Source organism: Bradyrhizobium sp. 44 (assembly GCF_023073095.1).
In the GTDB taxonomy this organism is placed as follows: Bacteria; Pseudomonadota; Alphaproteobacteria; order Rhizobiales; family Xanthobacteraceae; genus Bradyrhizobium.
In genome coordinates, this window is the sequence record NZ_JADPIY010000008.1 from 765001 (window position 1) to 991954 (window position 226954).

Sequence of the window (226954 nt, forward strand, 5' to 3'; positions counted from 1 at the left end):
TGCTCGGCGGCTTCGATCCCGCGACCAAGAAATATGTCGGCACCGAAGCCGTGATCAAGGCGCAGATCGCGCAGGTCCAGGCCGACAAGAAGATGCCAACCAAGGACAAGAAGGAAGCGCTCGACGAGCTCAATGAAGCGCTGAAGACGCCTGCGCCGCAGGTCGAGAACAAGGCCAACATCGAGCTCGTCGCGAAGTACTACGACAAGCTGGTCGCGGCGCTCGGTGACGATCAGAATTGAGGACGCAACTCTCACTGCTGTCGTGCCCCGGCTTGACCGGGGCATCCAGTACGCCGCGGCGGATGCGGTGAGAGCGAGCTCTGTAACGCGGGTCTCTGGATACCGGATCGCCCGGTCAAGCCGGGCGATGACACCTTTGGTGACGCGATCTTTCGCTTAACCCGCCATCAGCGCCCAATAAAAAGCCCCGGAGACATCTCCGGGGCTTTCGTCGTTTCTGCCTTACGCGCCGCTCAGCGCCTCACGTCCGCGTCCGCATCCGCATCATGAAGCTGTCGAAGCTCAGCTCGGCGACCTGCATCCAGGCCAGCGATTCACTGCGGAAAGCCGTGAGGCTCGCATACATCTTGCCGAAATGCGGGTTGGTCTTGGCGAGATCGGCGTAGATCTCGTTGGCCGCGCCGTAGCAGCTTTCGAGAACTTCCTGCGGGAACGGTTTCAGGATCGCGCCGGCCACCAGCAGACGCTTCAGCGCCGGCGGATTGACGTAGTCGTATTTGCCAGTCACCCAGGTGAAGGTATCGCGCGACGCGGCATCGACCGCGGCCTGGTAGTGCTTCGGCAGCGTGTTCCACTTGTCGAGATTGATGATGTTGTGACCCTGGCCGGTGCCTTCCCACCAACCCGGATAGTAATAGTACTTCGCAACCTTCACGAAGCCGAGCTTCTCGTCGTCGTAGGGTCCGACCCATTCGGCGGCATCGAGCGTGCCCTTCTCCAGCGCGGGATAGATGTCGCCCGCCGCGATCTGCTGCGGCACGCCGCCGACCTTGGCGATGATCGTGCCGGCAAAACCGCCGACCCGGAATTTCAGTCCCTTGAGATCGTCGATCGATTTGATCTCCTTCCGGAACCAGCCGCCCATCTGCGCGCCGGTCGACCCGGTCGGAATGCCGATGGAGTTGTATTCCTTCAGCAGATTGTTGATCAGGTCCTGGCCGCCGCCCCACTGCAGCCACGAAATGTGCTGGCGCGTGTTCAAGCCGAACGGCAGCGACGTGCCGAACGTGAAGGCGGGGTTCTTGCCCCAATAATAGTACAGCGCGGTGTTGCCCATCTCGACCGTGCCGTTGGCGACGGCGTCGAGCACCTGCAGGCCCGGCACGATCTCACCGGCGGCGAATGCCTGGATCTGGAATCGATTGTCCGTGATCTCGGCGACGCGCTTGGCGAAATACTCGCAGCCGCCGTAGAGCGTATCGAGCGCCTTCGGCCAGCTCGCGGCATATCGCCATTTGATCTCGGGCATCGACTGCGCGATCGCCGGCGCAGCGACGGCACTCGCGGCCAGGCCCAATCCGCCTGCCGTCAGGAATTTACGACGTTCCATGCGCTTCCCTCCGTTAAGTCGATGCTTCGACCTGGGGAACGATCTTGGTGTCGTCTTGTCTTCGTCGACGCTCGACGTTTTCTGTTGAGACGTTGTGGCGTTTCCGAACGGCCCTTGCGGGCACCGGGAGATGGAATTCCGATCGTTGCGGTTCCGCGCGCGAGGATGACCGGGCGCTTCGCCGGAATCAAGCCTCATCGGCGCCTCGCAGCTGCGAACACCGGCCTGACGCAAGTCGGGCCTGCACGCGATCTGCTATTCAGTCGCGCCAAAACCAGGGAGGCTCGCGCATGACGGGCAAGAAAGTCGTGGTCGCCGGAGCGAGCGGTCTCGTCGGCAATGCCGCGTTGCGACACTTCGGCCTGGCGGGAGGGTGCGATGTGATTGCCCTGTCCCGGCGGAAGCCGCGCGACCTCTACGGTGCCCGTCATGTCCCGATCGACCTGACCAGTGCAGCGGATTGCGAGCGCGCCGCCTCGGAACTGAGCGGCGCAACGCATCTGATCTACGCCGCGCTCTACGAGGCGCCGCAGCTCGTCGACGGCTGGCGCGACCCGCAGCAGATCAAGACCAACGATTTGATGCTGCGCAATCTGATGGATGCACTTGAGCCTGTGGCGCCCGGCCTCAGGCATGTCGCCCTGTTGCAGGGCACAAAGGCTTACGGCGTCCACGTTCGCCCCTTGACCGTGCCGGCCCGCGAAGGCCGCTCCGAAATGTACGAGCAGCCCAACTTCTACTGGGCGCAGGAAAACTTCTTGCGCGACCTCCAGACCGGCAAGAGCTGGCATTGGAGCATTCTGCGGCCGGTGCTGATCGTCGGCCTCGCCATGGGCGGCGCCATGGATTTGATCCCGCCGCTCGGCGTCTATGCCGCGATGCTGCGCGAGCAGGGCAGACCGCTCGATTACCCCGGCGGCGCCCCGCGGGTGGGGCAGGCCGTCGATGTCGATCTCCTCGCCCGCGCCATTGCCTGGTCGGGCGAGGCCGAGGCCGCGCGGAACGAGGCCTTCAACGTGACCAATGGCGACGTCTTCACCTGGGAGAACATCTGGCCTGCGGTCGCCGACGCGCTGGAGATGAAGCCGGGCAGGCCGGTCCCGCTGTCGCTCGCGAGGGAATTCCCGAGCTGGGTCGCTCCCTGGGACGCGTTGCGCCGCAAGCACGACCTTGCATCGCCTGCGTTGGCCGAATTCGTCGGCCTCTCGTTCCAATACGCCGACTACAGCCTGCGCTACGGCCAGACCGAATCCGGTCCGCCCTCGATCGTCTCGACCGTGAAGATCAACCGCGCCGGCTTCACCGAGATGATGGATACCGAGGATATGTTCCGGAAGTGGTTCAGGCAGGCGAAGCAAGAGCGGCTGCTGCCTTGAGGCAGAACCAAAGCCGATATGTCGGGGATGGTTGCCCAAGTCAGTTTGTGACCCGAAGGCGACATAATCGGCTGGTTCAACTAGCCATTGTGAAGGTCCTCTGCCCGCGCGGAGCCAAGAATGCGTCGCGTTATTTTATTGTCTGCTCTCTATTTCTTCCTTGAACTGGCGGTGGCGAACGCGGCGGGGGTCAAAAATTTTGACATTCCTGCTGACGGGGCGGGACCGGGGATCAGGCTGCTTGTTTGGACACCTTGTGCGGAGACCCCGCGAGAACTGGATGCCCGTGGCGCCATTTTCCTCGCAGTCCCCGGATGCGCAGTGACAGGCGAAAAGCTTCCCCTCATCGTGATATCGCACGGCAGGCGAGGATGGTTCGGCGGCCACCATGACACTGCGGCGGCCTTGGCCGACGCGGGCTTTGTCGTCGCTGCGCTCAATCATCCCGGTGACACTTGGCGCGACACTAGCCGTACCGATAGCCTTTCTGTGCTGGTGGAGCGGCCTGCGGACATTAAGCGGCTGATTGACTACATGCTCGATAGTTGGCCCGACGCGGCGCGCATCGACGCTCGGCGTATTGGTCTCTACGGATTTTCGTTTGGCGGCTATACGGGTCTTGCTGTCGTCGGTGGTAATCCCGATTTGCGAAAGGGCCTGCCCAATTGCGCGACGTCCAGCCTGTTGGCCTGTAAGCAGCTTGAAAGCGGTGAGGCACCTAGTCAGCCAGTCACGTCCGATCCGCGCGTGAGGGCCGCTGTCATCGTTGATCCATATCCGGCATTTGTGTTCCCAGAGAAGGACCTGAAGGAAGTAGCGGTCCCGGTGCAGTTGTGGAGTTCCGACGTCGCCCAAAACGCTGACGGCCTGTCTGGATGCTGTGCGGCAGCGGTCAAACAACGGCTTCCGATGCTGGATTATCACTTCGTAACAAACGCCAAACACTTCTCTTTCCTTGCCACCTGCAGCCCGAAGGAAGTGCAGGGTAATCCGACGGCTTGCACCGATGCGCCGGGTTTCAACCGCAACGATTTTCATCAACAGCTTCACGCTGAGATGATTGGTTTTTTCCGTAAGCACCTTGGTGAAAACCAGTAGACGTCGCAGTAGGTGGGCCGCGCGGGCCTGCCAATGTCGCTGATTGGCCCATCGCTTCCGTTGACGTGGGGCAGCTACATGTCAGTTCACAGGGGCTGACCGGAAGTTTGCGGCTGAGCTCGAAACCAACGCGATTGACCCATTGTGGACTTTTTTTGAACAGGCTTACCCTGCGTCCGTTCGGATACTGAGTCCTTGAAAACAATGCGCGGATCGGTGCACTGTTACGGTGCGTGGCGAGAAGATCATGTGGACGTTCTTAACCGGCCTTTGCCTTTTCATCGGGCTTGCGGCGGCTGCGCTATGGTTTGGGCAAAGGGCCAGACGGCGTTTCCAAAAAGCCTGGGGCAGTTGACAAAATCGTTTCCAGCATCGAACTGCTTTTCATCGTGGCAGTGTTTTTTGTAGTGTTTTATACATGACACGTTGACGGGCTGCCCCCATAAGCTTTGATCCACCAATTTCGATTTATGAACGCGCGGCCTGATCTGCGCTTGCGAACGCCGCTTCCATTGCCTTCCGCGTCTTCACCGTCTCGTTGTCTGCGTCGAACTCGACATCGCTCCAGCGCACGATCTCGCCATGGCCGACGTCGTGCTTCAGCTTCAGCCGATGCGCCAGCCCGATCGGCAACGCGCCGGCCTTGAGGCTCGCGGCCGCCGGCACCAGCTTGCCCCACACCGTGTAGCCGCCTTCGCCGTCCAGCATCTCGCCGGCGCGCAGATTGCGTTTTGCCACGGCGGCGACGTCGCCGCGGAAACCATGGGGCTGCCCGGTCGGCTCGCCCCGCAGGGCTGCCGACAAGACCGAGATGTTCAGCTCGAGGCCGATCAGATGGTACGGCTTGTACATCGCCGCGTACCGTCCGCTGCCGTCGGTCTTCAGGCCGTACTGCCTGAAGCAGTCGGCCGCGTAGTCGTTCGGCGCCTCGAGCACGACGTAAACGCCCCAGCGCAGATCGCGAAACACCGGCCTTCCGTCGCGCTCAAGCGAGGAGACCACTTCCACGACGCCCGATCGCTCCAGCACGCCGCCCTTGCTGCGCGGCCGCATGATATGCGGGAGGTCGTCGACGCCGCAGGGTGGAAACAGCAGGCCCTCCGCAGGCACGTCTAGTCCGCAGGCGTTCGCAATCGCGGCCATCTCGATCGCCGATTTGGTGCCGTCGAGGAAGGAGTTGAACATCTGGGGATTCATCCCGGCCGATTGCGCCTCGCCCGCGGTCAACCCGTAATGCTGCCAGACGCCGTCAGGCGTCACGTCGTGATAGGCCGGCAGGTATTTTGTGCCCTTTCCGGCGGCAACCACGTGAAAACCGGTGGCGCGAGCCCAATCCACCATCTCCGCGGTCAGCGCGGGCTGGTCGCCATAGGCGAGCGAATAGACCACGCCCGCCTTGCGGGCTTCCTCGGCGAGCAGCGGACCCGCGAGCACGTCGGCCTCGACATTGACCATCACGATATGCTTGCCGGCCGCGATCGCCGCACGGGCGTGCTTGATGCCGGCGGCCGGATTGCCGGTCGCCTCCACCACCACGTCCATCGCGCCGCCGGCAATCGCGCGCGCGCCGTCATCGGTGAAGACAGTGGCGGCGATCCGCGCCGCGTCCCATCCCACTGTGCGGCAGGCCTCGCGCGCGCGGTCGCGATCGATGTCGACGATGATGGGCACCTCCAGTCCCGGCGTGTGCGGCACCTGCGCCAGGAACATCGAGCCGAATTTACCGGCGCCGATCAGCGCCACACGGACGGGCTTGCCGGCGGAAGCGCGGGCCTGGAGGAGGCGGAAGAGGTTCATGGGGATGGTCCTGCGAGGCAGAAATTGGTGAGGGGCGTGTTTCTATCAGATCGTCATGGCCGGGCCTGACCCGGCCATCCACGTCTTGCCGGCAGCGGTCGTCTCAAGGCGTGGATCCCCGGGCCTTTGCGTCGCCGAAGCGGCTTCGGCCGCGCAGGCGGGACAAGCCCGGCCACGACGACCGAGGATGTTTTGCGAGTAAGTCTACTCCGCCGCCTGCCGCGGCGCACGGGCGAGCCGGACCAGCGCGTCGTCCTTCACCGTCTTGATCGGCGCAAAATCGCGATGCGCGATGTACTCCGGCCGCGTCGGGGTGCGGATGTAATTCGAAACCGCGTTCAGCGTCAGGTACACGATCTTGCGCGGGTAGGGCGTGATGTTGCCCGCCGAGCCATGCACGAGATTGCCGTGGAACATCAGCATGCCGCCCGGCTTGCCGGTCGGCGCCACGATGCCGCCCTGCTTGACGAGGCGCGTCACGGTCTCCTCGTCCAGCGTCCACAGCGGATAGGAGGTCGTCGCGAGGTCGTGCGAGGCCTTGAGGTCGCCGGCGTTCTGGCTCTGCGGCACCAGCATCAGCGGGCCGTTGATCGGCATCACCTCGTCGAGGAAGATCGCGATGTTCATCGCGCGCGGCTCTGGCATGCCGTCGTCGCGCTTCCACGTGCCGTAATCCTGGTGCCATTGCCAGACGTCGCCGGTGAAGGCGGATTTTGCGTTGATCTTGAACTGGTGCATGTAGACCTGCTCGCCGAACAGCTGCTCGACCGGGTCGATCATGCGCGGATGCGCACCCAGAATGCCGAACGCCTCGTTGTAGAGATGCGCGGCAAAGGCGGTGCGCGGCGCACCGCTCTTCTCGCGCCAGACCTCGGGGCGGTTCGCGTCATAGATTGCGACCGCCTCGCGCGCGAGGAGATCGACCTCCTCCGGACTGAACAATTCGGGCAGGAACAGCCAGCCCTCGCGGTGGAAGAACTCCAATTGCTCCTGGGACAGTTTCACGGCGCATCCTCCTGTTTTAATTTTTGTTATCGCTCGTCATGGCCGGGCTTGACCCGGCCATCCAAGTCTTTGGCGGTGGTGGCTGCTACGCCGCCGCCTCTTCCGTCGCCCTCAATCTCTCCTCGGTCATCCGTCCAGCCGTCTGCGCGTGCGCAAGCGCCGCACGTTCGGCCGCCTTCGCATCGCCTCCGAAAATGTGTCCGGCAATGTCGGCATGCTCGGCCCAGGCACTGCCGCGATAATCGAGCTCGGACAGCACCGTCGCCATCGAGCGGCGCATATGCGGCCATTGCGGTGTAATCGTCTCTTCGATCACGGGATTGCCGGCGAGCCGATAGATCGCGCGATGAAACTCGACGTCGAGCGCGATCAGCTCGGCGAGCGTGGTCTTGCCATCGATCCCGCGCCCGGCGGCGAGCGCCGCCTCCAGCCGCGCGCGTCCCGCCGCATCGCTTGCAGCGCGCTCCCCTGCAAGCCGTGCCGCCAGCGCATCGATCGCGCCGCGCACCTCGTAGAGCTGGCGGATGCGTGCGGGATCGAGCTGGGTGACTTCAAAGCCGCGCCGGCCGCTTTCGGCGACGAGTCCCTGCCGGTGCAATAGGTGCAGCGCATGCGACACCGGCTGGCGCGACACCCCGAGCCTGTCGGCGAGCTCGTTCTGCCGGATGCGCTGGCCGGGCTGCAGCGTGCGGTCGGAGATCGCCTCCAGGATCCGCGCATAGACCTGGTCGATCAGGTTCGGAAGCGGGTCGAGAGGGATCACGCCGGCAGCTCCGAGGATGATGACAGGGATACGGAATTCCGTATTCGAAGATACGGCGAGAGGATAAGGGCGTCAAGCGCGGCCAATGCGGCGTCCGACCTCGTTTTTGCGATTCGCCAAGCCATTGATATTGCTGGGCTCGGCTACTGTGCATGGGGTTGTTTTCAAGGAAAAGAGATGTGAGGCCGCCTACTCCGCCAGGAACGCGTTCACCGCCTCGCCGAACTCCAGCGGCGCCTGCTCGAACATCCAGTGCCCGGCATTGGGGATCACGGCCGTCTTAGCCCCCGCGATGTGCTCGGCCAGCACGCGCCACATCACCGACAGGCTCCCCGTCGTCGCGCCGCCGCCGATCAGCAGCGTCGGGGTCCTGATCGCCTGCGCGTCCGCGAGCGTGTAGGGCCTGCGCTGCTCGTTGATCTGGCCGAGGAAGGTGATCGCGTTGTCGCGCAATTGCTGCTTCGCCGCCGCCGGCACGCGCCGCCATGTGCCGTCGCCTTCGATGCCTTCGTAGAAGTTCTGCAGCGCGCTCTCGATGTCGCCGGCGCGGATCATCTCGACCGAGCGCGCCGTGCGCGCCGCCAGCGGCGGATGCGCGGGCGTGCCTGCGGGCACCGGCAGGCTGGCATCGAGATCGCCGCCGGGCTCGGCCAGCACCAGTTTGCGCAACAGATCCGGCCGCGACTGCGCCACGCGAAACGCGATGTGGCCGCCGCGCGAATGGCCCATCAGATCGACCGGCGCGGGTTCGACCTGCTCGATGAAGGCGATCACGTCAGCGACGTGCTGGGCCATCTTGTAATCGTCGCCGACGGCATCCCAGTGCTCGGGAAAGAAATGCCGCAGGCTGACCGAGATCACGCGATGGGATTTCGACAGCGGGCCGAGCACGGAATACCAGGTGCGGAAATCGCCGAGCGTGCCGTGCACGCAGACCAGCGGCGGGCCTCGTCCCACTTCGAGATAGGCCATGTCGTAATCGTTGACGCGAAATGTCTGCATGATCAGCCCGCCAGAAAATCCAGCACCACTTCGGAGTATTTCTGCGGCGCCTGCTCGAACATCGGATGCGTTGCGTTCGGGATGACCGCCGTCTTGGAATACGGCACATGCGCGGCGAGCGCATGCAGCACTTTCGGCAGCAGGCCCTTGGTCCGTGCGCCCAGGATGAACAGCGTCGGCATCGTAATGGACTGCGCGTCCGCCTTCGAGAATGGCGGGCGGTTGTCGCGGACCTGGCCGATCAGCGTGAAAGCGTTGTCGCGCAGATTCTGCTTCACCAGCGCCGGCAGCCGCGGCCAAGTGCCGGCGCCTTCAAGCGTGTCGACGAAGACGGCAAGGCCGCCGTCAATGTCGCCGGCCGCGATCTTCTCGGCCGAGGCCGTGAACCGCGCCAGCAGCGGCGAGGGACCGCCGGCATAATCAGGATCGAGGCTCGCATCGAGTTCGCCGCCGGGCTCGGCCAACACCAGCCGCCGGAGCAGCTCCGGCCGCCGCTGCGCCACGCGGAAGCAGATGTGCCCGCCGCGGGAATGGCCCATCAAATCGACCGGACCGAGGTCGAGTTCCTCGATGAAGGCGATGACGTCCTCGACATGCTGGGCGATCGAATAGGTGTCGCCGACGCCATCCCATTGCGCCGGGAAGAAGTGCCGCAGGCTGACGCAGATCAGCCGGTGCCGCTGCGACAGCGGCCCGAGCACGCAGCCCCAGACACGGAAATCGTTGAGCGAACCATGCACGCAGACCAGCGGCGGCCGGTCCCGGTCTTCGCCCACGTCGAGATAGGGCATGTCGTATCCGTTGACGTGGAGGCTTTGCATTCTGGGCTCGCGAACAGGGGCGGAACTCCTGTGCAAGATTCCCGGAAACCGGGTGGATCGCAACTATTTCCAAGCCTAGATTTGAGCTCAGTTCACATTGGGGGCATGCGAGGGAACGCAAGCCAGGGACCAAACCATGACCGACCAGCATTTTGCCCTGTTCGATAGCAAGATCGGCCTGTGCGCCATTGCCTGGGGTCCGCGCGGCATCAATGGCACGCAACTGCCGATGGGCGGCGAGCAGAAGATCCGCACCCGCATCAGCCAGCGCCATGCCGACGCCAGCGAAGCCGAACCGACCGTCGAAGTGCAGCAGGCGATCGACCGCATCACAAAACTGCTCGCGGGCGAGCCGGATGACCTTACCGACATCCCGCTCGATCTCGACGGCGTGCCCGACTTCAACCGCGGCGTCTACGCGATCGCCCGCGCCATTCCGCCGGGCAAGACCGTCACCTATGGCGACATCGCCAAGCGACTCGGCGGTGTCGAGCTGTCGCGCGACGTCGGCCAGGCGCTCGGCCGCAACCCGTGCCCGATCGTCGTGCCCTGCCATCGCGTGCTGGCGGCCGGCAACAAGCCCGGCGGCTTCTCCGCCAATGGCGGCGTGGTGACCAAGCTGAAGATGCTGGAGATCGAAGGCGCGCTGGTGAACCACACGCCGAGCTTGTTTGATTGAGGCGATGACGCCGCGGGCTAGATCTTCACCGCCGCCTTCGGCCAATATTTGTCGCGCAAATGCCGCTTCACCAGCTTGCCGGTCGGCGTGCGCGGCAGCTCGGCTTCGAAATCGATCGAGCGTGGGCATTTGATCGACGAGAGCCGGCTCTTGCAGTAGGCGATCAGGTCGGCCTCGAGCTCCTTGCCCGCGCGCTTCGGATCGTGCGGCTGCACCACCGCCTTCACCTCCTCGCCCATCTCCTCGTTCGGCACGCCGAACACCGCGACGTCGGCGACCTCGGGATGGGTGATGAGCACGTCCTCGGTCTCCTGCGGGTAGATGTTCACGCCGCCCGAGATGATCATGTAGGACTTGCGGTCGGTGAGAAAGAGAAAGCCGTCACTGTCGAGATAGCCGACGTCGCCGAGCGTCGACCAGCCTTTTGCGTTGTAGGCCTTCTTCGTCTTCTCGGGATCGTTGTGATAGGTGAAAACCGGCGCATCGGCGAAATAGACCGTGCCGATCTCGCCCGTCGGCTGCTCCTCGTCGTTCTCGTCCAGAATCTTGATCTTGCCGACCACGGCGCGGCCGACGCTGCCGCGGTGCTCCAGCCATTCTTTCGAGTTGCAGACGGTGACGCCGTTGCCTTCGGAGCCCGCGTAATACTCGATCAGGATCGGCCCCCACCATTCGATCATCTTGGCCTTGACCTCGACCGGGCAGGGCGCGGCGGCGTGGATCGCGCCCTTCAGCGTCGAGACGTCGTAGCGGTTGCGGGCCTCGTCCGGCAGCTTCAGCATGCGCACGAACATGGTCGGCACGAGCTGCGCGTGGGTCACCTTGTATTTTTCGACCAGCTTCAGGAAATCTTCGGCGTCAAAGTGCTCCATGATGATGGAAGTGCCGCCGAGCAGGATCGCCATCATGTTGAAGCGCAAGGGAGCCGCGTGATAGAGCGGCGCCGGTGAGAGATAGGTGGTCTCGTCGTTCATGCCGCACATGCTGGCGCAGAGGACGCGCAGAAACGCGTTCGGCTCGTCGATCGGCTTGCCCTCGAACGCCTTCTTGATGCCCTTGGGCCGGCCGGTGGTGCCCGATGAATACAGCATGTCATAGCCGGCGACCTCGTCGTCGATCGGCGTTGTCGGCTGCGTGGCGGCTTCCTTGTCGTAGGAGCGGAAGCCGGCTTGCGGCTCGTCCATCATGTAGAAGACCGGCTCGCCGGCCGCACCCTTGATCAGGGCCTTGATCTGGTCGGCGCATTTCGGCGTGGTGATCACGACCTTGGCGCCGCAATCGGCGATGATGTAGTCGATCTCGTCCTGCTTCAAATAGCGGCTGATCGCGGTGTAATAGAGCCCGCTGCGTTGCGCCGCCCAGCAGATCTCCATGAAGGCGAGGCGGTTCTCCATCAGCAGCGCGATGTGGTCGCCGGCCTTCAGCCCGAGCGAGCGGAACAGGTGCGCGCCCTGGTTCGAAAGCTCGTCGAGCTCGCGATAGGTGATCGCCTTGCCGGTCCCGGCCATCTGATAGGCGATCTTGTCGGGCGTGGCGCGGGCGTGGATGGAGGGGTGAGTCATGTCTCTGTTTACACGGCTAGGAGTAACGTTCCCCGGACGCAACGCAGCGCGTAGCGGTGCGCTGCAGATCTGAGGTCCATTGTGAGGCATGGGTCCCGGCTCTGCGCCGCAGCGTTTCACGCTGCAGCGCGTCCGGGACACGAGAGAGCTTACAGCCGCTCCACGATCGTCACATTCGCCATGCCGCCGCCTTCGCACATGGTCTGGAGCCCGTAACGCTTGCCGCGCTGATGCAGGGCATGCACCAGTGTCGTCATCAGCTTGGTGCCGGAGCCGCCGAGCGGATGGCCGAGCGCGATGGCGCCGCCATTGACGTTGAGACGTTCCGGATCGGCGCCAGTGGTCTTGAGCCACCCCGTCGGCACCGAGGCAAAGGCCTCGTTGACCTCGAACAGGTCGATGTCGTCGATCGTCATGCCGGCCTTCTCCAGCGCGCGCTTGGTGGCGTGCAGCGGAGCATCGAGCATGATCACGGGATCGCCGCCCATCATGGTCATGTGATGGACGCGCGCGAGCGGCTTCACGCCAAGCTGCTTCAGGCCACGCTCGTTCACCACCATCACGCCGGAGGCGCCGTCGCAGATCTGGCTGGCGCTGGCCGCGGAGAGCTTGCCGTTCTCGGCGATCAGCTTGACGCCCTTGATGCCGTCGAGCGTGGCGTCGAAGCGGATGCCCTCGTCGACGTGGTGGGTGTCCTTGGAGCCGTCGGCGCGGGTGATCTCGAGCGGCACGATCTCCTTTTTGAAGTGGCCGGCCTGGGTTGCCGCGATCGCGCGCTGATGGCTGTTGTAGGAATACTCGTCGAGCTCATCCTTCGACAGGCCGTACTTCTCGGCCATCATTTCGGCGCCGGTGAACTGGCTGAACACGATGTTTGGATAACGGTGCTCGATACCCGGGCTCTTGTAATTGCCAAAGCCGTTCTTAGCGGGAAGCTGCGACGACAGGCCCATCGGCACGCGTGTCATCGATTCCACGCCGGCGGCGATCACCACGTCCATCGCGCCGGACATCACGGCCTGGGCTGCGAAGTGCAGCGCCTGCTGCGAGGAGCCGCATTGGCGGTCGATCGAGGTACCCGGCACGCTCTCCGGCAGTTTCGAGGCCATGATGGCGTTGCGCGCGACGTTGTTGGATTGCTCGCCGACCTGCATGACGCAGCCCATGATCACATCCTCGACCAGCGCAGGATCGACCTTGGTGCGGTCGACCAGCTCGTCCAGCACCTTCGCGGCGAGATCGGCCGGATGCCATCCGGCGAGGCGGCCCCCCTTGCGCCCGCCGGCGGTACGCGCGGCGGCGACGATATAAGCCTCGGCCATGTCGGTTTCTCCCTGGATTATTTGAACGGTTGGTTGTCGGGCGGATTTAAGGGGCGACTGGTTGTTTAGTCAATCGATCAATTAACTCTTGTGGGGAGGCGCTGCTTGGGCTTATCTGCGGCCGCTCTCGCGCCAAAATCGGGGATATCCGTGACCACCAGCGTACCGAACCGGCTCCCCAGCGGAAAGAATTCCACGGCAGAGAAATTGCTCGTGGCCGCGAGCGAGTTGATGATCGAACGCTCCTCGATCGAGATTTCGCTGAGCGACATCGCCCAGAAGTCCGGTGCCAACGCCGCGCTGGTCAAATATCACTTCGGCAACAAGGACGGCCTGCTGCTGGCGCTGCTCGAGCGCGACGCGGGGACGGAACTGTCCAATCTCGAGTATCTGCTGGCGCAGCCGATCACGCCGACCGCCAAGTTGAAGCTGCATATCGGCGGCATCATCCGCGCCTATCACCGGTTTCCCTACATGAACCGGCTGATCCACTATCTGCTGCACGAGAGCGTCGCGGGCTCCGCGGACGAAGTCTCGAAATTCTTCGTCGCACCGCTGCTGGATTTCCATCGCCGCCTGCTCGCCGAAGGCGTCAGTCAGGGCGAATTCCGCGCCACCGATCCGGTGCTGTTCTACACCAGCCTGATCGGCGCTTGCGATCATTTGTTCTTCGGCCGGCACGCGATGTCGCGCGCGACCGGCGTCGGCCCGGTCACCGACGACGTTTGCCGGCAATACATCAAGCATATGGAAACGCTGATCTGCGGCGGCATTCTCACGAATATCGAGGAAGCTGCCGCGGCCGGATGACCGGCCAGAACGCAGAAGTCTAGAGAAGAAACGCCCAAGGAAAAGGTTCGAGGAAAGGTACAAGCGATGCAGTTGAAAGACGTAGCCGTTCTCATCACGGGCGGCGGGTCCGGCCTCGGTGCCGCGACCGCCCGCGCCATGGCCGCCAAGGGCGCCAAGATCGGCGTGATCGACCAGAGCAAAGAAAACGCCGAGAAGGTTGCCGCCGAAGTGAAGGGCATCGCGCTTCACGCCGATGTCACCAGCGAGGAGCAGATCAAGGCGGCGATCGCCAAGGCGGAAGCCGCGCACGGCGTCGCGCGCGTGCTGATGAACTGCGCCGGTATCGGCGGCTCGCAGCGCATCGTCGGCCGCGATGGCGTCTACCCGCTGGAAAAGTTCGCGCGCATCATCAATGTCAATTTGATCGGCACCTTCAACTGCCTGCGTCTGTTCGCCGAGCGCCTCGTCACAATCGAGCCGGTCGGTGAAGAGCGCGGCGTCATCGTCAACACGGCGTCGGTCGCGGCTTACGAAGGGCAGATCGGTCAGATCGCTTATGCGGCGTCGAAGGGCGGCGTCGTCGGTCTCACGCTGCCGGCCGCGCGCGACCTCGCGAGCCAGAAGATCCGCGTCAACACCATCGCGCCCGGCCTGTTCCTGACGCCGCTGCTGATGGGCTTGAACGAAGAGGCCCGCAAGAGCCTCGGTGCCCAGGTGCCGCATCCCGCGCGTCTCGGCGACGCCAATGAATACGGCTCGCTCGCCGTGCACATCGTCGAGAACCCGATGCTCAATGGCGAGACCATTCGCCTCGACGGCGCGATCCGCATGGCGCCGCGGTAGCTCTTCCTCCCTTCTCCCCTTGTGGGAGAAGGTGGCGCGCGTAGCGCGCCGGATGAGGGGTCTCTATCCACGGAAACAGACCCCTCACCCAAGCGAATTCCGGGTTCGCAGCATACATGCCCTCTCCCACAAGGGGAGAGGGCGCAGCAATCGGCACCGCGAATGGCGGCAAGCACGAGGCGCCTCATGTCCCAATCGCTGCTGATCGAGCACAATGACGGCGTCGACACAGTGACGCTCAATCGTCCCGAACACCTCAACGCGCTCGATCCTGCGTTGATCGACGCGCTGAATGCTTATTTCCAAGGCCTCCAGCGCAATCGCGATACCCGCGTCGTAGTGCTGAAGGGCGCCGGCAACAATTTCTGTGCGGGCCTCGATCTCAAGGCCGCGATGGCGCGCCGTGCCGGCCAGCAGGAGCCGCCTGGTGTCGCCGAGTCGCTGGATTCGCAGCGGCGCATCGCCGACATCGTGATGCTGATGCGGCGCTGTCCGCAGCCGATCCTCGCGCTGGTACAGGGCGCGGCGGCCGGCGGCGGCTTTGCACTTGCGCTCGCCTCCGATATCCGCATCGCGACGAGATCGGCGCGGATGAACTGCGCCTTCATCAAGCTCGGCCTTGGCGGCTGCGACATCGGCACCAGCTATTTCCTGCCGCGCCTTGTCGGTGTCTCCGTTGCCTCGGAGCTGATCCTCACGGGACGCTTCATCGGCGCCGAGCGGGCGCTCGCGGTCGGGCTGGTCTCCGAGGTCGTCGACGAGGACAAGCTCGATGAGGCCGCCGAACCCTATGTCGACGCGATGATCACGGCCTCGCCCGTGGGTCTACGCCTGTCCAAAGAATGTCTCAACATGAGCGTCGATGCCGGATCGCTGGAAGCCGTGATCGCGATGGAGGATCGCAACCAGGTTCTGTGCAGCCGCTCCGAGGAATTTTCGGAAGGCATCAGGGCCTTCCTTGAGAAGCGAAAGCCTGTCTATATCAGGCGCTGACAATGAAAATCCGTAAAGGACGAGAAATTCCGGGAGACGCAAAATGAGTGGAAGCGCGGCGGCGGTGATGACGAAGCCCGCCTTTCGCAAGGTCGAGTGGCTGGCGCGCGACATCGATGTCGAGCGCCGCGACGACGGCACGGTGGTGCTGAAGTCGCGCATCCCGCTGCAGACCTACGAGAAGCATATCCCGGCATCGCTGGCAAAATGGGCGAAGGAAGCGCCCGAGCGGATCTGGCTTGCCCAGCGCGGCGGCCCTAACCGCGAATGGCGTAAGGTGTCCTATGGGGAGGCCAAGCGCACCGTGGATGCGCTGACGCAAGGCCTGCTCAATCGCGCGCTCGACGGCCGCCCGGTCGCAATCCTCTCCGGCAATTCGATCGAGCACGCGCTGATGACGCAGGCCGCGATGCAGGCGCGCGTCCCGGCCGCGCCGGTCTCGCCGGCCTACTCCTTGATGAGCCATGATCACGTCAAGCTGAAATATTTGTTCGACCTGATCAAGCCTGGCGTGGTCATGGTGCAGGACGGGCCGACCTTCGAGAAGGCACTGAAAGCGCTTGATCTCACCGGCGTCACCGTCGTTCACGTCTCACGGCCTTGCGACGGCATCGCGAGCGTCAGCTTCGCCGAGTTCGCGGCGACAACCGCGACCGCTGATGTCGAAGCGTCGATCGCAAAGATCGCGCCTGAGAGCGTCGGCAAGCTACTGTTCACGTCAGGCTCGACCGGCATGCCCAAGGCCGTCATCAACACGCAAGCGATGATGTGCGCCAATGCGGCGATGATGATGCAGGTGCGGCCGCGCGATCCCAGCGGTCCGATCTCGACCATGCTGGATTGGATGCCCTGGAACCACACCATGGGCGGCAATGCGGCGTTCCATCCGATCCTGGTCGACGGCGGCACGCTCTATATCGATGACGGCCGGCCGATGCCGGGCCAGTTCGATGAGACGCTGCGCAATCTGCGCGAGATCTCGCCGACCTATTACGCCAACGTCCCCGCGGGCTATGCCGCGCTCGCCGCCGCCATGGAGAAGGACGACGGGCTGTGCCGATCCTTCTTCAAGAACCTCTCGATCATGGCCTATGGCGGCGCGCGACTGCCGGATGATCTCTACGATCGCATGCAGGCTCTCGCCGTGAAGACCACCGGCGAGCGCATCGTGTTCTACACCGGCTGGGGTTCGACCGAGACCGCGCCGACCTCGACCGGCACCTATTGGGACACCGAGCGCGTCGGCCTGATCGGCCTGCCGTTCCCCGGCGTCGAGTTGAAGATGGTGCCCTGCGGCTCGAAATACGAGCTGCGTCTGCGGGGCGTCAACGTCACGCCGGGCTATTTCGGCCAGCCTGACCTGACGAAGAAGATGTTCGACGAGGAAGGTTTTTACTGCATCGGTGACGCCGGCGTCTTCGTCGACGATTCCGATCCGGTGAAGGGCATCATCTTTGCCGGGCGCGTGGTGGAAGATTTCAAGCTGACCACCGGCACCTTCGTCCATGTCGGCTCGCTGCGCACGGATGCGATCGCCGCGGCAACGCCTGTCGTCCATGACGCGCTGGTCGCGGGGCAGGATCGCGCCTTCATCGGCCTGCTGGCCTGGCCGAACCTGCACGCCTGCCGCCAACTCGCCGGCAATCCCGATCTCAGCTTCGATGATGCAGTGAAGCATCCCGAGGTGATCGCTTGCTTCAGGCGCGGGCTGGAGGCTCACAACAAGGAGTGCGAAGGCGCCAGCAGCCGTATCATCGCGCGCGCCATGCTGATGGCGGAACCGCCCTCGATCGACGGTAACGAGCTCACCGACAAGGGCTACATCAACCAGCGCGCCGGCCTGGAGCGCCGTGCCGCGCTGGTCGAGCGGCTTTATGCGGACAAGCCCGACCAGCATGTGATCGTGCTGAAATGAACACCGTAGGATGGGTAGGGCGCAGCGAAACCCATCGCTCGTAGTCAGACACTCGATGGGTATCGCTTTGCTCCACCCACCTACAGAACAACAGTAACGGGATACGCGCCATGAACTTCGATTTCTCTGACGACCAGAAGCAGCTCCGCGATCAGGCGCGCAAATTCCTCACTGAGAAATGCTCGCCAAAGGCGGTGCGCGCAGTTCTCGACGGCAAGGCGCCGTATGACAAGGAGCTGTGGAAGGGGCTCGCCGAGATGGGTTTTCTCGGTGTTGCAATCCCAGAGGACTTTGGTGGCGCCGGCGCCGGTCATCTCGAACTTTGCGTGATCGCTGAAGAGATGGGCCGGGCGAACGCGCCGGTGCCGTTTTCCTCCACCGTCTATCTCGCAGCCGAAGCGCTGCTGATCGCGGGCAGCGACGCGCAGAAGAAGAAATGGTTGCCGGCGATTGCCTCGGGCGAGGCGATCGGAACGCTGGCGCTGTTCGAGGGCAAGGGCAATCCGTCACCGAAGAACGTCAAGCTCACGGCTGCCAATGGTATGCTCAACGGTGTCAAGAAGCCGGTCGCCGATGGCGCGATCGCCGACTTCGCGGTGGTCGCGGCACGCACGGGATCGAGCGGACGCGACGGCGACATCTCCTTGTTCATCGTCGATCTCAGGAATGGCGGCGTCGAAGTGAAAAGCCTGACCAATCTCGATCCGACCCGCGGGCAGGCCGAGATTACTTTTAGGGATTGCAAGGCCGAGCCGCTGGGTGCGGCCGGCGAAGGCTGGAGCATCTTGACTCAAGTGCTCGATCGCGCCGCGGTGCTCTGCGCGTTCGAGCAGGTCGGCGGCTCCGACCGCGCGCTGGAGATGGGCCGCGACTATGCGCTCGACCGCATCGCCTTCGGCCGACAGATCGGTTCGTTCCAGGCGGTCAAGCACATGCTGGCGGACATGTACGTGTCGGCAACGCTGGCGCGTTCCAACAGCTATTACGGCGCCTGGGCGCTCTCGACCAATGCAGGCGAATTGCCGGAAGCGGCTGCAGCCGCGCGCATCAGTGCAACGCAGGCGTTTCAACACTGCGCCAAGAACAACATCCAGGTTCACGGCGGCATGGGTTTCACCTGGGAGTTCGACTGCCACATGTACTACCGCCGCGCCAACGCCATGGCGCTCGGGCTCGGCAGTCTGTCCTATTGGGAAGACCAGTTGATCGACCGCATGCGCAAGAAGAACGCGGCGTAGGCGAAGGGCAACGTCATGAACTTCGACGATACCCCGCAGGAAGCCGAATTCCGCGCAACCGCGCGCGCCTGGATCGGTGCGAATGCACCGAAGCAATACGAGGACGAGCTCCGCAAATCCTCCCTCGGCCGCACGCAATTGAAGAACGCCAACATCCTCGACGTTGCAAAGGCCTGGCAGAAGAAGAAGGCCGATGCCGGCTGGGCCTGTCTGCATTGGCCGAAGGAGTATGGTGGCCGCGGCTCGTCGCCGATCGAACGTGTGATCTGGCAGCAGGAAGAGGGGCCGTTCGGCCAGCTATCCCGCATGTTCATCATCGGCCACGGCATGTGCGGGCCGACCATGATGGCGTTCGCGCGCGAGGAGCATAAGCGCGCCTATCTGCCGCCGCTCGCCTCCGGCGAAAAGGTCTGGTGCCAGCTGTTCTCCGAGCCCGCCGGCGGCTCCGACGTCGCTGGGTTGCGAACCCGCGCGGAAAAGGACGGCGACGACTGGGTGATCAACGGCCAGAAGATCTGGACGTCGGGCGCGCACTATTCCGACTACGGAATTTTGCTCACCCGCACCGATCCGACCGTGCCCAAGCACAAGGGCCTGACCATGTTCTTCCTGGACATGAAGAGCCCGGGCGTCGAGGTGCGGCCGATCAAGCAGGCGAGCGGCGCTTCCGACTTCAACGAGGTCTATTTCACGAACGTCCGCATTCCCGATCACCAGCGCCTCGGCGAGGTCGGCGACGGCTGGAACGTCTCGCTGACCACGCTGATGAACGAGCGCAGCGCGATCGGCGCGGCCGTCTCGACCGGCTTCCCCGAGCTGTTCGATTATTGCTCGGACCTGATGCTGGACGACGGCCCTGCCATCGAGGATCGTGCGGTGCGCGCGAAGCTGGCGAACTGGGCAGTGAAGGCGAGCGGGCTGAAATACACCAGCATGCGCGCGATCTCCGCGCTGTCGAAGGGCGAGCGCCCGGGACCGGAAAATTCCATCGGAAAGCTGGTGGCGGGCTCGATGATCCAGGATGTCGCGACTTATGCCCTGGACTTGCAGGGCGCGGGCGGAGTGGTCAGCGGCGAGGATGCCGAACTCGCCGGCCGCTTCCAGGCGATGCTGCTGCGCGCGCCGGGCACCCGTGTCGAAGGCGGCACCGACGAGATCATGCGCAACATCATCGCCGAGCGGGTGTTGGGCCTGCCCGGCGACATCAGGGTCGACAAGGACGTGCCGTTCAACAAGATCCCGACGAAGGGAAGAGGCTGATGATCCTCATCCTGAGGAGCCGCGGAACGCGGCGTCTCGAAGGATGCAGGCCCGACTGACGCCACATGATTCGAGACCGCGCTGCGCGCCTCCTCACCATGAGGGACTAAGACAGAGCAAGAACGAAGAGGTCCGCCATGAATTTCGACGACACCCCGCAGGAAGCCGCATTCCGCGAGACCGCGCGCAAATGGGTCGAGGCCAACGCGCCGAAGGAGTTTTTGGCCGAGCTGTCAAAATCCTCGCTCGGCCGCATCCGGCTCGCCAACCACGACATCGTCGATGTCGGCAAGGCCTGGCAGAAGAAGAAGTCCGAAGGCAACTGGGCCTGCCTGCATTGGCCCAAGGAATATGGCGGCCGGGGTGCGACGCCGATCGAGCGGGTGATCTGGCAGCAGGAGGAAGGCGTCTATGGCAAGCTGACGCAGCCGTTCCAGATCGGCGAGGGCATGTGCGGCCCAACCGTGATGGCTTTTGGCAGCGAGGACGCCAAGCGGCGCCATTTGCCGAAGCTGGCCGCGGGCGAGGAGATTTGGTGCCAGCTCTTCTCCGAGCCGTCGGCGGGCTCTGACGTCGCGGGCTTGCGCACGCGCGCGGAGAAGAAGGGCGACAATTGGGTCGTCAACGGCCAGAAGATCTGGACCTCTGGCGCGCACTATTCCGACTACGGTCTTTTGATCGCGCGCACCGATCCCAATGTGCCCAAGCACAAGGGGCTCACCATGTTCTTCCTGGACATGAAGAGCCCCGGCGTCGAGGTGCGTCCGATCAAGCAGGCCAACGGCATGCAGGAGTTCAACGAGGTCTATTTCACCGACGTCGTCATTCCCGACAGCCAGCGCCTCGGTGCCGTGGGCGAGGGCTGGAGCGTGTCGCTGACCACGTTGATGAACGAGCGGATGTCGATCGGCTCGCGGCTTGCGACCGGCGTCCCCGAGATGTTCGAGTTCTGCTCCAATCTGATGCTGGAGGATGGCCTCGCCATCGACGATCCCGCCGTGCGCTCAAAACTCGCGAGCTGGGCGGTGAAGTCGAGCGGGCTGAAATACACCAGCTACCGGGCGATCTCGGCACTGTCCAAGGGTGAACGGCCGGGGCCGGAGAATTCGATCGGCAAGCTCGTGTCCGGCATGATGCTGCAGGACATCGCAACCTACGCCATGGACCTCCAGGGCGCGGCCGGCGTTCTCACAGGCAGCGACGAGGAAACCGTTCAGGGCCAGTTTCAGCAGATGCTGCTGTCCTCGCCCTCGATGCGCATCGCGGGCGGCACAGACGAGATTTTGCGCAACATCATCGCCGAGCGCGTGCTGGGACTGCCGGGCGACATCCGCGTCGACAAGGACGTGCCGTACAACAAGATCCCGACCAAGGGACGGTGATCTAGTCTCTCGCTGTATCTTGTAGGGTGGGCAAAGCCAAGCGTGCCCACCATGCGCAGATGCGCCGAGGTAAGTCTGTCGGTGGGCACGGCGCTATGCGCCTTTGCCCACCTTACGAAGAGAAGGCGCGAGTTGATCCATGGACGCACAAGTAAAGCAAAACGACCGCATCGGCGTACTCGAAGAGCTACTCAATGAGCGCTACTCGGTGCGGGCCTTCCTGGCCAAGGAGGTCGATCGCGCGACGATCGAACATTTGCTGACGACCGCGCAGCGCACGGCGTCCTGGTGCAACAGCCAGCCCTGGCAGGTCGTCATCGCCAGCGGCGAGGCCAAGGAGCGTTTCCGCAAGCTGATCTACAAGGAGGCTTCGGGCGGTCTCGGGGACGACTATGATTTCCCGCCGCCGCGCGAATATCTCGGCGCCTATCTCGATCGCCGTCGCGAGAGCGGTTTTCAGCTCTACAACACGCTCGGCATCGCGCGCGGAGACAAGATGGCCTATGCCAAGCAGGCGCTGGAGAACTACAATTTCTTCGGCGCGCCGCATGTGGCCATCATCCACACCGACGAGCCGCTCGGCATCTACGGTGCGATCGATTGCGGCGCCTATGTCTCGAACTTCATGCTGGCCGCGCAGGCGCTCGGGCTCGGCACGATTCCACAGGCGGCGCTCGCGCGTCACTCCGGCCTGATCCGCCGCCATTTCAATCTGCCTGATGATCGCCGCATCGTTTGCGGTATCTCGTTCGGCTATGCCGACAGCGCCCACAAGGTCAACAGCTACCGCACGTCGCGTGCGAGCGTGGCCGAGACCGTGACCTTCGTGGACGAGTGATCGAGCGACGCAGGCGCGCATCAAGTTTCACGCTTCAGACATGATCACTTCAGACATGCGAAGACGGCCGCGGAAGCGGCCGCCTTCATCGCGGTCTCGGTCCGATTGACGCCGGCGGTCAGCCGCCGCTGCCGCCGATGACGGCGCGAATGGTCTCGTCGGGCCCGAAATCCTCGGCGCCGTCGACATAGAGCAGCGCCGCGAGCTTGGAGCGCGCACGGTTGACGCGGCTCTTGATCGTGCCGACTGCGCAGCCGCAGATCGAAGCCGCATCCTCGTAGGAGAAGCCGGAGGCGCCGACGAGGATCAGCGCTTCACGCTGGTCCTGCGGAAGCTTGTCGAGCGCCGTGCGGAATTCCTCGAACTCGAGATGGGCGTTCTGCGAGGGCTGCGTCTTCAGCGTCTTGGCATAGTTGCCTTCGGCATCCTCGACTTCCCGCCGCCGCTTGCGATAGTCGGAGCGGAACAGGTTGCGCAGGATCGTGAACAGCCACGCCGGCAGATTGGAGCCGGGCTGGAACGAATCGATGTTGGCGAGCGCGCGCAACAGCGTCTCCTGGACCAGATCGTCGGCGCGATCGGCATTGCCGCTGAGCGAGATGGCGAACGCGCGCAGACTGGGCACGGCCGCCAGGATGTCGTTACGCAGGGAGTCCGTGAGAGGCATCAATCCCTCCCATTGTTGTCGTTAGAGCCGCCACCATTTTCCACTTGGGGTGCCGCTCCCGGCGCATCAAGTTTCTTGATCAGTTCCGCGAACCGGTCCGGAACCCCCTGCCGCACCACGTCGTCGTACATGGCGCGCAGCTGGTGCCCGATCCGGGACTGTATCTCCGGAGTGAGCCCTCCCTTGCCGGGGGTCGTGCTTTTGCTGGCTTGAGACTTGAGATCTTTCATGACCTGTTCCACGTTTCCCCGAGTTAAGTAACTGTAAAATCGAGAAGTTCTCTCAACCGGGAGCCGTTCCCTGGATAGGCTCAATGCGAGCTGCGAGAAAAAGTTCCGCCCCCATGCGGAACTTTTCTCAGGCTGAGGCGTAATCAGCCCAGCAGGGGAACCCGGGCCCCCCGCCTAACGCCTGCACATCAAGGTCGGCCCGATGATGATATGGAGTGGGGATGTCCCGTTCACAGCTTGTTGCTGAACACTTGCCGTTGTTGCGCCGGTACGCACGCGCCCTGACGGGCAGCCAGTCCTCCGGTGACGCCTATGTCGCAGCCATGTTGGAAGCCATGCTGGGAGATCCGTCGGTGCTCGACGAGAGCCACGGGCCGCGCGCCGGCCTGTTCCGGCTGTTCACCCAGATCTGGAATTCCGTTTCCGTCAACGACGATTCCGAGGTGACGAACCTGCCGATGCCGCCGGAGCGGCGGCTCTCGAACATCACGCCGTTGCCGCGGCAAGCCTTCCTGCTGCTCTCGCTCGAGGGATTTTCGGAGGAAGAGGTCGGCTACGTTCTTGGCACCGACGTCGGCGAGACGCGCCGGCTCGCGGATGCCGCAGGCCGTGAGATGGCCGCCGAGATCGCCACCGACGTGCTGATCATCGAGGATGAGACCTTCATCGCCATGGATCTCGAAAGCCTGGTGAAGAATCTCGGCCACAATGTCGTCGGCGTCGCCCGTACCCACGCCGATGCGGTCGCCTTGGCAAAGAACAGGCGGCCCGGCTTGATCCTGGCCGACATCCAGCTCGCCGACGGCTCGTCGGGCCTCGACGCCGTCAACGAGCTGCTCCGCACCTTCGAGGTGCCGGTGGTGTTCATCACCGCGTATCCGGAACGCTTCCTTACCGGAGAGCGCCCCGAGCCGGCGTTCCTGATCTCAAAACCGTTCCAGCCGGCGATGGTGTCGGCAGTGGCGAGCCAGGCTCTGTTCTTCCAGCGCAACTCCCGCAACCGCGCCCCGAAGGTGCCGGCGGCGTAAGGAAGGCGCCAGCGCCCGGCATTTGACGAAATCTGATCCGGCGTGCCGCAAGGTGCGCCGGATTTTTATTGACGAGGTTGCCACGCTTGACGGCCATCGAATTCGCCGCTCATACCTCCTGCAGCGGCCGCGTTGCAGCCGCGGTGCCATCGGAGACGTGTTCATGGACCAGCAACTTGTCGACCGCCTCGCCGTCCGCGACCTCGTCGAGAACTGGGCGGTGTGGCGCGACGCTGGCGATTGGGAGCGCTTTGCCACGGTCTGGCACGAAGAAGGCTGGATGTCCGCCACCTGGTTTCAGGGGCCGGCGCGGGATTTCATGCGGGTCAGCCAGGAGGGGTTCGCCAAGGGTGTGCGCATCCTGCATTTCCTCGGCGGCTGCAGTATCGATCTCGAGGGGGCGCGCGCCATCGCGCAGACCAAGATGACCATCTCGCAGCGCGCGCCGGTGCACGACGTGCCCTGCGACGTCGTCTGCACCGGGCGCTTCTACGATTTCCTGGAGAAGCGGCAGGGAAAATGGGGCATCGTCCGCCGCCAGCCGATCTACGAGAAGGACCGGATCGACCCGGTCGATCCCGCCGCGACACTTCAGCTCGACCAGAAAGCCCTTGCCGCGCTCCCGGAAGGCTACCGCCACCTCGCCTACATGCAGGAGCTGATCGGCTACAAGGTCAAGCGCGACATGCCGGGCTTGACCGGGCCCGAGGTCGAGAAGCTCTATGGAGAGGGGCGGGAGTGGCTCGCGGGAAAGGCGCACTGAACGCCAGACAAAAGTAAGGCGCGACTGGCATCACCACGGCCGCGGATTTCTATTATCTATATGATTATACTTATAATTTTTTTTTATAAGCGCTCTTGTGCCCTACGTTATGCCCCAAGTCGGGCCGAAACCGGCCTAGCCCTCATTAGATACCTACCGCAAAACCGTCCGGGGACGCTCGTGGAGCGGCCTTCCGCGCGGCCAGCTAACCAGCGCTCGGGAGCAATGAACGCACGGGCTGGGCTGGCTGGGCGGCGTCGGATACGTTGAGAGACTTTTATCGGACAACCGATATCATACCCTCGCTCGAAGCTACCTTAACCCCTAGATTCCATTTATGGCCGTCGCCGCTAAGAAACAAAAACCTGCGCTCAACCCGCAAATGCTCAGATGGGCACGCGAGTGGCGGGGACGCACGCTCGAAGAGGCGGCGCACCGCGTTGGCAAGACGCCCGAAGATATCGCCGAGTGGGAGGCCACGCCGGGCGGACCTACCGTGCGGCAAGCCCGCACGCTTGCAGACTTCTACAACCGGCAATTTCTCGAATTCTTTCGAAGCACTCCCCCACCGATTCGAGAACCGCGACTGGTCACCGACTTTCGCCTGCATCGCGACGCGCCAAATCCTAAAGAGACGCGCGAGCTAAAAATCATCCAAGCTTGGGCTGAAGCACAGAGGGCGAATGCGCTCGACTTGTTTGAAGAGATTGGCGAAGCCCCACCTTCGCTACCTGCTGAACTTTTTTCGACACCCGATAGTCCGTCCGAAGAGGCAGCCGAACGCGCCCGGCGTGTTCTGAAGTTTCCGTTCATCGAACAAACGAAGCTTCCGGCGAGCAAACGCGACGAACTGCCAGCCATCATCCGGAAAAAACTTGAAGGGCTCGGTATTCTCACTCTAAAGCACTCCGGTCTAGCCGATTTTCACGCGCGAGGGATTTGCATCTTTGCCACTCCGCTTCCCGTGATCATATTCGGGAATGAATCTCCCGCGGCGCAGGCGTTCACTCTGGCGCACGAACTCGCGCACGTCTCACTCAAAGAAAGTGGCATCAGCGGCAAACGTAGCAAGGACGCGGCGGCCATCGAGCGGTGGTGCGACCAATTCGCGGCTGCATTCCTTATGCCCCGAAGTGAAGTCGCTGCTCTTCTTGGGCCTCCGCGACGACCGCAGCTTGAGGAAATGACAGACGAGTGGCTGAACGGAATCGCGTCGCACTTTCGGGTCAGTGCGCACGCGATGCTAATCCGCCTAGTCAATCTAGACTACATCAAAGCTAGTTTTTATTGGGGTGTGAAGAAGCCGCTCTTCGACGCACACGAAGCCAATTACAAATCGTTTGGACGACCGAAGTACTACGGCAGTCGATATCGCTCTTCCCTAGGAAATCTTTATACCGGCCTCGTGCTTGAAGCTTGGAATTCCGGGCGCATCACGAACCACAGCGCTGCCGAATACATGGGTATAAAAAACTTCGAGCACCTTTTTGACATCCGAAGCCATTTCGCGGGTTCATGAAAAAGCATTGCTTCGATACATCCGGCATATCGAACCCGCTAGAGACGATGCCGGAGGACATACACGAGTCCGCTTGGACAAAAATCAAAGAAAAGATTTCCAGCGGGGAGATTGCCGTCACTAGAGAAGTCTACGATGAGATGACCCACGTCGTTGGCACTGTGGGTCAATGCATCAAGGACGCCGAAACAGAACTGCTGCTCGAAGTCGGCGAAGGTGATTGGGATTACAACACCTACACCGCGGAAGCGGTACGCATGCAAGAGGCTTACGCCGCATTTATTGCGGAGAACACGGGCAAGGCAGGGACTGTCGGCTTAAACGACATCTCGATTATTGCGCTCGCGAAGACCCTCAAGCTGCCGGTGGTCAGTATGGAAGTTGCTGTCAACAACGACACATCGGCGAAGCGCCGAATTCCGGACATTTGCAAACTTGAGGGCGTGCAGCACATGACCTTCAGCGAATATTGTCGGGCGGAGAACCTGCGATTTTAGGCGCCTCGATGGGAGGGGATATCAACCGCTACTTAGCGGTTGTGCTCATGACTCAAGGCAAGTAAAGCGCTAATGCATCGTTCCGATATAACTTTTGTGAAGGCTTTTCCTTATGAAGGCTGCGAAGAAGAAAGTCTTTGTCCCTGTAGTGGCCGTATTGAACATGAAGGGCGGGGTCGGGAAGACGACACTGAGCGCCAACATATTCCGCGTTCTGTTCGAGCGGCGCCAAGTGCGAACGTTGCTGTTGGACCTCGATCCACAATTCAACTTGACGCAGGCTCTGTTCACTCGATCAAGTTACGACGAACTAAAGAAGCACAACAGAACAATCCTACCAGTGATGGAACCGGCATCTACGGTCGGCCTGTTTGACGTCGCGACCTCCACCATCCCCGCGCCTTCAGCAGCGTCGCTAACTGTATCGCTGCGTCACTTCGTCAAGTATCCCAATATCAAATTGGACGTCATTCCCGGCGACTTCGGTCTAGTGAAGTATAGCCTGATGAACGACAGCAAAAAGCTCGACAAGGTAAGGGACAGGTTCCTTCGCTTTATAGAAGCGGAAAAGGAGAACTACGGCATTATTTGCATTGATTGCAATCCAAGCAGTTCATTTTTGACGCTTTGCGCTCTGCATGCTTGCACGCATATACTTGCGCCGGTTCGCCCGGATAGATTTTCGATGCTAGGGTTGGAAATCTTGTCCCAATTTGTGGAGAGCTTGCCATCGATCGCCACTAAGCCTCAGCTTTTCGCCGTATTGAATGGAGTAAGACGCGGCGGGAAGGATAGTGTCGCAACTGCTGTGGAAGCTGAGCTTCGGGCTCACCCTACGTTCGCGTCGCGGACTCTCATCAACGTGGTTCCGGAAACCGGCGTTCTCAAGGCCAAGACCGACTATACGGGCTTTGCGACTGACAAAAAAGGCGGATGGAGCAAAACAGTGCGCGCTGAGGTTTCACTGGTGGCCGACGAGCTTGCTAAAAAGTTAGGACTTTAACATGAAAGACTCCGTAGCTCGCATCCTCCTAGCGTTAGCGAGCGCTGATACCTCTCGCTCCGACCTCAACGAGTTTTTGAGATGGCTCGAACAAGCTGGTTTGGAGCGTGCCATTGAAGCTGTGCATTCACTCCGAGAGATTGCGCGCGTTTCCGAAAATGATTTGGGGCGGGGACTTTTCGTGCCGGACGTTTCGGTTGAAACTCAAAAGGGGTCTGAAAAGCAGCTTGTGAGTCGGGTTGAGAAGCTGTTTCTGGAGTCGAAGCTTACGAAAGCTGACATCGTGAAGGCAACAGTCGAGCTACTAAAGCAACGCGGTTATGCGCCAAAAACGATTCCAGACGCGCAGAAGATCGCATTTCGCATATGGATTCAAAAATTACTTCGACGCGTACAGCCAGACGAATTGCTCAACATTGCAAGCCTCATTCGCAATCATGCTGTGCACGTGCAAGGCATTGACTGGCCGCTTCGCCGAGAAAGACTATGAGTAAAGCAGCCTATCAGCCTCAAGTAGATAAGTTGTTAGCTGCTATTGGCGCTCACGTTAATTCCGCCGGAGTCAAACTTGGCGTCGCACATCACGACGCGATCTCGCCCATCCTGCATTGGATTGATTATCTGAAGGGATCGGAGCTGACGGGATGCTGCGACGACATGCTGGACGGAATCCGGGCTACCGCCGTCGAAGCTTCTGGCTGTATAGCGCTCGGTTTGATTCGTCCTGCATTGTTCGCATTGCGTGCTCAAATTGACGCGACCATCGCGTGGTTGTTCTTCAAAGACCACCCCATTGAATGGGAGTTTTTACTGAGGACCGGTGATGGGTTCAAATCTCGGAATGAGACCATTGAATTCTTTGGCCGATATGTTGAGCGATTTACCGCTCGATTTCAGATTCTGACCGCACACAGAACGCGCTCTGTTGAGCAGCCCTATCGCCTTCTCTCGGCCCATATCCACGGACAAAGCGCTCTGGTCGTTCCCACCTTTCAGAATTTGGCAGCCATGGTCTACCCAAAAGGCCAGTGTGAGGAGGCCATAAAGATTCAAGCGGATGTGGTTGAGTATATTGGCGACATATTTCTCTCGTACTACGCGAGCAAATGGCCCGCATTGCCAGATTCAATTTTGTCGGCCGCTAAGGCTCGTGTGCCAAATGAAAAGCATTCGTCACTGTTTTCATAGAGCCTCTGTCCATCGTCTCAGCGTCCGGCGCGCGGCGGACTAAGCCACGTTGGGCGCAATGAGCCTTTGTAGTACACCATGCCGCCTTCGAATCGGTCGATGAAGCGCGCGAGTTTCAGGCGGCGGCGGCATCCGCCCAAGTCCCGAACTAAGATCTCTCCTTCGGCGTCGAGCGGCTTTTCGTCGGTGTGTCGTCGATTGAAGTCGATGCGTCTGCATTTACTGCCGCCGAATTTGCGCGGCTCTGTCCCGCGTCCCACGGCAAGGGCGTGTCGCACACAACGCAGCGCACTCAATCCCCGCTCCGCCCGCATTCGTGCAACATATAGCATTTCTGCGCAACGACTCGACTGGTGCGGTGAGATTCTAGCGGTTCGCTCGGAAGGACACGCCGCATTGTGCGCAGAGTCGCGTCAACATTGACGCGTCGCCGTCAGACCTGTGTCGAGCAATCGACGGATAACTTCCGGCTGTGTGCCCGGCGCAGGTCCGGCAAGGCGTCGAATTGCTCGCACCTGTTCGGCCCGAAAGCGAACGCTAAACATGATTGAGCCTTTGTCCAAGCGATTGGGGCGGCCCACAACAACCCTATGCGGCTTGTTCTTCGGCACGATCGACTCCTTCGGTGCTGATCGCGCGAAGCGCGTCGTTGATACAATCCGCGATGACCACTTGAACGATGGATGCTCGCGCGCGCTCTTCAGGCTTCAGGGCGCTGATCGCCTTCACGACAGCGTCCGGTACCATGCGCAGATGCTTTCGGATGATGTCCGCTTCTTCGCGATATACAGTCACGGCTTCGCCGATGGTCACTAGCTTGCGGCGCATCTTTGCGTTCTTAAGCTCCAATTTCTCGGTCTGCGAAATGATAAGCTTGATTTGATTCTGGCGCAGCGGCGATAGGTCAGGGTCGGCGGCAGTCTTCGCCTTGTCCTCAATCATCCATCGCAGCATATCGCCAGCGGGAATCTCCCACGGGTCGAATTGATTACCACGACGGAGCACCGGGCCGCCGTTCTCGATTGCGCGATCAAGGTCATATCGTGTGATGCCAAAGGTCCGGCAGAATTCTTGCTTCGTCATCGTTGCGCCGGGGCCGACTCGTTCGGGATGGTGCACCGGTTCATAGGGTAGCGTTTCCATGGATTCGAACTCCGGGTAATTGGACTTTACCATGGGAGACTCCTCTCAAAGCTTGAGGGTGATAGCGTCGCGAGCGAATCCACAGTTCGTCGGAACTGTGCGCCGCTGTATGCGATCGTCGGCGGGGGTTTGTATGCAGCCAGGCGATCACGACCGGCGGCGACGTCAGCGAAGGCGCGCGCAAGCGCTGCATAGTTGCTCGGATGGGCGCTGTTGAGACTCGTGCTTCCGGTCATAGCGCGCCAGCGGACGACTCGGCGAGCTATGTCGTGACCGCAACGCTCGGCGAAGTCGCTATAGATCGATTGAAGCTCTGCGCGGGTCATCGGCTGCACTCTCTGTTTCGTCTTCAAAATAGGAGCGGCACCCCGCAAGAGTCAAAGTAACACTTGGCGCGCGTCGGCGATGCCGACGCTACACGCGCGAGAAGGATATTTTGAATCTCAGTTAGCGACACAGCATTGTTGGTGTCGAGTTGAAAAATATGAGTCGCAGGGCCAGCTAGTGCGGCTCCGCCTTTCCCTCATAGCACCTGCGTAAAATCCGGGACCCGAAGAAATATTTCTTAACTTTGTGCATGGAACGTCATGCTCTTCTTCGGTGGGCCAAATTATTTCTCTTCAATCAATGTCGGGGGAGCATGTCGCGTTGTCGTCGAGCAGGTGGCATGCACCGATCGCCTCGTGTCGAACGGCACATCGGCTCGCGACATAATCCGTAGCAAGTATTTGACTTGAGGAATAAAAGGGCGGAATGGCACAACACCATTTGATCTATTTGCGCTCTAGAGCCATGGGGTGGGGTGACGCGGTCATTGTGCTAATGCGCGATGCATTGCGCACCTATTAGCGCCCGGCGTCGAGACCACAGATAGCGCGCACCGGTATGTGGCTTGAGGCTGTGACCGTGCGATGCCATGGCGGGGGTGGGGTGTCACTCATTCATGTCACCGCTGTCACGCGAGTGTCACTGTCTCTGTGACACCAAAAACCCCCGATATTTCGAGGCTCAAACTGTCATCTGTCACCTTTTTTAGATTATTCATTAAAAAGGTATAGAGAGGGACAGTAGGGCGCACCCTGTTGTGTGGTGCGCCCGTAAGCGCTGACCTGAAAAAAGTAGGGTGACAGTGTGACAGATTGTAGAAGTGCCGGCGACACAGTCACTTCTTGCATTTTTGGCGTGACACTCGGCGGGACAGCTACAGTGACAGAAGCTCGGGATGGAATTTCCGCTTCAACTTCAAACCCACGAAACGCGCTCTGACGCGCTCGCCATTGCCGGGTTTCGACAGGTGCGGGTCGTGCCACCTGATTTGATTTGTAGCGTGCTTCACGCCTCGCGCACGGAGCGCCGCGATCATGTCTTCCTTGAAATCGCTGCGATTGCGTCGTTCGCGCATGCTGAGCGACTCTCGGTCGGTCCATTCCCTGTAAGCGTCGAATGCGAGCGACAACGGCAAGACGTCGTCTTTGTCTCCCGTCACTACAAGGCACTCTTTGGTGAACCGCAGCGCAGGAGACTGAGAGTCGGTCAATTGCTCTTGGGCGATCAGGCCGCGTTCGCCGATTGTGAACCGTCGATTGCGCCGGAGGCGCTTCAGACCTTCAATAGCCCAATTCGCGATACCCGGCAGTTCGTCGTTCAGCCGGGCCTTCAACGTCATGTCTTCCTTCCCGGCGAACGATCGGTCGAATACGAATAGCAGTTCGCGAATCGCCAGTGCGCCGGACTCGTCAATGAACTTCGGATGCTTGTTAGCAAGCAGCGTGATCTTGGCGGGGATGTGCACCTGATTCAGCATCGTCTTATTTTTGCGATTCACCGATACGGCGTCGTTGCCGCTGATGCTTTTGATGCGCTCAAGGGCCATGCTGCGCTTAGACAACTCGGTGTCGGACGCGACTGGAATGACCATCAGCCGCTTATCGATCATCGTTTGCAGCCCGAAGTCGCCCGCGAGATCATTAAGCATGATCGACGCGCGATGATGCGCGCCTGTCAGCTGCTCAAGGACTCCTTTAATCGTGCCCTTACCACCGCGGCTTGCGCCGATCATGGCGGCGATCTTCTCGAAGCTGGTATCGGGCGTAAGTGTATAGCCGAACCACTCTTGCAAAGTCGGGTGATAGGACTTGTCCAGCCATTCGCCGAGTTTCGCCAGCCACAGCGGACAGTCGGCACTAGAGTCGAACGCCCAACCGGGAACGCCGGTCGCGAAGTAGTCGGGCGTTAAGTCCATCAGTTCGCCGGTCGCAATGTTGAAGATCCCATTGTTCGCCAAGATCAAGTCGTTTGGCGATGGGGCATCTTCGCGCGCGTTGATCCATTCGAAGGGGCGAGCATTGACGCTGCGAGCAATCTTGACCTCGCGAACCATCAATCCAAGTTTGGTGATGTCTAGCCGAATCTCGGTGTCGGTCTTGCGAATTTCGGCGACCACTTCCGGATCGGTGACGAGGCGCCAGACGTTATTAGGCCCTAGCGTGTAAAGGTCCCCATCCGAACAGATAAGCTGCGCGTGCTCCTCGCGGGCTAGGAGGAAGCGGTGGGCGTTGTTGCTTGCATGCTTCGACGGGTCATAAGCGACTTCGCGCGGCCACATGGGTTTGTTAAAATCAAAATCCGAGTGCGGCTCCTCGCCGAACATTTCCCGCCAGCTAGACATTTTCGAAGTCCCTCGAAGCATCATTGAAGATTCTGAAGATCACGTCGCCGGGGACTCCGTTGTCACGGCAAAGCTTGCGCAACGTGCCAGCGGTCAGGCCGTCTGCCCGGCCCGCCGTGAACGACTCCCATCTGTTCTGATTGCAGGCATCGTCATAATCATTGCAGTAGACCGCGTCAGATACGCAGAAGTCGAAGAAGAGCCGCGCAACCTCGCCGTTCCCGTCGCAGGCCGCGTGCAGAGCCATCGCAAACGTGAGCCATGCTCCATTGCTATTGAGCGCTTCAACAGGAAAGTGTTTGAATAGAAGCGCCGCCGCCTTTTCGTCGAGGACGCCGACTCCGCCATCGGATGACCGGCGCGACTGTTCCGGCAGTGGCGGCAGGAATCCGAATTGGGACAGCTTGACGGGAGGCTCAAACCCGATGTGCAGGATACGCGAGACGAATGGCTCGCGGCCCGGCTTCTGATGTACGAAGCCCGCGAGGCGGAAGACGTGCGAGGCATCCCAAACCTTCAAGTCGCCATAGTAGCGCAGGGCAAGGCGGCGCGAGATATCTTCGGCGGCGGCAACGTCGGTGGTTGGCTCAATGCCCCACGTACATTGATATTTGCCGCGCGACGTCTCAACGATGATGTGAGGCGGAATCCGGAAGCCACGCGGCGGCAGCGGCTCGCCATCCAGGTCTAAGACCACGTTGCGCGCACGCCGGATGTTCGCCTTCTTAACGCCATTGCCGTCCGTATCGTTGGGCGTGATGAAGATCGCCCATCCATACGTGTTGCGAGAGCGGAGAGCCGACGACAGTTGGTCGAACCTCCCCTTGAACTTAAACCGGTGCTGTTGCTTGTCGGACTGCGACTTCGAGTGACCGAAAACGCGCGCGACGCAGACTTCCGACTCCGGCGTGGTCCGGATGTTGACCGTCGCGTCGGGGCTACCGAAGAGCGTCTCGATGTGGAGTCGGGCCGCGTTGAAGTTCAGCGCGACTTGTGGCCGTGAGCGGTCCATATCGCATTCCTCAGAGCAGTTCGCCGCGCCGCGCAAGCATTGTGTTGAAAATGGCCGCGAGGCTGAGCCGTTCTTTTGCCGAGACGTCGAACGGCCATGCCGTCACTCGCTCCGCTAGGTACATCCCCGGTGTCAACACGCGCCACGTCGTGCGCCGCGTTGGCGTCGCCTGCTTATAAAGAACGTCCATTCGGTCAAGACGGGCGCCGATGAATTGCGGGGTCATCGTCGTTACTCCTGTTCAGCCAAGATGCCTTGCAGGATGTCTTGTGCCGCGTCCTCGACTTGGCGTTCGATACCTTCAATGATCTCTTCGGCCTTCCGCTCTACAGCTTCAGCGGCTTCTTCGGCCTCCATTTCGTCGATCGTAATTCGCAAAAGCGCGAGTTCGAATTCGCAGCGTGATTTGAATCGTGCGAGCCACAGCCGAGCGTAGCGGTTTGCGGCAGCACGGCGCGCCTGCGGGATTCCACGCCAACTACCATCCGAAGAACCGTAGTGCTTCGCGATGTTCTCACGATTTTCCTCAAGCGACTGTGTGTGATATTCCATCTGCTCATCAAAGGCGGCTCGGTAATCGTCCGGTACAGTCGCCGCGGTCCCGTCGGGCGAGTGCCATCTCACGGCCAAGTATTCCTTGCGCGCGTCGTTCAGCGCAAACTTGGGGATACCCTTGAACGCCGCGTCGCTCGCGTATCCCCACTCGGTGTAGGCATCGAGCGGCATCGAGTCGTTAAACGGCTCGCAGAACTCATGCCCGTCACCGAGCAAAAGAATGGGCCGCTTCAAAAGCTCGGCGTTGCCCAATTGCAAATTTGCGAAGCTCAAGTGGGCAATTTGCTTCTGCTCTTCCAAATCTTCGAAGCTGTTGCAGCCGCGTGTCGCGTCGTTCTGCCAAATGCGGCAATAATCGCGTTCGAACTCAATGCGCGCTTCACAGCGGCGGCGATTGAACGGGTTCGCTATGCCGCGAAGTGTGCCGTCTACCGAGCCGAATGTATAACAGAGATAGCGGATACGTTGCTTGCCGATCAGCGGCGGCCATTTCGATTCTTCGGACATGATGCACCTATCAACTTGTTGGGGAGCGTGGGGAGCGCTGCCCTTGCTTACTCGGTACGATTTGCGGACGGCGGGCGATTCCAGCGCTCGAAGATCGCAATGGAGTCCAGCTCGCGCGGCGCTTTGGGCCGTTCACCGCGCCCGTATGCCGCGTTCGCCATCCGCTGCAACTGCGACTCGACCTTTGCGGTGCCGCCGTCACCCTTGAATGTAACTTCTTCAAGCGCACCTACGGCTTTCTGAACGTCAGCCTCTTTGCACTTGCGCCATGCATGAGGCCCCCGTGCGCTGCCCGTGTACGGCTGAAGGGCCTTGTCCGCGGTTTCTCGCCCACGTGCGGCAAGTGCCGCGAGATAGGCGATTTTGAGTGGGTGCATTCCTTCACGGCAGTCGGTCATGATGTATTTCCGTTTTCCAGATGGTTGATAGAGAGCACCAAGTCCGCCGCCGCTGCATTCACACCATCTTTGACGGTCGGCGGACTCTCTGCCTTCGCTGCGGATAGGGAGCGCAGCTATCCCGACGCACGACGACACAACGAAAGGAAATTCAACCACATCACCGTGCGTCGGGGATTCGATTACGCGAAGTCGATATCCAGAATTGCAAAGGGATGGCAGTTGAGCCGCGGGCCGGTGTTGATGCCGCGCGCACGGCCTGTGCGATAAATGAACTCGGCCCTGCGCTCGATTTCCAGAATCTCGGTCTCGATCTTCTTCAACATCGCAGGTCGATCGGCGATCGGAATCGCGTTCGCGGCGTCGTGGCCGCTGAGGGCCATGGCCTTCAATCGATCGCGAGCCTCCGCACCGAACACGGCGAAGAGCAATGTAGCGGTGTCGTTCAACCGGGAGAGACCTCCCGCACCATTCGGGATAGTCAGCATCGGAAGCTCAAGGGACCGCGCGGAAAGGCGGCCGGACGAAGTCTTATTAGGCGTACGAAGCTGCCGGGTCGCATGCGCAACGCTGGTTGATGCATCGGGAAGAAAACGATCGATGGCCGTTTCAATTTGCTGCGCAGGCACGTGGGCACGCTCAATAGCTTTGGCTTCTTCGAGCCTCTCCGCGCGAGTGGTTCGGCAGGCGTCATGTTCCGCGACGAGATCAGGACCAAGCTCGCATTTGTAGTTGTACGATTTGAGCGACCTCAGCACATTTGCATTCGCAAAGTCCCGCACAACCTGATCGAAGCCGCCTGGCTGAAGTCGTGTTTCGTTCGAGTAGGACGTTTCGAGCGCCGCAAGCTCCGCTTCGCTCTCTGCGATTTGTCTAGCGCAGTCCTTCGCAAGCTCTTCAGACGGCTTCGGCTCTCGATCATTGTGGATGGCTTCGAGCTTTGCGTCCGCGATACTGCGGCGAATCTCGGCCGCTCGATTCTGCTTCGCTTCGTATCTTGCGTGCGCCTGTTGACTTAGAGCTTCTTCATGCTTGAAGAGCTTGCGCGCTGGAATAGGCAGGTTGTCGTACGGCGTCCGCGGTCTGGCGCCGGGCGTGCTCGGAAAAAAAGTCGGGTTCTCGGTGGGCATTGGGGTTCTCCGGTTTTCAAATTCGATTATTGAGAACTACGTCATTGGGGCGGAGCTAGTCCCGCAGAGTCTGTGTCCCGCTTTTCGGATTCTGTGTCCCGTTTTTCGGACAGTCGAATCTCTCGCACAAACTCGCGACGCAAATCAGCGCAGTGAGCAGCGGAGCGCGTCGGCGACCGAAGCCAAGATAGAAGCGCATCACCGTGTTGGCGTTCGGCCTTGGACATTCGACCGTCGAGGGCTTTCATGGCGCCTCCATATGAATCGCTTGTGTCGTCCGGAAAGAAAAAGTGCGCAACGGCGGATAGCGTGGCAGCTTCATCGGCGCCAAGCTCTTCCCGCAACATCGTCCCGCACGCGTAGGCTTGCGCCATCCGCCGTGAGCGCGATGGCTTTTGTTCGAAGAGCAAGGGCAATGCATCGGTCGCCAAGGCGAGCCCGGCTGCGTCATTGAATGCGACCCATCGGCGCAAGCCATTATCGGTCGTCATGACCTGCACCCTTGGAGCTCGCGCGGCGACGGTCCGCTTCCATCTGGCGGCGCAGCGCGGATTGCTCCGCCTCGCGCCGCAGGAGTTCTTCAACGAAGGCGGCGCGAGCGTCTTCTAGTGTTCGGGGCGGCCTCATGACACGCCTCTGTCTTGATAGGCGTGGAAGGCTTCGAGGGTGACGCGGCGGCTGCCGCCTGCCTTGAAGCTCTTGAGCTTTCCGGACTTTAGGATCAGCCACAGCGTTGACATGGCAACGCCCAGCATCTCCGCGCACTGTTCGGGCGTATAGCAACGACGTCCAACCGGAATCTCGGCGGGCACGAACTTTCGTTTGAGAGGCTTGCGCATTGGAAACCGTCCATCGCGCCCCGCGGGGCGTCACATGGTTCGCGGTTCGGGTTCTGTGCCACCAATGAGAGGGTGGCCCGTCCGCACGGTCTCGCTATGGTCTTATCGACTCGGCGAAGCGGTCCGTTAGCCGCGCTTCGCGTTGGACGTCGATCAGCGGCAGGACGATAGCGGATTAATCCGGAGAGTCAAAAGGAACACTTAGGAAGCGCTGTCGAGATAGTCCGCCCAATCCTGCATTAGCGGCCGACGCTGCTCCACATAGGGGCTTCTGTCATAGGCCGCTTCGGACTCGGTTTTGAAGACGTGCGCCAATGCCGCTTCCGATAAGCGCCATTCGTATTTGGTTTGCTCAGCGCGCCAAGTGCTGAACGATGACCGCATCCCGTGAGCCGTGCCGTCCGCAATACGCTGTAGCGTGTGAGTCATTGCGTTGTGACCAATCATCTGGCCGGCTTTCTCGCCCTCGAATATCAAATCGTCGGGCTCAGCGTCAGTCGGGATGATCTTCTTTAGGAGCGTGATTGCTTGGCGCGATAGCGGAACGACATGGTCGGGCGCCTTCAGCGTCTTGCCGTTCTTGTCGATAATTTCCTTCACCTTGAGGCGGGCAACCGGGATGGTCCACGTTTTCTTCGCGAAGTCGATCTCGCATACGCGGGCTGCCCTGCATTCGGTCGGCCGGACAGCGCAGAGGGTTGCGAGGTCGAGCGCGCGTGCCGCTACGCGATTCTTGGTCCGAAGGGTGCGCATAACGCCGGGCAACTCGGCATAGGGCACCGAGTCGTGATGTTTGACGGCGGGCGTTACGTCCGGCAACAGATGCTGAAGAACGTTCCAGTCCGCAGGGTTCGGCGCGTCCGCGGCGATGTAGTCTTTTGCGCGAGCGTAGTTGAAGATGGTTTCGATCCTGAAGCGCAGGTCGTTGGCTGTGCGGTTGATGTCGTGCCAAATCGGTTCCAGCACGGCGACGACGTTGGTCTTAGTGATTGCCCGGACGTCCATCTTCAAAAGCTTGGCAGCGTGACGTTCGATGCTGCTCTTCGCATCGCTGGCGGTCTTGGCAATGACTTCCTTCTGATAGACGTTCTTGAACCACTCGGTCATGGCCTGCTCGAAGGTGCGGCCTTCGATCGCGACGACGACCGGCGGTGCCCCCAACTGCCCGGCGGTGCGGAGCCGCCGTTTCCGTTCGGCCGCGTTGCGCGCCTCGACTAGTGACATGCCGGCCTTGCCCGGACCGACAGCCGGGCCGATGCTGATTTCGTGGCGTTTACCTTTGTCGTGCAAGATGACGACCCAAGAGCGAGCGGTGGCGCTACGGACGTGCAGGAACAGCCCGCCCCCGTCGCTGTATCGGCCGGGCGGCTTGTCGCGTTCCATCACGTCGGTGAGGCTGAGGGTGTGCAGGGCCACGGCGGCCGATCTCCGGTTTCAACAGTCGCGCCCCCATATATGCCCCAAGGCGACCGCCAGATATAGCCGGACGAAGCCGGACTTGCTCGGAGGGTAAATTTGGCGGAAAGACCTGTTATCGCAGCGAATTGGCGCCTAAGGGTCTGAAAAAACTGCGAGAAAAGAATAGGGCGCGACTGGCATCACCACAGTCGCGCCCTACGTCGCCGGCTTATGGGGCAGGGGGGAATAGCCGGCTGTTGAGACGACTCCCGTCCGCGAAAGTCGTTCCAGGCGGTTGCGAAATTTCGTGGGAATTTTTCGCGAGGGCGCGCCTTTTTCGCACACGGTTAAGTGATCTTAACCACTGAGAACTCCCGGTCCTCTCCTCGCGTTGTTCCCGCGATCGCCATGGGGCGAGGGACCGACAGCCATGTCACAGATCCAAAAGGTATTTTTAGGCGCCGTCGCGCTCGCCGCGACGCTCGGCGCCGTTCAGGTGGGCGCCGTGCAGCTGGCCTCCGGCCATGATCTGGCCGACCGCTGGCAGGCGGTCGCTGACAAGCCGGGCCACAACGTGAATCGCTCCAGCAAAGCCGACCGGTTGGCCGATATCAAGCAGGCGGAGGTTCCAACCCGTACCGTGTCGATGCGGCTGAACGATCTCGCCGACACGTCGGTGCTGCTGCGGGTCCCCGCGGTGATCGAGACCGGTAACGACGGGCCGCCGGTGTTGCTCCCGGACCAGAAGCAGAGCCGCAAAAAGCCGACCATCGCCTGCGAGCCGATGGTCAGCTCCCTGACCGAGGTCGCAAAGCTGCTCCAGCCCGGTCGCTGTGTGACCTGATCGGCATTTGCCACGGACACGTCGGCCTCCGCCCCGGGGGGCGGTTGCTGACGTCACTTGATCCCCTGCCCCCTCGCGTTATATCCCGGGTTTCTTTCCCTTTCGATTGACCGGGTAAACGCATGACGACGTCAGACACGGCTGTGCATACGCAGCCCTTCCAGGCCGAGGTTTCCGAGCTTCTGCACCTGATGGTGCACTCCGTCTATTCCGAGACCGATATCTTCCTGCGCGAGCTCGTCTCCAACGCATCGGACGCCTGCGACAAGCTGCGCTATGAGGCGATCGCGAGTCCGGCACTGCTGGGCGAGGGCGACGCGCCCAAGATCCGGATCATTCCGAACAAGACGGCCGGAACGCTTGCGATCGCTGACAATGGCATCGGCATGGAGCGGCAGGAGCTGATCGACCACCTCGGCACAATCGCCCGCTCGGGCACCAAGGCCTTCGTGTCGAAGCTCAAGGAGGCCAAGGATGGTCTCGGCCTGATTGGCCAGTTCGGGGTCGGCTTCTATTCCGCCTTCATGGTCGCCGACAAGATCGTCGTGGTCAGCCGCCGCGCCGGCGAGAGCGACGTCTGGACCTGGACCTCCACAGGCGGGTCGGGCTTCGAGATCGCGCGTGCCAGCGAGGAGGATGCGGCCCGCGTGCAGCGCGGCACCGAGATCGTCCTGCACCTCAAGGACGATGCGAAGAAATATCTCGAAGCTTACGAGATCGAACGTATCGTCGGCGCTTATTCCGACAACATCCTCTTCCCCATCGAGCTCGTGCCTGAAGAGGGCGAACCGCGTCAGATCAATTCTGCAAGCGCGCTGTGGCAGCGCTCGAAATCCGAGCTCACGCCGGAAGACTACAAGAAGGCCTATCAGCAGATCGCCTCCGCCTTCGACGATCCCGCGATGACGCTGCATTATCGCGCGGAGGGGCGTTACTCCTACGCCGTGCTGCTGTTCGCGCCCTCGACCAAGCCGTTCGACCTGTTCGAGCCGAACCGCAAGGGGCGCGTCAAGCTCTATGTCCGCCGCGTCTTCATCACCGACGATGCCGATCTTCTGCCGGGCTACCTCCGCTTCATCCGCGGCGTCGTCGACAGCGAGGATCTCCCGCTCAACATCTCGCGCGAGATGCTTCAGAACAATCCGCAGCTCGCACAGATCCGTAAGGCCGTGGCGACCCGCGTATTGTCCGAGCTCGAAAGCCTTGCGGAGAAGGATCCGGAGAACTTTGCGAAGATCTGGGAGGCCTTCGGTGCGGTGCTGAAGGAAGGCATCTACGAAGATTTCGAACGCCGCGAAAAGCTGCTCGCGCTGTCGCGTTTCACCACGACCTCGGGCGAGAAGCGTTCGCTGAAGGACGTCATCGCCGCTTTCAAGCCGAACCAGACCGAGATCTATTATCTGGTCGGCGACAGCATCGAGCGGCTGAAATCGAACCCCCGGCTCGAGGCGGCGACTGCGCGCGGCATCGAAGTGCTTCTGCTGTCCGATCCCGTCGACGCCTTCTGGACCTCGATGCCATCGGAGTTCGACGGCAAGCCGCTGAAGTCGCTGAGCCAGGGCGATCTCAACCTCGACCTGATCCCGCGCGTCGACGACGCGGACGAGGCGAAGAAGGACGAGCCCGCCGCCGACGAGGCCGCCACCATCGCGGTGATCAAGGCCGCGCTCGGCGAGCGCGTTAGCGATGTCAAGGCCTCGACGCGTCTCACCAGTTCCGCCTCCTGCCTCGTCGCCGACAGCCAGGGCCCGAGCCGCGAGCTCGAGCGCATCCTGGCCCAGCAGAACCGCGGCCTGCGCACCAAGCCGATCCTCGAGATCAACCTGCGCCATCCGCTGGTCACCGCGATCACGAAGGCTCAGGCCGGCTCGAAGGCGGTCGACGATCTCAGCCTGCTCCTGCTCGAACAGGCGCAGATCCTGGACGGCGAGCTGCCGGAAGACCCTGCCGCGTTTGCGGCAAGGCTGAACCGGCTGGTGTTGCAGGGGCTCGGCGGGTAGCGGGCGCAGTGCACCGCACTCACCTTGCCGTCATCTGCACGCAGGAACGGTCGCCTCTGTCGTGGTGTTGTGCCATATGAGGCGGTCGGCATCCCGGTCGCCGACATGAACGATTCGAGGATTTCTCCATGCGTTTGCCGATCCTGACCCTCACCGCAATTGTCATGCAGTTCGTGGCGGCAGATGCCAGCGCCCAGACCTACGATCCGCGTTACCCGGTGTGCATGCACGTCTACACGCCCGGCGGCTTCGGCGGTGGCGGCGGCGACTATTTCGACTGCTCCTTTACCTCGCTGCCGCAGTGCCGCGCCACGGCCTCGGGCCGCTCGGCAAGCTGCGACGTCAACCCGTATTATGCTTTCGACCCACCGCCGCCGCAGCCGCGCCGGCGCCACAAGAACGTGCACTAGCGATCCGCAATGCGACTTTCGGGGGCAATTTTCATGCGTCGCTTATTCGGCCTGATCATGACCGTCGGTGCACTGCTCACGGCCGCGCCGTCGCATGCGCAGACCTTCGATCCGCGCTATCCCGTCTGCATGCACGTCTATTCCGGTGCGAACGGCGGTGGCGGGGAGTGGTACGATTGCTCCTTCACCTCAGTGCCGCAGTGCCAAGCTACCGCTTCAGGCCGCTCCGCCAGCTGCGATCTCAATCCGTATTATCCGTTCAACGCACCGCCGCAGCGCTCGCGCCATCAGCGGGGCGGCTAGCGCTCACCGCCCGTTCGGCCATCAATCCGACGGAGCATGCAGGACTAGCTGCCGTGAGGCGCCTTGTTGGCCGCGGTGACGATCGCGTCGGTCAACTGCCAGGTCATCTTGTCCGTGGTCCAGTCGCTTGCGTGCAGCCTGCTATCGTCGTCCGGGTCGACCATGCGGTCGAACGAAATTCCTGCAACATCGTGCCAGCTCTTCATCAGTGCGAAGCGACGAAAGACGTTGATCCCCTTCGCATGCGCGATCTCGCTGATCGCCGCGACCATCGCGTTCGCCTTGTCGGCCTTGGCCGGTGTCAGCAGCGCCGGCACATATTGCAGGTCCATCAGGATCACGTCGATCCGCTTGGCGCCGAGCAGCCGGTCAATGCCCTCACGGATGGCGTGCGTGGTGTCCTTGAACGAGGGCGGATCGGTGGATTGCCACACTGAATTGGTTCCGACCTGCCAGATGACGAGATCGGGGTTGAGATCGAAGACGTCATGGTCGAACCGCTTCAGCTCCAAAGGGGCCTCTTCGCCGCCAACGCCCCGGTTGACCACTTCTATCATGGCATTTGGAAATCGTATCCGAAGGTCGGCCAGCAGCCGCTGCGGATAGGGAGCGATGCCTCCTTCGCCCGCCGTGCTCGACGAGCCGATCGCGACCACCTTGACCTGCCTGTCCTTCAGACGACTGGCAAAATGGGTCAGCGGCTGCTCGAACGGCGCGACCTGGACAGGAAACTCAGACGAGTCGAGAGCCAAAGGTCGTCTCCCTTTCGCAATCCGGACAATGCAGGGTCAAAAAGCCTAACCCGTTTGCCCGGAGCCGCATAGCCTCCCGCGCAGCGCGCCCCGGCTCCGCTGTCGCAAAAATTGCCAGGCCGCGCGCACGTCGATCGCATCCGGTTTGGTAAAGGATGACTAGAGTTAATCGCGCACTAACCCGGTTTTACCCTGTCTCTTAACACCTGGGCAGGGCGTGCGAGCTAAGCTGCCGGGCACCAGCAGACACGTTCCGAAAGAATGAACGGCATGACAACCGGCATCATCGAGCAACCGAAAGCCGCGCGCGCACCTTCGGCTTCGAAAATCTGGCTGAAGGCGATCGAGCTCACCGCACGGATCGAGACGTTGCCGGGCAGGCTGTTCGCCGACGTCGTCGATGATTGGGCGCAGCGCCAGCCCGATCGCATTGCGCTGGCCACCGATGACGCGAGCCTCGACTATGAGGGGCTTTCGAAACGCATCAGTCGCTATGCGCGGTGGGCACGCTCGGCCGGTGTGGCCAAGGGCGACACTGTCGCGCTGATCATGCCGAACGGCATCGACTATGTCGCGGCCTGGCTCGGCATCAGCCGGGTCGGCGGCGTGGTCGCGCTGATCAACACCAAGCTCGTTGGCCAGTCGCTCGCGCATTGCATCGGAGTCGCAAGGCCCGCTCACGTCATTGTCGCGCACGAGCTTGCGGAGGCGCTGGACGGGGCGTCGCCGCACCTGAGGACGGAAGCAAAGGTCTGGACTCATGGCGATGCCCGCAGCGAACGTGCGATCGATGTCGCGCTTGCCGCGCTCGATGACGGGCCGCTTTCGCCGGACGAGCGTGGCGACGTCACCATCCACGACCGCGCCCTGCTGATCTACACGTCCGGGACGACCGGCCTGCCGAAAGCCGCCAGCATCAGCCATCGCCGCATCCTCAACTGGGGCTTTTGGTTCGCCGGCCTCACCGGCGCGACGCCGCAGGATCGGCTCTACGATTGCCTGCCGCTGTTCCACTCGGTCGGCGGCATCGTTGCGCCATGCAGCATGCTCGCCGCCGGCGGCTCGGTGGTGATCGCGCAAAAATTCTCAGCGTCGAATTTCTGGCCCGACATCGTGCGCCACGACTGCACGTTGTTTCAGTATATCGGCGAGCTCTGCCGCTATCTGCTCAAGGCGCCGCCGTCGGAATACGAGAACCGGCATCGCCTGCGGCTCGTCTGCGGCAACGGCCTGCGCGGTGACATCTGGGACGATTTTCAGGCGCGTTTCGCCATTCCGCGTATCCTCGAATTCTACGCGGCGACGGAAGCCAATTTCTCGCTGTTCAACGTCGAGGGCCAGCCCGGCGCGATCGGCCGCGTCCCGCCGCTGCTCGCGCATCGTTTCCCTGCCGGTCTCGTCAAGCTCGACCCCGATAATGGTGCGCCGCTGCGCGATGCAGAGGGATTTTGCATCGCCTGCGCGCGCGGCGAGCCCGGCGAAGCCATAGGCCGCATCGGCACGGCGGATGAGGGCGGCGGCCGCTTCGAGGGCTACACCGAGGCGAGCGAGACCGAGAAGAAGATCCTGCGCGATGTCTTTACCAAGGGCGACTCCTGGTTCCGCACCGGCGATCTGATGCGCCTCGACGAGAAGGGCTTCTTCCACTTCGTCGATCGCATCGGCGACACCTTTCGCTGGAAGGGCGAGAACGTCGCGACCTCGGAGGTCAACGACGCCGTACGCGATTTCACCGGCGTGATCGATGCCACCACCTACGGCGTCAACATCCCCGGCACCGATGGCCGCGCCGGCATGAGCGCGGTCGTGGTGAACGAGGGCTTTGACGTCGAGGCGTTGCCCGCCCATCTCGCTCAGCGCCTGCCGGCCTATGCTCACCCCGTCTTCATACGCATCTCGCGCGAGCTCGATGCGACCGAGACGTTCAAGCAGAAAAAGGGCGAGCTCGCGCGCGAGGGATTTGATCCGGGCGCGGTCTCCGATCCGCTGTTCATGCTGGACCCGAAGACCTGCGCCTATGTTGCGCTCGATTCGGAGCTCTATACACAAATCAACAAGGGGGCGATCCGGATTTAGCCGCCCGAAAATTCGGAGATAGGTCCAATTTTATCCGAATTGTCCAAGAAGCCATTTACTTCTGTCGGGTAAACAAACGGCCAAGGGAGGCGGTCATCAAGAGCCGCCGCAACACGAACGACAACAGAAGCGAGCCAGCCATGTCGGTACGGTCTAAGGTCATTGAAGCGATCCAGCAGATCGCCAAGGAGCAGCACGTCGCACTTCCCGCGCTCTCGGACGATCTGTCGCTGCACGAGACGGGCTTCGACTCGCTCGCCTTCGCCATCCTTGTGGCGCGCCTCGAGGACGAGACCGGCGTCGATCCCTTCACCATTTCTGAGGACGCAGCGTTTCCCGCCACCGTGGGCGATTTCGTGCGGGCCTACGAAAATGTCCCCGCGTGAGATCTTTGCGCTTCGCGACCATCTCGGCGCGGAGCTGACCGGCCGCACGCTGTCGGACGCGCACGATGTCGTGTCGCTGACGGATATCCGGTCGCAGACGGTCTTGGGTGGCCGCCTGGGCGAGCTGTCCGGCCGCGCGGTGCTGCTGAAATTGTCCGACCAGCTCCGATCGGGCCTTGCCATGATCGAGCTCGACGGTATTGCGCGCCGCATGCTGCTGTGCCCGCCCGATCTTAATCCCGCGCATCTCGATGCGCTGATGGCGGATGCCGGGATCGATGCCGTCGTCACCGATGAGCCCGATCGCTCGGCCGAGACCGGCGTGCCGCTCGTCGTCACCGCACAACTGCCGCCTCAGGCTACCACGCCGGCCAGGACCGAACGCGCCACGGAATGGCTGATGCTCACTTCGGGCACGTCGGGCGTGCCGAAAATCGTCGGCCATACGCTGGAAGCACTCACCGGCGCCATCGTCGCCGAAGGCCCGGCGCGCGGACCCGCGCCGGTATGGGCGACGTTCTACGACATCCGCCGCTATGGCGGCCTGCAGATATTCCTCCGCGCCGTCCTCTCCGGCGGCTCGATGGTGCTGTCCGATCCCCATGAGGCGCTCGGCGATCACGTCACGCGGTTGAACGCGCGCGGCGTCTCCCACATCTCCGGCACGCCCTCGCACTGGCGCAAGCTGTTGATGAGCGGCTCGGCCGCGCAGTTCGCGCCGCGCTATGTCCGCCTCTCCGGCGAGATCGCCGACCAGGCGGTGCTGGACGGCCTGAAAGCGGCGTTCCCGAATTCCTCCGTCGGCCATGCCTATGCATCGACCGAGGCGGGCGTCGGCTTTGCCGTCAATGACGGGCTGGAAGGCTTTCCGGCGGACTATCTCGGCAGTCGCAACGGCGTCGAAATGAAGGTCATCGACGGCTCGCTACGCATCCGCTCGACGCGCACGGCGCACGCCTACATCGGCCGCGACGCGGCTGCGCTCACCGATGTAGACGGATTTGTCGACAGCGGCGATATCGTCGAATTGCGTGGCGACCGCTACTATTTCGTCGGCCGCCGCGGCGGCATCATCAATATCGGTGGGCTGAAGGTTCACCCCGAAGAGATCGAGGCGGTGATCAACCGTCATCCCGACGTGCGGATGTCGCGGGCGAAGTCACGTAAGAGCCCGATCACCGGCGGCATCGTCGTCGCCGACGTGATCCTCGCCGACGGCACAGATCCGTCGCGCGCGAAAGACATTCGCGACCAGATCCTGGATCAGTGCCGCGCGCAGCTCGCGTCCCACAAGGTGCCGGCGGTGATCCGCTTCGTCGAGGCGCTCGACGTCACCCCGGCCGGCAAACTGGCGCGCACCGATGCATAATGTTCTCGTCACCGGCGGTAGCCGCGGTATCGGCCTTGCTATCGGCAAGCGGCTTGTCGATGCCGGCTACAACGTGATCGCGGCGGCGCGGCGCGAGAGCGACGAGCTCAAGGCCGCGATTGCCGGGTCGGAGGGCCGCCTGCATTTCCGTGCCTGCGACCTCGCCGTAGTCGACGCAATCCCGGCCTATGCAAAGCTTGTGCGCGACGAATTCGGCCCGATCTACGGCCTCGTCAACAATGCCGGCCTCGGCACCGAAGGCCTGCTCGCGACCATGCACAATTCCGAGATCGAGGCGCTGGTGCAGCTCAACGTGCTGTCTCCGATCATTCTCACCAAATATGTCGCGCGCCAGATGATGGCCGACGGTGCCGGCCGTATCATCAACATCTCCTCAATCATCGCGACCACCGGCTATAACGGCCTCTCGGTTTACGGTGCGACCAAGGCCGCCGCCACCGGCTTCACCCGTTCGCTCGCGCGCGAGGTCGGCAAGCTCGGCATCACCGTGAACGCGATCGCGCCCGGTTTCATCGACACCGAGCTGACGCACAATCTCTCCGACGATAGCCGCAAGCGCATCGCCGGCCGCAGCGCGCTGCGGCGCCTGCCGGAGACCGACGACGTCGCGCGCATGGTGGAATATCTGCTGGGCGAGGGCGGTCGCAATGTGACGGGTAGCGTGTTCACGGTCGACGCGGGCAACACGGCGTAGGCGGAACTCCATCGCCACAATTGCATTGATCCGGCGCAATGACATCATCCGCATTTGGTCGTAAGATGCCGCGCAATCGATTGGGTTACGTCAATCGATCTGCCCTAATCGATAGGGAGCAGTCCATGACCGCTTCGAACCCGGGCAAGGCGTCGGCAAAGCTATCTTCCGCACAGCAAAGCGACGTTCACGGCCAGCCCGTTCACTGCGAGCCGATGTCTCATCAGAATTCCGGTGATCACGGTTACGAAATGTATCCGCAGAAATTCGTGCGCCTTGTCGGCTGCCACGACGTTCCCGCCTCTGTGCTGCGCAAGCGTCAGGACGAGAAGCTGCACTAGGCATTCAGGTCCGGTGCTTCGGCAGGTCAATCCGTTCGTGCGAGAACTCCGGCGGGCCATCGGTCAGACGGCGGATCCGGCGCTCGCGTTCGTCCTCAGAGAGGGCAGGATCGAGCAACCCCTCGAGTTCATGCACTGCGAGTTCTTCGATCCTGGTGGCATCCGAGGCGAGCGGGTGCCCTGGCGGGAGTGCCGGGGGCGCGACCTTCAGGCCCAGTTCGACCAGCGTGCGGATAGCATCCGAGCGCGACAGGTGATGGGCTTCGGCCCAATTATCGACGGCCGCGGTCAGGCTTTCCAGCATCTTCACCGCGCTGATGGGATCACGCCCGGTGCGCCGGCGTACCGGAGCGATGGAGTCCTTCTCGTTGAAGTCGGACACGTCGATGTTCCCGTGCAACCATGTCAGATCATCGAGACTAGACGCCATTTGCGGCCCGCTGTTTGATGCCGATCAACGACCTTCTGTGGCATTGCAGCGCGCCCTCATCTTGTTGTCCGGGTCCATTTCGGCCAATGGTTGCAAGGGCGCGCCCCCCGGCGAACCCGGATCGATCCTGCTACGTATGTCTTTTGGACGCGCGTCCCAACCATCCGGCATCATCCGATGACATCCTTTTATAGCGGCATTCCGGTCTTTCGCGGCTTCACCAGCCTGATGGACCCCGCTTTGTATTCGCCGCTGCCCGACGACTGGAGCGTCGGCGTTGCCGACATCGTGGATTCGACCAAGGCCATCGCGGCGCAGCGTTACAAGGCGGTGAACATGGCCGGTGCCGCCGTGATCGCGGCGGTGACGAACGCATTGGAGGGACGCGAATTTCCCTTCGTGTTCGGCGGCGACGGCGCGAGTTTTGCGGTCGCTCCCCGCGATCTCGAGCCGGCCCGCGAGGCTTTGGCTGCGACCGCGACCTGGGTGCGGGAAGATCTCGATTTGGGGATGCGCGTTGCGCTGGTGCCGGTGAGCGCCATCCGCGCGCAGGGCCTCGACGTGCGCGTCGCGCGCTTCGGTCCCTCGGCCAATTTGTCCTATGCGATGTTCTCGGGCGGCGGGCTCGCCTGGGCCGACGCCGCGATGAAGCGCGGCGAGTTTGCGATCACCGAAGCGCCCGCGGGCACGCAGCCCGATCTCTCCGGCCTGTCCTGCCGCTTCGAGGTCATTCCGGCGGCGCGCGGCCTGATCCTGTCCGTGTTGGTGATGCCGACCCAGGGCGCCGATCCCTCGGCATTCCGCAAGGTGATCGAGGACATCATCCATCTCGTCGAGCGCAGTCCGGATGCCGGTCGGCCCGTGCCGCCGCAAGGTCCGCCGCTGACATGGCCGCCGCAGGGGCTGGACTATGAGGCGCGCACCAAGCGCGGAGGTCCGTTGCTCGCACGCCGCGCCAGCGTGCTGGCCTATACGCTTTTCGTCTATCTGATCATGCGCTTCAATCTCAAGGTCGGCGGCTTCGTGCCGAAGCTTTATAAGCGGCAGCTCGTGGAGAACTCCGACTTCCGCAAATATGACGACGGCCTGCGCATGATCCTCGACTGTACGCCGGAGCTCGAGCGCGCCCTCAGTGATCGCCTCGCGACTGCCGCGCGCGACGGCATCGTGCGTTACGGCCTCCACCAGCAGGATGCAGCGATGATGACCTGCTTCACCCCGTCCGCGCTGCGCAGTGACCACGTCCATTTTATCGACGGTGCGCGGGGCGGCTACGCTTCGGCGGCGACGGCGCTGAAGGCGATGATGGCGTGAAGCGCTAGCGCCCCGCCCGGGTCCACGTTTCTCCGCCGCAGAGCGCGCCAACGCACCCCTCAACCCGCAGCGAATCCGCTGATGTCACCGTAACGCTGCTCGCATAGGTGCTGCCGTCGTCGGCATTGTAGATCTGACCCGACCATTTGCTCGGCCCTGACGGCTGCATGCCGCTGAACAATGGCAAGCCGATCATCGGGCGCCTGGCGAGGGCGGGATTGGGATTCTTGCTGTCGGTGGCGGGCTGGCCGGTCGCGGTGTCGTGGGGTTCACGCAGCCAGACGACATTGCCGCAGATGCCGCCGCCGCATTTGCTGATCTTGACGCGGGCGTCGCCGGCCTGGGTCAGCCAGGTCCCGTCGGCGCTCTGCGCATGGGCGGCAGTCGCGCCAAGGAGCGCAGCCAGAAGGACGATGAGAGCAGCGAATCTGGAAGTCATGGAGAGAGCCCCAAAGTGGAGCGCCTCCATAGCAGCCTAGCAGGATAGTGCAACGCTGGATGGAATCACATTCGCGCGTTTATTTGCCTGCGTGCATTGACCTGTGCTCATTTGCCCCAGCGTACCAAGGCGACCGAGGCCGCGGTCGATAGCCCGAACACCGCCATTGCGCCGCCGACCAGCGCGAACAGGGTCCAGGCCGGAGCCTGCGCCATCATGAGGGCGCCGCCGCCGATCGCGACGATCAGCAGCCGCGCGGTGGAGGCGAGCACGGGACCGCCGACCCGCGCCGCGCCCTGCGAGGAGAAATACAGCGACACGCCCATGCCGAAGAACACGAAGGTCGGACCCGCCCAATGGAAATAGCTGTGCGCGGCGGCGGCAACGCCGGGATCCCTGGTGAAGAGCGAAACCCACAGTGACGGATCGAGCGCGATGACGACACCGATCAGGCCGACCGTGATTCCCGAGGCCGCGGCCGCGGTCCAGGCCACGCGCCGCGCGCGCTTCACCTGTCCGGCGCCCATCGCCATGCCGACCATCGGCACCGAGGCGATGCCGAAGGCGAAGGTGATCGGGATCAGCAAGAATTCCAGTCGCGAGCCGATGCCATAACCGGCCAGCATCTCGGTGCCGAAGGTCGCCAGGATCTTGGTGAAGATCAAAATGGTGAGTACCGTCTGGAGCGGCGACAGGCAGGCCACCGCGCCGACCTTGAGGATGTCGAAGAACAACGCGCGATCGAAATGGAAGGCACGGAAATCCAGCGGCAGCCGGCTGCGGCCGGACCAGAGATACCAGAGGAGAAAGATCGCAGCACAGGTGAATGCGATCAACTGACCGGCGGCGACACCGGGCATGCCGAATTGCGGCACACCGAACAGGCCGAGCCCCAGCGTGCCGCCGAGCGCGATCTGGAGCACGCTCGTCCCGATCAGCGCCATCGAGGGCAGACGCATGTCGCCAGTGCCGCGGATCACCGAGGCCAGCGTGTTGACGAGCCAGATCGCGACCGCGCCGGAGAACAGCATTTGCGAATAGCCGCTGGCTTCCTCGAGCACGCGCTCGCGCCCGCCCAGTAGCGTGAAGAACGAGCGGCCGAAGACGAGCATCGTCACCGTGAAGAAAAGCCCGCCGCAGAGGCCGATGATGGCGGCATGCAGCGCCAGCGTCGCCGCACGGGTCCGATCGCCTGCGCCGAGCGCGCGGCTGATCGCAGACGAGACGCCGCCGCCCATCGCGCCCGCGCTCATCATCTGCGTCAGCATGGCGAACGGAAACACCAGCGCGATCGCTGCAAGCGGGATGGTGCCGAGCCGGCCGATATAGGAGGTCTCAGCGATCGCAACCAACGTGCTGCCGACCATCGCGATCATGTTGGGGATCGCAAGCCGCAGCAGCGTCGGCAGGATCGGTGCCGTCAAAAGACTGGCGATGGGGGAGGCGGCCGGGGCAGGCGGCGGCACGGCGTCCAGGGAGGCGTCGATCGTCATGTGTCACCGCGCGGAATATTAGATGATGATCGACATATTATATGGCGCGCAGCCCCGGCACCAGCCGCGCCTCACGCAGGGCTCACCAGGGCAGGCCGCAGAGGTCGATGGTGCCCAGCGTCGGCGCGCTGACGATGTTGCAAACATAGGGCGCCATGTGAGTGAAGCGGATCCGCCCCTCCGGCTGCTCGCAATAGACCTCGCCCTTGAAGGGGAGCCAGCTGCGGGCCTCGTAGAAGGCGACATTGTGCGGCTCGCAGAACAGCAGCGCGAAGCGGACCGCCTCGTTGGCGCGCATGGTGTGCAGCGCGGCGTCGATCGCCATGGTCGCATAGCCGCGGCCGCGCCGGTCCTCCCGCGTGCAGACGCCGCCGATGCCGCCGATGTGAACCTTCTGCCCATTCCAGGTGACGGTGCGGAAGTAGATGCCGACGTGGCAGACGAGACCATCCTCGGGCGTCTCGATGAGCACGCGCAGGTCGGCATTGGCCCATTTGACGTGAGCCCAGGGCTGCTTCCCGACGATATCAGGCCCGAAGACCGCCCGATGCAGCGGCTCCGCCATCCGCCACGAGGCGTCGCCGTTCAAAATGTCGATCTCGATGCTCATCGCTCTCTCTTTCGCATCTCCGCGCCGCCGGTGCGTTTCGTTCTGCCATAAGCACCTCAAAGGCAATGATATTTTACGGCCTGGTTGAAACGCCGACATCCTTGCGACGATTTTATGCAATCCGGCCAAGCCGCTGCACCACGCTTTTGGAAAAATTCGCGGTATTTAACGGCCACGGAACCTTCTATAAGGGGTGACCGTTAAGTCTCGTTCCCCCATCAGTCGCGGACAACACCCATGACCTTTACGCTGCCCCCACTCCCCTACGCCTATGACGCCCTCGGACAATTCATGTCGAAGGAAACGCTCGAATTCCACCACGACAAGCATCATCAGGCCTATGTCACCAACGGCAACAACGCGCTCAAGGGCACCGAATGGGAAGGCAAGTCCCTTGAGGAGATCGTCAAGGGCTCGTTCGGCAAGAATCCCGCGGTCTTCAACAATGCCGGCCAGCACTACAACCACATCCATTTCTGGAGCTGGATGAAGCCCAATGGCGGCGGCACCAAGCTGCCGGGCAAGATCGAGAAGAAGATCAACGAGGACCTCGGCGGCTTCGAGAAGTTCAAGACGGACTTCCAGGCGGCCGGCGTCGGCCAGTTCGGCTCCGGCTGGTGCTGGCTCCAGGTCAAGAACGGCAAGCTCGAGATTGCCAAGACCCCGAACGGCGAGAATCCGCTGGTGCACGGCGCCACCCCGATCCTCGGCTGCGACGTCTGGGAGCACTCCTACTACATCGACTATCGCAACCGCCGTCCCGATTATCTGAAGGCGTTTGTCGAGAACCTCGTGAACTGGGAATACGTCGAGTCCCTGTTCGACAAGGCCTGAGTTCGACAAGGCCTGAGCTCGACAAGGCCTGAGCTCGACAAGGCCTGGGGCTTCACGCATTCCGGGGTCGGCTTTGCCGCTCCGGAATGACGGAATTGAAAAGGCGGTCGCAGGCGCGGCCGCCTTTTTGCTGTGCGGAATTCGCACTTCACCTCGCATGGCTCTGCGCGAGGTGTGCATCGCTCCCGTCATCGTACTGTTTGCATCGCATCCGCGGCGCCCTTAATCAGGACGGGCATCACCCTCGAGCCGAACGCGCCCGTTGTCAGAACCCTCCCCGAAAGACCCGGCGCCCGCCGAGGACGCGGAATCCGAGCCGCGGCCGGGCCGCGTGCGCAAGCCGATCGGCTGGTCGACCATCATCATCGCAGCGCTGGTGGCGGTGAGCGCGGGTCTGGTCTGGCGGCGTGACGGCACCGACGGTGTTCTCGACATACTGACCCACGATCTCTCGCTGTTCAGCGGCATCCTGCCGCGCGTGCTGGCCGGCTGCCTGCTCGGTGCGTTCATCTCCGAGATCCTGCCGCACGAAAAAGTGTCGCGCGCGCTCGGGCCGAAATCGGGCCTCAAAGGCCTTCTGATCGGCACCGCCTTCGGCGCGATCCTGCCCGGCGGTCCCTTCACCGCCTATCCCGTGGCGAGTGCGCTGCTCGCGGTCGGCGCCGATTTCGGTGCCACCATCGCCATGGTCGTGAGCTGGACCTTGATCGGCTATGGCCGGGCCGTGGCCTGGGAAATCCCGATCATGGGCACCGACTTCACGCTATGGCGCATTGTCATCTCGCTGCCGTTGCCGGTGCTCGCAGGCGCGCTCGGCCGCTTCGTCTATGTCCGGCTCTATCCGAAGCCGGCCACCAAGGACGACGAGAATTGAGCGCCGCGCTTCTGATCGACATCCTGTTGTGGGGCTCGGTGTTCGGCGTTGGCCTGATCGCCTTTCGCCGCGGCCCACCGGTGTTCAAGGCCTCGCTGCGCGAAGGCTCGATGGACTTCATCAACATCGTGCCGCGGATCGCGCTGGGGGTGATCGGCTCCGGCTACATCGCCGCCATCATCCCGCAGGAAGTGATCAGCGGCTGGCTCGGCCCGGACAGCGGCTGGCTCGGGGTCGCGACTGCCGTGGTCGCCGGGGCCGCGACGCCCGGCGGCCCGGTGATCGGGTTCTCTATCGGTACGGTGGCGCTGAAATCGGGCGGTGGGGTGCCGCAGGTGGTGGCCTATGTCGTCGCCTGGGCGCTGTTTGCCTTCCAGCGGGTGATTTTGTGGGAAATTCCGTTCATGCCGGCCCGTTTCGTCTGGTTCCGCTGTGCGGTCTCGCTGCCGTTCCCGTTCGTCGCCGCCGCCATCGCCATGGTGATCGGCAAGCCCTGAGCCCGGCGTGGACAGGGGTAATGTTATAATATAACGTCCCGGCATGGTTCCCGCCGCGTCCCAAGCCTCTCGTCACGACCATGCCCATGGTCATTCCCATGACCATTCCCATGGCGATGGGCATTCGCACGGACACGATCACACCCGCCACTCCCACGCCCATGTCCACGATGCGGCCTCTCCGCATCCGGCTCAGGCGGCGCACTGGTCGATCCTGCGCATGACGATGGCCGCCCGCCTCGCGGCTGCGCTCGCGGTCTGCGCCGTGCTCTGGGGCGTGGTCTTCCTGGCGATGAGGTGACCATGGCGGCGCTGCATTTCCACAACGTCACGCTTGGCTATGACCGTCATCCGGCCGTGCACCACCTCAACGGTGAGGTCGCGCCGGGTGCGTTGCTGGCCGTGATCGGCCCGAACGGCGCCGGCAAGTCGACGCTGCTGCGCGGCATCGTCGGCATCCTCAGGCCGCTCGACGGCAGCATCCATCTCGGCGGCCTCGACAGCCGCGATATCGCCTATCTGCCGCAGAGCGCGGAGATCGACCGCAGCTTCCCGATCTCGGTGCTGGACTTCGTTGCCACCGGTCTGTGGCGTGGGACCGGCCTGTTCGGCGGCATCGGCAAGGCGGCGCGCGAAAAGATCCTCCGCGCCATCGCTTCCGTTGGCCTCAACGGCTTCGAGAACCGCCCGATCGGCACACTCTCGGGCGGCCAGATGCAGCGCGTGCTGTTCGCGCGCGTACTGCTCCAGGACGCGCGGCTGATCGTGCTGGACGAACCCTTCAACGCCATCGACAGCAAGACCACGGCCGATCTGCTGACGCTGGTGAAGCACTGGCATGGCGAGGGCCGCACCGTGCTCGCCGCACTGCACGACATGGAGATGGTGCGCACCCATTTCAGCGAGACGCTAGTGCTGGCGCGCGGTCCCGTGGCGTGGGGGCCGACGGCGGAGGTGCTGACGCCGGAAAACCTGATGGTCGCGATGCGGATGTGCGAAGCCTTCGACGACAGCGCCGCCGCCTGCTCGGCCGATGATGCCCGCTCACGGGCGGCTTGATATTCGATGCTCTATGACGCGCTGATCGGCCCGTTCACCGAATTCGAGTTCATGCGACGTGCGCTTGCGGCCGTCATCGCGCTGTCGCTCGCGGGTGCGCCGATCGGCGTGTTCCTGATGTTGCGGCGGATGAGCCTGGTCGGCGACGCCATGGCACATGCAATCCTTCCCGGCGCCGCTGTCGGTTTTCTGCTCTCAGGTCTCAATCTATTCGCGATGACGGCCGGAGGCCTGATCGCAGGTTTTGCCGTCGCGATCCTCGCAGGCCTCGTCGCGCGCTCGACCGGGTTGAAGGAAGATGCCTCGCTCGCGACCTTCTATCTGGCATCGCTGGCGCTGGGCGTGACGATCGTCTCGATCAAGGGCACCAATATCGACCTGCTGCACGTGCTGTTCGGCAATATTCTCGCGATGGACGACCAGACGCTGCTGGTCGTCGCCTTCAACGCCACGGTGACGCTGCTGGTGCTCGCGGTGATCTACCGGCCGCTGGTGATCGAAAGTGTCGACCCCTTGTTCTTGCGCACCGTGAGCCGGGCTGGCGGGCCTGCGCATCTCGCCTTCCTCGCGCTGGTCGTGATCAACCTCGTCAACGGCTTTCAGGCGCTCGGCACGCTGCTCGCGGTCGGTCTGATGATCCTGCCGGCCGGCATCGCGCGGTTCTGGTCGCGCGATCTCACCGTCATGATCTGCATCGCGGTCGTCGCTGCCGCAGTCTCCGGCTATGCAGGTCTCGTGCTGTCGTTCCAGACCCGTGTGCCCTCGGGCCCGGCGATCATTCTGGTGGCGAGCGCGCTTTACACCGTCTCCGTCCTGTTCGGCCGGGTCGGCGGCGTCGTCAGGCAGCTGTTTCCCGGCCGGCATCTGGAAGCGTGATAGCGATGCGGCGCATTCTGCTTTGTGTGCTTCTGCTGATTGCCTCGCCGCTGCACGCCGCGGAGCAACTGAAGGTCGTCGCGAGCTTCTCGATCCTCGCCGATTTCGTCCGCAATGTCGGGGGCGACCGGATCAATCTGACGATGCTGGTCGGGGCCGACAGCGACGTCCATGTCTACACGCCCGCGCCAAGCGATGCGAAGCGGATCGCGGACGCAAAGCTCGTCGTCGTCAACGGACTTGGTCTCGAGGGTTGGCTGCCGCGCCTCGTGCAGTCCTCGGGCAGCAAGGCGCAGGTGGTCAACGCGAGCGCCGGCATCGCGCCGCTCAAGCTCGGCTCTGCAGCAGACCCGCATGGCTGGCAGTCCGTCCCCAACGCCAAAATCTACGTCACCGACATCGCCGATGCGCTGGCTACGGCCGACCCAGATGATGCGGAGTTCTTCCGCGCCCAGGCCAAGGCCTATCTGGAAAAGCTCGAAACGCTCGACCGCGAGGTCCGCGAAGCCGTGGCCAAAATCCCGCAGGAGCGGCGCAAGGTGATCTCGACCCATGACGCCTTCGGCTATTTCGCCGCCGAATACGGCGTCCAGTTCATCGCGCCGCTCGGCGTCTCCACGGAAACCGAGCCCAGCGCGCGGGACATCGCCACCATCATCGGCCAGATCAAGGCCCAAAAAATCCCGGCCGTGTTCCTGGAGAATATCAGCGACGACCGGCTGATCCGGCGGATCGCGGCGGAGACCGGCTCAAAAGTCGGTGGGACCCTGATTTCGGACGGTTTGACCGGCGAAAAGGGGCCTGCACCCACTTACATTGATATGGTCAGGCACAATATAAAGGCCCTGACCAGCGCGCTTGACCACTAGGGCAGGGGCCACCCCGCCTCGCGTCGCGCGAAAAGCCCGAAGTCCGGAGTTGTTATGTCTGAAGCGACCGCCCCAAAAATTCCCGTGACCGTCCTGACCGGCTATCTCGGTGCCGGCAAGACCACGCTGTTGAACCGCATCCTGTCGGAAAACCACGGCAAGAAGTACGCCGTCATCGTCAACGAGTTCGGCGAGATAGGCATCGACAACGACCTCATCATCGGCGCCGATGAGGAAGTGTTCGAGATGAACAACGGCTGCATCTGCTGCACCGTGCGCGGCGATCTCGTGCGCATCATGGAAGGCCTGATGAAGCGCAAGGGCAAGTTCGACGCCATCATCGTCGAGACCACCGGTCTTGCCGATCCGGCACCGGTGGCCCAGACCTTCTTCGTCGACGAGGACGTGCAGAAGAACGCGCGCCTTGACGCGGTCGTCACGGTTGCGGATGCCAAGTGGCTGTCCGACCGTCTCAAGGATGCACCCGAGGCCAAGAACCAGATCGCCTTTGCCGACGTCATCGTGCTGAACAAGACCGATCTCGTCACCAAGGCCGAGCTTGCCGAGGTCGAGGCCCGCATCCGCGCCATCAATCCCTATGCGAAGCTGCATCGCACCGAGCGCTGCTCGGTGGCTTTGGCGGACGTGCTCGACCGCGGCGCCTTCGATCTCGACCGCATCCTCGACATCGAACCGGACTTCCTGAATGCCGAGGACCACGACCATGATCATCATCACCACGGTCACGACTATCATCACGATCATGATCACGGCCACGGCCTGAAGCACTATCACGACGAGGACATGCAATCGCTGTCGCTCAAGACCGACAAGCCGCTTGATCCGAACGTGTTCATGCCCTGGCTCCAGAACCTGGTGCAGGTCGAGGGCGGCAAGATCCTGCGCTCCAAGGGCATCCTCGCTTTCCACGACGACGACGACCGCTACGTCTTCCAGGGCGTCCACATGATGCTGGAGGGCAACCACCAGCGGAAGTGGAAGGACGGCGAACCGCGCGAGAGCCGCCTCGTCTTCATCGGCCGCGAATTGCCGCAAGATCTCATTCGCCAGGGTTTTGAGAGCTGCATCGTCTCGTGATGAAAGAGTTTACGCCGCCCGCCGATTCCGCCTCGATCGTCTCCGTCACCGAGCGCGTCAAACCGCTCGCGCTCGGGATGGTCGTGACCTCCGTGCATTTCCTTGGGCCCCGCGCTGCCTTCGTCGGCGGCGAGGAGAACGTCGCGTTCGTGGATGGCCAGGGCGAGATCAGCAAGGTCGCCGTGCACAGCGGCGGCATTCTCTCGGCCGCCTCCGACGGCAAGCGCCTCGTGATGGGCGGCGACGATGGAAAAGTCGTATCGCTCGACGCCAAGGGCGAAGTGACGCTGCTTGCCACCGACCCGAAGCGGCGCTGGATCGATGCGGTAGCGCTGCATCCGGACGGTGCCTACGCCTGGTCGGCCGGCAAGACTGCTTTCTTCAAGAGCGGCAAGAGCGAGGAGAAGTCGCTCGAGGTGCCCTCGACCGTCGGCGGCCTCGCGTTTGCGCCCAAGGGCCAGCGTCTCGCGATTGCTCATTATAACGGCGCGACGCTGTGGTTTCCCAACATGGCGGGATCGGCGGAATTCCTTCCCTGGGCCGGCTCGCATCTCGGCGTCACCTTCAGCCCGGACAACAAATTTCTGGTCACCACGATGCACGAATCGGCGCTGCACGGCTGGCGGCTTGCCGACAACAGGCACATGCGCATGACCGGCTATCCCGGCCGCGTCCGCTCGATGTCGTGGAGCGCGGGCGGCAAGGGGCTCGCGACTTCGGGCGCCGACACCGTCATCATATGGCCGTTCGCCAGCAAGGACGGCCCGATGGGCAAGGAGCCTGCGATGCTCGCGCCGCTGCAGGCGCGCGTGTCGGTCGTTGCCTGCCATCCCAGGAACGACATCTTCGCCGCCGGCTACAGCGACGGCACCGTGCTGATGGTGCGTCTGGAGGACGGCGCCGAGATCCTCGTCCGCCGCAATGGCACCCCGCCGGTGGCCGCGCTCGCCTGGAATACCAAGGGGACGCTGCTGGCGTTTGCCGACGAAAATGGGGACGGCGGCCTGCTCGAGCTTTAATCTGTCATCGTTCCGACCGTAGATGGGGCCATGCGGTTTCTGACGACCTTCCAGCTCGCTGACTTCGCGGACACGCTGGTCAGCCTGTTCACGGCCTTCGTGCTGGGCACGCTGATCGGTGCCGAGCGGCAATACCGGCAGCGCACCGCGGGCCTCCGCACCAACGTGCTGGTCGCGGTCGGCGCCGCCGCCTTCGTCGATCTCGCGATGCACCTGACCGGCGCCGATGGCGCGGTGCGGGTGATCTCCTATGTCGTCTCGGGCATCGGCTTCCTCGGCGCCGGCGTCATCATGAAGCAGGGCATGGACGTGCGCGGGCTCAATACCGCGGCGACGCTGTGGGCTTCGGCCGCGGTCGGCTCCTGCGCCGGCGCTGACATGATCGCGCAAGCGGCGGCGCTGACGGTGTTCGTGATTGCCGGCAACACCATGCTGCGGCCGCTGGTCAACGCCATCAACCGCATCCCTCTGAACGAGAAGACCTCCGAGGCGACCTACTACTTCAAGCTCGCGGTCGCATCGGACGCCTTGCCCGACATGCGTGACCGGCTGGTCGAGAAGCTCGAGGGCGCAAAATATCTGGTGGCCGATATCGAAATGGTCGAAACCGGGGATGATCTGATCGAGATCGTGGCAAAGCTGGTCGCGAGCGCCGTCGATCCAAACGAGCTGAATGCAGTGGCCACCGATCTCCAGCACCTGCCCGGCGTCCGCCACGCCACCTGGGAAGTCAGCACCACGGACTGAGCGAGGCAACTGGGCGCGCAGCCGCCGAGTTCCCGCCCCCCGGGCAGGGAACCGCGGGCCGGCGATTTCGTTGATCCCACGGACAAAGGCGGTGATCGACATGCCCGGCCAATATGACAAGCGCAGACTGAAGCTCGACCTGATGGTTGCCTGCTCGCTGTTCGCAGCAGGAGTTGTGGTCTCGGGCATGTCGCTGGCGCAAATCCGCGCCGAGACCCGGATGCAGACGGCCCAGGCGACGCGGCCCCTTCAGGGCACGCCGTCCGACGATCAGAACAAGCCTGCGGAGGCCAAGCCCGGCGGTGATCGGCCGACCACGCCAGCTCCAGAGCCCGCGCGGCCCGACCCGCAGACGCAGGGCGCTGCCGGTGCGGCTAAACCAGCATTGCCGCCGGCGCCAGCCGAGAAGATCGCGCCGCCGATCGAGAGGAAGTAGCTAACTGCCAGTTGTGGCGTCATGGCCGGGCTTGTCCCGGCCATCCACGTTCTTGGAGTCGCGAGAAAGAAGTGCGTGGATGCCCGGGACAAGTCCGGGCATGATGGCACAATCACCGCACCAAAACGTTCCGGAACTGCCAGGGATCGCTGGTGTCGATATCTTCCGGAAACAGTCCAGGACGATCCGTCAGTGGGGTCCAGTCGGTGTAGAAACCCTTGACCGGCCCGAGATACGGCAGCTGAATTTCCAGCAGACGGTCGAAATCCATCTCGTCGGCTTCGACGATGCCCTCGTTCGGGTTTTCCAGCGCCCACACCATGCCGCCGAGCACGGCGGAGGTCACTTGCAGGCCGGTGGCGTTCTGATAGGGCGCGAGCTTGCGGGTCTCCTCGATGGAGAGCTGCGAGCCGAACCAATAGGCATTGTTGTCGTGGCCGAACAGCAGCACGCCGAGCTCGTCGATGCCGTCGACGATCTCGTTTTCGTCGAGGATATGGTGCTTTTCCTGCATCTTAGCGGCGCGGCCGAACATTTCATGCAGCGACAGCACGGCATCGTCAGCCGGATGATAGGCATAGTGGCAGGTCGGCCGATAGACCGCCGTGCCCGATGCGTCGCGCACGGTGAAATAGTCCGCGATCGAGATCGACTCGTTGTGGGTGACAAGGAAGCCATACTGCGCGCCGCGGGTCGGGCACCAGGTGCGCACGCGGGTATTGGCGCCGGGCTGCATCAGATAGATGGCGGCGCCGCAGCCGGATTCGTGGGTGCGCGCATTCTCGGGCATCCATTTTTCGTGGGTGCCCCAGCCGAGTTCTGATGGTTGCACGCCTTCCGACAGGAAACCTTCCACCGACCAGGTGTTGACGAAGACATCGGGCTCTTTCGGCTTCTTGGAGCGCTGGGTGTCGCGTTCGGCGATGTGGATGCCCTTGATGCCGGCCTGTCGCATCAAGTCCGCCCATTCGGCTTTGGTCTTCGGCTTGGGGGCATTGAGCTTCAGGTCAGCGGCGACGTTGAGCAGCGCCTGCTTGACGAAAAACGAGACCATGCCGGGATTGGCGCCACAGCAGGAGACGGCCGTAGTCGAGCCCGCGGGGCGCGCCTTCTTGGCAGCCAGCGTCGCTTCGCGAAGGGCGTAGTTGGAGCGCGCCTCCGGGCCCTTCGACGAATCGAAATAGAAGCCAAGCCAGGGCTCGTTGACGGTGTCGATGTAGAGCGCGCCGAGCTCGTTGCAGAGCTCTATGATGTCGGTGGAGCCGGTGTCGACCGAGAGATTGACGCAAAAGCCCTGGCCGCCGCCCTCAGTGAGCAGCGGGGTCAGCAACTCCCGATAATTGTCCTTGGTCACGCCCTTCTGGATGAAGCGCACATTGTGCTTCTCGCAATGAGCCTTGCGACCCTCGTCCTTCGGATCGATCACGGTAACGCGCGGCTTGTCGTAATCGAGATGCCGCTCGATCAGCGGCAACGTGCCTTTGCCGATGGAGCCGAAGCCGACCATGACGATGGGACCAGTGATCTTCGCGTAGATCTGCGAGGCGGGGCTCATGGGATGGTTTCTCCGGAACGTGCTGGCGAACGAATGGTGGGGGATGGCTCAGGCGCTGCGGCGCTTGGCAGTGGCTTCGATTTCGACCTTCATCTCGGGCTTGTAAAGCGCCGAGACGACGAGAAGCGTGGCGGCCGGGCGGATCTCGCCGAGGACTTCGCCGCAGACCTCGAAATGCGCGTCCGCATCCTTGATGTCGGTGATGTAGTAGGTCACGCGGACGATGTCGACCATCTCGAAGCCGCCCTCCTTCAGGGCAGCTTCGATGGTCTTGAAGCAGTTGCGTGACTGGCTCGTGACATCGGCCGGCATTGTCATCGTGGTGTAGTCGTAACCGGTGGTCCCCGCGACGAAGGCGAACTCGCCGTCGATTACGGCGCGGCTGTAGCCGGCGGTCTTCTCGAACGGGGAGCCGGTGGAAATCAGGCGGCGGGACATTGGTCGTGGGCCTCGACTGAAGGGGAATTTCGTGGGGTTTACGGGCAATTTGCCGGCCTGCGCAACCCCAAAGGAACGGAGTCTAACGCAGGCACAGCCGGTCGTTGCCGCTTAACGCGGCGGGGTCGTCGCTATCATGGCGATCCCTTAGGCCGCGCGCGCCTGGAGGGCGCGAACTACCCTCCGTTTGGGCAAGGCCGTCCCAGTCGGGACGATCATGCCGGCGGCGCCCTCCAGCGCGCCTGCCGTGAATTCGATCGCCAGCAGGCGGTCGCGTTCGAACGGACCAGGCAGCGACAGCTCGCCGGTGTTGGCCGCGGAGAAGCCGAAGCGGGCGTAATAAGGGGCATCGCCGAGCAGGATCACGGCGGCATGGCCACGCGCCCGGGCGGCAGCCAGCGCTTGTTGCATCAGCGCGGCGCCGATCCCGAGCTCGCGGCAGGCAGGGTCCACCGCCAGCGGTCCGAGGACCAGAGCGGGCCTGCCTCCGGCGCTGACGTGCCACAGCCGCACGGTTCCCACGAGCTTCCCCTCGCGCATCGCGGTCAGCGCGAGGCCGGCTGCGGGTGCGCGTCCGTCACGCAGGCGCTGGCAGGTGCGGCCATGGCGGTTCTCGCCAAAGGACGCATCGAGCAGCGCTTCACGCATCGCAGCGTCGGCCGCACGCTCCGCACGGATCGCGAACGGAGCGGCTTCCGAAGTGGGATCAACCTGTGTCTTCCGAAGAGTGGTCATGGCGCGTCAGTCCCCGCTTGAAACGGACGTGCCCAAAGCACGCCGGTCCAAGGCGTCGTCAGAAATCGAAATGTCAGGGAGGGAGCCGGCAAGCCGGCTCCCGGGTTCGTCAGGCCTCGGAAAGAGAGGCGATCAGATATGGTAGGTCTTCAGCGGCGGGATGCCGTTGAACGCCACCGCCGAGTAGGTCGACGTATAGGCCCCGGTGCCTTCGATCAGCAGCTTGTCGCCGATCTCGAGCGTCACCGGAAGCGGATACGGGTTCTTCTCGTACAGCACGTCGGCGCTATCGCAGGTTGGCCCAGCGAGCACGCACGGCGTCATGTCCGCGCCGTCATGCGGGGTGCGGATGGCGTAACGGATCGACTCGTCCATGGTCTCGGCGAGACCGCCGAACTTGCCGATGTCCAGATAGACCCAGCGCACCTCGTCCTCGTCGCTCTTCTTCGAGATGAGCACGACCTCGGACTCGATGATGCCGGCGTTGCCCACCATGCCGCGGCCCGGCTCGATGATGGTCTCCGGAATCTGGTTGCCGAAGTGCTTGCGCAGCGCGCGGAAGATCGAGCGCCCGTAGGTCACCACCGGCGGCACGTCCTTCAGGTACTTGGTCGGGAAACCGCCGCCCATGTTGACCATGGTCAGGTTGATGCCGCGCTCGGCGCAGTCGCGGAACACCTGCGAGGCCATCGCCAGCGCACGGTCCCACGCCTTCACCTTGCGCTGCTGCGAGCCGACATGGAAGGAGATGCCGCACGGCTCCAGGCCCAGACGCTTGGCAACGTCGAGCACGTCGACGGCCATCTCCGGGTCGCAGCCGAACTTGCGCGACAGCGGCCATTCGGCGCCGGCGCAGTCGTAGAGGATGCGGCAGAACACCTTTGCGCCGGGCGCGGCACGGGCGACCTTCTCGACCTCGGCGGTGCAATCGACCGCGAACAGCCGAATGCCGAGCGCGAAGGCGCGAGCGATGTCGCGCTCCTTCTTGATCGTGTTGCCGAAGGAGATGCGGTCGGGCGTCGCACCGGCGGCCAGCGCCATCTCGATCTCGGCGACCGTCGCGGTGTCGAAGCAGGAGCCCATGGAGGCGAGCAAAGTCAGCACTTCCGGCGCCGGGTTCGCCTTGACGGCATAGAACACGCGGCTGTCGGGCAGCGCCTTGGCAAAGGTCTGGTAATTGTCGCGCACGACTTCGAGGTCGACGACGAGGCACGGTTCGGTGTCGAGGCCCTCGCTGCGGCGGTTGCGCAGGAATTCCTGGATACGGTCGGTCATAGCACTCTCCCAAACGGCCCAGCGACGGGGATCCGTTCAAAAAATGGCGTCGGATAAGAGCGCTCCGGCCAGATCGCGCGATGGAGGCGCGACGAGCCAAAGACTCACATCAGACTGTGCTGCCGTGGATTGGTTGGGAATGTTCCCGCCCGCACACCTGGCAATGAAGGACAAGCCTTTTCAGTAGCCCGCGCCGGCGTTGGACTGCCGGTAGAGACCAAAAAAGCCCGATCCGTCGTTGCTTTAAGTCGCGTCCCCCGTTGAGAGCGGGGTGCGCCGGTTCGCCTCCGGCTGCCAGTCACGGTTGCAAAGAGCAAAGTCACCTTCGACAAGGCATCTCTTTGAGAGAGATGCTGGACGCTCCGGGTTTGCTTTCGTCTTCCGGCTATGAGCCTTCCGACTTCCACACTTCCGAAGAGCCCCTCGGCTTCTTCACCCCTTGGCGGCTGTCCGGCCTCTTGTCCGGATACCTACCGACTGACACACGACCACAGGCACGTGCGAAATTGGGCAATCCGCACATAAGTGTTTTGACTCTGCTTCGCAAGAGATTTTTTAGACTGCGAACAGAATTGCCTAACATCTGCTTGCGCAGTGTTGCGCGAGCGACGCGGAAGATGAACGCGCGTTAAGTTTTCTGCGCGCGTGTCTCTCGCACGCGAGGAAGTGTCAGCCGCGCTTCGTGAACGGCTCGACGCGCTGAGCGGCGCGGATGAAGGCAGTCATCACGAGCACGCCGAGTGCAAACAGCGCGGCCTGAAGGATGTGCGTGCCCTGCTCGCCCAGCCCGAACAGGATCGCGAGCGCCCAGCCGCCGGCAAACGCCGCGCCGAACACCTCGGCGCCGATCAGGATGGCGGCGCTGATGACGGTGATGACGCTCGGCCAGACGATCCGACGGGAAGACGAGGAGGTCGCGTTCATGAGCTCAGGAGTCCTAGGCTTGGAGGGCCGCAATCTCCCCGAAAAGGCAGCCGGGAGCAAGGGCAAATGGCCCAAAAAAGCCCCATCGCGTGCTATAGCTGGCCGCAACAATCGAGCCACAAATCGGGACTTGTAATGTCAGAACCCCGCCAAACTACGGACTCCGAGACCAACCCGCTGCTGAAGGCGTGGGTGACGCCGTTTGCGACCCCGCCCTTCGACGAGATCAAGCCGGAGCACTTCCTCCCGGCCTTCGAGCAGGCCTTCGCCGACCACTCCGCCGAGATCGCAGCGATCACCAACGACCCGACCGCGGCCGACTTCGCCAACACCATCACGGCGCTGGAGCGCTCGGGCAAGCTGCTGAGCAAGGTCGCGTCGGTCTTCTACGACCTCGTCTCGGCGCATTCCAACCCGGCCATCCTGGAAATCGACAAGGAGGTTTCCTTGCGGATGGCGCGGCACTGGAATCCGATCATGATGAACGCCGTGCTGTTTGGCCGCATCGCCCAGCTGCACGAGAACCGCGCCAATCTCGGTCTGACACCGGAACAGCTCCGCCTGCTCGAGCGCACCTACACCCGCTTCCACCGCTCCGGCGCCGGCCTCTCCGAGGAGGCCAAGACGCGGATGGCGGAGATCAACGAGAGACTCGCCCAGCTCGGCACCAGCTTCAGTCATCATCTGCTCGGCGACGAGCAGGAATGGTTCATGGAGCTCGGCGAAGCCGACCGCCAGGGCCTGCCGGAGAGTTTTGTCGCCAGCGCCAAGGCTGCGGCAGAAGAACGCGGCATGGCCGGCAAGGCCATCGTCACCCTGTCGCGCTCCTCGGTCGAACAGTTCCTGAAGAGCTCGGCCCGGCGTGACCTGCGCGAGAAGGTCTACAAGGCTTTCACCGCGCGGGGCGACAACGGCAATTCCAACGACAACAACGCGACCATCGTCGAGGTCCTGAAGCTGCGCGAGGAAAGCGCCAATCTCCTGGGTTACCCGACCTTCGCGGCCTACCGGCTCGAGGATTCCATGGCCAAGACGCCCGAAGCGGTGCGCGGTCTTCTGGAGCGGGTCTGGAAGCCCGCCCGGGCGCGGGCGCTCGCCGACCGCGACGACATGCAGGCGCTGATCACCGAGGAGGGCGGCAATTTCAAGCTCGCCTCCTGGGACTGGCGCTTCTATGCCGAAAAGCTGCGCCTTCAGCGCGCCAATTTCGACGACGCCGCGATCAAGCCGTATCTCGCGCTCGACCACATGATCGCCGCCGCCTTCGACTGCGCCACGCGCCTGTTCGGCGTCACCTTCGAGGAGCGCAAGGACGTGCCGGTCTGGCATCCGGATGTCCGGGTTTGGGAGATGAAGGGGCGATACGGCAAGCACAAGGCGCTGTTCTATGGCGACTACTTCGCCCGGCCATCGAAACGCTCTGGCGCCTGGATGACCTCGTTGCGCGACCAGCAGAAGCTCGACGGCGAGGTCGCGCCGCTGATCCTCAATATCTGCAACTTCTCCAAGGGCGCGGATGGGGAACCCTCGCTGCTGTCGCCCGACGACGCCCGCACCCTGTTCCACGAGTTCGGCCACGGCCTGCACGGCATGCTCTCCAACGTGACCTATCCGTCGCTGTCGGGCACCTCCGTGTTCACCGACTTCGTCGAATTGCCCTCGCAGCTCTACGAGCACTGGCAGGAGCGACCGGAGGTGCTGCAGCAGTTTGCCCGCCACTACCAGACCGGCGAGCCGCTGCCGGACGATCTGCTGCAACGGTTCCTGGCCGCGCGAAAATTCAACCAGGGTTTCGCCACCGTCGAGTTCGTTTCCTCGGCGCTGATCGATCTCGAATTCCACACCCAGCCGGCCTCCGCCGCGCAGGATGTCCGCGCCTTCGAGAGACGCGAGCTGGAGAAGATCGGCATGCCCGAGGAGATATCGCTGCGTCATCGGCCGACGCAATTCGGTCACATCTTCACCGGCGATCATTATGCCGCCGGCTATTACAGCTACATGTGGTCGGAGGTGATGGACGCCGACGCCTTCGGCGCGTTCGAGGAAGCCGGCGACATCTTCGATCCGGCCGTCGCAAAACGTCTGCACGACGACATCTATTCGAGCGGTGGATCGGTTGATCCGGAAGCCGCCTATGAGGCCTTCCGCGGCCGGCCGCCGGAGCCGGACGCGCTGCTGCGCCGCCGCGGCCTGCTCGACGCTCCGAAGGCGGCCTGATGGGCATGCGCGCCCTGTTCGGGCTGCTGCTCGCTGTCGCCCTGTCGCTCGCGGCAGGCGCGGCGCAGGCGCATCCGCATGTCTGGATCACCGCGACCAGTGAACTGCTCTACGCCGAGGACGGCACCATCACCGGCGTGCGCCACGCCTGGACGTTTGACGACATGTTCTCGGCCTATGCCGTGCAGGGGTTGGAGAGCAAGGCCAAGGGTGCCTATACGCGCGAGGAGCTGGGTTCACTGGCGCAGACCAATGTCGAGTCGCTGAAGGAATATGCCTACTTCACCTTCGCGCGAGCCGACGGCAAGAAGGAGCGATTCCAGGAGCCGGTCGACTACTTCCTCGACTACAAGGATACGGTCCTGACCCTGCACTTCACGCTGCCCCTGAAGAACCCGGTCAAGTCCAGGCAATTGGTGCTCGAAGTGTTCGACCGCTCCTTCTTCATCGACTTCCAGATGGCCAAGGACAATCCGGTCAAGCTGGTCGGCGCGCCCGCCGGCTGCCAGATGAAACTTGACCGGCCGAGCGACGGCACCGCGAGTGCTCAGAAGCTCAACGAGCAGACTTTTATGAACGGCGAGAATTCCAATTTCGGCATGATGTTCGCCAACAAGATCACGGTGGATTGCCCTTGAAGCCGCAACTCACGCCCATGGCACGCGGGCTCGCTGTCTGCGCCGGCGTTCTTCTCGTCGTGGGCGTGACCGATGCGGCGCTCCACGATCTCCTCGCGCAGAACCCGTTCGGCGCGCCGCGTTCGCCACAAGCTGCCCAGCCCGAGGCCGGCGGCTTGATCGGCTGGCTGTTGGCAAAACAGTCGGAATTCTATCGCCAGATGTCGGTGACCATCCGCGCCGCGAAGTCCGATGGCTCCGCGGTGTGGACGCTGCTCTTCATCTCGTTTGCCTATGGCATCTTCCACGCGGCTGGTCCCGGGCACGGCAAGGCGGTGATCGCCTCCTATCTCGTCGCCAATCGCGAGACCGCCCGGCGCGGCATCGTGCTGTCGTTTGCCTCCGCGTTGATGCAGTCTCTGGTGGCCATCCTGATCGTCGGCATCTCGGCCTGGGTGCTGAATGCGACCGCCAAGACCATGTGCAAGGCGGAAGGCGCGATCGAGATCGCAAGCTACGCCCTGATCGCGCTGTTCGGCCTGCGGCTGGTCTGGGTCAAGGGACGCACCTTCATCCGCGCGCTGCAGGCGGTTCAGGCGGTGCCGGCGATCGCGGGCGTGCCGCATGACCATCATGATCTCGGTCACCACCATCACGATGCGCACGATCATCATGGCCACGATCACGCCCAGGCCCATCATCACCGCCACCAGCATGACCACGTTCACGACGAGCACTGCGGCCATTCCCACGGCCCCACGCCGAGCGAACTCGCCGGCCCCGGTGGCTGGGGACGCGGCTTTGCCGCGATCCTGACCGTCGGCATCCGCCCCTGTTCGGGCGCGATCCTGGTGCTGGTGTTCGCGCTGGCCCAGGGCCTGTTCTGGGCCGGCATTGCCGCGACCCTGCTGATGGGGCTCGGCACCGCGATCACGGTCGCGGCCATCGCTGTGGTCGCCGTCTCCGCCAAGGACATCGCCGCCTGCCTGAGCGCCGGACGCGACGGCAGCCGCGCACTGTTCATGCGCGGCATCGAATTCGCCGCCGCCGGCGTCGTGCTGCTGTTCGGCGCGGGTCTGTTGTTGGGCTACGTCGCGGCCGAACGGACGACGTGTTTCTGAGTTTTTCCCTCACCTTCTCCCGCAAGGGAGAAGGAAGGAAAGATGTCACACCGGCAAGAATTGCTTCAACGCTGGCATGAAGAAGATCCCGAGATTGATCGCAAAGCCGATGCTCCAGAGAATGGAGCGCAGCGTCGGGCGGTTGCCGAGATAGGTCAGCACATAGGCGATCCGTACGATCAGGAACAGCACCGCGAGCTCGTCGATCAGGCGCTGCGGCGAATCCCTGTATTCGGCGAGCAGCACCGCAAAGGCGAAGAACGGAAAGGTCTCGATCCCGTTCTGATGCGCGCCGAGCGCGCGCTGAGCGATGGCGTCCTCGAAGAAAGCTGGATCGCGCGGCCGCGAATTGTCGAAGCCGCGAAATCTGATCCATTTGATCGAGACGATCGTTAAGAGATAGAGCAGCAGCGCCCCGAAAACGCACCATTCCGCCAGCGTCATGGTTCTCCCCCTGTGTACTGACCCTAGCGAAACCGCCCCAATCTTGACAAGTTCGGAACAACGCGCGACGCAACGGATCATGATGACAATCGCTCCCAGCCAGGCCGCGATGCCGGCCACGCAGCCCGGCCCCTCGCGCGTCGGTGTGCTCCTGGTCAATCTCGGCACGCCCGATACCGCCGACGCGCGCGGCGTGCGGGTCTATCTGAAGGAGTTCCTCTCGGACGCCCGCGTCATCGAGAATCAAGGCTTGATCTGGAAGGCGGTGCTGAACGGCATCATCCTGCGCACCCGCCCCCGCGCCAAGGCACGCGACTATCTCAAGATCTGGAACACCGAGAAGAACGAGTCGCCGCTCAAGACCATCACGCGCTCGCAGAGCGACAGGCTCGCGGCCATGCTTTCGGACCGCGACCAGGTCACGGTGGAGTGGGCGATGCGCTATGGTAATCCTTCGATCAAGTCGGGCATCGATGCCCTGATTGCGAAGGGCTGCGATCGCATCCTTGCCGTACCGCTCTATCCGCAATATTCGGCTGCAACATCCGCAACCGTCTGCGACGAGGTGTTCCGCGTGCTTGCCCGCATGCGCGCGCAGCCGACGCTGCGGGTGACGCCGCCTTACTACGAGGATGAAGCCTATATCGAGGCGCTCGCCACCTCGATCGAGACGCATCTGGCGAGCCTGCCCTTCAAGCCGGAGCTGATCGTCGCCTCATTCCACGGCATGCCGAAGGCCTATGTCGACAAGGGCGATCCCTATCAGGGCCAATGCGTCGCGACCACAGAGGCGCTGCGCCGCCGGCTCGGCATGGACGAGACAAAGCTGCTGCTGACGTTCCAGTCGCGGTTCGGATTCGACGAGTGGCTGCAGCCCTACACCGACAAGACCATGGAGCGTCTGGCGAAAGAGGGCGTGCGCCGCATCGCGGTGATCACGCCGGGTTTTTCCGCCGACTGCCTCGAGACGCTGGAGGAGATCGCGCAGGAGAATGCCGAAATCTTCAAGCACAATGGCGGCGAGCAGTTTTCCGCGATCCCCTGCCTCAACGACAGCGACCCGGGCATGGATGTGATCCGAACGCTGGTGCTGCGCGAGCTCCAGGGCTGGATATAGTGAGCCTGGATCCGAGGAGCGCCCCATGAACCGCCGCGAGGTTCTGGCGCTTCTTGGGGTGACTGCGGCGCTGCCGGCCTCGGTGCTGGCGCAAACGAATGCGACGCGCCGGCTCGGCGTGCTCTCGGTCACTGCGGCCGACGATGCGATCGGTCAGACGCGTAGCGCGGTCCTGGTCGAGGCGCTTGCCGGCCATGGCTGGAAGGAGCACGACGGCCTCAAGATTGATTGGCGCAACGGCGGCGGCGACCGCGCACGGATCGCGCAATTCGCCGACGAACTCGTGGCGCTCAAGCCCGACATCCTGCTTGCGGTCGGCACGCCCTCGGTCGAGGAGCTGCGCCGGCGCACGACGACCATCCCGATCGTTTTCGCCGTCGTCACCGATCCCGTCAGCCAGGGCTTTGTCCAGAATCTCGCCCATCCCGGCGGCAATCTCACCGGCTTCACCGATTACGACGGCCCGCTGGCCGGCAAATGGCTGGAGATGCTGACGCAGGTCACGCCAAAACCGTCCCGTGTCTTGGTCGTATACAATCCCGCCACCGCGCCGTTCGCGCCGCTGATGCTGCGTACGATCGAGGACGCTGGCCACGCGCTCGATGTGACGGTGGAGCCCGTGCCGGTCCATGACACCGCCTCGATCGCCGCCCTAGCCCTACGGAAAGACGGCGGCCTACTGGTGCTGCCGGACTTCTTCACCATGTCCAACCGTGCGCTTCTGCTGGCGGCGATCAATGAAGCGCGCGTGCCGGCGGTGTTCTGGAGCCGCACCTTCGTCGACGAGGGTGGCTTGATGTCCTACAGCACCGACAGCGCCGAGCAGCTCCGCCGCGCCGCCTCCTATATCGATCGCATCCTGAAGGGTGCGCGAGCGGCCGATTTGCCGGTCCAGAACCCCACCAGTTTCGAGCTCACGATCAACCTCAAGACGGCCAAGGCGCTCGATCTGGTGATTTCGCCGGCGTTGCTGGCGATCGCCAACTCGGTGGTTGAATAATATCGCCGGCGCTACCCTCCTTCTGGAGAAGTTCGCAATGGTCTGACATAATGCTGGCGGGGTCTGTCGCCCTAGGTTGATGGCGACGGGCGGCATCAAGTGGCGGGCTTCAGTCTATGCGTGCTTGGGTATTTGTCATTGTGGCGGCCTGTGCGCTCGCGGGCTGCAACACGACCGCGGATGTTGCGTCCACGATGTATCCGGACGCGGTGCGGGCCGGCAGCGCCGTCAAGGGCGATGCGGCCATCGTGCTGGTCGGAAACGGCGGCAGCGAAACCATCAATTACCTCCAGTTCGTTCACAGCGGATTTCCTGCGATCAATGCGCGTGGGATCAGCCTTGCCCCGGACGGGTTTGTCGCCATCCCCGTTGCTGTCGGAACGACTGGGCTCGAGCTGCAAAACTACACGACGACGGGGCGCCCGGGTACCTATCTGCCGAATGGGGCGTCGATGGGATTCGTTCCGGTGCATACGCCCAAGGTCGATATCACCTCGCCTGGGCTGTATTATGTGGCGACCGTCTTTCCGGGGCAGCAACGTAGTTTCGAGACAAGGCCGACGGCCGTCCAACTGGCGAAGCTGCGAAAGGAACGCCCGGAGCTCGCCGGGCTGAAGCCGGTCAATTTCGGCTGGTCCAACTAGTCGCCGCTGGTGAGTCTGCGTCGTTCTTCAATGGCCGGATTCCGGCCGGGCCAAATAAATACACTCGCCGTTCTCCTTGCGGAACTATAGCAACATACCGACGTGAATCGCGACCGCTGAACCGGTAGGGTCGTGATCCCGACCAATGACAGCGCGGGAAAGGGCTTTTTCCCGCCTTGGAGGAAATATGAGCGGTTTCGACATTTTCGCAATTGTGCTGGTTTTGCTGGTCATCGTCACGCTGATTGCCGGCGTGAAAACGGTACCGCAGGGCTATGACTGGACCATCGAGCGGTTCGGCAAATACACCCAGACGCTGAGCCCCGGGCTCAATCTGATCGTGCCCTATTTCGATCGCGTCGGACGCAAGATCAACATGATGGAGCAGGTGATCGACATCCCCGAGCAGGAGGTGATCACCAAGGACAACGCCACCGTGACGGTCGACGGCGTCGCCTTCTTTCAGGTGTTCGATGCCGCCAAGGCGAGCTACGAGGTTTCCAACCTGACCCAGGCCGTCACCGTGCTGACCATGACCAACATCCGTTCGGTGATGGGTTCGATGGATCTCGACCAGGTGTTGTCGCACCGTGACGAAATCAACGAGCGCCTGCTGCGTGTGGTCGATGCCGCTGTCTCGCCCTGGGGCCTCAAGGTCAATCGTATCGAGATCAAGGACATCGTGCCGCCGGCAGACCTCGTCGAGGCCATGGGCCGACAGATGAAGGCCGAGCGCGTCAAACGCGCCGACATCCTTCAGGCTGAAGGTGCGCGCCAGTCCGAGATCCTGCGCGCAGAGGGTGCCAAGCAGGGCCAGATCCTCCAGGCGGAAGGTCGCCGCGAGGCCGCCTTCCGCGACGCCGAAGCGCGCGAGCGGTCGGCGGAAGCCGAGGCCAAGGCGACGCAGATGGTCAGTGAAGCCATCGCCAAGGGCGACGTCGCGGCGCTGAACTATTTTATCGCCGACAAGTATATCAAGGCGTTCGGCCAGTTCGCGGACTCTCCGAACCAGAAGATCATCATGCTGCCGATCGAAGCCACCAGCATGCTCGGCTCGCTCGCCGGCATCGGCGAGATCGCCAAGGCGACGTTCGGCGAGAGTGCGGCATCCGCGGCTGCCGCCGCTCGTCGCGGGGCGGTGCCGACGACCGGCAGCACGCCGCCGGCGGTGCCGCCGCGGCAGGGGTAAAGCGCATGCCCCGGAAAAGTGGACACCGGTTTTCCGACGAGGGCATGCGCCATTTCAAAGAGGTCGTGTCATGACCGACATGTTCGTATCGCTCGGCACCTGGAATTGGCTGATCTTCGGCTTCATCCTGATGGCGCTGGAGGTGCTGGCGCCGGGCGTGTTCCTGTTCTGGCTCGGGCTCGCCGCGCTGCTGGTCGGGCTGATCTCGTTCGGAGTAGCGATATCCTGGCAGATCCAGCTCGTGATGTTCGCGATCTTCGCCGCCGCCGCCGTGCCGGTATGGCGCCGGCTCGCCCGGCCGAAGCCGGATGCAATTGCCGCCAGCCCCTTCCTCAACAAGCGCGCGGATGCGCTCCTCGGCCGCGAGTTCACGCTGGAGAAGCCGATTGTCGACGGCAACGGCACCATGCGCATCGGCGACACCGTCTGGCGCGTCGCAGGTCCTGATACGCCGGCGGGCACGCGTGTGAAGGTGGTGCAGGTCGACGGTGCGAATCTGACGGTGGCGGCGGCTTAGGTCGCCGTCATTACGAGCGAAGCGAAGCAATCCAGAATCTTTCCGCGGCGACAGTCTCGATTGCTTCGCTGCGCTCGCAATGACAAGCTTGTCGGGACGGCATCGCCAGACTTACGCGCCGCTCTTGCTTCGCCACCGCTCCGCAAACCTATGCAGCGGCATGAACGTCTCGCACAATTCTCGCCCCAGCGCCGTCAGCCCGTAACCGCTGGCTTCGCCGAGCTCCACGAACCCCGCTTCGCGCAAATCGTCCAGCCGCGCCTGCAGCACCGTCGGCGAGGCCTCGTCGCAGGCCGCTCGCAATGCGCGCGAGGTGAGGGGGGCGTCGCGCAACTCCCACAGGATTCGCAGGCTCCAGCGTCGTCCCAGGAGGTCGAGCAGCACCATGACCGGCCGCCCGGTGCGCGAGCTACGGACGCCGCGCGATCTCGAAGTGGTCTGTTTCGCCATCGCCGCCCTCTTGCGTGATGCTACAAATAGTGTAGCGTAATGCTACAATAAATGTAGCAAGAGAGGCGGCCGATGTCCCAGGCCATACCGCGTATTGCCCCGCTCACCCCGCCTTATCCCCCAGAGATTCAGGCGCAGTTCGACCGCATCATGCGCGGTGCGCCGCCGCTGCTGCTGTTCCGGATGATGGCGGGCCACACCCGCGCCTGGGACAAGTTTCGCGCCGGCGGCCTGCTCGATCCCGGCCCGCTCTCGTTGCGCCAGCGCGAGATCGTGATCGACCGTACCTGCGCGCTGAACCAATGCGAATATGAATGGGGCGTGCACGTCGCGATTTTCGCCGCCCCGGCGGGTCTCAGCGCGGCGGAGGTGCGGGCGACCGTGCAGGGCGATGCGTCGTCGTCGTGCTGGTCCCCGGCCGAGCAGGCGCTGATCGCCGCCGTCGACGCGCTGCATCACCGCGCGACCTTTGACGACGCCGAGTTCGCCGCGCTGTCGGCGCATTACGACGAGGCGCAGATCCTGGAGATCATGCTGCTGTGCGGCTTCTACCGCACGGTGTCGTATCTGGCGAATGGGCTGCGGCTGCCGCTGGAGGACACGGCGGCAAGATTTCCGGCGTTGCTCTAACCACCGTCATTGCGAGAAGCTCTTGCGACGAAGCAATCCAGAGTCTTTCCGTGGAGGCAGTCTGGATTGCTTCGCTGCGCTCGCAATGACGGTGAGTGGCGCCCTACGCCACGCCCGCCCGCAGCAGATCGTGCAGGTGCACGATGCCCACCACCTTGTCCGCCTCGGTCACGACCAGCGTCGTGATCTTGCGGGTGTTCAGCACCTCGATCATCTCGGTGGCGAGCATCGAGGGCGGCACGGTCTTCGGCTGCCTGGTCATGATGTCGTCGACCGACGCCGTCAGCAGGTCCGGCCGCATGTGGCGGCGCAGATCGCCGTCGGTGATGATGCCGACAGCCTCGTTCGCCTCGTTGACGATGCAGACGCAGCCGAGACCCTTGGCCGACATCTCCATCACCGCGTCCGACATCTTGGTGCCGAGCGGCTTGAGGGGGATCTCCGCGCCGGTGCGCATGTAGTCGCGGACGAACTTCAGCATCGCCCCTAACTTGCCGCCGGGGTGGAAATGCGCGAACTCCAGCGCGGTGAAGCCGCGGCCTTCGAGCAGCGCGATCGCGAGCGCATCGCCGATCGCGGCCTGCATCAGGGTCGAGGTGGTCGGCGCCAGATTGTGCGGGCAGGCCTCGCGCGCCTTCGGCAGCTCGATCACGATGTCGGCGGCTTGTCCAAGCGAGGACGCCGCGTTCGACGTCACCGCGATCATCGGGATCGCAAAGCGGGCCGAATAATTCACGAGAGTCTTCATCTCCGGCTGCTCGCCGGACCAGGACAGCGCCATGATGACGTCGTCGGTGGTGATCATGCCGAGGTCGCCATGGGCGGCTTCGGCGGTGTGCACGAAGAAGGCGGGCGTGCCGGTCGAGGCCAGCGTTGCCGCGATCTTGCGACCCATATGGCCCGACTTGCCGAGCCCGGTGACGATGACGCGGCCCTTCGCGTTGCGGATCAGATCGACCGCCTGGGCGAAGCTCGCGCCAAGCGGGCCGCGCAGGGCGGCGGCGAGCGCGTTGATGCCACCGCTCTCGGTTTCAAGCGTGCGGAGTGCGGATTCGACGCTGTCGGGAATGGGGCCGGATGATTGGGTCATCAGCGGTTTCGAACTCGGCATGTTCTGGTCCAGGGAGGAGGGGCGTTCGCCCGTTGACGCCTGCTTAGCACGCCGGGGCCTTCGAGGCGACGAGGGCTCCCCAGCCCTCAACCGGTCGTTAACCATAATTGTTTTAACTCCATTAACGATGGTTCCCGTCGATCGGTGGGGACAATCGCGAAAGTGTTTGATTTCGTTGGAGTTCTTCCATCGTGGGGTCGTCTCCAGGCACGAGCCGGAGCAAACGCGCGCGTTTCCTGCGCGCGGCTTTGCCGTGCTTTGCGCTGACGGTCCTTGGAAGCGCCCCCGGGGCCGCCCAGAGCCTCACCCCCGACCTGTTCAGTCCTAACCGCGGCGGCTTCGCCTCGCCCGACACGCTGCCGACGCGCCGTACTGCGGGCGTGCCGCAGGCACCGTCGGATGCGCTGCCGACGTTGCCCGATCCCAATGCCGATTTGCGCAAGCGCCAGCAGACGCCGGCGCGCGCGGGCCAAAACCCGACCAGCCAGGTCCCCATCTACGGGCTGCCCGCCGCCAACGGCGCCAGCGCCTCCGGCTACGATTCGCTCAACCGCAAGCGACAGCAGCCCAAGCTCTATCCCGGACAGCCGAAGCCGAAGCGTCCGGTCGGCCCCGGCTCGCCGGTGCCGCCGGCAACGCCGGAGCGAACGCTCGGCCCGCCGCGCATCGCGCCGCCGCCGTCCGAGACCGCGCACAAGACACCGGTCCCGCCGGCACTGGCCGGCAACGTGCCCGGCCAGCCGCTGCGCCGCCGCCTCAAGCTCGACGAGGATGCGTTCGGCGCGGTCGGCGACTATGCCGGCAGCTTCCTGATCAAGGGCGGGCTCGAGCTCTCCACCGGTTACGACACCAACCCGGCGCGTTTGAACAAGCCGGTCGGCTCGCCGGCCTATGTCGTTGCGCCCGACCTGCTCGTGGCGTCCGATTGGGAGCGCCACGCGCTGGTCGCGGATCTGCGCGGCTCGTTCTCGGGCTACACCAACAACATGCCGGCGACGATCGACGGCTTTGCCTCGCCCTCGCCGGTCGAGGTCGACCGGCCCGACTTCAACGGCCACATCGACGGCCGCATCGACGTCAATCGCGATCTCAAGCTGACCACGCAGCTGCGCCTGCGGCTCGCCACCGATAATCCCGGCAGCCCGAACGTGCAGGCCGGTCTGCAGAAATATCCTGTTTACGCGACCTATGGCACGACCGTCGGCTTCGACCAGACCTTCAACCGCTTCCAGGTCGCGGCCGGCGCCACCGCGGATCGCACCGCCTACACCAACTCAAAACTCACCGACGGCTCGACCTTCAGCAACGATGACCGCGACTTCAACCAATATGGCGGCGTGGGGCGCTTCTCCTACGATCTCAAGCCGGGCCTGAAGCCGTTCGTCGAGATCCAGGGCGACACCCGTGTCCACGACCGGGCCGCCGATCGCAACGGCTTCTTCCGCGATTCGAACGGCGGCTACGCCAAGGTCGGCACGTCCTTCGAGTTCTCGCGGATCCTCACCGGCGAGGTCTCGGTCGGCTATTCCGCGCGCAACTATGTCGATCCGCGCCTGAGCCAGCTCGCGGGCTTCCTGACCTCGGGCTCGCTGATCTGGAATGCAAGCGGCCTGACCACGGTGAAATTCGCGACCGACACGCAGATCGCCGAGACCACCATCCCCGGCTCCTCCGGCGTACTGGTGCACACCTACGCCGCCGAAGTCGATCACGATTTCCGCCGCTGGCTTACGGCAGTGGGCAAGTTCACCTACGGCACCTACGACTACCAGGGCCAGAATCGCAACGACAAGACCTACTCGTTCGAAAGCAATCTGATCTACAAGCTCAACCGCAACATCTGGGTGAAGGGCACGCTCCGCCACGACATCCTGGATTCGAACCAGCCGGGGTCGAGCTCGCAGGGGACGGTGGTGATGGTCGGGGTGAGGCTGCAGAATTAGCGGGCACCCGACCGTAGGCTCCTAATGAGGCCAAACCTCCGGTGTCGTCCTGGCGAAAGCCAGGACCCATTACCACGGGCGTGGTTTGGCGAAGACTCGTCGTTTGGTATTGCGATCGGTCACGATCGAGGGATCACGCGGTATGGGTCCTGGCTTTCGCCAGGACGACAGCGGATTTCTTGTCCGCGTTCGAGCTTGCGCAGCTCGCCCCAACTCAGCGCGGCAGATCCGTCTTCCCCATCAAGAACGTGTCGATCGACCGGGCGCACAGCCGACCCTCGCGGATGGCCCAGACCACCAGCGATTGGCCGCGGCGCATGTCACCGGCGGTGAACACGTTCGGGCGCGAGGTCTGGTAGTCGAGCGTGTTGGCCTTGACGTTGCCGCGGGGGTCGAGCTCGACCGAGAGCATCTTGAGCAGGCCCTCGTGCACGGGATGGACGAAGCCCATCGCGAGCAGGACGAGGTCGGCGTCGAGCTCGAACTCGGTGCCGGCAATCGGCTTGAAGTTGTCGTCAACGCGGACGCAGTGCAGCTTCTTCACCTGGCCGTTCTCGCCGGTGAACTTCTGCGTCAGCACGGCGAATTCGCGGACCGCGCCTTCGGCCTGGCTGGAGGACGTCCGCATCTTCAGCGGCCAGTTCGGCCAGGTGAGGCCCTTGTTCTCGTGCTCCGGCGGGGCCGGCATGATCTCGAGCTGGGTCACGGAGAGCGCGCCCTGGCGCAGCGAGGTGCCGATGCAGTCGGATCCGGTGTCGCCGCCGCCGATGACGACCACATGCTTGCCACCGGCCAAAATCTCCTGGACGCCGCCGAGCGGCTCCTCGGACACGCGGCGGTTCTGCTGCGGCAGGAAGTCCATGGCGTAGTGGATGCCTGCGAGGTCGCGGCCGGGGATCGGCAGGTCGCGCGGGGCTTCGGCGCCGCCGGTCAGCGCCACGGCGTCGTGCTCGTTGAGCATCTCGCGCGGGTCGACATTGCCGTCGACGCCGACATGGCTGTTGTAATGGAAGGTGACGCCTTCGCCTTCCATCTGCGTGACCCGGCGGTCGATGACGTTCTTTTCCATCTTGAAGTCGGGAATGCCATAGCGGAGCAGGCCGCCGGCCTTGGCGAACTTCTCGAACAGATGCACGTCGTGGCCGGCGCGCGCGAGCTGCTGCGCGCAGGCCATGCCGGCCGGACCCGAGCCGATCACCGCGACCTTCTTGCCGGTCTTTACGGCCGCCACTTCCGGCTTCAGCCAGCCATTGTCCCAGGCGCGGTCGACGATCGCGCATTCGATGGTCTTGATGGTGACGGGGTTGTCGTCGATGTTGAGCGTGCAGGAGGCTTCACACGGCGCCGGGCAGATACGCCCCGTGAACTCCGGGAAATTATTGGTCGAGTGCAGATTGCGCGAGGCTTCTTCCCAGTTGCCCTGATAGACGAGGTCGTTCCAGTCCGGGATCTGGTTGTTGACCGGGCAGCCGGGCGTGCCGGGCGAGACCGAGCCGGTGCCGTGGCAATAGGGGATGCCGCAGTTCATGCAGCGCGCGGCCTGGTCGCGCGTTTCCTTCTCGGAGAGGGGAACGACGAACTCGTGGAAATGCTTCACGCGCTCGGCGACCGGGGTGTACTTGCGGTCATGCCGTTCGATTTCGAGAAAACCCGTGATCTTGCCCATTAAACCCGAAGTCCCTGCCGCTTAAATTCGTTGTGTTTCTCTCTCGTCGTCATTGCGAGGAGCGTGAGCTTCGAAGCAATCCAGTCCGCATCAGAGGAGAAAGTCTGGATTGCTTCGCTACGCTCGCAATGACGGGGTGTGATGCTCAGGCCCCGATCGCGATTTTCGGCTCGGCGTCCGCGTTGGCGGCCATTTCGCGCAGCGCGCGCCGGTATTCGACCGGCATCACCTTGCGGAATTTCGGCAGCCAGTCCTTCCAGTTCGCCAGGATGTCGGCGGCACGCCTGGAGCCGGTCGCTTTCGCATGGCGCGTGATCAGGACGTGGAGCCGCTCGACGTCGGAGGCGAGCAGGTCCTTGAACACGTCGACCCGGCCGTGCGCCTCGAGGTCACCGGAGTGGTGATAGGTGCCGGCGTTGATCAGCTCTTCCGACAGCACCGGCTCGAGCTCGACCATCGCCATGTTGCACAGCCTGTCGAAGTCGCCGGTCTCGTCCAGCACATAGGCGATGCCGCCGGACATGCCGGCCGCGAAGTTGCGCCCGGTCTTGCCGAGCACGACCACGATGCCGCCCGTCATGTATTCGCAGCAATGGTCGCCGGCGCCCTCGACCACCGCCACGGCGCCGGAATTGCGCACGGCAAAGCGCTCACCGGCGATGCCGCGGAAGTAGCACTCGCCTTGAATGGCGCCGTACATCACGGTGTTGCCGACGATGATGCTCTCTTCCGGCACGATGCCGCTGTTGGCCGGCGGCTTGACGATGATCTTGCCGCCCGAGAGGCCCTTGCCGACATAGTCGTTGGCTTCGCCCTCGAGCTCGAAGGTGACGCCTTGCGCCAGCCACGCGCCGAAGGCCTGGCCCGCGGTGCCCTTGAGGCTGACATGGATGGTCTCATGCGGCAGGCCGGCATGGCCGTAGATCTTGGCGACCGCACCCGACAGCATCGCGCCGGCGGAGCGGTTGGTGCTGTTGATCTTGGCCTCGATCTTCACCGGCGCACCGCGGTCGAGCGCAGGCGTCGCCTGCTCGATCAGCGTGCGATCGAGCACCGCTTCCAGATGATGGTTCTGGCGTTCGGAGTGATAGATCTTCTGGCCCTTCTCTTCCTTCTGCTTGACGAAGAGCTTGGAGAAGTCGAGCCCCTTGGCCTTCCAGTGCGCGACCAGCTTGGTCTGGTCGAGCAGCTGCACCTGGCCGATCATCTCGTTGAAGCTGCGGAAGCCGAGCGAGGCCATGATCTCGCGGACCTCTTCGGCGACGAAGAAGAAGTAGTTGATCACATGCTCGGGCTGGCCGGTGAAGCGCTTGCGCAGGACGGGGTCCTGGGTCGCGACGCCGACCGGGCAGGTGTTGAGATGGCACTTGCGCATCATGATGCAGCCGGCCGCGATCAAGGGCGCGGTGGCGAAGCCGAACTCGTCGGCGCCCAGCAGCGCGCCGATCACGACGTCACGCCCGGTGCGGAAACCGCCGTCGACCTGGACCACGATGCGGCTGCGCAGCCGCTCGCGCACCAGCGTCTGGTGGGTTTCGGCGAGGCCGATCTCCCACGGCGAGCCGGCGTGCTTGATCGAGGTCAGCGGCGAAGCGCCGGTGCCGCCCTCGAAGCCCGCGATGGTGACATGGTCGGCGCGCGCCTTGGCGACGCCCGCGGCCACCGTGCCGACCCCGATCTCGGAGACGAGCTTGACCGAGACCGCGCCGTCCGGGTTGACGTTCTTGAGGTCGTAGATCAGCTGCGCCAGATCCTCGATCGAGTAGATATCGTGGTGCGGTGGCGGCGAGATCAGGCCGACGCCCGGCGTCGAATGCCGGACCTTGGCGATGGTCGCGTCGACCTTGTGGCCGGGCAATTGGCCTCCTTCGCCGGGCTTGGCGCCCTGCGCCATCTTGATCTGCATCATGTCGGAGTTGACGAGATACTCCGTGGTGACGCCGAAGCGGCCGGAGGCGACCTGCTTGATCGCCGAGCGCATGCTGTCGCCGTTCGGCAGCGGCTTGAAACGGTCCGCTTCCTCGCCGCCTTCGCCGGTGTTCGACTTGCCGCCGATCCGGTTCATGGCGATCGCGAGCGTGGTGTGCGCCTCGCGCGAGATCGAGCCGAAGCTCATCGCGCCGGTGGCGAAACGCTTCACGATGTCCTTGGCCGGCTCGACCTGGTCGAGCGGTATCGGCTTGCGCTTCTCTTCGTCCGCATTCTTGATCCGGAACAGGCCGCGCAGCGTCAGGAGACGCTCCGACTGCTCGTTGAGGATCTTCGCGAAAGCGCGGTAGCGTTCCAGCGAATTGCCGCGCGCGGCGTGCTGCAGCAGCCCTACCGACTCGGCGGTCCACGCATGGTCCTCGCCACGGCTGCGATAGGCGTATTCGCCGCCGACATCGAGCGAGGTCTTGTAAACGAGCGCGTCGCCGAACGCGTCGGCATGACGGCGCACCGCCTCTTCGGCAATCTCGCCAAGACCGACGCCCTCGACGCGGGTGTGGGTGCCGGCGAAGAATTTGCCGACGAATTCCGCCTTGAGGCCGATGGCGTCGAAGATCTGCGCGCCGCAATAGGACTGGTAGGTCGAGATGCCCATCTTGGACATCACCTTGAGCAGGCCCTTGCCGATCGACTTGATGTAGCGCTTGACGATCTCGTAGTCGTCGAGCGAGCCGGGCAGGCGGTCCTTCATCGCGATGATGGTCTCGAACGCCAGATACGGATTGATCGCTTCCGCGCCGTAGCCGGCGAGACAGGCGAAATGATGCACTTCGCGCGGCTCGCCGGATTCGACGACGAGGCCGACCGAGGTGCGCAATCCGGTGCGGATCAGATGATGATGCACGGCGGCGCAGGCCAGCAGCGACGGGATCGGAACCCGGTCGGTGCCGACCATGCGGTCGGACAGGATGATGATGTTGACGCCCTCGCGCACTGCGCTCTCCGCGCGTGCGCAGAGCTCATCCAGCACCTGGTCCATGCCGGCCGCGCCGAGGCCGGCGTGGAAGGTGGTGTCCAGCGTGCGCGACTTGAAATGCGACTCGGCGACCTCGGAGATCGAGCGGATCTTTTCGAGGTCCGCGTCGGTCAGGATCGGCTGGCGCGCTTCGAGGCGCTTGGTGGTGGCAAGCCCTTGCAGGTCGAACAGGTTCGGCCGCGGTCCGATGATGGAGACGAGGCTCATCACCAGCTCCTCGCGGATCGGGTCGATCGGCGGATTGGTGACCTGCGCAAAGTTCTGCTTGAAGTAGGTGAACAGCGGCTTGGCCTTGGCCGACAGCGCCGAGATCGGCGTGTCGTTGCCCATCGAACCTGCGGCTTCCTCGCCGGTGGAGGCCATCGGCGTCATCAGGATGGTGATGTCTTCCTGGCTGTAGCCGAACGCCTGCTGGCGATCGAGCAGCGACAGGTTGGAGCGCACGCCGGTGGTCGGCACCTTCGGCAGCTCTTCCAGCACGATCTGGGTCCGCTCCAGCCACTCCGTGTAGGGATGGCTTCTGGCGAGCTCGGCTTTGATCTCGTCGTCGGGGATCAGGCGGCCCTGCTCGAGATCGACCAGCAGCATCTTGCCGGGCTGCAAGCGCCACTTGGTGATGATCTGGTCCTCGGGAATCGTCAGCACGCCCATCTCGGACGCCATCACGATGCGGTCGTCCTTGGTGACGAGATAGCGCGCCGGCCGAAGGCCGTTGCGGTCGAGCGTGGCACCGATCTGGCGGCCGTCGGTGAACGCGATCGCGGCGGGGCCGTCCCACGGCTCCATCAGGGCGGCGTGATATTCGTAGAAGGCGCGGCGCTTCTCATCCATCAAGGGATTGCCGGCCCACGCCTCCGGAATCATCATCATGACGGCGTGCGGCAGCGAGTAGCCGCCCTGCACCAGGAACTCGAGCGCGTTGTCGAAGCAGGCGGTGTCCGACTGGCCTTCGTAGGAGATCGGCCAGAGCCGGTTGATGTCCTTGCCGTACAGCTCGGAGCTCACCGAGGCCTGGCGCGCCGCCATCCAATTGACGTTGCCGCGCAGCGTGTTGATCTCGCCGTTATGCGCGATCATGCGGTAGGGATGCGCCAGCGACCACGCCGGGAAGGTGTTGGTCGAGAAACGCTGGTGCACGAGCGCCAGCGCGCTCTCGAAATCCTTCTCGTGCAAATCGGGATAGTACTTGCCGAGCTGGTCGGCGAGGAACATGCCCTTGTAGATCACGGTGCGGCAGGACATTGAGCAGGGATAGTAGCCGGCGAGGCCGCGGTCGCGGCGCTGATAGATCGCCTGCGAGATCGACTTGCGCAGAATGTAGAGCCGGCGTTCGAAATCGTCCTCGGTCTTGGCGGTGCCGTTGCGGCCGATGAACACCTGCATGCAGGCGGGTTCGGTCGGCTTCACGGTGACGCCGAGCGAGGAATTGTCGGTCGGCACGTCGCGCCAGCCGAGCAGCGTCAGGCCCTCTTCCTTGATCTGGTCGGCGATGATGCTTTTGATGACGTTGCGCCACGCGGTGTCGCGCGGCATGAACAAGGCGCCGATGGCGTATTCGCCCGGATTGGGCAGCGCGAAGCCGAGCTCCTTCGCCTTGCGGCTGAAGAAAGCATGCGGGATCTGCACCAGAATGCCGGCGCCGTCACCGGCGCGCGGGTCGGCGCCGACGGCGCCGCGGTGCTCGAGGTTGCAGAGGATGCTGAGCGCGTCCGCAACGATCTCGTGCGACTTCTGGCCCTTGATGTTGGCGATGAAGCCGACGCCGCAGGAATCTTTTTCCAGGCTCGGATCGTAGAGGCCTACGGCCGGCGGCCGTGAATTGTGTTCCTGAATCGGATCGGCCGTTTTCGAGGCGACCGTCGCCGACAGTTGTTCTGCCACGATGTTTCCGCGCTCGACTTGCGACCCGTTCATGTTCTCGTCCTCTCCATGCGGCAAGCTGTCTCACCGCCATCTTCGGCGCACCTTGGGCGTCCCGCGGCACCCGCTTCTGGGTCACCGCTCGTCCGCTCGCGAGCCGCATTTTCTTAAATTCAAGCCAAGGCGTTCTTCGTCCCCGAGAACGGCTTTGCCTGTTGCCTTCTTGGCGCTCGAAAGCACCGACTTTCGTTGCAATCCCTATGCCGGAACCGCAAGCAAAATTGAGACAGTCTTCCTGTCCTAACCGTCACCTTGCCAAATTTTTGTCTATCACACAAGCGCGCGCAAGTCCCGATTCCCCATAGATCAATCAATCGCTTTCCAGAAGTTGCGCGGCCCCGGTTTAGAAGCAAACACGCCCCGATCCGGCCGCGGCGACGCCGGAATCCTCAATGAAGCTTCGGATCAACCCTTCGGAAGCTGCGCCACGCCGCAAGAAGCGAAAGAGCGCGATCCATCCGGGGGCCTGACAGGAGCGTCTCGACCATGAAGTTTTTCACAGGATGTGTGGCCGCCGCCGCGCTGGCGCTGGCTGCGACCGCGGCTCAAGCGCAGGTTCCAGGGCGAGGGGCGATGATCGCGGTCTCGGATTTCGACGGCCCCTATGCGCCGCCGGAGGCCGCGCCGCCTCCGCCGCGCTACGGCTATGGCTACGAAGAACGCGGGCCGGCCCCGGTGCTACTGCCGTCGACCGAGGTCTACGCGGTGCTGCGCGAGAACGGCTTCTCGCCGCTCGGCATCCCGCGCCTGCGCGGCAGCGTCTACACCATCGCGGTGATCGATCGCCGCGGGGAGGACGGCCGGCTGGTGATCGATGCCCGCGACGGACGGATTTTGCGCTTCATGCCGGCTGCCGACGCCTACGGCATGGCGCCCGGCTACGAGCAGCCTGCGGTTGCGCCTTACCGCCCGCAAAGCGTGCTGCCGCCGCCGACCATGGTCCGCAGTGGTCCGCCCCGCCCACCGGCTCCGATTCCGCATGTCGCCAGCCGCTCTGTGCCGCTGCCGAAGGCCGCCCCGCCGCGCGAGGCCCCGGTCGTCGCCGCCAAGCCGGCCGAGCCTGCGACGCCGCAGGCCCAGGTGCCGCAGGCACAACCTGTGACGCAGACCGCGGCCGCCGTGCCGTCCAAGCCCGCTGAGGTCGCACCGCAAGCCGCCGCGCCAACCGTAGGTCAGGTCAAGCCTGCCGCGACGATCCTGCCTACGCAGGAGATGCCGGCGGCACAGGGACTGGACTAAGCGCGGGCGTTTGATGCGATGGCCCGCATCACACCCAACGGTGTCGTCCTGGCGAAGGCCAGGACCCATACCGCGAGGTCCATCGAGCGATTGAGGTGCGAGTACCGGACGACGAGTCTTCGCCAAACATCCCCTTGGGTCCTGGCTTTCGCCAGGACGACGTTGGGGAGAGAGCGGAGCAAAACAAAAGGCGCCTGAGCACTCAGGCGCCTTTGCACCATGACAAGCGCTGCTCAGCTCCGCCCATACCCCGCCGCTTCCAGGATCAAATTCGCCACCTCCCTCGGATGAGACACCAGCGAGAGGTGGCCGGCATCGAGCTCGATCGTGGTGGCATTCATGCGCTTGGCGAGGAAGCGTTCGAGATCGGGATTGATGGTGTCGTCGCTCTTCGACACCGCGTACCAGCTCGGCTTGGAATGCCATGCAGCCTCGGTGGTGCGGCCGGCGAAGATCGAGGCGGCGGTCGGCCATTGCACGGCATAGAGCTCCTTGGCCCGCTCCGGCTTCACGCCATTGGCGAAATACTTCAGGAAGGCGTCTTCCGAGAGCCTGGTGTAACCGTCGCGCTCGACGACGCCGGTGCGCACCGGTCCCGCGGGGAATTGCTTGGACAGGTCGACGAAATCCTCGTTGGCATCGGGTGCGCGGGCGGCGACATAGACGAGGCCAGTGACCTTCGGGTCGTTGCCGACCTGGCTGATGACGGTGCCGCCCCAGGAATGCGCGACCAGCACGGTTGGACCATCCTGCTCGGCCAGCGCGCGCTTGGTCGCCTCGACGGAGTCCGACAGCGACGACAGTGGATTCTGCACGGCAGTTACGTTGAGGCCTGCGGCCTGGAGGATCGGGATCACCTCCGACCAGCTCGAGCCGTCGGCCCAGGCGCCGTGCACCAGCACGATGTTCTTGGCCTTCACCGTTTGCGGGGTCTGTGCGTGAGCAAGGCTGATGGGGGCCGCCAGCAGGCTCGCGGCGACGAAAAGGCTGCGCCAAAGTGTCATGATCGTTCTCCGTCTCATTTTGTGTTCGATATTCAAAGGACGGTGTGCGGAGCGGCGGCGTTACGCTTGGTCACTCACCTGTGACAACCGCCTTGGTCGGGGGCGTACGAGACACGCAGGCGAGCTCATGCGGTGTGTGGGTAACGTAGAACAACAGACCCAAACCTGTATTTCGATTTCAACCGAAAACCAGCTGCCGGCCGCAGGATTTGCGGCTACTTGCAGCTTTCGCGAGCCAACGACTGAACACGCAAAAAAACGCCCCGGGGCACCGGGGCGTTTTCGCAACCTGGAAGTGGCGTCCGTGATTTACGCGGCTACCGAGTTCTCGATCACCTGTGCGCCCTGCGCACCGGTGTTGATCGCGATCTGGCGCGGCTTCTTCGCCTCGGGAATCTCGCGGACGAGGTCGACGTGAAGCAGCCCGTTCTCGAGCGAGGCGTTCTTCACCTGCACGAAATCGGCAAGCTGGAATGCGCGCTCGAAAGCACGCGCGGCGATGCCGCGGTACAGCACTTCGGCCTTCGAGTTCTCGTTGGCGACTTTTTCGCCCTTGATCGTCAGCGTGTTTTCCTTCGCGACGATGGAGAGCTCATCCTTGGCAAAGCCCGAGACCGCAACGGTGATGCGGTAGTCGTTCTCGCCGGTGCGCTCGATATTGTAGGGGGGATAACCGGGGCTGCCGTCCGAACCGGCCTGGTCGAGCAGGTTGAAGAGGCGGTCGAAGCCGACGGTGGAACGGTAGAAGGGGGTCAGGTCGTACGTACGCATGGTCAAGTCCTCCATTGAGCGACTGTTGAGTAACCCGCCCGCCAATCGGGCCGGGCTTTCGTCTGTGTGCAGCCTGATGTTCCGGTTCCGAAACACTGGTAGCGGCCTGCACCAAGGTGATATGGGTTGACGAGAACGGCGTTCAAGAGGGCGGATACTTAGCCTTTTCGGCGCTCCCGCCCCCTGATTTGCAGCACTTCGTGCCCAAGCCCTCCCCATCATGACGCTGGTCTCGATACCATCCAATCCCGTTCCCGAAGACGTCGTCAGCGGCACCATCAAAACCCCTGATGGCGTCGAGCTGCGCTTTGCGCGCTGGGCGCCGCCGGCGAACCGCAAGGGCACCGTCTGCGTCTTCACCGGACGCAGCGAGCAGATCGAGAAATATTTTGAGACCGTGCGCGACCTGCGCGACCGCGGTTTTGCGGTGGCGATGATCGACTGGCGCGGGCAGGGCCACTCCTCGCGCCGCCTGCGCGATCCGCGCAAGGGCTATGTTCGCGACTTCGCCGATTTCGAGATCGACGTCGAGACCTTCGTGCAGCAGGTGGTGCTGCCGGATTGCCCGCCGCCCTTCTTCGCGCTAGCCCACTCCATGGGCGGCACGGTGATGCTGCGGGTGGCGCATGCGGGCAAGCGCTGGTTCGACCGCATGGTGCTGTCGGCGCCGATGATCGACCTGCCCGGCCGCGCCACCTCGTTTCCGGCGCGGGCGCTGCTGAAGACGATGCGCGTGTTGGGGATGGGCGGCCGTTATGTCCCCGGCGGCACCGACCAGATCACCGGGCTCAATCCCTTCATCAACAATCCGCTGACCAGCGATCCCGTGCGCTATGCGCGCAATGCCGCGATCCTGGAGGAGGATCCGACCCTCGGGCTCGCGTCACCGACGGTCGCCTGGGCCGATACCGCCTTCCGCGCGATGAACACCTTCAAGGGCAAAAACTACCCGTCCGATATCCGTCAACCGATCCTGATGCTGGCGGCCTCCAGCGACACCGTGGTCTCGATCGCGGCGATCGAGGAGTTCGCCTATCATTTGCGCGCCGGCTCCCATCTCGTGATCGCCGGTGCCAAGCACGAGATACTCCAGGAGCAGGACCGCTACCGTTCCCAATTCTGGGCCGCCTTCGACGCCTTCGTGCCGGGCACGCCGCTGTTCAAGTGAGGGGGAGCGATGCTTCCCTGCGACCACACGACGTCATGCCCGGGCTTGTCCCGGGCATCCACGTTCTTAGCGCCGTGAGGCAGATCATGGATGGCCGGGACAAGCCCGGCCATGACGAGGAAGTAGAATCACTCGCTACAGCGTCTTCAGGTACTCGATCAGATCGTAGCGCTCGTTGTCGTCCTTGAACACGCGGCCGATCACGCCGGGACGTTTTTGCTCGCCCGGCTTGCGCTCGAAGGAATGGCCGAGCACGCTGTTCCCCTGGATCGGATCCTTGTCCGACCCGGCCGAGAACTCGGTTTCACCCGTCTTGCACTTCTCGTCGGCGGTGACCGCAAAGCCGACGGTCACCGGATCATAGTCGCGGCGGCCCATGCAGAATTTTTGCGGGCGCTCGCTTGCAGGCTTCAGCAACCAATAGAGAGACGGCACCGAGCCGTTGTGCAGATAGGGCGCCGTGGCCCAGATGCCGTTCAGCGGCCGTGCCCGATAGCGTGCTCCCCCCACCGGATTGAGGCAGTTCTTGCGCGCGAGATTCCACAATTTCGCCCGCTCGGCGTCCGGAGTCTTCTCGTCGTCCATCCATTTGCGGGCGACGAGATCCACCACCGTCATCAGCCCGAGCGCATACACCATCTCGGTCGGCGAGCTTGCGGTCGAGACGTCGCATTGCCACCATTTCTGGAGGTCGGCCGTATTCACCTTCAGGAAGCCGGGCAGATCGACGATCCTGTTGCTGAGCACGAGCGACTGTTCGGGATCCGTCTTGATCTCGTCGAGGGGGATCGTCACCGCGTTCAGCACCTTGCTGTCGCCGCTGGGCTCCCAATGTCCCGAAGACCAGAAAGCCGGGGTGTCGATCGCCGGCAGATGACATCCGGAACACATCTCGGCGTAGATCTTGCGGCCGTTGTCGACCTTCTTCTGATCGAGCCTCCAATTGTCGCCGAGGATCTGCGAGGGCCATTTCGGCGCCAGCAGGCCGCCGAACTTCGGACCGGTGGAGGGATCCGCCGTCTTGAACGGATCTGGCCCCCTGAGCATGTCCTCGATCCAGCCGAGCGTGTTGATATGAACGGAGGACCGCCACAGCCTGTCCTCAGGGTAGGCGTCGGACAGATTGAGCAGCGCCGTCACGCCGAGGGCTTCGCCGGCGTTGCGGATCAGCGGCTGCTCGATCGAGGCGTCGTACTGGGCGAACTTGAACCAGGGCACGGTCCAGATCGGGGGATAGCTGACCGGGGCGTCCTGGGCGTGCAGGTTCTTCTCGAATCCCTTGATCCCGCTCAGCGCGAGATCCTGCGAAAAAACCTGATTGCCGATGCGATTGAGAGCGTCGAGGCGACCGAACCCTTCCTCGGTGTCCTGCTGCTGCCTGCCGTTCCAGGTCTTCTTGCCTTCAATCGTCTTTTGCTGGGTTTGCGCCCAGTCGATCAGGAAGTTGCCGATCGCGCTGAGCTTCTGCTTGAGCGCGGCGCGGTCAGCCTTGCTGGCATCGGGGCCGAGCACGCGATCGGCGAAGCGCTGGAAGCGGAACGGCACGTAAAGCGTGTAGGCGATCGACAGGCCGGTGGAGAGTTCGAGCTTCTTCAGATCGGTCATGGCCGGGCCGCCGTCGAAACGCACGTCCACGCCCTGGTAGTGGATCTGGCCGGTATGGCAGCCCGCGCAGGTCAGTCCGATCTTGTCCTCTTCGCGACGGCCCGTCGCGGGATCGATGACACCGGTCATCCGTGCGAAGCCGACCGGCAGGCCGTCGACGTTCTCCGCCGGCGTCCACCTAGTCGACCAGTCCGGCGCCTGCGTCGTCTCGTAGACATTGGCGTAGCCAAAGCGGCGCAGTGACGTCGCATCGGTCTGGATCGACTGCGGGCTCGGGATGAACCCGAAGCGCTCGAGATAGGCGCTGTCCGTCATCATGCCTGGCCGCGAGAACAAATGCAGGCGCGGCTGCTCCAGCGCCATGAACCATTCGTAAGGCACCGGGAAAGTCGCGGTGCCCTGACTGGCGTGGTGAAACCAGTGCCTGTCCTTCAGCGACCAGTTCTGTTCGAGCCAAAAGGCCGCCTTCGTCTCGGGGACCGTGGGCAAGGGCGGCGGCAGGAGATTCACGAGAATTCCCTTTTGCGGCAGCATGGCGCGCATCTGGTCGGGGAATTCGGCGACCGCAACGAGCAAGGCGAGACCGAGGGCGACGAGCAGGGCCGCAACCTTGAGGGCGCCCCGCACCACGCGCTGGCAGGTCGACAGCACCGGCTGCGATACGAGCCGCTGGTTGATGCGAGCAGGGAATTGTCGCTCGTTGAACAGAGTGCGCACGTCGGCCACGCTGAGATAGCGGTCCTCACCCGCGCCCTTGCCCGCGATCTTCAGGAGGATCGGCCACTCGAACTTCATCAGCAGAGGGTAGTACCAGCGCGCGGCGCTGCCGGCGCGCTTGAGGTTGTCGTGCATGAAGACGCCGATTTCCGAGGCGTTGAGACCCGGCTCGGAGTCGCCGCCGTTCGGATCCTGGTAGGTCCGGCCGAAGCTCGCAAACCGCGCAAGCTCGTCCTCATCGACGTTGCCGTCGACGCCGAGGACGCGCGAGCCGGCACCGCGCTTGTCGAGGGGGCCGCCACGCAACGCGTCGAGCTGCGCGCCCGAAAATATGCTCTTCAGGATGTGACCCAGACCGTTGGCGATAAGCGCGACGCCGCGGACCTGGATGCGGGCCGAGACCTTCTTCAGCCCGGTCTCGCCGCTCGCATTCGCGATCGTTTGCGACAGCGTGCCGAGCGGGACGGTTCCGCCGTCAACAAACCCCTCGCCGACGAGGCCGCGGAGGAATGGACAGGGATTGTTCGGCGAGACCTGGATCGAGGGGTCGAAGGGGGGCTTCGGAGCGGAGTCATGCATGGCCCAAAATCCTGAAAACGGCGAATCGTGAAATACAGACGCGGCGATAGAGCGCGGAAAGTCCTGACAAGCCGACAACACATTATACTACTTCAGCGTGTAGCGGAGTGTGGCTGAATCCACTGTCGTGTCAATAAAGGCGGAGGGGACATCGCCGCGTGGCCGCGGCTGGCCCTCAGGATTCGGCGACGCGTTTGACGTCGCTCGAAACCAGGGTCAGTTTGCCGAGCGGTACCCCCGCATTCAAGAGTCCGGCGCGGTAATGGGCGAGGTCCTCGGGCCGCTTCCAGTGGAAATTGCGCAAATGACGGTCGACATTCAGGGTCGGGTAGTTACCCACGAGCACGCGGGTCGCCTCGACCGCCTCGTCGCCCCGCCCCAATTGCGCCAGCGCCGCGGCGCGGATTGCCAGCGCCTGCAAATGGTTCGGGTTGATGTAGAGCTGTTCTCGAGCCCATGACAGGGTCGCGTCATATTGGCCCAGCAGATAGTGGCTGAAGGCGTTCAGCGCGGCCCATTGGTAGCGCGGATCGCTGTTGTCGCGCTGTGCGGCCAGCGAGAACAGCTCGATCGCCTCGCGGTGCTCGCCGATGGCGAAATGGCAGATGCCGAGCACGCCGCGCGCGCCGTTGTCGTAGGGGTTGAGCGCGACGGCGCGCTTGGCGGCGTCCATCGCGGCCTCGTAATGGCCCTCCAGCGCGTGGGTCCAGGACAGGATCGAGAACGCAAATGACGAGCGCGGATCGAGCCGGACGCTGGTTTCGGCAAGCTTCATCGCTTCGGCCCACATCTCGCGCGTGCCCTTGACCCAGCCGAACTGGATGCTCTGGATCTGGATCGTGGCGAGATAGGCGTGCGCAATCGACAGCTTGGGCTCGAGCCTGATGGCCTCCCGGAACAGGTCGACGGCGATGGCCAGGTCTTCCTTGGTTTGCCGATAATAGTGCGACAGCCCTTTGAGGAAGCGGTCCCAGGCGGTGACGTCGGTCGAGAGCCGCGCCGGCGCCGAGGCCTCGGCCCGGACGATCTCGGTGGCGATGGCGGCGGACAGGTTGGTGGTGATCTCGTCCTGCATCGCGAAGAGATCGCCGATGTCGCGGTCGTAGCGGCCAGTCCAGAGCTGCTCGCCGGTCTCCGGCGCGATCAGCTCGGCGGTGACGCGGATCTTGGCTCCGGCACGCCGCACCGAACCTTGGATCAGATAGCTAGCGTCGATCTCCCGCGCGATCAGGCGGGTGCTGACGTTGTTGCCCTTGAACACGAAAGTCGAGTTGCGGCTCAGCACGCGGTAGAAGGATTGCAGCGACAGCGCGTGGATCAGATCCTCGGTCAGGCCGTCGGAGAAATACTCGTCCTGTGCGTCGCTGAGATTGGCAAAGGGCAGCACGCCGACGATCGCGGTGCGGTACTGCTGCGAGAGGGCGGATGCCTCCCTCAGCGCGGGCGCAAGCGCCGGTGCACCCTCAGGTGTCCAGGTCCAGACCCCGATCGGATCCTTGATGTTCTTGAAGCGGTGGTTGCCGGCATCGACCAGCGGCACGGTGAGATGCTTGCCGGCCTCCTTGTAGGCCTTGGCCGAGATCGCGAAGCCGCCGGGGCTCGCCACGGCTTCGAGGCGGACGGCAATGTTGACATCGTCACCGAACACCTCGTCCTCGTCGGCGATGACGTCACCCATATGGATCCCGAGGCGGAATTGCATGGCGCGATCGGCGGGCAGATGGTGATTGCGCTCCGCCATCAGCGTCTGCATCGCGATCGCGGCCTCGGTGGCGCCGACGATCGAGGGGAATTCCAGCAGGAAGCCGTCGCCGGTGTTTTTGACGACGCGGCCGCCGTGATTGAGGATGATGGGGTGGATCGCGCTGCGATGGGCCTTGAAGGCGGCATGGGTGCCGGCCTCATCGGTGCCCATCATGCGCGAATAGCCGGCGACATCGGCGCAGACAATGGCAGCCAGACGTCTTTCCATATTCCGGAGCTCCAAGAGACTTGCAAGAGACTTGGAAGAGATCGAGGACCGGCCACGGCGTCGCAGTCGCCTCGAATCCCGCGTTCAAAGAACCCGTTCCTTATAGAGCAGATGAGGCCGAGCGAAAGTACGAACCGCATTGCAAATTCGAGGTAAATCCTCGGCAATCCCGGCAGTGGACGGGGACGAGCGAACCCACTAAGCCGGCCTCTTGGGCCATGGTTGGGCGACGGAGGCACGTCACACATGCTGCGCATTCACGAAATCTGGCTCTTCGTCCTGTCAGGCGTGCTGCTCAACATCACGCCGGGGCCTGATACGGTCTATGTGATCGGCCGCAGCATGCAGCTGGGCTGGCGAGGTGGCGCCGCGGCCGCGCTGGGCATCAGTTGCGGCTGCTTTTTCCACGTCGCGGGCGCCGCGATCGGCCTTTCGGCCCTGCTGATGGCCTCGTCGACCGCGTTCTCGATCCTGAAGCTGGTCGGAGCGGCCTATCTCGTCGTGACCGGGCTTCAGATGCTGTGGTCGCGCCCGGTGCTGGCCTCGGCCATCGACGAGCCGGTGCAGAGCTCGCTGCGGCTGGTTTTCCTCCAGGGCGTCTTCACCAACGCGCTCAATCCCAAGGTCGCGCTGTTCTTCCTGGCCTTCCTGCCGCAATTCGTCGCAGCCGACTCGGCGCACAAGCCGCTCGCCTTCCTGACGCTCGGCCTGATCTTCATCTGCACGGGAACGCTGTGGTGCCTGGTGCTGGCGGCGTTCGCGGCAAAGGCCGCCCACCGCTTGCGGAGCTCCGAAGGCGCGGTCGCCTGGGTCAACCGTGCCCTCGGCGGCCTCTTCATCTATCTCGGCATTCGCGTCGCCATGCTGGAGACGCGGTAACGTCCTTTACGCGAATTCCTTCAGCAGCGCGCTGCCGGCGAGATAGAGGCCGAGCAGGATCATCGCGATCAGGAACCAGCGGCGAAACGCTTCCGCCGGCATCCGCGCCCGCACCGTTTGGCCGATATACATGCCGGCAAACGCGCAGGCCATGCCGACGGCGCCCGGCACCGCGTTGGCCGGCGTCAGCAATCCGCCGGCGGTGAGGTTGAAGGCGAGCGCCAGTGTCGCTGTCGTGAAAAACACGCCGAGCGCCTGCACCAGCTCGTCCTTCTCCATGCCGATCGCCTGCATGAACGGCATCGAGGGGATCACCTGCACGCCGGTCGAGGCCGAGATCACGCCGGTGACCAAGCCGACCACGCCGCCGACCCATTTCTCGTTCTTTGGCGCAACGTGAAACTGGAATTTGTTCAGCCCGATGATCGCGTAGATGACGAGCAGGATGCCGAGCACGATCGTGCCGTAGCGCGCATGCGGACCGGTGAGCGCGCCGGCATTGAGCCAGCAGCCGATCACGGTGCCGATCATCAGTGGCCACAGCCGCCTCAGGATGTCGCGCAAATGGGGGCCGACGAAAGTCTGCCAAATGTTGGTGAGGATGGCGGGCACGATCACGATGGCGATCGCGCGGCTTGGCGCCATGCTCACCGCGAGCAGGCCCATGGACACCGTCGGCAGGCCGAGTCCGACCACGCCCTTGACGAATCCGGCAATCAGGAAAACGGCGGCGATGAGAACGAGGAGCGGGTCGATCATATCTGCACATTGACCGATGCCGCGCTTCGGCACAATCTGTAGCTTACGGAGAAAACCTTCGTCTGGAACGAAGGCTGAAGGGACCCGGGATGCGCTTCGACCTCGTCGACCTCCAGCTGTTCATCGCGGTCGCCGACCAGCGCAGCATCACCCGCGGCGCGGAGCGGTCGCATCTGGCCCTGGCCTCGGCCAGCGCGCGCATCAAGGGGCTGGAGGATGCACTCGGCGTCGCGCTGCTCAAGCGCGGGCGCCGCGGCGTCGAATTGACCGCGGCCGGCGAGAGCCTGCTCGATCACGCCCGTCTCGTCATCCACCAGATCGACGCCATGCGCGGCGATCTCGCCGGCTTTGCCAGCGGCGTGCGCGCGAGCGTGCATTTCCTCGCCAATACCTCCGGCCTCTCGGAGCATCTGCCGAAGGCGCTTGCCGGCTTCCTGCGCGAGCACCGCGACGTCGCCATCGACATCGAGGAGCGCGAGAGCACTGACATCGCGGCCGCGATCACTGCGGGCGCGGCCGATCTCGGCTTTGCCGCCGAGCACGCGCTGCCCGATCATATCGAGCGATTCGCCTTCAGCGAGGATCGCCTGACGCTGGTGACGTCCAGGCGCGGCCCGTTCGCGGGCCGCCGCGCGATCGATTTCCAGGAGGCGGGCGCTTGCGAGTTCGTCGGGCTCACCAGCGCCACCGCGCTTCAGGTGCATATTTCGAAGCACGCCGCCCGGCTCGGCATGCGGCCGCATTACCGCGCGCGCCTGCGCGACTTCGATGCGATCTGCCAGATGGTCGCCGCCGATGTCGGCGTCGCGCTGGTGCCCGAAGCCGCAGCCCGCCGCTGCGCAAAACTGATGCCGCTCGCCATGGTCCGCCTGCGCGATAGCTGGGCCAACCGCAAACTCGTGATCTGCGCGCGAAGCTTCAAGACCCTGCCGCGCCCGGCCAAGATGCTGGTGGAGCATTTGCGGGCTGCGGCGGTGTGAGCTCCAAGATTTCCCCGCCCCTTCAGGAGGGGCAAGACACAGTTACTTCGCCGTCTCCACGCCAGCTTCCTTGATCACCTTCGCCCATTTCCTGGTCTCCTCCGCGATGAAGCTGCGAAAGTGCTCCGGCTCGTCGCCGACCAGCGTTGCGCCCTGGGCGGCGAGCTTTTCCTTCACCGCGGGATCCGCCATCGCCTTTGTCGCCAGGCCATTCAGCGCGGCGACGATCTCCTTCGGCGTGCCCTTCGGCGCGACCATGCCGTACCAGTTCTCGATGCGCAGATCGGCAAAGCCGGCTTCCGCGGTGGTCGGCACATCAGGCGCCGTCGGCGAACGCTCGGCGGAGCCAACTGCGATCGGTCGCAGGGCGCCCGCCTTGACCTGCGGCAGCAGCACGGGGAGATCCAGGAACGTCATCTGCACCTGCTGGCCCAGCAGATCGTTCACGGCCGGCGCCGCGCCGCGATAGGGCACGTGCACGATGTCGATTTTGGCCGTCAGCTTGAACAATTCACCGGCGAGGTGCGGCAGGCTGCCGGGGCCGGAGGAGGCGAAGTTGAGTTTTCCCGGCTGCGCCTTGGCGAGCGCGATCAATTCGCCGATGTCCTTTGCGGGCACATTGGTCGCCACCACCAACATTTCCGGCACGGTTGCGACCAGCGTCACCGGCGTGAGGTCGTTGAGCGTATCGTAGGCGACCCGCTCCATGCTCGGGCTGATGGCGAGCGCGCCGGCCGAGGAGATCGCGATGGTATAGCCGTCAGGGGCAGCCTTGGAGACGGCATCGGTGCCGAGGACGCCACCCTGGCCGCCGCGATTGTCGATCAGCACCGGCTGCCCTGACAGCTCCGACATGCGCTGGCCGATCACCCGCGCGATGATGTCGTTGGGGCCGCCGGCCGGGAACGGCACGATCAGCTTGATTGGCTTGGCCGGGAAATTCTGGGCGCAGGCCAGTGTCGGAAACAGAAGCAAGGCCGCGAGAAGGAGCGTGCGCCGGTTGGTCATGCAGGCTCCCTGAAGCATGATCCGGAAAAGTGTGCAGCGGTTTTCCGAGAGGATCATGCGCAAACAATAAATCGCCTATCCGTTGAGTAGTTTCAGTGCTTCTTCGTGAACCCTGGCGTCGCCGGCCGCGACGATGCGGCCGCCGCCCTGCGCCGGCTTGCCTTCCCAGGTGGTGACGACGCCGCCGGCGCCGGTCACGATCGGGATCAGGGCTGCGATGTCGTAAGGCTTCAGCTCGGTCTCGACCACGAGATCGACGTGACCCGCCGCCAGCATGCAATAGGAGTAGCAGTCGCCGCCATAGCGCGACAGCCGCGCGCCCTTCTCGATGCGGCCGAAGATGGCGCGGTCGCGCTCGTTCATCAGCAGCGGGCTGGTGGTGTAGGTCGTCGCCTCCGACAGCGAAGCACAGCGCCGGACCTGGAGCCGGCGCTCGCCGGAGGGGCCATTATAATGAGCCGAGCCGCTGTCGCCGGAAAAGCGTTCGCCGATGAAGGGCTGGTGCATCATGCCGTAGACCGGCGTGCCCTTGTGCAGGAGCGCGATCAGCGTGCCCCAGATCGGAAAGCCGCCGATGAAGGATTTGGTGCCGTCGATGGGGTCGAGCACCCAGACGTAATCCGAATCCTCGCGCTCATTGCCGAATTCCTCGCCGACGATGCCGTGCTGGGGAAAGTTGGCCTTGATCAGACGCCGCATCACCGCCTCCGCGGCGCGGTCGGCCTCGGTTACGGGGTCGAAATCCTTGGTCTTGCTCTTGTCCTCGATCGACAGCGAGGTGCGGAAGAACGGCAGGATGGTTTCGCCGGAGGCGGTGGCGAGCCGTCCGATGAAGGCGGAGAAATCGATCACCGTCACGGCGTATCCTCAAAAAGCGAAAGTCGGGTGAAGCTCACTCCTGCCTAGCTCAAATCGGAAGGATCGTGCAGCGCTGTCTTGCTTTTGCACCCTGGTATTTTGCATGCAGGAAGCGTTCGCCTCGTCAAAGACACCCGCTGGGCAAATATCGATCATTGAGTTGAAACCTTAGTTCCGGATCTGCCTCGTTGGTATGCAAATGATTATCAACCCATTGAATTTACTTATCAAAGGAACTGAATCCGGGTTTCTCTGGAAGCAACCGAGCTATGTCCTCATTGCATGGGAAACCGCTCGAAAGCCCTTGCACTTTGTGCGTCGCGGCCGCATATTGTTGCGGTGCGGTAGCGCTTCTCGCGTTACTGCTGCCCTCCTTGGGCGTTTCCTCCCTAGACTTGGGCCGCTTCTTCATTAGAAGCGGCCCTTTTTTCTTTCAGCCTCTCATTTCTTTCAGCGTGGGCTTTCATTTCAATGCGCGCCGCGAAACGCGTTCGCGCTGATCGCACCCAACACAATCATTCGCAGAAAACGTCGCGCTTATTCCGCCGCGGCCTGGAACGGGCCGAGATCGCCGAACGGGACCGTGGTCGCCAGCACGTCGGCGAGCACGCCGAAGTCCGACGCCACTTGCGCAAAGCGCGGACTGCGCTCGCGCCGCCGCTCGTCCATGTAGATCGCGCGGTTGAGCTCGAGCTGCACGGCGTGGAGGCCGCTGGCCGGGTTACCGTAATGCTCGGTGATGAAGCCGCCGGCATAGGGCTTGTTGCGGCCGATCGAATAGCCGAGCCCGGCCATGGTCTCCTCGACCCGGTCGGGCAATAGCGGCGTGCAGCTCGTCCCGTAGCGGTCGCCGATCACGATGTCGGGCCGCCGCGGCTCGTCGCGGGAGACGCCGACCGAGGGCATCGAATGGCAGTCGACCAGCACGACGGTGCCGAACATCTGGTGCACCTTGTTGATCAGCCGGCGCAGCGCGCGATGATAGGGCTTGTACAGCGTCTCGATCCGCCCCAGCGCGTCGTCGACCAGGATGCGCTCGCGATAGATCTCCTGGCCGTCGCCGACCACGCGCGGAATGGTGCCGAGCCCGCCGGCGACCCGCATCGAGCGGGTGTTGGCAAAGCTCGGCAGGCGCCCGGTGAACATCCGGGGATCGAGCTCATAGGGCTCACGATTGACGTCGACATAGGAGCGCGGAAAGTTGACCCGCACGGTCGGAAAGCCGCGCTCGCTGAGATGGCCGATCAGCTCGTCCATGAAGGAATCTTCGGAACGCCGCAGCGTCGGCAGGTCGATCCTGGAGGCGCTGAGGAATTCGTCCGGATAGGTCGAGCCGGAATGGGGCGAGTTGAAGATAATCGGCGCGCGCCATTGCGCGGGCTCAACGATCTCGAAGGCGGGCGACTTGTCGCCGTCAAACCGGGTCATCTTCTCAGGCTTCGTCCCTTGGTGTCAGGCTTGATCCCTTGGCAATCAGGCTTCGCCCCTTGGTATCAGGCTTCGCCTCTCCGTATCAGGCTTCGCCCTTGGCGCCGCACGATCCAACAAGCCCAGCACCGGCCTTAACGCATTGATTCGGCCGATCAGGCGGCTCTTATGTGTCGTCATTGTCCGGAATCGCAACCATCCTGCCAAGCGAAAAGATGAGATCTGCGCTGGAACATGTCTTAACCCTGCGGGCAGCGAGGTGGGGACCGGCAGGTACGGCTCGATTGCTTCGTGCCGTATTCCGGTTCACAAGAGTCAGCGCGAGCTGCGGAGGGTAAAGATTTTCACCCCAAATTTACCCTCCGTCGGGCTTAGTGACCTCCGCTGATATCCTCTGGGGATTCGACATTTCCGCCATGCCAAAGATCCTGCTCGCCGAAGACGACAACGACATGCGCCGTTTCCTGGTCAAGGCGCTGGAAAACGCCGGTTTTCAGGTCTCGTCCCACGATAACGGCATGGCCGCCTATCAGCGGCTGCGGGAAGAGCCGTTCGAGATGCTGCTCACCGACATCGTGATGCCGGAGATGGACGGCATCGAGCTCGCCCGCCGGGCCTCGGAACTCGACCCCGACATCAAGATCATGTTCATCACCGGCTTCGCCGCGGTCGCCCTGAACTCGGATTCGGACGCCCCCAAGAACGCCAAGGTGCTGTCCAAGCCCGTGCATTTGCGCGAATTGGTCAGCGAAGTGAACAAGATGCTGGCGGCCTAAATCGGCCCCCTTCCGTCCTTGCACCGGCTCCCCTGAGCCGTTATAGGGACCCGACCCGATCTAGACGACATCTAGGGCGCGTAGCTCAGCGGGAGAGCACTACCTTGACATGGTAGGGGTCACAGGTTCGATCCCTGTCGCGCCCACCACGCTTCGCCTTCGGCTTCGCGTGGCACAGCCAAGACCTCTCGGGCGAAGCGTGTCCGGCGTAGCTCGAAGAGCGTAGACGGACTGGGGCGTTCTGCTCCGCAGCCTGGAACGTCCAGACGCGCTCCCGCATTGGTTCGCCATGCCGAAAGTGTTCAAGCGTGGCGACCATGTCAGCTGGAATTCCGAGGCTGGCCGGGTGCGCGGCCACATCCTCCGCGTGCACACCAAGGACGTCGAGTACAAGGGCTACGTCCACCGTGCCAGCCCCGACGATCCGCAATACGAGATCAAAAGCAACAAGACCGATCACGTCGCCTTGCATAAGGGCCGGGCGTTGCACTTGCTCCGGAGCTGACGGGCGATGGCTCACCCATTCTTCACGATCGGCCACGGCACACGTCCAATCGGTGAATTCGTTGTCCTGTTGCAGAGCGTGTCCGTCACGCATCTCGTCGACGTCCGCACCGTGCCCCGCTCGCGCACCAATCCCCAATACAATCGCGAGGCCCTGTCGCAAGCACTCGGGGCCGTTTCGGTCGACTATGAGCATATCGCCTCGCTCGGCGGCCTGCGCAGCCGCAAGCGGGAGATACCGCGCGAGACCAATGCTTTCTGGCAGAACGACAGCTTTCACAACTATGCCGACTATGCGGTGAGCGAGAGCTTTCGCGAGGGGCTCGCGCATCTGCGCGAACTCGGGCAGTCGCAGCGATGCGCCATCATGTGTGCCGAGACGGTATGGTGGCGCTGCCACCGGCGGATCATCACCGATTACCTGCTCGCCGGCGGCGAGAGCGTGTTTCACATTATGGGACCCGGGGAGGTCAAACTGGCCGAGATGAATCCGGCGGCGCACATGATGGCTGACGGCCGCTTGGTTTATCCCGCGGAAAGTTAGCAAATCGTCGCTATTCGCGGCTATGATTGCTGCAGTCCGTGATCCTCTGGGGGAGTGGGTTATCGCTACCCGTCACCCATAGCATCTATGATCCTCTCGGTCCGCGACGTGAGTTTGCCATGAGCATTTCCGTGCTCGAACAGGTCAGAATCCAGGCGCAGGTGTTGGTGCCCTTGGTCAAGGCGCTCCAGGCCGAGCTCGGCGAGACGCATGCCAACGCGCTGGTGCGCAAGGCACTCGGCGATCTCTATCGCCGTTTCGGCGAGGAATTCTGGAAAGCCAAGAACGAGAACAATCTCGGCAAGGCGGTGTCCTCCGCCTTCCAGACCTATGCCCGTGACGACGCGCTCGCTTACAATATTGTCGAGCAGACCGAGGACGTCTTCGCGCTTGATGTGAAGCGATGCGCCTATGCCGAGTTCTACAAGGCGCTGGGCGAGCCCAAGCTCGGCTTTCTCCTGGTCTGCACCGCCGACTTTGCGACCGCCGAAGGTTTCGGCCCCGACGTCGCACTGACGCGAACGCAGACCATCATGCAAGGCGCTCCGCATTGCGACTTCCGCTACCGGCGCGATCCGGGCGGATCACGGTGAAGGAACTCCGACCCATGCGAACGGGCTGTCTTGCCCTAGCTGTATTGTCGCTGATTGCGTCGCGGGCCGACGCAGCCGCCATCGACTGGCAGGCCGAGCTCCAGCGCTGTCGTGTGCTGCGCGAAAACGTGGCGCCGTTGCTTCAGGCCGGTGAAGGGATCTCGGCGGTCGGCCGCTCCAACAGATCCGTGCGTCGCTGCATATGGATCCAGCGCATGGCGGTACGAAGGAAGATTCCGGGCGCGGAGACGTGGTAACGCGGGCGCCTCTCAAGGGGACGCCTTCTTCGGCCTGCCTAACAGGTCCTTCAATCCGGTCGGATAGCGACTTGGTGCTGGCCCGAACGTGCCGCCTGGCGCAGCCTTGATCCGTGACTCGCCGCCTGCCATTGTCCGATCCTTCACCGCGGCGGCGAACCTGGCATTCGGCGAAACTGTATCGCTCACCGCGGATGTGGAAAGAAGGCAGGTTACCGAAATGAGTAGCGTGAACAAGCCCGGCGGCAACTACCTGCCGGTGATCATCCATGGTGGAATTGCGTATGTCAGTGGTCAGCTGCCGCGTCGCGGCGAAGACCTGCTGTACTCAGGCAAAGTCGGCGCAGGTGTCGATGTCGCCGCAGCACAGGAAGCTGCTGCACTCTGCGCTGATCTCTGCATTTCGGCCATCAACCACGCAACAGGCGGAGAGGACAAGATCGTCCAGGTCTTGCAGCTCGTTGGATACATCGCCTCGGCGCCTGGATTTACGCAGCAATCGCAAGTCATGAACGGCGCCTCCGACCGGCTGATCGAGCGCCTAGGTGATCGCGGTCGTCATACGCGTACATCTGTTGGCGTCGCCGAGTTGCCGCGGGGCGCACCCGTCGAGCTGAGTATGATTGCCGCTGTTCGGTCGTAGATCGCGTGTTCGCTTGGTGATCGTTAGGTACCGAAGTCCGCGATGTGATGCGCCGCAACGAACGCGGCCTATTCGACCAGATACTTCTTCACCGCGGCCTCGTCCCACGCAATGCCGTTGCCGGGCTCCTCGCTTGGCAGGGCAAAGCCGTCCTTGATCTGCAAACGGGTCGCCAGCACCGCGTCGGCCCAATCGACATATTCCAGCCAGTGCGCGGTGGGCGTTACGCAGAGCAGATGCGCGCTGACTTCCGAGAACAGATGCGTCGACATCTCGATGCCGGCGGCATGCGCCAGCGCAGCGGCGCGCAGCCAGCCGGTGACACCGCCGATGCGTTGCACGTCGGGCATCACGTAGTCGCAGGCTTCCGCCGACAGCGCGGATTGCATCGCGAACGCGCTGTCAAAGTTCTCGCCGATCTGGACCGGGGTGCGCAGCGCATCCGCGATGCGGGCGCAGCCGGCATAGTCATCGTGACGAATCGGCTCCTCGATCCAGGTGAGCCCCTCGTCGTCGAGCATCTCGCCGCGGCGAATGGCCTCGCTGACCGTCAGCGCCTGATTGTAGTCGCACATCAAGGTCACGTCGTCGCCGACGGCCTTGCGCACCGCGCGCACCACCTTCAGGTCTTCCCGCGCATCGGGACGGCCGACGCGTATCTTTGCGGCTTGAAAACCCTCGGCCAGCAGCTTGTGGGCTTCCTCCACCGCGGCACCCGCCGGCATGATGCCGAGCCCTTTCGAATTGTAGGCCCGAACCGGTTTCGGCGCGCCGCCGAGCAGGCGCGCCAGCGGCAGGCTTCGAGCGCGGGCCAGCGCATCCCATGCCGCCATGTCGATGCCGGATTGCGCCAGCCGCTGCAGGCCCGCCAAACCCAAGAGCGTGAAGCGCTGGGTCAGCTTGCGCTCGATCTCGAACGGCAGCAGCTCGTCGCCCGCGACGAGCTCTGACATTTCCCCGACCATCGCCGTCAACGGCTTCAAGGCCGATGGTGTGATCGAGAACAGATAGGCGTGCCCCCGCACGCCCAGGTCGGTCTCGCAGTCGATCAGCACCAGAGGCGCCTTTGCGACCGCTCCGGTCGAGGTTTTGAGCGGGAGGTTCATCGGCACGATCACGGGGCGCGCATTGAAGCGCTTGATACGGATGGTCTCGGTCATTTGATGGATCTCCCGGTGGAGTGAATGCAGATTAATGCCGATCTTAAACATTCGCCATGAAACGAAAAGCCGCTTGGCGCGACCACCATAAAATGGGGTTGCGCGGGAGCGTGTTTATTGGCTCTGTTCCGCATCCCCCGAGTTCGAGACAAGAACGCTCATCACGGAGCCAAAGAGTGAAGCAAGAGATCTCCGAAGAACAGCGCAAGAGTGGCATCCTGACCGGTGCCGCGGTCGCCTTCCTCCTGCTCGCTTTGCCGCTCGCAGTGTGGCTGGACCTGACCGAACTCAGCAAGACCGCGCTGCGCCGGCAGGCGATCGACCTGAATTCGGTGATCACGAGCGTGCGCAGCTATTACGCGACCAACGTGGTCGGGCGCATCATCGCCAATCCGAACGGCACGACCAGGGTGGTGCACAACTACGAATCCGTCCCCGGCGGGGTCCCGATCCCGGCCACGCTGTCGCTGGAGCTCGGGCGGGTAATCGGCGCGCAGCAGGAAAACATCACCTACCGTTTCGTCTCGGACTTCCCGTTCCAGAATCGCGCCCCGCACCAGCTCGACAAGTTCGAGAAGGATGCGCTCGAATCGCTTCGCAACGATCCCGAGCAGAAGATCGTCGAGACCGAGACCTCGCTGTTCAACGACAAGGTCCGCTTGATCGCTCCGGTGACGATGGGCCCGGCCTGCGTCAGCTGCCACAACAGCCACCCCGAAAGTCCAAAGAAGGACTGGAAGGTGGGTGACGTCAGGGGCATCCAGGAGGTGATCATCGCCCAGCCGATCGCCGCCAACATCTTCTCGTTCAAATTCCTCTTGGCCTATTTCCTGATCGCGGCCGGCAGCGGCTTGTCGTTTCTCTCGCTGCAGCGCCGTCAGGCGAGCCGCATCAAGGGCATGAACAAGGAGCTTGAATCCGCCAACGACTTCCTCGCCTCACTCTCGATGAAGATCTCGCGTTACATTCCGCCGCAGGTCTACCGAAGCATCTTCTCTGGCCAGAAGGACGTCGCCATCCACACCGAACGCAAGAAGCTCACCATCTTCTTCTCGGACATCCAGAACTTCACCGCGACGGCAGAGCGGCTCCAGCCGGAGTTGCTGACCCAGCTCCTCAACGAATATTTCACCGAGATGTCGGCGGTCGCCCACGAATTTGGCGGCACCATCGACAAGTTCATCGGCGATGCCATGCTGATCTTCTTCGGCGATCCCGAGACCAAGGGCGACCGCGCCGACGCCCAGGCCTGCCTCCAGATGGCCTGGCGCATGCAGCACCGCCTCACCGAGCTCAATGCGAAATGGCGCGCCTCCGGCATCGAGCTGCCGTTCAAGGCGCGCATGGGCATCAATTCCGGCTATTGCAATGTCGGCAATTTCGGCAGCAGCGATCGCATGGACTACACCATCATCGGTGCGGAGGCGAACCTCGCCGCGCGCCTGCAATCGATCGCCGAGCCCGGCGGCATCGTGCTGAGCTATGAAACCTTTGCGCTGGTCAGCGACATCGTCCGCGCCCACGCGCTGCCCGCGATCACGATGAAAGGCATCAGCCGCGAAGTGATTCCGTACTCCGTGGATGCGCTGAACGACGCTTCAGTGGAGACAAGCGGCATCATTACCGAGCGTGCCCCCGGGCTGGAGCTCTATCTCGACCCCGCGGTAGTGAAATCCGGCGACGCAGCGCGGGTGCGCTCGCTGCTGGAGAACGCGCTGGCCTCGCTGAAGCCGGTGTGAGGCAGGGCTGTCGCAGTCGCAGTTGAGGTTGTCGAACGTGCTCGGCCTGCATGGTTCGAGACGCCCGCTCTGGCGGGCTCCTCACCATGAGGGTCGGATTTCTCGCTGCGAAAACGCGACCTCATCCTGAGGGCCTGCCTAGGCGGGCGTCTCGAAGGATGGCCGCGGGCGAGCTCCTAGTCACGTTTTCTCCGTGCGCTACCGCTGCCAGCGTGAAGCAACTCACCGCGCCGCGCCTTCCGTAAACGCCGTCTCGATCACGTCGCCGAAGGGTTGCCAGGAACGGCCGTCGAACTGGACCAACCGCATCTGCCTGATCGGCAGGTAGCTGGTCGGCGAGGTGTTCATCCTGATGTTGGGCAGGGCGACCGAGGGCTGATAATTCCTCAGCGAAGCCGCCTGACGCATGATGTTCTCGCGCGATAAATCGTCGCCGCATTGCTTCAGCACCTGCGTCAGCGCCTCGGCCGCGGCGTAGCCATAGAGCGCGGCGCTGTTGTTGGTGCTTTCGTCGTGATGGTATTTGTCCATGAAGGCGAACCAGTCCTTCATGGCGGGATCGTCTTTCCACGCGGGATCGCTCGGATCCTTGAGGAAAGCCGCCGAGATCACGCCGGAGGAATTCTCCAGGCCTGCGGGCGCCATCGCATTTGCGATCGAGGCCGAGGCGTCGTTGACGATGAAGACCGGGCGCCATTTCATTGCCGCCGCCAGCTTGATCACCTTGGACGCCGTCGACGGTACACCGAGAAAGACGAAAATATCGGCGCCGGCGCGCTTGAGGATCGAGACGTGTCCGTCGAGATGCTCATCGGCAATGTCGAAGGCGATGTCGACGAGGACGAGACGGTTCAGTTCGCCAAGTCCTTCCTCCATGCCCTTGAGAAGCGCACGCCCGAACTGGTCGTTCTGCCAGAGCACCACGATCTTCTTCCTGGGATAATAGGCCTGGAGATAGTTGGCGTAGATGCGCCCCTCCGACCGGAACGACGGCTGCCAGCCCATGGTCCAGGGAAACGCCTTGGCCTGGCTCAGCTCCTCGTCGCCGGAGGCGACGAACAGTTGTGGGATCTTCTTTGCGTTCAGATACCAGCGCGTGGCGAGATTACCCGGTGTGCCGAACGATCCGAACATCAAATGCACGTCGTCCGTCTCGACCAGATTGCGCGTCAGCTCCAGCGCCGTCATCGGATCGGAATTGTCGTCGCGCGTGATGAAGCGGATCTTGCGGCCGTTGATTCCGCCGCGCGCGTTGACCATGTCGAAATAGGCCGCTTCCGCCTGGCCAATAGCGCCGAACTCCGAGAGCGGTCCCGAATACGGCATGACATTGCCGATGCGGATTTCGTTGTCGGCGATAATTTGATCCGAGTGTTGTTGCTGCGACATCGCTCCGAGCGAGGCCAAGGCGATCATCGAGACGAACAGCATCCTGCCGGTGACGCGCATGCTCAACACCTTGTCGTTGGCCCCCAACGAGGTCGGCTCAGTCCGCAGCAAGGCGAGTTGATCTACGTCAAGCGTTTGTCAAAGCTGTGGCCGGTTGGCGCGCCGCGATGCGGCGCGTCGCAGCCCGGCCATGACGTTGCAGGAGCTGCGTCCGCAACACCGCTACGGCAGCCCGCGCGCCTCGAGCTGATGCACCAGCAGCAGCGTCGGCTCGGCGAGGCTGTCGCCGGAGCCGTCGAGGCCGAAGGCGCTCGCGATGCCGTCGCGGCTGCGCAGCAGCGCGCTACGCGGACAATGGCCGGCGCCGCAGAGCGTCTTCTTCAAGGTTTCGCCCTGCGCCGTGATGCCGGCGGAATCATCCGCAGCCCAGGCCAGCACGATCGGGACGTCGACATTGAGGATGCCAGGGAAGACCGAGCGCTTGTTGTACTGGCTGGCGTCGCTGCCGAGATAGGCCTTCTCGCTGTCGCTCGCGTCCTTGCCGGCGCGGTAGACCCCGGACACCAGCACGACCGCCGCGACATCGGCGCGGTCGGTCTGGAGTTCGGGATGGGCCAGCAGGGTGGCGACATGGAAGGCGCCGGCGCCGTAGCCGACCGCGACAATCTCGCGGGCATCGCCGTTGAACAGGTCGATATTGCCGTGGACCCAGGACAGCGCCGCCGCCACGTCGGTCGCACCCGCCGGCCACGTCGCCGAGGGCGCCAGCCGGTAGTTGACGCGCACGCCGATCATGTCGTTGCGGGCGGCAAAGCACATGGCTTGGTCCTGGATCTGGCGCGACAGCTCCGGCGCGGCGCGGTCGCCGGTGAAGGTGTCGCCGGTCACGAACAGCAGCACCGGCCGCGGCGTATCCGCCTTGGTCGTGGCGGTGGCGACATCGAGCACATTGGCTTCGCTCTCGCCGTAGCGCAGGCCGCGCGAGAAGGTGACCTGCTCGCACAGCCGCGCGGTGCCGCCCGCGGTGGTGTCGTTGTCGGTGAGGCCGACCCGGACGAGATCGGACGGCGCGGCCGACCGCATCGGAAGCGGACCGTGTGCGGAGGCTGCCGTCACGCCCAGAATCAGAAAAAATGCGAGAAAATTCTTCATGTCGGTGTTGGCCCTGCGTGCCCGATATGGGCTCGCGCGTTTGGCCCGTCTTTTCAATTCGCCTTATTAGTTAGTTGGTCATGAGGCGATTTCACGGCACCCATGGTTCTCTCGGCGCGTCCTCCACGCGTGGTTCAATTCCCCGGCTGGAACGTGCAATCCGCGCCGCTGCCGTCCTTCCGGCGGATGGCGTTGGGGTCGATCGTGCAACTCAGCTTGGTCAGGCTCTCGAAATTCGATCCTGCGGCGCCGTCGGGCGGAATGCCGGCCAGGGCCTCGGTGGCGAAGATCTCGCCGGCCGTGGAGCCGTTCACCGTCCTGGTCTTCTTGCCGAAGGTGACCTCGCAGTTCCGGATGGTGATGTCCACATTACCGGCGCGACAGACGATTCGATCGGCGGTCACCACGATCGGCTTCTTGTAGGGAATGTCGCTGTTGGCGGCGAACAGCATCGACATTGCCTTCTTCTCGGCGCCGGACAGGACCGATGACAGCGGCGCGATCACCCCCGCGAGCGCCAGCGCCGTCGAGCCCGAGACTTTTGCGGGCGTCGCGTCGGATGCATCGGCGACGCCGGAGGCAGTTCCGACAACGAGGGCGCAGGCGAGGATCAATCGACCGGCTTTCATCTTGCCTCCCTGGGCCTGCCATCGCGGCTTCCCTTCCGGGCGGCGCGTGGAACCAGTTTAGCATGTAAACGCGAATTGGAAGGCAAGTTCGCCGGGCCTTGGGCCTTTTCGCGGTGCGGCTGTTTTGCCCCGAGGTGTCAAACGGTTACGCCGCGGGGCCAAGCCTCGCACCGACACGGCCGTTGTACTGTGCATGGGGTTGTTTTCGCGTTTTTTTTGTTTGGCCGGCCGGTCAGGCCTGCTTCATCGTCCGGAAGGTGATGGAATAGCGGCGCGCCTCGACCGGCGGGATGCTGTGCTCCCATTGCGACCGCACCTCGCCGTCCATCATGTAAAGCGAGCGCGGCAAGGCTTCGAGCGTGTGACGCTCCCATTTGTCGCCGTTACGACGGCGGAAGCGGAATTTGCAGGACGAGCCCAGCGACAGGCCGATGATTTTGTCGAAATGCGGCTTGTCGCGGTGCCAGCCGATGCCGACGCCGGCGTCGTATTCGGTGCAGAGCACCTGCCGCACGCTGCCGCCGGCGAGACCCGCCCATGCCTCGACCTGCCGCGCGACAGGAAGCACCCAGTCCGGGATCGGCTCGGCCTCGGCCAGCCGCTGCTCTGTGTAGTCATAGCGATAGCCGAAGGACGCCACCCGGCGGTTGCCCTCGAAGGCGCCGAACTGGAAGCGCTGGAGCGGCAATGCTGCGATGCGGCCGATGAGCGCCTGCTCGACGGCGGCCTCGACGAAGTCGTCGGCATAGCCAAGGCCGGCAGGCCCTGCTTGCGGATCGGCGAACAAACTAAGCTGCGTCATTCCTCGCATTTCCGTGATGGAACCTAATGGTGGCTGATGCGACTTACATATGACGCGGAAAGTAACGTGCGAGGCTGTCATGGCAGAGAAGCATACCGCCGATCCGGCAGAAATCATGCGGGCGACCGGTCATCCTGAGCTGGAATACGCCGCCGGCTGGACCATCGCCGGTCTGGTCACCATCGGCACCATCGTCGCCGCCTGGGTGTTCGCGATCTAGCCCATTGGAAACTGGAGCTCGAACGCCGCGCCCTGATCGGTCGGCTTGAGCCTGATCGAGCCGCCATGGCTCGCCATCACCGCGCGCGCGATCGCGAGCCCCATCCCGGTGCCGCCCTGGTCGCGGCGGGTGGTGAAGAACGCGTCGAAGATCCTGTCGCGGTTCGGCGCCGAGATTGGCTCGCCGTCATTGCTTACCGTCAGACGCAGGGTCGTGCGCTCGTCGATCGCCTCCAGCCTGATGGCCCCAGCCTTGTGCCGCATCGCATTGTCGGCGAGATGCGACAGCACGATCAGCGCCTTCTCGGCCGACATGCCGATCATCAGGTCGAGGCTGCCGCTGGCCTCGATCGAGTTCGCCGGAAATCGGCTCCTGAGGTCGGCAATCACCGGCGCCAATTCCGTGCGCTCGTTTTGCGGCAGGCTTTCGGCACGCGCGAGTTCGCGCAGCCGCTGCGCCATCGCTTCCAGCCGCTTTGTGTCGGACAGGATGTTGGCGATGAACGTCTCCTGCTCGGCCGGCGTCAGGCTGCCCGCTTTGCCCTGAACCGAATCCTGCAACAGCTCGGCGGCGCCCTTGATCGAGGTCAGCGGCGATTTCAATTCGTGGGTGAGATGGGCCGAGAACGTCGCGATATAGTCCGAGCGCCGCGCCAGCTGTTCGGCCATGCCGAGGAAGCTGTGTGAGAGCTGCGCGAACTCGCGCGTGCCGTAATGTCGGAGCGGCCTGAACGCCTCACGGTCGCCGCGGCCTATTCTGGTGGCGCGATCGATCAGCTCGCGCATCGGCAGCGTGATGGTGCGCGAGAATACGAGGCCGATCGCGATCGTGCCGAGAATCACGGCGAGCCCCGCCAGCACGAACTTCGCCCGCTCCTGATAGAGATGGTCGAAGATGTTGCTCGGCGTCCGCGTCGTGTAGATCACCCCCGCGACGCGGTTGTTGACGATGACAGGCATTGCCGAGAACACGTGGACGCCGAGGCCGCGGCTGAAGGAATAGATCGACGGCGGCGGCTTGTCGGGCACGCGGTTGCGCAGGGTGGCGCGGTATTGCCCATGCAGCGCGTCCGCGACCTCCTCGATGTGGGCGAGCGACTGCCCGACCTCCTGCCGCCCGGCGATCACCACGCCTTGGGGATCGAGGATGCGAAAGCCTGCCAGCGTCACCTTTTGGGTCTCGCGGATGATCGGCGTCAGCTTTGCGCCGATCTCGACATAGACGGGCTGCGGCGGCTGTGGAGCGGTTTGCGCCTCTGGCCGCCGCCGCAGCAGGTCGTTGGCGGTGAGGTCAAGCGCGGGACGGATCGGGGTGACCTGGTCGCCTGGATCAGGCAGCACGTTCGTCGGCACTTCGGCACCGAGCGTGAGGCCCCTATCGAGCCTTGCTGTGACTTCCTGCGCGTAGATCGTTGCGAGCACGCGGCTCTGCGCGATCAGCTCGGCCTGGGTCTGGCGGATCAACTGGTTGTCGTAGAGACGGAAGAAGAACAGGCCGACCAGCGGCAGCACGCCGACGGTCGCCAGCACCGTGAAGATCACCAGGGTGAGCGACGGCCGCCATTTGTCCGGCGCCGCGCTCATGCCTCTTTCTCGCAGCGGCCGAGCTTGAAGCCCACGCCGTGGATGGTCTCGATGACATTGTCGCAGGCCAGCGCCGCGAGCTTGGCGCGGATGTTGCGGATGTGGCTGTCGATGGTGCGGTCGGAGACCTGGATGTTGAGCTGGTAGGCGGCCCGCATCAGCTGCTCGCGATTGAACACCGAGCTCGGCCGGGTCAGGAACGCGCGCAAGATGCCGAACTCGATCGCGGTCAGCTTCAGCGGCGTGCCGGCGAACGACGCGACATGCTGCTCGGGATCGATCAACAGGCCGCCTTGCGCGAGTGCCGACGGCCCTGCCTTGGCCTCGCCATTGCGCGGGCCGAGACGGCGCAGGATGACGTTGACCCGCGCCACCAGCTCGCGCGGGCTGAACGGCTTCGTCACGTAGTCGTCGCCGCCGATCTCGAGGCCAAGAATGCGGTCGATCTCCTCGTCGCGGGCCGACAGGAACAGGATCGGCACGTCGGAGCCTTTGCGCACCTCGCGGCAGACGTCGAGGCCGTCGAATTCGGGCATGCCGATGTCGAGCACGATCAGGTCAGGTCTGTCGGCGGCAAAGCGGCTCAGCGCCTCCTTGCCGTCGCGCGCCTCGATTACGTCCATGCCGGCTTTCTTTAGCGCAACGCGGATGACCTCGCGGATGTGGCCCTCGTCGTCCACGATGAGAATGCGATGCGCCAAGAACCTCTCCGCTCCCCGTCAGCCTGCCGGCCAAACTTTCTCCAGCGCGTACAGCCTGCGCTGGAGCCGCCAGTTCCGAAAGCCCCAGCTCCGCCAGGCCATATCCTGACGCTGGACTTCTACAAGCCGATCGCGCCGCGACACGAGGCAGTCGTCGCCCGGGCGATGAGCGATGACCTTGTCGAGGGCAGGCAGCGCCTGTGGTCCGAGTGTGAGGAGATAGTTGGCGTCGATGCTCAGGCCCTTACCCGACATTTCGTTGCTGTGGCTCAGATTATAGTCGGCGATGAACGCATCGAAGTTCATCAGCGAGCAGCCATACAGCGCGATTGTTAACGCGATCAGATTGGCGCCGACTAGCCATTGGTTGGACCTGTCGAGCACGATACGGGCCATGATCAGGATCAGCCCGAGCGCCACCAGCCCCATCCAGATGAAGGCGGCGATGCGCCAGTAGGTCAGCATGTAGATGTCGACGTAAAGGTCGAGGCGGAGGATGGAGGACGCGACCAGAAGCACATTCTGCCCGACCCAGAGATAGACCAGCGGCCGGATCACCTTTGATTTTTCGGCCGGTCCACCCGGACGCATCGCCACTAGCACGAATGCGGCGGCGAGCAGGGCGGTGGCGATCAGCGGGTAGGCGCCGCGATGGGCATAGGCCGCATAAGTCATGTTGGCCGGCAGCGCCACATGGCCCCAGAGATAGATGCCATCGAGAATGGACTGTGCTGCGAATAGCAGATTGAACAGGATCAGCGAGCGCAGGATGGTGGAGGGGCCCAGGAACTCAGCCGAGACTTGGGACGGCAGCGGCGGCGGCACGGAGCCATCGACGACTGTCGTGGTGGCAATCGTCCTGCGCCGCCAGCGCACATGGATGAACGGCCAGACCAGGGCCAGCATCATGGTCCAGAACAGCACGCGCGGGATGCTGATATACTCGAAGATGAGCTTTGGATTGAGCAGAGACACCCACTGCTCGATCACCGGATTGGCCGCCGCGAACAGCGCGACGAAGACGGTGCTCATCACAGCAGGCATCAGCCAGAGGGCGATGCCCCGGGTGAACCCCGACATGTTGAAGATCTGCAGCGCATCGAGGAAGAATCTGAAGGGCCCGAGCAGGAAGAAATTGCGCAGCGCGCGCGCACGTTCAGTGAGCCCGGTCGTTTCCGGATTGGTCGCGATCAGAAGCGCAATGGCCAGCGCCATGGTGAGGATCAGGAAGGACAGCATGTTGAGCTCCTCGACCGCCGGTGCGAGGCCGGCGACGAGAATGGCCGCGCCGATCATGGCGCGCCGCAGATCCAGAGCCGCATGATTGAACAGCATCGACACGCAAGCCATCGCGATCACAAACAGCGTCAGCGACAGCCCGATCTTCGGACCATAGAACAGCCAGTCGGCGAGCGCAGCGAGAACCAGCGCGAGGCCGACCTTGGCCGGGATCGAGGAATGCCTGATCGGCTGGATTTCCGCTGCAATTGTCGAAGCCAGGCTCGTCATTTCAAGAAGACCTTTCGTGATGGGTGGCATCACGAAGTCTGAACGTCGTTTGTGCAGAAGGCGGGATCGTCGTCTGCACGGCTTCAGGAGTCTTTTGCAGATTATGTGCAGGCGCGGCTTTAGTCCTTACGCGGCGCAAATCGCTTTGATAGGTGCGATGCATACATCACCTTGGGCGTGACGCATCATGCAACTCCTCAACCGCACCGGTCTCATCCTGCTCTGGCTGGCCGCCCCTCTCGTCGCATTTGCGGCCGCTAACAAGAACGATCCCTATCTGCTCGTGCTGCGCGGCGCCGGAAACATCGCGCTTGTCGTCACAAGCATCGTGATCGTCATCGTGCTGCTGCGCAGGGGACGTTGGTGCACAACCGCCGGCAAGCTGCTCGTCATGCTCTGGTGCGTTCCGCCGCTCCTGATGTCGGCGGCGCACCTGAAATTCGAACTACGCAAGCACGATGTTCTTGCCGCCAGTGCGGCCGAGGCGGGTCAGCTCGGACCTCACTTCATGGTCGGCTATTCCTCCCTCCCGGAGGTCGCGCGCCTCGCCGAACAAGGCTTGATCGGCGGTGTCTACGTCACCCGGCACAACATCCGGGGCCGGACAGTCGAGGCGCTGCGTGCCGAGATCGCGGCGCTACAGGACACGCGGCGCGCCGCCGGCCTGCCGCCGCTGGTCGTTGCGGCGGACCAGGAGGGCGGCATCGTCGGGCATCTTGCGCCGCCGCTGACGAAGCTGCCGGCGCTGGCGACGCTTGCCGGGCTTGCTCCCGATGACCAGCAGGCCAAAGCGGCAGAGTTCGGCCGCATCCACGGACGTGAACTCGCCGGGCTCGGCGTCAACCTCAATCTGGCGCCGGTGCTCGATCTCAAACCGCCGGTCCGGCGCAATCGCCTCGACTTCCACACCCTGATCGGTCAGCGCGCGATTGCGACCGATCCGACCGTCGTCGGCGCGATCGCGAGCGCCTATGTGCGCGGGCTGGAACAATCCGGCGTCGGCGCCACGCTCAAGCATTTTCCCGGCATCGGGCGCGTGCGCACCGACACGCATCATTTCAGCGCCAATCTTGATACGCCGGTGAAGGAGTTGGAAGCAACCGACTGGCTTCCGTTCCGCGAGGTGCTGTCGCATTCGCGCAGCGCGCTCATGGTCGGCCACGTCACGCTCACGGCCGTCGATCCCGATCGCGCCGCCTCGCATTCGAAGCGTGTCGTCGAGGGGATTATTCGCGACAAATGGGGCTATCAGGGCGTCGTCATGACCGACGATCTCGTGATGGGCGCGATCTACCAGCACGACGTCTGCCTGGCCGTGGTCGAGGCCATCAACGCGGGCGTCGATCTGCTGCTGGTCGCCTATGACGACGCGCAGTTCTACCGGATTTTCGCTTGCGCCCTGGATGGATCGCGGCACGGCAAGCTCGATACGGCGATGCTGCGCGCGAGCGAGGCGCGGCTCGCGCGGGGTTTCCCGTCCGAGCAGGCGCGAGCCGTCTCAAGCACCGTCAGCGTCGCCCGCCAAAACTAGCCCTTTGCGAACTGCCTGTAGTCAGGCTCGCGATGAAACCAGAATTCGTAGCCGGTGATGCCCTTCTGCATGGCGACATCGTGGATCGGCTGGTTGAGCGGGACGACGGGAACATCGCGCATGCAGAGCGCGATGAAATCCTTCACGGCCTCGTCGTACTCGGCGGCATCCGTGGTGAACCGCGCCTTGTCGATCAGCGCGTCCATTTCCTTGTTCTGGTAGGAGGAGATGTTGAAGATCGAGTTGTTGCCGTGGAAATTCCAGTAGAAGTAATATTCGGGATAATCGAGCCAGCCGCTGAAACGATTCAGCGCGAGCGGCAGTTCCTTCTTGTTCAGCGTGGTGCGCCAGTTCGCGCCGGGAATCTTTTCGATCGCCGCCTTGATTCCGATCTTGGCTAGGCTTTCCTGGATCAGGATGGCGGTCGGCTCGCCGACCGTGGCGGTGCCCGTGTCGAGTGACAACGTCGTCTCCAGCCCTGACTCGAAGCCTGCCTCCTTCATCAGGGCCTTGGCCTTGTCGAGATCGGTGGCGTAGGGAAACGCCTGCGGCCAGACCGGCTTTGAGACGTCCGCTGCTCCGCCATACATGGGCACGGCGCGTCCGAAGAACGCGCTGCTCTGGATCTGCTCATAAGGCATCGCCCAGGCGACCGCCTGGCGCAGCTTCACATTGTCGAACGGCGGCTTTGCGGTGTTGAGCGCGACCGACCAGAGCGCGTTCGGGATCGGCACGCCGGAGACCTTGACCTTGCCTTCCTTGATGATCTGCTCGAAGTCACGCGGCGCAAAGCCGCTGGAGATATCCGCATCACCCCGCTCCAGCATGGCGCGGCGGGTGCCGGCGGAGGGGACGTCGCGCGCGATCACACGCTTGAGCTTCGGGAGAGGTCCGCTCTTCCAATCGTCGAAGCGCGCCAGCACGGTCTCACTGCCCGGCTTCCAGCTTTCGATCCTGTAAGCGCCGCCGCCGGCCTCGTTGTTCCTGAGCCACGCCAGTGCCCACGGGTCTTCCGACGTCGCGTTCTTTTTCGCGAGCTCCGAGTTGATGATGAAGGGCACGACCACCGCGACGTTGAACAGCAGCATCTTGTCCTTGCGCACATAGTCGATGCGGAAGGTGTGGTCGTCGACCACGATGAACTGCTCGGACTTTTCCAGCGATCCCGCCGACATCTGGAAGGTCGGAAAGCCGCCGACCTTCACCGCGCGGTCGAACGACCATTTGACGTCTTTCGCCGTGACCGGCGTACCGTCGTGGAATTTGGCGTCCTTCCGTAGCTTGAAAGTGCAGGACATGCCGTCGGCTGCAACCTCCCAGCTCTCGGCGAGTTCAGGCGCGAGCTTTTCGCGGTCATAAGACAGCGTACCGTCGGGGAAGTTCCTGGAGGCGTAGCTCAGCAGGCGGTCGTAGCAATTCCAGGACAGCCCGTTCACGGTCTGGTTGGAGCCGACGCCCTGCATGTCGAGCGAGTTCGGCCCGAGCTCCTGCACCACCAGCAGCGTCTCACTGCGCCCCTGCGCCAAGGCAAAGCGCGGAGCGAGGGCGGTCATTCCGGCAAGGCCGAGACCGCCGAGCACGCTGCGGCGGTTTAGGTCGAAAGATAATGCGCTCATGGGTGCCTCACTCCAGAGAGATTTGCACCATAAAGAGGCAAGGCGCATGCCATCGGCCGCGCTTCACGGCGTCGCATGCTGCGCGGACCTTCAATTCTACGGCGTCACCGCGCCGCGGCTCACGGCGCGCGGGGCGGTCAGCTCTTTCCAGGTGGAATTGGCGACATGCACGGGCGAGAACGCCGGGCGCTCGACATAATGGCCGTCGCCGGCCTCGGCGCGCAGATCGCCATCTTTCCAGACGATGCGGCCGCGCGACAGTGTCGCCGCCGGTCCGCCGGTGCAGGCAAAGCCCTCGAACACGTTGTAATCGATCCGGCTCATCTGCCGCTTCGCGCTGATGGTCCTGCTCGCCTTGGGATCCCAAACCACGATATCCGCGTCCGAGCCGATGGCGACCGCGCCTTTGCGCGGATAGATGTTGAGGATGCGGGCGATGTTCGCAGAGGTCACTGCGACGAATTCTTCCTTCGTCAGCCGCCCCGTGGTGACGCCCGCGGTCCACAGCAGCGCGAGGCGATCTTCGAGGCCGCCGGTGCCGTTCGGGATCTTCCTGAAATCGGCGAGCCCGAACCGCTTCTGCTCGGTGGTGAAGGCGCAGTGGTCGGTCGCGACCACCTGCAGCGAGCCGGCTTGCAGGCCGGCCCAAAGACTATCCTGATGCGACCTGTCGCGGAACGGCGGCGACATCACGCGCTGCGCGGAATGATCCCAATCCTTGTTTTGATATTCACCGGCGTCCAGCAGCAAGTGCTGGATCAGCGGCTCGCCGTAGACGCGCTTGCCCGCCGCACGTGCGCGCGCGATCGCCTCATGCGCTTCGCGGCAGCTCGTGTGCACGATGTAGACCGGCGTCCCCGTCATGTCGGCAATCATGATGGCGCGGTTGGTGGCTTCGCCCTCGACCTCCGGCGGTCGTGAATAAGCGTGTCCCTCGGGCCCGGTGACACCGCGCGCGATCAGCGCCTCCTGCATCAGGGCGACGACGTCGCCGTTCTCCGCATGCACGACCGGCATGGCGCCGAGATGGGCGCAGCGAGCGAACGAGTTGTAGAGCTCGTCGTCGTTCACCATCAGCGCGCCCTTGTAGGCCATGAAGTGCTTGAAGGTGTTGATGCCGTAGGTTTTGACCACGGTCTCCATCTCGTCATGTATCTGCTTCGACCAGGATGTTACGGCCATGTGGAAGCCGTAGTCGGAGGCCGCCTTCTCGGATTTGTGCCGCCACTCCTGATAGGCCGCGAGCATCGACTGGCCTGGATCGGGCAGGCAGAAATCCACCACCATGGTGGTGCCACCGGCCAGCGCCGCCTTGGTTCCCGATTCGAAATCGTCCGCGGTGACCGTGCCCATGAACGGCATTTCGAGATGGGTGTGCGGATCGATGCCGCCCGGGATGACGTAGGCGCCGCCGGCATCGATGATCTCGCACCCCGTCGCCGCATCGAGCGACCGCCCGACCGCGACGACGGTCTCGCCGTCGATCAGCACGTCCGCGCGGCGCGAATGATCATGATTGACGACGGTGCCGCCGCGGATGAGGAGGGGCATGGGAGGCTCCCGAGAGAGGCGTGAACCTCGCGAAGCTAGGCGCGCTGCATGCGCCGCGACAGGTGAAATTTTAGTCAGGCGTGGCCGACAGTTGAGCTGTGCTGTCCCGGCCTCTACGCCGCCCGCGCGATCAGTCCGTCAATCATCGCGCGCACCAGGCCCGCGATTTCCTTCCGGAGCGCCGGCAGTGGTACCGCGACCAGCTTCTGCTCCAGACCCAGCGCCACCATGCCATGCACCGCCGAGAACAGGCTGCGCGCGGTGATGCCGAGCTCCTCCCGACTGCGTTGTGGAAACAGCGCGGCCAGCGGCTGGTAGACGTGGCCGAACAGCCGCATCTGGTCGTCGATGGACCAGTCGGGGAGGGGCTTGTCGGGGTCCATGCGGTGCTCGAACAGGGCGCGCCACAGTTCGAGATTTTCCGCGGCAAAATCGCAATAGGCGATGGCGATGCGGACCAGCGTCTCCTGCGGCGACGGGGCGCCCGCGCTTTCCGCTGTGCTCAGGGTCTGGTCCAGCCGAAGCAAAGTACGCGAGCCCACGCGCAGGATCAGCTCGTCGACATCGGCGACGAGATTGTAGACCGCGCCGTTGGCGCAGCCGATCTCGCGGGCGAGATCGCGGGTTTTTAGGCCGGCCAATCCCCTGTCGGCGATCATTCGTTCCGCCGCCAGGATCAAATCTGATCGAAGTTTCTCCCGCCGTTCCAAGGGCTTAGTCATTTTCAAGCCAAATTCTTGAGCGTCGCTCAAATATTTTTTGAACGATGTTCAAGTTTCTTGCTACAAACCGTCTGTGAGCAACGCTCATAACAGGGAGCTTCAGATGTTCAAGACCGTAGTGACACTTTTCCGCGGCAGCGTGGCCGCCGCCGGCGAGGAGCTGGAAGACCGGACAGCCCTTCTGATCCTCGATCAACAGATGCGCGACGCGGCAGCCGCCGTCGAGCGCGGCAAACGTACCCTGGCGCTGGCGATCGCACAGGACCAGCAGGAAGGCCGCAAGCTCGAGGCGACCGTCGCCCGCATCGCCGATCTCGAGACCCGCGCGGTTGCGGCGCTCGACGGCGGCCGCGAGGATCTCGCCAACGATGCCGCCGAGGCCATCGCGGGCCTTGAGGCCGATCGCGATGCGGCGCTGACGGCACGCGCCTTGTTCGCAACCGAGATCATCAGGCTGAAGCGGCACGTCGCAAGCGCGCAGGCCCGCATCACCGAGCTCGATCGCGGCCGCCGCGTCGCCCGTGCTTCGGAAGCGGTGCGCTCGCTTCGCCGCAGCGGCATCGAGGCAGCACGCCCCTACGAATCCACGTTGCCGGAGGCGGAGACCACTTTGAGGCGTCTTCGTGAGCGGCAGATGGAAGCCCAGGCCGCCGACGACGCGCTGATCGAGCTCGATGCGGCCACTGGTCCGCTCGCCACCGCCGAAAAACTCGCCGAGCAGGGTTTTGGCCCGCGGCTCAAGACGACCGCGGACGACGTGCTGGCGCGATTGAAGTCCAAGCGCACGCCGACTGCCTGATCCCAACTCCATCATTCGAACCAACAGGAGACCATCATGAACCAGAACGGCCAGCCCCACAGCGGCGCCTGGGTGACTTTCACTTACGTGTCCTTCGCAGCCTCCGCCTTCCTCATCGCGATCGGCATCTTCTTCCTCCCGATCGACCTCTGGATGAAGGGTTATCTCACCATGGGCATCGTCATGCTGATCCAGACTTGCATCACCCTGACCAAGACGGTCCGCGACAATCATGAAAGCAGCCGGATGGTGAACCGCATCGAGGACGCCAAGGCGGAACGTCTGCTGATGGAAGTCTCCAAGGCTGCTTGACGGGCATAGACAATCCGCAAGGAAGCAGCGGAGCAATGCGCTCCGCGGCTTCGGCGTCGGAATTTCGCCACACCTCATATCGCGCCTGCGAAATGCAACATAGCCATGACGATCGCGCGGGCGTGCGCTCTTGCGCAACCGCACGGGCAGGGGCAGTCTTCACAGGCGGCGCACAAGAACGCCGCCAATAAGATGTGCTTACAAGATCTCGGCGAGGAACCTCATGGCAGCGACGCGGATCGACTGCGACATCCACCCGGCGGTTGGTGGCACGCGCACGACGCTACTGCCCTATCTCAGCGATCACTGGAAAGAGCAGGTGGTGAGCCGCGCCATCGATGGACTCGATCTCACCTCCTATCCACCGAGCATGCCGCTGGCGGGCCGCGCCGACTGGCGCCCGGTGAACGGCGCCAAGCCCGGTTCCGATCTTGCGATGGTGCAGAAGGGCGCATTCGAGCAGTTGGGTGCCAGTCACGCGATCCTCAACGTGCTCTATGGCGCGCAGGCCGTGTTCGATCCCTACATGGCGGCCGACTTCTGCAAGGCGATCAACGACTGGATCGCGACTGAATGGCTGTCGCGCGATCCGCGCTTGCGTGCCTCGATCGTGGTGCCGATGCAGGACCCGGATCTGGCGATCGAGGAGATCGAGCGCCGCGCTGGCGATCACCGCTTCGTCTCGATCCTCGTGCTGGCGCAGGGCGAGACGCTGCTGGGACGGCGGCATTTCTGGCAGGTCTATCGGCTCGCGGAAAAGTACAAGCTGCCGCTCGCGATCCACGCCGGCACGCAATATCGGCAGGCGCCGAGTTCGGCTGGCTGGCCGTCGCACCGCTACGAATATTACTTCGTCGAGGCGCAGGCGTTTCAGGCGCAGATCTTGAGCCTGATCTATGAGGGCGTGTTCGGCAAGTTTCCGAACCTCAAGGTCGTGCTGATGGAATCCGGCGTAAGCTGGCTGCCGGCCTTCATGTGGCGCGCCAACAAGACCTGGCGCGGAGTGCGGGTCGAGGTGCCCTGGGTCGAGCGCGAGCCGGCTGAGATCATTCGCGAGAATTTCCGCGTCACCATGCAGCCGTTTGATGCGCCGGGCGACGCCAGAAGCGTCGAGGAGATCATCGACCAGATCGGCTCGGAAAAGATGTTCCTGTTCGCGTCCGACTATCCGCACTGGCAGTTCGACGGCGACGATCCAATCCCGCCGAACCTGCCGAATAGCATTATCTCGAAGATGTGCGTCGACAACCCGCTGGAGACGTTTCCGCGGCTGTCGCTCGCCAACTGACTTTGGAGGTTCGCATGGATGAGGTCATCGACCGCCCGCTGCGGGAAGACGAGAAGCCCGCCGCTTCGCGGCTGCGCATCGTCGATTGCGACGTCCATCCGAGCCTGCATTCGCCCGACGACCTCAACGAGTTCTTGCCCAAACGCTGGCAGCAGCATCTGAAGGAATATGGCAGCCATTTGCGCACGCCCTATCTGTTCACCACGCCCTATCCGCGCTCCTCGCCGCTGATCGCGCGCCGCGATGCCTGGCCGCCGACCGGCGGACCGCCCGGCTCGGATCTCGCCTTCATGCAGAAGCAGCATCTCGATCCGCTCGACGTCGAGTTCGGGATTTTGCAGGTGCTCGATCTCTTCATCTTCTCGCAGCAGAACCTCGAATTCGGCGCCGCGATCCAGCGCGCCATCAACGACTGGCAACTGGCGTTCTGGTCGCATCGCGACCCGCGTCTGAAAGCTTCGATCCTGGTCGGCCAGGACGGCGTTGATCTCGCCATTGCCGAGATCGAACGTTGCGCGAAAATCGGCGAGTACGTCCAGATCAACGTCTCGCCGCGCGCCAACGAGCCGCTCGGCCGCCGCCGCTATTGGCCCATCTACGAACGTGCGCAGGCGCTGGGCTTGCCGCTCGGCATCCATGTCGGCGGCTATGGCGGGCATGCGCCGACCGGTGGCGGCTGGCCGTCCTATTATGTCGAGGAGCACCAGTCCAACGCGCACACGATTGCGGCGCAGCTTGCCAGCCTCGTGATCGAGGGCGTGCCGGAGCGCTTTCCAAAATTGAAGTTCGTCTTCATCGAGGGCGGCTTCGGTTGGATCCCGTCCGCGGTGTGGCGAATGGACCAGCATTTCGAGCGCTTCCGCAGCGAGGTGCCGCATCTCAAGCGCAAGCCGTCAGAATATGTCCGCGAGCATTTCTGGTTCACTACGCAGCCGATCGACGAACCTGACGAAGCCCGGCACCTGCGCTCGCTGATCGAATGGGTCGGCATCGATCGTCTCTTGTTCTCGTCGGACTATCCCCACTGGGATTTCGACGATCCGCGCTTCGCCTTCAAGACGCCGCTGACGGAAGCCGAGCGAAAGAAGATCTTCAGCACCAATGCCCGCGCGGTCTACAAGTTCTGAGGAGGTCTGCACGGTATGGCCCGTCACATCGTCGCGTCCACCTCGGAGATCCCACCCGGTGGCAACAAGGTTGTCGATGTCGCCGGCCGCGACATTGTCGTGTTCCACGTCAATGGCGAGTTCTTCGCTTTGCTGAACCGCTGCCCGCACGAAGGCGCGCCGCTGGAGAAAGCGGCCTGTGTCGCGCGACTGACCTCGCCCGAGCCCGGCATCTATCAGCGCTCGCGCGTCGGCGAGATGCTGCGCTGTCCCTGGCATGGCTGGGAGTTCGACATGCGCAACGGCCAATCCTGGTTCGACCCGAAGCGCGTCAAGATTAGGTCATATCCGGTCGCGGTGGAGCGGGGCGAGGAACTCCAGAAAGGTCCGTATGTCGCCGAGACGTTTCCGGTGCATGTCGAGGACAGCTACGTGATTGTCGAGGTCTGAGCAGCCGTTTCGGATTGTGATTTCGCCGCAGGTGGGATAAGCCTCGCCCGCATTTATGGCGGAGACGAGCTTTGTCCAAACAATCCCTGCGTGAGGAGGCCGAGCGCCTAATCCGCGAATCGATGGAAAAGAAAACCGTCGTCGTCAAGCAGGGCGATACCCGCATCGAGGCCGTCTGCGGTAAATGCGGCGCCCCGAACCGCGTGCAGGCGCCAAAGGGCCAGACCCGCATCAAGTTCGCCTGCAAGAATTGCGGGCATCAGCAAGAGACGCTGTAGAGTGTCCCCCGTGTAAACCCTCATCCTGAGGAGCCCGCTGGAAGCGGGCGTCTCGAAGGATCGAGGCCCAACCGGGCCTGCATGGTTCGAGACGCGCGCATTCCGCGCTCCTCACCATGAGGATCAAACAGCCTAATCCCCCTTCACGAACTTCGCGAATGCATCCGCATGGTCCGGATGCCAGCGTGACAGCGGCGGGCGATTCTCCACGATATCGCCGGCGGCCCACAGCATGCGCTTTTCGTCGAGCGCGCGCGGGACATCGTTGTCCGGGCACAGGATGTAGAAATCGCCGGCCTCCAGCCGCATCAGCATGAAATTCACGGTCTGCTCGGCCGTCCATGCGCCGGCCGGCTTCTCCGTCCGGCCCTTCGCGGTAAGGCCCGTAAAGACGAAACCGGGAATCAGCAGATGCGCGGTGATGCGGCAGCCCGCAGTGTTGCGCAGCTCGTGCTGGAGCGCCTCCGTAAAAGCTTTCACGCCGGCCTTGGAGACGTTGTAGGCGGGATCGCCGGGCGGGGTGGTGATGCCCTGCTTCGAGCCGGTGTTGATGATGAGCCCCGCCCTGCCGCGCGCGACCATGTTGGGCGCGAAGATGCGCGAGCCGTTGATGATGCCCCACATGTTGACGCCGATGATGCGCTGCCAGTTGCCGGGTTCGCCGAACAGCGTACTGCCGGGCTGGATGCCCGCGTTGTTCATGAGGATGTCGGTGCCGCCGAAGCGCTCGCGCACGGCGCGCTCCAGTTCCATCACGCTCTCGGCCTTGCTGACGTCAATCGCGAAGGTCATCACGTGTGTGGCGGACGTCAGGGATGAGAGTCTTGTCGCGGCATCCGCCAGTCCCGCCTGATCCACATCGGCGATACACACCTTCATTCCGTCGCGCGCGAAGGCTGCGGCGGCGGCGAATCCGATGCCGGACGCACCGCCGGTGATCACGGCAACATTGTCTTTGACGATGGCGGGGTGCGGCATGGATCGGTCTCCGGGGAGGGGCTCGGTCGTGCCATAACATGGCACGCGCGCGACCCTGCACAAGTCGGCATGGGAGGTCTTCGTTCCGCGCCGACTTTACGCCTCTCCTTTACGCCTGTCCGGCATCGCAGTATTCTATCGACTTAACGATCCCGCCCAGATCGAACCAATCAATCATTTGACAGGGAGTTCAGCCATGGCTGTGTCGCAGGCTATTCCGATCACGCGCCATCCGTTCGCCAACGGGTCCTACAAGCAGATGCTGATCGACGGGAAGTGGGTCGATGCTGCCTCCGGCAAGCGCTTCGAGACCCACAACCCCGCGACCGGCGAACTGCTTGCAACAGTGGCGGAGGGCGACAAGGAAGATATCGATCGCGCAGTTGCTGCCGCCCGCCGCGCCTTTGAAGGTCCCTGGAGCAAGGTCAAGCCGTTCGAGCGGCAGAATCTGCTCCTGAAGCTTGCCGACCTCGTCGAGAAGAATTTCGACGAATTGTCGCAGCTCGACACGCTCGACATGGGCGCGCCGCTCAGCCGTACCCGTGCCTATCGCCTGCGCGCCGTCGGCATGCTGCGCTATTATGCCGGCCAGACCACCGCGATTCATGGCGAGACCATCGAGAACTCGCTCCCCGGCGAGATCTTTTCCTACACGCTGAAGGAGCCGATCGGCGTCGTCGGCGCCATCATTCCCTGGAATGGTCCGCTGACTGCAACAATCTGGAAGATCGGTCCGGCGATCGCGACCGGCTGCACCGTCGTGCTCAAGCCCGCCGAGGAGGCGCCGCTGACCTCGCTGCGCATCGCCGAGCTCGCGATGGAAGCGGGCGTGCCGCCCGGCGTCATCAACGTCGTGCCCGGCTATGGCGAGACCGCGGGCGCGGCGCTTGCCTCGCACCATGACGTCGACAAGGTTGCCTTCACCGGCTCGCATGTCACGGGCCAGTCGATCATCCGTGCCTCGGCCGGCAACCTCAAGCGTGTCTCGCTCGAGCTCGGCGGCAAGTCACCGGACATCGTCTTCGCGGACGCCGATCTCGATTCGGCCGTGCCGGGCGCCGCGATGGCGGTGTTTGCCAATTCGGGGCAAATCTGCAGCGCCGGCACCCGGCTGTTCGTCGAGCAGTCGATCTACGAGGAATTCGTCGGACGTGTCGCCGAGTTCGGCAAGAAGCTGCAGGTCGGCAACGGCCTCGATCCCAACACCCAGATCGGACCGCTGGTGTCCGAGCAGCAGCTCGAGCGCGTCACCAGCTATCTCGACATCGGACAGAAGGAAGGCGCCAAGGCGCTCGCCGGCGGTGGCCGCGTTACCGAAGGCGCGCTTGCAAAAGGCTTCTTCGTGTCGCCGACGGTGTTCGCTGGCGTCCAGGACAATATGCGCATCGCGCAAGAGGAGATCTTTGGTCCCGTCATCTCGGCAATCGCGTTCAAGGACATGGACGAGCTGGTCAAGCGCGCCAACGCCACCACGTTCGGTCTCGGCTCGGGCCTGTGGACGCGGGACGTCAGCAAGGCGCATGCGGTCGCGAAGAGGCTCCGTGCCGGTTCGGTGTGGGTGAACTGCTACCAGGCGATGGACCCGGCTGTGCCCTTCGGCGGCTACAAGATGAGCGGCTACGGCCGCGAATCCGGCAAGCAGCACGTCGAGGAATATCTCAACGTGAAGGCCGTCTGGATCAAGACGGCCTGACGCGCCATCGCGTCCGGACTTCAGCGATCGGTCTTGCCTGCGGCGACGCGAGTCCGCTTGCGGCGACCAAAGGTTGTTGCCCGGACGCTACATGCGATTTTGAAAGCTCGCGTTGTCCGCGATTTTGCAAGGCTTGCTATCCCATTTCGAATGTCGGCCGGTTAGTTCTGGTCAACGTCAATCTTCGGAATTGGAATCTCGATAATGCTTCGCTTTGCTCCGATCGTGTTTGTGGCTTTGGGCGTCGCCTCGGCGCAGCCCGCTCTTGCGGCCGATATGACCGCACGTGCGCCAGCGTACAAGGCGTCGCCACTGCCCGTTGCCTACAACTGGTCGGGCTTCTACGCCGGCGTGAATGTCGGGTACGGGTGGGGCGATGGTGCGAACAATCTCGCGCCCCATGATCCGGTCTTCACTGCGGGCGTGCTCGACGTCGCACTGGCGGGCGGCCTTGTCCCGGCTTCGCTGGCAACAGACGCGCGTGGTGTGCTGGGCGGCTTGCAGGCCGGCTACAATGTGCAGACGGGCTCGTTGGTGTGGGGCGTCGAAGCCGATATTGCGGCGGCCGACATCAAGGGTAGCTCAACGGTGACCCGAACCTTGCCGGTCTTCCCGACGATCATGACCACGCAAGATCAGAAGGTCGACTGGCTGGGGACCGTGCGCGGCCGGATCGGTGCCACCGTCGTGCCCGACCTGATGCTGTACGCGACCGGCGGTCTTGCCTATGGGCATGTCAAGGCGTCGACGTCGATCGTGGATCCCACGGGTGGGAGCGGCACACCCTGCCTCAATGTGATCTGTAGCGCAGGCGCGGTGGAAAGCTGGCGCGTGGGCTGGACGGTCGGCGGCGGCGGCGAGTACCGCTTTGCGTCGAACTGGAGCGTCAAGCTCGAATATCTCTACTACGATCTCGGCAGCGAGAAATACACCATCTTCAATCCGCTGTTCCCGTTCACGCCCGGCCCGGCGCGTGGCTTTGACTCTACCGCGAATTTCACGGGCCACATCGCGCGTGTTGGCTTGAACTACAAGTTCGGCCCAGGCGCGGTCGTTGCGAAATACTGACCTGCAATCTGAATAGACGAAAGCCCCGGGCCTGGCCCCGGGGCTTTTTTATTCGCCGCCTCTTTTGGCTGGCCAGCCATTCCCCCGTGCAGCTTCCGAGCTGCGGACCTTTCTCTTATGATCCCCGTCCTCTCATCCAATCATTTTGGGGCCGGAATGAAATTCGAGGCGTTGTTTCAACCGTTGCAGGTCGGTCCGTACAAGCTCGCGCACCGCGTCGCGATGGCGCCGTTGACGCGCATGCGAGCCGAGCGCGAGAGCTTTTCGCCGCGGCCGCTCAATGCCGAATATTACGGTCAGCGCGCCACCCAAGGCGGCCTGCTCATTGCCGAGGCCTCGCCTGTGCTCTCGCATGGTCGCGGTAATCCGGCGACGCCAGGCATCTATTCGGAGATGCAGATCGCGGGCTGGCGCAGGGTTGTCGACGCCGTGCACGCCAAGGGCGGCATCATCTTTCTCCAGCTCTGGCATGTCGGCCGCGTCTCGCATTCTTCCTTCCACGGCGGGGAGCTGCCGGTCTCGGCCTCGGCGATCCCGATCAGGGCCGAAGGCATGAAGGCAATGACCGCCGACGGCAAGATCTCCGACTATGAGACGCCGCGCGCGCTGGAGACGGACGAGGTCATGGGCATCGTCGAGGCCTTCAGGCAGGGTGCGAACAACGCGCTGGCCGCGGGCTTCGACGGCGTCGAGATCCACGGCGCCAACGGCTATCTGCTCGAGCAATTCCTGCAATCACGCAGCAACCAGCGCACCGATCAATATGGCGGTTCGATCGAGAACCGCGCGCGGCTTCTGCTCGAAGTGACCGAGGCCGCCATCGACGTCTGGGGCGCGGGCCGCGTCGGCGTGCGGCTGTCGCCCCACGGCATCGCCAATCATTCCGGCGAGCCCGATCCGATGCCGCTCTACACGCACGTGGTCAAGGCGCTCGACAAGCTCGGTCTTGCCTATCTGCATTTCATCGAACCGCGCTCCAGCGGCTCCGGGCGCGCCGAAGTCAACTGGCAGAACGTGCCGTCGGCAATGCTGCTATTCCGCCCGCTCTACAGCGGCGTGCTGATGACGGCAGGCGGGTTTACGGGCGAGACGGCGAACGCCGCGATCGCAGAGGGACACGCCGACCTCATCGCCTTCGGCCGCATCTTCATCTCCAACCCCGATCTGCCGCGCCGCCTGCAGCACGACTACCCTCTCACGCCGTATAACCGTGCGACGTTCTACGGCGGCGAGGAGAAGGGCTATACGGACTATCCGGTGTATGACGAGCTGACGCCGGTCTGACACTGCGGAGTTATTGTGTTGCCCCGACGGACACCACGAATTCCGTCATTGCGAGCGATGAGGGAAGCACCCATGGCCAAAGCCGCAGCCGCCGCAGGAGTTGCCACCGGCCAATGCCTCTGCGGCAAGATCACCTTCGAGATTGACGTTCCCGCACGCTGGGCCTGGCACGATCACTCCGCCGCCAGCCGTCGCGCCCACGGCGCCGCCTATGCGACCTATGTCGGAAGCTGGAAGAAACGGTTTCGCATCACCGCAGGCAAGACGGCGCTGACGCGCTACGAGGACAAGGCAACGAAGACCGCGCGCAGCTTCTGCGCGCATTGCGGCACGCCGATCGCATATGAGCGCCCGCGCGGGCCGCACATGGTCAACATCCCCCGTGCGCTGTTCAAAGAGCGCACCGGCCGCCAGCCGCTGTATCACATTGCGATCGAGGAGCTGCAGGAATGGACCTATACCGGCGAGCCGCTGGTACCGTTGAAGGGCTTTCCCGGTGTGGTCTGGCAGCGCTCGAAAAAGAAGAAGCGGGCGGGCGGCGAGGATCCGTTCGAGCTGGGGCGCGAGGAGATGTAGCGTGCTGCGCCCACGCAACGCAGCCATGACTGCGCTTCCTTGCGCGCCTCCCGCGATTTCGGCCATCATGCTTCCTGCCTTGCGGCAACGTCCGCCTCTGGAGGAAACATGAAGAACAAGATCACCGGCCGCTCCGCCTTTCTCGCGCTGCTCAAGGACGAGGGCATCACGCATCTGTTCGGCAATCCCGGCACGACCGAACTGCCGATCATGCACGCGCTGAAGGACCATCCCGACCTCACCTATGTGATGGCGATGCAGGAGAGCCTGGTGGTGGCGATCGCGGATGGCTATAGCCGCGCCTCCGGAAAGCTTGTCGCCTGCAACGTCCATGTCGCGCCCGGCCTCGGCAACGCGATGGGCTCGCTCTACAACGCCCAGTTCACGGGCACGCCGATGATCCTCACCGCGGGCCAGCAGGAGCAGGGCCACGGACTGATGGAGCCGGTGCTCTACGGCCCGCTGGTGCGCATGGCCGAGCCGCTGGTGAAATGGGCGGTCGAGGTGACCCGGCTCGAGGATCTGCCGCGCATCGTGCGCCGCGCCGCAAAAGTCGCGACCACGCCGCCGACCGGGCCGGTGTTCATTTCGTTGCCCGGCGACATCCTCAACAGCGAGGCCGGAATAGATCTCGGTCGCTCCACCCGCATCGACGCTCGCACAAGGCCATCGGATGAGGCACTCAAGGCGTTCGCCGCGCGACTACTGAGGGCCGAGCGTCCCGTGATCGTCACCATGGATGAGGTGGTGAAGAGCGATGCGCTGAAGGAGGCCGCCGAACTCGCCGAACTTTTGGGCGCGGCCGCGTACCAATCCTCGACGCCCTACGGCTCGCACTTCCTCTCGGAGAGCCCGAGCTTCGTCGGCACGCTGGCACGGGTTCAGAAAGTCGCGCGCGACACGCTTGCTCCGTACGACCTCTTGATCGCGCTCGGCGGCGATCCCCTGCGGATGTCGGTCTACAGCGAGGTCGATGCGCTGCCGGAGGGCCTTGGCATCGTGCAGATCGGCCTCGGCGATTGGGAGATCGCCAAGAACTACGGTGCCGAGATCGCGCTGAAGGCGGATTTGAAGGAAACGCTGCGCGCGCTGATCCCGGTGCTGAAGGACATGGGCGGTGCTGCCCTGGCGCAACGTGCGAGGCAACGTCTCGCCGAGCTCGCGCCGAAGAACTGGACCGCAAGGCGCACCGCGCTGGTCGAGCAGATCGGCAAGGCCGCGAACCGCAGCCCCATCGATCCGGACTGGCTGGTGCTGCAGATGGTCGAGGCCATGCCAGCCAATGCCATCCTCGTTGACGAAGGCCTCACCTCGAGCCGCCAGATCACGGCGCTGCGTGCGCACCGCGACCGCTTCGGCTATCACGGCCTTGCCTCCGGCGGCATCGGCTGGGGCCTGCCGGCCTCCGTCGGCGCCAGCATCGCCAATCCCGATCGCCCCGTCGTCTGCTTCTCCGGCGACGGCAGCGCGATGTATTCGATCCAGTCGCTGTGGACGGCGGCGCATCACAAGCTGCCGCTCAATGTGGTCATTGCCAACAATGGCGGCTACCGCATCATCAAGCAGCGCCTGCTCGCCTTCCATGGCGACGATAATTACGTCGGCATGGATTTCGTCGATCCCCCGGTGGATTTCGCGGGCGTGGCGAAGGCGTTGGGATGCGAGGCGATCAAGGTCAGCGATCCCCGCGAGTTGAAGGCGACGCTGGCGTCGGCGTTCGGCCGGGCACGAAGCTGATCGAGGTGATGGTGGACGGGAAGGTGTAGGGCAGGTGCCTCCACCGTCATTGCGAGGAGCACTTGCGACGAAGCAATCCAGACTGTCTCCGTGGAGCAATTCTGGATTGCTTCGCTTCGCTCGCAATGACGGGGAGAGCGGTGGCTCTATCCCTTCCTCCCCACCCGGTACCCCGCCGCCGGATGCGGCGCACCCAGCCTTGCACGCCCGTCACCGAACAGCTTCTCCCGCAGCGTGCCCCGCGCGTACTCGGCCTTGTACCGCCCACGCCGCGTCAGCTCCGGCACCAGCATGTCGGCGATGTCCTCGAAATCGCCGGGTGAGATCGCGAAGGCGACGTTGAGGCCGTCGACATCGGTCGCCTCGAACCACGCCTCGATCTTGTCCGCGACCATCTCCGGCGTGCCGACCACGACGGGACCGGCACCGCCGACGCCGACATGCTCGATGACGTCGCGCACGGTCCAGACGCGATCGGGATCGGCCCGGGTGACGTTATCCAGTGCGCTGCGGCCGGCGTCGTTCTGGACATGGCGCACCTGCTGATCGAGCTCGTAGCCGGAGAAGTCGATTCCGGTCCATCCCGACATCAGCGCGAGCGCGCCCTCGGGGCTGATGTGGCGGCGATAGTCGGCGTATTTTTCGTTCGCCTCGGCCTCCGTCCGCCCGAGGATGATCGTCATCATCGAGAACATCAGGATTTCCGCCGGATTGCGGCCGAACGCGGCGGCCTCCTGACGGATCGCCGACACCCGCGGCGCGATCACCTTGGCCGACGGTCCCGACATGAACACGCATTCGGCGTGCTGTGCCGCGAACCTCCGTCCGCGCGGCGAGGTGCCGGCCTGGTACAGCACGGGCGTCCGCTGCGGCGACGGCTCGCTCAGATGGATCGTGTTGTTGATGCGGTAGTTGGCGCCCTCGTGGTTGACGCGATGAACTTTTGTGGGATCGGTGAAGATGCCGCGCGTACGGTCGCGCAGCACGGCGTCGTCCTCCCAGCTTCCTTCCCAGAGCTTGTAGACGACCTCCATATATTCGTCGGCGATCTCGTAGCGGTCGTCGTGCCCGATCTGCTTGTCCTTGCCGGCGCCGCGCGCGGCGCTGTCGAGATAGCCGGTGACGACATTCCAGCCGATACGCCCCTCGGTAAGATGATCGAGCGTCGACATCCGCCGCGCGAACGGATAGGGCGGCTCGAAGGAAAGATTGCTGGTGACGCCGAAGCCGAGATTCTGCGTCACCGCCGCCATTGCCGACAGCAGCAGCAGCGGATCGTTCGAGGGCGACTGGGCTGCATTGCGCAAGGCTGCGTCAGGACTGTTGCCGTAGACGTCATAGACGCCGAGCACGTCGGCCAGGAACAGCCCGTCGAAACGGCCGCGCTCCAGCGTTTTGGCAAGATCGATCCAGTAGGGCAGGCGGTTATATTCGGCAGTGCGGTCGCGCGGATGGGTCCACAAGCCCGGTGACTGGTGTGCGACGCAATTCATCGCAAATGCATTGAGCCTGATCTGCTTGGCCATGATGGTCCCCCGGCGCCCTGTACCGGGCGCTCTTCGAATGATAGAGCTGCGCCCGAACTTGGCGAAGTTCTTGCATATAGCGCGACGTTGGCAAGGCCAAAATCAGCGGCGCTGCCGCGCTTGGCAAGCCAATCTCAAGAGAGCAAGAACGAAATCCCAAGACTATCGAAGTCCCCGCCACTTTCGGAGGCCTGCCCGTATCGGGTATGCTTCTCGCCTCGCAACCTAAAAAAGAAAATAATGACCAGAGCCGATGCCATCGCCCGCGCCCGTGACGATTTCAAATCCGGCGCGTTCCTCGCTGAACTCGACCGTCGCGTCGCCTACCGGACCGAGAGCCAGAATCCGAACCGGAGCGTCGAGCTGCGCGCCTATCTGGAACAGGAGATGGTGCCCGCTTTCGCCGCGCTCGATTTCCAAAGCCGGATGATCGAATCTCCCAGCGGCAAGGCGCCGTTCCTGTTCGCAGAACACCACGAGAGCGAGACGGCGCCGACCGTGCTGATCTACGGCCATGGCGACGTCGTCGACGGCATGGAAGGCGAGTGGCGCGACGGCCGCGATCCCTGGCGCACCACGGTTTCGGGCACGCGTCTTTACGGTCGCGGCACGGCCGACAACAAGGGCCAGCACAGCATCAACATGGCCGCACTCCGCGCGGTGCGCGAGGCCCGCGGCGGCAAGCTCGGCTTCAACGCCAAGTTCATCGTCGAGATGGGCGAGGAGATCGGTTCGCCGGATCTCGGCAAGATCTGCGATCTCAATCGCGATGCGCTCAAGGCCGATCTGTTCATGGCCTCCGACGGGCCGCGCCTGTCCGCCGACCGTCCCACCCTGTTCCTCGGCTGCCGCGGCGGCATCCGCATTCATCTCGATGTGAACCTTCGCGACGGCGGCCATCACTCCGGCAATTGGGGCGGTGTGCTCGCCAACCCCGCGACCATTCTGGTCAACGCGATCTCGACGCTGGTCGACGGCCACGGCCGCCTTCAGCTGGATGCGCTGAAGCCGCCGCGCCTCACCAACCAGATCCGCAGTTATCTTGCGGACGTGCAGGTGGTGCCGACCGAGGACGAGCCGGCGTTGGCCGAGGGCTGGGGCGAGGAGGGTCTTTCGGCGGCCGAGCGGCTCTACGCCTGGAACACGCTCGAAGTGCTGGCGATGTCGTCGGGCAATATCGAGAAGCCGGCCAACGCCATTCCCGGCCACGCCAATGCCGTGCTGCAACTGCGTTTCGTGGTCGGCACCAGGATCGATGGGCTGATCGAGGCGATCCGCGCGCATCTGGCGCAGAAGGGCTTTCCGATGGTCGAGGTGCGGGCGGCGCAGAGCTTTGCCGCCTCGCGCACGGATTTCGACAGCCCCTGGATCACATGGGCGGCAGATTCGGTCCGTCAGACCACCGGCAAGGTCCCGGCGGTACTGCCCAATTTCGGCGGCTCGTTGCCCAACGACGTGTTCTCCGAGATCCTGGGCCTGCCGACGATCTGGGTGCCGCACTCCTATCCCGGCTGCTCCCAGCATGCGCCCAATGAGCACATCCTGCTGCCATTGACCGAAGAGGCCTTGACGGTGATGGCCGGCCTGTTCTGGGATCTCGGGGAAGTGCCAAGCCCGCTAACGCGCCCGCCGACCTGAGCCGTTAACCGGAGCCGCGATCCAGCCAAAAGTCACATTCTATTCCAATCCAATTTGTGCTTGCATCCCGCCGGCATCATCCTGAAAGGGGACCCAAAAGTGAAACATTTCCGTAGCATCGGCCTCGCGCTCGCCGCGACCTTCGCTGTCAGCCAGGCCGGGGCCGAGGAGCTGACCGGCACGCTGAAGAACATCAAGGACACCGGCGCCATTACGCTCGGCTTCCGCGACTCCTCGATCCCGTTCTCCTATCTCGATGACAACCAGAAGCCCATCGGGTTCGCGATGGACATCTGCTACAAGATCGTCGACGCCGTGAAGAAGGAGCTCAAGCTCGACAAGCTCGAGGTCAAGCTCAATCCCGTGACCTCGGCGACGCGTATTCCGCTGATGGCCAACGGCACCATCGACCTCGAATGCGGCTCGACCACCAACAATGCCGAGCGGCAGAAGCAGGTTGCCTTCACCAACACCCATTACCTGACCGCCAGCCGCTACGTCTTCAAGAAGTCGAGCGGCCTGAAGTCGATCGACGATCTCAAGGGCAAGACGGTGGTCTCGACCGCCGGCACCACCAACATCAAGCAGCTCACCGAAGCCAATGTTGCGAAAAGCCTCGGCGCCAACATCATCCCGGCCAAGGACCACGCCGAATCCTTCCTGATGGTCGAGACCGACCGCGCCGTCGCCTTCGTGATGGACGACATCCTGCTCGCGAGCCTCGTTGCCGGCTCGAAGTCGCCCGACGACTACGTCATCTCCAAGGACGCGTTCTCCAAGCCTGAGCCCTACGGCATCATGCTGCGCAAGGACGACGCGGCGTTCAAGAAGGTGGTCGATGCGGCGACCGCAGCGCTCTATACTTCCGGGGAAGGCCAGAAGATCTACGAGAAGTGGTTCACCCAGAAGATCCCGCCGAAGGGTCTGAACCTCAACACCCCGATCTCGGCCGAGCTGAAGAACGAGTTCGCCAAGCCGACCGACTCGCCGAACCCGGACGATTATAAGTAAGCTATAACCGCGATCTTTCGATCCGGATCGTGTCCGGCCATCTTGACTCCAAGGTGGCCGGACATTTGCATAGGCGCCAGGACATCCATGACTGGCGCGTTCGCGCGGGGGACACGTGAACTACCACTGGAACTGGGGAATTTTCTTCGAGCCGAACCCGATGGGGACCGGCACCTATCTCGACATGCTGTTGTCGGGCCTGGTGCTGACCCTCAAGACGGGTGCGCTCGCATGGATCATCGCGCTGATCATGGGCTCGATTGTCGGCGTGATGCGCACGCTGCCGTCGAAGGGAGCGTACTGGTTCGGCTTTGCCTATGTCGAATTCTTCCGCAACATGCCGCTGCTGGTGCAGCTCTTCCTGTGGTTCTTCGTGCTGCCGGAACTGCTGCCGAAATCTGCCGGCCTCTGGCTGAAGCAGCTGCCGAATGCGCCGTTCTGGACGGCGGCGATCGGCATCGGGTTCTTCATGTCGGCGCGCGTCGCCGTGCAGTTGCAGGCCGGCATCGGATCGCTCCCACGCGGCCAGAAGATGGCGGCGACCGCGCTCGGCCTGACGACCTTGCAGGCTTATCGCTATATCTTGCTGCCGATGGCTTTTCGCATCATCCTTCCGCCGCTGACGTCCGAGTTCCTCAACACCATCAAGAACACGGCTGTGGCCATCACCATCGGCTTGCTTGAGTTGACCGGACAGGCGCGCTCGATGCAGGAATTCTCGTTCCAGGTGTTCGAGGCCTTCACCGCCGCGACCCTTCTCTATCTCCTCGTCAACGCCGTCGTCGTGACCGCAATGCGCTTCCTCGAGCGCTACGTCGCGATCCCCGGCTACATCACGGGGAAATAGCACCATGTTCAGCAATTTCGATTTCGACGTCATCCGCCGCACGCTGCCTTATCTGTTCTACGAGGGCATGACGTTCACGCTGATGCTCACGGGACTTGCGGCGCTCGGCGGCCTGATCTTCGGCACGGCAATCGCGCTGATGCGGCTGTCTGGCTTCAAGATCCTGGGCCGCATCGCCGGGGTCTATGTCGACTTCATGCGCTCGCTGCCGCTGGTGCTGGTGATCTTCTGGTTCTACTTCCTGGTGCCCTATATCGGGCAGTGGGTGACCGGCGCGTCGCGCCCGATCAGTGTCGGCGCGTTCGCGTCCTCGCTCATCACCTTCATCTTGTTCGAGGCCGCGTACTTCTCCGAGATCATGCGTGCCGGCATCCAGTCGATCTCGCGCGGTCAGCCGGCCGCAGCCAACGCGCTTGGCCTGACCTACGCCCAGACCATGCGCTACGTCGTGCTGCCGCAGGCCTTCCGTAACATGCTGCCGGTGCTGATCACGCAGACCATCGTGCTGTTCCAGGACACCTCACTGGTTTACGTGCTGTCGATCACCGATTTCCTCGGTGCCGCGAGCAAGGTCGCGCAGCGCGACGGCCGTCTGGTCGAAATGTATCTGTTCGCAGCGATCGTCTACTTCACCATTTCCTGTGTTGCGTCCTTCGGCGTTCGCCGCCTGCAGGCGCGCATCGCCATCATTCGATAGAGTTTGTCATGATCGAGATCAGCCACGTCGACAAATGGTACAGCCCGAGCTTCCAGGTGCTGACCGACTGCACCACCAGCGTCACCAAGGGCGAGGTGGTCGTGGTCTGCGGTCCGTCGGGATCAGGCAAGTCGACGCTGATCAAATGCGTCAACGCGCTGGAGCCGTTCCAGAAAGGCGACATCAGCGTCGATGGCACCAAGGTCAACGATCCCAAGACCAATCTGCCCAAGCTGCGCTCGCGTGTCGGCATGGTGTTTCAGCATTTCGAGCTGTTTCCGCATCTGAAGATCATCGACAATCTCTGTCTCGCACAGCAGAAGGTGCTCGACCGGTCGCGCGACAAGGCGATGGCAAAAGGCATGCAGCTGCTGGAGCGCGTCGGCCTGAAGGAGCAGGCGCAAAAGTATCCCGCGAACCTGTCCGGTGGCCAGCAGCAGCGGGTGGCGATCGCTCGCGCGCTCGCAATGGATCCCATTGTCATGCTGTTCGACGAGCCGACCTCGGCGCTCGACCCCGAAATGGTGAGCGAGGTGCTCGACGTCATGGTGGACCTTGCCCATGAGGGCATGACCATGATGGTCGTCACCCACGAGATGGGCTTTGCCCGCAAGGTCGCCAACCGCGTGATCTTCATGGACCGCGGCGAGATCGTCGAGGACGCCCCGAAGGACGATTTCTTCGGCAAGCCCCGCAGCGACCGCGCGCAGAAGTTCTTGTCGAAGATCCTGTCGCATTAATTCTCGCGTTATTCCGGGATGCGCCGAAGGCGGGTTTCAGGGCGTCGCCAAATCCCGTATAACCGCACCAAATCTCTCTTCCCGCCAGGAGACCTGCCTTGGATCCGATCGCCTATGTCAACGGCTCATTCGTCCCGCTCTCGGACGCCAAAATTTCGGTGCTCGATCGCGGCTTCCTGTTTGCCGACGGCATCTATGAGGTCTCGGCAGTGCTCGACGGCAAGCTGATCGACAATGCCTCGCATCTGACGCGGCTGGAGCGCTCGGTCGGCGAGATCCAGCTGAAGCTGCCCGAGACGGTCGAGCGCATCACCGAGCTCCAGAAGGAGCTGATCGCGCGCAACAAGGTCGAGAACGGCCTCGTCTATCTCCAGGTCACCCGCGGCGCCGACAAGGGCCGCGACTTCGCCTTCCCCAAGGGCGACGTCAAGTCGAGCCTGGTAATGTTCACGTCGGAGAAGGACATCATCAACGCCGCCTCGGCCAAGACCGGCATCAACGTGATCACCGTGCCCGACATCCGCTGGGAGCGGCGCGACATCAAGAGCGTGGCACTCCTCGCGCAAGTGCTGGCAAAGCAGGCCGCGGCCGAAGCCGGTGCGGGCGAGGCCTGGATGCTGGAAGACGGCTACGTCACCGAAGGCGGCTCGTCTTCGGCGTTCATCCTGACCCAGGACGACGTCATCGTGACCCGCAAGAACTCCAACGCGATCCTGCCGGGCTGCACCCGCAAGGCGGTGGTGGCGCTGGCGGAAGAGCGTCAGCTCCGCGTCGAGGAGCGTTCCTTCACGGTCGCCGAGGCGCTCGCCGCCAAGGAAGCCTTTGCCACCTCGGCGTCGCTGTTCGTCCAGCCGGTGGTTGCGATCGACGGCAAGAAGGTCGGCGACGGCAAGCCCGGCCCGCTTGCCGCGCGGCTGCGCGAGATCTACGTGGAGTTCGCCAAGGCGACGGCGGTTTAAGCGGCGCACTCGGTGTCATCGCCCGCGAAGGCGGGCGATCCAGTCCGCCGCGCGGGCGGTGATTAATCTCGCTGTCTCTGGAATACTGGATGCCCCCCTGCGCGGGGCATGACAGCCAAGAACATCTTACGCCACCGACGCCTTCACCTTCACCGGATGAACCGCACGGAACGCGATCGCGATCCTGTTCCAGGCATTGATGGCGCCGATCAGCATGGTCAGGTTCACCGTCTCCGCGTCGGAGAATTGCGCGCGGACCTGCTCGTAGACGTCATCGGGCGCGTGGGTCTCGGAGATCAGCGTCACCGATTCGGTCCAGGCCAGCGCGGCGCGCTCGCGGTCGGTGTAGAGCGGCGATTCGCGCCAGGCGTTGAGCAGATAGATGCGTTGCTCGGTCTCGCCGCGCTTGCGGGCGTCCTCGGTATGCATGTTGATGCAGAAGGCACAGCCGTTGATCTGCGACGCGCGGATCTTGACGAGCTCGATCAGCGATTTCTCGAGGCCGGTCGACTGGATCTGCTCTTCCAGCGCCATCAGCGCCTTCATCGTGTCGGGTGCGGCCTGGTAGAAATTCATGCGGGGTTTCATGGTCGTTCTCCTTGCTTGCTGGGGTGATGTCAGTGGGCGCCGCCGGCCGAGGCGGGGCCGGCCTTCTTCAGGAAGAGGGTGGCGATCAGCGCGACGATCAGTGCCACGCCGAGCAGATAGAAGGTGTCGCTGAAGGCGAGGATATAGGCCTGCTTCTGCACGATATGGCCGATCGCAACATAGGCGCGATGCAACGCGTCCGCCCGGTCGAGAATGCCGTGATTGACGAAGTATTGGGTGAGCTGTTCCAGCCGCGTCCGCGTCGCCTGCTCGAACAGCGAGACCGACTGCATCAGCACGTTGGAGTGATACTGCTCGCGCTTGGTCAGCAGGGTCTGCAACAACGCGATACCGACGGCGCCGCCGAGATTGCGCATCATGTTGAACAGGCCGGAGGCCGAGCCCGCGTTCTCCGGTTCGATGCCTGAGGTCGCCACCGCAGACAGTGGCGCCATCACCAGCGCCTGGCCGATCGCACGAACCACATTGGGCCAGAGCAATTGATCGGCGGCATAGTTGCCGGTCATGTAGATGTTCATGAAGTTGGAGGCCGCGAACAGGACGAAGCCGACGCCGATGATGAGCCGCGCATCGAGCTTCTGCATCAGCCGCGGCACCAGCGGGATCAGCAGGAGCTGCGGCAGGCCCGTCCATGCCAGCACCATGCCGATCTGCTCGGCATTGTAGCCTTGGATGCGGGCCAGATATTGCGGCAGGATGAACACCGAGCCGTAGAGCGCGATTCCCAGCAGGAAGTTCGCGAGCATGCCGAAGCCGAAATTGCGGCGGACCAGCAGGCGCAGGTTGAGGAGCGGCTTCTTCACGGTCAGCTCGATGATCAGGAAGGCGGTCAGCGCCACGACCGCGATAACGGACAGCTTGACGATGAAGGGCGAGCCGAACCAGTCGTCCTTGTTGCCTTCCTCGAGCACGGTCTGCAGCGCCGACAGTCCGATCGCCATGGCGATGATGCCGGCCCAGTCGCCGTCGCGCAGCAGCCCAAGCTTCATGGGCTTTGCATCGAGCGCGTAGCAGAGCATGCCGACCATGATCCCGCCCGGGACGACATTGACGTAGAAGATGTACTGCCAGCCAAAATTTTCGGTGAGATAGCCGCCGATGGTCGGGCCGATCGCGGGCGCGAACGTCGCCGACAGCGCGAACAGCGCAAGGCCGACCGGCTGCTTTCCGCGCGGCAGCAATGTGATGATGAGCGTGAACGCCATCGGAATCAGCACGCCGCCGGTAAAACCTTGCACTGCCCGCAGCACGATCATCTGCGGCAGGTCCTGCGCCAGCGCACAGGCGGCCGACAGGATCAGGAACAGGACCGCGTTGGTGAGCAGATAAATGCGGATCGAGAACACCTGCGCCAGCCAGCCCGAGAGCGGGATGACCACGATCTCCGCGATCAGATAAGAGGTCGAGATCCAGCCGCCATCGTCGATGCCGGCGCCGATCGCGCCCTGGATGTCGGCGAGCGAGGCATTGACGATCTGGATGTTCAGCACCGCCATGAAGGCGCCGAGTGTCGCGCCGATCACGGCAATCCAGGTCTTGGTGGAAACCACCGGCGTGGCGGCCGCGGCCGGAGCAGGAAGGCTGGCGGCGGAAGCGGCGTTCAGGGCGGGTTGGAGCGTGCTCATGAAGGGCCTCGTCTCGGGTACGGAGACAGGATGCATCAGGCGGATGGCTTCGATCATCGGGAAGCGTGGGAAGGATCATCCGGCAGGATTTGATATTGCTGCCGGAGCCGGCCTTTAGCCTCCGTTGGGTCGCGTCGCATTGTCGGCGAGGCGCTTGGCCGTCTCGCGCTCGGCCATGACGGCCTGTTTGGTGTCGATAGTCGGCGCCGCGGACATGCCGGGGCGCAGCAGCCCGGTCAAGCTGTGGTCGTCGAGCACGATCTTCACCGGCACCCGTTGCACGATCTTGGTGAAATTGCCGGTGGCGTTGTCGGGCGGTAGCAGTGCGAATTCAAGGCCGCTCGCCGGCGACAGGCTGTCGACATGGCCGCGCAGGGTCTGATTGCGAAAACTGTCGACGTGCAGCTCGACCGGTTGGCCGGCGCGGACATGAGTGAGCTGCGTCTCCTTGAAATTCGCCACGACATAGACTGCATCGAGCGGCACCACCGCCATCAATTGCGTGCCGGCCTGCACGAACTGTCCCACGCGCAGTGAGCGGGCGCCGACCGTGCCGTCGACCGGCGCCGTAATTTCGGTGTAGGAGAGATTCAGGGTCGCCTGCTCCGCGACCGCCCGCGCGTGCTCGAGCTGGGCTGTCGCCTGCGCGCGCTGGGTGGTGAGCACGTCGATCTTGCGTTGCGCGGCCACAAGGCCCGACCTGGCATGTTGCAGTTGCGCGTTGCTGGCGCGCAACGCGGCGTCAGTCTGTTGTGCGCGCTGAATCGTGCCGGAGCCCGACTTCATCAAATCGTCGTAGCGGGCGCGCTCCTCCTGCGCAAATTTCAGATTCGCGTCGGCAGCAGCGACGTCGGCCGTGCTCTGCTCGATGATCGGCTGCTGGAGTTCGAGTTGGGCGTCGAGGTTGCGCACCGACGCTTCCGCCGCAGCGACATCGGCGCGGGCCTGGTCGAGCGCTGCCTTGAAGTCGCGGTCGTCGATCTTCGCCAGCAGATGGCCCGCTTTGACCTTTTCGTTGTCGCTGACCAGCACCTTGGCGATGTAGCCCGAGACTTTTGGCGCGACGATCGTGGAGTCGGCCTTCACATAGGCGTCGTCGGTTGTCTCGAGATAACGGCCGTTGACCCAGTAGTCGTGTCCGTAATGGACAATCGCTGCTGTGCCCGCGAGGAACGCGAGCGCCAACGCCGCCCGCCGCACCATATTCCGGGTCGGACCCCGCACCGGCACCGGCGGTGAAGCTTGCAGTACCTCAGTCGCTTGCTGGAAGTTTTCGGTGCGGGGCATCTCGGACATGGCAGTCTCCTGTCGGGTGGCTGAGACTATCGGTCTTCTTCGGGTGATCGATAATCGGCGAAATACCGGAAGGATTATCCGCTGAGAGTGGATAATCCGGGAATCCCGCCTTCGCGTATGGTCTACCGAGCCGGAGGTGCGACTGCCCCAGAGCGATTGCCGCCTCTGTCGCGGGATTGCGGCTAACCCATCCGCCATCCCCGCGCGAGCTGATCTGACGGATAATCGGACAGAATTCCTTGCGATTATCGACCAAGAGCGGATAATCAGTCGGCATGGACCGATTGACGAGCCTCGAAGTCTTTAGCCGGGTGGTCGAGACTGGCGGCTTCTCTGCAGCAGCCCGCAAGCTCAACATGTCGACCACGATGGTGAGCAATCACGTTCAGGCGCTGGAAGACCGGCTCGGGGTGAGGCTGCTTCAGCGCACCACGCGTAAGGTCAATCTCACCGAGATCGGCAAGGCCTACTACGACCGCTGCATCCAGATCCTCGCCGATATCGAACAGGCCGACGATATCGCGAGCGAATTGCAGTCGGTGCCGCGCGGGACGCTGCGGATCCACGTCGCCACGCACATGGTGCCGTTCGTCGCGCCCGTGTTGGCGAAGCTGCTGTCGGCCTATCCAGAGCTCAAGATCGATCTGCGCATGGGCGAAGCCGACATCGATCTCATCGAAGAAGGCTACGACGTTGCCCTGCGCATGACCGCGCCGCCGGATTCGAGCCTGATCGTCCGCAGCCTTGCCACCTGGCGTCACGTGCTGTGCTGCTCGCACGACTATCTCGACAAGCACGGTCGCGTGCAGAAGCTCGATGAGCTCACGGCGCACAATTGTGGGCGCCATTTGAACTATCCCTTCGGCGACGATTGGCGCTTTTTTGATCGCAAGGGCGCGCCGGCATCGGTACGGATTTCCGGCAGCTTCATCACCAACAGCGGTGAGGCCTTGCGGAAGGTGGCGCTGGAAGGCGCTGCCGTCTGCCTGATGGCGGGTTTTCTCGTTCGGGACGATCTCGAAGCCGGTCGGCTCGTTCGCCTGCTGCCCGAGTACCGGCCGGTCGAGATGTCGATGAACGCCGTCTATCCGCACCGGCATCATCTGTCGGCGAAGGTCAGGACTTTCATCGACATGCTCGTGCATCACAGCGCCGAGCAGCAGAAGCTGATCAATCCGTATTCATGATTGGCGCGGCGGCGGCAATCGCTCGAACACGGCGTCGAGTGCCATGCCGATCGCAAGCAGGCCGCGATCGCTGCCCGCGGGTCCGTCCAATTCAAGCCCGATCGGCAGTTTGCTCCGGGCGCCGAGCGCGATCGGAATCTGGATGCCGGGAATGCCGGCATTGCTGCCGGGATCGGTGTTCTGGATGAACAGGGCGAAATTCTCCAGGCTGCTGGAATCGGGATTGGAGGCAATGGCGATACGCGGCGTGGTCGGGAAGGCGATGGCATCGAGCCGGTTGTCCGCAAAGGTCCTGCCGTAGATCGCCTGCAGGGCGGGTCGCGCGGACCTGATGGCCGCGTCATAGATCGGCTCGGCATCGACCAGCGTATTGTCTGGACCTGGCAGCTTGCGCGGGATCACGAGGCCGTCATAGGTGCCCTTGACGTCGGGGCTCGCGATCTCCCGCGCCAGTGCGTCAATGGTGATGCCGGTGCCGCTATGCGCCAGATAGGCCACCATGTCGTCATAGGCCTCGTACAGCGCGACGGGAAAGCCGACCTGGCCGTTGAGTTCGGCCAGATGCGGCATCTCGATCTCAACGATCGTGACGCCCTGCGTCTTCATTTTCGTGAGGGCTGCCTGGAATGCGGCGTCGGTGTCGGCGTCGAGATTGCTCAGCATCGTCTTTACGATGCCGATCCGCACCAGCCTCAGATCGGCCGGCGCGATGGCATCGCCGCCTGCAATGACGCGGTCGAGCAGCGCGACATCCGCCGCGGTCGCTGCCATCGGACCCGCGGTGTCGCGGGTGTGCGAGATCGGCGCGATGCCAGCTTGCGGATAGCGTCCGACCGTCGGGCGGAGCGAGGCACATCCATTCAGCGCGGCGGGAACCCTGACCGATCCGCCAGTGTCGGTGCCGAGCCCGCCCGCGACGATCCGTGCGCCGATCGCGGCGCCCGTTCCGGAGGAGGAGCCGCCGGCGATCAGGGCGCGGTCATAGGCGTTGCGCACGCCGAACTCCGCGCCGGTCTTGAATGCGGTGTTGTAGCCGGAGATGCCGAAGGCGAGCTCGTGCATGCTGGTCTTGCCGATGATGACCGCGCCCGCCGCACGCAGCTTTGCGACCACCGGCGCGTCGGCCCTCGGAACGTAATTTTTCAGCGCTGGCGTTCCCGCGCTGCAGGGCAGTCCCGCGACCTCGATATTGTCCTTGATCACGATGGGAACGCCGCCGAGCGGCTTGTCCTTGTTGTCCTTGTTGTCGTTCGCGTCGAATGCGGCCGCAGCTTTCAGGGCGCCGGCCTCGTCCAGGGTGACGAAGGCATTCAGATCGGCATTGGCCGTGGCGCGGGCGAGAGCTTCCGTCGTGAGTGCGGTGCTCGTGATTTTTCCGGCGCGGAGGTCGGCCACAGCCTGGGTCAGGGTCAACTGGTCGAAATCCATGAGGCGTCACCCCGTTGCAGGAGCGCCATCAGGGCGCGCCTCGGCTCCAGAGGCTGAAGCTTCGTCGGCGCCCCGTCAACCGTAGGCGCGCATCTTTGCAGGTGATGGCGCGTCGAGCTCGGCGAACAGCCGCTCGACCTCGGCCTTTACCTTCCCGATCGCGGCGTCCTTAACCGGCCCGTAGCCCCGGATATCCATCGGCGCTTTTGCAATGGCGACGAGACTTGGCAGATGCGCCGCGTCGAGCCCGCCGAGCAGCCGTCTGATGACGCCGTCGTACCAGGTGATCAGTTCCCGCTCCGCGCGCCGTTCCGCCGTGTAGCCGAACGGATCGAACGGCGTCCCGCGCAATCCTTTCAATCGCGCCAGCATGGCAAGCGGCATCTGGATCCACTGCCCGAAGGCGCGCTTGCGCGGACGTCCGCGGGCGTCGCGCTTCGACGGCAGGAACGGCGGGGCGAGGTGATATTGGATGCTGAATTCGCCTTCGAATTCGCCTTTCAATTCGTCGAGGAAACCGCTCTGCATGTGCAGCCGTGCCACCTCGTATTCGTCCTTGTAGGCCATCAGCTTGAACAGCGCGCGCGCGACCGCTTCGGTCAATGCTCCGCTATTCAGTTTGGCTTCGGCCTTGCGAGCGTTTGCAACGAGTGCTCGATAGCGCGTTGCATACGCATCGTTCTGATAGGCCGTGAGGAAGTCGGCGCGGCGGTCGATCAGCTGGTCGAGCGTCTCTGCCTTGGGCGCGTCGTCCATCTTCGGCAAGAAGTTGGGATCGGCCGCTGCAATCCGGCCCCAGGCGAAAGCCTGCTTGTTGCGTTCCACCGCGACGCCGTTGAGCTCGATTGCTCGCAACAGCGCCGACAGCGAGACCGGCAGCAGTCCGTGCTGCCAGGCAAAGCCCAGCATGACGATGTTGGCATAGACGGCATCGCCGAGCAGGCGCTCGGCCAGCGCGTTGGCGTTGATGGTGTCGAGATTGCCGTCGCCGATCACCTGGCCGATCGCGCGCAGGCGGGCAGGTGAGGCGAGGTCTGCGTCGCGGAACCGGACGACGTCGCCGGTCGGCATCTCCGCGGTGTTGACCGCGGCGCGCGTGCCTTTCCGATAGGTGCCGGATGCCTTTGGCGAGGAGCTGACGACGAGGTCGCAGCCGATCAGCGCATCGGCCGCGCCCTGGTCGATGCGGACCTGATGCAACGCGTCGGGGGATGCAGCCAATCGGATGTAGCTCAGCACCGGCCCGAATTTCTGCGCAAAGCCGGTAAAATCCAGCACCGAGACGCCGTTTCGTTCGAGATGCGCCGCCATGCCGATCAGCGCGCCGACCGTGATCACGCCGGTGCCACCGACGCCGGTGACGAGCAGATCATAGGGACGGTCGAGCGGTGCGGGCGCGGGCAGCGGAAGCGTGGCCGCGTGGCCGACCGGGTTGATCCGGCTCGCGCCCTTCTTCCGGCGCGTCGCGCCCTCAACGGTGACGAAGCTCGGGCAGAACCCGTTGAGGCAGGAGAAGTCCTTGTTGCAGGATGAGAGATTGATCCGGCGCTTCCGGCCGAACGGCGTCTCCTTGGGCTCCACGCTGAGGCAGTTGGATTCAACCGAGCAGTCGCCGCAGCCCTCGCAGACGAGATCGTTGATATAGGCGAAGCGTTTGGGATCGGCCATCTGGCCACGCTTGCGGCGACGCCGTTTCTCCGTCGCGCAGGTCTGCTGATAGATCAGCACCGAGACGCCCGAGATTTCGCGCAGCTCGCGCTGCAAATTGTCCATCTCTTCGCGCGGATGGATGGACACGCCGACCGGCAAGTCGCCGGGCGAAAATTGCGCTGGATCGTCCGACACCAGCGCGATGCGCGCAACGCCCTCGGCGCGGACGCTGTGCGCGATGGCGTGGACGCTGATCGGGCCGTCGACGGGTTGGCCGCCGGTCATCGCGACGGCATCATTGAACAGGATCTTGTAGGTGATGTTGGCTTTGGCCGCGATCGCCTGCCGGATCGCCATCGAACCGGAGTGATAGTAGGTGCCTTCGCCGAGATTCTGGAAGACGTGCTTGCTTCCGGTGAATCGTGACGAGGCTGCCCAGTTCACGCCTTCGCCGCCCATCTGGATAAGGGACGATGTCTCGCGGTCCATCCAGCTCGCCATGAAATGACAGCCGATGCCGGCCAGCGCCTTCGATCCTTCCGGCACTTTCGTCGAAATGTTGTGCGGGCATCCGGAGCAGAAATAGGGCGTGCGCGTCGCACCAGAGACGTTGATCGTGCGCGCAGCCTCAGGCATCAAGCCGGCTGCGCGCGCGGCGAGATTGAGGCCCGGGAAGATCGGATGGAGACGGCGTGCGAGCACCCCAGCGAGCGCTCGCGGCGACAATTCGCCGATCCAGGAGATCAGCCGCGCGCCGGTTTCGTCGTGCTTTCCGACCATGCGCTCGGGTTTTTCGCCCGGATAATCGTAAAAATATTCCTTGAACTGGCTTTCGATGATGCCGCGCTTCTCCTCGACCACGAGGATCTCGCGCTTGCCCTTCACGAACGCCATCGCGTCATGCAGCGCCAGCGGCCAGACCATGCCGACCTTGTAGATGTCGATGCCGATGCTGCGGCAGGCTGCTTCGTCCAGACCCATCAGCCGCAGCGCTTCCATCAGATCGAGATGCGCCTTGCCTGTGGTGACGATGCCGTAGGTGGCGCCCGGGATGTCGTAGATGTGACGGTCGATGGGATTGGCCTTTGCGAAGGCGTAGACCGCGTGCTTCTTCGCCTCCAACCGCTCCTCGATCTGCGGGCCGGGCAGATCGGGCCAGCGATAGTGCAAGCCGCCGGGCGGCGGCGTGAAGTCCGGCGTGTGGAAGGCGCGCGGCGGGCGCAGCGCGACGGAGGCGCCGGATTCCACGATCTCCGAGATCGCCTTGAAACCGACCCACATGCCGGTGAAGCGGCTCAGGGCGTAGCCATATTCACCGAATTCGAGATATTCGCTGACGCTTGCGGGGTGGAGCGTCGGCATGAACCAGCTCATGAAGGCCACGTCGGACTGGTGCGGCATCGAGGACGAGACGCAGCCATGGTCGTCGCCGGCGACCACCAGGACGCCGCCATGCGGCGAGGAGCCGTAGGCGTTGCCGTGTTTCAGCGCATCGCCGGAGCGATCAACGCCGGGGCCTTTGCCGTACCAGAGTCCGAACACGCCATCGACCTCGCGGTCGGCCTGCGTTTCGACCTGTTGTGAGCCGAGCACCGCAGTCGCGGCAAGATCTTCGTTCACTGCGGGGAGGAATTCGATGCGGTCCCGCTTCAGTCGCTCCTGGATGCGCCACAGTTCGAGGTCGATGCCGCCGAGCGGCGAGCCGCGATAGCCCGAAATGAAGCCCGCCGTGTTCAGCCCCGCGGCACGGTCGCGCCGCACCTGGTCGAGCGCAATGCGGACGATGGCCTGCGTGCCTGTAAGGAAGACGCGGCCCACTTCGCGATCGTAGCGGTCGGAAAGCTCGTAGGCGTCGAGTGACGAAATGGCGTCCATGCGGACCTCCCGCGGCATCTCCTTGCCATGGGAGAAGGGTAGGCCTGGGCGACTGGTAGGTCCTACCTATTTTCCCGAATAGAACATCTATTGTGGTAGAATTACCCGATATAGTTTACAAAGCGGTAGATTAATCCATTTTGGTGCTTTCCTTGATCGAAGACCAAGACGCGCGGATTCTCGCCTATCTCCAGAAGGACGGCCGCGCGACCAACCAGCAACTCGCCGACGCGGTCGGCATGTCGACCTCGGCCTGCTGGCGCCGGGTGCGCGCGTTGGAGGAGAGCGGTGCCATCCAGGGCTATGCGGCGCTGGTGGCGCGCGAGCAGGCCGGCTTTGCGATGTCCGCGATCCTCCACGTCTCGTTGGAACGGCACGACGCAAAATTCGTCGACGAGTTCGTCGCGCGGGTGACCACGCGGCGTGAGGTGTTGGAGTGCTTTGCGACCACGGGCGATGCCGATTACCATTTGCGCGTCGTCGTGCAGGACATGGCGGCCTACAACAGATTCCTCGACGACTTCATGTTCCGCATTCCCGGCATTCGCTATGTGAGAAGCAACGTGGTGCTGAAAGAGATCAAGACGGGTGTGGCCCTGCCGTTTTGAGGGCAGCGCTTCGCCGGGACGACACTGTTGGTGCAACGTGGGCTACCGCTCCTCCCGTACAAACCTGTTCCGCAGCGTGCCGATGCCGGTGATGTCGATCTCCACGACGTCGCCGTGCTTGATATCAGGCGAGGCTCCGTCCGTGCCCATCCAGATCACGTCGCCGGGCCATAACGTAAAGTATTTGGTCAGCTCGACCAGGAACGGCACCACGCCAAAGATCATGTCGTTGGTGTGGAAGCGGTTGGTCTCCTTGCCGTTGACCCGGACGATCGTTTCCATCTTGTCGAGGTCGGCTTCGGTCTCGATCCACGGGCCCATCGGCTTGAACGTGTCGGCGTTCTTCGACCGCCACAGGCTGCGGTCGGCCTTCTGCCAGCTGCGCTCGCTGACGTCGTTGCCGATGGTGTAGCCGAACACGCAATCCATCGCATTCTGTTTGGTCAGGTGCTTGACCTTCTTGCCGATGACGACGACGAGCTCGCCTTCGTAATGGATATTGTCCGTCGCGAAGGACGGGATCATGACCTCCTCGTCATGTGCGATCAGCGCATTCTGGGCGCGATAGCCGATCTCGGGTCTGTCCGGCACCGCTGGCACCTCGCCGCGCTTGTCGGCGGCCTCTTTCAGATGCTTCAGATAGTTCAAGCCGACGCAGTAGAAGGTGCGCGGAATCAGCGGCAGCTCGATTTTAACCTGCGACAGCGGGTGCGTCCGCGAGGTGCGTTGCCATTCGCCGAAGGGATCGCCCTCGATCGCGATCACCTGGTCACCCTCGACGATCCCCCAGGACGTTTTGTCCGCGGCGGTGAATGTCAGCCAGCGCATGCCGTGTCTCCGTTGTTATTCCGCGGCATCGCGCGGCTGCACTTTCCAGTCGCCGGCAGCCGGCCGCTTGAGCCCGAGATTTTCCCGCAGCGTCTTGCCGCGATATTCCTTCTGGAACAATCCGCGCCGCTGCAATTCCGGTACGATATGTTGCACGAAATCGGCATAGGAGCCGGGCACATAGGTCGCGGCGATGACAAAGCCGTCGCAGCCGCGTTCGACGAACATTTCTTCGAGCTTGTCCGCGATCTCCTTGGGGCCGCCAACCATCGCATCCTGGACCTGACCGCGGCCGGAGAAGGTGACGAAGTCGCGCGCGCTCGGATTGCTCTTGCCGGAGTTCTTGAGCACGCCGTCGCGGATGCCCAGAATGCCCTGCATGCTCTTCAATTCTTCCGTCGTCAGCGGCTCGTCGAGATCCTTGGAGGCGAAATCGTAGTTGAGCGCTTCGGCCAGCAGCGACAGCGCGTCGATCTGCAGCGGCAGCTTGTTGATCAGCGCCATCCTGTCTTCGGCCTCGGCTTTGGTCGCGGCGCAAACCGGTGTCGTCAGGTTGCAGAGAAACATCGCCTCCGGATCGCGGCCGGCTTTCGCGGCCTCGTTACGCACCGACGCATAGCCTTCCTTGGCGGCGGCGAGATTGCGTGCAGCGGTGAAGATCACCTCGCCCCACCGTCCTGCAAAGCGCTGGCCGCGGCCGGACGCGCCGGCCTGGATGATCACGGGATGGCCCTGGTCAGAGCGCGGCACCGTGAAGGGACCGCGCGACTTGTAGAATGGGCCCTTGTGATCGAGCCGCTTCACCTTGGCTGGATCGGCGAAGCGGCCGCTCTTTTTGTCCATGATGAGCGCGCCGTCTTCCCAGGTATCCCAGTGGCCGAGCACGATCTCCATGAATTCGTCGGCGCGGTCGTAGCGGGAATCATGTTCGGGATGAGAGTCCCGCCCCATGTTGTGTGCCTCGCCGTCATTGAGCGAGGTGACGACGTTCCACCCGGCGCGTCCGCCCGACATCAGGTCGAGCGTTGCGAAGCGGCGGGCGATGTCGAAGGGCTCGAAATAAGTGGTCGAGCCGGTCGCCCCCAACCCGAGCTTCTCCGTAACCATGCCCATCGTCGTCAGCACGATCAGGGGATCCATCTTCACGCAGCGGATGCCGTATTCGACGGTGTGGGCGTGATCGTTGCCGTAGCGGTCCGGCATCGCCAGCCGGTCGTCGAAGAAGGCCATGTGGAACTTGCCGGCTTCGAGGATTTTGGCGATCTCCTGATAATAGTCCGCCGACATCGAATCGTCGCGCGAGTCCGGATGACGCCACGAGCTCGGCAAATTCGTGCAGTTCTGCGCCTGAAGGAAGCCGACCAGTACCATCTGCCGCGTCATGCTGCTGTTCTCCGAATTGCGTCGGGCCGAAATCCGTCAGGCCAGGTCGAGGACCGTATCGAGCCTGTACTCGCGCGCCAGCGCGCGCAGCTTTTCCCAGGTGGCATCCTCGATCTCGATGCCGTCGCGCAGGCGCTGCTGTTCGCGCACGCCCTCGATCTCGCCGGGATAGAACACGCCCTTGCTGCCCTCGGAGGGCGGGGTCGATTTGAGATAGTGCGCGAACTCGGCGGCCTCGCGCTTGAAGTCGTGCAGCGGGCGAAACGCGGCGACGTTGAACACGGCCATGAAGCAGCCGTCATTGTGCCGGCCCGTGGGCTCGACGCCGAAACCGAGGCCGGTGAGCAGGCCGCACAGGACCTCGACCATGGCGGCGAGGCCGCTGCCCTTGTAGCCCTCGGTGCCGCCGAGCGGCAGCAGCGCGCCGCCCTTGCGGTATTGGGTCGGATCGGTGGTGTGTCGTCCTTCGGCATCGATGATCCACCCCGGCGGAATCTCCTCGCCGCGGGCGACCGCGAGCTGGATCTTGCCGGCCGCGACCGCAGAGGTCGCCATGTCCAGGTAGAACGGCGCATCGAGATCGGACGGCACCGCGATCGAGATCGGATTGGTGCCGAGCCGTGCCTCCCTGCCGCCGAACGGCGCCACATGCTTCGGCGAACGGCCGGAATCCGCCGTTGCAATCCCGATCATCCCTTCGCGCATCGCCATCAGCGGATAGGCGGCGAGGCGGCCGACATGGCTTTGCCGGAACACGGTGCAGGCGGCGACATTCGCCGTCTTCGCTTTCTCGATCGTCAGCGCCATCGCCTTGGCGTTGACGTGGAAGCCAAAACCCCACTGGCCGTCGATCACGGTCGTCGTCGGCGATTCCTGCACGATGGTCCATTTGGCGCCGGGCACGATGTGGCCGGCCTTGATCCGGTCGACATAGGTGGGAATGGCGATCACGCCGTGGGAATCGTGGCCGGCGAGATTGGCGTTGACGCAGCCGCTTGCGACCGCGTCGGCCTCTTCCTCGGAAGCCCCGGCGGCACGAAGCAGCGCGGCGCTGATGCGCGTGAGGCGGTCGGCCTGGACGATCGGCATGGCGTTTCCCCGGCATGGTGCCCTTAACAGGCTGCTTGTTGGGAACCATGGTCTCAAAGCGCGGCTCCGATATCAATCTCCTGTAAACCAATACAGGGCTGCAAATTCGTAGCGAGGAGGGCCGTCGGGCGAAGATTCGTCCCGCACGGTGGCATTTCGACAGATTGGCGCAGGTCGTTCGCAGCTCGTTCACTTTGATCGACGGTTTGCAGCGCGCAATAACGACCACTTAGGCGATCGGCGGTCATAACGTCATCCGGGAAAAAAAGGCAGAAATGCCCGGGAGCTGAGATCGTGCCGACGACACTCGCGCGCACCTTTGCGGCGTTGAGCGCCATCAACGAAGCGATCCTCTACGCGAAATCGCCCGACGAGCTGTACCAGAAGGTCTGCGACGCCGGCTTTTCGAGCGGGGATTTTATGGCGGTGGCCGTGTTCCTCGTTGAGCCGGACGGCCAGCGGCTGCGCTTTGCCGCTGGTCGCGGCGATGACGTGGCGCGGCTGAGGGCGATCGAGATCACCGCGCAAGCCAGCACGCCGGAAGGCCTGGGCGTAGGCGGCGAGGCGTTCCGCAGCCAGAAGCTCTGCATCAGCAACGATTTCCTGAACGACGCGCGTTCGCTGGCATGGCGCGACGGCGCGGTGGCGGCGGGTGTCGGCGCGGCCGCGGCGCTACCCCTGATCTGCATGGGCCGCAGTATTGGGGTGTTGTATGTTACGCGGTCGGGGGCCGGCTCGCTCGACGAGGCGATGGTTTCGTTGTTCGAGCGGATGTCGGCCAATATCTCTCACGCGCTGGAGAGCTTCGCGACCGAGGGAGCCCGCCTGGATGGCGAGCGCGCAGTGCGGCGGCTCAACCGCATGTTCGGCGCGCTCAGTGCGACGAACGAAGCAATTCTGCAAGCCAGCACCGAGCTGGACTTGTACCAGCGGGTCTGCGACGCCGCTGTTTATAGTGGCAAATCGCTTGCCACTTTCGTTCTGCTGCACGAGCCGGATTCCGAATGGCTGACGCCGGTGGCAGCGACCGGACATAATCTGGATCTGATCAGACAGTCGCGCTACTCGATTGATCCGGAGAGTCCCTACGGCAAGGGCATCTCCGGCGAGGTGTTCCGGACCCAGCAAGCGATCGTCGAGGACGACCTCGTCAATCGTACCAAGGGGACCACCTGGGAGCAGGCCAACGTCAATGCCGGCGCCGTCGCCTGCGTGGCTGCTCCCTTGATCAAGCGTGGCACCAGCATCGGCGTGCTGTTTTTCTTCGTGAGCAAAGCCTGGGCGAAAGACGAAGGCATCGTCGCATTGTTGCTGCGCATGACCGAAAACGTGTGCTTTGCGCTCGAGAACTTCGACCGCGACAAGGAGAAGGCCCAGATCGCCCTGGAGGAGGATCGGCTGGCGCGTATGTACGCGGCGCTAAGCGCGACCAACGAAGCCATTCTGCGGGCAAGGTCGCGCAGCGAACTGTTGGATCTGGTTTGCGAAGCCACGGTGCACGGCGCCAAGTTCGCCTCGACCTCCATTGCATTGCTTGACCGCGATGCGGGACTGCTTCGTGTTGTCGCGTCCTTCGGACCGAACGCCGAGGAAGTGCGATCCTTCAGACTGTCGGTCAGCGACAAGGAGCCGGAAGGACGCGGGCTGACCGGCACCGCGTTCCGGACGCGGCGGCCCTGTATCAGCAACGATGTCCTGGCAGACGCCCGCCTCGAGCCCTGGCACACCAGCGCGCGTCGCAACGGCATTGCGTCTTCGACCGCGATGCCGCTGTTCAACGGCGACAGGGTCGAAGGCGTATTCCTGTTCAATTCGCCCGAGTGCGGCACTTTCACGGACGAATTCGTCGAGCTGTTGCGCAAGCTCCAGGCCAATGTCGCCTTCGCGTTGGAGAACTTCGACCGTGCCGACGAGAAGGCGAAGGCCGACAGGCAGCGTGACAGGTTGAGCGGCATGTTCGAGGCGCTGAGCGCAACGAACGAGGCAATCATGCGCGCCAAGACGCGTGAGGAGCTGTTCGAAGGGGCGTGCCAGGCAGCCGTGCTCGGCGGCGTATTCGCCTCGGCGACAATCGGCATTATGGACGACCGGCGTGAACTCGTTCGCGTGGTTGCCGTGAAGGGGCGCCTCCAGGAGCGGATGGTGGGACGCACCTGTGTCGTTTCCGCCGACCATCCTGAGGGTCGCGGAATTATAGGGATGTCGCTGCGGACCCGCGGGCCCAGCGTGATCAACGACTATCTCCACGACCCCCGATCGGCGCATTGGCACTCTAAGGCGATCGAAGATGGAACGCGAGCGGCTGCCAGCTTCCCGCTGCTGCGCGCCGGCCAGGAGCCGATCGGCATTCTGCTTTTCCTCGCGCCGGAAGAGAATACGTTCACACCCGACATGGTCGAGTTGCTCGGGCGCCTCGCCGAGAACGTGTCATTTGCACTCGATAATTTCGATCGCGCCGAGGAAAAGTCCCGCAACGAGGCGCGGACGGAGCGTTTGGCTCGCATGTTCGCGGCGCTGAGCGCGACCAACGAGGCGATCATGCGGGCGAAGTCGCGCGCCGAACTGTTCGACCTCGTCTGTCTCGCCGCATCGAACGGCGCCAAGTTCACCTCGACCACCATTGCGCTGGCGAGGGTCGATAGCGATCAGCTGGAGATCGTGTCGAGCGCCGGACCGTCGTCTGACACCACGCGCAATGTCCGCCTGTCAATCGACCCCGAGCGCCCCGAGGGGCGCGGAATGAGCGGCACGGCGTTCCGCACCCGCCAGCCCTGCATCAGCAACGACTATCTCAACGACGATCGCGTTCGCGCCTTTCATTCCATCGTCCGCAACGACGGCGCGCGGTCGGGCGCGGCTTTTCCGCTCGTCGCGCACGATAAGGCCGTCGGCGTCATGATCTACATGTCGACCGAGCCTGGCACCTTCACGGCCGAGTTCGTCGAGCTGTTGCAGCGCCTCGCCGACAACGTCTCGTTCGCGATGGAGAATTTCGACCGGGCCGACGAGAAAAACCAGGCCGACGAGCGAATCGAATACCTCGCTTCGCACGACAGCCTGACCGACCTGCCGAACCGCGAGACCTTCAACGGGCTGCTGCATGAGGCGATCGACGAGGCGCATCGCCACGATCGCCGCTTTGCGGTGCTGTTCATCGACCTCGACCGTTTCAAAGTCATAAACGATTCGCTGGGCCACGAAGCCGGCGATCTGCTCCTGCTCGAAGTGGCCAACCGGCTGCGTGGTGCGTTGCGCGCAACCGACGTCGTGGCGCGGCTCGGCGGCGACGAGTTCGTGGTGATCCTCGATCAATGCGGCGAGATCGATGGCGTCCAGCGCATCGCGACCGCGCTGTTGACGGCGCTTGCGGAGCCCATGGAGCTAGCGGGGCACGAGTGCCACACCACGGCCTCGATCGGCATCGCGATGTATCCGACCAACGGCTCCGACGTGCAGACGCTAACCAAGAACGCCGACATGGCGATGTATCTCGCCAAGGAGGACGGCAAGAACGGCTATCGCTTCTTCTCCAAGGAAGTGAACACGCAGTCGATCGAGCGGCTGTCGCTGGAGAGCGCGCTGCGCCGGGCGCTGGAGCGGAATCAGTTCACTTTGAACTACCAGCCCAAGGTGGACATGGAGACCGGCCAGATCACGGGCGTGGAAGCCCTGCTGCGCTGGACGCACCCCGATCTCGGCAGCATCTCGCCGGCGCAGTTCATTCCGCTTGCGGAAGAGACCGGATTGATCGTGCCGATCGGCCGGTGGGTGGTGAAGGAGGCCTGCGCGCAGGCCATGGCCTGGCAGCGCCTCGGCCTGTTGCCGGTGTCGATGGCGGTCAACCTGTCACCGCGGCAGTTTGTCGACGAGCATTTGTTGCAGGACGTCGACGAGGCGCTGGCCGCCAGCGGCATGTCGCCCGTGCTGCTCCAGTTGGAGGTCACTGAGAGCATGATGATGCGCAACGTCGGGCGCGCGCTCAAGGTGCTCGACGCCATCCAGAGCCGCGGCATTCGCCTGGCGATCGACGATTTCGGCACCGGCTATTCGTCGATGTCGCTGATGAAGCATTTCCCGATCGACACCATCAAGATCGACCGCTCCTTCGTGCGCGACTTGCCGCAGGATGCGGAGGATCAGGCGATCGCGCAGGCGATCATCAGCATGGGCAAGGCGCTCGGCATGACCGTGGTGGCGGAAGGCGTCGAGAACGCCGAACAGGAGGCGTTCCTGCGCGCCCATGGCTGCGACGAGATGCAGGGCTTCCTGATCTCCAAGCCCGTTCCGGCGCGGCAGATGGCCGAGCTGCTGCGGCCGATGGAGCTGCCCGGCGCGCCGCCGCTCCAGCCGGAGCGGGACCATGCCGCCACCGCGGCCGCGGCGCTACGGTTGAAAAGCGCTGTCCTCTGATGGCTGTGGGTGCAGCTCGCGGACGTCGTCTTCCTTGATTTCCGCCTTGCGCGGAAAATCATCCGGCCACGGAAGTGAGGTTTGTTCGGCGAAGAGCGTGATAAGGACATGCGCGCCTTCGGCAAAGCTCGAGCCGTCGCCAAGGCCGAGCTCACGACACCACACCTGTCGCATCGGCTCGTGCGTATCGAGCACCGCCATCGCCGGACCCCACCACCAGGCCGGCGCCGGCGATCGTTCGTCCTCCGGCACGGCATGCCAGAGGACGAGCTCGTCCATCATGCGCTCGAATTGCAGGCTTGCGGCCTGATGCATTCGTTCCGTGCTCCCTTGGGTCGCGCCTGAAAGCAGGCCGATGCGCGGACTCGATCGTGGCCTTCGCTGTGAAAAGCTGGCTCGCACTGTTGGCTGAGCCGATTGTGCCGCTTGTGTCGACGGCCATACGAAAACATGCGGCGGCCGGGAAAGTTGCCGACGCCGACTGTGACAGTCTCTTTAGCCGCTTATGAGCCCGGCCCGCAAGGCGCAATACCGGCGCCGCTGGCGTTGAAATAGCGCAGGCCGGGCTGATAACCGGCTGCGGTCATGTCGTTGTCAACTCAGCGATTGAAGGGCCGGTTGCGGCTGAACAGCAGATAGATCGCGCGAGGGTTGGTGGTCAGATAGCGCCAGAACAGCCGGCGGGGCTCGAGCAAGGTGCGCCAGGCCCATTCCAGCCCGATCTTCTGCATCCATCGCGGCGCGCGGGCGCGGCTTCCCGACAAGAAGTTGAACAGGCCGCCGGATGTCTTGATGACGCCGACATTGGTGAGATGCGGCGTGAATTCCTCGACGAAGGCCTGCTCGTTTGGCACGCCCAGCGCAACCCAGAGATAATCCGGCGCTAGCGCGTTGATCTCGTCGACCTTCGCGCGCAGTGCATCGCCACGGAGATACCCGTGGCTATGGCCGACGATCTTGAGGTTTGGATACATCTTCCGGACGTTCTCGACCGCCGCGGCGTTCTCGTCCTCGCTCGCGCCGAACATGTAAAAGGTGCGGCCGACCGCTTCGGCCTTGCGCGCGACGACGTGAAACAGATCCGTCGTGGCGACGCGCTCGGGCAGCGGAAACCAGGATTGCAGCCTGGACGCCGCCACCAGCGGCTGACCATCGGCGTTGATGAGGTCGGCGCCGCGGAACAGGCGCTCGGTCTCCGGTTCGGTCGAGCACCGCGCCAGCACCTCGCCATTGGCCGAGGTCAGGTGCAGCGGACGGCCGATGCGATGGCGGGGATCGGTCGCCTCGATCATGAAATCTGCGGTCGCTTCCAGGTCGAGCGCGGCCATGCGAAGGCCGCCGATGGTGATCCGCGGCACGTCGGCGGTTGCGGCCCGGCCATCGAGATTGATGCGGCGCTCAAGCATATTGTCTGCCTCGTTGGCGAGCTTGGGCCATAGGGGCGAGTTCGTCGAGCACGACGCCGACGAGCTTGCGCTCGGCGCGGCCGAGCGTGCTCAATATCTCTTCCAGGCCGTCGTTGATGTCGAGGCTGGTCGGCAACACCGCCACCAGCGCGTCGGCATCATCGAGCAGCTTACGGCTGCCGGCCGTGAGTGGCGCCGTGGGGCCGTCGAGGATCACGAGGTCATAGCCGCCGGCGGAGCGCGCCTGCTCGATGGCCTTGCGGATGGCGTCAGTGGCCTTGCCAGCGTCGCCTTCGACGGCCGGCAATACCGAAATGCCGTTGAGTGTCTTGATCTCGCGTGCGGCCTTGCTGCCGATCGAAAGCCATCCGACCTTGCTCGGCTCGCTCTTGCGGGGACGGTTGACCTTGTTCGAGAGCGAGTGCGCCTGATGGTCGGCGTCGATCATCAGCACCCGGGCGCCGTCGCGCGCGGCCGCGAGCGCGAAATTGAGCGCCGTCACGCTGCGCCCGGTGGTCTCGCTGGCACCGACGAGCGCGATGACCGGCATTGTCTTTCCGCCGGCGCGCCGGGCCGCCGTAGTGCGCATGTCGCGCCAGGCGTTGAGCAGCGTCGTCAGTGGAAAGCCGGGGCGCAGCGTCGGCCAGCCCAGCCGGGTGAGGTCGATGCCGCCGCCGGTGGCGAGAATGGCACCAAGCGTGTGGATGACGTCGGCCTCCTGCAGGCGCGCGATCAGCGGCTTTTCGATCAGGGGCTTCTCGACCATCGAAGGTTGCAGCGGCGGGGCGGCGAGTTCCGGCAGTGCCTCCGCGACTTCCGGGGCTCGCGAGACCGGCTGGGCCCGGGCAGTCTCCGGCGCCCGCGAAGGCTCTGGAGCTTGCGGCAACGGAGTACGATTGGGACGGGCCGGCGCCGGTGCCGGCACGAACGCACCGGCGAACACCAGTTCGGCCGCGACGAACCAGCTCGATGCAGCGATTGCGCCGAAGATGAAACCGATCATGGCGAACAGGCTCATCGCCGGCGGGAACGAGCGCCGTTGCGGCACCGTCGCTTCGCCGATGATCCGGGCCGCCGAGGTGTTCAGCGTCTCCTGCTCCTCGGTCTCGCGCGAGCGCTTGAGGAAGGATTGATAGACGTCACGGCTGGCATCTGCCTCGCGCTCGAGCTCGCGCAGGCGCACGGCGGCCTGGCTGAGCTGGACGCTCTGCCGCTTCTGCGCCTCCAGCGCCCGGCTGAGCGAGGCTTCAAAGTCGCGGGCGCGCGTCAGATCGTTCTTGGCGGACTGGGCGAAGCGGTCGATCTCTTCGTTGATGGTGCGCTTGAGATCCTCGACCTGCTTCTCGGTCTGGCGCAGCGCCGGATGACGCGGGCCGAGCTCGCCGGCTTGCTCCGCATATTTCTTGCGCGCGTCGGCATACTGCGCGCGCAGGTTCGCGATGGTTGGCGATTGCAGTGCCTCGGAGTTCGCGCCTGCATCTGCCGTGGTGCGTCGGCTCGCCTCGATCTGGTCGAGGCGCGCCTGCGCATCCATCGTCGCGGCGCGGGCGGCGGAAAGCCGCTGGTTGCTGGCGGAAAGCTGCTGGTCGCTGATCAGCGCGTCCTGGGTGCCGACGAAATTGTTCTGGGCCTTGTAGGTCGCAAGCACGGTCTCGGCGTTGCGCAGCCGCTCGCGCAGCTCCTTCAGGCGGCCGGAGAGATCGTTGGTGGCGCGCCGTGCGGCCGACGCCTGCGAGTTGCGGGATTCCGCGAGGTAGGCGCTGGTCAGCGTGTTGGCGAGCATCGCCGCTTTCGCCGGATCGGTCGACCAGACCTCGATGTCGACGATGAAGCTCTTCTCGGTCTTGCGGATCGTGATGTGCCGGTTCAGCGCCTCAAGGGCGGCGAGCTGCACTTCCTTTTTCTCCGTGGCGGAGGGCGCGTGGGGCTGAAGGCCGATCAGGCCGAGCAGCGACGACATCACGCCTTTGCCATCGGCCCCGCCGAATTCGGGGTCCTTGTCCAGATCAGCCTGCTGGATCACCTGGAGCAGCACGCTGTTGGAGGTGATCAGGCGCGCCTGGCTCTCGACCACCATCGACATGCCGGAGACGTCCTGCGCGCGAGGCGTCAGCTCGCGATCGACGAGCTGAAGCTCGCGCGGGTCGACATAGAGCTGGGCGGTGGCGGTGTAGCGGGGCGCCAGGCTCTTGCCCACGGTGACGGCAAGCGTCGCACCGAGCAGCGCGGCAACGGCAATCGCGATCTTCCGCCGCCAGAGCAGATTGACCAGCTCCAGCACGTTGAAGCCGGCCCGAGGCCGCTGCTGCGGAGCCTCCGGTCTGGCCCGGTCTATCGGCTGGTTGTAGTCAAGCATGATCCCCAGCTTTCATTCCAAGTGCCGCGTGCTGAGGGGGTACTCTTCGCTCTACGCCACGCACCTCAGATATAGGTGCCCACTCAACGCAACAGGGAAAATTAACCATACTCATTGAGGGACTATTCACCGAAATGGCAAACAAAGCGTTTAAGCGCATGCCACTCTTCGACGCGTCGTCGTGACGCGTGCGATGACGCGGTCCTTCAGAGATTAACGGTTCGTTACCGCGTGCGTCGTGGCCGCGAGGGTTCGCTGGTCTTGCCATCGGCCGCGCCCGCACCATGGCCGTCAGCTTTTCCGCAGGATGACGTGATAATCGCCGCGGCGGACGTCGGTCCCGCGCGGGAGCACGGCGTTGAGCACGGCGGCGCCGGCGTCGACCAAGACTGCGAACAGCGGCTTGCGCCGGCGCATCTCGGGATAGCGCGGACTCTCGACCTCACGGCGGTAGATCATCTCGAGGCCATTGGCGGCGGCGAACGCTTGGAGCCTCGGCAGCGACACCAGGGGATGGAAGAAGGTCGGGAACGGCGGCTCGCCCGGCAAGCCGGCATCCTTGATGCCGCGAATGTGCCGGTAGAACCAGACGTGGAACCAGTGCGGCGAGTATTTGGTGACGACCCCGGACAACGAGCGCGGATTGGGCGCGCCGATCAGGATCATGCCGCCGCGCTTGAGCGCATCGCGGAAATTCAGGAGTGCGGCGTCGACATTGGGAAGATGTTCGATCACGTTATAGCAGATCACCAGATCGAAGGTCCCGCGCTCGAAGCGGTAGGTCTGGACGTCGCCGAGGATCGCTTCGTCCGCGTAGCTGTTGTTGCGAACCTGGTCCTCGTCGATGTCGACGACGGTGACCTTGCTGCGGCTCAGCAATTCCGGTGGCAGTACGCTGCACGAGCCGCCTCCGGCTTCGTAGGTGGCGAGCTGGCCCTGCGGCAGTTCGCGGCGCAGCACGTCGTGAACGGCGAGCAGGCTATCGCGGGCTTCACCGGGGACGAGATCGTGCAGCGCCTGAGTGTGTGCAATGGCCGCGGGAATTTGGACCGCCGTGGCTGTCGCGAAATCGATCGTGGCTGGCTTGTTCATTTTTTTCCGACCGCGCTTGTTCGACTTAAATTTACAGGAAAAATCTCGTGTACCCGTAGAGCAAATCCGATGCCGCGACGCTTCACCCGTCGCAGTGCTTACGGTCAGGTTAATGAGCATGTGCGTTAACTACGGTATCGTCCGCGCCAGCCGCCATCGGCACGGCGGACCGCGAATTGCAGTATTACGCGCGCAAGGTTTCGCAGCAGAAACACCCGGAAGCAGTTAAGTGCATGGATGGCGGAAAATCGGCGGCGTGGCGCCGTCGCGAGGCTCAAACCGGCCGTTCATTTTGGGACGTGCCTGTCCCGCGGCGATGTGCCGTCGTGGGACGGCGCTGATCCCCGGGATCGAAGCAGGGCTTTTTCAATCTATCTCGGACATCTAGAACGTCATGACATTGATCCCGACAGACCCGTCCGCCACGCGTATCTCGGATGCCGTGCGCGATCCAAACCGGGAGATCGCGGCCAGCTCCCGGATTATCGACCTGTCGCTTGGTATCGTCGTCTGCATCCCCTGCTTCCGCCGCCCGCAGCATCTGCGGTTGACGCTGGACTCGCTCGCCAGCCAGCGCACCCCGCGCTCCTTCGCCGTCGTCATGGTCGAGAACGATGCGGTCCGGCGCGAAAGCGCGCCGGTGGCCGCGGAATATCTCGCCGATGGCAGGCTTCAGGGTGTCTGCCTGGTCGAGAAACGGCAAGGCAACGTCCAGGCGATCAACGCCGCGTTCGAGACGGCGCTGGCGCTGTTTCCCGCCGCGACCCGGTTCCTGATGATCGACGACGACGAGATCGCCTCGCCCGATTGGCTCGAGCTGATGGTCCGCACCGCGGAGGCGACCGGCGCCGATGTGGTCGGCGGGCCGGTGCTGCCGGTCTTCGAGGACCGCAGCATGCCCTGGCTTTCGCGCCACCCCGTTTTCTGTCCCGCCTATGATTACAGCGGCGCTGTGCCCCTGATCTACGGCTGTGGTAATTGCCTGATCACGCGTGCGGCGTTCGAGAGGTTCGCCCGTCCCGCCTTCGACCCGCGCTTCAACTTCCTCGGCGGTGGCGACTGTGATTTCTTCGTGCGGTGCCGCGATGCCGGCATGACGTTCCACTGGACGGCGGAGGCAGTCATCACCGAGACGGTGCCGCAAAGCCGCACCAGTTTCGGCTGGATCGTGAAGCGAGGCCTGCGCATCGGCGCGATCAATTATCGCGTGCAGGCCAAGGCCGCGCAGGGCGCGGCGGCGCGCGTGTGGGTGTTTGCGCAGATGCTCGGGAGGCTGCCGCTGTCGCTGGTGCGCGCGGCCGCTTTGCTGAAATCGTCGAAGGCCGTCGTCGCGATGCATCCCGTGATGGTCGCGCTCGGCTCGGTGCTCGCCGCGTTCGGCATCGAGCCGAAGCCCTATAAGGCCTCGAAGATCGTGTCCTGACGCCGAGGCGGCGGGCTAAATACCAAAGCAGGCGAGGGCGACCCTGACTGCGGAGCGTGGCAGCGATTTGAGCGAGCGGCGCCCGACCATCCCGAGATAGGCGAAGGCCTGGCGATATCTGCCGAAGCGGACCGCCTGCATCGCCGAATACGTGACGAGATGAACCTCGGCGGCCTGGCGCAGCCCGGCTGCCATGCCCGCGGGCAATCGCGCCATGATCAGCCCGTCGTCGAACACCCGCGCGATCGCCGGAAAGAAATCCTGTGGCGTCCGCACCGCAGCGTTCATGGTGTTGGCCGTGTGCAGGCGGTAGTCGAGCAGAAGGTTTGGCGCAAATTCGAATTCGCCGATCGCGGCAAGGCGGCACCAGCAGTGCCAGTCCTCGCAATATCTGAGCGAGACGTCGAAGCCACCGATGGCGCGGAAAGCCTCTGCACGTGCGAGCGCAATGCCGCCATTGACGATGAAGTTGCCGGCCGCGAGCCGCGCCAGCACGTCGCCGGACGGTTTGCGGCGTGCTTTCAGCAGATCCCGTCGGCCGATCTGCCGTCCCTCGCTGTCGATCGTGTTGTAGTCACCGTAGACGAGAACCGCTCGCGGCGCACCCCGCGCAGCCGCCAGCAGCGCCGCGACCGCGCCGGGCCGCAGGCGATCGTCGGCATCGAGGAAGAGCAGCCATTGGCCGCTCGCATGGTGTGCGCCGAGATTGCGCGCTGCCGATACGCCGGCTGCGCCGTTGGTCATCAGGCGCAGTCGCGGGTCACGAATGGCGCGGACGATGGCGGTAGTGTCGTCGGTCGAGCCGTCGTCCACGACGATCACTTCGCTGACCTCAGCCTGAGCCAGTGCGCTGGCGAGGGTTTCGCCGACATAGGCCGCAACGTTCTTGGCCGGAATGACGACGGAAACCGATGTGGTTGAGCCGACTTGCAGCGGGAGGCGCGCCGCCGGAACGACGCGCGATGCGGCGGGCAATTCGAGAATTTCTTCCGCGGTGATCAAGATACGACTCGCCTTTAACCGTCTGTTAACCAGGGCGCTTTGGCGCGTTGGCAATGCGATCGATCGCAACCTTGGCCGTCGCGAATGATACTCGCATTGGAAAAAAACGTCGCCGTGAAGGCTAACGCAGCGCTGGTTTCGTCAATTAGCGTTAAGCCGCCGGCATTAAGCCTGTGGCAAATTTGGAAGAGTGCGGCAGCCGGTCCCATGCGAGAATGCGCATCAGGCCGCCGCGGATGGACCCCAGTGCCCGCAAAGACATTCGACTACGATCCCGACGACATGGTCCTCAACCTGTTCTACGAGGACAAGGACGATCGCTGGTTTCCCGGCGATCGGCATTTGCGGCGCATGGCGCGTCGCATGCTGCTCGGCGAGCCGCGCATGAGCGGGCAGCTCCGCGTGTTCCTCAATCTCTGTGCGGGGCTCGACCGGCTCGGTATCCGCTACCGCGTCAACGACTATGGCTACATCGCGCGGCATCCTGGCGAACTCGCCTGCATCATCGGCCGCACCTTCCTGCTCGACAAGTTCGCCTGGAAAAATCCGATCCTGCTCGGCGTCGCCGCCCACAATCATCCGCTCGACGATCCCGACCTGTTCAAGCGCCTGCCGGTCAAGAAGGTCGTGGTGCCCGGCCCGTGGTACGCCGACATGTATCGGCCGCATTGGCCCGACACGGAGGCCTGGCCGATCGGCATCGACACGGATCTCTGGGCGCCGTCGCCGACGTCGCAAAAGAGCGTCGACGTCCTGATCTACGACAAGGTGCACTGGGACCGCGATCGCTATGCGGCGGAGCTGATCGAACCCGTCCGCGCCCGGCTCACGAGGGAAGGCCGCTCGTTCACCGAGCTGCGTTACGGCAGCTACAAGGAAGAAGACTATCGGGCCGCGCTCGCGCAATCGCGTGCGATGATCTTCCTCTGCCAGAATGAGAGCCAGGGCATTGCCTACCAGCAGGCATTGTCTTGCGGCGTGCCGGTGCTGGCCTGGGATCCCGGCGGCCCCTGGCGGGACCCCGATTATTATCCGCATCGCGTTCAGTTCGCGCCGGTGTCGTCGGTGCCGTACTGGGACGATCGTTGCGGCGCCAAGTTCGTCGACATCGCCGGGTTTGAGGCGGGCTGGGATGATTTCTGGGCCGGGTGCGCCGCCGATACGTTCGATCCGCGCGGCTTCGTGCTCGACAACCTCACGCTGGAACAGCGTGCCCTGCAATATTACGAGATCGCGCGGAGCATCGTGCGGCAGCAGGCGCCGCAGAGCTCCGGCGGACTGGTTGACGGATGCTTAACGGGGATCGGCTAGGACTTCGAGCTTCCCCCGGCTTCACCACCAACCTCGAGCCATGGATCGCAGCGCCACTGACATGACCGACGTCGAGGCCCGATCGTTCGGCGACGTCCTGCGCGTTGGGCTTGCGGGGGTCAACGCCGCGCGGGCGGCGCGCTGCCTCGTCGCAGTCGCAGCCCTGCTCCTCGTGCTGGTGACGCTCGATCCGTTTCCTGACCTGCGCAATGAGGATGTCACCACCGTGGTCGGCGGGCGAATGGCGCTCACCTATGTCTCCTGGGGTCTATTGGCCGTGGTCGCGGTATTGTTCGTCGCCGCAACGGATGCGCCCGCGCTGAAGACCCTGGTGACGCCACTGCATCTCTGCCTGGTCGGCTGGCTGTTGATCAACATCGTCTTCTCCGAGAACCGCGGAGTCTCGATGCAGCGCTTCGTGCTCGCAGCCAGCGTGATGTCGCTCGCGGTGTTGTTGCCGCTGTTGCCGCCGACGCAGCGTAGCTTCAATCTGTGTCTTGGCGGCGCCGCGCTCGCACTGCTTGCGCTCTGCTATCTCGGCGTCTTCCTCGCGCCGCAATACTCGATGCACACCGCACTGGACGTCACCGAGCCGCAGTTGGCCGGCGACTGGCGCGGAAGCTTCGGCCACAAGAACATCGCTTCGCCCGTGATGACCATCCTGATCTATGTCGGCATTTACTTGTCTGCCATTGGTTCGTTCGTGATGGGGCCGGCCATCGCCGCGCTGGCAGGACTCTTCCTGATCTTCACCGGCGGCAAGACGTCGTCGGTGCTGTGTCTTGCGATCTACGCGCTCGCCTCGCTGGTCTGCGTCACACCGAGCCTGTGGCTGAAGCGGATCATCTGCTTCGTGCCGCTGATCGTGATGAACCTGTTGACGGTCGGCAGCGTCGTGAGCCCGGCGCTCGGGGCGATGACGCGGCTGCTTCCGCTCGATCCCACCTTCACCGGCCGTTCCGCCATCTGGGAGTTCGCGCTCGCAGCCGTCGCCGAGAAGCCGATCATCGGTCACGGCTACGCGGCGTTCTGGGACGACGTGACCGCGCGGCAGACCGCCCAGGGCGCCGAATGGGCGACGAGCGCGGCGCACAGCCACAACAGCTATCTCGACCTCGCTGTCACGATCGGCCTGCCGGGGCTCTTGCTGGTGATCCTCGTCTTCGTGCTCGCGCCGCTAGGCAATTTCCAGACGGCCCGAACTCACAATCGCTGCGGTGCGTTGGCAAAGCTGTTCCTGACCGTGTGGCTGTTCGGCCTGTACTACGGGGCCACCGAGACCTTCCTGCTCGAACGGCAAAATTCGATCTGGTTCATGTTCGCAGTTGCCGTGGCCGGCCTGCACTTCCTGGCCAGGTTCCAATGCGTCGCGGAAACGGAACCGGACGACTTGTCGCAGCCGGTGCCGCCGCAGTTGCATCGGCTTAACGATAAGCCGTGAGGTCACTTGTGGCCGCGACAAAACATAATCTATCTGGAAACACCCAGTAATCGCATGTCCCGCGGATGACGATCCTCAGCGTCGAGCAACCAGATGATCTTGTGTCCAGCGCGTCGGGAATCGCGGTCGATTTCGTGCGTGATTGGCCGCGGGCCGCATCGCGCCTGAACGCAGGCCATCGCACTGCATTCCAGCATGGCTACTGGCTCGGCGCCTGGTACGAGGCGTTCCACGATCTCTCGCCGCTGATTGCATTGATCTCCGATGCCACGATCGGCAGGGACATCGCAATGGTGCCGATGATCAGCCACCTCAGGCGAGGCATCCGCATCGTCGAATTCGCCGATCTCGGCGTCTCCGACAACAACGCGCCAATCCTGGCGCTCGATGCCGCGTTGGACGCGGCGGCGACGGAGGCGATCGGCACGGCGCTGATCGACGCATTGCGCGCATTGCCGGACCGCTTCGATTTGCTGCGCCTGAAGAAGATGCCGGCCCAGATCGGCGGCAACCCGAACCCGCTGGTGTCGCTCGGCCGGATCGGATCAAGTTCGCTCAACGGCAACCTCGTGCTGACCGGCGACGACTATGAAGATTACCAGGCCTCGATCAAGCGCATGCAGATGCCGCGCTGCTGGCGCGTCTTCAGCCGTCACGACGGCGCGCGATTCGAGATCGCTACCGATGTCGCGCGTGCGCGCGAGCTGCTGGACGTGATGGATGCCCAGCAGCAGGCGCGCATGCGAAAGCTTGGTTCGCGCTTCGTCCTCAACGACGAAACCCATGCGCAGTTCTATCGCGAGGTCGCGCGTCAGGGCGTCGCGGACGGTTATGCCGTCATCTCGGCCCTGGTCTGCGACGAGGCCGTCGTCGCCACCACGTTCGGCGTCAGGTTCGGTGCGGCCTATTTCCTGCTGCGCATCAGCCATGCCGGCGATTCCTGGTCGAGCTGCTCGCCGGGGCTGCTCGTGACCGAGCGCACCATGGCGGCGCTGCATGCAGATGGCGTGCGGCGTTTCGACCTCAGCATCGGCAACCAGAACTACAAGCGTCGCTTCGGCGCCGAGCCGGTGCCGCTGACTGATGTCAGCGCCGCGCTTTCCTGGCGCGGCGTGCCCTTCGCGTGGCGTGACCACGCCGCCCAGGCCCTGCGCCGTCATCCCAGGCTCGCTGCCCTTGCGGCGAAGGCGATTGGCAAGGGGACGCGCTGACGGCCGCTCCCCTCGCATCAGACGTGCAGCTCAGCCGTGTAGCTCAGCCGTGCAGCTTCCTGGCTGTCTCCGCGATCTGGCGGCCCTGATAGCGCGCACCGGCGAGCTCGTTGGCGCTGGGCTGGCGGCTGCCGTCGCCGCCGGTGATCGTGGTGGCGCCGTAAGGTGCGCCGCCGGTGACCTCGTCGAGCTTCATCTGGCCGGCGAAGCCGTAGTTCAGGCCGACCACGACCATGCCGAAATGCAAGAGGTTGGTGATGATCGAGAACAGCGTCGTCTCCTGGCCGCCATGCTGGGTCGCGGTCGCCGTGAAGGCGCCGCCGACCTTGCCGTGCAGCGCGCCCTTGGCCCAGAGACCGCCGGCCTGGTCGAGGAAGTTCGCCATCTGCGAGGCCATGCGGCCGAAGCGGGTGCCGGTGCCGATGATGATTGCGTCGTAGTTTGCGAGGTCCTCGATCGTCGCGACGGGGGCGGTCTGGTCGAGCTTGTAATAGGACGCCTTGGCGACCTCGGCCGGCACCAGCTCGGGCACGCGCTTGATGTCGACGGTGGCACCGGCTTCGCGCGCGCCTTCCGCAACGGCATTGGCCATCGCTTCGATGTGGCCATAGGCGGAATAATAAAGGACGAGAACTTTGGTCATGATGGTCTCCGTTGGATGCAGATTTGATGCGTCGGTGTCGGGAGCGTCACGCCGGGACAAAGCCTGCATGACGAAGGCGTTGCTAAACCGCGTCGACGAGCACGATCTCGGAATCTTCCAGTGCCGTGATCTTCAACCTGTCCTCGTCGCGGATCGCCGCACCGTCGCGGGCGTTGACGCGCACGCCGTTGATCTCGACTGACCCCGCCGCGGGCACGAGATAAAGGTGCCGTGACTTGTCCGGCGCGTACTCCGCGCTCTCGCCCGCCTTCAGTGTGGTGGCGAGCACCCGCGCATCGGCGCGGATCGGCAGAGCGTCCGTGTCATTCTCGAAGCCGCTCGCGATAGTGACGAGCTTGCCCGAGCGGTCTCCTTTCGGAAACGGCTTCGAGCCCCAGGTCGGCTGGCCACCGCGCGCGGTCGGCTCGATCCAGATCTGGAAGATGCGTGTCCTGGTCGGCTCGAGATTGTATTCGGAGTGGCGGATGCCGCTGCCGGCGCTCATCACCTGCACGTCGCCCGCTTCGGTGCGACCTTCGTTGCCGAGGCTGTCCTGATGAGTGATCGCGCCCTCGCGCACATAGGTGATGATTTCCATGTTGGCGTGGGGATGAGCGGGAAAGCCGGTGTTGGGCGCGATCTCGTCATCGTTCCACACCCGCAGGGCGCCGTGACCCATGTTGTCGGGGTCATAATGGCTTGCGAAGGAGAAATGATGCTTGGCATTGAGCCAGCCGTGATCGGCGCCGCCGAGCTTTGCGAAGGGTCTGAGTTCGATCATCTGCGTAATTCCTTGTTTGAGCGGGCGGCGCCTTGATCAGGCGCCGAAACCGCCGTCGACGTTGAGCACCGTGCCGGTGACGAAGGAGGCTTCCGGACTTGCGAGGAAGACGATTCCGGCCGCGACTTCCTCGGGGCGGCCGAAGCGTTGCAGCGCGTGCTGCTTGCGCTGGGTCTCGGCGAACTCACCACCGTCCTTCGGATTCATGTCGGTGTCGATCGAGCCGGGCTGCACCACGTTCACGGTGATGCCGCGCGGGCCGAGGTCGCGCGCTGCGCCCTTGGTGTAACCGACCACGGCGGCCTTGGTGGCGACGTAGTCCGCAAGACCCGGGAACGAGGCGCGGTCGGCAAGCATCGAGCCGACGGTGACGATGCGGCCGCCTTCCCCCATCAATTGCGAAGCGGCGCGGATCGCCGCGATCACGCCATGCACGTTGATGGCATCCTGGCGGGCGAGCGCTTCGATGTCGGCATTGGCATCGTCGATCGCGCCTCCGCTAGCGACGCCGGCATTGTTGACGAGGATGTCGAGATGGCCGAACTCCTTCGCGACGTCGTTGACGAGTTGCCTCACGTCCTTGGCCGAGGCCTGGTCCGCCCGGAAGGCGCGCGCCTTGACGCCCCGGGCCTCCAACTCGGTGACGACCGCTTCCGCCTTTTCGGGCGAGGCGACATAGCTGATGGCGACGTCCGCGCCTTGATCGGCGAGTGCACGGGCGGAGGCCGCGCCGATACCGCGCGAGCCGCCGGTGACGAGGGCAACCTTGCCTGAGAGCTTCTTGGTCATTGGATTTCTCCATTCCTGAATTTCTGATGACCCTTGGATAAGCCTCCGCCTGTGGTAGAGAAATAGAAACTGTTGAAACGCATTGTTTCCTTAAACAGCCCGGTTGGATCCCCTTCTATGGCCAAACTCCCCGATTTCGAGGCACTCGCGATTTTCGCAAAAGTCGTGGAATTACGGTCGTTTGCGGGGGCCGCGGGCGAACTCGCGATGTCCAAGGCGACGGTGTCCAAGGCGGTCACGCGCCTCGAAGAGCGGCTCGGCGCCCGGCTGTTCAACCGTACCTCACGCCGGCTCGCGCTGACCGATGCCGGGCATAAGCTCGCCGAGCGTGCGACGCGCCTGCTGTCCGACGGCGAGGCGGCGGAGAACGAAGCACTGGCGCAGTCGGTAGCGCCGCGGGGCCTGGTGCGGCTCGCCGTCCCCATGACATTCGGGATCAAGGCGGTGGCGCCATTGCTGCCGGAGTTCTTCGAGGCTTATCCGGAGGTCTCGGTCGATCTGCACCTGAGCGATGCGACCATCGATTTGATCGGCGAGGGCTTTGACATGGCGGTGCGGATCGCGCGGCTGCCGGATTCCTCGCTGATTGCGCGGCGGCTCTTCACGATGCCGCGCTTTACGGTGGCGGCGCCGTCCTATCTTAGGCAATACGGACGGCCGACGCATCCGATGCATCTGGCCGAGCACAAATGTTTCAGCTACGCCTATCTCTCGACGCCCAACGTCTGGCACTACACCAATTCGGCCGGCGAGCAGGCCAGCGTGCGTCCGGGCGGTCAGCTCCGCGTCAACAACGGCGAAGCGGTAATGCCGGCGCTGATCGCCGGCCTCGGCATCGCCGACCTTCCGGAATTCATCGTCGGCGAGGCCATTTCCTCCGGCGAGGTCGAAGTGGTCCTGAAGGACTGGAAGCAGGTTGAAGGCGCCGTGCATCTGGTGACGCCACCTGGCGGCCCGCGCCCCGCACGCGTCGAGGCGCTCGGCGATTTTCTCGCAGCGAAGCTGCCGGGTACGTGCAAGCGGCAGGTGCGCGGAAAGGCAAAGCCGTCGTAGCAAAGCCGTCGTAGAGCGAGTGCCTTCAGCGACCTCCGTCATTGCGAGAAGCGAAGCGACGAAGCAATCCAGAATGTCTCCGCGGGGCATTCTGGATTGCTTCGCTTCGCTCGCAATGACGAAGTTGGACTAAGACACCGTCACATCATTACGCGCGACCACGCGCAAGTTCGGCTTCAACGTTTGTTCCAGCTGCGACTTCAAATCATGGACACGCGGATCGCGCGAGCGCTTCGCGCAGACTGCGTATTGATGCACGGATTGCGCCAAGGCGCGTCGCGCTTCCGGCGTCCGCGTCACGTCGGGCTTTGAAAGCCGCAAGACGATAGCGGCGAGATTCACCAGCATCTCGTCTAGCGCCACGTCAATGGTCTGAAGTCTATTCATCGGTCCACTCTCCCTGGGAGGCAACGGTAGGGTCCGGGGGACGTTCCTGACCGGGCGGAACATGGATAATGCTTCGTTAATTCCGCCGCGCGTCTTGTTCTTGCGGACGGTCACGCTAGGCTGGCGGCGAAATAAGAAAACAGGGGGAAATCTGCCATGGATCGACGCGATGTCCTGCGCGCCGCTGCCGCATTGCCGTTGTTGCCTGCGTTGTCGAGCGCGGCTTTCGCGCAAGCCTATCCCGCGCGCAACGTCACCATGATCGTGCCGTTTCCGGCCGGCGGCCAGGCGGACCTCGCGGCGCGCCCCGTCGCACAGGCGCTGGAGCGAATCCTGGGCAAGGCGGTCATCGTCGACAACCGCGCCGGCGGTGGCGGTGGATCGGTCGGCAATGCCGCGGCGGCGCGCGCCGAGCCCGACGGCTACACGCTGCTGATGACGCTGTCCTCGCTCGCGGTGCTGCCCGAAGCCGACCGGCTGTTCGACCGTCCGGTCGCCTACGAGCTCTCGCAGTTCATGCCGATCGCGCGGGTGCTGGCCGATCCCACGCTGCTCGCCGTGCCGGCCTCGGCGCCGTGGAAGACCGCGCAGGATTTCGTCGAAGACGCAAAGAAACGCCCGGGCCAGATCACCTATGGCTCGTCCGGGCCTTACGGCACGCTGCACGTGGCGATGGAAATGTTTGCGAGCAGCGCCGACATCAAGCTGCTGCATGTGCCGTTTCGCGGCGCCGGTCCAGCGCTCACCGCGCTGCTCAGCGGCACCGTGCAGGCGATCGCCGCCGCACCGGGAACGCTGAAGCCGCAAGTGGAGGACGGCAAGCTGCGCGTGCTCGGCAATTGCGGCGCCAAGCGCATCGCAAGCTTCCCCGATGTGCCGACCTTCCAGGAGCTCGGCTACAAGGACGTCGAGATGTACATCTGGGCCGGGCTGTTTGCGCAGAGCGCGCTGCCGGCGCCGATCGCGACCCGCCTGCGCGAGGCGATGGCGCAGGTGATGACGAGCCCGGACGTGCTCAAGGCCTTCGAAACGTCGGGCAGCCTCGTTGCCTATCAGGACGCGCCGGCGTTTGCCGAGTTCGTGGCGGTCGACAGCGCTCGGCTGATTACGGCGGTGAAGAAGATCGGCAAGGTCGAATAAGTTCCTGGCCCGTTTTCACAATTTTTTGTTGGTCCAGAACCTCTCCGCGTCTCATTGATTGAAGAGAATTCGAGAGACTCGCGAAGGAATCGGACATGCGAACAGAGCGGATTGCGCTGGGTGTGGCGCTTGCGATCGGCGGCATCGTAGCGCAGGGCGCTGCATCCGCTGAAGAGTATCGCGGAACCATGGAGCAGCAGATGGCCTGCACGCCGGATGTGTGGCGGCTGTGCAGCGACCAGATCCCTGATGTGAGCCGCATTACGGCCTGCTTGCGGCAGAACACGCCCCAGCTCTCCAGCGGTTGTCGCGCGGTGTTCCAGTCCAACAACCAGATGCCGCCGCAGCAGCAGGTTCCGGGCAATCGCGCCGCGCCGGCGCCACGATATAACAATGCGCCACCGCCTCCGGCGACCCAGCCCCGGCCTTACGACGAGGATGATTAGGGCGCTTCGGACCTGATTTCGCAGACATCGACCCATTCCGCCCCGGTCAGCTCAGCCATCCGCTCCGGCGTGATGCGCACCGCGCTATGGGTCGAGCCAGCGGCCGGCACCACCACGTCGAACGCTTTCAGCGAGACGTCGCAATAGACCGGCAGCGGCGCCCTCAGTCCGAACGGGCAGACGCCGCCGACCTCGTGGCCGGTGACCTCCGCGACCTCTTCCAGCCCCAGCATCTTCGGCTTGCCGCCGAACGCGGCCTTCACCTTCTTGTTGTCCATGCGCGAGGTGCCGGCCGCGACGATCAGGATCACGCGCTCGCCGATCCGCAACGACAGCGTCTTGGCGATCATTCCGGGTTCGACGCCATAGGCTTCGGCGGCCAGCGCCACTGTCGCGGAGCTGATCGGGGATTCGATGACTGATATGTCGGGGGCTTTTTCAGCGAAGAAGGCGCGAACGGATTGAAGGCTCATTCAGGTCTCACGGGCGGGCGGCGATCCCCGGGTCATCCCTAGAGATGATCCCGGGCAGCTCCGAGAGCGCCCGGACGCGATGATCGGGCGCAAAGCCGAGCTCGTCCATCTGGGTGCGGATCGCCTTGAACATCGTCAGCGGTGCCACGAGTTCGTTCTCGACGCAAGCCAGCGCCATCGCTTCGGGCGTCACCCGTTCGATCCAGGCAACGTTCAATCCGAATGCTTTCGCGCCCGCAACATCCCAGGGATTGGAGGAGACGAACAGCGCCTCATCCGGCGCGGTGCCGAGCACCTCGCCGATCAGCTCATAGGCCTCCGGGCTCGGCTTGAAGATCTTCTTCGCGTCGATGCTGATCGTGGCGTCGAGCAGGGCGTCGAGGCCGGAGTTGCGCACGAGCGCATTCAGCATATCCGGACTGCCGTTGGAGAGGATGGCGAGTTTTCGCGGTTTTAGAGCCGTGAGCGCGACCGTCGCATCCGCATAGAGATCGAGATGCAGATATTTCTCGATCACGCGCTCGAATGCCTCGTTCTCGTAAGCGAGCCCGAGCACGCGTAGCGTATAGGCAAGCGAGTCGCGCGTGATGGCTGCAAAGTCCTGGTAGCGCCGCATCAGCGAGCGCAACCAGGTGTATTCGAGCTGCTTGATCCGCCAGATCTGCGTGATGATCTCACCGTAGCCCGGAAACGCATCCTCGGTGGTCTCGGCGACCGACTGGATGTCGTAGAGCGTTCCGTAGGCATCGAAGACAACGGCTTTGAGGCTCAATTGACCTGTCCTCCGGGATCGTTGCGGTCCACGGACTATACAAGGCGCCCCGAAATCGGTCCAAGACGGAATCGCGACTTGGGCCCTGATTTCTAAAGCCTGATCACGACCTTGCCGAAATGTGAGCCGGTGCGCAGGTGCGCATACGCTTCGGGTGCCTCATCGAAACCATAGATCCGATCGACGATCGGGTGAATCGCGTGTTCGGTCAGGAAGCGATTCATCGCGACAAAGTGTTCGACCGATCCGACGGTGACACCGATGATGTCGGCATTCTCCCACTGAAGGCGCGCGAGGTCGGGCTTGGGACCGAACCCCGTTAAGACACCAATCTGGACGATCTTGCCACCCGAAGCGACCGATCGCAGCGATCGATCATAGGTGCCGGGACCGCCGAGTTCGAGGATATGACTGGCCCCGGCGTCATTCGTCGCCTTCATCAGGGCGACATCCCAGTCAGGCGTCTCGCGATAGTTGATGAGGATCGAGCCGCCCAGCGCCTTGGCGCGGGCGAGTTTTTCATCCGAGGAGGATATCACGATCGCACGCGCCCCCAGCGCCACCGCGAATTGAAGCCCGAACAGCGCGACGCCGCCTGTTCCCTGGACCAACAGCGTGTCGCCTTTGCGCATCCCGCCGCGTGCGATGAGGCCATGGAAAGCCGTGACGCCGGCACAGGGCAGGGTCGCTGCCTCCACCGCGGACAGATGCGCCGGCACTGAAACCAGCGCGGTCGCCGGCAGCACGACATACTCAGCCAGCATTCCGTCCATCGTGTTGCCACCGAGGGATGACGGAATATAGCTGGACTTGAACGGCCCCGAGATCCAATCGCGGAAGAAAGATCCGGCGACGTGGTCTCCGAGTCGCCATTGCGCGACGTCGGCGCCGATGGCGTCAACGACACCCGCACCGTCGGAGAGTGGCACGCGGCCCTTGAGCTCGCCTTGGCCTGCACGGTCGAGGATCAGGAGGTCGCGGTAATTCAGACTTGCCGCTTCGACCCGAATGCGGACCTCGCCATTGGCGGGTTCGGGTTTGCTGATTTCGACGCGCGCAAGGCGGCCAGCACCAGCATGGCTATTCAAATGGTAGGCTTTCATCGTTGCTCCCTTCACAAGTGGCATTCACTTGGACGAGCAAAGTCTGTAGGGTCTGACAGTGCTGTCAGGGTCAAGAGGCTTCAGATGAAGATCGGCGAACTCTCCCGGCGGACGGGGGTCAGCGTCCGAATGCTGCGCTACTACGAAGGCGAGGGACTGCTTGCGCCGCTGCGGACGAACTCCGGCTATCGCGATTACGGCCAGGCCGAAGAGGAAACGGTGCGGCGCATCAAGATGCTCGGCGGCGCCGGGATGACGCTCGAAACCATCAAGCGGTTGCTCCCCTGCGTGCGGAACAACGATCCGGCTTTCACGCCGTGCAACGAACTGCGAAAAATACTCAAGCAGCAGGTCGGCCTGATCGACGAACGTATCGAGACGCTCAGCCAAAGCCGGACAATTTTGGCGGGCTATCTGGCAAGCGTGAATTGATCGCACGCAACGGCTATCGGATTCACCGCGCCAAAGTCTTAGGCCTTGAGGGCCTGAGCATGAGGGCTTCGATAGCAGCGTCGAAGCCCTCGATGCGCTGACGAGTACGCGCCTAGATCCCCAGCAGCTTGCGCGCGTTGGCCTTCAGCACCTTCGGCCGGATCTCGTCGCGGATCTCGATCTTGGCGAAATCCGACAGCCAGCGGTCGGGCGTGATCACCGGCCAGTCCGAACCGAACAGCATCTTGTCCTGCAGGATCGAGTTGATATAGCGCACCAGGATCGGCGGGAAATATTTCGGCGACCAGCCCGAGAGGTCGATGTAGACGTTGGGCTTGTGGGTCGCGACCGACAGCGCCTCTTCCTGCCAGGGGAAGGAGGGATGGGCGAGGATGATCTTGAGGTCGGGGAAATCAGCCGCGACGTCGTCCATGTACATCGGGTTGGAATATTTCAGCCGCATCCCCATGCCACCGGGCATGCCGGAGCCAACGCCGGTCTGGCCGGTGTGGAACAGCGCGATCGCGCCGCCATTGTTGATCTCTTCATAGAGCGGATAGGCCATGCGGTCGTTGGCGTAGAAGCCCTGCATGGTCGGGTGGAATTTGAAGCCGCGCACCCCGTATTCCTCGATCAGCTTGCGCGCCTCGCGGACCCCGAGCTTGCCCTTGTGCGGGTCGATCGAGACGAAGGGGATGAGAACGTCGAGATGGTCGGAGGCGATCTCCAGCATCTCCTCATTCTTGTAGCGGCGGAAGCCGGTTTCGCGCTCGGCGTCGACCGGGAAGATCACCGCGGCGATGTTCTTGGAGCGGTAGTAGGCCGCGGTCTCCGGCACGGTCGGCGGATGCTTGTGCGGCGACTTGAAATAGTCCGCCATCTGCGCCTGAAAATCGTCATAGCCGTCGTCGGGATGGGTGCCGCAGGGCTCCTCGGCGTGGGTGTGGATGTCGATGGCGACGACGTCGTCGATGTTCGGCAGCTTCAGCTTCGGCATGGGTTTCCTCCCGACGGGTTGCCGAATTGATTATATGATATAACGAACTTGGCAAGACATTGTGGGACAAGGCATTGTGGGACCAGGCGTTGTAGGACAGGCGTCGTCCGCGCCAGATTGGGCCGATCCGGCCGCTTCTACTTTGCATGGGGTTGTTTTCCAGAATTTGGTGGGTGGGATCGGGGCAGTTAACATTGACATCCGGTCCTCCCATGCCTTAAGAACCGCCCCGTCCCGGGCGGTCGGTCCGCCAGCGGGAAAATCTCATTTTGCCTCATTCGCGCGTGCCGAAACGGTAGTGCCGAACACGGCCTTTCGAACGTTCAGGATTCTGCCATGAAGGTCCGTAACTCGCTGAAATCGCTGCGCGGTCGCCATCGCGCCAACCGCCTGGTCCGCCGCAAGGGCCGGGTCTATGTGATCAACAAGGTGCAGCGCCGCTTCAAGGCTCGCCAGGGCTGATTTCGCCCTGCCGGACGCCCGCGCGCGCCCCGCAAGACCACGGTCTCACACGAGTTTGACGCCGCCCCTGCTTTGCAAGGGCGGCTTTGCGCGTTTAGACTTCGACCATGGCAGTGAGATTCTTCATCGCGCGCACCCTGTGTCTGGCTCTCGTACTGGGAGCCGCCGGACTCGCTCCGGCGCTGGCACAGCAGATTGATCCACCGACTCCGCCCGGCAAGCAGAAGAAACTTCCGGAAGCGCCGGCCAAGCTGCCCAAGGTCGATCGCACCAAGAATCTCGATTTCCTGTTCGGCGCGCTGAAAGCCGCGCCCGACGAGGCCAGCGCCAAGCACGTCGAGGCGCGGATCTGGGCGATCTGGATCCAGACCCCGAGCGACACCGCGGCGCTGCTGATGGCGCGGGCCAAGACCGCGGTCGACGCAAAGAAGATCGAGGTTGCGATCAAGCTGCTGGATTCGGTCGTCAAGCTCAGGCCCGACTACATCGAGGCCTGGAATCGTCGCGCGACGCTCTACTACATGCAGAACGATTACGGCCGCTCGCTCGCCGACATCCGCGAGGTGTTGATCCGCGAGCCCCGCCATTTCGGCGCGCTCGCAGGCCTCGGCATGATCATGCAGGAGGTCGGCGACGAAAAGCGCGCGCTCGAGGCCTACCGCAAGGCGCTCGCCGTCAATCCGCACCTCGAGAAGATCCCCGACCAGGTCAAGGCGCTGACCGAGAAGGTCGAAGGCCGCGACATTTAGCGGACAAGTCGATCATTGCTCGAGCAAATGCGGCGCTAGCCGATTAACCACGATGACACGCGCCGCGTTACGAGGGATATGGGTTGCCCCGCCGCAGGCCTACCTTCATCGCGGGAGCACAGCCATGAAGCGTTTGATCTTTGCAGTTATATTGCTGCTGGCGTCGGGCACGGCGAGCCTCGCCGACGGACTGTTCTGGGTGGTCGGCAATCGCGCCACCGGAAAATGCAACATCGTGACCAGCAATCCCGTGATCATCGGCGATGTCTGGTTCGGTGACGGTCCCTACAAATCGAAGGCCGACGCCAAGCTTGCCCGTTCGACCATCCGCGCCTGTCCCGCACCCACGCCTGACGAGGAAAAGGACGAGGACAGCACGAACTAGGTCGACAGCAACCTAGTGCAAAACGCTGCCTTCGCGCTCGGCGAGGCCGCGATCGACCGCTGCGGCGTAAGCCTTTGCAAGCTCCGTCTCGAGGTGCTCGTTGATCAGCAGCAGCGCGCGCACAGCACCGCGCAGGTCGCCGTGGCAGCTTGCCACGATCTCGTCGATCGCAGTATCTTTGGACCTCAGGCTCATCGAAATTCTCCGGTTCAAATCAGGATAAATCCTGCCGGTCTTTCCCGCATCCCCGAGGGTTGCGAGCACGATCGGCGCCCACCCGCGTCTAAATGGCGGAACCGACCGTGGCGATTATAAGGAAACCGCGATGACGACGGCATGAAGCTTTTCGAAGCCTGCGTGCTCCGGGGAGCAGCATTGATTTGATTGCGTTTTTCCCGCTTGAATTATGCACATATCCACAGCCCCGGCATTTCAAGTGGAGCGTGGGGGCTCCCCGGGCGAAACTGCCGCCCGCAAGCCACGTAACTGCCCTGTGCCCTGGATCGCCCGGATTCCATCCATGATCGTGATGTCAGTCGTGACCGCGCTGCTTGTGCTGGCGCTGGTCACGCAGGCCGGCGTCCTCGCCGTGCAGCGCGCCTTTCCACCGCAGGGCCGAATGATCGAGGTCGATGGTGCCGTGCTTCACCTCGTCGATATCGGCCCGCGCGATTCGGGCCTGCCGGTCGTGATGCTGCACGGCGCGAGCTCCAACCTCGAAGCGATGCGGCGGCCGCTCGGCGATCTCCTCGCCAGGAACCACCGCGTCATCCTGATCGACCGTCCCGGCCACGGCTGGAGCACGCGGGCGCGGCGGCAGGATTCGACCCCGGAGGTCCAGGCGCGGATGATCGATGAGGCGCTCGGCAAGCTCGGGATCGATCGCGCGGTCTTCGTGGTGCATTCCTGGAGCGGCGCGCTCGGCGCGCGGCTGGCGCTCGATCATCCCGGCCGCGTCGCGGGCCTTGTGATGCTCGCGCCCGTCACACATCCCTGGCGCGGCGGCGTCGGCCGCTACAACGAGATCATCGCAACGCCCGTGATCGGCCCGCTGCTCGCCTACACCATAACCCTGCCGCTGGGCTATTTCCTGAGCGAGCCCGGCGCGCGCAATGTCTTCCTGCCGCAAATGATGCCGGATGGTTTCGTGCAGGACTCCGCGACGCCGCTGCTGCTGCGCCCGCGCGAGTTCATCGCCAATGCGTATGATCTGGTGACGCTGAAGGAAGCGGTCGCCGCGCAGGTCGCGCGCTACGGCGAGATATCGGCGCCGGTCACGATCATCGCCGGCGAACCCGACAAGACGGTGAAGACCGACATTCACGCGCGGCCGTTCGCCGCCACCGTGCAGAACGCCAAGCTGATCGTGCTGCCCGATCTCGGCCACATGGTGCAGAACGCGGTGCCCGATCTCGTGAAGACCGAGATCGAGACGATGATCGGGAAAATCGTCCCGGCGCAGGCGGCCGCCGATTAGAGCGTTTTCGAGCGAAGTGGATGCCGGTTTGCGTGAAGAAAACGCGTCAAAACAAGAAGCTGGAGCTTCGGTTCAGAACCGAAGCTCCAGCGACCGCCTGTCGCGCGCTTACTGCTTGATCTTCCCGTCCTTGTCGAACTGCGACACATAGGCCCAGAGATTGTTGATCTCGTTTTCGTTCTTGATGCCGGCGAAAGCCATCTTGGTGCCGGGGATCTTGGCCTTGGGGTCCTTGATGTATTCCTTGAACACGGCCTCGTTCCAGGTGATGCCAGAATTCTTGTTGGCGTCGGAGTAATTGTAGTCCGGCGCGGTGCCGGACTTGCGGCCGTCGAGGCCGTTGAGCTCGGGGCCGACCTTGTTCTTGGCGCCTTCGCCGATCGCGTGACAGGCCAGGCATTTGTTGAACGAAGATTTGCCGGCCGCGACGTCCTGCGCCATCGCGCTGGGTGCGGTGGCAATCGCGGTGAGGATGGTCAATGCGCCAAAAATCAGTTTTGTCATCGGGTGCTCTTCGTTTCTTCCCTGGGGCTGGTCAGTTGCATGCCTGATCGGCAATGGTCGGACCTGCCGGTTTTGGCAGGCCTGCTCGGATTGGACAAGCCGCCAAACCATGGCAGGTTTCACGATTTCCTACTTGTCCCAGAGCGAACTCGCGCAAGATCGTCGATCTGACTTTCGGATGGCCTACCCAAACCACCGCGGACGTGGTTGATTTACCGCGACAAATCGATCGTGCGGCCTCGGCCGGAACGATATGCCATGAAGGAAATGCTATGGCCATCATGATGCCCGCGAGTGACCAGGCCGTGCTCGCGCGCCGCGCCGAAATCGTGGCTGCATTGCGCGCAATCGTACCGGGCGAAGGCGTGATCGATAGCGCCGCCGAGATGCGAGCCTATGAATCCGACGGATTAACGGCCTATCGGCAGCCGCCGATGGTCGTGGTGCTGCCCGACACGACCGAGCAGGTTTCGCTGGTCCTGAAATATTGTGCAGGGCAGGGCATCAAGGTGGTCCCGCGTGGCTCCGGCACCTCGCTGTCCGGCGGCGCGCTGCCACTGGAAGACGGCGTGCTCCTGGGCCTCGGCAAGTTCAAGCGCATCCGCGAGATCGATTTCGACAACCGCGCCGTCGTCACCGAGCCCGGCGTCACCAACCTCGCGATCAGCCAGGCCGTCGCTCATGCCGGGTTCTACTACGCGCCGGATCCGTCCTCGCAGATCGCCTGCTCGATCGGCGGCAATGTCGCGGAGAATTCCGGCGGCGTGCACTGCCTGAAATACGGCATGACCACCAACAACGTGCTCGGCTGCGAGATCGTGCTGATGAGCGGGGAGATCCTGCGCATCGGCGGCAAATCGGCGGAGAACACAGGCTACGACCTGATGGGCGTCATCACCGGCTCGGAGGGCCTGCTCGGTGTCATCACCGAGATCACGGTGCGCATCCTGCAAAAGCCGGAGACGGCGCGCGCGCTGATGGTCGGATTCGCGCAAGTCGAGGCGGCCGGCGAATGCGTGGCGCGCATCATCGGCGCCGGCATCATTCCCGGCGGCATGGAGATGATGGACAAGCCCGCGATCCACGCCGCGGAGGCCTTCGTCCACGCCGGCTATCCGCTCGATGTCGAGGCCCTCCTCATCATCGAGCTCGACGGTCCCAAGATCGAGGTCGACGAGCTGATCACGCGGGTCGAGACAATTGCGAACGCTTGCGGCTCGACCACCTGCCAGATCTCGACCTCGGAGGCCGAGCGCAATCTGTTCTGGGCCGGCCGGAAAGCCGCGTTCCCCGCCGTCGGCCGCATCTCGCCGGACTATCTCTGCATGGACGGCACCATCCCACGCGGTGCGCTGCCGAAAGCGCTGGCGCGCATCCGCGAGCTATCGGAAAAATACCAGCTCGGTTGCGCCAACGTGTTCCATGCCGGCGACGGCAACCTGCATCCGCTGATCCTCTATGACGCCAACAAGCCCGGCGAGATCGAGCGCGCCGAAGCCTTCGGCGCCGACATCCTGCGCGCCTGCGTCGAGTTCGGCGGCGTGCTCACCGGCGAGCACGGCGTCGGCATCGAGAAGCGCGATCTGATGCCTGAGATGTTCAGTGAGATCGACCTCAACCAGCAGCAGCGCCTGAAATGCGCCTTCGATGCGCAAGGCCTGCTCAATCCCGGAAAGGTGTTTCCGACCCTGCACCGATGCGCCGAGCTCGGCCGCATGCATGTCCACGCCGGGAAGCTGGCATTCCCGGACATTCCGCGGTTCTAGAGTCGCCTCGCTGCAACGCGCCAAATTTGATTTTCGCTGCAAACTTCGTTACCCGCTACAGGCGTGGATACGCTCAAGGTCAGAGACGCCAAAGACGTCGAAGAGGTGGTGCGCGCGGCGATTGCCAATGAGCAGCCGCTCGAGATCATCGGCCATGGCTCCAAGCGCGGCATCGGCCATGCGATGGCGACCAACGCCGTGCTGGACGTCTCCGCGCTGAATGCCATCACCGCCTACGAGCCCAACGAACTCATTGTCACGCTCCAGGCCGGGGCGCCGCTGGCCGACGTGCTGTCGCTGATCGATGCCAAGAACCAGCAATTCGCCTTCGAGCCGATGAACACCGCGCCGCTGCTCGGCACGCCCGCGCTCGGCACCATCGGCGGCATGATTGCGTCTGGCCTGGCCGGTCCGCGCCGGATCAAGGCGGGCGGGGCGCGCGACCATCTGCTCGGGGCACATGCCGTCTCCGGTTTCGGCGATAGCTTCAAGACCGGCGGCAAGGTGGTGAAGAACGTCACCGGCTACGACCTCTGCAAGCTTTTCGCCGGTTCCTGGGGCACGCTGTCGGTCATGACCGAGGTCACGCTGAAGGTGATGCCCAAGCCGGAGGCCGAGCGGACGCTGTTGCTGCGCGGCCTCGACGATGCCGTCGCCAACAAGGCGATGACGGCGGCGCTTGGCTCGCCCTTCGACGTCTCGGGGGCCGCGCACCTGCCGACATCGGCGTTCCGGAGCAAGGTCGAAGGGCTCGGCGATATCGCAGGCCAAAGCGAGGCGCTGACCGTGCTGCGGCTCGAGGGCATTACCGCCTCGGCCGCCCACCGTGCCGGCTCGCTGCGCGAATTGCTGGCGCCGTTCGGAACCGCAACGCTCGTCGAGGACACGGTGTCAGCGGCGCTGTGGACCACGATCCGCGACGTCCTGCCGTTCGCGGCCGGCGGCGCGCTGGGGGCCTGCCCGGTTTGGCGGATCGTCTGTCCGCCGGCGTCGGGCGCGGCGCTCGGGACGCTGCTGGCGCGCGAGACCGGCGGCGACGTGATCTACGATTGGGGTGGTGGACTGATCTGGGCGGCGTTGCCACCGAAGCCGGACGCGCATGCCACGGCCGTGCGCGAACGTGCGAATGCGGCCGGCGGGCACGCCACGCTGATCCGGGCGGCCGAGGACATCAGGCGCACGATCGATGTATTCCACCCGCAAGCCCCTGGCCTTGCCGCGTTGAGTGAGCGGGTCCGCGCCAGTTTCGATCCGAAGACCATCCTCAACCGGGGCCGGCTGACGCGGGACGCTTGCTGAATGAAGACCGAATTCTCACTCGCGCAGCTCGCCGACCCCGACATCGCGGAAGCCGACAAGATCCTGCGCGCCTGCGTCCATTGCGGCTTCTGCACCGCAACCTGTCCGACCTATGTGCTGCTTGGCGACGAGCTCGATAGCCCGCGCGGCCGCATCTATCTGATCAAGGAGATGCTGGAGAAGAACCAGACGCCGACGGCCGAAGTGGTCAAACATGTCGACCGTTGCCTGTCGTGCCTGGCCTGCATGACGACCTGCCCCTCGGGGGTGAATTACATGCATCTGGTCGATCAGGCCCGGGTCAGGATCGAGCAGCGTTACGAGCGGCCGCTGGCCGAGCGGCTGCTGCGCCGGGTGCTGGCCTTCGTCCTGCCGCACCCGCGGCGTTTCCGCGCCAGCATGTGGCTGGCGCGACTCGCCCGCCCGCTGGCCGCGTTCCTGCCGACGCCCCGGCCGTCGGCGACGCCCGGCCTGATCCTGCGCCTCAAGGCGATGCTGGCGCTGGCGCCGGACCGGCTGCCGCCACCGGGGCCCGCCGCCGGCAGTGTGTTTGCGGCACTCGGCAAGAAGCGCGGCCGGGTCGCGCTGCTCCAGGGCTGCGCCCAGCAGGTGCTGGCGCCGCGCATCAACCAGGCCGCCATCAGTCTCCTCACGCGCCACGGCATCGAGGTCGTCCTCGTCAGGGACGAGCAGTGCTGCGGCGCGCTGACCCATCACCTCGGCAACGACCAGGACGCATTGGGGCGGGCTCGCGCTAATGTCGCGGCGTGGCGCGCGGAAGCGGCCGGCGAGGGGCTCGACGCCATCCTGGTGACGGCGTCAGGCTGCGGCACCGTGATCAAGGACTACGGCTATCTTCTGCGCGAGGACGCTGCGTTTGCCGCCGATGCGGCGAAGGTCTCCGCGCTCGCCAAGGACATCACTGAATACGTCGCCGGCCTTGGACTCGTGGCCACCGCGCGACAGGATAACATCGTCGTCGCCTATCACTCTGCGTGTTCGTTGCAGCACGGGCAGAAAATCACGGGCCTTCCGAAAGAATTGCTTTCCAATAATGGATTCGTGGTGAAAGATGTGCCGGAGAGCCATTTGTGTTGCGGTTCGGCGGGGACCTACAACATTCTCCAGCCCGAGCTTGCGGGCCGGTTGCGCGATCGCAAGGTCGCCAACATCGCGAGCGTCAAGCCGGACATGATTGCCGCAGGCAATATCGGCTGCATGGTGCAGATTGCCAGTGGCACGTCAGTTCCGGTCGTACACACGATTGAGCTTCTCGATTGGGCTACGGGCGGGTCGCGGCCGGCATTGAACGCGCAAGACTGAGCTTTCGAAGACTGAGCTTTCGAGGGCTGAGCTTTCGTCCGGAGGTGACGGCTGAAGACGCCCGGACCGACCATTGTTCGGCGGCAACAGGAGGACCACGATGGCGAAAGCGAAGAAGAAAAAAAGCAAGAAGGCCAAAAAAGCCAAGAAGGCGGTAGCGGCGAAGAAGACCTCAAAGAAGGCAGCCAAGAAGTCCGCGAAGAAGTCTGCCAAGAAAGCCACAAAGAAATCTGCCAAGAAGGCCGCGCCGAAGAAGGCCGCCAAGAAGTCGGCCAAGAAAGCCGCTACGATGGCTGCCCCTAAGAAGGCCGCCAAGAAGGCTGCGAAAAAAGCGGCGCCGAAGAAGGCGAAGGCAGCTCCCGCGCCGAAGCCGTCAACGCCGGCAGCTCCGGCTCCCGAGCCCGCCGCCGAGACAAGCTGGGCGATGCCTTCGTCTTCTGCGGAAACGACGCCGGCCGAAGGACAAGGTTAGGCCCAAGGTTAGGCCCAAGATTAGGCCAAAGGCTGGATCCAATCCGACGACCATGATCGACGACAGGAAGGCCGCAGCGGTGATGCTGCGGCCTTTTTGCATCGGCGCGACGACGTGTTTGTCCTGGAGCAGCCTTATTCGTGGCGCGGCCAGCACGGTACCGCCGGGCCCGTACTAACCCGGGCCTGCCAGTGCACTTTGCAATGCAAATAATGTGGTCGAGAAGACACACAGGCTGACAACCTTTCGTGGAATCGTCAGAACGCCCAAAAAGTCGGCAGATGCCCGCGTTTTTTGCTTCTCGGTTTACGCCACTCCATCCAGATTGCCGCAGTTACGAAATTTGCAATCAGGTCGTGCGTTCCGGGGGCTTCCGGGATCCGGCTGGGGTCTTAGAACTGGTGATGGGGATCGAAATGAAAAAAGTGGCTTTGTTGGCAACGGCGCTGGCAATGGTGACGGGCTCGGCTTTCGCGGCAGACATGCGAGTGAAGGCACTGAAGGCCCCGCCGGTGGTCGCGTTTGACCCCTGGGATATCGCCTTCGGCGGCGCCATCATGAGCGACTACATCTTCCGCGGCGTCACGCAGTCGAACCACAAGCCGTCGGTCGCGGCCTATTTCGAGCCGCGCTACAACATCAACAAGGACCTCCAGCTCTACGTCGGCGTGTCCGCCGAGAGCATCTCCTTCGCCAATCGTGCCGCTGCTGAAGTCGACATCTACGGCGGTATCCGCCCGACCTTCGGCGCCTTCGCGTTCGACATCGGCGTCTGGGGCTACCTGTATCCGGGCGGCAGCTGCGCCGACAACGTGCTCACCGGTGGCATTCCCGGCGGCAACGTCTGCGGCGTCAGCACGACCACGATCTTCCTCGCCGACGGCAACGTCATGAAGAAGGACGTCAGCTTCGTCGAAGTCTACGGCAAGGTGAACTACACCATCAACGACAGCTTCACGGTCGGCGCGACCGAGTACTACTCGCCGAACTTCCTGAACTCGGGTGCCTGGGGCAACTACGCTTCGTTGACCGCCAAGTACACGGCGCCCAGCACGGCCTTCGGTCCCTCCGGCATGGGCATGTACGTGTCGGGTGAGTTCGGCCGGCAGTGGTTCGGTACTTCGGACGCCTTCTACGGCACCGGCGTCGGCACCGTTTTCGCCAACGGCATCCCCTACAAGGACTACAACACCTGGAACATCGGCATCGGCTTCACCTACAAGGTGTTCACGCTGGACCTGCGTTACTCCGACACCGACCTGAACAAGGGTGATTGCAACGCCTTCACCAGCGCCTTCAACGCCACCGGCACCACCAACGTCACCGCGATCAATCCGGGCGGCGCTGGCTCCAACTGGTGCGGCGCGGCCGGCATTGCCAAGCTGTCGTTCGACCTGACGGCGATGAGCAACCTGAAGTAAGCTTCTTCCCGAAGCGACTTGATGAGGGCGGCAGGGCAAACCTGCCGCCCTTTTGCTTTTGGGCGCAGGCCGGGGCGCCTGCATGGTTGGAGACGCCCGCCTCCGGCGGGCTCCTCACCATGAGGGGGCACGGATTTCACCGCGAGGACAGACCTCATCCTGAGGGCCCGCCAAAGGCGGGCGTGTCGAGGAATGGCCGCAACGAAGGGCCATAGCCTCAGGGTTGGTCGGACCGTCTCAGCGTGCCGCGCTCGGCTCCTTCTCGACCGACACGGCACCGTCACCGAGGACGTGGATCGCGCCGTGCTTCACCATCGTCACCTTGCGGGTATGGAAGGCTTCCAGCGTCGAGCGGTGGCCAATCGAGATGAGGGTGGCTTGTGGCAGCTTCTCCGCCAGCAACCGGTACAGGCGGGCCTCGGACGGTTCGTCGAGCGAGGCCGTGGCCTCGTCCAGGAACAGATAGTCCGGCGCGTGCAGCAGCGCGCGGGCGAGCCCGAGGCGCTGCTGCTCGCCCAGCGACAGCATCCGGTTCCAATGACCGTCCTTCTCAAGCCGCTCGGCGAGGTCGGGCAGCCCGACCGCGATCAGCGCGTCCCTGACGCGTGAGGTTTCGAACGCGCCCGGCGCGGCCGGGTAGACCACCGCGTCGCGCAGCACGCCGACCGGGAAATAGGGGCGCTGGGGCAGCATCATCAGCTTCGCCTTTTCCGGCACGAAGATGCTGCCGGTGCCGAACGGCCAGATGCCGGCGATGGCCCGGAACAGCGTCGACTTGCCGGAGCCCGACGGTCCGGTCACCAGCACGCGCTCCGGCGTCTGGACGGAGAACGCGTCGGCGGCGACCAGCGGCGTGCCGCTCGGCAGGTTCACGCAGAGCTGTTCGAGAGAGATATTGCGATTGCCGCCGGCGGCCTTGAGGGCAATCGCAGGCTCGTGCGGCGGCAGGTTCGCGGCCGCATCGACCGACATCTCGAAGCCGTCGAGGCGGGCGACGATGGAGCGCCATTCCGCCAGCGATCGGTACGCCGTGACGAAGAACGACAATGCGCCCTGTACGCTGGAGAAGGCGGACGCGGTTTGCATCATGTCGCCAAGCTGGATCTTCTTGGCGAAGAAGGCCGGCGCCACCAGCACGTAGGGAAAGATCACGGCGGCCTGCTGATAGCTCGCGGTGAACGCGGTGAGGCGCTTGGTGCGGCTCATGATGGCGTACCAATTGCCGATCACGAAGCCGAAGCGCTCCAGCAGCCGGCCGCGCTCGGCGCCTTCGCCCTTGAGCAGCGCGATCTGCTCGGAATTTTCGCGGACCCGGACGAGATTGAAGCGGAAGTCGGCTTCATAGCGCTGCTGCTCGAAATTGAGATTGACCAGCGGGGCGCCGATCCAGTGCGTCAGCGCCGTGCCGAAGATCGCGTAGACCAGCGCGCCCCAGCACAGATAACCGGGGATCATGAGATCGGCGCCGAACAGGTGCAACGGCGCGGCGTTGGAAAGCCCCCAGAGGATGATCACGAACGAGAACAGCGTCACGATCGACGAGAGCAGGCCGAGACCGATGGTCAGGGTCTGCTCGACGAAATTCTTGACGTCCTCGGTGATGCGCTGATCCGGGTTGTCGGCCGCATCGCCCTTGAGCTGCATGCGGTAGTGGGTGGCGCCTTGCAGCCATTCGCCCAGATAGTGTCGGGTCAGCCATTGCCGCCAGCGGATCTGAAGCCACTGGTTCAGGTACAGCTTGTAGACCGCCAGCGCGATGAAGGCGGAGGCGAGGCCGATGAAGATCCAGATCTCCCTGACGAAACTATCCCAGTCACTTGCCTGCAGCGAGCTGTAGAACCGGTTCTGCCATTGATTGACCAGGACGTCGATCGCGACCAGCGCCAGCTCCATCGCGATGACAGCGGCGAGCAGGCCGCGGCCGGCCCATTTGTCCTCCGACCGGAAATACGGGGCGGCGATTCGCCAGACGATCGCGAGCGTGGCGCTGATGTTCTTCACAGAGCTCTGTCTCCTGAGGGGATGTGCACAACTGCCCGGGGCCAAAGACTTGGGACGACGGCGAAAATCGGCGCGCTTAGACTAAAGTCGCAAGTCCTGCAATTTGCGTTGGCTTGTCGCAGCTTGCAACCCTAGCATGGGGCGCATCGGCGCGGGGTGGGGGCCTTCGGGATTTCGCGAGCTTGTGAGCGGACGGGAACCGCTGCATTCGCGAGGAATTCGCGTCAAGCTCGGGGGTTATCGCTTCAGCGTCAAGCAGGATCGGCTGTCCACGCGGGCCGCCTGCAGCACACATGCGTGGGGGAGGAAGATCATGTGGAATCAAGTTTATGACCCGTTGCACAGCCCTGTGCTGTCGACGATCGCGGCGGCAGTCCCTGTCGTCACATTGCTGGTCCTGATCGCGAGCGGCCGCGTCCAGGCTCATATCGCGGCGGTCATCGCCGTGATCGTGGCCAATTTGATCACGATCTTCGTCTTCACCATGCCGGCCAACATGTCGATCCGCGCTTCGGTGCTGGGCATCGTCACCGGTTTCTTTCCGATCGGCTGGATCGTTCTCAACGTCATCTTCCTTTACCAGGTGACGGTGACCACTGGACGCTTCGAATTGCTCAAGCGCGCGGTCGGGGGCGTCACCGAGGACCGGCGGCTGCAATTGCTGCTGATCGCGTTCTCGTTCGGCGCCTTCTTCGAGGGTGCTTCGGGCTTCGGCACCCCGGTCGCGATCACCGGTGCCGTCCTGATCGGCCTCGGCTTCTCGCCGCTCGCGGCCTCCGGCCTGTCGCTGATCGCCAACACAGCACCGGTCGCCTTTGGCGCGCTGGGTACGCCGATCCAGGGCCTCGCTTCGGTCACCGGGCTCGATCCCTACATCCTCGGCGCGATGGTCGGACGGCAGTTGCCGATCTTCTCGCTGATCGTGCCGTTCTGGGTGGTGTGGGCGTTCGCGGGCTGGAAGGGCATGAAGGACGTCTGGCCGGCGATTCTCGTCACCGGCGTGTCGTTCGCAGTCCCGCAATTCGTGATCTCGAACTTCGTCAACCCCTGGATCGTCGACATCGGTGCGTCGCTGATCTCGATGGGCGCGCTGATCCTGTTCCTGAAGGTGTGGCAGCCCAGGCAGCTCTGGCTGTCGCCGGCGCTGCGCAGCCGTGATGAATCGACCTCCACCATGGCGGCCGCAAAACCGCTCGACAAGACGCCGCTCACGCAGAGCGAGATGTTCAGCGCGCTGCTGCCTTGGATCATCGTCTGTATCGTGATGCTGATCTGGGGCAACGGTGCCTTCAAGACCTGGGCGAACTCGATCTTCACCTGGAACTACCCCGTTCCCGAGCTGCATCAGATGATCAACAAGATGCCGCCGGTCGCACCAGGGCCGACGAAAGAGAGTGCGGTGTTCGGCTTCACCTATCTCTCGTTCACCGGCACAGGCATGCTGATTGCCGCGATCATCTCCGGCTTCCTGATGGGCGTCGGACCCGGCAAGCTCGTGATTCAGTACGGCCGCACCATCCGGCTGTGCGCGATCTCGCTGATCACGATCTCGGCGATGCTCGCGATCGGCACGCTGACGCGGCTCTCCGGCGTGGACGCGACGCTCGGCCTCGCCTTTGCTGCAACCGGCGTGCTCTATCCTTTCTTCGGCACGCTGCTCGGCTGGTTGGGCGTGGCGCTGACGGGATCGGATACCGCTTCCAACGTGCTGTTCGGAAATCTTCAGAAGATCACCTCCGAGCAGCTTGGCCTGTCGCCGATCCTGATGGCCGCGGCGAACTCGTCCGGCGGCGTGATGGGCAAGATGATCGACGCCCAGTCGATCGTGGTCGCGTCCACTGCGACGAATTGGTACGGGCACGAAGGCACGATCCTGCGCTTCGTGTTCTGGCACTCGATCGTGCTGGCCTCGTTGGTCGGCGTGTTCGTGACGTTGCAGGCCTATGTCTGGCCGTTCACGGCGATGGTGCTGAAGTAGCAGGTCACAATTCGCTTCGAAGCAAATCCCCGCGGATTCGTCCCCGCGGGGATTTTTGCGTCGCGTATGCGCGAACCTTCTCAACGGCGCCGCCGTCTTATAGAAGGTGCCGCAAATCAGGTCGGTCGAGAGGTTTCATGGTTTCGTTCAGGCAGATGGTGTGTGCGGCGGTTGCAATGCTCGCGATGTCCACGCTCGCGCGTGCGGAGGACGGTTTTCCGTTCGGCACCGAGATGACGCTGGAGGCGCTGCCGCAGCCGGGCTCGAAGCGGATTCCGAACATCGAGATCGGCGACAATGGCGAGGTCGTGCTGGAGCTCTGGTGCAAGGGCGGCAAGGGCCAGTTCTCGGTCGCCGGCAACACCGTGATCTTCGTCCCCGGCCAGATCCAGGACCGCTCCTGCCCGCCCGCAAGGGCCCAGGCCGACGACGATCTCGTTGCAGCGCTGGGCAGCGTCGAGACCTGGAAGCGCCAGGGCGACGTGCTGACGCTCGTCGGCCCCAAGCCGCTGCGCTTTCGGGTCAACGGAAATTAGCCACCGCTGTCATTCCCCGCGAAAGCGGGGAATCCAGTACGCCGCGGCCTATCGATTCAACCACGGCCGTCTCGGAGTACTGGATCGCCCGCCTTCGCGGGCGATGACTGACAGGGGGTGTCTGCGTCTACTTCCACACCGACTTGTCGGCGTCCCATCGCTGGCCCTTCAGCTCCTTGGCGAGCGCCTCGACCGAACCGTTGTCGTCGGGCTGATCGCCTTCCTCGTCGGCCGTCGCTTCGTCTGAGAGATTGAGCTTGGCGCCGCTGCTCTCGTCGGTGGTCGTGGTCGCTGGACTCCCGACCCAGAGCATGAGCTTGTCGGTCGTGCCCGGCTTGTCGGGCGAGACGAGACCCGCAACCTCGATCGTGTCGGTGAGCTCGAGCGCGGGAAAGTCCTGGTTCGGCCGCTTGAACACCAGCTTGAGCTTGCCGGTCGCCGGGTTGAAGCTTTGCGAGACCGGCTTTGCCGCGAGCGTCCTGCTCAGCACGCCAGCCACCGCGGCCGCGAGCTTGTCGCGGTTGATCTTGTCGCCCTCGCGCCAGTCGGCGGCGGCAATGCGGATGGTGCGGTCCATCTCGGTCATGCCCGCGGTCCAGCCCGCGGCGGTGACGCCGGGCGTCGCCTTGAATTTTGCCAGCAGGGCGCCGGCACGCTCCGGATCGACCGACATGTTGATGGTCTGCTCGCCCGCGCGCAACGCGTCGCAGCCGACGGTGAGGCTCGCCAGCGTCACCTCGACGTCCTGGCCCTTCAGGCTCTTCAGGAACTCGGTCGCGGCATCCAGCTTGACCTTGACCGCGATCGCTTCCGGCGAGACGTCGGTGAAATCCTTCGGCTGCGGCGTGATGCCGTCGTCGGAGGTCTGGTTGTCGAGGAATTCCTTCTCGCTGAGATCGGAATTGTCGGGCGAGGTGACCTCGGTCACGGCCTGGCCAATGCTGATCTGGCCGCGGAATTCGAACGTGTCTCCGGCCTGTTTACGCAGCAGCTTGACGGTGACCGGCGCCTTCGCGCCGAGGCTCTGCGTCGTACCCGCCAGGTTCTGGCCCGCGACCTGGAGATTGACGACGAAACGGTCCTTGCGGTCGGAATTCTTCGCGACGGGATAGCAGACGTCGAGCACGGCTGCGGTGACGGTCTTGCCCTGGCGTGTCTCCTTCAGGATCACATCGGCATTGCCGTCCATCAACCCGTCGATCGAGGTGAAATAGCGCGTCTCGACGCCGCCGGGCGCCGTGGCCTTGGGCGCCAGCTTCATCTGGGCGGATGCGACCTCAGGCGAACCTGCAAGCAGAGCCGCCAGAACGGCCGTGGAGCAAAACACAAGCGCGCGCATCGACGAAATCCCCGGGGCAATGGGGCATGATCCGGAAAGTGTGAAGCGGTTTTCCGTTGAGATCAGGCCCAAACAATTCGAATCGGGCGTCACCGTAGTGGGTTTTGGCCGCCGGTTGAATTGGAAAGCACGGGCCATGATTGCCAAAAAAGAAGGCCGCCCGGAGGCGGCCTTCGCAACACTGTGGGCTAAGGATCGGTCTTAGAAGCCGCCCATGCCGCCACCGGCCGGCATGCCGGGCGCGGCGTCCTTCTTCGGCGACTCGGCGACCATGGCCTCGGTGGTCACCAGCAGGCCGGCGATCGAGGCGGCGTCCTGGAGCGCGGTGCGCACCACCTTGGCGGGGTCGATGATGCCCTTCTCGACCATATCGACATACTCCTCGGTCTGGGCGTCGAAGCCGAAGGTCTCGGACTTGTTCTCCAGGATCTTGCCGACGACGATCGAGCCTTCCACGCCCGCGTTCTCGGAGATCTGGCGGATCGGGGCTTCCAGCGCCTTCAGCACGATGTTGATGCCGGCCTGGACGTCGGCATTGGCGTTGGTGAGACGGCCAACCGCCTTCTTGGCGCGGAGCAGCGCGACGCCGCCGCCGGGAACGATGCCCTCCTGCACCGCGGCGCGGGTGGCGTTGAGCGCGTCCTCGACGCGGTCCTTCTTCTCCTTGACCTCGATCTCGGTGGCACCGCCGACGCGGATCACCGCGACGCCGCCTGCGAGCTTGGCGAGGCGCTCCTGGAGCTTCTCACGGTCGTAATCCGAGGTGGTTTCCTCGATCTGGGCCTTGATCTGGCCGACGCGGGCCTCGATCTCCGGCTTCTTGCCGGCGCCCTTGACGATCGTGGTGTTCTCCTTGTCGATCACCACCTTGCCCGCGCGCCCAAGCATCTTTACCGTGACGTTCTCGAGCTTCATGCCGAGGTCTTCGGAGATCAGCTGGCCGCCGGTGAGGATCGCGAGGTCCTCGAGCATGGCCTTGCGGCGGTCGCCGAAGCCCGGTGCCTTGACGGCGGCGACCTTGAGGCCGCCACGGAGGCGGTTGACGACCAGGGTGGCCAGCGCCTCGCCCTCGACGTCCTCGGCGATGATGACGAGCGGCTTGCCCGACTGCACCACGGCTTCCAGCACGGGCAGCATGGCCTGCAGGCCGGACAGCTTCTTCTCGTGCAGGAGGATGTAGGCGTCCTCGAGCTCGGCGGTCATCTTCTCGGGGTTGGTGACGAAGTAGGGTGACAGATAGCCGCGGTCGAACTTCATGCCCTCGACGATGTCCACCTCGGTGTCGAGCGACTTGTTCTCCTCGACGGTGATGACGCCCTCGTTGCCGACCTTCTGCATCGCCTGCGCGATCATCTTGCCGATGGCGGCATCGCCGTTGGCCGAGATGGTGCCGACCTGGGCGACCTCGGAGGAGGCGGCGACCGGGTTGGCGCGCTTCTCGATGTCCTTGACGACGGCGGCGACCGCGATGTCGATGCCGCGCTTGAGGTCCATCGGGTTCATGCCGGCGGCAACCGACTTGGCGCCTTCGCGCACGATGGACTGGGCCAGCACGGTCGCGGTGGTGGTGCCGTCGCCGGCGAGGTCGTTGGTCTTGGAGGCGACCTCACGCACCATCTGGGCGCCCATGTTCTCGAACTTGTCCTCGAGCTCGATCTCCTTGGCGACGGTGACGCCGTCCTTGGTGATGCGGGGCGCGCCGAACGACTTCTCGATGAGCACGTTGCGGCCCTTCGGGCCGAGCGTCACCTTGACGGCATTGGCGAGAATGTCGACGCCGCGCAGCATGCGATCGCGCGCGTCTCCGGAAAACTTGACGTCTTTGGCAGCCATGGTCTGCAATTCCTCTTCTTTTTTCGTGATGTGTCTTGCTTATTGGGTCGCCTCATTCCCGGGGTCCGCGATCGAACCCGGCGGAATGATGCATGCCCGGATCGAGTGACCCGGGCATGCATTCAGCGGCCGTTCAGGCGTCTGGCCTTAGGCCATCACACCCATGATGTCCGACTCCTTCATGATCAGGAGCTCATCGTTGTCGATCTTGACCTCGGTGCCCGACCACTTGCCAAACAGCACACGGTCGCCGACCTTGAGGTCGATCGGGATCAGCTTGCCGGCCTCGTCGCGGCCACCGGGGCCGACGGCGACGACTTCGCCCTGGGACGGCTTTTCCTTGGCCGTGTCCGGAATGATGATGCCGCCCTTGGTCTTTGACTCGGCGTCGATACGTTTGACCACGACACGGTCATGCAGCGGACGAAATTTGGATTTAGTCATGACGTTTCCCTTTGGAGGCTCGCTTCGGAAGGAGTGAAAGTGGGCGGGCGGCGCTGCCGTCGACCCTTCTCGAGGATCGATCGGCGCGCGTTAGCAATCCATCTTTCAGAGTGCTAATGGTCCGCCCGGGAATATGGCTTGGCCGCGATCCTGTCAAGCAAAGGTGGTTAAGCGATTGGTGAGACGGATATAGGATGGTGACGTTGGAAACTTGTTCGGGGCGCCGGCGTATTAAAGGACGTCATTGCTCCGGCAGCGGTTTTGCGCTTGGCTGCGGAAGGGGTGCGGCCATGGTTTTGTCCGGGGGAATGCCATGATCAGTTCAGCTCACGCGCGCACGGTCGCCAATCTGGCGGCGGCTTCTTGCCTGGCGCTGCTGCTTGGCGCCTGCGGCGGCGGCATGAGCCTGCCGTCCTTTTCTTCCTCCTCACCGCCCCCCGAGGCCGAGCCCGGCACCGGTCCGGAAATGCCCGCCTCGATCCGCGCCGACGAGATCGTCGGGCGCTGGGGCCTCGCCTCGTTCCAGAACCCGGCCGACCGCGCCCGCACCGAGGCTGCCGCCCGGGCCCAATGCAAAAATCCTTATGTGATCACCGCCGGCTCCTCCGGCGGCGTGATCATGCATCTGGCGGACCAGGCAACACCGCAGGAGCTGCGGCTGAAGGGTTCGCCCAGCGGCAAGAACTATATCGGGCCGGCGGGTCCGACGCCCGGCGAGCAGGACCGCGAGATCGTCTCCTTCGACGGCCGCGTCCTCATCACCCGCTTTATCGACAAGGACGCCGCCACCCGCTACGGCAACATGGTCTACGTCCGCTGCGCGCCGAGGGCGTAATCGCGGCGCCGGCCTAGCCACTCGTCATTGCGAGGAGCGAAGCGACGAAGCAACCAGGCTGCTTCCGCGGACACAGTCCGGATTGCTTCGCTTCGTTCGCAATGACCTCCCAAACAAAAAAACGCCGGCTTGCGCCGGCGTTTTGTTTTTCCGGAGTGTCGCGTCCGCTCAGTCGAACAGCGCGTCGATGTCGTCCTGCGAGGCGTGGCCGACGTCGCCGGCGAGCTTCGGGCCGTTGAGAAGCTTGTCGTCGTCGCTGCGGGTGTCGACCTGCGGCACGACGTGGGACTTGATCGCGTCGACGCCGCCCCAGATCTCCATCATGGAATTGATGTGCTGCTCGATGAACTTCATCGTGCTCATGACCTTGCTGATGCGCTGGCCGGTCAGGTCTTGGAAGTTGCAGGCTTCGAAAATCGAGATGACGCGTTCCTGGATATCGTCGGCCAGCCGCTTCTGCTGATCGGCCGATTGCACCTTGGCCATCGCGCTGGCCGCCTGGTCGATCGACTCGGCGGCTTCGAGGATCTGCTGGGTCGCCTGTTCGGTGCCGCCGACGACCGCGCCGAGCTCGCCATTGACCTTGGCCATTTCGCCGCCGTCGAAGCTCTTGCCGTGCAGTGTCGCGATCTCGCGCTTGGTGCGGTCGATGGCGTCGTGGATGAGGTCGAGCTCGACCTTCAGCTTCTCGCACTGCTCGATCTGCGCCCGGTAAGTATCGAGCATGGTACGGGCTTCGGAGAGCTCGTGGGCAGTGGAGGCGTCGATCGCCGCCATGGCGGCGCTGCCGGACAAGGGCGCGGTGCCCTTCGCCATCTGTGCACGGATCGCACGCAACTCGGCCATGATCTCGCTATGCATCGGCGCAGCCTCCTCAATCATTTCGGGGCTGGGCATCTCGCCGACAATAGCCTCCTCGACACGAAAACGTTTGCGGTGAATAGCCATCAAGAACTCCCCCCACCTCACTCACGCGTCTTTGTAGGCAGAAGCGATTTAACACGAAGTTCACAGCCGGAACTGTCGTCTCGGTTGTGCGCGACGGCTTGCAAACGGGCGATTAACCATGCGTGCAAGGCGTTCATCGAAAATAAACGCTGATCGCCAAATTGCACCGCTGCCGACGACGTGGTGAATCGAAATGGCGTTTTCGTTTACCAAACAAAACGGCTTTTGCTCTTTATTGACCACGTCGCGGGTGCGGATCAGCGGTCAGCTTGCCACGACGCATGTGATCTAGACGAAACAGTACAGAGTACGTCGATGTTCAAGAAAATGTCTGTCGCGCTGCTTGGCAGCGCTTGCACCTTCATTGCCGGCGCCAACAGCGCCAGCGCCTTCGACAATAGCGTGCCGAACGATCCGCCCGCGGTGCTCTATCAGCCGCAAGTGCCGCCTGCGCCGGTGCGTGTCGCCTCCAATGCGAACATGGGCGGCGGCTTCATCGAGTTCATGTTCGGTGACGGGCCCGGTCGCGGTCCGGCCTACGCTCCGCAGCAGCCGATGTATCAGCAGCAGCCTGGTTATTATGACCAGCGCCGCCTGCCGCCGATGGGCGAGCCGCAGACGCAGGGCGCAGGTCTCCAGCAGGAGGCGGTCGATCCGCGGCAGCGTCAGTTCGACCCGAGATTCGAGAAACAACTCGTTGACTATAGCGGCAATGAAAGCGCCGGCACGATTGTGGTCGATACGCCGAACAAATTCCTCTATCTCGTCGAGGGCAACGGCCGGGCGATGCGCTACGGCATCGGCGTCGGCCGTCCCGGCTTCACCTGGTCCGGCGTGAAGTCGATCACGGCCAAGCGCGAATGGCCGGCCTGGACGCCGCCGGCGGAAATGATCGCGCGCCGCCCCGATCTGCCCAGGCACATGGAAGGCGGCCCGGAAAATCCGCTCGGCGCGCGCGCGATGTATCTCGGCTCGACGCTTTACCGTATCCACGGCTCCAACGAACCCTGGACCATCGGCACCAACGTCTCCTCGGGCTGCATCCGCATGCGCAACGAGGACGTCATCGATCTCTACGGCCGCGTCAATGTCGGCACCAAGGTCGTCGTGATGTAGGCGCATAGCGCTCGGAACCAAAACGGCCGCCTCATCGGCGGCCGTTCTCGTTTGGAGCAAGGATAAAAAGCGTCAGGCGTAATCGCTGCCGCCATCATCTCCGCCGCCGAAATCGCTGTCGTCGGCGAGGTCGACATTGCCGCCGTCATTGTCGTTCTGATCGTTGTAGTTCTGGTCGTCGTTCGAAGCGTGGTCGGCGAAGCCCTGCCGGGACGCATCACCGCGGTTCGAGCCAACGTCGTCGAGGCCGGCATCACGCGCGAGCGAGCCGCCGGACTGATCGCTGCCGCTCCAGGGACTTCCACCAGCGCTGCGGTCGCCCAGGGCATTGGTGTCGCCGAAGGCCTGCTGATGCGATCCGCCCATCATGCCGCGGATGCTGGAGAGCAGCAGCGAGCCGCCAACGACGCCGGCTGCGGCTGCCGCCGCCGTTCCGAGGAACGAACCGCCGCCACCGCCGACCGGCGGCGCGCCATAGCCCTGACCGGGGCCCTGACCGTAAGCCTGCCCGGAGGGCGGCTGGCCATAACCGGGCTGGCTTTGCTGCATCGCCTGGCCGCTGTTCCACACCGGCCGCGAGTCACGCGGCGGCACGTTCGGAACCGAGCCGCGCGATGGACCCCCGCCGAACAGCGTGTCGCGCATGGTGTCCAGGAAACCGCCGGACTGCGCCTGTTCGGGCGCCTGCGCCGCCTCCAACTCCTGGATACGGGCATGGGCGCGCTTCAGCGCTTCGTCCTGCAACAGCACGGTCTGCACCAGCGCATAGATCGCGCCGGGCGCCTTGCGCAGGCCGTCGGAGATTGCGGCGATCGCGTCGGGATCGCGCGGTGCATTTTCCAGTTTCGAAAGCCGGTCGAAAAGCTCGTCGACGAGCTGGCGTTCCTGCGGCGTCATGGTCAGTCTCCCTCGCGCAAAACAAGCGCGAGGCAGATGTAGGGTTCCATTGTGGCCCCAACAGTGCCGGCAGGATTAAATTTCGGTATGCGACAAGCTGCCCCGCGGGCGGCTTTTCGCAAACTGTCGCCGGTTTCATCCCAGCGTGACGCCGCTGTCCGTCAGCAGGCGCGCGAAGGCATCGCCGGCGAGATAGGCGTGCTCGCGTTCGCGGACATCCGTCATCGGGTCGAGCCCAGTGAGGATGTCGTCGACGAAGCCGGGATGACACATGATGAGACCGCCATCCGGCAGGCCTTCGAGGAAATGCCGCATCAGCTCGCCGAAATCGGCCGCCTGCGTGAAATCATAGGCGCCGGCGAAGCCGGGATTGAAGCTGAGGGCCGCGCTGCCGGCACGGCGGCGGAATTGCGCGCTGAGGATATCGAGCACCATGGCTTTGGGTGAAGCCAGCCGCTGCATCAGCGGCAGGTCGCGGCCGCCTTGGCGCACCCAGGCTTTTGGCGCGACTTCGGCGACTGCGTCGATAAAGCCGTCGCGCACCTGCGGGTAGAGCTGCACATGCTGATGGCCGTCGACGAAGTCAGGCGCGCGCCCGAACGCTTTCGCGAAGGCTGCCAGCTGCGCCTTGACCTCGTTGCGAAAGAATTCGCGGTCGAGCCTTCGCGCAAGACCCGCGCGCAGCAGCTTCGGAAACGGGAGAAACATGTCGCCGTCGAGTGGGCGGAAATGCATGGTGAGCGGCCGGAACGGTGCCGACAATGTCACGTGCAATCCGATCGCGCAGCGCGGGCTCGCTTGCGCTGCCGTCTGGAGGGCTTCGATCTCGCTGCGCTCGACCGCAGGTCCCCCCATCATAACCGAGGTGGCGTTGAGACGGCCGCGTTCGATCAGGTCGCGGATGGCGCGATTGACACCCGGGCTGATGCCGTAATCGTCGGCGCAGAGCCAGATCCGCCGCGGCGGCGCGGCCGCGTTCATTCGGCCGCCGTCCTCTTCGAGGCGTCGTCAGCCTTGTCGGTCTCGAAATGCTTTTCACTGTGCTCGGCGACGAAGTAGATCGGGCGCGCCTTCAGCTCGGAGAGGATCTTGCCGATATATTCGCCGACGATGCCGATCATGATGAGCTGCACGCCGCCGATCGTCATCAGGCCGATCACGAGTGAGGGATAGCCGGGCACCTGCTTGCCGGTGGTCAAGACCTCCCACAGGATCGACAGACCGAACAGGAACGCTCCGCCGGCGAGGATCACGCCGAGCAGGCTGGCGAAGCGCAACGGCGCCACCGAGAACGAGGTGACGCCTTCGATCGAAAGACCAAGAAGACGCGCGGCGCTGAAGGTTGTCACGCCATGGGTGCGCGGCGCGGGCTCGTAATCGACGCGGATCTGGCGGAAGCCGATCCAGCTCGCGAGGCCCTTAAAGAAGCGGTTGCGCTCCGGCAGCTGCCTCAGTGCTGCCACCGCGCGCGGCGACAGCAGGCGGAAGTCGCCGGCGTCTTCGGGAATCTTCTGGCGCGCGCCCCAATTGATCAGCGCATAGAAGCCGCGCCCGGCGAGCCGCCGCAGGAACGGTTCGTTGTCGCGATGCGCCTTGGCGGTATAGACGACGTCGTAGCCGTCCTCGATCCAGTGCCGCACCAGTCGCTCGACCAGCGACGGCGGATGCTGGCCGTCGCCGTCCATGAACAGCACCGCGCCGAGCCGGGCATGGTCGAGGCCGGCCATCAGCGCGGCCTCCTTGCCGAAATTGCGCGACAGCGACACCACCTGGACGTCGACCGCGTCGGCCGGCAGCGAGCGGGCGATCGACAGCGTCGCGTCCGCGCTGCCGTCGTCGACATAGACGACCTCGCAAGCCAAGCGATAGCGCTGACGCAAGGTCTTTGCGAGATCGCAGATGCGCTGGTGCAGGGCGGCGAGGCCCGCCGCTTCGTTGTAGAGCGGGACGACAATCGACAGTCCCTTCGCGGCGGTGCTTGCCGCGATGGTCGTCATGCCGGAAACGTCAGAGCCCAGCGTCATCGATCAAGGTTCCAGAGGCGTTCAAGGTCATCTCAACAGCATATGGTAGCTGTCGTTTGCTGTCGCTACGCTGAACGGAATTGCTCAACAAACTTTGGGCTCACTGCCGCAGGAACGCCTCGAGCCTGGCGAACAGCGGGTTCTCCCGGTCGAACACGTAATCCAGCGAAACCACCGAGACGGTCTCGGCGCCATGCCCGCGCAGGAAGCTTGCGAGTGCGTAGAGCTGGCCCGGCGGGCAGTGCAGCGTGAGCATGCCCGACGAGGTCGGTCCGCCGAACGGGGCTTCGACGCCGAAGCGCTCGTGGGCCTCGGTGAGCATGGCCGCGTCGCACTGGCGGAAGCGGGTGCGGACTTCGCGGTATTTGTTGGCCCGCGCCCGCGCCGCGATGTGATCGAGGATGATTCGCGCGGTCTCCCGCGCCTGCGGCGACCAATCGGCGTCTCTTGAGGCGACCAGATTGGCCTGGCTGCGCAGGATCACGCCGTCGTCGAGCACCCGCAATCCGTTGGCGGCGAGGGTCGCGCCGGTCGTGGTGATGTCGACGATCAACTCAGCGCTGCCGGCGGCCGGCGCGCCTTCGGTCGCGCCCGTGCTTTCGACGATGCGGTAATCGGTGATGCCCTGGCTCTGGAAGAAGGCGCGGGTGAGGTTGATGAACTTGGTCGCGACCCGCATGCGCATGTGATGCTGCTCGCGGAAGCCGGTGGTGACGTCGTCGAGGTCGGCCATGGTGCGGACGTCGATCCACGCCTGCGGCACCGCGACGACGACGTCGGCATAGCCGAAGCCGAGGCCTTCGATCAGGGAGACGCGCTTGTCGGCGTCCGCGATGGTCTCGCGCACCAGATCCTCTCCGGTGACGCCGAGATGCGCCGAGCCGCGGGACAGTTGCGAGGCGATCTCGCTCGCCGAGAGATAGGCGACCTCGACATTGTCGAGGCCCGCGAGCGTGCCGCGATAGTCGCGGGCGCCGCCCGCCTTCGACAGCTTGAGCCCGGCGCGGGCGAAGAAGGCCTCGGTGTTTTCCTGCAGGCGGCCCTTGGAGGGAACGGCCAGAACGAATGGCGCGCTCATGACTTAAGCTCCCACCTTGCGGCCGATCCGGGTCAGCGCATCCACCCAGACCGAGAAACCGACCGCGGGGATCGGCTCGGCCGATCCAAGCTGGGTCATCAGCCCGTCATAGCGGCCGCCGGCAACCAGCGGCTCGGCGCCGTTGCCGCGGTGATGCAGCTCGAATTCGAAGCCGGTGTAGTAGTCGAGCCCGCGCCCGAACGCGGTCGAAAACCGCGTCCCCTTCACATCGATGCCGCGCGCGGCCATGAAGCCGACCCGGCTTTCGAACTGGTCGATCGCAGCACTGAGGTCGAGCTTTGCATCATTGGTGAGCGCGCGCAGTTCGGCGATGGCGTCGTCGGGGTTACCCGATATCGACAGGAAACGCTTGAGCACGGCGATGGCCTCGCGCGGCAGCGCGCCGCCCTTCAGCGTCGACTGCTCGAGGAAGCGGTCGGCAATCTCGGCGGTGGTGCGGCCGCCGACATTGGTGGTGCCGGCGATCGACATCAGATCGGTGACGAAAGCGAGTGCCGCCTTGCGGTCGGAGCCGGCGAGCGCCGCGAGCACGCCCTCATATTCGCTGCGGGTCGCGGTGGTCGCGGCTGCCAGCCGCTCGAGATCCTGCTCCAGGCTGATCTTGCGGTTGAAATCCTTGACCAGGCGGCGGCGCCAGACCGGATAGAGGTCGAGTGCGTCGAGCAGCGCGTTGAACAGCGCCACGTCGCCGGTGCGGATCTCGACGTCGCGGACGCCGAACGCGGCGGTCGCCTCCAGCGCCAGCGCCAGCATCTCGGCATCGGCCGCAGCGCGGTCAAGACGGCCGAACGATTCGATGCCGGCCTGCAGGAATTCGCTGCTCTGGCCGTTGCGGTAGCGGAACACCGGACCGAGATAGCTGAACCCGGCCGGCTGGCCGGCACGGCCAGAGCTGAGGTAATCGCGGGCCACCGGAATGGTCAGATCCGGGCGCAGGCAGAGCTCCTCGCCGGAGAGGTCGGTGGTCAGGTACAGGCTCTTGCGGATATCCTCGCCGGAGAGATCCAGGAACGGTTCGGCCGGCTGCAGGATGGCGGGCTCGGCCCTGACATAGCCGGCCTGCGCGAACGACAGCAGCAGCGTATCCGCCCAGGCGGCGGAGCCGGCAGCATGTGAGGTGGCAGTCGCGGTCATCTCAGGGGTCCATCGTCCCGGTGGAACCGGGCAGGGCAAGCAAGGGGAGCGAATTGCCGCAGGCCTTAGCATGGCCCGAAAGCGGTTTCGACCTCCAAAGGATCAATCGCTTAACAGCGTCGGAGCGAGGCGGTGTGATCAGAGGAGGCGGCGGCCTAATCAGGTCCGGCGCCAACTAGGTAATACAGCACCTGTTCATCCCGCTGCAATCGACCCAGGTAGGTAGGGAGGCTCACCTCACCCCCATTCATTTCGGGCCAAGGACGTCTCCGGGGCGCTTCCACGAGGAATGGGTCGCCTGGGGCGCCCCATCCGCGAGCTGCTCGGCCCGTTTGAGAATGCTCCACCGGTTGCATACTCAATTTGGGTAGGGGGGACGATCCGTTCGCAGAGCCTTCGTTTACAATGCGAGTTGGTTTCCGATTCATGTGCAATCGCAACCGATGGTATCCGGTCGCGCGACACACGCTGGCCTATATGCTGTTTTCGATCTGCGACATGTTCCGGCACTAAGACGAATTCGATCCACTCGACCTTCTGATCGTTCATGCCATCTCAATGCTCCGCGACTGCGGCGCGCCGGCGTCAACGGGCCGGATGATTTGCGTGGCGCTAAATCGCCGTTTCCTAGAAGAAGGCCAAGTAAGCAGCAGAACATGGATCAAAGCCGTCTAGTCCCTGCTCGCGAGGGAATGCAAAAGAGAGCGGCGGATCGCTTGATGTCGTTCCAGGATCTCAAGCCGTCCTCGGCGCTCGAGCTCAATTCGTATGACATCGATCATTTCGGCGAGACCGAGAAATACGCCGGCGCATCGAGCATGCCGTTGTCGGCCGGGGTGACAGCGATCATGCGTGCCCGGCTCACCTTGCCGACCCTGACCCTGTCGCTGTTGAAAACCTTCCCCCGGATCATTCGAGGCTATCAGTTCACCAATGCTGCCGCAGTGGCGGTACCGATGGATCACGTGACCTCTGCCCGCATCAACGGGCAATCGATGGGCGGTTCTGTCCTCGTATTGAAAGGTGATTCAGATTGCCTGGTGCATGAGCCGGAGGGGCGTCTGCTGGCAGTGGTCTACTTCAGTCCATCCGGGCGGGAGCCATTGCCTGAATTGGGCGATGGATGCCATTTGCTGAATCCGGCGCCGGACGTGCTTGCCTCGCTGCGCCGTCTGATCTCGATCTCGCTTGAAACCGCAGCAAATGACCCAGACTTCTTGAACGAGCCAGCTTCGCAAAAATTTGTCGAACAGTCACTGCTCAGCACGATGGACGCGGCGATCTGGTCCAGCGTCGCAAGCGGACCTGTCTCATCCACCGCCGAGCATTATCGCCGGATCGTAGCTGATATGGAGAAACTGATTCGGCGCGATCTGATGATCTGGCACAAGACGACCGAACTGGCGGAGCAGGCGGGCGTGTCGGTCCGGACTCTCCAGAGTGCGACACGGGCCATCTGCGGCATGAGCCCACATCGCTATAGCCGGGTCTTGCGCCTCTGGTCGGTGCGCAAGCAACTGCGCACCGGTCGAGCGGGCCGGAGTGTGAAGTCCTGTGCGCTTGCGCATGGTTTCTGGCATCTCAGCGAGTTCGCAGCGAGCTACAGAGAGGCTTTCGGAGAGTTGCCTTCGGAGACCCTGAACCGATCGCTACGAGGCGAATAGCAACGTGCCTTAGCCGCGTTCGCCAGCCCAGTCGCCCAGCACCGCCTGCACCAGCGCCAGCGCGGCCACTGCGGCCGTGTCGGCCCGCATGATCCGGGGTCCCAGCGCCAGCCGCAGGATTTTCGGCTGCCGCAGCAGCAGCGCCCGCTCTTCCTCGGCAAAGCCGCCTTCGGGGCCGATCAGCACGTCGATTCCCTCCGCCGCGCCTGCGCCTTGCAGGCTCTGAATGGGGTTTTCGAGCTCCGCCGCCTCGTCGCAGAAGATGAGCAGGCGGCCCGCGGCGCGCTGGCTGAGGAAGCGCTCCAGCGGCATCGGCTCGCCAACGGCGGCGATGCTGAGAATGCCGCATTGCTCGGCCGCCTCGACGACATTGGCGCGCATCCGCTCGGTATTGACGCGGGAAGCCTGGGTGAACCGGGTCAGCACCGGCTGAAGCGAGGCCGCCCCCATCTCGATGGCCTTCTGCACCATGTAGTCGAGCCGGGCATGCTTGAGCGGGGCGAAGACATAGGCGAGGTCGGGCAGCCGGTCCTGCGGCCGGGTCTGCTGGAGGATGACGAGGCCATCGGGCCGCTTGCGGCCTTCGATGGCGGCCTGCCACTCGCCGTCGCGGCCGTTGAACGCCAAGACCTCGGCCCCGGCGGCAAGCCGCAGCACATTGCCGAGATAATTGCTCTGGTCGCGGTCGAGCTCGATCCTGCCGTCCTGGGCGAGGGGGGCATCGACGAACAGGCGGGGGCCGCGGAAATCGTGGGAGGGCATGGTTCAAAGGTCCGATTTGGCGCCGTTCTTAGCCGAAAGCAGTACTTTCGGGGTAAATTTTGCCGAAATGGTGCGTCGGCGCGCCGCGCTCCTGCCCTATTCAACGGGTTGTTAAGGGCCGGCGGGAATCGTAAAATCGCGAGCACGCTGGTTGCGCTTCAATTGGGAAGACGCCGAACCCCGCAAGCTCCTGCCGGAGAGACTGCCTTGATGATCCGTCATTTGATGGTTCCGATCACTGCCGCCATGGTCACGATGGGCTCCGTTTGTGCCTATGCGCAGGGTTTCCCCGCGCCGCTGCCGGGTCAGGCCCCAACCAGTTCCGCGTTTCCGCCCGTGAACGGGTCGGCGCCCGTTGCCTCCGTCGGCGGCGCGCCGCAATCGTCCTTCCCCGTGAACGGCGCCGCGCCGGTCGGTGGCGCCGGCGCCTTCAGCGCGGCTCCGCCGACGCAAGCCGGTCCCGGCGAGGACTGCATGAAGGCCTTCATGCCTCTGCGCGAGGATGCCGAAAAGCGCGGCAAGCTGATCAAGGCCGCGAGCGACCGTCACGCCCCGCCTGACGAGGCCTGCAAGCTGATCCGCAACTTCAGCCAGGCTGAGACCAAGATGATCAAGTACATCGAGGCCAACGCCTCGAAGTGCGGGATTCCGGCGCAGGTCGGCGCGCAGATGAAGGACGGCCATAAGAACACCGAGGCCATGGCGGCGAAGGTCTGCAATGTTGCGCAGCAGATGCAGAACCAGCCCCGCGGTCCGGCCGGTCCGTCGCTGAGCGAAGTGCTGGGTTCGGCCTCGGCGCCCGAGGCCAATGCGGGCAAGAAGGGCGGCAGCACCTTCGACACACTCAACGGCAACGTCCTGACCCGATGAGCGACACATCCGCCCGCGTTGCCGATTCCACCGGCAACTGGGTCGATACGCGCGCACCGCAATGGGCGCGGCCTTATTTGCGCTTGTCCCGCTTCGATCGTCCGATCGGCTCCTGGCTCCTGTTGATGCCGTGCTGGTGGTCGGCGGCGCTCGCCGCCGGCATGGCGCATGACGTCCGCGGCCTGCCGCTCACCATCGTCCTGTTCTTCATCGGCGCCTTCGTGATGCGGGGGGCAGGCTGCACCTGGAACGACATCACCGACCGTGACCTCGACGACAAGGTCGAGCGCACCCGCTCGCGGCCGCTGCCGTCGGGCCAGGTGAGCGCGAAGCAGGCGCTGGCCTTCATGGTCGCGCAGGCGCTGATCGGGCTCGTGGTGTTGCTGCAGTTCAACCGCTTCGCGATCCTGACCGGCATCGCCTCATTGCTGATCGTCGCGATCTACCCGTTCATGAAGCGCATCACCTGGTGGCCGCAGATCGTGCTTGGGCTCGCGTTCTCCTGGGGCGCCTTGATGGGATTTGCCGTCACCTTCGGGCGCATCGACGTCACCGCGCTCGTGCTCTATGCCGGCGCGATTTCCTGGGTGATCGGCTATGACACGATCTATGCGCATCAGGACGCCGAGGACGATGCGCTGATCGGCATCAAGTCCACCGCGCGCCTGTTCGGTGCGCATACGCACCAGGCGCTGATCCTGTTCTACGGCCTGGCGGTGCTGCTGATCGGCGTGGCGCTGGCGTCGGGCGATGCGCGCTGGCCGGCCTGGCTCGGACTTGTGGCCTTCGCCGTGCATCTGGCCTCGCAGATCGCGCGGCTGAATATTAGCGACGGCGAACTCTGCAAGCGCCTGTTCTATTCGAACCGCGACGCGGGGCTGTTGTTGTTTGCGGGCTTATTGGCCGACGCGGTGATGCGGGCGGCTTAACTCCGCGCGATGATCTCGCGCTCATCGCGATGCACCGACAACTCGCGTGCGACACCGGCGCGGCGGCGCATCAGAAATTTCGGACGGCGGTCGCGGATCGCGTTGGCGCGGCGGCGGCGTGGCGCGGGCTTGCGTGCGCCTTCGTCGAGCTGCGGAAGCGCGAACAGCTCGCTCCAGATCGCCCAGGCCTCAACGAGTTCGTCGCCATCGGCGCTGACCAGCAGCGGAATGGAGAGCGAGGGATCGCGATGCACCAGGACGAGGGTCTGGGCCTCGTCGTTGCCGCGCAGCGCGACGCCGATGAAGTCGCTGACGCGAACATTGATTGCCATCCGCATGCCGCGGACGGCACGGCGCAGCACGACACGTTCGCGATGAAGCTCGATCTGCCGGACATAACCGTCGGCGCGCGGATCATGCGCATCGAAGCGGACCGGAAGGGAAAGGGGGTCGAGCCGCAGGGAGCGGCTCGACCCGGCGGGAGCGATCCCGCTTGTTGCTGTTTGACGCCTCACGGCTTTAGTTCTCCCCGCCGGGATTATGTTCCCGGTCGATGTGAGGACCTTAGCGCGAGCCTTTCCGAAACCGCTTAAAAAGGCTGGTTAATCCAACCTCACCGCCGCTCATGATTGACAAGACCTTGGCACGCATGATTGACGAGACGTTGCGCGCAAGCTGCGAATCTGAGCTTTTGGTGGGCTGAAAATGCTTGAAGTCCGCGCGATCAGGGCACATCTGTGGGTTCCGGTCCCGCAGCCCGCCCCAACAGGATTTCGTTTGTGAACCCTTCACCAAGCTCGACGCTTTCGCCCAAGGATTCGTCCACAGCCGGTCGCGACCTGTTCGATCAGTCTGCGCTCTCCGATCTCGCGCAGCGGCTGGTGGAGGCTGCCCGGCGCGCCGGCGCGGATGCGGCCGATGCGGTCGCCGTGCGCGGCGTCTCGCAAGGCGTCGAGGTCCGCGACGGCCGGGTCGAGGAATCCGAACGTTCCGAGGGTGACGATGTCGGCTTGCGCGTGCTGGTCGGCCGGCGCCAGGCGGTGGTCTCGACCAACGACGCCAGCGGCGATGCCGTGACCAAGCTTGCCGAGCGAGCGGTTGCGATGGCGCGTGTTGCACCCGACGACAAATATGTCGGCCTTGCCGATCCCGCACTGCTCGCGCGCGACTTCCCCGATCTCGATCTGCTCGACCCCGACGTGCCCGCGACCTCGGAACTCGAGCGCCGCGCGCTCGAAGCCGAGGCTGCGGCGCTCGGTGTGAAGGGCGTGACCAAATCCGGCGGCGCCTCGGCCTCCGCCGGCATGGGCGGCATGGTGCTCGTCACCAGCACCGGCTTCCACGGCTCTTATCTGCGTTCCAGCCAGGGCATCTCCGCCACCGCCATTGTCGGCGACGGCACAGGCATGGAGCGCGACTACGATTTCACCTCGGCGCCGCATGGTGCCGATCTGCTGTCGCCGGAGATCGTCGGCCGTTCCGCGGGCGAGCGCACCGTGGCGCGCGCCAATCCGCGCAAGGTCGAGACCTGCAAGGTGCCTGTGGTGTTCGATCCGCGCGTCGCGGGCTCGCTGGTCGGTCATGTCGTCGGCGCCATCAATGGCGCTTCGATCGCGCGCAAGACCAGCTTCCTGAAGGACAAGCTCGGCCAGCAGCTGTTCGCCAAGAACATCCGCATCATCGACGATCCCCTGCGCAAACGCGGCCTGCGCTCGCAGACGTTCGATGCCGAAGGCGTCGCCGTGAAGAAGATCGCGCTGATCGACGAAGGCGTGCTGACGACGTGGCTGCTCGATTGCGCCACCGCGCGTGAGCTCGGTCTCACCACCACCGGCCACGCCCATCGCGGCGTCTCCTCCTCGCCGTCGCCGGGGCCGTATAATCTGCACCTTGAACCCGGCACGCCCACCCCGGCCGAGCTGATCTCCGACATCAAGCAGGGTTTCTACGTCACCGATTTGATCGGCTCGGGCGTCAACGGCGTGACCGGCGATTACAGCCGCGGCGCCTCCGGCTTCTGGATCGAGAACGGCGAGCTCACTTATCCCGTGAGCGAGGTGACGATCGCCGGCCATCTGTTCGAGATCTTCAAGTCGATGCAGCCGGCGAACAATCTCGAGTTCCGCTACGGCGTCAATGCGCCGACGGTGCGCATCGAGGGTTTGACGCTTGGCGGACGTTGACGCGAACGCAACAGGCGAAGCCATCCTGACGCGCGACGCGGCGCTGCTGCAAGACACGGTGCGGGAGGCGGGCGCACTCGCGCAGTCGATGTTCCGCACCGAGCTGAAGAAGTGGACCAAGGGCGCGTCCTCGCCGGTCTCGGAAGCCGACATTGCCGTCAACGATCTCCTGGAAGCTCGCCTGCGCGCGGCGACGCCCGACTATGGCTGGCTGTCGGAGGAGAGCGCCGACGACGAGGTGCGGCTGTCGCGGCGACTGACCTGGATCGTCGATCCCATCGACGGCACCCGCAATTACCTCAACGGCCATGACGAATGGTGCGTCAGCGTCGCGCTGGTCGAGGACGCCTCGCCGGTGCTGGCCGCGGTGTTCGCACCGACGAGCGATGAGTTCTTCTTCGCCGCCCGCGGCCGGGGCACGACCCTCAATGAGGTGCCGGTGCGGGCGACGGCGGGATCCGAGCTCGACTTCTCGCGGGTCGCGGGTCCGAAGCCCCTTGTTGAGCGCCTGAAGCCGTCACTGGGCGAGATCAAGCTGCATCCGCGAATCGGTTCGCTCGCGCTGCGTCTGTGCCGGGTCTCCCATGGCGCGCTGGATGCGGCTTTTGCGGGCGGCAACAGTCATGATTGGGACCTTGCGGCGGCGGATTTGATCGTGCAGGAAGCCGATGGTAGGATGAGCGATCTCTCCGGAGATCCCATCCTCTATAACCGCCGGCAAGTCACGCATGGGGTGCTGGTGGCAGCGGGTCGCGATCGTCATGCGAACATTGTCTCGCATTTTCGAAACCGCCCCTTGCCGTGAAGCGCTTTCTCGTGCTTGTCGAACACTGCTTTGCCGGGCAGCCCGTTAGGAACAGAACCGATGCCAGATAGTGCCCCGCAACAACTGCTCCACCTCGTCGTCGGCGGCGAGCTCGTCGATCTCGAGCACAACACCTTCAAGAACCTCGACGACGTCGAGATCGTCGGCCTCTATCCGAACTATGCGACCGCGCACGCCGCCTGGCGCGCCAAGGCGCAGAGCACGGTCGACAACGCGCAGATGCGCTATTTCATCGTCCACCTCCACCGGCTGCTCGACCCGAATCAAGAACCGGCGCGTTGAAAAAGCTGCTTCGCAATACGCTGAGGAGCAGCTTCGTCCAGCGTGCCGTCGGAATCCTGGCGGCCGAATATCTGCGTCTGGTCTGGCGGACGAACAAATTCACGTTCGATCCGCCTGACGTCTATGACCGCGTCGAACCGCAGATCCCGGCGATCTTCGCGTTTTGGCACGGCCAGCATTTCCTCACCCCCTTCATCAAGAACAAGGACTGGTACAAGGCCAGGGTCCTGATCTCCCGTCACCGCGACGGCGAGTTCAACGCGATTGCCGCCGAGCGGCTCGGCATCGGCACCATCCGCGGGTCCGGCGACCATGGCGGCGCGTTTCACCGCAAAGGCGGGGTCGGTGCCTTCAAGGAAATGGTGCGGACGCTCCAGGACGGTTGTAATGTCGCGCTGACCGCCGACGTCCCCAAGCGCTCGCGCGTGGCCGGGCTCGGCATCATCATGCTGGCACGGGAATCGGGGCGGCCGATCATGCCTTTTGCGATGGCGACCAGCCGCTTCGTCCGGCTCCAGAACTGGGACCGCACCACCATCAACCTGCCGTTCGGGCGGGGCGCGTTGGTCGGCATCAAGGAAATCCACGTTCCGCCGGATGCGAACGCCGCCACCATGGAAGCGCTGCGGCTCGAGCTGGAGGAGACCTTGAACGAGGCGACCCGCCGCGCCTATGCGCAACTCGGCCGGCCGGGACCTGCAGATGCCTAAATCGCTGCCCGGCTCGCTGCCGTTGACGCTGCGGATGTACCGGCGCCTGGCGCGGGGCCTGGTGCCGCTCGCGCCTGTGCTGATCAAGCGGCGCCTGAAGCAGGGCAAGGAAGATCCCGCGCGCGTCGGCGAACGGCGGGGCCTGTCCCGGGACGTGCGGCCGCACGGTCCGCTGGTCTGGATTCACGGCGCCAGCGTCGGCGAGGTCCTCGCCGCGGCGGCATTGATCGAGCGCTTGCGCGATCTGAACCTGCGCATTCTGCTCACCTCGGGCACGGTCACGTCGGCCGCCATTGTGGCAAAGCGCTTTCCACCCGACGTCATCCATCAATACGTGCCGTATGATTCCCCGCGTTATGTCGCGCGCTTCCTCGACCATTGGAAGCCGTCGCTGGCGCTGTTCATCGAATCCGATCTGTGGCCGAACCTGATCCTGGCCGGCGCCGCGCGCCGCGTGCCGATGGTGCTGATCAACGGGCGGATGTCGCCGCGCTCGTTCCCGCGCTGGCGCCGCATGCAGGGCACCATCTCGGCGCTGCTGTCGCGGTTCGACATTTGTCTGGCGCAGTCGAAGACCGATGCCGAGCGCTTCTCGGCGCTCGGCGGCCGCGACGTCGTCACCACGGGCAATCTCAAGCTCGACGTTCCCGCGCCGCCGGCCGATCCCGCCAAGCTCGAACGGCTGATGGCGATGACGCGCGGGCGTCCGATCATCGTCGCGGCCTCGACCCATCCGGGCGAGGAGGAGATGCTGGTGGCGGCGCATCGCAGCCTCGCCGGTTTCTTCCCGCAGCTCCTGACCGTGATCGTGCCGCGCCATCCGGATCGCGGCTCTTCGATCACGGGCCTGATCACGGCGTCCGGCCTGAAGCCGGCCCTGCGCTCGCGCGACGAGCTGCCGACGGCTGCCACCGACGTTTATGTCGCCGACACCATGGGCGAGCTCGGCCTGTTCTATCGCCTCTCGGACATCGTGTTCATGGGGGGATCGCTGATCCACCATGGCGGCCAGAATCCGATCGAAGCGATCAAGCTCGGCGCGGCCATCGTCCATGGTCCGCACGTCTTCAATTTCGCCGACGTCTACGAGGCGCTCGATCACAGCGGCGGCGCGCGCCAGGCCGACACGCAGGAGCTGCTGATCAAGCAACTCGGCCAGCTGCTTGCCGATCCTGCCCTGCGCCAGAAGATCCAGCGATCGGGCGCCGGCGTGGTCGAGGATCTCGGCGGCGCGCTCAACCGCACCATGACCGCGCTCGAGCCTTATCTTCTGCAGTTGCGGATCGAGATGGGGGCCGCCAATGCGTGAGCCGGCCTTCTGGTACCGGCCACGTTCCCTCGAATCGTACGCATTGGGGCCACTGGGTGCGCTCTATGGCGCGATCACGGAACGGCGGATGCTGCGCGAGGGCGTCGATGCCGGCATCCCCGTGATCTGCGTCGGCAACTACCATGTCGGCGGCGCCGGCAAGACGCCGACCGTGCTGGCGCTGACGAAGCTCCTGCGCGAGCTCGGCGAGACGCCGGTGGTGCTCAGTCGCGGCTATGGCGGCAGCCTCAAGGGTCCGGTGATGGTCGACCGGATGCGTCACACCGCATCCGACATCGGCGACGAGCCGCTGATGATGGCGCGCGACGTCCCTGTTGCAGTTGCGCGCGACCGCCTCGACGGCGTCGTGCTGGCGAAGTCGCAAGGCGCCACCGTGATCCTGATGGATGACGGTTTCCAGAACCCGCGTCTTCTAAAGGACACCTCGCTGATCGTGATCGACAGCGAGCGCGGCCTCGGCAACGGCAAAGTGTTTCCGGCCGGTCCCCTGCGTGCGCCGCTAAAGGCGCAGCTCGCGCGCACCGACGCGCTGGTCGTGATCGGCGGCGGCCGCGCCGCCGACGATGTCGCCGCCGAGCTTGCCAGGCGCAACAAGCCGGAGCTGCGCGCGCGGCTGAAACCCGACGCCGGATCGATCGCAAGACTGTTGGGCAAGCCGGTGTTCGCGTTCGCCGGCATCGGCGATCCCGAACGGTTTTTTCGCACGTTGCGCGCCAGCGGCATCGAGGTCGCGGCTACGCGGGCCTTCGCCGATCATCACATGTTTTCGAACGACGAGATCGCGGCCCTCGCTGCGGAGGCGCGGCGCGAGCAGCTGACGCTGGTGACGACGGAAAAGGATCTCGCCCGCCTGCACGGCCGCGAAGGCGTGCCGGATGGCATCGTGCCTTTCGCCGTCCAGCTCGCGTTCGACGACCCGGCTGCGCTCCGGCAATTGATCAGCGATCATCTCTACAAGGCGCGCGAGCGGCGCTTTTCAAGGCGTTGAAAGCCACTGTCGTCCTTTCAGGGCGACGACGACATTCAGGCGCCATTCATCGCAAGCTCCTATCGTTTTCAGACGATCAGGAGAATGCGATGAAGTTGCTGCTTGCCGCCTCACGCCTGCGGCTTGGGCGCGCCCGGGTAATGCCGCTCGAGCACGGCGGCCGGCGTGGCGTAGGCTTCCTGCAGGTCCACGCTCCAGTATTTCAACTCGTCGAGCGGGATCCGCGTATCGGTGATCGCGCAGCGCACGAAGGTCCCCGGCGAGATCACGCGGAAATCGCCGTCGAGATACTGCACCTGCGCTTCGCCATGGCCCGAGGGGCCGAACTTGTTCAGCACGGTCGAAAGTCTCCGTGGAAGGCCGCTCCGGGATCACCTTGGAGGGCACGATGTGTTGGACGGGATGTAGCATAGATAGGGTGGCTTGTCCGCCCGGTAAACCCACCGGTTTGTGATGTTTTGGCGCCGTTTCCGCGTGATAGTGCTGGAGCGAAGGATCCAACGGCAAAGTTCGATGCGCCTTCCGTTCACCGCCCTGTTCCTGACCTTCCTGATCTCGGCCGCGCAAGCGTCGCCGGCGCCGCAGCAGGTCGAGATTCCGCTGGCGTCCGGCGTGCTGCATGCGCAGCTCTACAAGCCCGAGGGCGCGGGGCCGTTTCCGACCGTGATCGCGCTGCACGGCTGCGGCGGGCTCGGTGGCCATTCCGATTCCGTCCTGCCGCGCTATCGCGACTGGGCCGAGCGGCTGCTCAAATCCGGCAACGCCGTATTGCTTCCTGACAGCTACGGCTCGCGCGAGCTCGGGCCGCAATGCCGCGTCAAGGACATCCACGTCAAGGCGCGGCGCGAACGCGTCACCGACATCGCGGCGTCGCGCGCCTGGTTGATGCGGCAGAGTTGGGTTGCGCGCGACCGCGTCAGCCTGATGGGGTGGGCGAATGGCGCCAGCGCGCTGCTCTGGGCCGTGCGTCCGCAGAGCCTTGCGCGCGATGTGGGCCCGGATTTCCGCGCCGCGATCGCGTTCTATCCGGACTGCAGGATTTCCGCAGGCCTGGGGTGGAGCACACGGGTGCCGACGCTGGTGCTGATCGGTGGCAATGACGACGTCTCGTCGCCGCCGGCCTGCCGCCAGATGGTCGATGGTGCGCATGGCCGCAGCGCGCTCGCGCGCATCGTGGTCTATCCCGGCGCCTATCACGATTTCGACCGCGCCAACACGCCGCTGCATGCGCTCGCCGGCAGCCTTGATGCCGCCGCACCCGAGCACGGCCATCTCGGCACCGATGCGGCCGCGCGCGCGGAGTCGCAGAAGGAAGTCGCGGAGTGGCTGGCGCGGTAGGCTGGAATGAGCGGGCTCGCCGCGCCGTAGCTCGTGAGAAGCGAAGGCGGGGCCGCCCGAGGGAACAACAGCGGACAGCCCCGCATCGACCACCGCCCTGCACGGAAAATGGCCGACCGTGAATCTACGGTTGGCGTGCCGTGATGGTTTCAACCCGTGACGACGCCATCATTCGACCACGATATCGATTAAACGCAATCCCATGCGCAACCGCTTCGTCCTGTTCTCCTCCGCCCTGATCGTCTTCACCGTCGCGGTCTTCCTGTTCGAAGCCCATCTGTTCGAAGCCCATGCCGGCGCGCCAATGCGTGCGCCGGAACATTGCGGCTTCTGGACCACGATCGACGCGGGATTGTCCTGCCGGTAGGGAGGGCTGCTGCCGCACCGTCATTGCGAGCGCAGCGAAGCAATCCAGACTTTCCGGTGAGGGGTTCTTGGATTGCTTCGTCGCAAGGGCTCCTCGCAATGACGAGCTTGGGATTGCGTGCCCGTGCCACACTCTCGCTGTCATCGCCCGGCTTGACCGGGCGATCCAGTACTCCGAGACGTCAGTGGCTCATCGAGAGGCTGCGGCGTACTGGATTCCCCGCCTGCGCGGGGAATGACACTGAGGGTGGCGCGACGCCCTCGCGCCTCTAAAACAAATTCCCCTGATCCACCGGCTTGCCCACGCGCTTCGGCGCAGGCTTCGCCTCTTGCGCCGCCGCCTTCGCTTGCGCCGGCGCGCGCTTTGCCGTCGGCGCTGCACGATCCGCATCCGCGGTCGCGCCCACACGGCCATCCGCAAACTCGATCTCGACCCTTGCACCAGGCCCGACGCTGTCGGCCGAATGCAGCGGATGGCCGGCCTCGTCGCGCACCAGCGCAAAGCCGCGCGCGAGCACGCCGCGATAGGACAAGGCGGAGAGCAGCTTGCCGCTGTTCTCGACGCGGGCATCGAGCCGCTGCAACAGCGTCACCAGCGCGCGGCCCGCGCGCTCGGCAAGGCGATGCGTGCGTTCGCGCTGGCGGTGAATCGCGTTGCGCTGCGCCTGCGCATTGGAGAGCTTTGAGGCACGCAAGCGCACCTCCAGCCCGGCAAAGCGGTCGCGCCGTCGCCGCAGCAGCGAGCGCGTGGACAGCCCGAGCCGCTCGCCGCACACCGTGAGGCGATGATCGGCCTGCGCGATCTGGCCGTGCAGCACCCGCAGCGTCAGCTTGGCGCCTGCGGCGGTGAACCTGCGGAAATGCGCGTGGGTGTTGGCCTTGAGGCAGCGGGGCAGGGACGCGCCCGCCGAATCCAGCCGCTGCCGCGGGATCGCCAGCAAATCGCCGGCGGCCGGCAGCGCGCGCGCGGCGGCACGCAGCTCGCTGCGACGGCTCTCCTGGCCGCGTTGCCAGCAGGACCGGGTGCGTCGCCCGAGATCGCCGACCTCGACAAAGAGATCGCTGCGCACCGGCACCGCCATCTCGGCCGCGGCGGTCGGCGTCGGCGCGCGCTTGTCGGCGACGAAATCGATCAGCGTGATGTCGGTCTCATGCCCCACCGCCGAGATCAGCGGGATCATGCTCTCGGCCGCGGCACGGACCACGATCTCCTCGTTGAACGACCACAGATCCTCCAGCGAGCCGCCGCCGCGCGCGACGATCAGCACGTCGGGCCGCGGAATCTTGCCGCCCTCCGGCAGCGCATTGAAGCCGCGGATCGCGGCCGCGACCTGCTCGGCCGAGCCTTCGCCCTGCACCTTGACCGGCCACACCAGCACGTGGCGGGGAAAGCGGTCCTCCAGCCGATGCAGGATGTCGCGGATCACGGCGCCGGTCGGCGAGGTCACCACGCCGATCACCTCGGGCAGCCACGGCAGCAGCTGCTTGCGCGCCTCGTCGAACAGGCCTTCGGCGGCGAGCTTCCGCTTGCGCTCCTCCATCAGCGCCATCAGGGCGCCGATGCCGGCCGGCTCCAGCGCCTCGATCACGATCTGGTATTTCGAGGAGCCCGGATAGGTCGTGAGCTTGCCGGTGGCGATGACCTCGAGCCCCTCCTGGGGCTTGAAGCGCATGCGCCCGTGCACGCCCTTCCAGATCACCGCCTCGATCTTGGCGCTCTCGTCCTTGAGCGCGAAATAGCAATGGCCGGAGGAATGGGCGCCGCGGAAGCCGGAGATCTCGCCGCGGACCCGGACATGGCCATAGGTGTCCTCCACCGTCCGCTTCAGGGACTGCGAGAGCTCGGAAACGGTGAATTCGGGGGTGTTGAGCAGAGGCTCTGCTGCAGTCGGCATCGGCAAACGATTCGGCATTTTGGGGTCAGACCCGACGTTAAGGATTTTCGCCGCGCGGCGCCAATCCGGGGATTGACCAGAAGAGTACTCTGTACTATAGAGTTCTCTATATTGAACCGATTTGAGGAGAATTGATCATGGCCATTCGATTGCTGCGCGGCGTTTTGAGCGGACTGAAATGGGCCTTGTGTGCGGTCGGCGGCGTCGCGCTGATCCTGGGCGCGATGATTGCAACGCCGCTGGAGCGACCGCCGGAGATGCGATCGGTCTCCGACTCCGCCAAGGGCATCGACTGGTCCACGCTGCCGGCCCTGGAACGCTTTCAGGCCCGCGACGGCACCTGGATCGGTTTCCGCCACTACGCCCCCATTGGAGCCGCGACGGGCCGTGGCGCGATCTTCATCCACGGCTCCTCCGGCTCCAGCGGCACCGTCAATCATGCCCTGACTTATGCGATCGCCTCGCGCGGGGTGGAGACCTGGGCGCTCGACATCCGCGGCCATGGCGGCTCCGGCACGCGCGGCGACATCGGCCATGTCGGGCAGCTCGAGGACGATCTCGTCGACTTCGTCGCCGAATTGCGCAAGACCGCGCCGGAGCTGCCGCTCACGCTGATCGGCCACTCCGCCGGCGCCGGCTTCTCGCTGCGCGTCGCCGCGACACCGATCATGCAGGACATGTTCGTGCGCACGGTGCTGCTCGCGCCCTATCTCGGCTACGACGCGCCGACCAACAAGCCGCGTGCCGGCGGCTGGGCCAATTTCGACCTGCCGCGCTTTCTCGGGCTCGCCACGCTGCGCAAGCTCGGCATCGACTGCTGCGCGCAGCTTCCGGTGCTCGCTCTCGCCGTGCCGGCGAGTTCGGCAAAGTATCTCGTCTCCACCTATTCCGACCGCCTGACGCGCAATTTCGCGACGCGCGGCTATCGCGTCGATCTTCCGGCGACAACACATCCGATCACGATCTTCGGCGGCGCCGAGGACGAGATGATGATCTCGGACAAATATGCGGAAGTAGTGCAGGCCATCAAGCCGTCCGTCGACGTCAGGATCATCGACGGCATCAACCACATGGGCATCGTCACCAACCCGAAGGCGATCTCGATCATCGCCGAAGATGTGGCAACGCGCGGGGCAGGGCAGTCATGATCGACAGCAAGGAGGCGTCCGCCGCGCTGGCCGATATCGACGACATCGTCCAGCGCGTGAAGCAATCGCAGCTCTACGAGCTGGCGAGCCATGCTGCCGTCTGGTGGGGCGTATTGGTGTTCGCGGGCAATCTCGCGACCTGGCTCTGGCCGGTCTACGCCGTCTACGCCTGGGTTGCCGTGGATGTTGTCGGCGTTGTCGGTATGGTTGTGCTCCGCCTGGTCAATCCGCCGCGCCACTCCCATGGTCGCGGCTTCGACATCAGACTGCTTCTGCTGTTCCTGCTGTTCTTCGCCTTCGGTTATCTCTGCACCAGCGTGCTCGGTCATTTCGGCCCGCGCCAGCTGGGCACGTTCTGGCCACTCTACTTCATGCTGTTCTATTCGCTGGCGGGTCTCTGGTTCGGCTATGCCTTCATTGCGATCGGTCTAGGCATCTCCGCGCTGACGCTGATCGGCTATTTCACCATCGGCGAGGCGTTCCCGCTCTGGATGGCCTTCGTCAACGGCGGTGGCCTGATCCTCGGCGGGCTCTGGATGCGGCGGATCTGATGGCCGAGCTCGACGACATCATCCACCAGCCGTTGCGGCTGAAAATCATGGCGGCGCTGAACGCGCTACCGGTCTCTGCTGGCCTAGAGTTCTCGCGGCTCAAAAAGCTCACCGGCGCCACCGACGGCAATCTCGGCGCGCATATCGAGACGCTGGCCAAGGCCGGCTACGTTTCGGTGGAGAAAGCCTTCGTCGGCAAGAAGCCGCAGACCACGGTGACGGCTACCGCGGCGGGCCGAGGAGCGTTTGCGCGGCATGTCGCGACGTTGCAGGAGATCATTGCGGGGAAGCAGGGCTGACCGTCCATCGTCGTCCGGAGAGCTCGCGCCAGTCCGCCTGACGCTAGCTGGCGACCTGCTGCTACTTCTTGAACCATGAAACCAGCCGACGCATAAGGACCTTGAGATGTTTCGATCGGGGCCGTCGAGCTAATGCCCACGGCGTCGAATGTACTCAGCTAGCCGCTGATACCGATGGTCTTCGCGCAAGGTCGGCTTCGCTTGTGCAATGGCCTCCAGGCAATCCTGTAGCTCTCTTGGTGCCCAGAACTGGTCTCCCAAGATCGCGTTGAGTAAGCGTAATGAAGCCTCGGGGAATCGAACGCATAGCCCTGATTCGTGCAACTGATGCACCGCGTGATGAGGGTGTTCGGTCGGACGTAACCAGTCCGCGACAGCAGCCAGCACGGAAGGAAACGCCTCTCCCCCTGCGATACACATGATGGTTAGCGACTCAGAAATACCGTTCGACACCAAGTCGCGCGACTTGGGCCAAATTTGTTGCCAAAAGGGTTGGACGCGATTTTTCCAGTAGTCCTCCCGTTGCGCACCAGCGCCTCCAAGCGCTTGCGAGAGGGCCTGCGCCACTTCCTGCAAGCCTTCTTGTGGTAGTGCGCCAATAGCGTCTCGGAAGTCCTTCGACGTATAGCCTTCGGCAGGATCCAAGCCGGCATAGGTGAGTAACGCTGCAAACTGGCGGCCGTGATCACCAAGCTCTTCGTAGTGATGCGCTGTGGATAAGAACTGCGGCTTGAAAGCGATGAGGAGGGGGCGGTACAGTCGAGGCGACCAGAGAAACCCCTCCCAAGTTGCCTTCGCCTCAATCGAACTGCGCTCCCAGTCAAATAGAGGCAATAGGTGCTTCTCGGTCCATAAATGATCTACCCTAAACAACGCGATCAGACGTGAGGCCAACAATACGCGTCCGTGACGAAAGCGCGCGACTCCAGTATCGCACATCGTTGTGAAAAAAGGCTCGATGTCGCCGGGTAGCCCTTCATTGTCATTAGGCTTACGTTTGAACCAAAGATTCAGCAGTGCCTCCACGACATGGCCGATCGGATGATTGATCGCCTCCGTCACAGGTTCGTTGATTGGTTTTCCGTCTTTACTGATTCCAGCGTCCGGGTCTTGATATACCGAGAGCAGCCGTCTGCTAAGGTCGAATAGAACCGTCTCATGGGGGAGCGCGCCCTTCGATGCCGCCCTCATCCACCAAGTGAGGCTGTGAGCAACGGCCTGCATGGCCGAATCAGGCATCCTTCCCACGAGGGGGGCCGCATAGCGCCACGACCTTAGAACTAGACCTTCTTCGCTCCACGCTTGTAGGGCCTCTCTCCACCGAGTGGCGGGCCAAAGCCCCTCATTGGCCAAGTCGCATAAGGCAAAGAGACTATGAAAGAAGCGGGTTCGACAGGTATCCCGCCATGTGTTCTCGTCATAGAATGACGAGTCCGACGGCGGTTGTTTGAGCCATTGGACCAGATCTGACCGCTTACGAGGTGCAATATCCACTCGCCGCTTTGACTCATAGTCAGGATCGCCGGTCCCACTCATCCAGAACGAGAACTCATCCTGCTCGCTTTCAGCCAGCCGGCGGCGAGGTTCAGCCATCGCCAGACTATCGACGCGCAAAGAGGCATCGCGCCCCAGCAAGGCACCACCTTTGCGCAATTTGGCGAGACGTAGCCAAACCGCGTCGTCTACGATTGCTTTCCAATCTGCTGGTTCGAGACCCTCCCGGTACATGCGGCGTGGCGGGCCTGCCAAAATCGCCTTTTCCAACGATCCTCTAGTTCCATGCGCCGTCTGCGATCCTTGGAGGGCCAGCAATCTCATCGTTTCGCGCTTCGTATTACCGGACCACAGCCACCAACTGTCGTCGGATACTAACCATTCGACCCATTTCGCGGAATCGATAGCGCCGTCCTGACTGGCGGCAAAGAGTGCCAGACGCTTGAACGTGGGATACGGTACATCGAACCACGCTAGGGCTATCTGCCGGGCGCGCTCCGGCGCCGACTTGTAGGTTTCAAGCCATGCATCACGTAACAGCTCAATCAAGGTTACCCAGTCACGGAAACCCCGGTTCTGCCAATGAGGCGCGATTGATGGTAAATCCCAATGTGATCGATCGTCTTGGTCGTTGGCCTCACCCAATTCACGCTGCAAATCCAACGCATCGCGAACTAATTGTTGGAAGTCATCCAAAAGCGAGGGCAATATTGCTCGCCATTGATCGTCTGCCAAATCGCCAAGAGCGGCATGGACGTGGTCGGCAGCTAGGACCAGTTCCCAATCTACCAACTGCCTAGCGCGTGTTGGCTCTTCCTCGCCCTCCTCTGCTCTCCAATGAAAGGGCCTCTTTAAAGCGACCTTCGTCGACAGGAGTTCGCGGAGTTGAAGCCGCAGAGTTGCCGTGAGGCCATCGCGTTTCAGGCGATCCTTCCAGCGATAGAAATCTGGCTCGCGCCAAGGTGATTTCACATGTCCTGTGAGCAGTAGGCGCCACAGGGTTTCCATCAGCGGTCCGGGGATGGCATTAGGCGCCTGGGTACGGATGTCGTCCAGCTCGGCCGTCCTTCCTTCTCTAACCAATTGTGCGAAGCGGTCCAACTGGTGCTCAATCAGCCAGGCCCAGCGTTCGTGCAATTGCCCACCCCGCGCCACTATCCAAATGATCAACGCTGGATCATTCAAATGCCGCGCCAGCCAGCGGGCCAGATGGAACATCACGTCGTCCCACTGGCTGCTGCCGACACCGCCCAACACGAGTGTCATCCATGGCGCATTTCGATACGGCGTGGGGCGTTGGACCAAGCTAAACCGCAGCTTGTCATCCACCTCTCTCCGCGGCGGAACACCAAAGCGGTTTAAATCACGGTGCAAGTAACGTTGATCCGAGAACTCCTCTAGCCATTCGAGCGCCGGTACCGGATTGAAGTCCGCGAACCGCTTCGCGGGCAATCCTGATACATCCGATAATGCCCAAAGCATTCGACCCACAAAGTCATCCTGCCGAGTGCTCGCAGAAGGTCGAGCAAGTGCGTGCTCGACGACGATCTGCTCCTTGCCGAGTGTGCCGTCGCGATAAGTTTCGGCCCACTCTTTTAAAGTGTTGTGCAGCGCTGAATGATCGTGGGTACCAGAAGGCACTTCGTAGAGAATCGGGTTGGTAACGCCCTTGGCCTTCCATTCGATCCTCTTTTCTTCCTCCTGGCCAGCCGCGTAGTCGCCAAACGCGTAAGCATCGGGGGTGGCTTCACCCTGCATGCGGTCCGCTGCCAGCGCATCCATCATGTAGCGCATCACAGGGTCGTTGATGCTGTAACCAACAAAGCATACGATGTAGTTGCGAAACAAATCGCTGACAAAGCGTGCCGCCCAGCGCTCGGTTAAGTAAGCTAAGCCGAAGTCGCCGCTGGTGAGTACCAGCCTTTGTAACGCGGTCGCCTCTATTGGGTTGGGCAGCAAACCATGCAAATAGACTAGGCCGTCCCACTTGCTGTTCTTCGGTATGGGAAGCATCGGTGCTGCGAACGCATTGAACGCCTTCCCGGCACGTTTGCCCACGCGCTCGAAAATGCGGTCGAAGTTGGTTGTCACAAGGCGAACAGCTCCGTCGCGACAGCGGGCAAGCTCCAATAAGGCTTCATGCGTATCGGTGGCACTCTTGCGACGCCACTTAGGTTTTAGGACCTCAGCCAGTTGTTGACGAACAGCAATGCGTTGCCCCGGCAAGCGCCGTTCCAGCAAGTCTAGCGCTGCATCGAATTGATCCCGCTCGTACGCTTTTTGTTCGACCGGCGAGGGAGCTGTGCCGATGCGCCTATAAATCTGATCTACTAGCCCCTGAAACCCCGGGAGGCCGGCCGGATAGGAGATGCCTGCGCCACAAAAAAACACAACGCGACCTTCTTCGTGCGCCTGCAAAAGGGAATCGGGAATATCTGGGCCGTTAGCAACGAATTGCATGGGTTAAATCATTCTGAGCCCGTTTCAGGCCGCCACCTTGATTTCAAGTCAGCAAGCATCGTGACCTTAAGCGCATGATCAGGCAGCTGGCCGCGGCGCTTTCGTAATCGGTCCCGAAATTTCGCGTATTTTCTCTCGACGCTGCCCATCATCACATCGGGATCATCAGCGCCCCAACAACACTGATTTAACCGGCCTGAAATCCGTGAAATTCCCACTCTCATTGATGAAGGTGCGCAATCTATCGCCCTGGAGTCTGAATTAGCCGATTGAAGCGTATGGCTCATACAACTTACAAGGTCATTCTCGCAGCCGAAGCATCATGCGCTTCTCGGGTGGTGCCAGGACCCGCCGATCGCGATACCATGACAGCTGGATCGAAACGCTGGTGGCAAAGCGTCTCGTCCTCTAAGACTTCACGGTCAACCGTGCTCAACCGATTGGAGCGAGTCCGTGTCCTATGCCGAACAGTGGGCAGCTTTAGCCACTCAGATCAAGGGTCTAGTGCGGGCGGGCGAACTGTACGGTCTCTTCCAGAGCCATCGGGATGCAGACAGCTATGGGGCCGAAAAATTTCTGCGCGAGCAGTGTGTCACACTTGCTCAATCACTCGAACAGTTTCGTCGCGATTTCGTCCACGCCCTACCGTCCACGACCGTAGCAAGGATTGATCGTTTCCTCGGAACAAACCTCGTCCAAGCTGTCAAGAACGGTGCAACAGATAGCGTTCGAGGAGCGTTGGTTGGTCTTTCCGCTTTCGAAGCCGAGATCACATTCCTGCTTGCTGGGCGGCAAGAGCACATTAAAGCGCGCACAGAGCGCGCGTTGCTGCACCTCCAACGCGTGCTTGTTGTCGATCCTGATATGTCAGCGAAGTGGAAGAAAGCGTTTATCGAGGGCGAGGTGGCCTGCGAGCGCCTAGGCTCGATTCATTTGCTGTCGCACGGCATTTACGCCTTCAAAGTGGATGCCATAGGCGCGCGGACTGATCTTGTTTACAACGAGCCGCCCCCGGATGCATTGCTGGCACAAGCGGTCGAGGGAATAGTGCTAACGGAATGGAAGGTGGCTAAGAATACTGAAAGAGCAATGGTGGCTGCTCGCTCGGCTCGGGTGCAAGCCGATCGGTATAGTCAAGGTGCCTTGGCCGGCCTTGAGCTAACGAGCCATCGGTACATCATTGTCGTCACCCAGAAGGGTTTGCCGCAGGATTCGTTAGGGGCCGATGAACGCGCCGGTGGCGGCGTTATCTATCGCTACGTCAACATCGTGACAGAGCCAGATGTCCCGTCCAAGGCGGCCAAAGTGCTTACGGGCTCGACGAAGAAGTAGTGCTCGCCGTCGCGGTCACGGCGGCCTCTAGGTCGTGTGAGTGCTCCTGAAACTCAGCGGATACGACTCGCCGAGCCGTTGATCTGTCAACGCTTTTTGCCTCGGAAGGTCTCCCACAAGAGGAGAAGGGACAGCAGAGGAGTACGCGCGAGTTTGGCGCGACACCCCTTGAGCCCCACCCCGATTCATGCGACCTCCGCCCCAGCAAAACCCTCATTTTCGAGCCCTCGATGCACATTCTCCTGCTCGGTTCCGGCGGCCGCGAACATGCCTTGGCGTGGAAGATCGCAGCCTCTCCCCTGGTGACCAAATTCTGGTGCGCGCCGGGCAATGCCGGGATCGCGCGCGAGGCGGAATGCGTGGCGCTCGACGTCGCCGACCATGCCGCCGTGATCGACTTCTGCAAGACGAATGCGGTCGAGCTCGTGGTGGTCGGGCCGGAGACGCCGCTGGCGGCCGGGATCGTCGACGATCTCACCGCCGCCGGCATCAAGGCGTTCGGGCCGAACAGGATCCCCGCCCAGCTCGAAAGCTCCAAGGGCTTTACCAAGGCGCTGTGCACCGAATTCGGCATTCCGACCGGCGCCTATGAGCGATTCACCAATGCTGCCGATGCGCGCGCCTACGTCCAGAGCCAGGGCGCGCCGATCGTGGTCAAGGCCGATGGGCTTGCCGCCGGCAAGGGCGTCGTCGTCGCCAAGACCGTGCGCGAGGCCGAGGACGCCATCGCCATGATGTTCGAGGGCGCCTTTGGCGAGGCCGGCGCTGAGGTCGTGGTCGAGGAGTTTTTGCCGGGCCGCGAGATCTCCTTCTTCGCGCTGTGCGACGGCGAGACCGCGATTCCGCTGGCGTCCGCGCAGGACCACAAGCGCGTGTTCGACCACGATGTCGGCCCGAACACCGGCGGCATGGGCGCCTATTCGCCGACGCCGCTGGTGACGCCGGCGGTCCATGACGCGATCATGGCCAAGATCATTCTGCCGACGGTATCAGGCATGAAGCAGCGCGGCACGCCGTTTCGCGGCATCCTCTACGCCGGGATCATGCTGACCACGCAGGGCCCAAAACTGTTCGAGTTCAACGTGCGCTTCGGCGATCCCGAGTGCCAGGTGCTGATGTTGCGGATGATGTCGGACATCGTGCCGGCCTTCCTCGCCGCCTGCGACGGGCAGCTGAAGAATTTCGATCTGCGCTGGTATCCGGAATCCGCGCTCACGGTGGTGATGGCGGCGAAGGGCTATCCCGGCGACTACCAGAAAGGCACGCGGATCGAGGGGCTCGATGACGCCGCCAAGGTCGAGACCGCCGAGATCTTCCACGCCGGCACGGTCGAGAAGGACGGCGCCATCCTCGCCAATGGCGGCCGCGTGCTCAATGTCTGCGCGCTCGGCAAGACCGTGACGGAGGCGCAGGTGCGCGCCTATCAGGCCGTCGACCGCATCAACTGGCCGGAAGGTTTTTGCCGCCGCGACATCGGCTGGCAGGCGGTGGATGCCGAGAAGTCCAAGAGCTGAGCGAGCGCTGACAGGCTTTTTTCGCCCGCGCGCGCAATTTCGGCCCGCGCCGTCGGCACTCCGAAATTGTGTAGGCAGCTGTTGAACTTAGCTACTGTGCATGGGGTTGTTTTTCGACTTTTTTTATTTTGGGGCATTCTCAAGACCGAGCAGATCCCGCGCTGACAGATAAGGATGCAGAAGATGTCCGATCTCGCCGACCTCTATCCCGGCTTCGCCTCCGAATGGATCAACACCTCCTTCGGCCGCATCTTCGCCCGCGTCGGCGGCAAGGGACCGCCGCTGCTGCTGCTGCACGGCTTCTCCGAGACCAACGTGATGTGGCACCGCGTCGCGCCGCAGCTGGCCGACCGGTTCACGCTGATCATCGCCGATCTACCCGGCTATGGCTGGTCCGACATGCCCGAGAGCGATGCGCTGCACATCCCCTACAGCAAGCGCGCGATGGCCAAGGCCATGGTCGAGGCGATGGAACGTCTCGGCCACGTGCACTTCGCGCTCGCCGGCCACGACCGCGGCGGTCGCGTCTCGTATCGGCTGGCGCTCGATCATCCCGGCCGGCTGTCGAAGCTTGCCGTGCTCGATATCCTGCCGACCTATAATTACTGGGAGCGGATGAACCGCGCCTACGCGCTGAAGATCTATCACTGGACCTTCCTGGCGCAGCCCGCGCCATTGCCGGAAACGCTGATTTCGAGCAATGGCGAGTTCTTCCTGCGCTTCAAGATGGCGAGCCAGACCAAATCGAAGACGCTGGAGGCCATCGACGAGCGCGCGCTCGAACACTACATCGCCCCGTTCCGCGATCCCGCCCGCGTGCACGCGATGTGCGAGGACTACCGCGCGGGCGCCTATTTCGACTACGATCTCGACAAGGCCGATTTCGAGGCCGGCAAGAAGATCACCATTCCCATGCTGGCGCTGTGGGGCAATGCCGGCGTCGCGCAAGCCGCCGCCACCCCGCTCGACATCTGGAAGCAATGGGCGACCAACGTCGAAGGCATGCCGGTCGATTCCGGGCACTTCCTCACCGAGGAGAACCCCGATGTCACCGCGAAGGCGCTGCGCGAGTTCTTTG

General features: G+C 63.8%; 213 protein-coding genes, 1 tRNA gene and 1 pseudogene (2 of these 215 running past the window's edge). 122 read left to right on the top strand and 93 right to left on the bottom strand.

What is annotated here, in order from left to right; translation table 11 throughout:
- On the top strand, positions 1–242 hold the 3' portion of the coding sequence (locus IVB41_RS05675) for a hypothetical protein (protein ID WP_247427676.1). The gene continues 349 nt to the left of window position 1, outside the view; only the last 242 of its 591 coding nucleotides appear in the window; its start codon lies off the left edge, out of view; its stop codon occupies positions 240–242.
- A gap of 241 nt (positions 243–483) precedes the next feature.
- On the opposite strand, the gene IVB41_RS05680 is transcribed toward IVB41_RS05675, so the two are convergent.
- Positions 484–1572: a TRAP transporter substrate-binding protein gene (locus IVB41_RS05680; protein ID WP_027565590.1), complete on the bottom strand. Its 1089-nt coding sequence runs from the start codon at positions 1570–1572 to the stop codon at positions 484–486.
- Between the two features lie 290 nt (positions 1573–1862).
- Here IVB41_RS05680 and IVB41_RS05685 point away from each other — a divergent pair, with 290 nt between their 5' ends.
- Both IVB41_RS05685 and IVB41_RS05690 read left to right on the top strand, forming a co-directional pair.
- Positions 1863–2948: an NAD-dependent epimerase/dehydratase family protein gene (locus IVB41_RS05685; protein ID WP_247427680.1), complete on the top strand. Its 1086-nt coding sequence runs from the start codon at positions 1863–1865 to the stop codon at positions 2946–2948.
- A gap of 120 nt (positions 2949–3068) precedes the next feature.
- On the top strand, positions 3069–4046 hold the full coding sequence (locus IVB41_RS05690) for a prolyl oligopeptidase family serine peptidase (RefSeq protein WP_247427683.1): 978 nt from the start codon (positions 3069–3071) through the stop codon (positions 4044–4046).
- Between the two features lie 468 nt (positions 4047–4514).
- Here IVB41_RS05690 and IVB41_RS05695 read toward each other — a convergent pair whose 3' ends face one another.
- The 5 genes from IVB41_RS05695 to IVB41_RS05715 all read right to left on the bottom strand — a co-directional run bounded on the left by IVB41_RS05695 (position 4515) and on the right by IVB41_RS05715 (position 9434).
- A complete protein-coding gene (locus IVB41_RS05695; RefSeq protein WP_247427686.1) occupies positions 4515–5843 on the bottom strand; it encodes an NAD(P)H-dependent oxidoreductase in 1329 nt (442 codons plus the stop codon).
- A 204-nt stretch (positions 5844–6047) separates the two neighbouring features.
- Positions 6048–6848, bottom strand: a complete 801-nt coding sequence (locus IVB41_RS05700; RefSeq protein WP_247290141.1) for a phytanoyl-CoA dioxygenase family protein — start codon at positions 6846–6848, stop codon at positions 6048–6050.
- A gap of 85 nt (positions 6849–6933) precedes the next feature.
- On the bottom strand, positions 6934–7611 hold the full coding sequence (locus IVB41_RS05705) for a GntR family transcriptional regulator (RefSeq protein WP_247427689.1): 678 nt from the start codon (positions 7609–7611) through the stop codon (positions 6934–6936).
- A 189-nt stretch (positions 7612–7800) separates the two neighbouring features.
- A complete protein-coding gene (locus IVB41_RS05710) occupies positions 7801–8613 on the bottom strand; it encodes an alpha/beta fold hydrolase (RefSeq protein ID WP_247427692.1) in 813 nt (270 codons plus the stop codon).
- A gap of 2 nt (positions 8614–8615) precedes the next feature.
- Positions 8616–9434, bottom strand: a complete 819-nt coding sequence (locus tag IVB41_RS05715; protein WP_247427695.1) for an alpha/beta fold hydrolase — start codon at positions 9432–9434, stop codon at positions 8616–8618.
- A gap of 136 nt (positions 9435–9570) precedes the next feature.
- On the opposite strand from IVB41_RS05715, the gene IVB41_RS05720 reads away from it, so the two are divergent.
- The gene (locus IVB41_RS05720; protein ID WP_247427698.1) at positions 9571–10113 is read left to right on the top strand and encodes a methylated-DNA--[protein]-cysteine S-methyltransferase; all 543 of its coding nucleotides are present in this window, start codon (positions 9571–9573) and stop codon (positions 10111–10113) included.
- A gap of 17 nt (positions 10114–10130) precedes the next feature.
- On the opposite strand, the gene IVB41_RS05725 is transcribed toward IVB41_RS05720, so the two are convergent.
- Both IVB41_RS05725 and IVB41_RS05730 read right to left on the bottom strand, forming a co-directional pair.
- Positions 10131–11675 (bottom strand): acyl-CoA synthetase, encoded by a 1545-nt coding sequence (locus IVB41_RS05725; protein ID WP_247427701.1) that lies wholly within the window; start codon positions 11673–11675, stop codon positions 10131–10133.
- Positions 11676–11824: 149 nt separating this feature from the next.
- Positions 11825–12997, bottom strand: a complete 1173-nt coding sequence (locus tag IVB41_RS05730; RefSeq protein ID WP_247404274.1) for an acetyl-CoA C-acetyltransferase — start codon at positions 12995–12997, stop codon at positions 11825–11827.
- Positions 12998–13147: 150 nt separating this feature from the next.
- Here IVB41_RS05730 and IVB41_RS05735 point away from each other — a divergent pair, with 150 nt between their 5' ends.
- The 8 genes from IVB41_RS05735 (at position 13148) to IVB41_RS05770 (ending at position 22258) form a co-directional block, all read left to right on the top strand.
- Positions 13148–13807, top strand: a complete 660-nt coding sequence (locus IVB41_RS05735) for a TetR family transcriptional regulator (protein ID WP_027514106.1) — start codon at positions 13148–13150, stop codon at positions 13805–13807.
- 66 nt (positions 13808–13873) lie between these two features.
- The gene (locus tag IVB41_RS05740; RefSeq protein ID WP_007615252.1) at positions 13874–14632 is read left to right on the top strand and encodes an SDR family NAD(P)-dependent oxidoreductase; all 759 of its coding nucleotides are present in this window, start codon (positions 13874–13876) and stop codon (positions 14630–14632) included.
- 186 nt (positions 14633–14818) lie between these two features.
- A complete protein-coding gene (locus IVB41_RS05745) occupies positions 14819–15625 on the top strand; it encodes an enoyl-CoA hydratase/isomerase family protein (RefSeq protein WP_247427703.1) in 807 nt (268 codons plus the stop codon).
- A 43-nt stretch (positions 15626–15668) separates the two neighbouring features.
- The gene (locus IVB41_RS05750; RefSeq protein WP_247427706.1) at positions 15669–17540 is read left to right on the top strand and encodes an AMP-binding protein; all 1872 of its coding nucleotides are present in this window, start codon (positions 15669–15671) and stop codon (positions 17538–17540) included.
- 110 nt (positions 17541–17650) lie between these two features.
- Complete coding sequence (locus IVB41_RS05755) at positions 17651–18778, top strand: acyl-CoA dehydrogenase family protein (protein WP_247427709.1); 1128 nt, start codon at positions 17651–17653, stop codon at positions 18776–18778.
- 15 nt (positions 18779–18793) lie between these two features.
- On the top strand, positions 18794–20038 hold the full coding sequence (locus tag IVB41_RS05760; protein ID WP_027565575.1) for an acyl-CoA dehydrogenase: 1245 nt from the start codon (positions 18794–18796) through the stop codon (positions 20036–20038).
- A 137-nt stretch (positions 20039–20175) separates the two neighbouring features.
- Complete coding sequence (locus tag IVB41_RS05765) at positions 20176–21420, top strand: acyl-CoA dehydrogenase (protein WP_247427712.1); 1245 nt, start codon at positions 20176–20178, stop codon at positions 21418–21420.
- A 139-nt stretch (positions 21421–21559) separates the two neighbouring features.
- On the top strand, positions 21560–22258 hold the full coding sequence (locus tag IVB41_RS05770; RefSeq protein ID WP_247427715.1) for a nitroreductase: 699 nt from the start codon (positions 21560–21562) through the stop codon (positions 22256–22258).
- Positions 22259–22376: 118 nt separating this feature from the next.
- Here the strand turns inward: IVB41_RS05770 and IVB41_RS05775 are convergent, their stop codons facing one another.
- The gene (locus IVB41_RS05775; RefSeq protein WP_007597240.1) at positions 22377–22925 is read right to left on the bottom strand and encodes a sigma-70 family RNA polymerase sigma factor; all 549 of its coding nucleotides are present in this window, start codon (positions 22923–22925) and stop codon (positions 22377–22379) included.
- Positions 22925–23155, bottom strand: coding sequence for a NepR family anti-sigma factor (locus IVB41_RS05780; protein WP_027565572.1), 231 nt, complete (start codon positions 23153–23155; stop codon positions 22925–22927). The genes IVB41_RS05775 and IVB41_RS05780 overlap by 1 nt, the downstream gene beginning before the upstream one ends.
- A gap of 221 nt (positions 23156–23376) precedes the next feature.
- Between IVB41_RS05780 and IVB41_RS05785 the strand changes: the two genes are divergently transcribed.
- The 7 genes from IVB41_RS05785 (at position 23377) to IVB41_RS05815 (ending at position 29153) form a co-directional block, all read left to right on the top strand.
- The gene (locus tag IVB41_RS05785) at positions 23377–24183 is read left to right on the top strand and encodes a response regulator (protein ID WP_247427718.1); all 807 of its coding nucleotides are present in this window, start codon (positions 23377–23379) and stop codon (positions 24181–24183) included.
- 163 nt (positions 24184–24346) lie between these two features.
- Positions 24347–24946, top strand: coding sequence for a nuclear transport factor 2 family protein (locus tag IVB41_RS05790; protein WP_247427721.1), 600 nt, complete (start codon positions 24347–24349; stop codon positions 24944–24946).
- A 337-nt stretch (positions 24947–25283) separates the two neighbouring features.
- Positions 25284–26465 carry an XRE family transcriptional regulator gene (locus IVB41_RS05795; RefSeq protein ID WP_247427724.1) on the top strand — a complete coding sequence of 394 codons (1182 nt, stop codon included), beginning with the start codon at positions 25284–25286 and terminating at the stop codon, positions 26463–26465.
- Positions 26462–26962: a DUF4411 family protein gene (locus IVB41_RS05800; protein ID WP_247427727.1), complete on the top strand. Its 501-nt coding sequence runs from the start codon at positions 26462–26464 to the stop codon at positions 26960–26962. Before IVB41_RS05795 ends, IVB41_RS05800 begins: the two co-directional genes overlap by 4 nt.
- 112 nt (positions 26963–27074) lie before the next feature.
- On the top strand, positions 27075–27965 hold the full coding sequence (locus IVB41_RS05805; RefSeq protein ID WP_247427731.1) for a ParA family protein: 891 nt from the start codon (positions 27075–27077) through the stop codon (positions 27963–27965).
- Position 27966: 1 nt separating this feature from the next.
- Positions 27967–28455 (top strand): hypothetical protein, encoded by a 489-nt coding sequence (locus tag IVB41_RS05810; protein WP_247427734.1) that lies wholly within the window; start codon positions 27967–27969, stop codon positions 28453–28455.
- On the top strand, positions 28452–29153 hold the full coding sequence (locus IVB41_RS05815) for a hypothetical protein (protein WP_247427737.1): 702 nt from the start codon (positions 28452–28454) through the stop codon (positions 29151–29153). The genes IVB41_RS05810 and IVB41_RS05815 overlap by 4 nt, the downstream gene beginning before the upstream one ends.
- Before the next feature lie 588 nt (positions 29154–29741).
- Here the strand turns inward: IVB41_RS05815 and IVB41_RS05820 are convergent.
- The 9 genes from IVB41_RS05820 to IVB41_RS05860 all read right to left on the bottom strand — a co-directional run bounded on the left by IVB41_RS05820 (position 29742) and on the right by IVB41_RS05860 (position 38821).
- Positions 29742–30329, bottom strand: coding sequence for a terminase small subunit (locus IVB41_RS05820; RefSeq protein ID WP_247427740.1), 588 nt, complete (start codon positions 30327–30329; stop codon positions 29742–29744).
- Between the two features lie 1168 nt (positions 30330–31497).
- Positions 31498–32964, bottom strand: a complete 1467-nt coding sequence (locus IVB41_RS05825) for a phage/plasmid primase, P4 family (protein WP_247427743.1) — start codon at positions 32962–32964, stop codon at positions 31498–31500.
- Positions 32957–33976 (bottom strand): DNA-primase RepB domain-containing protein, encoded by a 1020-nt coding sequence (locus IVB41_RS05830; protein WP_247427746.1) that lies wholly within the window; start codon positions 33974–33976, stop codon positions 32957–32959. Before IVB41_RS05830 ends, IVB41_RS05825 begins: the two co-directional genes overlap by 8 nt.
- A 10-nt stretch (positions 33977–33986) precedes the next feature.
- Positions 33987–34202, bottom strand: coding sequence for a hypothetical protein (locus tag IVB41_RS05835; protein WP_247427749.1), 216 nt, complete (start codon positions 34200–34202; stop codon positions 33987–33989).
- Between the two features lie 5 nt (positions 34203–34207).
- On the bottom strand, positions 34208–35038 hold the full coding sequence (locus IVB41_RS05840) for a hypothetical protein (protein WP_247427752.1): 831 nt from the start codon (positions 35036–35038) through the stop codon (positions 34208–34210).
- Positions 35039–35085: 47 nt separating this feature from the next.
- Positions 35086–35436, bottom strand: coding sequence for a hypothetical protein (locus tag IVB41_RS05845; RefSeq protein WP_247427754.1), 351 nt, complete (start codon positions 35434–35436; stop codon positions 35086–35088).
- Between the two features lie 182 nt (positions 35437–35618).
- Positions 35619–36566 (bottom strand): hypothetical protein, encoded by a 948-nt coding sequence (locus tag IVB41_RS05850; protein WP_247427757.1) that lies wholly within the window; start codon positions 36564–36566, stop codon positions 35619–35621.
- Positions 36567–37189: 623 nt separating this feature from the next.
- On the bottom strand, positions 37190–37405 hold the full coding sequence (locus IVB41_RS05855; RefSeq protein ID WP_247427760.1) for a helix-turn-helix domain-containing protein: 216 nt from the start codon (positions 37403–37405) through the stop codon (positions 37190–37192).
- Positions 37406–37606: 201 nt separating this feature from the next.
- Positions 37607–38821, bottom strand: a complete 1215-nt coding sequence (locus IVB41_RS05860; RefSeq protein ID WP_247427782.1) for a site-specific integrase — start codon at positions 38819–38821, stop codon at positions 37607–37609.
- Between the two features lie 412 nt (positions 38822–39233).
- Between IVB41_RS05860 and IVB41_RS05865 the strand changes: the two genes are divergently transcribed.
- The 4 genes from IVB41_RS05865 (at position 39234) to IVB41_RS05880 (ending at position 42360) form a co-directional block, all read left to right on the top strand.
- Positions 39234–39647: a hypothetical protein gene (locus IVB41_RS05865; protein WP_247427785.1), complete on the top strand. Its 414-nt coding sequence runs from the start codon at positions 39234–39236 to the stop codon at positions 39645–39647.
- Positions 39648–39769: 122 nt separating this feature from the next.
- Entirely contained in the window at positions 39770–41647 is a 1878-nt protein-coding gene (gene htpG / locus IVB41_RS05870) for a molecular chaperone HtpG (RefSeq protein WP_247427809.1), read from the top strand.
- 128 nt (positions 41648–41775) lie between these two features.
- Positions 41776–42057 carry a DUF3551 domain-containing protein gene (locus tag IVB41_RS05875; protein WP_247427812.1) on the top strand — a complete coding sequence of 94 codons (282 nt, stop codon included), beginning with the start codon at positions 41776–41778 and terminating at the stop codon, positions 42055–42057.
- Between the two features lie 33 nt (positions 42058–42090).
- Positions 42091–42360, top strand: a complete 270-nt coding sequence (locus IVB41_RS05880; RefSeq protein WP_247427814.1) for a DUF3551 domain-containing protein — start codon at positions 42091–42093, stop codon at positions 42358–42360.
- A gap of 44 nt (positions 42361–42404) precedes the next feature.
- Here IVB41_RS05880 and IVB41_RS05885 read toward each other — a convergent pair whose 3' ends face one another.
- The gene (locus tag IVB41_RS05885; RefSeq protein ID WP_247427817.1) at positions 42405–43112 is read right to left on the bottom strand and encodes an SGNH/GDSL hydrolase family protein; all 708 of its coding nucleotides are present in this window, start codon (positions 43110–43112) and stop codon (positions 42405–42407) included.
- 261 nt (positions 43113–43373) lie between these two features.
- On the opposite strand from IVB41_RS05885, the gene IVB41_RS05890 reads away from it, so the two are divergent.
- The 5 genes from IVB41_RS05890 (at position 43374) to IVB41_RS05910 (ending at position 47999) form a co-directional block, all read left to right on the top strand.
- Complete coding sequence (locus IVB41_RS05890) at positions 43374–45188, top strand: long-chain-acyl-CoA synthetase (RefSeq protein ID WP_247427820.1); 1815 nt, start codon at positions 43374–43376, stop codon at positions 45186–45188.
- 140 nt (positions 45189–45328) lie between these two features.
- Entirely contained in the window at positions 45329–45574 is a 246-nt protein-coding gene (locus tag IVB41_RS05895) for an acyl carrier protein (RefSeq protein WP_007597226.1), read from the top strand.
- Complete coding sequence (locus IVB41_RS05900) at positions 45561–46943, top strand: class I adenylate-forming enzyme family protein (protein WP_247427839.1); 1383 nt, start codon at positions 45561–45563, stop codon at positions 46941–46943. Before IVB41_RS05895 ends, IVB41_RS05900 begins: the two co-directional genes overlap by 14 nt.
- Positions 46936–47658 (top strand): SDR family NAD(P)-dependent oxidoreductase, encoded by a 723-nt coding sequence (locus IVB41_RS05905; protein WP_247427842.1) that lies wholly within the window; start codon positions 46936–46938, stop codon positions 47656–47658. The genes IVB41_RS05900 and IVB41_RS05905 overlap by 8 nt, the downstream gene beginning before the upstream one ends.
- Before the next feature lie 125 nt (positions 47659–47783).
- Complete coding sequence (locus IVB41_RS05910) at positions 47784–47999, top strand: hypothetical protein (protein ID WP_247290104.1); 216 nt, start codon at positions 47784–47786, stop codon at positions 47997–47999.
- A 4-nt stretch (positions 48000–48003) separates the two neighbouring features.
- Here IVB41_RS05910 and IVB41_RS05915 read toward each other — a convergent pair whose 3' ends face one another.
- Entirely contained in the window at positions 48004–48429 is a 426-nt protein-coding gene (locus IVB41_RS05915; RefSeq protein WP_247427845.1) for a hypothetical protein, read from the bottom strand.
- A gap of 177 nt (positions 48430–48606) precedes the next feature.
- Between IVB41_RS05915 and IVB41_RS05920 the strand changes: the two genes are divergently transcribed.
- A complete protein-coding gene (locus IVB41_RS05920; RefSeq protein WP_247427849.1) occupies positions 48607–49743 on the top strand; it encodes a DUF3095 domain-containing protein in 1137 nt (378 codons plus the stop codon).
- Positions 49744–49747: 4 nt separating this feature from the next.
- Here IVB41_RS05920 and IVB41_RS05925 read toward each other — a convergent pair whose 3' ends face one another.
- The 3 genes from IVB41_RS05925 to IVB41_RS05935 form a co-directional block, all read right to left on the bottom strand.
- A complete protein-coding gene (locus tag IVB41_RS05925) occupies positions 49748–50182 on the bottom strand; it encodes a DUF2147 domain-containing protein (RefSeq protein ID WP_027565559.1) in 435 nt (144 codons plus the stop codon).
- Between the two features lie 107 nt (positions 50183–50289).
- On the bottom strand, positions 50290–51675 hold the full coding sequence (locus tag IVB41_RS05930) for an MATE family efflux transporter (protein ID WP_247427852.1): 1386 nt from the start codon (positions 51673–51675) through the stop codon (positions 50290–50292).
- A gap of 82 nt (positions 51676–51757) precedes the next feature.
- Positions 51758–52285, bottom strand: coding sequence for a GNAT family N-acetyltransferase (locus tag IVB41_RS05935; RefSeq protein WP_027565557.1), 528 nt, complete (start codon positions 52283–52285; stop codon positions 51758–51760).
- A 237-nt stretch (positions 52286–52522) separates the two neighbouring features.
- Between IVB41_RS05935 and IVB41_RS05940 the strand changes: the two genes are divergently transcribed.
- The 11 genes from IVB41_RS05940 to IVB41_RS05990 all read left to right on the top strand — a co-directional run bounded on the left by IVB41_RS05940 (position 52523) and on the right by IVB41_RS05990 (position 60594).
- On the top strand, positions 52523–53119 hold the full coding sequence (locus IVB41_RS05940) for a superoxide dismutase (RefSeq protein WP_007615200.1): 597 nt from the start codon (positions 52523–52525) through the stop codon (positions 53117–53119).
- A gap of 262 nt (positions 53120–53381) precedes the next feature.
- Entirely contained in the window at positions 53382–53993 is a 612-nt protein-coding gene (locus IVB41_RS05945; RefSeq protein WP_247284735.1) for a permease, read from the top strand.
- The gene (locus IVB41_RS05950) at positions 53990–54490 is read left to right on the top strand and encodes a hypothetical protein (RefSeq protein WP_027514082.1); all 501 of its coding nucleotides are present in this window, start codon (positions 53990–53992) and stop codon (positions 54488–54490) included. The genes IVB41_RS05945 and IVB41_RS05950 overlap by 4 nt, the downstream gene beginning before the upstream one ends.
- Before the next feature lie 43 nt (positions 54491–54533).
- Positions 54534–54791, top strand: a complete 258-nt coding sequence (locus IVB41_RS05955) for a hypothetical protein (RefSeq protein ID WP_247427855.1) — start codon at positions 54534–54536, stop codon at positions 54789–54791.
- A 2-nt stretch (positions 54792–54793) separates the two neighbouring features.
- Complete coding sequence (locus tag IVB41_RS05960; RefSeq protein ID WP_247284733.1) at positions 54794–55549, top strand: metal ABC transporter ATP-binding protein; 756 nt, start codon at positions 54794–54796, stop codon at positions 55547–55549.
- A 6-nt stretch (positions 55550–55555) separates the two neighbouring features.
- Positions 55556–56425, top strand: coding sequence for a metal ABC transporter permease (locus tag IVB41_RS05965; protein WP_007597190.1), 870 nt, complete (start codon positions 55556–55558; stop codon positions 56423–56425).
- A gap of 5 nt (positions 56426–56430) precedes the next feature.
- Positions 56431–57294, top strand: coding sequence for a metal ABC transporter substrate-binding protein (locus IVB41_RS05970; RefSeq protein WP_247427858.1), 864 nt, complete (start codon positions 56431–56433; stop codon positions 57292–57294).
- A 54-nt stretch (positions 57295–57348) separates the two neighbouring features.
- The gene (locus IVB41_RS05975; RefSeq protein WP_247427861.1) at positions 57349–58392 is read left to right on the top strand and encodes a GTP-binding protein; all 1044 of its coding nucleotides are present in this window, start codon (positions 57349–57351) and stop codon (positions 58390–58392) included.
- Entirely contained in the window at positions 58392–59411 is a 1020-nt protein-coding gene (locus tag IVB41_RS05980) for a WD40 repeat domain-containing protein (RefSeq protein ID WP_247429057.1), read from the top strand. The genes IVB41_RS05975 and IVB41_RS05980 overlap by 1 nt, the downstream gene beginning before the upstream one ends.
- Before the next feature lie 30 nt (positions 59412–59441).
- Positions 59442–60158 (top strand): MgtC/SapB family protein, encoded by a 717-nt coding sequence (locus IVB41_RS05985; protein WP_247427865.1) that lies wholly within the window; start codon positions 59442–59444, stop codon positions 60156–60158.
- Positions 60159–60258: 100 nt separating this feature from the next.
- Positions 60259–60594 (top strand): hypothetical protein, encoded by a 336-nt coding sequence (locus IVB41_RS05990; protein WP_247429061.1) that lies wholly within the window; start codon positions 60259–60261, stop codon positions 60592–60594.
- Positions 60595–60706: 112 nt separating this feature from the next.
- Here the strand turns inward: IVB41_RS05990 and IVB41_RS05995 are convergent, their stop codons facing one another.
- From IVB41_RS05995 to IVB41_RS06015, 5 genes are all read right to left on the bottom strand, one after another.
- Complete coding sequence (locus IVB41_RS05995) at positions 60707–62149, bottom strand: homospermidine synthase (protein WP_247427868.1); 1443 nt, start codon at positions 62147–62149, stop codon at positions 60707–60709.
- A gap of 48 nt (positions 62150–62197) precedes the next feature.
- Complete coding sequence (locus IVB41_RS06000) at positions 62198–62587, bottom strand: RidA family protein (protein ID WP_247427871.1); 390 nt, start codon at positions 62585–62587, stop codon at positions 62198–62200.
- A gap of 147 nt (positions 62588–62734) precedes the next feature.
- Positions 62735–63322: a GNAT family N-acetyltransferase gene (locus IVB41_RS06005; RefSeq protein ID WP_247427873.1), complete on the bottom strand. Its 588-nt coding sequence runs from the start codon at positions 63320–63322 to the stop codon at positions 62735–62737.
- Between the two features lie 132 nt (positions 63323–63454).
- Complete coding sequence (locus tag IVB41_RS06010) at positions 63455–64597, bottom strand: type III PLP-dependent enzyme (protein WP_247427912.1); 1143 nt, start codon at positions 64595–64597, stop codon at positions 63455–63457.
- Between the two features lie 669 nt (positions 64598–65266).
- A complete protein-coding gene (locus tag IVB41_RS06015) occupies positions 65267–65521 on the bottom strand; it encodes a hypothetical protein (RefSeq protein ID WP_007597166.1) in 255 nt (84 codons plus the stop codon).
- A gap of 135 nt (positions 65522–65656) precedes the next feature.
- Between IVB41_RS06015 and IVB41_RS06020 the strand changes: the two genes are divergently transcribed.
- The 3 genes from IVB41_RS06020 to IVB41_RS06030 are packed head-to-tail and all read left to right on the top strand — an operon-like array spanning position 65657 to position 69476.
- Positions 65657–67738 carry a M3 family metallopeptidase gene (locus IVB41_RS06020; protein ID WP_247427915.1) on the top strand — a complete coding sequence of 694 codons (2082 nt, stop codon included), beginning with the start codon at positions 65657–65659 and terminating at the stop codon, positions 67736–67738.
- Positions 67738–68376 (top strand): DUF1007 family protein, encoded by a 639-nt coding sequence (locus tag IVB41_RS06025; RefSeq protein WP_247427917.1) that lies wholly within the window; start codon positions 67738–67740, stop codon positions 68374–68376. Before IVB41_RS06020 ends, IVB41_RS06025 begins: the two co-directional genes overlap by 1 nt.
- A 17-nt stretch (positions 68377–68393) precedes the next feature.
- Positions 68394–69476 (top strand): nickel/cobalt transporter, encoded by a 1083-nt coding sequence (locus tag IVB41_RS06030; protein WP_407062472.1) that lies wholly within the window; start codon positions 68394–68396, stop codon positions 69474–69476.
- A 45-nt stretch (positions 69477–69521) separates the two neighbouring features.
- Here IVB41_RS06030 and IVB41_RS06035 read toward each other — a convergent pair whose 3' ends face one another.
- Positions 69522–69920 (bottom strand): MAPEG family protein, encoded by a 399-nt coding sequence (locus tag IVB41_RS06035; RefSeq protein ID WP_027565541.1) that lies wholly within the window; start codon positions 69918–69920, stop codon positions 69522–69524.
- Positions 69921–70002: 82 nt separating this feature from the next.
- Here IVB41_RS06035 and hemH point away from each other — a divergent pair, with 82 nt between their 5' ends.
- From hemH to IVB41_RS06060, 5 genes are all read left to right on the top strand, one after another.
- A complete protein-coding gene (hemH, locus tag IVB41_RS06040; protein ID WP_407062473.1) occupies positions 70003–71037 on the top strand; it encodes a ferrochelatase in 1035 nt (344 codons plus the stop codon).
- 25 nt (positions 71038–71062) lie between these two features.
- Complete coding sequence (locus tag IVB41_RS06045; protein ID WP_247427923.1) at positions 71063–72037, top strand: ABC transporter substrate-binding protein; 975 nt, start codon at positions 71063–71065, stop codon at positions 72035–72037.
- Between the two features lie 194 nt (positions 72038–72231).
- On the top strand, positions 72232–72681 hold the full coding sequence (locus IVB41_RS06050; RefSeq protein ID WP_247427927.1) for a hypothetical protein: 450 nt from the start codon (positions 72232–72234) through the stop codon (positions 72679–72681).
- A 187-nt stretch (positions 72682–72868) separates the two neighbouring features.
- Entirely contained in the window at positions 72869–73870 is a 1002-nt protein-coding gene (locus IVB41_RS06055; RefSeq protein ID WP_027565538.1) for an SPFH domain-containing protein, read from the top strand.
- 70 nt (positions 73871–73940) lie between these two features.
- Positions 73941–74387 carry an NfeD family protein gene (locus IVB41_RS06060; protein ID WP_007597152.1) on the top strand — a complete coding sequence of 149 codons (447 nt, stop codon included), beginning with the start codon at positions 73941–73943 and terminating at the stop codon, positions 74385–74387.
- 111 nt (positions 74388–74498) lie between these two features.
- Here IVB41_RS06060 and IVB41_RS06065 read toward each other — a convergent pair whose 3' ends face one another.
- Positions 74499–74837 (bottom strand): helix-turn-helix domain-containing protein, encoded by a 339-nt coding sequence (locus tag IVB41_RS06065; protein ID WP_247284717.1) that lies wholly within the window; start codon positions 74835–74837, stop codon positions 74499–74501.
- A gap of 72 nt (positions 74838–74909) precedes the next feature.
- Here IVB41_RS06065 and IVB41_RS06070 point away from each other — a divergent pair, with 72 nt between their 5' ends.
- Complete coding sequence (locus IVB41_RS06070; RefSeq protein ID WP_247427930.1) at positions 74910–75467, top strand: carboxymuconolactone decarboxylase family protein; 558 nt, start codon at positions 74910–74912, stop codon at positions 75465–75467.
- 103 nt (positions 75468–75570) lie between these two features.
- Here IVB41_RS06070 and IVB41_RS06075 read toward each other — a convergent pair whose 3' ends face one another.
- Positions 75571–76578 carry an SIS domain-containing protein gene (locus IVB41_RS06075; protein ID WP_247427933.1) on the bottom strand — a complete coding sequence of 336 codons (1008 nt, stop codon included), beginning with the start codon at positions 76576–76578 and terminating at the stop codon, positions 75571–75573.
- Positions 76579–76769: 191 nt separating this feature from the next.
- Between IVB41_RS06075 and IVB41_RS06080 the strand changes: the two genes are divergently transcribed.
- The gene (locus IVB41_RS06080) at positions 76770–78521 is read left to right on the top strand and encodes an outer membrane beta-barrel protein (protein WP_247427936.1); all 1752 of its coding nucleotides are present in this window, start codon (positions 76770–76772) and stop codon (positions 78519–78521) included.
- A gap of 214 nt (positions 78522–78735) precedes the next feature.
- Here IVB41_RS06080 and IVB41_RS06085 read toward each other — a convergent pair whose 3' ends face one another.
- Together IVB41_RS06085 and gltB are read right to left on the bottom strand one after the other, a co-directional pair.
- Entirely contained in the window at positions 78736–80187 is a 1452-nt protein-coding gene (locus IVB41_RS06085; protein ID WP_247427939.1) for a glutamate synthase subunit beta, read from the bottom strand.
- 145 nt (positions 80188–80332) lie between these two features.
- On the bottom strand, positions 80333–85066 hold the full coding sequence (gltB, locus tag IVB41_RS06090; RefSeq protein ID WP_247427943.1) for a glutamate synthase large subunit: 4734 nt from the start codon (positions 85064–85066) through the stop codon (positions 80333–80335).
- Between the two features lie 492 nt (positions 85067–85558).
- On the opposite strand from gltB, the gene IVB41_RS06095 reads away from it, so the two are divergent.
- Positions 85559–86311: a hypothetical protein gene (locus tag IVB41_RS06095; protein WP_247427946.1), complete on the top strand. Its 753-nt coding sequence runs from the start codon at positions 85559–85561 to the stop codon at positions 86309–86311.
- A 233-nt stretch (positions 86312–86544) separates the two neighbouring features.
- Here the strand turns inward: IVB41_RS06095 and IVB41_RS06100 are convergent, their stop codons facing one another.
- Positions 86545–87315 (bottom strand): alpha/beta fold hydrolase, encoded by a 771-nt coding sequence (locus IVB41_RS06100; protein ID WP_247427948.1) that lies wholly within the window; start codon positions 87313–87315, stop codon positions 86545–86547.
- 309 nt (positions 87316–87624) lie between these two features.
- Complete coding sequence (locus tag IVB41_RS06105; RefSeq protein WP_007597127.1) at positions 87625–88086, bottom strand: Hsp20 family protein; 462 nt, start codon at positions 88084–88086, stop codon at positions 87625–87627.
- 220 nt (positions 88087–88306) lie between these two features.
- On the opposite strand from IVB41_RS06105, the gene IVB41_RS06110 reads away from it, so the two are divergent.
- On the top strand, positions 88307–89254 hold the full coding sequence (locus IVB41_RS06110) for an alpha/beta fold hydrolase (RefSeq protein WP_247284709.1): 948 nt from the start codon (positions 88307–88309) through the stop codon (positions 89252–89254).
- A gap of 135 nt (positions 89255–89389) precedes the next feature.
- Here the strand turns inward: IVB41_RS06110 and IVB41_RS06115 are convergent, their stop codons facing one another.
- Entirely contained in the window at positions 89390–92155 is a 2766-nt protein-coding gene (locus IVB41_RS06115; protein ID WP_027565527.1) for a di-heme-cytochrome C peroxidase, read from the bottom strand.
- Between the two features lie 175 nt (positions 92156–92330).
- Positions 92331–94127 carry an adenylate/guanylate cyclase domain-containing protein gene (locus IVB41_RS06120; protein WP_247427951.1) on the bottom strand — a complete coding sequence of 599 codons (1797 nt, stop codon included), beginning with the start codon at positions 94125–94127 and terminating at the stop codon, positions 92331–92333.
- 246 nt (positions 94128–94373) lie between these two features.
- Between IVB41_RS06120 and IVB41_RS06125 the strand changes: the two genes are divergently transcribed.
- On the top strand, positions 94374–95006 hold the full coding sequence (locus IVB41_RS06125) for a LysE family translocator (RefSeq protein WP_247427955.1): 633 nt from the start codon (positions 94374–94376) through the stop codon (positions 95004–95006).
- Between the two features lie 6 nt (positions 95007–95012).
- Here the strand turns inward: IVB41_RS06125 and IVB41_RS06130 are convergent, their stop codons facing one another.
- Positions 95013–95765, bottom strand: coding sequence for a sulfite exporter TauE/SafE family protein (locus tag IVB41_RS06130; RefSeq protein ID WP_247427960.1), 753 nt, complete (start codon positions 95763–95765; stop codon positions 95013–95015).
- Between the two features lie 89 nt (positions 95766–95854).
- Between IVB41_RS06130 and IVB41_RS06135 the strand changes: the two genes are divergently transcribed.
- The gene (locus tag IVB41_RS06135) at positions 95855–96745 is read left to right on the top strand and encodes a LysR substrate-binding domain-containing protein (RefSeq protein WP_027565523.1); all 891 of its coding nucleotides are present in this window, start codon (positions 95855–95857) and stop codon (positions 96743–96745) included.
- 42 nt (positions 96746–96787) lie between these two features.
- Here IVB41_RS06135 and IVB41_RS06140 read toward each other — a convergent pair whose 3' ends face one another.
- From IVB41_RS06140 to IVB41_RS06150, 3 genes are all read right to left on the bottom strand, one after another.
- Positions 96788–97753, bottom strand: a complete 966-nt coding sequence (locus tag IVB41_RS06140) for a tripartite tricarboxylate transporter substrate binding protein (RefSeq protein ID WP_247427963.1) — start codon at positions 97751–97753, stop codon at positions 96788–96790.
- A 75-nt stretch (positions 97754–97828) separates the two neighbouring features.
- Positions 97829–98611: a histidinol-phosphatase gene (gene hisN / locus IVB41_RS06145; protein ID WP_247284704.1), complete on the bottom strand. Its 783-nt coding sequence runs from the start codon at positions 98609–98611 to the stop codon at positions 97829–97831.
- Between the two features lie 537 nt (positions 98612–99148).
- Positions 99149–100039: an N-formylglutamate amidohydrolase gene (locus IVB41_RS06150; RefSeq protein ID WP_027565520.1), complete on the bottom strand. Its 891-nt coding sequence runs from the start codon at positions 100037–100039 to the stop codon at positions 99149–99151.
- 416 nt (positions 100040–100455) lie between these two features.
- Between IVB41_RS06150 and cpdR the strand changes: the two genes are divergently transcribed.
- The 7 genes from cpdR to IVB41_RS06185 all read left to right on the top strand — a co-directional run bounded on the left by cpdR (position 100456) and on the right by IVB41_RS06185 (position 103356).
- Positions 100456–100815 (top strand): cell cycle two-component system response regulator CpdR, encoded by a 360-nt coding sequence (gene cpdR, locus IVB41_RS06155; RefSeq protein WP_007597092.1) that lies wholly within the window; start codon positions 100456–100458, stop codon positions 100813–100815.
- Positions 100816–100889: 74 nt separating this feature from the next.
- Positions 100890–100964 (top strand) — tRNA-Val (locus IVB41_RS06160).
- A gap of 140 nt (positions 100965–101104) precedes the next feature.
- Positions 101105–101320 carry a DUF2945 domain-containing protein gene (locus IVB41_RS06165; RefSeq protein ID WP_247427966.1) on the top strand — a complete coding sequence of 72 codons (216 nt, stop codon included), beginning with the start codon at positions 101105–101107 and terminating at the stop codon, positions 101318–101320.
- 6 nt (positions 101321–101326) lie between these two features.
- The gene (locus IVB41_RS06170) at positions 101327–101863 is read left to right on the top strand and encodes a DUF488 family protein (protein WP_247427969.1); all 537 of its coding nucleotides are present in this window, start codon (positions 101327–101329) and stop codon (positions 101861–101863) included.
- A gap of 119 nt (positions 101864–101982) precedes the next feature.
- Positions 101983–102456, top strand: coding sequence for an L-2-amino-thiazoline-4-carboxylic acid hydrolase (locus tag IVB41_RS06175; protein ID WP_247427972.1), 474 nt, complete (start codon positions 101983–101985; stop codon positions 102454–102456).
- 14 nt (positions 102457–102470) lie between these two features.
- Positions 102471–102713: a hypothetical protein gene (locus IVB41_RS06180; protein ID WP_027565516.1), complete on the top strand. Its 243-nt coding sequence runs from the start codon at positions 102471–102473 to the stop codon at positions 102711–102713.
- Between the two features lie 106 nt (positions 102714–102819).
- Positions 102820–103356: a RidA family protein gene (locus IVB41_RS06185; RefSeq protein WP_247427976.1), complete on the top strand. Its 537-nt coding sequence runs from the start codon at positions 102820–102822 to the stop codon at positions 103354–103356.
- Between the two features lie 68 nt (positions 103357–103424).
- On the opposite strand, the gene IVB41_RS06190 is transcribed toward IVB41_RS06185, so the two are convergent.
- The gene (locus IVB41_RS06190; RefSeq protein WP_247427979.1) at positions 103425–104516 is read right to left on the bottom strand and encodes an enolase C-terminal domain-like protein; all 1092 of its coding nucleotides are present in this window, start codon (positions 104514–104516) and stop codon (positions 103425–103427) included.
- A 176-nt stretch (positions 104517–104692) separates the two neighbouring features.
- Here IVB41_RS06190 and IVB41_RS06195 point away from each other — a divergent pair, with 176 nt between their 5' ends.
- Positions 104693–106255 carry an adenylate/guanylate cyclase domain-containing protein gene (locus IVB41_RS06195; protein ID WP_247427984.1) on the top strand — a complete coding sequence of 521 codons (1563 nt, stop codon included), beginning with the start codon at positions 104693–104695 and terminating at the stop codon, positions 106253–106255.
- 222 nt (positions 106256–106477) lie between these two features.
- Here the strand turns inward: IVB41_RS06195 and IVB41_RS06200 are convergent, their stop codons facing one another.
- The 4 genes from IVB41_RS06200 to IVB41_RS06215 all read right to left on the bottom strand — a co-directional run bounded on the left by IVB41_RS06200 (position 106478) and on the right by IVB41_RS06215 (position 110227).
- Entirely contained in the window at positions 106478–107704 is a 1227-nt protein-coding gene (locus tag IVB41_RS06200; protein ID WP_247429064.1) for an ABC transporter substrate-binding protein, read from the bottom strand.
- Between the two features lie 162 nt (positions 107705–107866).
- Positions 107867–108796, bottom strand: a complete 930-nt coding sequence (locus tag IVB41_RS06205) for an alpha/beta hydrolase (RefSeq protein WP_247427987.1) — start codon at positions 108794–108796, stop codon at positions 107867–107869.
- 134 nt (positions 108797–108930) lie between these two features.
- Positions 108931–109425, bottom strand: a complete 495-nt coding sequence (locus IVB41_RS06210) for a hypothetical protein (RefSeq protein ID WP_247428010.1) — start codon at positions 109423–109425, stop codon at positions 108931–108933.
- 232 nt (positions 109426–109657) lie between these two features.
- Positions 109658–110227: an alpha-ketoglutarate-dependent dioxygenase AlkB gene (locus IVB41_RS06215; RefSeq protein ID WP_247428013.1), complete on the bottom strand. Its 570-nt coding sequence runs from the start codon at positions 110225–110227 to the stop codon at positions 109658–109660.
- Between the two features lie 79 nt (positions 110228–110306).
- Between IVB41_RS06215 and IVB41_RS06220 the strand changes: the two genes are divergently transcribed.
- Complete coding sequence (locus tag IVB41_RS06220) at positions 110307–110447, top strand: hypothetical protein (RefSeq protein ID WP_007597071.1); 141 nt, start codon at positions 110307–110309, stop codon at positions 110445–110447.
- Here the strand turns inward: IVB41_RS06220 and IVB41_RS06225 are convergent.
- The 3 genes from IVB41_RS06225 to IVB41_RS06235 are packed head-to-tail and all read right to left on the bottom strand — an operon-like array spanning position 110444 to position 114240.
- Entirely contained in the window at positions 110444–112030 is a 1587-nt protein-coding gene (locus tag IVB41_RS06225) for an ATP-binding protein (protein WP_247428017.1), read from the bottom strand. The two genes, IVB41_RS06220 and IVB41_RS06225, sit on opposite strands and share 4 nt — an antisense overlap.
- Positions 112027–112731 carry a response regulator transcription factor gene (locus IVB41_RS06230; protein WP_247428021.1) on the bottom strand — a complete coding sequence of 235 codons (705 nt, stop codon included), beginning with the start codon at positions 112729–112731 and terminating at the stop codon, positions 112027–112029. The genes IVB41_RS06225 and IVB41_RS06230 overlap by 4 nt, the downstream gene beginning before the upstream one ends.
- Before the next feature lie 18 nt (positions 112732–112749).
- The gene (locus IVB41_RS06235) at positions 112750–114240 is read right to left on the bottom strand and encodes a DUF4153 domain-containing protein (protein ID WP_247428024.1); all 1491 of its coding nucleotides are present in this window, start codon (positions 114238–114240) and stop codon (positions 112750–112752) included.
- Positions 114241–114427: 187 nt separating this feature from the next.
- Here IVB41_RS06235 and IVB41_RS06240 point away from each other — a divergent pair, with 187 nt between their 5' ends.
- Entirely contained in the window at positions 114428–115771 is a 1344-nt protein-coding gene (locus IVB41_RS06240; protein ID WP_247428027.1) for a glycoside hydrolase family 3 N-terminal domain-containing protein, read from the top strand.
- On the opposite strand, the gene IVB41_RS06245 is transcribed toward IVB41_RS06240, so the two are convergent.
- The 3 genes from IVB41_RS06245 to IVB41_RS06255 form a co-directional block, all read right to left on the bottom strand.
- Positions 115768–117387 (bottom strand): ABC transporter substrate-binding protein, encoded by a 1620-nt coding sequence (locus IVB41_RS06245; RefSeq protein WP_247428030.1) that lies wholly within the window; start codon positions 117385–117387, stop codon positions 115768–115770. The two genes, IVB41_RS06240 and IVB41_RS06245, sit on opposite strands and share 4 nt — an antisense overlap.
- 96 nt (positions 117388–117483) lie before the next feature.
- Positions 117484–118938 carry a dihydropyrimidinase gene (gene hydA / locus IVB41_RS06250; protein ID WP_247428033.1) on the bottom strand — a complete coding sequence of 485 codons (1455 nt, stop codon included), beginning with the start codon at positions 118936–118938 and terminating at the stop codon, positions 117484–117486.
- Positions 118939–119051: 113 nt separating this feature from the next.
- On the bottom strand, positions 119052–119660 hold the full coding sequence (locus tag IVB41_RS06255; protein ID WP_247429067.1) for a TetR/AcrR family transcriptional regulator: 609 nt from the start codon (positions 119658–119660) through the stop codon (positions 119052–119054).
- Between the two features lie 103 nt (positions 119661–119763).
- Here IVB41_RS06255 and IVB41_RS06260 point away from each other — a divergent pair, with 103 nt between their 5' ends.
- The 6 genes from IVB41_RS06260 to IVB41_RS06285 all read left to right on the top strand — a co-directional run bounded on the left by IVB41_RS06260 (position 119764) and on the right by IVB41_RS06285 (position 123893).
- Positions 119764–120459, top strand: a complete 696-nt coding sequence (locus IVB41_RS06260; protein ID WP_247428036.1) for a PspA/IM30 family protein — start codon at positions 119764–119766, stop codon at positions 120457–120459.
- Between the two features lie 36 nt (positions 120460–120495).
- On the top strand, positions 120496–120771 hold the full coding sequence (locus tag IVB41_RS06265) for a YiaA/YiaB family inner membrane protein (protein ID WP_007615098.1): 276 nt from the start codon (positions 120496–120498) through the stop codon (positions 120769–120771).
- A gap of 223 nt (positions 120772–120994) precedes the next feature.
- Positions 120995–122059, top strand: coding sequence for an amidohydrolase family protein (locus tag IVB41_RS06270; protein ID WP_247428039.1), 1065 nt, complete (start codon positions 120995–120997; stop codon positions 122057–122059).
- 14 nt (positions 122060–122073) lie between these two features.
- Positions 122074–123186, top strand: a complete 1113-nt coding sequence (locus IVB41_RS06275; RefSeq protein WP_247284685.1) for an amidohydrolase family protein — start codon at positions 122074–122076, stop codon at positions 123184–123186.
- Positions 123187–123201: 15 nt separating this feature from the next.
- A complete protein-coding gene (locus IVB41_RS06280; protein ID WP_027565497.1) occupies positions 123202–123615 on the top strand; it encodes a Rieske (2Fe-2S) protein in 414 nt (137 codons plus the stop codon).
- Positions 123616–123686: 71 nt separating this feature from the next.
- Positions 123687–123893, top strand: coding sequence for a hypothetical protein (locus IVB41_RS06285; protein ID WP_007615092.1), 207 nt, complete (start codon positions 123687–123689; stop codon positions 123891–123893).
- 132 nt (positions 123894–124025) lie between these two features.
- Here the strand turns inward: IVB41_RS06285 and IVB41_RS06290 are convergent, their stop codons facing one another.
- Entirely contained in the window at positions 124026–124871 is an 846-nt protein-coding gene (locus tag IVB41_RS06290; RefSeq protein WP_247428042.1) for an SDR family NAD(P)-dependent oxidoreductase, read from the bottom strand.
- Positions 124872–125067: 196 nt separating this feature from the next.
- Here IVB41_RS06290 and IVB41_RS06295 point away from each other — a divergent pair, with 196 nt between their 5' ends.
- From IVB41_RS06295 to IVB41_RS06315, 5 genes and pseudogenes are all read left to right on the top strand, one after another.
- A complete protein-coding gene (locus tag IVB41_RS06295; protein ID WP_247428045.1) occupies positions 125068–126564 on the top strand; it encodes an aldehyde dehydrogenase family protein in 1497 nt (498 codons plus the stop codon).
- Positions 126565–126768: 204 nt separating this feature from the next.
- Positions 126769–127632 carry an outer membrane protein gene (locus tag IVB41_RS06300; RefSeq protein WP_247428048.1) on the top strand — a complete coding sequence of 288 codons (864 nt, stop codon included), beginning with the start codon at positions 126769–126771 and terminating at the stop codon, positions 127630–127632.
- 156 nt (positions 127633–127788) lie between these two features.
- Positions 127789–128916 (top strand): alkene reductase, encoded by a 1128-nt coding sequence (locus IVB41_RS06305; RefSeq protein ID WP_247428053.1) that lies wholly within the window; start codon positions 127789–127791, stop codon positions 128914–128916.
- A 72-nt stretch (positions 128917–128988) separates the two neighbouring features.
- Positions 128989–129492, top strand: coding sequence for a GFA family protein (locus tag IVB41_RS06310; protein WP_247428057.1), 504 nt, complete (start codon positions 128989–128991; stop codon positions 129490–129492).
- Between the two features lie 108 nt (positions 129493–129600).
- Positions 129601–131258 (top strand): annotated as a pseudogene (locus tag IVB41_RS06315) (thiamine pyrophosphate-binding protein).
- A 117-nt stretch (positions 131259–131375) separates the two neighbouring features.
- Here the strand turns inward: IVB41_RS06315 and IVB41_RS06320 are convergent.
- Positions 131376–132755 (bottom strand): LLM class flavin-dependent oxidoreductase, encoded by a 1380-nt coding sequence (locus IVB41_RS06320; RefSeq protein ID WP_247357888.1) that lies wholly within the window; start codon positions 132753–132755, stop codon positions 131376–131378.
- A gap of 240 nt (positions 132756–132995) precedes the next feature.
- On the opposite strand from IVB41_RS06320, the gene IVB41_RS06325 reads away from it, so the two are divergent.
- From IVB41_RS06325 to IVB41_RS06350, 6 genes are all read left to right on the top strand, one after another.
- A complete protein-coding gene (locus tag IVB41_RS06325; protein ID WP_247428060.1) occupies positions 132996–134393 on the top strand; it encodes a M20 family metallopeptidase in 1398 nt (465 codons plus the stop codon).
- 99 nt (positions 134394–134492) lie between these two features.
- Entirely contained in the window at positions 134493–135404 is a 912-nt protein-coding gene (locus IVB41_RS06330) for an amino acid ABC transporter substrate-binding protein (RefSeq protein WP_027565488.1), read from the top strand.
- 115 nt (positions 135405–135519) lie between these two features.
- Positions 135520–136251 (top strand): amino acid ABC transporter permease, encoded by a 732-nt coding sequence (locus IVB41_RS06335; RefSeq protein WP_027565487.1) that lies wholly within the window; start codon positions 135520–135522, stop codon positions 136249–136251.
- Between the two features lie 4 nt (positions 136252–136255).
- Positions 136256–136948 carry an amino acid ABC transporter permease gene (locus tag IVB41_RS06340; protein ID WP_027565486.1) on the top strand — a complete coding sequence of 231 codons (693 nt, stop codon included), beginning with the start codon at positions 136256–136258 and terminating at the stop codon, positions 136946–136948.
- Between the two features lie 8 nt (positions 136949–136956).
- Positions 136957–137688, top strand: coding sequence for an amino acid ABC transporter ATP-binding protein (locus IVB41_RS06345; protein ID WP_007597027.1), 732 nt, complete (start codon positions 136957–136959; stop codon positions 137686–137688).
- Positions 137689–137786: 98 nt separating this feature from the next.
- A complete protein-coding gene (locus IVB41_RS06350) occupies positions 137787–138647 on the top strand; it encodes a D-amino-acid transaminase (RefSeq protein WP_027565485.1) in 861 nt (286 codons plus the stop codon).
- 126 nt (positions 138648–138773) lie between these two features.
- On the opposite strand, the gene IVB41_RS06355 is transcribed toward IVB41_RS06350, so the two are convergent.
- From IVB41_RS06355 to IVB41_RS06365, 3 genes are all read right to left on the bottom strand, one after another.
- Positions 138774–139235, bottom strand: a complete 462-nt coding sequence (locus IVB41_RS06355) for a carboxymuconolactone decarboxylase family protein (protein ID WP_007615070.1) — start codon at positions 139233–139235, stop codon at positions 138774–138776.
- A 29-nt stretch (positions 139236–139264) separates the two neighbouring features.
- The gene (locus IVB41_RS06360) at positions 139265–140881 is read right to left on the bottom strand and encodes an MDR family MFS transporter (RefSeq protein ID WP_247428063.1); all 1617 of its coding nucleotides are present in this window, start codon (positions 140879–140881) and stop codon (positions 139265–139267) included.
- Between the two features lie 114 nt (positions 140882–140995).
- Positions 140996–142177, bottom strand: coding sequence for an HlyD family secretion protein (locus IVB41_RS06365; protein ID WP_247404072.1), 1182 nt, complete (start codon positions 142175–142177; stop codon positions 140996–140998).
- A 275-nt stretch (positions 142178–142452) separates the two neighbouring features.
- Between IVB41_RS06365 and IVB41_RS06370 the strand changes: the two genes are divergently transcribed.
- Positions 142453–143364 (top strand): LysR family transcriptional regulator, encoded by a 912-nt coding sequence (locus IVB41_RS06370; protein WP_247428067.1) that lies wholly within the window; start codon positions 142453–142455, stop codon positions 143362–143364.
- Here IVB41_RS06370 and iaaH read toward each other — a convergent pair.
- On the bottom strand, positions 143359–144792 hold the full coding sequence (iaaH, locus tag IVB41_RS06375; RefSeq protein WP_247428071.1) for an indoleacetamide hydrolase: 1434 nt from the start codon (positions 144790–144792) through the stop codon (positions 143359–143361). The genes IVB41_RS06370 and iaaH overlap by 6 nt on opposite strands.
- Before the next feature lie 75 nt (positions 144793–144867).
- The gene (locus IVB41_RS06380) at positions 144868–148317 is read right to left on the bottom strand and encodes an indolepyruvate ferredoxin oxidoreductase family protein (RefSeq protein ID WP_247428074.1); all 3450 of its coding nucleotides are present in this window, start codon (positions 148315–148317) and stop codon (positions 144868–144870) included.
- A 152-nt stretch (positions 148318–148469) separates the two neighbouring features.
- On the opposite strand from IVB41_RS06380, the gene IVB41_RS06385 reads away from it, so the two are divergent.
- Positions 148470–148925: an Lrp/AsnC family transcriptional regulator gene (locus IVB41_RS06385; protein WP_211396773.1), complete on the top strand. Its 456-nt coding sequence runs from the start codon at positions 148470–148472 to the stop codon at positions 148923–148925.
- A 42-nt stretch (positions 148926–148967) separates the two neighbouring features.
- Here IVB41_RS06385 and IVB41_RS06390 read toward each other — a convergent pair whose 3' ends face one another.
- From IVB41_RS06390 to IVB41_RS06400, 3 genes are read right to left on the bottom strand one after another with little or no spacing between them, the layout of a single operon-like run.
- Positions 148968–149753, bottom strand: coding sequence for a fumarylacetoacetate hydrolase family protein (locus IVB41_RS06390; protein ID WP_247428076.1), 786 nt, complete (start codon positions 149751–149753; stop codon positions 148968–148970).
- Between the two features lie 15 nt (positions 149754–149768).
- Positions 149769–151136 carry an LLM class flavin-dependent oxidoreductase gene (locus tag IVB41_RS06395; protein WP_247428079.1) on the bottom strand — a complete coding sequence of 456 codons (1368 nt, stop codon included), beginning with the start codon at positions 151134–151136 and terminating at the stop codon, positions 149769–149771.
- A gap of 36 nt (positions 151137–151172) precedes the next feature.
- Positions 151173–152225, bottom strand: coding sequence for an Ldh family oxidoreductase (locus IVB41_RS06400; RefSeq protein WP_247428083.1), 1053 nt, complete (start codon positions 152223–152225; stop codon positions 151173–151175).
- A 294-nt stretch (positions 152226–152519) separates the two neighbouring features.
- Here IVB41_RS06400 and IVB41_RS06405 point away from each other — a divergent pair, with 294 nt between their 5' ends.
- Complete coding sequence (locus tag IVB41_RS06405) at positions 152520–156635, top strand: GAF domain-containing protein (RefSeq protein WP_247428086.1); 4116 nt, start codon at positions 152520–152522, stop codon at positions 156633–156635.
- Here the strand turns inward: IVB41_RS06405 and IVB41_RS06410 are convergent.
- The 4 genes from IVB41_RS06410 to IVB41_RS06425 all read right to left on the bottom strand — a co-directional run bounded on the left by IVB41_RS06410 (position 156609) and on the right by IVB41_RS06425 (position 161489).
- Positions 156609–156950 carry a hypothetical protein gene (locus tag IVB41_RS06410; protein ID WP_247428090.1) on the bottom strand — a complete coding sequence of 114 codons (342 nt, stop codon included), beginning with the start codon at positions 156948–156950 and terminating at the stop codon, positions 156609–156611. The two genes, IVB41_RS06405 and IVB41_RS06410, sit on opposite strands and share 27 nt — an antisense overlap.
- A 284-nt stretch (positions 156951–157234) precedes the next feature.
- Positions 157235–158041 carry a WecB/TagA/CpsF family glycosyltransferase gene (locus IVB41_RS06415; protein ID WP_247404052.1) on the bottom strand — a complete coding sequence of 269 codons (807 nt, stop codon included), beginning with the start codon at positions 158039–158041 and terminating at the stop codon, positions 157235–157237.
- Positions 158034–160397 (bottom strand): exopolysaccharide transport family protein, encoded by a 2364-nt coding sequence (locus tag IVB41_RS06420; protein ID WP_247428093.1) that lies wholly within the window; start codon positions 160395–160397, stop codon positions 158034–158036. The genes IVB41_RS06415 and IVB41_RS06420 overlap by 8 nt, the downstream gene beginning before the upstream one ends.
- 291 nt (positions 160398–160688) lie before the next feature.
- On the bottom strand, positions 160689–161489 hold the full coding sequence (locus tag IVB41_RS06425; protein WP_247428096.1) for a methyltransferase: 801 nt from the start codon (positions 161487–161489) through the stop codon (positions 160689–160691).
- 394 nt (positions 161490–161883) lie between these two features.
- Between IVB41_RS06425 and IVB41_RS06430 the strand changes: the two genes are divergently transcribed.
- Positions 161884–162912, top strand: a complete 1029-nt coding sequence (locus tag IVB41_RS06430; protein ID WP_247428101.1) for a glycosyltransferase family 2 protein — start codon at positions 161884–161886, stop codon at positions 162910–162912.
- A gap of 15 nt (positions 162913–162927) precedes the next feature.
- Here IVB41_RS06430 and IVB41_RS06435 read toward each other — a convergent pair whose 3' ends face one another.
- Positions 162928–163914, bottom strand: a complete 987-nt coding sequence (locus IVB41_RS06435; RefSeq protein ID WP_247428104.1) for a glycosyltransferase — start codon at positions 163912–163914, stop codon at positions 162928–162930.
- Between the two features lie 246 nt (positions 163915–164160).
- On the opposite strand from IVB41_RS06435, the gene IVB41_RS06440 reads away from it, so the two are divergent.
- The 3 genes from IVB41_RS06440 (at position 164161) to IVB41_RS06450 (ending at position 167877) form a co-directional block, all read left to right on the top strand.
- A complete protein-coding gene (locus IVB41_RS06440) occupies positions 164161–165225 on the top strand; it encodes a glycosyltransferase family 1 protein (protein WP_247428107.1) in 1065 nt (354 codons plus the stop codon).
- Between the two features lie 40 nt (positions 165226–165265).
- On the top strand, positions 165266–166666 hold the full coding sequence (locus tag IVB41_RS06445) for an O-antigen ligase (RefSeq protein WP_247428110.1): 1401 nt from the start codon (positions 165266–165268) through the stop codon (positions 166664–166666).
- A 65-nt stretch (positions 166667–166731) separates the two neighbouring features.
- The gene (locus tag IVB41_RS06450) at positions 166732–167877 is read left to right on the top strand and encodes a GNAT family N-acetyltransferase (protein ID WP_247428112.1); all 1146 of its coding nucleotides are present in this window, start codon (positions 166732–166734) and stop codon (positions 167875–167877) included.
- A 43-nt stretch (positions 167878–167920) separates the two neighbouring features.
- Here the strand turns inward: IVB41_RS06450 and wrbA are convergent, their stop codons facing one another.
- The 3 genes from wrbA to IVB41_RS06465 all read right to left on the bottom strand — a co-directional run bounded on the left by wrbA (position 167921) and on the right by IVB41_RS06465 (position 170090).
- Complete coding sequence (gene wrbA / locus IVB41_RS06455) at positions 167921–168520, bottom strand: NAD(P)H:quinone oxidoreductase (protein WP_247428116.1); 600 nt, start codon at positions 168518–168520, stop codon at positions 167921–167923.
- Positions 168521–168602: 82 nt separating this feature from the next.
- The gene (locus tag IVB41_RS06460) at positions 168603–169301 is read right to left on the bottom strand and encodes a pirin family protein (protein ID WP_027565463.1); all 699 of its coding nucleotides are present in this window, start codon (positions 169299–169301) and stop codon (positions 168603–168605) included.
- A 36-nt stretch (positions 169302–169337) separates the two neighbouring features.
- Positions 169338–170090 carry an SDR family NAD(P)-dependent oxidoreductase gene (locus IVB41_RS06465; RefSeq protein ID WP_247428120.1) on the bottom strand — a complete coding sequence of 251 codons (753 nt, stop codon included), beginning with the start codon at positions 170088–170090 and terminating at the stop codon, positions 169338–169340.
- 117 nt (positions 170091–170207) lie between these two features.
- Here IVB41_RS06465 and IVB41_RS06470 point away from each other — a divergent pair, with 117 nt between their 5' ends.
- On the top strand, positions 170208–171143 hold the full coding sequence (locus IVB41_RS06470; RefSeq protein ID WP_247284656.1) for a LysR family transcriptional regulator: 936 nt from the start codon (positions 170208–170210) through the stop codon (positions 171141–171143).
- Between the two features lie 129 nt (positions 171144–171272).
- Here IVB41_RS06470 and IVB41_RS06475 read toward each other — a convergent pair whose 3' ends face one another.
- On the bottom strand, positions 171273–171530 hold the full coding sequence (locus IVB41_RS06475) for a hypothetical protein (RefSeq protein WP_247428124.1): 258 nt from the start codon (positions 171528–171530) through the stop codon (positions 171273–171275).
- Between the two features lie 156 nt (positions 171531–171686).
- Here IVB41_RS06475 and IVB41_RS06480 point away from each other — a divergent pair, with 156 nt between their 5' ends.
- On the top strand, positions 171687–172670 hold the full coding sequence (locus tag IVB41_RS06480; protein ID WP_247428127.1) for a tripartite tricarboxylate transporter substrate binding protein: 984 nt from the start codon (positions 171687–171689) through the stop codon (positions 172668–172670).
- A gap of 95 nt (positions 172671–172765) precedes the next feature.
- Entirely contained in the window at positions 172766–173116 is a 351-nt protein-coding gene (locus IVB41_RS06485; protein WP_247428130.1) for a hypothetical protein, read from the top strand.
- Here the strand turns inward: IVB41_RS06485 and IVB41_RS06490 are convergent.
- The 3 genes from IVB41_RS06490 to IVB41_RS06500 form a co-directional block, all read right to left on the bottom strand.
- The gene (locus tag IVB41_RS06490) at positions 173113–173589 is read right to left on the bottom strand and encodes a YbaK/EbsC family protein (RefSeq protein ID WP_247428133.1); all 477 of its coding nucleotides are present in this window, start codon (positions 173587–173589) and stop codon (positions 173113–173115) included. The genes IVB41_RS06485 and IVB41_RS06490 overlap by 4 nt on opposite strands.
- A 7-nt stretch (positions 173590–173596) precedes the next feature.
- The gene (locus tag IVB41_RS06495) at positions 173597–174361 is read right to left on the bottom strand and encodes a haloacid dehalogenase type II (protein ID WP_247428138.1); all 765 of its coding nucleotides are present in this window, start codon (positions 174359–174361) and stop codon (positions 173597–173599) included.
- A gap of 92 nt (positions 174362–174453) precedes the next feature.
- Positions 174454–175464: an NAD(P)-dependent alcohol dehydrogenase gene (locus IVB41_RS06500; RefSeq protein ID WP_247429070.1), complete on the bottom strand. Its 1011-nt coding sequence runs from the start codon at positions 175462–175464 to the stop codon at positions 174454–174456.
- 84 nt (positions 175465–175548) lie between these two features.
- Here IVB41_RS06500 and IVB41_RS06505 point away from each other — a divergent pair, with 84 nt between their 5' ends.
- Complete coding sequence (locus IVB41_RS06505; RefSeq protein WP_247284651.1) at positions 175549–175896, top strand: MerR family transcriptional regulator; 348 nt, start codon at positions 175549–175551, stop codon at positions 175894–175896.
- Between the two features lie 112 nt (positions 175897–176008).
- On the opposite strand, the gene IVB41_RS06510 is transcribed toward IVB41_RS06505, so the two are convergent.
- Positions 176009–176893 (bottom strand): amidohydrolase family protein, encoded by an 885-nt coding sequence (locus IVB41_RS06510; RefSeq protein WP_027565452.1) that lies wholly within the window; start codon positions 176891–176893, stop codon positions 176009–176011.
- Positions 176894–177229: 336 nt separating this feature from the next.
- Here IVB41_RS06510 and ykgO point away from each other — a divergent pair, with 336 nt between their 5' ends.
- From ykgO to IVB41_RS06525, 3 genes are all read left to right on the top strand, one after another.
- Complete coding sequence (ykgO, locus tag IVB41_RS06515) at positions 177230–177355, top strand: type B 50S ribosomal protein L36 (protein WP_006611362.1); 126 nt, start codon at positions 177230–177232, stop codon at positions 177353–177355.
- 107 nt (positions 177356–177462) lie between these two features.
- Complete coding sequence (locus IVB41_RS06520) at positions 177463–178104, top strand: tetratricopeptide repeat protein (protein ID WP_027565451.1); 642 nt, start codon at positions 177463–177465, stop codon at positions 178102–178104.
- Between the two features lie 124 nt (positions 178105–178228).
- Positions 178229–178489, top strand: coding sequence for a hypothetical protein (locus tag IVB41_RS06525; RefSeq protein ID WP_247428143.1), 261 nt, complete (start codon positions 178229–178231; stop codon positions 178487–178489).
- Positions 178490–178501: 12 nt separating this feature from the next.
- On the opposite strand, the gene IVB41_RS06530 is transcribed toward IVB41_RS06525, so the two are convergent.
- Complete coding sequence (locus IVB41_RS06530; protein WP_007596968.1) at positions 178502–178684, bottom strand: hypothetical protein; 183 nt, start codon at positions 178682–178684, stop codon at positions 178502–178504.
- A 325-nt stretch (positions 178685–179009) separates the two neighbouring features.
- On the opposite strand from IVB41_RS06530, the gene IVB41_RS06535 reads away from it, so the two are divergent.
- Entirely contained in the window at positions 179010–179966 is a 957-nt protein-coding gene (locus tag IVB41_RS06535) for an alpha/beta fold hydrolase (protein ID WP_247428146.1), read from the top strand.
- A 108-nt stretch (positions 179967–180074) separates the two neighbouring features.
- Here the strand turns inward: IVB41_RS06535 and cycA are convergent, their stop codons facing one another.
- A complete protein-coding gene (gene cycA / locus IVB41_RS06540) occupies positions 180075–180470 on the bottom strand; it encodes a cytochrome c-550 CycA (RefSeq protein ID WP_247357923.1) in 396 nt (131 codons plus the stop codon).
- Between the two features lie 272 nt (positions 180471–180742).
- On the opposite strand from cycA, the gene IVB41_RS06545 reads away from it, so the two are divergent.
- The 5 genes from IVB41_RS06545 (at position 180743) to IVB41_RS06565 (ending at position 186751) form a co-directional block, all read left to right on the top strand.
- Positions 180743–182236 (top strand): FAD-linked oxidase C-terminal domain-containing protein, encoded by a 1494-nt coding sequence (locus tag IVB41_RS06545; protein ID WP_027565448.1) that lies wholly within the window; start codon positions 180743–180745, stop codon positions 182234–182236.
- Positions 182237–182299: 63 nt separating this feature from the next.
- On the top strand, positions 182300–183535 hold the full coding sequence (locus IVB41_RS06550) for an FAD-binding protein (RefSeq protein ID WP_247428150.1): 1236 nt from the start codon (positions 182300–182302) through the stop codon (positions 183533–183535).
- Positions 183536–184858, top strand: coding sequence for a glycolate oxidase subunit GlcF (gene glcF / locus IVB41_RS06555; protein ID WP_247428153.1), 1323 nt, complete (start codon positions 183536–183538; stop codon positions 184856–184858).
- A gap of 100 nt (positions 184859–184958) precedes the next feature.
- Entirely contained in the window at positions 184959–185330 is a 372-nt protein-coding gene (locus IVB41_RS06560; RefSeq protein ID WP_247429073.1) for a histone, read from the top strand.
- Positions 185331–185746: 416 nt separating this feature from the next.
- Positions 185747–186751: a TorF family putative porin gene (locus IVB41_RS06565; RefSeq protein ID WP_247284644.1), complete on the top strand. Its 1005-nt coding sequence runs from the start codon at positions 185747–185749 to the stop codon at positions 186749–186751.
- Positions 186752–186988: 237 nt separating this feature from the next.
- Here the strand turns inward: IVB41_RS06565 and IVB41_RS06570 are convergent, their stop codons facing one another.
- Positions 186989–188752 (bottom strand): ABC transporter ATP-binding protein/permease, encoded by a 1764-nt coding sequence (locus IVB41_RS06570; RefSeq protein WP_247428156.1) that lies wholly within the window; start codon positions 188750–188752, stop codon positions 186989–186991.
- A gap of 313 nt (positions 188753–189065) precedes the next feature.
- Here IVB41_RS06570 and IVB41_RS06575 point away from each other — a divergent pair, with 313 nt between their 5' ends.
- Entirely contained in the window at positions 189066–190730 is a 1665-nt protein-coding gene (locus IVB41_RS06575; protein ID WP_027565443.1) for an L-lactate permease, read from the top strand.
- A 137-nt stretch (positions 190731–190867) separates the two neighbouring features.
- Positions 190868–191266, top strand: a complete 399-nt coding sequence (locus IVB41_RS06580; RefSeq protein ID WP_027565442.1) for an META domain-containing protein — start codon at positions 190868–190870, stop codon at positions 191264–191266.
- A gap of 127 nt (positions 191267–191393) precedes the next feature.
- Here IVB41_RS06580 and IVB41_RS06585 read toward each other — a convergent pair whose 3' ends face one another.
- From IVB41_RS06585 to groES, 3 genes are all read right to left on the bottom strand, one after another.
- Complete coding sequence (locus IVB41_RS06585; protein WP_247428159.1) at positions 191394–192605, bottom strand: hypothetical protein; 1212 nt, start codon at positions 192603–192605, stop codon at positions 191394–191396.
- 201 nt (positions 192606–192806) lie between these two features.
- A complete protein-coding gene (gene groL / locus IVB41_RS06590; protein WP_247428163.1) occupies positions 192807–194438 on the bottom strand; it encodes a chaperonin GroEL in 1632 nt (543 codons plus the stop codon).
- A 147-nt stretch (positions 194439–194585) separates the two neighbouring features.
- Positions 194586–194882 carry a co-chaperone GroES gene (gene groES / locus IVB41_RS06595; protein ID WP_007596954.1) on the bottom strand — a complete coding sequence of 99 codons (297 nt, stop codon included), beginning with the start codon at positions 194880–194882 and terminating at the stop codon, positions 194586–194588.
- A gap of 313 nt (positions 194883–195195) precedes the next feature.
- Here groES and IVB41_RS06600 point away from each other — a divergent pair, with 313 nt between their 5' ends.
- Positions 195196–195717 carry a hypothetical protein gene (locus tag IVB41_RS06600; protein WP_007596953.1) on the top strand — a complete coding sequence of 174 codons (522 nt, stop codon included), beginning with the start codon at positions 195196–195198 and terminating at the stop codon, positions 195715–195717.
- Between the two features lie 168 nt (positions 195718–195885).
- On the opposite strand, the gene IVB41_RS06605 is transcribed toward IVB41_RS06600, so the two are convergent.
- Positions 195886–196665 carry a protein phosphatase CheZ gene (locus IVB41_RS06605; protein ID WP_007614982.1) on the bottom strand — a complete coding sequence of 260 codons (780 nt, stop codon included), beginning with the start codon at positions 196663–196665 and terminating at the stop codon, positions 195886–195888.
- 315 nt (positions 196666–196980) lie between these two features.
- On the opposite strand from IVB41_RS06605, the gene IVB41_RS06610 reads away from it, so the two are divergent.
- A complete protein-coding gene (locus tag IVB41_RS06610) occupies positions 196981–197781 on the top strand; it encodes a L,D-transpeptidase (protein WP_027565440.1) in 801 nt (266 codons plus the stop codon).
- A gap of 72 nt (positions 197782–197853) precedes the next feature.
- Here the strand turns inward: IVB41_RS06610 and IVB41_RS06615 are convergent, their stop codons facing one another.
- The 5 genes from IVB41_RS06615 to IVB41_RS06635 all read right to left on the bottom strand — a co-directional run bounded on the left by IVB41_RS06615 (position 197854) and on the right by IVB41_RS06635 (position 202935).
- Positions 197854–198678 (bottom strand): DUF2076 domain-containing protein, encoded by an 825-nt coding sequence (locus tag IVB41_RS06615; protein WP_247428166.1) that lies wholly within the window; start codon positions 198676–198678, stop codon positions 197854–197856.
- 135 nt (positions 198679–198813) lie between these two features.
- Positions 198814–199659, bottom strand: coding sequence for a ChbG/HpnK family deacetylase (locus IVB41_RS06620; protein ID WP_247428169.1), 846 nt, complete (start codon positions 199657–199659; stop codon positions 198814–198816).
- A complete protein-coding gene (locus tag IVB41_RS06625; RefSeq protein WP_247284639.1) occupies positions 199656–200702 on the bottom strand; it encodes a glycosyltransferase family 2 protein in 1047 nt (348 codons plus the stop codon). The genes IVB41_RS06620 and IVB41_RS06625 overlap by 4 nt, the downstream gene beginning before the upstream one ends.
- 100 nt (positions 200703–200802) lie before the next feature.
- Positions 200803–201780, bottom strand: a complete 978-nt coding sequence (hisG, locus tag IVB41_RS06630) for an ATP phosphoribosyltransferase (RefSeq protein WP_018453440.1) — start codon at positions 201778–201780, stop codon at positions 200803–200805.
- Positions 201781–201783: 3 nt separating this feature from the next.
- The gene (locus IVB41_RS06635) at positions 201784–202935 is read right to left on the bottom strand and encodes an ATP phosphoribosyltransferase regulatory subunit (RefSeq protein ID WP_247428172.1); all 1152 of its coding nucleotides are present in this window, start codon (positions 202933–202935) and stop codon (positions 201784–201786) included.
- A 719-nt stretch (positions 202936–203654) separates the two neighbouring features.
- On the opposite strand from IVB41_RS06635, the gene IVB41_RS06640 reads away from it, so the two are divergent.
- Positions 203655–204599: a helix-turn-helix domain-containing protein gene (locus IVB41_RS06640; RefSeq protein WP_035961012.1), complete on the top strand. Its 945-nt coding sequence runs from the start codon at positions 203655–203657 to the stop codon at positions 204597–204599.
- A gap of 9 nt (positions 204600–204608) precedes the next feature.
- Here the strand turns inward: IVB41_RS06640 and IVB41_RS06645 are convergent, their stop codons facing one another.
- A complete protein-coding gene (locus IVB41_RS06645; protein WP_247428177.1) occupies positions 204609–205361 on the bottom strand; it encodes a 16S rRNA (uracil(1498)-N(3))-methyltransferase in 753 nt (250 codons plus the stop codon).
- Between the two features lie 210 nt (positions 205362–205571).
- Here IVB41_RS06645 and IVB41_RS06650 point away from each other — a divergent pair, with 210 nt between their 5' ends.
- Complete coding sequence (locus IVB41_RS06650; protein WP_247428180.1) at positions 205572–206231, top strand: hypothetical protein; 660 nt, start codon at positions 205572–205574, stop codon at positions 206229–206231.
- Positions 206228–207160 (top strand): 4-hydroxybenzoate octaprenyltransferase, encoded by a 933-nt coding sequence (ubiA, locus tag IVB41_RS06655; protein WP_027565431.1) that lies wholly within the window; start codon positions 206228–206230, stop codon positions 207158–207160. Before IVB41_RS06650 ends, ubiA begins: the two co-directional genes overlap by 4 nt.
- Here ubiA and IVB41_RS06660 read toward each other — a convergent pair.
- Positions 207157–207675, bottom strand: coding sequence for a DUF6101 family protein (locus IVB41_RS06660; RefSeq protein ID WP_247428183.1), 519 nt, complete (start codon positions 207673–207675; stop codon positions 207157–207159). The genes ubiA and IVB41_RS06660 overlap by 4 nt on opposite strands.
- 264 nt (positions 207676–207939) lie before the next feature.
- Here IVB41_RS06660 and IVB41_RS06665 point away from each other — a divergent pair, with 264 nt between their 5' ends.
- From IVB41_RS06665 to lpxK, 6 genes are read left to right on the top strand one after another with little or no spacing between them, the layout of a single operon-like run.
- Positions 207940–209343, top strand: a complete 1404-nt coding sequence (locus tag IVB41_RS06665; protein ID WP_027565429.1) for a TldD/PmbA family protein — start codon at positions 207940–207942, stop codon at positions 209341–209343.
- Positions 209330–210148, top strand: coding sequence for a 3'(2'),5'-bisphosphate nucleotidase CysQ (locus IVB41_RS06670; RefSeq protein WP_027565428.1), 819 nt, complete (start codon positions 209330–209332; stop codon positions 210146–210148). Before IVB41_RS06665 ends, IVB41_RS06670 begins: the two co-directional genes overlap by 14 nt.
- A gap of 60 nt (positions 210149–210208) precedes the next feature.
- Positions 210209–210451, top strand: a complete 243-nt coding sequence (locus tag IVB41_RS06675) for a DUF4170 domain-containing protein (protein ID WP_007596929.1) — start codon at positions 210209–210211, stop codon at positions 210449–210451.
- The gene (locus IVB41_RS06680; RefSeq protein ID WP_027565427.1) at positions 210448–211161 is read left to right on the top strand and encodes a lysophospholipid acyltransferase family protein; all 714 of its coding nucleotides are present in this window, start codon (positions 210448–210450) and stop codon (positions 211159–211161) included. Before IVB41_RS06675 ends, IVB41_RS06680 begins: the two co-directional genes overlap by 4 nt.
- Positions 211124–212470: a 3-deoxy-D-manno-octulosonic acid transferase gene (locus IVB41_RS06685; protein WP_247428186.1), complete on the top strand. Its 1347-nt coding sequence runs from the start codon at positions 211124–211126 to the stop codon at positions 212468–212470. The genes IVB41_RS06680 and IVB41_RS06685 overlap by 38 nt, the downstream gene beginning before the upstream one ends.
- A complete protein-coding gene (gene lpxK / locus IVB41_RS06690) occupies positions 212463–213479 on the top strand; it encodes a tetraacyldisaccharide 4'-kinase (RefSeq protein ID WP_247428207.1) in 1017 nt (338 codons plus the stop codon). The genes IVB41_RS06685 and lpxK overlap by 8 nt, the downstream gene beginning before the upstream one ends.
- 110 nt (positions 213480–213589) lie before the next feature.
- On the opposite strand, the gene IVB41_RS06695 is transcribed toward lpxK, so the two are convergent.
- Positions 213590–213817 (bottom strand): DUF2093 domain-containing protein, encoded by a 228-nt coding sequence (locus IVB41_RS06695; RefSeq protein WP_007596922.1) that lies wholly within the window; start codon positions 213815–213817, stop codon positions 213590–213592.
- A 175-nt stretch (positions 213818–213992) separates the two neighbouring features.
- Here IVB41_RS06695 and IVB41_RS06700 point away from each other — a divergent pair, with 175 nt between their 5' ends.
- Positions 213993–214817, top strand: coding sequence for a dienelactone hydrolase family protein (locus tag IVB41_RS06700; RefSeq protein ID WP_247428210.1), 825 nt, complete (start codon positions 213993–213995; stop codon positions 214815–214817).
- 202 nt (positions 214818–215019) lie between these two features.
- Positions 215020–215184 (top strand): hypothetical protein, encoded by a 165-nt coding sequence (locus tag IVB41_RS06705; protein WP_106941443.1) that lies wholly within the window; start codon positions 215020–215022, stop codon positions 215182–215184.
- A gap of 268 nt (positions 215185–215452) precedes the next feature.
- On the opposite strand, the gene xseA is transcribed toward IVB41_RS06705, so the two are convergent.
- Positions 215453–217096, bottom strand: coding sequence for an exodeoxyribonuclease VII large subunit (gene xseA / locus IVB41_RS06710; protein WP_407062470.1), 1644 nt, complete (start codon positions 217094–217096; stop codon positions 215453–215455).
- A 119-nt stretch (positions 217097–217215) separates the two neighbouring features.
- Between xseA and IVB41_RS06715 the strand changes: the two genes are divergently transcribed.
- The 3 genes from IVB41_RS06715 to IVB41_RS06725 are packed head-to-tail and all read left to right on the top strand — an operon-like array spanning position 217216 to position 219076.
- Positions 217216–218226: an alpha/beta hydrolase gene (locus IVB41_RS06715; protein WP_247428217.1), complete on the top strand. Its 1011-nt coding sequence runs from the start codon at positions 217216–217218 to the stop codon at positions 218224–218226.
- Positions 218223–218777 (top strand): hypothetical protein, encoded by a 555-nt coding sequence (locus IVB41_RS06720; RefSeq protein WP_247428220.1) that lies wholly within the window; start codon positions 218223–218225, stop codon positions 218775–218777. Before IVB41_RS06715 ends, IVB41_RS06720 begins: the two co-directional genes overlap by 4 nt.
- Positions 218777–219076, top strand: coding sequence for a transcriptional regulator (locus IVB41_RS06725; protein ID WP_039154053.1), 300 nt, complete (start codon positions 218777–218779; stop codon positions 219074–219076). Before IVB41_RS06720 ends, IVB41_RS06725 begins: the two co-directional genes overlap by 1 nt.
- Before the next feature lie 129 nt (positions 219077–219205).
- On the opposite strand, the gene dsr1 is transcribed toward IVB41_RS06725, so the two are convergent.
- Positions 219206–223030, bottom strand: a complete 3825-nt coding sequence (gene dsr1 / locus IVB41_RS06730) for an anti-phage defense-associated sirtuin Dsr1 (RefSeq protein ID WP_247428223.1) — start codon at positions 223028–223030, stop codon at positions 219206–219208.
- 453 nt (positions 223031–223483) lie between these two features.
- Here dsr1 and IVB41_RS06735 point away from each other — a divergent pair, with 453 nt between their 5' ends.
- From IVB41_RS06735 to IVB41_RS06745, 3 genes are all read left to right on the top strand, one after another.
- Entirely contained in the window at positions 223484–224362 is an 879-nt protein-coding gene (locus IVB41_RS06735) for a hypothetical protein (RefSeq protein WP_247428226.1), read from the top strand.
- Positions 224363–224592: 230 nt separating this feature from the next.
- Entirely contained in the window at positions 224593–225876 is a 1284-nt protein-coding gene (gene purD, locus IVB41_RS06740) for a phosphoribosylamine--glycine ligase (protein WP_247428229.1), read from the top strand.
- Positions 225877–226059: 183 nt separating this feature from the next.
- On the top strand, positions 226060–226954 hold the 5' portion of the coding sequence (locus tag IVB41_RS06745; RefSeq protein WP_247428232.1) for an alpha/beta fold hydrolase. The gene runs 8 nt beyond the window's last position; only the first 895 of its 903 coding nucleotides appear in the window; it begins with the start codon at positions 226060–226062; the stop codon falls past the right edge of the window.

Coding starts and splice junctions, on each gene's coding strand:
- IVB41_RS06605 (WP_007614982.1), bottom strand. CDS start 196,665: ATGGCTATTCACCGCAAACGTTTTCGTGTCGAGGAGGCTATTGTCGGC.
- IVB41_RS05710 (WP_247427692.1), bottom strand. CDS start 8,613: ATGCAGACATTTCGCGTCAACGATTACGACATGGCCTATCTCGAAGTG.
- IVB41_RS06380 (WP_247428074.1), bottom strand. CDS start 148,317: ATGGACGCCATTTCGTCACTCGACGCCTACGAGCTTTCCGACCGCTAC.
- IVB41_RS05740 (WP_007615252.1), top strand. CDS start 13,874: ATGCAGTTGAAAGACGTAGCCGTTCTCATCACGGGCGGCGGGTCCGGC.
- IVB41_RS05815 (WP_247427737.1), top strand. CDS start 28,452: ATGAGTAAAGCAGCCTATCAGCCTCAAGTAGATAAGTTGTTAGCTGCT.
- IVB41_RS06505 (WP_247284651.1), top strand. CDS start 175,549: ATGAAGATCGGCGAACTCTCCCGGCGGACGGGGGTCAGCGTCCGAATG.
- IVB41_RS06525 (WP_247428143.1), top strand. CDS start 178,229: ATGAAGCGTTTGATCTTTGCAGTTATATTGCTGCTGGCGTCGGGCACG.
- IVB41_RS05910 (WP_247290104.1), top strand. CDS start 47,784: ATGACCGCTTCGAACCCGGGCAAGGCGTCGGCAAAGCTATCTTCCGCA.
- IVB41_RS06510 (WP_027565452.1), bottom strand. CDS start 176,893: ATGCCGAAGCTGAAGCTGCCGAACATCGACGACGTCGTCGCCATCGAC.
- IVB41_RS06395 (WP_247428079.1), bottom strand. CDS start 151,136: ATGACGCGGCAGATGGTACTGGTCGGCTTCCTTCAGGCGCAGAACTGC.
- IVB41_RS05985 (WP_247427865.1), top strand. CDS start 59,442: ATGCGGTTTCTGACGACCTTCCAGCTCGCTGACTTCGCGGACACGCTG.
- IVB41_RS06580 (WP_027565442.1), top strand. CDS start 190,868: ATGGTTTCGTTCAGGCAGATGGTGTGTGCGGCGGTTGCAATGCTCGCG.
- IVB41_RS06450 (WP_247428112.1), top strand. CDS start 166,732: ATGACGATCCTCAGCGTCGAGCAACCAGATGATCTTGTGTCCAGCGCG.
- IVB41_RS06565 (WP_247284644.1), top strand. CDS start 185,747: ATGAAAAAAGTGGCTTTGTTGGCAACGGCGCTGGCAATGGTGACGGGC.
- IVB41_RS06130 (WP_247427960.1), bottom strand. CDS start 95,765: ATGATCGACCCGCTCCTCGTTCTCATCGCCGCCGTTTTCCTGATTGCC.
- IVB41_RS06700 (WP_247428210.1), top strand. CDS start 213,993: ATGCGCCTTCCGTTCACCGCCCTGTTCCTGACCTTCCTGATCTCGGCC.
- glcF (WP_247428153.1), top strand. CDS start 183,536: ATGAAGACCGAATTCTCACTCGCGCAGCTCGCCGACCCCGACATCGCG.
- IVB41_RS06500 (WP_247429070.1), bottom strand. CDS start 175,464: ATGAAAGCCTACCATTTGAATAGCCATGCTGGTGCTGGCCGCCTTGCG.
- IVB41_RS06095 (WP_247427946.1), top strand. CDS start 85,559: ATGAAGTTTTTCACAGGATGTGTGGCCGCCGCCGCGCTGGCGCTGGCT.
- IVB41_RS06275 (WP_247284685.1), top strand. CDS start 122,074: ATGGATGAGGTCATCGACCGCCCGCTGCGGGAAGACGAGAAGCCCGCC.
- IVB41_RS06620 (WP_247428169.1), bottom strand. CDS start 199,659: ATGAACGCGGCCGCGCCGCCGCGGCGGATCTGGCTCTGCGCCGACGAT.
- IVB41_RS06165 (WP_247427966.1), top strand. CDS start 101,105: ATGCCGAAAGTGTTCAAGCGTGGCGACCATGTCAGCTGGAATTCCGAG.
- hisG (WP_018453440.1), bottom strand. CDS start 201,780: ATGAGCGCGCCATTCGTTCTGGCCGTTCCCTCCAAGGGCCGCCTGCAG.
- htpG (WP_247427809.1), top strand. CDS start 39,770: ATGACGACGTCAGACACGGCTGTGCATACGCAGCCCTTCCAGGCCGAG.
- IVB41_RS06055 (WP_027565538.1), top strand. CDS start 72,869: ATGAGCGGTTTCGACATTTTCGCAATTGTGCTGGTTTTGCTGGTCATC.
- IVB41_RS05760 (WP_027565575.1), top strand. CDS start 18,794: ATGAACTTCGACGATACCCCGCAGGAAGCCGAATTCCGCGCAACCGCG.
- IVB41_RS05795 (WP_247427724.1), top strand. CDS start 25,284: ATGGCCGTCGCCGCTAAGAAACAAAAACCTGCGCTCAACCCGCAAATG.
- IVB41_RS05875 (WP_247427812.1), top strand. CDS start 41,776: ATGCGTTTGCCGATCCTGACCCTCACCGCAATTGTCATGCAGTTCGTG.
- gltB (WP_247427943.1), bottom strand. CDS start 85,066: ATGAACGGGTCGCAAGTCGAGCGCGGAAACATCGTGGCAGAACAACTG.
- IVB41_RS06720 (WP_247428220.1), top strand. CDS start 218,223: ATGATCGACAGCAAGGAGGCGTCCGCCGCGCTGGCCGATATCGACGAC.
- IVB41_RS06420 (WP_247428093.1), bottom strand. CDS start 160,397: ATGCTTGACTACAACCAGCCGATAGACCGGGCCAGACCGGAGGCTCCG.
- IVB41_RS06320 (WP_247357888.1), bottom strand. CDS start 132,755: ATGGCCAAGCAGATCAGGCTCAATGCATTTGCGATGAATTGCGTCGCA.
- IVB41_RS05880 (WP_247427814.1), top strand. CDS start 42,091: ATGCGTCGCTTATTCGGCCTGATCATGACCGTCGGTGCACTGCTCACG.
- IVB41_RS06650 (WP_247428180.1), top strand. CDS start 205,572: ATGATCCGTCATTTGATGGTTCCGATCACTGCCGCCATGGTCACGATG.
- IVB41_RS06065 (WP_247284717.1), bottom strand. CDS start 74,837: ATGGCGAAACAGACCACTTCGAGATCGCGCGGCGTCCGTAGCTCGCGC.
- hydA (WP_247428033.1), bottom strand. CDS start 118,938: ATGCCCCTCCTCATCCGCGGCGGCACCGTCGTCAATCATGATCATTCG.
- IVB41_RS06625 (WP_247284639.1), bottom strand. CDS start 200,702: ATGACGCTGGGCTCTGACGTTTCCGGCATGACGACCATCGCGGCAAGC.
- IVB41_RS06000 (WP_247427871.1), bottom strand. CDS start 62,587: ATGTCCCGCCGCCTGATTTCCACCGGCTCCCCGTTCGAGAAGACCGCC.
- IVB41_RS06015 (WP_007597166.1), bottom strand. CDS start 65,521: ATGAACGCGACCTCCTCGTCTTCCCGTCGGATCGTCTGGCCGAGCGTC.
- IVB41_RS05755 (WP_247427709.1), top strand. CDS start 17,651: ATGAACTTCGATTTCTCTGACGACCAGAAGCAGCTCCGCGATCAGGCG.
- IVB41_RS05790 (WP_247427721.1), top strand. CDS start 24,347: ATGGACCAGCAACTTGTCGACCGCCTCGCCGTCCGCGACCTCGTCGAG.
- IVB41_RS06110 (WP_247284709.1), top strand. CDS start 88,307: ATGACGCTGGTCTCGATACCATCCAATCCCGTTCCCGAAGACGTCGTC.
- IVB41_RS05980 (WP_247429057.1), top strand. CDS start 58,392: ATGAAAGAGTTTACGCCGCCCGCCGATTCCGCCTCGATCGTCTCCGTC.
- IVB41_RS06520 (WP_027565451.1), top strand. CDS start 177,463: ATGGCAGTGAGATTCTTCATCGCGCGCACCCTGTGTCTGGCTCTCGTA.
- IVB41_RS06615 (WP_247428166.1), bottom strand. CDS start 198,678: ATGACGCCGCAGGAACGCCAGCTCGTCGACGAGCTTTTCGACCGGCTT.
- IVB41_RS05890 (WP_247427820.1), top strand. CDS start 43,374: ATGAACGGCATGACAACCGGCATCATCGAGCAACCGAAAGCCGCGCGC.
- IVB41_RS05935 (WP_027565557.1), bottom strand. CDS start 52,285: ATGAGCATCGAGATCGACATTTTGAACGGCGACGCCTCGTGGCGGATG.
- IVB41_RS05780 (WP_027565572.1), bottom strand. CDS start 23,155: ATGAAAGATCTCAAGTCTCAAGCCAGCAAAAGCACGACCCCCGGCAAG.
- IVB41_RS06585 (WP_247428159.1), bottom strand. CDS start 192,605: ATGCGCGCGCTTGTGTTTTGCTCCACGGCCGTTCTGGCGGCTCTGCTT.
- IVB41_RS05920 (WP_247427849.1), top strand. CDS start 48,607: ATGACATCCTTTTATAGCGGCATTCCGGTCTTTCGCGGCTTCACCAGC.
- IVB41_RS06150 (WP_027565520.1), bottom strand. CDS start 100,039: ATGACCCGGTTTGACGGCGACAAGTCGCCCGCCTTCGAGATCGTTGAG.
- IVB41_RS06485 (WP_247428130.1), top strand. CDS start 172,766: ATGCGAACAGAGCGGATTGCGCTGGGTGTGGCGCTTGCGATCGGCGGC.
- xseA (WP_407062470.1), bottom strand. CDS start 217,096: ATGCCGAATCGTTTGCCGATGCCGACTGCAGCAGAGCCTCTGCTCAAC.
- iaaH (WP_247428071.1), bottom strand. CDS start 144,792: ATGGATTTCGACCAGTTGACCCTGACCCAGGCTGTGGCCGACCTCCGC.
- IVB41_RS06290 (WP_247428042.1), bottom strand. CDS start 124,871: ATGCCGCACCCCGCCATCGTCAAAGACAATGTTGCCGTGATCACCGGC.
- IVB41_RS06170 (WP_247427969.1), top strand. CDS start 101,327: ATGGCTCACCCATTCTTCACGATCGGCCACGGCACACGTCCAATCGGT.
- IVB41_RS06220 (WP_007597071.1), top strand. CDS start 110,307: ATGGCAGAGAAGCATACCGCCGATCCGGCAGAAATCATGCGGGCGACC.
- IVB41_RS06635 (WP_247428172.1), bottom strand. CDS start 202,935: ATGACCGCGACTGCCACCTCACATGCTGCCGGCTCCGCCGCCTGGGCG.
- IVB41_RS06535 (WP_247428146.1), top strand. CDS start 179,010: ATGATCGTGATGTCAGTCGTGACCGCGCTGCTTGTGCTGGCGCTGGTC.
- IVB41_RS06475 (WP_247428124.1), bottom strand. CDS start 171,530: ATGAATAGACTTCAGACCATTGACGTGGCGCTAGACGAGATGCTGGTG.
- groES (WP_007596954.1), bottom strand. CDS start 194,882: ATGACTAAATCCAAATTTCGTCCGCTGCATGACCGTGTCGTGGTCAAA.
- IVB41_RS06215 (WP_247428013.1), bottom strand. CDS start 110,227: ATGACGCAGCTTAGTTTGTTCGCCGATCCGCAAGCAGGGCCTGCCGGC.
- IVB41_RS06140 (WP_247427963.1), bottom strand. CDS start 97,753: ATGACCAACCGGCGCACGCTCCTTCTCGCGGCCTTGCTTCTGTTTCCG.
- IVB41_RS06640 (WP_035961012.1), top strand. CDS start 203,655: ATGTCGTTCCAGGATCTCAAGCCGTCCTCGGCGCTCGAGCTCAATTCG.
- IVB41_RS05900 (WP_247427839.1), top strand. CDS start 45,561: ATGTCCCCGCGTGAGATCTTTGCGCTTCGCGACCATCTCGGCGCGGAG.
- IVB41_RS05975 (WP_247427861.1), top strand. CDS start 57,349: ATGTCTGAAGCGACCGCCCCAAAAATTCCCGTGACCGTCCTGACCGGC.
- IVB41_RS06340 (WP_027565486.1), top strand. CDS start 136,256: ATGTTCAGCAATTTCGATTTCGACGTCATCCGCCGCACGCTGCCTTAT.
- IVB41_RS06175 (WP_247427972.1), top strand. CDS start 101,983: ATGAGCATTTCCGTGCTCGAACAGGTCAGAATCCAGGCGCAGGTGTTG.
- IVB41_RS06325 (WP_247428060.1), top strand. CDS start 132,996: ATGACCAGAGCCGATGCCATCGCCCGCGCCCGTGACGATTTCAAATCC.
- IVB41_RS05955 (WP_247427855.1), top strand. CDS start 54,534: ATGGTTCCCGCCGCGTCCCAAGCCTCTCGTCACGACCATGCCCATGGT.
- IVB41_RS06255 (WP_247429067.1), bottom strand. CDS start 119,660: ATGACTAAGCCCTTGGAACGGCGGGAGAAACTTCGATCAGATTTGATC.
- IVB41_RS06645 (WP_247428177.1), bottom strand. CDS start 205,361: ATGCCCTCCCACGATTTCCGCGGCCCCCGCCTGTTCGTCGATGCCCCC.
- IVB41_RS06345 (WP_007597027.1), top strand. CDS start 136,957: ATGATCGAGATCAGCCACGTCGACAAATGGTACAGCCCGAGCTTCCAG.
- IVB41_RS06365 (WP_247404072.1), bottom strand. CDS start 142,177: ATGTCCGAGATGCCCCGCACCGAAAACTTCCAGCAAGCGACTGAGGTA.
- IVB41_RS05915 (WP_247427845.1), bottom strand. CDS start 48,429: ATGGCGTCTAGTCTCGATGATCTGACATGGTTGCACGGGAACATCGAC.
- IVB41_RS06360 (WP_247428063.1), bottom strand. CDS start 140,881: ATGAGCACGCTCCAACCCGCCCTGAACGCCGCTTCCGCCGCCAGCCTT.
- wrbA (WP_247428116.1), bottom strand. CDS start 168,520: ATGACCAAAGTTCTCGTCCTTTATTATTCCGCCTATGGCCACATCGAA.
- IVB41_RS06480 (WP_247428127.1), top strand. CDS start 171,687: ATGGATCGACGCGATGTCCTGCGCGCCGCTGCCGCATTGCCGTTGTTG.
- IVB41_RS05825 (WP_247427743.1), bottom strand. CDS start 32,964: ATGTCTAGCTGGCGGGAAATGTTCGGCGAGGAGCCGCACTCGGATTTT.
- IVB41_RS05840 (WP_247427752.1), bottom strand. CDS start 35,038: ATGTCCGAAGAATCGAAATGGCCGCCGCTGATCGGCAAGCAACGTATC.
- IVB41_RS06430 (WP_247428101.1), top strand. CDS start 161,884: ATGACATTGATCCCGACAGACCCGTCCGCCACGCGTATCTCGGATGCC.
- IVB41_RS05960 (WP_247284733.1), top strand. CDS start 54,794: ATGGCGGCGCTGCATTTCCACAACGTCACGCTTGGCTATGACCGTCAT.
- IVB41_RS05680 (WP_027565590.1), bottom strand. CDS start 1,572: ATGGAACGTCGTAAATTCCTGACGGCAGGCGGATTGGGCCTGGCCGCG.
- IVB41_RS06010 (WP_247427912.1), bottom strand. CDS start 64,597: ATGACCGACCGTATCCAGGAATTCCTGCGCAACCGCCGCAGCGAGGGC.
- IVB41_RS05995 (WP_247427868.1), bottom strand. CDS start 62,149: ATGAGCCCCGCCTCGCAGATCTACGCGAAGATCACTGGTCCCATCGTC.
- IVB41_RS06035 (WP_027565541.1), bottom strand. CDS start 69,920: ATGACGCTGGCGGAATGGTGCGTTTTCGGGGCGCTGCTGCTCTATCTC.
- IVB41_RS06425 (WP_247428096.1), bottom strand. CDS start 161,489: ATGAACAAGCCAGCCACGATCGATTTCGCGACAGCCACGGCGGTCCAA.
- IVB41_RS06545 (WP_027565448.1), top strand. CDS start 180,743: ATGGCCATCATGATGCCCGCGAGTGACCAGGCCGTGCTCGCGCGCCGC.
- IVB41_RS05690 (WP_247427683.1), top strand. CDS start 3,069: ATGCGTCGCGTTATTTTATTGTCTGCTCTCTATTTCTTCCTTGAACTG.
- IVB41_RS06490 (WP_247428133.1), bottom strand. CDS start 173,589: ATGAGCCTTCAATCCGTTCGCGCCTTCTTCGCTGAAAAAGCCCCCGAC.
- IVB41_RS06200 (WP_247429064.1), bottom strand. CDS start 107,704: ATGCGCGTCACCGGCAGGATGCTGTTCGTCTCGATGATCGCCTTGGCC.
- IVB41_RS06410 (WP_247428090.1), bottom strand. CDS start 156,950: ATGCATCAGGCCGCAAGCCTGCAATTCGAGCGCATGATGGACGAGCTC.
- IVB41_RS06100 (WP_247427948.1), bottom strand. CDS start 87,315: ATGACACTTTGGCGCAGCCTTTTCGTCGCCGCGAGCCTGCTGGCGGCC.
- IVB41_RS06705 (WP_106941443.1), top strand. CDS start 215,020: ATGCGCAACCGCTTCGTCCTGTTCTCCTCCGCCCTGATCGTCTTCACC.
- IVB41_RS06245 (WP_247428030.1), bottom strand. CDS start 117,387: ATGAGCGCATTATCTTTCGACCTAAACCGCCGCAGCGTGCTCGGCGGT.
- IVB41_RS06295 (WP_247428045.1), top strand. CDS start 125,068: ATGGCTGTGTCGCAGGCTATTCCGATCACGCGCCATCCGTTCGCCAAC.
- IVB41_RS06530 (WP_007596968.1), bottom strand. CDS start 178,684: ATGAGCCTGAGGTCCAAAGATACTGCGATCGACGAGATCGTGGCAAGC.
- IVB41_RS05745 (WP_247427703.1), top strand. CDS start 14,819: ATGTCCCAATCGCTGCTGATCGAGCACAATGACGGCGTCGACACAGTG.
- IVB41_RS06560 (WP_247429073.1), top strand. CDS start 184,959: ATGGCGAAAGCGAAGAAGAAAAAAAGCAAGAAGGCCAAAAAAGCCAAG.
- IVB41_RS05725 (WP_247427701.1), bottom strand. CDS start 11,675: ATGACTCACCCCTCCATCCACGCCCGCGCCACGCCCGACAAGATCGCC.
- IVB41_RS05730 (WP_247404274.1), bottom strand. CDS start 12,997: ATGGCCGAGGCTTATATCGTCGCCGCCGCGCGTACCGCCGGCGGGCGC.
- IVB41_RS05845 (WP_247427754.1), bottom strand. CDS start 35,436: ATGACCGACTGCCGTGAAGGAATGCACCCACTCAAAATCGCCTATCTC.
- IVB41_RS06725 (WP_039154053.1), top strand. CDS start 218,777: ATGGCCGAGCTCGACGACATCATCCACCAGCCGTTGCGGCTGAAAATC.
- IVB41_RS05850 (WP_247427757.1), bottom strand. CDS start 36,566: ATGCCCACCGAGAACCCGACTTTTTTTCCGAGCACGCCCGGCGCCAGA.
- IVB41_RS06075 (WP_247427933.1), bottom strand. CDS start 76,578: ATGCCGAGTTCGAAACCGCTGATGACCCAATCATCCGGCCCCATTCCC.
- IVB41_RS06180 (WP_027565516.1), top strand. CDS start 102,471: ATGCGAACGGGCTGTCTTGCCCTAGCTGTATTGTCGCTGATTGCGTCG.
- IVB41_RS06060 (WP_007597152.1), top strand. CDS start 73,941: ATGACCGACATGTTCGTATCGCTCGGCACCTGGAATTGGCTGATCTTC.
- IVB41_RS06265 (WP_007615098.1), top strand. CDS start 120,496: ATGAACCAGAACGGCCAGCCCCACAGCGGCGCCTGGGTGACTTTCACT.
- IVB41_RS06260 (WP_247428036.1), top strand. CDS start 119,764: ATGTTCAAGACCGTAGTGACACTTTTCCGCGGCAGCGTGGCCGCCGCC.
- IVB41_RS05930 (WP_247427852.1), bottom strand. CDS start 51,675: ATGACGATCGACGCCTCCCTGGACGCCGTGCCGCCGCCTGCCCCGGCC.
- IVB41_RS06115 (WP_027565527.1), bottom strand. CDS start 92,155: ATGCATGACTCCGCTCCGAAGCCCCCCTTCGACCCCTCGATCCAGGTC.
- IVB41_RS05685 (WP_247427680.1), top strand. CDS start 1,863: ATGACGGGCAAGAAAGTCGTGGTCGCCGGAGCGAGCGGTCTCGTCGGC.
- IVB41_RS06210 (WP_247428010.1), bottom strand. CDS start 109,425: ATGAAAGCCGGTCGATTGATCCTCGCCTGCGCCCTCGTTGTCGGAACT.
- IVB41_RS05895 (WP_007597226.1), top strand. CDS start 45,329: ATGTCGGTACGGTCTAAGGTCATTGAAGCGATCCAGCAGATCGCCAAG.
- purD (WP_247428229.1), top strand. CDS start 224,593: ATGCACATTCTCCTGCTCGGTTCCGGCGGCCGCGAACATGCCTTGGCG.
- IVB41_RS06470 (WP_247284656.1), top strand. CDS start 170,208: ATGGCCAAACTCCCCGATTTCGAGGCACTCGCGATTTTCGCAAAAGTC.
- IVB41_RS06045 (WP_247427923.1), top strand. CDS start 71,063: ATGAACCGCCGCGAGGTTCTGGCGCTTCTTGGGGTGACTGCGGCGCTG.
- IVB41_RS05765 (WP_247427712.1), top strand. CDS start 20,176: ATGAATTTCGACGACACCCCGCAGGAAGCCGCATTCCGCGAGACCGCG.
- IVB41_RS06205 (WP_247427987.1), bottom strand. CDS start 108,796: ATGAAGAATTTTCTCGCATTTTTTCTGATTCTGGGCGTGACGGCAGCC.
- IVB41_RS06305 (WP_247428053.1), top strand. CDS start 127,789: ATGAAATTCGAGGCGTTGTTTCAACCGTTGCAGGTCGGTCCGTACAAG.
- IVB41_RS06005 (WP_247427873.1), bottom strand. CDS start 63,322: ATGACCACTCTTCGGAAGACACAGGTTGATCCCACTTCGGAAGCCGCT.
- IVB41_RS05785 (WP_247427718.1), top strand. CDS start 23,377: ATGTCCCGTTCACAGCTTGTTGCTGAACACTTGCCGTTGTTGCGCCGG.
- IVB41_RS06085 (WP_247427939.1), bottom strand. CDS start 80,187: ATGGGCAAGATCACGGGTTTTCTCGAAATCGAACGGCATGACCGCAAG.
- IVB41_RS06600 (WP_007596953.1), top strand. CDS start 195,196: ATGATCAGTTCAGCTCACGCGCGCACGGTCGCCAATCTGGCGGCGGCT.
- IVB41_RS05695 (WP_247427686.1), bottom strand. CDS start 5,843: ATGAACCTCTTCCGCCTCCTCCAGGCCCGCGCTTCCGCCGGCAAGCCC.
- IVB41_RS06415 (WP_247404052.1), bottom strand. CDS start 158,041: ATGCTTGAGCGCCGCATCAATCTCGATGGCCGGGCCGCAACCGCCGAC.
- IVB41_RS06310 (WP_247428057.1), top strand. CDS start 128,989: ATGGCCAAAGCCGCAGCCGCCGCAGGAGTTGCCACCGGCCAATGCCTC.
- IVB41_RS06235 (WP_247428024.1), bottom strand. CDS start 114,240: ATGACGAGCCTGGCTTCGACAATTGCAGCGGAAATCCAGCCGATCAGG.
- IVB41_RS05905 (WP_247427842.1), top strand. CDS start 46,936: ATGCATAATGTTCTCGTCACCGGCGGTAGCCGCGGTATCGGCCTTGCT.
- IVB41_RS05770 (WP_247427715.1), top strand. CDS start 21,560: ATGGACGCACAAGTAAAGCAAAACGACCGCATCGGCGTACTCGAAGAG.
- IVB41_RS05965 (WP_007597190.1), top strand. CDS start 55,556: ATGCTCTATGACGCGCTGATCGGCCCGTTCACCGAATTCGAGTTCATG.
- IVB41_RS05805 (WP_247427731.1), top strand. CDS start 27,075: ATGAAGGCTGCGAAGAAGAAAGTCTTTGTCCCTGTAGTGGCCGTATTG.
- dsr1 (WP_247428223.1), bottom strand. CDS start 223,030: ATGCAATTCGTTGCTAACGGCCCAGATATTCCCGATTCCCTTTTGCAG.
- IVB41_RS05940 (WP_007615200.1), top strand. CDS start 52,523: ATGACCTTTACGCTGCCCCCACTCCCCTACGCCTATGACGCCCTCGGA.
- IVB41_RS05865 (WP_247427785.1), top strand. CDS start 39,234: ATGTCACAGATCCAAAAGGTATTTTTAGGCGCCGTCGCGCTCGCCGCG.
- IVB41_RS05970 (WP_247427858.1), top strand. CDS start 56,431: ATGCGGCGCATTCTGCTTTGTGTGCTTCTGCTGATTGCCTCGCCGCTG.
- groL (WP_247428163.1), bottom strand. CDS start 194,438: ATGGCTGCCAAAGACGTCAAGTTTTCCGGAGACGCGCGCGATCGCATG.
- IVB41_RS06445 (WP_247428110.1), top strand. CDS start 165,266: ATGGATCGCAGCGCCACTGACATGACCGACGTCGAGGCCCGATCGTTC.
- hemH (WP_407062473.1), top strand. CDS start 70,003: ATGACAATCGCTCCCAGCCAGGCCGCGATGCCGGCCACGCAGCCCGGC.
- IVB41_RS06120 (WP_247427951.1), bottom strand. CDS start 94,127: ATGGAAAGACGTCTGGCTGCCATTGTCTGCGCCGATGTCGCCGGCTAT.
- IVB41_RS06125 (WP_247427955.1), top strand. CDS start 94,374: ATGCTGCGCATTCACGAAATCTGGCTCTTCGTCCTGTCAGGCGTGCTG.
- IVB41_RS05775 (WP_007597240.1), bottom strand. CDS start 22,925: ATGCCTCTCACGGACTCCCTGCGTAACGACATCCTGGCGGCCGTGCCC.
- IVB41_RS06465 (WP_247428120.1), bottom strand. CDS start 170,090: ATGACCAAGAAGCTCTCAGGCAAGGTTGCCCTCGTCACCGGCGGCTCG.
- IVB41_RS06400 (WP_247428083.1), bottom strand. CDS start 152,225: ATGCCGATCGTCCAGGCCGACCGCCTCACGCGCATCAGCGCCGCGCTG.
- cycA (WP_247357923.1), bottom strand. CDS start 180,470: ATGACAAAACTGATTTTTGGCGCATTGACCATCCTCACCGCGATTGCC.
- IVB41_RS05830 (WP_247427746.1), bottom strand. CDS start 33,976: ATGGACCGCTCACGGCCACAAGTCGCGCTGAACTTCAACGCGGCCCGA.
- IVB41_RS06715 (WP_247428217.1), top strand. CDS start 217,216: ATGGCCATTCGATTGCTGCGCGGCGTTTTGAGCGGACTGAAATGGGCC.
- IVB41_RS05715 (WP_247427695.1), bottom strand. CDS start 9,434: ATGCAAAGCCTCCACGTCAACGGATACGACATGCCCTATCTCGACGTG.
- IVB41_RS06370 (WP_247428067.1), top strand. CDS start 142,453: ATGGACCGATTGACGAGCCTCGAAGTCTTTAGCCGGGTGGTCGAGACT.
- IVB41_RS06675 (WP_007596929.1), top strand. CDS start 210,209: ATGCCAGATAGTGCCCCGCAACAACTGCTCCACCTCGTCGTCGGCGGC.
- IVB41_RS06270 (WP_247428039.1), top strand. CDS start 120,995: ATGGCAGCGACGCGGATCGACTGCGACATCCACCCGGCGGTTGGTGGC.
- IVB41_RS06025 (WP_247427917.1), top strand. CDS start 67,738: ATGGGCATGCGCGCCCTGTTCGGGCTGCTGCTCGCTGTCGCCCTGTCG.
- IVB41_RS06070 (WP_247427930.1), top strand. CDS start 74,910: ATGTCCCAGGCCATACCGCGTATTGCCCCGCTCACCCCGCCTTATCCC.
- IVB41_RS06020 (WP_247427915.1), top strand. CDS start 65,657: ATGTCAGAACCCCGCCAAACTACGGACTCCGAGACCAACCCGCTGCTG.
- IVB41_RS06190 (WP_247427979.1), bottom strand. CDS start 104,516: ATGACCGAGACCATCCGTATCAAGCGCTTCAATGCGCGCCCCGTGATC.
- IVB41_RS06240 (WP_247428027.1), top strand. CDS start 114,428: ATGCAACTCCTCAACCGCACCGGTCTCATCCTGCTCTGGCTGGCCGCC.
- IVB41_RS05855 (WP_247427760.1), bottom strand. CDS start 37,405: ATGCGCAAGCCTCTCAAACGAAAGTTCGTGCCCGCCGAGATTCCGGTT.
- IVB41_RS05990 (WP_247429061.1), top strand. CDS start 60,259: ATGCCCGGCCAATATGACAAGCGCAGACTGAAGCTCGACCTGATGGTT.
- lpxK (WP_247428207.1), top strand. CDS start 212,463: ATGCGTGAGCCGGCCTTCTGGTACCGGCCACGTTCCCTCGAATCGTAC.
- IVB41_RS06280 (WP_027565497.1), top strand. CDS start 123,202: ATGGCCCGTCACATCGTCGCGTCCACCTCGGAGATCCCACCCGGTGGC.
- IVB41_RS06575 (WP_027565443.1), top strand. CDS start 189,066: ATGTGGAATCAAGTTTATGACCCGTTGCACAGCCCTGTGCTGTCGACG.
- IVB41_RS06225 (WP_247428017.1), bottom strand. CDS start 112,030: ATGAGCGCGGCGCCGGACAAATGGCGGCCGTCGCTCACCCTGGTGATC.
- IVB41_RS05800 (WP_247427727.1), top strand. CDS start 26,462: ATGAAAAAGCATTGCTTCGATACATCCGGCATATCGAACCCGCTAGAG.
- IVB41_RS05820 (WP_247427740.1), bottom strand. CDS start 30,329: ATGGTAAAGTCCAATTACCCGGAGTTCGAATCCATGGAAACGCTACCC.
- IVB41_RS06460 (WP_027565463.1), bottom strand. CDS start 169,301: ATGATCGAACTCAGACCCTTCGCAAAGCTCGGCGGCGCCGATCACGGC.
- IVB41_RS05810 (WP_247427734.1), top strand. CDS start 27,967: ATGAAAGACTCCGTAGCTCGCATCCTCCTAGCGTTAGCGAGCGCTGAT.
- IVB41_RS05750 (WP_247427706.1), top strand. CDS start 15,669: ATGAGTGGAAGCGCGGCGGCGGTGATGACGAAGCCCGCCTTTCGCAAG.
- IVB41_RS06610 (WP_027565440.1), top strand. CDS start 196,981: ATGTTCAAGAAAATGTCTGTCGCGCTGCTTGGCAGCGCTTGCACCTTC.
- IVB41_RS05720 (WP_247427698.1), top strand. CDS start 9,571: ATGACCGACCAGCATTTTGCCCTGTTCGATAGCAAGATCGGCCTGTGC.
- cpdR (WP_007597092.1), top strand. CDS start 100,456: ATGCCAAAGATCCTGCTCGCCGAAGACGACAACGACATGCGCCGTTTC.
- ubiA (WP_027565431.1), top strand. CDS start 206,228: ATGAGCGACACATCCGCCCGCGTTGCCGATTCCACCGGCAACTGGGTC.
- IVB41_RS06105 (WP_007597127.1), bottom strand. CDS start 88,086: ATGCGTACGTACGACCTGACCCCCTTCTACCGTTCCACCGTCGGCTTC.
- IVB41_RS06685 (WP_247428186.1), top strand. CDS start 211,124: ATGCGCAACTCGGCCGGCCGGGACCTGCAGATGCCTAAATCGCTGCCC.
- ykgO (WP_006611362.1), top strand. CDS start 177,230: ATGAAGGTCCGTAACTCGCTGAAATCGCTGCGCGGTCGCCATCGCGCC.
- IVB41_RS06030 (WP_407062472.1), top strand. CDS start 68,394: ATGGCACGCGGGCTCGCTGTCTGCGCCGGCGTTCTTCTCGTCGTGGGC.
- IVB41_RS06050 (WP_247427927.1), top strand. CDS start 72,232: ATGTATCCGGACGCGGTGCGGGCCGGCAGCGCCGTCAAGGGCGATGCG.
- IVB41_RS05835 (WP_247427749.1), bottom strand. CDS start 34,202: ATGACCCCGCAATTCATCGGCGCCCGTCTTGACCGAATGGACGTTCTT.
- IVB41_RS05925 (WP_027565559.1), bottom strand. CDS start 50,182: ATGACTTCCAGATTCGCTGCTCTCATCGTCCTTCTGGCTGCGCTCCTT.
- IVB41_RS06390 (WP_247428076.1), bottom strand. CDS start 149,753: ATGCGCTGGCTGACATTCACCGCCGCGGACAAAACGTCCTGGGGGATC.
- IVB41_RS06300 (WP_247428048.1), top strand. CDS start 126,769: ATGCTTCGCTTTGCTCCGATCGTGTTTGTGGCTTTGGGCGTCGCCTCG.
- IVB41_RS06135 (WP_027565523.1), top strand. CDS start 95,855: ATGCGCTTCGACCTCGTCGACCTCCAGCTGTTCATCGCGGTCGCCGAC.
- IVB41_RS06355 (WP_007615070.1), bottom strand. CDS start 139,235: ATGAAACCCCGCATGAATTTCTACCAGGCCGCACCCGACACGATGAAG.